Source organism: Acidithiobacillus ferrivorans (assembly GCF_016250455.1).
In the GTDB taxonomy this organism is placed as follows: Bacteria; Pseudomonadota; Gammaproteobacteria; order Acidithiobacillales; family Acidithiobacillaceae; genus Acidithiobacillus; species Acidithiobacillus ferrivorans.
The window spans coordinates 2,208,770-2,437,392 of record NZ_CP059488.1 but is presented as its reverse complement, the minus strand read 5'-3'; the positions used below and the strand labels follow the sequence as shown (position 1 = coordinate 2,437,392).

At 55.8% G+C, this 228,623-nt stretch carries 236 protein-coding genes, 1 tRNA gene, 3 pseudogenes and 1 riboswitch (1 of these 241 cut by a window edge); of the genes and pseudogenes, 126 read left to right on the top strand and 114 right to left on the bottom strand.

What is annotated here, in order from left to right:
• Positions 1-252 carry the end of an ABC transporter ATP-binding protein gene (locus tag H2515_RS12190; protein WP_198660252.1) on the top strand. 444 nt of this gene lie to the left of the window's left edge, so the window shows 252 of its 696 coding nt (coding positions 445-696); its start codon lies beyond the left edge, outside the window; its stop codon occupies positions 250-252.
• Here the strand turns inward: H2515_RS12190 and H2515_RS12185 are convergent.
• Entirely contained in the window at positions 249-809 is a 561-nt protein-coding gene (locus tag H2515_RS12185; protein ID WP_035191799.1) for a DUF2062 domain-containing protein, read from the bottom strand. The two genes, H2515_RS12190 and H2515_RS12185, sit on opposite strands and share 4 nt — an antisense overlap.
• On the opposite strand from H2515_RS12185, the gene H2515_RS12180 reads away from it, so the two are divergent.
• The 10 genes from H2515_RS12180 (at position 809) to H2515_RS12135 (ending at position 8,923) form a co-directional block, all read left to right on the top strand.
• The gene (locus H2515_RS12180; RefSeq protein WP_232821380.1) at positions 809-3,004 is read left to right on the top strand and encodes a ComEC/Rec2 family competence protein; all 2,196 of its coding nucleotides are present in this window, start codon (positions 809-811) and stop codon (positions 3,002-3,004) included. The genes H2515_RS12185 and H2515_RS12180 overlap by 1 nt on opposite strands.
• A 142-nt stretch (positions 3,005-3,146) precedes the next feature.
• Positions 3,147-3,767: a MotA/TolQ/ExbB proton channel family protein gene (locus H2515_RS12175; RefSeq protein WP_014028362.1), complete on the top strand. Its 621-nt coding sequence runs from the start codon at positions 3,147-3,149 to the stop codon at positions 3,765-3,767.
• Positions 3,764-4,168 (top strand): ExbD/TolR family protein, encoded by a 405-nt coding sequence (locus H2515_RS12170; RefSeq protein ID WP_198660251.1) that lies wholly within the window; start codon positions 3,764-3,766, stop codon positions 4,166-4,168. The genes H2515_RS12175 and H2515_RS12170 overlap by 4 nt, the downstream gene beginning before the upstream one ends.
• Positions 4,169-4,171: 3 nt before the next feature.
• Positions 4,172-4,858, top strand: a complete 687-nt coding sequence (locus H2515_RS12165) for a lysophospholipid acyltransferase family protein (RefSeq protein ID WP_198660250.1) — start codon at positions 4,172-4,174, stop codon at positions 4,856-4,858.
• Positions 4,855-6,000, top strand: coding sequence for a glycosyltransferase N-terminal domain-containing protein (locus tag H2515_RS12160; RefSeq protein WP_198660249.1), 1,146 nt, complete (start codon positions 4,855-4,857; stop codon positions 5,998-6,000). The genes H2515_RS12165 and H2515_RS12160 overlap by 4 nt, the downstream gene beginning before the upstream one ends.
• Positions 5,997-6,995 carry a tetraacyldisaccharide 4'-kinase gene (gene lpxK / locus H2515_RS12155; RefSeq protein ID WP_198660248.1) on the top strand — a complete coding sequence of 333 codons (999 nt, stop codon included), beginning with the start codon at positions 5,997-5,999 and terminating at the stop codon, positions 6,993-6,995. Before H2515_RS12160 ends, lpxK begins: the two co-directional genes overlap by 4 nt.
• Positions 6,995-7,177 (top strand): Trm112 family protein, encoded by a 183-nt coding sequence (locus H2515_RS12150; RefSeq protein ID WP_035191793.1) that lies wholly within the window; start codon positions 6,995-6,997, stop codon positions 7,175-7,177. Before lpxK ends, H2515_RS12150 begins: the two co-directional genes overlap by 1 nt.
• Positions 7,174-7,935: a 3-deoxy-manno-octulosonate cytidylyltransferase gene (gene kdsB / locus H2515_RS12145; protein WP_198660247.1), complete on the top strand. Its 762-nt coding sequence runs from the start codon at positions 7,174-7,176 to the stop codon at positions 7,933-7,935. Before H2515_RS12150 ends, kdsB begins: the two co-directional genes overlap by 4 nt.
• 21 nt (positions 7,936-7,956) lie before the next feature.
• On the top strand, positions 7,957-8,478 hold the full coding sequence (ppa, locus tag H2515_RS12140; RefSeq protein WP_065412484.1) for an inorganic diphosphatase: 522 nt from the start codon (positions 7,957-7,959) through the stop codon (positions 8,476-8,478).
• Between the two features lie 64 nt (positions 8,479-8,542).
• Entirely contained in the window at positions 8,543-8,923 is a 381-nt protein-coding gene (locus tag H2515_RS12135; protein WP_065412485.1) for a hypothetical protein, read from the top strand.
• A 100-nt stretch (positions 8,924-9,023) separates the two neighbouring features.
• On the opposite strand, the gene H2515_RS12130 is transcribed toward H2515_RS12135, so the two are convergent.
• Positions 9,024-9,584 (bottom strand): phage integrase N-terminal SAM-like domain-containing protein, encoded by a 561-nt coding sequence (locus tag H2515_RS12130; protein ID WP_456298303.1) that lies wholly within the window; start codon positions 9,582-9,584, stop codon positions 9,024-9,026.
• Between the two features lie 325 nt (positions 9,585-9,909).
• On the opposite strand from H2515_RS12130, the gene H2515_RS12125 reads away from it, so the two are divergent.
• The 8 genes from H2515_RS12125 (at position 9,910) to H2515_RS12090 (ending at position 15,384) form a co-directional block, all read left to right on the top strand.
• Positions 9,910-10,350: a hypothetical protein gene (locus tag H2515_RS12125; protein WP_198660246.1), complete on the top strand. Its 441-nt coding sequence runs from the start codon at positions 9,910-9,912 to the stop codon at positions 10,348-10,350.
• Positions 10,347-10,700, top strand: coding sequence for a hypothetical protein (locus H2515_RS12120; protein ID WP_198660245.1), 354 nt, complete (start codon positions 10,347-10,349; stop codon positions 10,698-10,700). Before H2515_RS12125 ends, H2515_RS12120 begins: the two co-directional genes overlap by 4 nt.
• A 487-nt stretch (positions 10,701-11,187) precedes the next feature.
• Positions 11,188-12,531, top strand: coding sequence for a group II intron reverse transcriptase/maturase (gene ltrA / locus H2515_RS12115; protein WP_232821379.1), 1,344 nt, complete (start codon positions 11,188-11,190; stop codon positions 12,529-12,531).
• Between the two features lie 160 nt (positions 12,532-12,691).
• Positions 12,692-12,901 (top strand): type II toxin-antitoxin system HicB family antitoxin, encoded by a 210-nt coding sequence (locus tag H2515_RS12110; RefSeq protein WP_014028381.1) that lies wholly within the window; start codon positions 12,692-12,694, stop codon positions 12,899-12,901.
• Between the two features lie 3 nt (positions 12,902-12,904).
• Positions 12,905-13,129 carry a type II toxin-antitoxin system HicA family toxin gene (locus H2515_RS12105; RefSeq protein ID WP_198660244.1) on the top strand — a complete coding sequence of 75 codons (225 nt, stop codon included), beginning with the start codon at positions 12,905-12,907 and terminating at the stop codon, positions 13,127-13,129.
• 409 nt (positions 13,130-13,538) lie between these two features.
• Positions 13,539-13,865, top strand: coding sequence for a type II toxin-antitoxin system TacA family antitoxin (locus H2515_RS12100; protein ID WP_232821378.1), 327 nt, complete (start codon positions 13,539-13,541; stop codon positions 13,863-13,865).
• Entirely contained in the window at positions 13,862-14,392 is a 531-nt protein-coding gene (locus H2515_RS12095) for a GNAT family N-acetyltransferase (protein ID WP_035193711.1), read from the top strand. The genes H2515_RS12100 and H2515_RS12095 overlap by 4 nt, the downstream gene beginning before the upstream one ends.
• A 383-nt stretch (positions 14,393-14,775) precedes the next feature.
• A complete protein-coding gene (locus H2515_RS12090; protein WP_198660243.1) occupies positions 14,776-15,384 on the top strand; it encodes a uracil-DNA glycosylase family protein in 609 nt (202 codons plus the stop codon).
• Positions 15,385-15,452: 68 nt separating this feature from the next.
• Here H2515_RS12090 and H2515_RS12085 read toward each other — a convergent pair whose 3' ends face one another.
• The 9 genes from H2515_RS12085 to H2515_RS12045 form a co-directional block, all read right to left on the bottom strand.
• On the bottom strand, positions 15,453-16,928 hold the full coding sequence (locus H2515_RS12085) for a protein adenylyltransferase SelO (RefSeq protein WP_198660242.1): 1,476 nt from the start codon (positions 16,926-16,928) through the stop codon (positions 15,453-15,455).
• A 3-nt stretch (positions 16,929-16,931) separates the two neighbouring features.
• On the bottom strand, positions 16,932-19,190 hold the full coding sequence (clpA, locus tag H2515_RS12080; RefSeq protein ID WP_065413338.1) for an ATP-dependent Clp protease ATP-binding subunit ClpA: 2,259 nt from the start codon (positions 19,188-19,190) through the stop codon (positions 16,932-16,934).
• Between the two features lie 3 nt (positions 19,191-19,193).
• Positions 19,194-19,502: an ATP-dependent Clp protease adapter ClpS gene (gene clpS / locus H2515_RS12075; protein ID WP_014028388.1), complete on the bottom strand. Its 309-nt coding sequence runs from the start codon at positions 19,500-19,502 to the stop codon at positions 19,194-19,196.
• A gap of 177 nt (positions 19,503-19,679) precedes the next feature.
• The gene (locus H2515_RS12070) at positions 19,680-20,456 is read right to left on the bottom strand and encodes a peptidylprolyl isomerase (protein WP_014028389.1); all 777 of its coding nucleotides are present in this window, start codon (positions 20,454-20,456) and stop codon (positions 19,680-19,682) included.
• Positions 20,457-20,520: 64 nt separating this feature from the next.
• On the bottom strand, positions 20,521-21,087 hold the full coding sequence (locus tag H2515_RS12065; RefSeq protein WP_035193730.1) for a DJ-1 family glyoxalase III: 567 nt from the start codon (positions 21,085-21,087) through the stop codon (positions 20,521-20,523).
• Positions 21,088-21,224: 137 nt separating this feature from the next.
• Positions 21,225-22,661, bottom strand: a complete 1,437-nt coding sequence (locus H2515_RS12060; protein WP_198660241.1) for a S41 family peptidase — start codon at positions 22,659-22,661, stop codon at positions 21,225-21,227.
• A 99-nt stretch (positions 22,662-22,760) separates the two neighbouring features.
• Positions 22,761-24,143, bottom strand: coding sequence for a murein hydrolase activator EnvC family protein (locus H2515_RS12055; protein ID WP_198660240.1), 1,383 nt, complete (start codon positions 24,141-24,143; stop codon positions 22,761-22,763).
• Positions 24,144-24,146: 3 nt separating this feature from the next.
• Positions 24,147-25,676, bottom strand: coding sequence for a 2,3-bisphosphoglycerate-independent phosphoglycerate mutase (gene gpmI / locus H2515_RS12050; RefSeq protein ID WP_198660239.1), 1,530 nt, complete (start codon positions 25,674-25,676; stop codon positions 24,147-24,149).
• A 67-nt stretch (positions 25,677-25,743) separates the two neighbouring features.
• Positions 25,744-28,230, bottom strand: coding sequence for a glycogen/starch/alpha-glucan phosphorylase (locus tag H2515_RS12045; protein ID WP_198660238.1), 2,487 nt, complete (start codon positions 28,228-28,230; stop codon positions 25,744-25,746).
• Positions 28,231-28,372: 142 nt separating this feature from the next.
• Between H2515_RS12045 and H2515_RS12040 the strand changes: the two genes are divergently transcribed.
• Together H2515_RS12040 and H2515_RS12035 are read left to right on the top strand one after the other, a co-directional pair.
• Positions 28,373-28,825 carry a host attachment protein gene (locus H2515_RS12040; protein WP_232821377.1) on the top strand — a complete coding sequence of 151 codons (453 nt, stop codon included), beginning with the start codon at positions 28,373-28,375 and terminating at the stop codon, positions 28,823-28,825.
• A complete protein-coding gene (locus tag H2515_RS12035) occupies positions 28,825-29,211 on the top strand; it encodes a rhodanese-like domain-containing protein (protein ID WP_035193739.1) in 387 nt (128 codons plus the stop codon). The genes H2515_RS12040 and H2515_RS12035 overlap by 1 nt, the downstream gene beginning before the upstream one ends.
• A 12-nt stretch (positions 29,212-29,223) precedes the next feature.
• On the opposite strand, the gene H2515_RS12030 is transcribed toward H2515_RS12035, so the two are convergent.
• On the bottom strand, positions 29,224-30,165 hold the full coding sequence (locus tag H2515_RS12030) for a carbohydrate kinase family protein (protein ID WP_014028397.1): 942 nt from the start codon (positions 30,163-30,165) through the stop codon (positions 29,224-29,226).
• Between the two features lie 122 nt (positions 30,166-30,287).
• Here H2515_RS12030 and H2515_RS12025 point away from each other — a divergent pair, with 122 nt between their 5' ends.
• The 5 genes from H2515_RS12025 to H2515_RS12005 all read left to right on the top strand — a co-directional run bounded on the left by H2515_RS12025 (position 30,288) and on the right by H2515_RS12005 (position 35,644).
• Positions 30,288-30,893, top strand: a complete 606-nt coding sequence (locus tag H2515_RS12025) for an outer membrane beta-barrel protein (RefSeq protein WP_065413344.1) — start codon at positions 30,288-30,290, stop codon at positions 30,891-30,893.
• Between the two features lie 141 nt (positions 30,894-31,034).
• Positions 31,035-32,204 (top strand): methionine adenosyltransferase, encoded by a 1,170-nt coding sequence (metK, locus tag H2515_RS12020; protein WP_065413345.1) that lies wholly within the window; start codon positions 31,035-31,037, stop codon positions 32,202-32,204.
• Positions 32,205-32,239: 35 nt separating this feature from the next.
• A riboswitch (S-adenosyl-L-homocysteine riboswitch) is annotated at positions 32,240-32,372 on the top strand.
• Positions 32,373-32,391: 19 nt separating this feature from the next.
• Positions 32,392-33,798, top strand: coding sequence for an adenosylhomocysteinase (ahcY, locus tag H2515_RS12015; RefSeq protein WP_014028400.1), 1,407 nt, complete (start codon positions 32,392-32,394; stop codon positions 33,796-33,798).
• On the top strand, positions 33,798-34,616 hold the full coding sequence (gene metF / locus H2515_RS12010) for a methylenetetrahydrofolate reductase [NAD(P)H] (protein WP_035193748.1): 819 nt from the start codon (positions 33,798-33,800) through the stop codon (positions 34,614-34,616). The genes ahcY and metF overlap by 1 nt, the downstream gene beginning before the upstream one ends.
• A 155-nt stretch (positions 34,617-34,771) precedes the next feature.
• Complete coding sequence (locus H2515_RS12005; protein ID WP_065413346.1) at positions 34,772-35,644, top strand: phosphoribulokinase; 873 nt, start codon at positions 34,772-34,774, stop codon at positions 35,642-35,644.
• 78 nt (positions 35,645-35,722) lie between these two features.
• On the opposite strand, the gene H2515_RS12000 is transcribed toward H2515_RS12005, so the two are convergent.
• Positions 35,723-35,798: transfer RNA gene (locus H2515_RS12000), tRNA-Arg, on the bottom strand.
• 55 nt (positions 35,799-35,853) lie between these two features.
• Complete coding sequence (locus tag H2515_RS11995) at positions 35,854-36,861, bottom strand: sodium:calcium antiporter (protein ID WP_198660237.1); 1,008 nt, start codon at positions 36,859-36,861, stop codon at positions 35,854-35,856.
• 298 nt (positions 36,862-37,159) lie between these two features.
• Between H2515_RS11995 and H2515_RS11990 the strand changes: the two genes are divergently transcribed.
• A complete protein-coding gene (locus H2515_RS11990; RefSeq protein ID WP_035193753.1) occupies positions 37,160-38,998 on the top strand; it encodes a DEAD/DEAH box helicase in 1,839 nt (612 codons plus the stop codon).
• A 94-nt stretch (positions 38,999-39,092) separates the two neighbouring features.
• Here the strand turns inward: H2515_RS11990 and H2515_RS11985 are convergent, their stop codons facing one another.
• The 5 genes from H2515_RS11985 to H2515_RS11965 form a co-directional block, all read right to left on the bottom strand.
• Positions 39,093-39,296, bottom strand: coding sequence for a cold-shock protein (locus tag H2515_RS11985; protein WP_009564993.1), 204 nt, complete (start codon positions 39,294-39,296; stop codon positions 39,093-39,095).
• Positions 39,297-39,398: 102 nt separating this feature from the next.
• The gene (locus H2515_RS11980) at positions 39,399-41,561 is read right to left on the bottom strand and encodes a primosomal protein N' (RefSeq protein ID WP_198660236.1); all 2,163 of its coding nucleotides are present in this window, start codon (positions 41,559-41,561) and stop codon (positions 39,399-39,401) included.
• Positions 41,562-41,828: 267 nt separating this feature from the next.
• Entirely contained in the window at positions 41,829-42,731 is a 903-nt protein-coding gene (gene ubiA, locus H2515_RS11975) for a 4-hydroxybenzoate octaprenyltransferase (RefSeq protein ID WP_035193758.1), read from the bottom strand.
• Positions 42,731-43,312 (bottom strand): chorismate--pyruvate lyase family protein, encoded by a 582-nt coding sequence (locus tag H2515_RS11970; RefSeq protein ID WP_231551187.1) that lies wholly within the window; start codon positions 43,310-43,312, stop codon positions 42,731-42,733. The genes ubiA and H2515_RS11970 overlap by 1 nt, the downstream gene beginning before the upstream one ends.
• Before the next feature lie 31 nt (positions 43,313-43,343).
• Positions 43,344-43,928: a class I SAM-dependent methyltransferase gene (locus tag H2515_RS11965; protein ID WP_065412603.1), complete on the bottom strand. Its 585-nt coding sequence runs from the start codon at positions 43,926-43,928 to the stop codon at positions 43,344-43,346.
• A gap of 161 nt (positions 43,929-44,089) precedes the next feature.
• On the opposite strand from H2515_RS11965, the gene H2515_RS11960 reads away from it, so the two are divergent.
• The 6 genes from H2515_RS11960 (at position 44,090) to lnt (ending at position 49,786) form a co-directional block, all read left to right on the top strand.
• Positions 44,090-44,470 (top strand): hypothetical protein, encoded by a 381-nt coding sequence (locus H2515_RS11960; RefSeq protein ID WP_035193778.1) that lies wholly within the window; start codon positions 44,090-44,092, stop codon positions 44,468-44,470.
• 84 nt (positions 44,471-44,554) lie between these two features.
• Positions 44,555-45,910: a tRNA (N6-isopentenyl adenosine(37)-C2)-methylthiotransferase MiaB gene (miaB, locus tag H2515_RS11955; RefSeq protein ID WP_083091369.1), complete on the top strand. Its 1,356-nt coding sequence runs from the start codon at positions 44,555-44,557 to the stop codon at positions 45,908-45,910.
• Between the two features lie 4 nt (positions 45,911-45,914).
• Positions 45,915-46,898 (top strand): PhoH family protein, encoded by a 984-nt coding sequence (locus H2515_RS11950; RefSeq protein ID WP_035193764.1) that lies wholly within the window; start codon positions 45,915-45,917, stop codon positions 46,896-46,898.
• The gene (ybeY, locus tag H2515_RS11945; protein ID WP_065412601.1) at positions 46,895-47,392 is read left to right on the top strand and encodes an rRNA maturation RNase YbeY; all 498 of its coding nucleotides are present in this window, start codon (positions 46,895-46,897) and stop codon (positions 47,390-47,392) included. Before H2515_RS11950 ends, ybeY begins: the two co-directional genes overlap by 4 nt.
• Positions 47,385-48,269, top strand: coding sequence for an HlyC/CorC family transporter (locus tag H2515_RS11940; protein ID WP_065412600.1), 885 nt, complete (start codon positions 47,385-47,387; stop codon positions 48,267-48,269). The genes ybeY and H2515_RS11940 overlap by 8 nt, the downstream gene beginning before the upstream one ends.
• The gene (gene lnt, locus H2515_RS11935; RefSeq protein WP_198660235.1) at positions 48,266-49,786 is read left to right on the top strand and encodes an apolipoprotein N-acyltransferase; all 1,521 of its coding nucleotides are present in this window, start codon (positions 48,266-48,268) and stop codon (positions 49,784-49,786) included. The genes H2515_RS11940 and lnt overlap by 4 nt, the downstream gene beginning before the upstream one ends.
• On the opposite strand, the gene pmbA is transcribed toward lnt, so the two are convergent.
• Complete coding sequence (gene pmbA, locus H2515_RS11930; protein WP_035193770.1) at positions 49,755-51,101, bottom strand: metalloprotease PmbA; 1,347 nt, start codon at positions 51,099-51,101, stop codon at positions 49,755-49,757. The genes lnt and pmbA overlap by 32 nt on opposite strands.
• Positions 51,102-51,430: 329 nt before the next feature.
• Here pmbA and H2515_RS11925 point away from each other — a divergent pair, with 329 nt between their 5' ends.
• The 4 genes from H2515_RS11925 to H2515_RS11910 are packed head-to-tail and all read left to right on the top strand — an operon-like array spanning position 51,431 to position 54,885.
• A complete protein-coding gene (locus H2515_RS11925) occupies positions 51,431-52,324 on the top strand; it encodes a metal ABC transporter solute-binding protein, Zn/Mn family (protein ID WP_231951158.1) in 894 nt (297 codons plus the stop codon).
• Positions 52,325-52,337: 13 nt separating this feature from the next.
• Entirely contained in the window at positions 52,338-53,162 is an 825-nt protein-coding gene (locus H2515_RS11920) for a metal ABC transporter ATP-binding protein (RefSeq protein ID WP_035191733.1), read from the top strand.
• Positions 53,163-53,166: 4 nt separating this feature from the next.
• Positions 53,167-54,072, top strand: coding sequence for a metal ABC transporter permease (locus tag H2515_RS11915; RefSeq protein ID WP_198660234.1), 906 nt, complete (start codon positions 53,167-53,169; stop codon positions 54,070-54,072).
• A gap of 3 nt (positions 54,073-54,075) precedes the next feature.
• Positions 54,076-54,885: a metal ABC transporter permease gene (locus H2515_RS11910; protein ID WP_085537900.1), complete on the top strand. Its 810-nt coding sequence runs from the start codon at positions 54,076-54,078 to the stop codon at positions 54,883-54,885.
• Positions 54,886-54,920: 35 nt separating this feature from the next.
• Here H2515_RS11910 and H2515_RS11905 read toward each other — a convergent pair whose 3' ends face one another.
• The 7 genes and pseudogenes from H2515_RS11905 to H2515_RS11880 all read right to left on the bottom strand — a co-directional run bounded on the left by H2515_RS11905 (position 54,921) and on the right by H2515_RS11880 (position 60,542).
• Positions 54,921-56,099 (bottom strand): DUF5666 domain-containing protein, encoded by a 1,179-nt coding sequence (locus tag H2515_RS11905; protein ID WP_198660233.1) that lies wholly within the window; start codon positions 56,097-56,099, stop codon positions 54,921-54,923.
• The gene (locus H2515_RS11900) at positions 56,092-56,922 is read right to left on the bottom strand and encodes a DUF6502 family protein (RefSeq protein ID WP_198660232.1); all 831 of its coding nucleotides are present in this window, start codon (positions 56,920-56,922) and stop codon (positions 56,092-56,094) included. The genes H2515_RS11905 and H2515_RS11900 overlap by 8 nt, the downstream gene beginning before the upstream one ends.
• Before the next feature lie 256 nt (positions 56,923-57,178).
• On the bottom strand, positions 57,179-58,192 hold the full coding sequence (locus H2515_RS11895; protein ID WP_198661467.1) for an NAD-dependent epimerase: 1,014 nt from the start codon (positions 58,190-58,192) through the stop codon (positions 57,179-57,181).
• Positions 58,189-58,434 carry a hypothetical protein gene (locus H2515_RS11890; protein WP_198660231.1) on the bottom strand — a complete coding sequence of 82 codons (246 nt, stop codon included), beginning with the start codon at positions 58,432-58,434 and terminating at the stop codon, positions 58,189-58,191. Before H2515_RS11890 ends, H2515_RS11895 begins: the two co-directional genes overlap by 4 nt.
• 70 nt (positions 58,435-58,504) lie before the next feature.
• Entirely contained in the window at positions 58,505-59,344 is an 840-nt protein-coding gene (locus H2515_RS11885; RefSeq protein WP_232821376.1) for a DUF5666 domain-containing protein, read from the bottom strand.
• A 63-nt stretch (positions 59,345-59,407) separates the two neighbouring features.
• Positions 59,408-59,467, bottom strand: a pseudogene (locus tag H2515_RS16135) (hypothetical protein); the annotation flags it as partial.
• A gap of 289 nt (positions 59,468-59,756) precedes the next feature.
• Positions 59,757-60,542 carry a DUF6502 family protein gene (locus H2515_RS11880; RefSeq protein WP_232821375.1) on the bottom strand — a complete coding sequence of 262 codons (786 nt, stop codon included), beginning with the start codon at positions 60,540-60,542 and terminating at the stop codon, positions 59,757-59,759.
• A gap of 331 nt (positions 60,543-60,873) precedes the next feature.
• On the opposite strand from H2515_RS11880, the gene H2515_RS11875 reads away from it, so the two are divergent.
• From H2515_RS11875 to cobC, 8 genes are read left to right on the top strand one after another with little or no spacing between them, the layout of a single operon-like run.
• The gene (locus tag H2515_RS11875) at positions 60,874-61,212 is read left to right on the top strand and encodes a hypothetical protein (RefSeq protein WP_065412593.1); all 339 of its coding nucleotides are present in this window, start codon (positions 60,874-60,876) and stop codon (positions 61,210-61,212) included.
• Entirely contained in the window at positions 61,212-62,630 is a 1,419-nt protein-coding gene (locus tag H2515_RS11870; protein WP_198660230.1) for a glycosyltransferase family protein, read from the top strand. The genes H2515_RS11875 and H2515_RS11870 overlap by 1 nt, the downstream gene beginning before the upstream one ends.
• The gene (locus H2515_RS11865; protein WP_065412591.1) at positions 62,627-63,889 is read left to right on the top strand and encodes a glycosyltransferase; all 1,263 of its coding nucleotides are present in this window, start codon (positions 62,627-62,629) and stop codon (positions 63,887-63,889) included. Before H2515_RS11870 ends, H2515_RS11865 begins: the two co-directional genes overlap by 4 nt.
• Positions 63,886-65,130 (top strand): glycosyltransferase family 4 protein, encoded by a 1,245-nt coding sequence (locus tag H2515_RS11860; protein WP_014028428.1) that lies wholly within the window; start codon positions 63,886-63,888, stop codon positions 65,128-65,130. Before H2515_RS11865 ends, H2515_RS11860 begins: the two co-directional genes overlap by 4 nt.
• Positions 65,067-66,959: an ABC transporter ATP-binding protein gene (locus tag H2515_RS11855; RefSeq protein WP_223306920.1), complete on the top strand. Its 1,893-nt coding sequence runs from the start codon at positions 65,067-65,069 to the stop codon at positions 66,957-66,959. The genes H2515_RS11860 and H2515_RS11855 overlap by 64 nt, the downstream gene beginning before the upstream one ends.
• Complete coding sequence (locus H2515_RS11850) at positions 66,956-68,260, top strand: UDP-glucose dehydrogenase family protein (RefSeq protein ID WP_014028430.1); 1,305 nt, start codon at positions 66,956-66,958, stop codon at positions 68,258-68,260. Before H2515_RS11855 ends, H2515_RS11850 begins: the two co-directional genes overlap by 4 nt.
• 39 nt (positions 68,261-68,299) lie before the next feature.
• The gene (locus H2515_RS11845; protein ID WP_198660229.1) at positions 68,300-69,142 is read left to right on the top strand and encodes a hypothetical protein; all 843 of its coding nucleotides are present in this window, start codon (positions 68,300-68,302) and stop codon (positions 69,140-69,142) included.
• A gap of 11 nt (positions 69,143-69,153) precedes the next feature.
• Entirely contained in the window at positions 69,154-69,792 is a 639-nt protein-coding gene (gene cobC / locus H2515_RS11840; protein WP_198660228.1) for an alpha-ribazole phosphatase, read from the top strand.
• Here the strand turns inward: cobC and H2515_RS11835 are convergent.
• Together H2515_RS11835 and H2515_RS11830 are read right to left on the bottom strand one after the other, a co-directional pair.
• Positions 69,789-70,574: a hypothetical protein gene (locus tag H2515_RS11835; RefSeq protein ID WP_198660227.1), complete on the bottom strand. Its 786-nt coding sequence runs from the start codon at positions 70,572-70,574 to the stop codon at positions 69,789-69,791. The genes cobC and H2515_RS11835 overlap by 4 nt on opposite strands.
• A 165-nt stretch (positions 70,575-70,739) precedes the next feature.
• Entirely contained in the window at positions 70,740-71,525 is a 786-nt protein-coding gene (locus H2515_RS11830; RefSeq protein WP_014028434.1) for a helix-turn-helix domain-containing protein, read from the bottom strand.
• A gap of 131 nt (positions 71,526-71,656) precedes the next feature.
• Here H2515_RS11830 and H2515_RS11825 point away from each other — a divergent pair, with 131 nt between their 5' ends.
• The 4 genes from H2515_RS11825 (at position 71,657) to H2515_RS11810 (ending at position 74,984) form a co-directional block, all read left to right on the top strand.
• Positions 71,657-72,457 carry a class I SAM-dependent methyltransferase gene (locus H2515_RS11825; RefSeq protein WP_198660226.1) on the top strand — a complete coding sequence of 267 codons (801 nt, stop codon included), beginning with the start codon at positions 71,657-71,659 and terminating at the stop codon, positions 72,455-72,457.
• Positions 72,458-72,468: 11 nt separating this feature from the next.
• On the top strand, positions 72,469-73,881 hold the full coding sequence (leuC, locus tag H2515_RS11820) for a 3-isopropylmalate dehydratase large subunit (RefSeq protein WP_198660225.1): 1,413 nt from the start codon (positions 72,469-72,471) through the stop codon (positions 73,879-73,881).
• A 147-nt stretch (positions 73,882-74,028) separates the two neighbouring features.
• On the top strand, positions 74,029-74,676 hold the full coding sequence (gene leuD / locus H2515_RS11815) for a 3-isopropylmalate dehydratase small subunit (RefSeq protein ID WP_198660224.1): 648 nt from the start codon (positions 74,029-74,031) through the stop codon (positions 74,674-74,676).
• Complete coding sequence (locus H2515_RS11810; RefSeq protein ID WP_065412632.1) at positions 74,673-74,984, top strand: hypothetical protein; 312 nt, start codon at positions 74,673-74,675, stop codon at positions 74,982-74,984. The genes leuD and H2515_RS11810 overlap by 4 nt, the downstream gene beginning before the upstream one ends.
• A gap of 9 nt (positions 74,985-74,993) precedes the next feature.
• Here the strand turns inward: H2515_RS11810 and pdxH are convergent, their stop codons facing one another.
• From pdxH to H2515_RS11795, 3 genes are read right to left on the bottom strand one after another with little or no spacing between them, the layout of a single operon-like run.
• On the bottom strand, positions 74,994-75,650 hold the full coding sequence (pdxH, locus tag H2515_RS11805) for a pyridoxamine 5'-phosphate oxidase (protein WP_035191567.1): 657 nt from the start codon (positions 75,648-75,650) through the stop codon (positions 74,994-74,996).
• Positions 75,651-75,678: 28 nt separating this feature from the next.
• Entirely contained in the window at positions 75,679-76,338 is a 660-nt protein-coding gene (gene rpiA / locus H2515_RS11800) for a ribose-5-phosphate isomerase RpiA (protein WP_035191584.1), read from the bottom strand.
• Complete coding sequence (locus tag H2515_RS11795; protein WP_198660223.1) at positions 76,328-77,080, bottom strand: type 1 glutamine amidotransferase domain-containing protein; 753 nt, start codon at positions 77,078-77,080, stop codon at positions 76,328-76,330. Before H2515_RS11795 ends, rpiA begins: the two co-directional genes overlap by 11 nt.
• 544 nt (positions 77,081-77,624) lie before the next feature.
• On the opposite strand from H2515_RS11795, the gene H2515_RS11790 reads away from it, so the two are divergent.
• From H2515_RS11790 to H2515_RS11760, 7 genes and pseudogenes are all read left to right on the top strand, one after another.
• Positions 77,625-77,948: a hypothetical protein gene (locus H2515_RS11790; protein ID WP_198660222.1), complete on the top strand. Its 324-nt coding sequence runs from the start codon at positions 77,625-77,627 to the stop codon at positions 77,946-77,948.
• On the top strand, positions 77,949-78,914 hold the full coding sequence (locus H2515_RS11785; RefSeq protein WP_065412629.1) for a COX aromatic rich motif-containing protein: 966 nt from the start codon (positions 77,949-77,951) through the stop codon (positions 78,912-78,914). It begins immediately after the preceding gene.
• Positions 78,915-78,932: 18 nt separating this feature from the next.
• Positions 78,933-80,966 carry a cbb3-type cytochrome c oxidase subunit I gene (locus H2515_RS11780; protein ID WP_035191563.1) on the top strand — a complete coding sequence of 678 codons (2,034 nt, stop codon included), beginning with the start codon at positions 78,933-78,935 and terminating at the stop codon, positions 80,964-80,966.
• A gap of 187 nt (positions 80,967-81,153) precedes the next feature.
• Positions 81,154-81,789 (top strand): cytochrome c oxidase subunit 3, encoded by a 636-nt coding sequence (locus H2515_RS11775; protein WP_198660221.1) that lies wholly within the window; start codon positions 81,154-81,156, stop codon positions 81,787-81,789.
• Positions 81,786-82,151, top strand: a complete 366-nt coding sequence (locus tag H2515_RS11770) for a cytochrome o ubiquinol oxidase subunit IV (protein WP_014028445.1) — start codon at positions 81,786-81,788, stop codon at positions 82,149-82,151. Before H2515_RS11775 ends, H2515_RS11770 begins: the two co-directional genes overlap by 4 nt.
• A gap of 75 nt (positions 82,152-82,226) precedes the next feature.
• Positions 82,227-82,400: pseudogene (locus H2515_RS11765) on the top strand (cytochrome C oxidase assembly protein); the annotation flags it as partial.
• Positions 82,401-82,417: 17 nt separating this feature from the next.
• A complete protein-coding gene (locus H2515_RS11760) occupies positions 82,418-83,362 on the top strand; it encodes a heme o synthase (RefSeq protein WP_035190483.1) in 945 nt (314 codons plus the stop codon).
• A gap of 193 nt (positions 83,363-83,555) precedes the next feature.
• On the opposite strand, the gene H2515_RS11755 is transcribed toward H2515_RS11760, so the two are convergent.
• The 4 genes from H2515_RS11755 to carA are packed head-to-tail and all read right to left on the bottom strand — an operon-like array spanning position 83,556 to position 89,245.
• Complete coding sequence (locus tag H2515_RS11755; RefSeq protein ID WP_198660220.1) at positions 83,556-84,386, bottom strand: undecaprenyl-diphosphate phosphatase; 831 nt, start codon at positions 84,384-84,386, stop codon at positions 83,556-83,558.
• Between the two features lie 11 nt (positions 84,387-84,397).
• Positions 84,398-84,874 (bottom strand): transcription elongation factor GreA, encoded by a 477-nt coding sequence (gene greA, locus H2515_RS11750; protein WP_035191281.1) that lies wholly within the window; start codon positions 84,872-84,874, stop codon positions 84,398-84,400.
• Between the two features lie 2 nt (positions 84,875-84,876).
• On the bottom strand, positions 84,877-88,110 hold the full coding sequence (carB, locus tag H2515_RS11745) for a carbamoyl-phosphate synthase large subunit (RefSeq protein WP_198660219.1): 3,234 nt from the start codon (positions 88,108-88,110) through the stop codon (positions 84,877-84,879).
• Positions 88,103-89,245 carry a glutamine-hydrolyzing carbamoyl-phosphate synthase small subunit gene (gene carA / locus H2515_RS11740; protein WP_198660218.1) on the bottom strand — a complete coding sequence of 381 codons (1,143 nt, stop codon included), beginning with the start codon at positions 89,243-89,245 and terminating at the stop codon, positions 88,103-88,105. The genes carB and carA overlap by 8 nt, the downstream gene beginning before the upstream one ends.
• A gap of 237 nt (positions 89,246-89,482) precedes the next feature.
• Here carA and H2515_RS11735 point away from each other — a divergent pair, with 237 nt between their 5' ends.
• The 8 genes from H2515_RS11735 to H2515_RS11700 all read left to right on the top strand — a co-directional run bounded on the left by H2515_RS11735 (position 89,483) and on the right by H2515_RS11700 (position 96,648).
• Complete coding sequence (locus tag H2515_RS11735; RefSeq protein WP_198660217.1) at positions 89,483-90,169, top strand: hypothetical protein; 687 nt, start codon at positions 89,483-89,485, stop codon at positions 90,167-90,169.
• 310 nt (positions 90,170-90,479) lie between these two features.
• Complete coding sequence (locus H2515_RS11730; protein ID WP_232821374.1) at positions 90,480-91,127, top strand: MBL fold metallo-hydrolase; 648 nt, start codon at positions 90,480-90,482, stop codon at positions 91,125-91,127.
• A 54-nt stretch (positions 91,128-91,181) separates the two neighbouring features.
• On the top strand, positions 91,182-92,153 hold the full coding sequence (locus tag H2515_RS11725; RefSeq protein ID WP_198660215.1) for a ubiquinol oxidase subunit II: 972 nt from the start codon (positions 91,182-91,184) through the stop codon (positions 92,151-92,153).
• 1 nt (position 92,154) lies between these two features.
• Positions 92,155-94,302, top strand: coding sequence for a cbb3-type cytochrome c oxidase subunit I (locus tag H2515_RS11720; RefSeq protein ID WP_198661466.1), 2,148 nt, complete (start codon positions 92,155-92,157; stop codon positions 94,300-94,302).
• Between the two features lie 71 nt (positions 94,303-94,373).
• Complete coding sequence (locus tag H2515_RS11715) at positions 94,374-95,012, top strand: cytochrome c oxidase subunit 3 (protein WP_065413839.1); 639 nt, start codon at positions 94,374-94,376, stop codon at positions 95,010-95,012.
• Positions 95,009-95,395, top strand: coding sequence for a cytochrome o ubiquinol oxidase (locus H2515_RS16130; protein WP_014028457.1), 387 nt, complete (start codon positions 95,009-95,011; stop codon positions 95,393-95,395). Before H2515_RS11715 ends, H2515_RS16130 begins: the two co-directional genes overlap by 4 nt.
• 168 nt (positions 95,396-95,563) lie before the next feature.
• Positions 95,564-95,749 (top strand): hypothetical protein, encoded by a 186-nt coding sequence (locus H2515_RS11705; RefSeq protein ID WP_232821373.1) that lies wholly within the window; start codon positions 95,564-95,566, stop codon positions 95,747-95,749.
• 314 nt (positions 95,750-96,063) lie between these two features.
• On the top strand, positions 96,064-96,648 hold the full coding sequence (locus tag H2515_RS11700; protein ID WP_014028459.1) for a thioredoxin fold domain-containing protein: 585 nt from the start codon (positions 96,064-96,066) through the stop codon (positions 96,646-96,648).
• Between the two features lie 17 nt (positions 96,649-96,665).
• Here H2515_RS11700 and H2515_RS11695 read toward each other — a convergent pair whose 3' ends face one another.
• From H2515_RS11695 to H2515_RS11605, 20 genes and pseudogenes are all read right to left on the bottom strand, one after another.
• Entirely contained in the window at positions 96,666-98,018 is a 1,353-nt protein-coding gene (locus H2515_RS11695) for a hypothetical protein (RefSeq protein WP_198660214.1), read from the bottom strand.
• A gap of 483 nt (positions 98,019-98,501) precedes the next feature.
• Positions 98,502-100,118 (bottom strand): methyl-accepting chemotaxis protein, encoded by a 1,617-nt coding sequence (locus tag H2515_RS11690; RefSeq protein WP_083091576.1) that lies wholly within the window; start codon positions 100,116-100,118, stop codon positions 98,502-98,504.
• A gap of 54 nt (positions 100,119-100,172) precedes the next feature.
• On the bottom strand, positions 100,173-101,129 hold the full coding sequence (locus H2515_RS11685; protein ID WP_065413835.1) for a chemotaxis protein: 957 nt from the start codon (positions 101,127-101,129) through the stop codon (positions 100,173-100,175).
• A gap of 10 nt (positions 101,130-101,139) precedes the next feature.
• The gene (locus H2515_RS16560; RefSeq protein ID WP_231551232.1) at positions 101,140-101,496 is read right to left on the bottom strand and encodes a CZB domain-containing protein; all 357 of its coding nucleotides are present in this window, start codon (positions 101,494-101,496) and stop codon (positions 101,140-101,142) included.
• Between the two features lie 42 nt (positions 101,497-101,538).
• Positions 101,539-101,904 (bottom strand): annotated as a pseudogene (locus H2515_RS16555) (methyl-accepting chemotaxis protein); the annotation flags it as partial.
• A 598-nt stretch (positions 101,905-102,502) separates the two neighbouring features.
• Positions 102,503-103,258 (bottom strand): oxygen-binding di-iron domain-containing protein, encoded by a 756-nt coding sequence (locus H2515_RS11675; RefSeq protein ID WP_065413833.1) that lies wholly within the window; start codon positions 103,256-103,258, stop codon positions 102,503-102,505.
• The gene (locus H2515_RS11670) at positions 103,236-103,856 is read right to left on the bottom strand and encodes a hypothetical protein (RefSeq protein WP_198660212.1); all 621 of its coding nucleotides are present in this window, start codon (positions 103,854-103,856) and stop codon (positions 103,236-103,238) included. The genes H2515_RS11675 and H2515_RS11670 overlap by 23 nt, the downstream gene beginning before the upstream one ends.
• Positions 103,853-105,799, bottom strand: coding sequence for a chemotaxis protein CheA (locus H2515_RS11665; RefSeq protein ID WP_198660211.1), 1,947 nt, complete (start codon positions 105,797-105,799; stop codon positions 103,853-103,855). The genes H2515_RS11670 and H2515_RS11665 overlap by 4 nt, the downstream gene beginning before the upstream one ends.
• A 2-nt stretch (positions 105,800-105,801) precedes the next feature.
• The gene (locus H2515_RS11660; protein WP_231551204.1) at positions 105,802-106,374 is read right to left on the bottom strand and encodes a protein phosphatase CheZ; all 573 of its coding nucleotides are present in this window, start codon (positions 106,372-106,374) and stop codon (positions 105,802-105,804) included.
• Between the two features lie 56 nt (positions 106,375-106,430).
• The gene (gene cheY / locus H2515_RS11655; protein WP_255305443.1) at positions 106,431-106,829 is read right to left on the bottom strand and encodes a chemotaxis response regulator CheY; all 399 of its coding nucleotides are present in this window, start codon (positions 106,827-106,829) and stop codon (positions 106,431-106,433) included.
• Positions 106,830-106,847: 18 nt separating this feature from the next.
• On the bottom strand, positions 106,848-107,708 hold the full coding sequence (locus H2515_RS11650; RefSeq protein ID WP_065413830.1) for a flagellar motor protein MotB: 861 nt from the start codon (positions 107,706-107,708) through the stop codon (positions 106,848-106,850).
• Positions 107,705-108,586 (bottom strand): flagellar motor protein, encoded by an 882-nt coding sequence (locus tag H2515_RS11645; protein ID WP_051984864.1) that lies wholly within the window; start codon positions 108,584-108,586, stop codon positions 107,705-107,707. The genes H2515_RS11650 and H2515_RS11645 overlap by 4 nt, the downstream gene beginning before the upstream one ends.
• Before the next feature lie 12 nt (positions 108,587-108,598).
• Positions 108,599-109,039 carry a flagellar basal body-associated FliL family protein gene (locus tag H2515_RS11640; RefSeq protein WP_198660210.1) on the bottom strand — a complete coding sequence of 147 codons (441 nt, stop codon included), beginning with the start codon at positions 109,037-109,039 and terminating at the stop codon, positions 108,599-108,601.
• A complete protein-coding gene (gene flhA, locus H2515_RS11635) occupies positions 109,039-111,141 on the bottom strand; it encodes a flagellar biosynthesis protein FlhA (protein WP_083091574.1) in 2,103 nt (700 codons plus the stop codon). The genes H2515_RS11640 and flhA overlap by 1 nt, the downstream gene beginning before the upstream one ends.
• Positions 111,134-112,282, bottom strand: a complete 1,149-nt coding sequence (locus H2515_RS11630; protein ID WP_051984866.1) for an EscU/YscU/HrcU family type III secretion system export apparatus switch protein — start codon at positions 112,280-112,282, stop codon at positions 111,134-111,136. The genes flhA and H2515_RS11630 overlap by 8 nt, the downstream gene beginning before the upstream one ends.
• A 3-nt stretch (positions 112,283-112,285) precedes the next feature.
• A complete protein-coding gene (locus H2515_RS11625) occupies positions 112,286-113,050 on the bottom strand; it encodes a flagellar biosynthetic protein FliR (protein WP_035194022.1) in 765 nt (254 codons plus the stop codon).
• Positions 113,035-113,295, bottom strand: coding sequence for a flagellar biosynthetic protein FliQ (locus H2515_RS11620; RefSeq protein ID WP_198660209.1), 261 nt, complete (start codon positions 113,293-113,295; stop codon positions 113,035-113,037). The genes H2515_RS11625 and H2515_RS11620 overlap by 16 nt, the downstream gene beginning before the upstream one ends.
• A gap of 8 nt (positions 113,296-113,303) precedes the next feature.
• Positions 113,304-113,747, bottom strand: coding sequence for a hypothetical protein (locus tag H2515_RS11615; RefSeq protein WP_035194025.1), 444 nt, complete (start codon positions 113,745-113,747; stop codon positions 113,304-113,306).
• A complete protein-coding gene (locus H2515_RS11610) occupies positions 113,747-115,072 on the bottom strand; it encodes a FliI/YscN family ATPase (protein ID WP_141672387.1) in 1,326 nt (441 codons plus the stop codon). The genes H2515_RS11615 and H2515_RS11610 overlap by 1 nt, the downstream gene beginning before the upstream one ends.
• Positions 115,072-115,767, bottom strand: a complete 696-nt coding sequence (locus H2515_RS11605) for a FliH/SctL family protein (protein ID WP_198660208.1) — start codon at positions 115,765-115,767, stop codon at positions 115,072-115,074. Before H2515_RS11605 ends, H2515_RS11610 begins: the two co-directional genes overlap by 1 nt.
• A gap of 48 nt (positions 115,768-115,815) precedes the next feature.
• Here H2515_RS11605 and flgA point away from each other — a divergent pair, with 48 nt between their 5' ends.
• The 3 genes from flgA to H2515_RS11590 are packed head-to-tail and all read left to right on the top strand — an operon-like array spanning position 115,816 to position 117,131.
• Complete coding sequence (gene flgA / locus H2515_RS11600; RefSeq protein WP_198660207.1) at positions 115,816-116,478, top strand: flagellar basal body P-ring formation chaperone FlgA; 663 nt, start codon at positions 115,816-115,818, stop codon at positions 116,476-116,478.
• 12 nt (positions 116,479-116,490) lie between these two features.
• Entirely contained in the window at positions 116,491-116,829 is a 339-nt protein-coding gene (locus tag H2515_RS11595) for a hypothetical protein (protein ID WP_065413826.1), read from the top strand.
• 2 nt (positions 116,830-116,831) lie between these two features.
• Positions 116,832-117,131, top strand: coding sequence for a hypothetical protein (locus H2515_RS11590; protein ID WP_141672386.1), 300 nt, complete (start codon positions 116,832-116,834; stop codon positions 117,129-117,131).
• Between the two features lie 15 nt (positions 117,132-117,146).
• Here H2515_RS11590 and H2515_RS11585 read toward each other — a convergent pair whose 3' ends face one another.
• The 27 genes from H2515_RS11585 to H2515_RS11455 all read right to left on the bottom strand — a co-directional run bounded on the left by H2515_RS11585 (position 117,147) and on the right by H2515_RS11455 (position 145,669).
• A complete protein-coding gene (locus H2515_RS11585; protein ID WP_065413825.1) occupies positions 117,147-117,875 on the bottom strand; it encodes a sigma-70 family RNA polymerase sigma factor in 729 nt (242 codons plus the stop codon).
• Entirely contained in the window at positions 117,857-118,117 is a 261-nt protein-coding gene (locus tag H2515_RS11580; protein ID WP_065413849.1) for a flagellar biosynthetic protein FliQ, read from the bottom strand. The genes H2515_RS11585 and H2515_RS11580 overlap by 19 nt, the downstream gene beginning before the upstream one ends.
• Positions 118,118-118,164: 47 nt before the next feature.
• Positions 118,165-118,851 (bottom strand): flagellar type III secretion system pore protein FliP, encoded by a 687-nt coding sequence (fliP, locus tag H2515_RS11575; RefSeq protein WP_035194036.1) that lies wholly within the window; start codon positions 118,849-118,851, stop codon positions 118,165-118,167.
• 3 nt (positions 118,852-118,854) lie between these two features.
• Entirely contained in the window at positions 118,855-119,220 is a 366-nt protein-coding gene (fliN, locus tag H2515_RS11570) for a flagellar motor switch protein FliN (protein ID WP_035194038.1), read from the bottom strand.
• Between the two features lie 4 nt (positions 119,221-119,224).
• On the bottom strand, positions 119,225-120,388 hold the full coding sequence (gene fliM, locus H2515_RS11565) for a flagellar motor switch protein FliM (protein ID WP_198660206.1): 1,164 nt from the start codon (positions 120,386-120,388) through the stop codon (positions 119,225-119,227).
• A gap of 4 nt (positions 120,389-120,392) precedes the next feature.
• Entirely contained in the window at positions 120,393-121,832 is a 1,440-nt protein-coding gene (locus H2515_RS11560; protein WP_198660205.1) for a flagellar hook-length control protein FliK, read from the bottom strand.
• Positions 121,832-122,863 carry a flagellar motor switch protein FliG gene (fliG, locus tag H2515_RS11555; protein WP_051984869.1) on the bottom strand — a complete coding sequence of 344 codons (1,032 nt, stop codon included), beginning with the start codon at positions 122,861-122,863 and terminating at the stop codon, positions 121,832-121,834. The genes H2515_RS11560 and fliG overlap by 1 nt, the downstream gene beginning before the upstream one ends.
• Positions 122,863-124,629, bottom strand: coding sequence for a flagellar basal-body MS-ring/collar protein FliF (fliF, locus tag H2515_RS11550; RefSeq protein ID WP_198660204.1), 1,767 nt, complete (start codon positions 124,627-124,629; stop codon positions 122,863-122,865). The genes fliG and fliF overlap by 1 nt, the downstream gene beginning before the upstream one ends.
• A gap of 5 nt (positions 124,630-124,634) precedes the next feature.
• Positions 124,635-124,982, bottom strand: a complete 348-nt coding sequence (locus tag H2515_RS11545) for a flagellar hook-basal body complex protein FliE (RefSeq protein ID WP_035194043.1) — start codon at positions 124,980-124,982, stop codon at positions 124,635-124,637.
• Between the two features lie 132 nt (positions 124,983-125,114).
• Entirely contained in the window at positions 125,115-125,519 is a 405-nt protein-coding gene (locus H2515_RS11540; protein ID WP_172804455.1) for a flagellar protein FliS, read from the bottom strand.
• Positions 125,476-127,080 (bottom strand): flagellar filament capping protein FliD, encoded by a 1,605-nt coding sequence (fliD, locus tag H2515_RS11535; RefSeq protein ID WP_198660202.1) that lies wholly within the window; start codon positions 127,078-127,080, stop codon positions 125,476-125,478. The genes H2515_RS11540 and fliD overlap by 44 nt, the downstream gene beginning before the upstream one ends.
• 105 nt (positions 127,081-127,185) lie before the next feature.
• The gene (locus H2515_RS11530; RefSeq protein ID WP_065413820.1) at positions 127,186-128,652 is read right to left on the bottom strand and encodes a flagellin N-terminal helical domain-containing protein; all 1,467 of its coding nucleotides are present in this window, start codon (positions 128,650-128,652) and stop codon (positions 127,186-127,188) included.
• Between the two features lie 67 nt (positions 128,653-128,719).
• Positions 128,720-132,247: a glycosyltransferase gene (locus H2515_RS11525; RefSeq protein ID WP_269802044.1), complete on the bottom strand. Its 3,528-nt coding sequence runs from the start codon at positions 132,245-132,247 to the stop codon at positions 128,720-128,722.
• 98 nt (positions 132,248-132,345) lie between these two features.
• The gene (locus H2515_RS11520; protein WP_198660200.1) at positions 132,346-133,287 is read right to left on the bottom strand and encodes a DUF4915 domain-containing protein; all 942 of its coding nucleotides are present in this window, start codon (positions 133,285-133,287) and stop codon (positions 132,346-132,348) included.
• Positions 133,288-133,303: 16 nt separating this feature from the next.
• On the bottom strand, positions 133,304-134,041 hold the full coding sequence (locus H2515_RS11515; RefSeq protein ID WP_198660199.1) for a flagellar brake protein: 738 nt from the start codon (positions 134,039-134,041) through the stop codon (positions 133,304-133,306).
• 15 nt (positions 134,042-134,056) lie between these two features.
• Positions 134,057-135,289, bottom strand: a complete 1,233-nt coding sequence (gene flgL / locus H2515_RS11510) for a flagellar hook-associated protein FlgL (RefSeq protein WP_051984871.1) — start codon at positions 135,287-135,289, stop codon at positions 134,057-134,059.
• Between the two features lie 11 nt (positions 135,290-135,300).
• Positions 135,301-137,280 (bottom strand): flagellar hook-associated protein FlgK, encoded by a 1,980-nt coding sequence (flgK, locus tag H2515_RS11505; protein ID WP_065413817.1) that lies wholly within the window; start codon positions 137,278-137,280, stop codon positions 135,301-135,303.
• Between the two features lie 149 nt (positions 137,281-137,429).
• On the bottom strand, positions 137,430-138,347 hold the full coding sequence (locus H2515_RS11500; RefSeq protein ID WP_198660198.1) for a glycoside hydrolase family 73 protein: 918 nt from the start codon (positions 138,345-138,347) through the stop codon (positions 137,430-137,432).
• Complete coding sequence (locus tag H2515_RS11495) at positions 138,348-139,472, bottom strand: flagellar basal body P-ring protein FlgI (RefSeq protein ID WP_176712615.1); 1,125 nt, start codon at positions 139,470-139,472, stop codon at positions 138,348-138,350. It lies immediately after the preceding gene.
• On the bottom strand, positions 139,472-140,212 hold the full coding sequence (locus H2515_RS11490) for a flagellar basal body L-ring protein FlgH (RefSeq protein WP_065413814.1): 741 nt from the start codon (positions 140,210-140,212) through the stop codon (positions 139,472-139,474). The genes H2515_RS11495 and H2515_RS11490 overlap by 1 nt, the downstream gene beginning before the upstream one ends.
• Positions 140,212-140,994: a flagellar basal-body rod protein FlgG gene (flgG, locus tag H2515_RS11485; protein ID WP_035194058.1), complete on the bottom strand. Its 783-nt coding sequence runs from the start codon at positions 140,992-140,994 to the stop codon at positions 140,212-140,214. Before flgG ends, H2515_RS11490 begins: the two co-directional genes overlap by 1 nt.
• A 17-nt stretch (positions 140,995-141,011) precedes the next feature.
• Complete coding sequence (flgF, locus tag H2515_RS11480; RefSeq protein ID WP_065413813.1) at positions 141,012-141,755, bottom strand: flagellar basal-body rod protein FlgF; 744 nt, start codon at positions 141,753-141,755, stop codon at positions 141,012-141,014.
• Positions 141,756-141,767: 12 nt separating this feature from the next.
• Entirely contained in the window at positions 141,768-143,024 is a 1,257-nt protein-coding gene (gene flgE / locus H2515_RS11475) for a flagellar hook protein FlgE (RefSeq protein ID WP_198660196.1), read from the bottom strand.
• Positions 143,025-143,051: 27 nt separating this feature from the next.
• Positions 143,052-143,420 (bottom strand): flagellar hook capping FlgD N-terminal domain-containing protein, encoded by a 369-nt coding sequence (locus H2515_RS11470; protein WP_051984873.1) that lies wholly within the window; start codon positions 143,418-143,420, stop codon positions 143,052-143,054.
• Between the two features lie 16 nt (positions 143,421-143,436).
• Positions 143,437-143,847 (bottom strand): flagellar basal body rod protein FlgC, encoded by a 411-nt coding sequence (gene flgC, locus H2515_RS11465; protein WP_035194065.1) that lies wholly within the window; start codon positions 143,845-143,847, stop codon positions 143,437-143,439.
• A 9-nt stretch (positions 143,848-143,856) separates the two neighbouring features.
• Positions 143,857-144,213, bottom strand: a complete 357-nt coding sequence (locus tag H2515_RS11460) for a flagellar basal body rod protein FlgB (protein WP_065413809.1) — start codon at positions 144,211-144,213, stop codon at positions 143,857-143,859.
• 280 nt (positions 144,214-144,493) lie between these two features.
• On the bottom strand, positions 144,494-145,669 hold the full coding sequence (locus H2515_RS11455) for a sigma-54 interaction domain-containing protein (RefSeq protein WP_051984874.1): 1,176 nt from the start codon (positions 145,667-145,669) through the stop codon (positions 144,494-144,496).
• A 731-nt stretch (positions 145,670-146,400) separates the two neighbouring features.
• Between H2515_RS11455 and H2515_RS11450 the strand changes: the two genes are divergently transcribed.
• Both H2515_RS11450 and H2515_RS11445 read left to right on the top strand, forming a co-directional pair.
• The gene (locus H2515_RS11450; RefSeq protein WP_232821372.1) at positions 146,401-147,207 is read left to right on the top strand and encodes an EAL domain-containing protein; all 807 of its coding nucleotides are present in this window, start codon (positions 146,401-146,403) and stop codon (positions 147,205-147,207) included.
• A 229-nt stretch (positions 147,208-147,436) separates the two neighbouring features.
• Positions 147,437-148,561, top strand: a complete 1,125-nt coding sequence (locus tag H2515_RS11445; protein ID WP_232821370.1) for an EAL and HDOD domain-containing protein — start codon at positions 147,437-147,439, stop codon at positions 148,559-148,561.
• 58 nt (positions 148,562-148,619) lie between these two features.
• Here the strand turns inward: H2515_RS11445 and H2515_RS11440 are convergent, their stop codons facing one another.
• The gene (locus H2515_RS11440) at positions 148,620-149,549 is read right to left on the bottom strand and encodes a class I SAM-dependent methyltransferase (protein ID WP_198660194.1); all 930 of its coding nucleotides are present in this window, start codon (positions 149,547-149,549) and stop codon (positions 148,620-148,622) included.
• A gap of 2,169 nt (positions 149,550-151,718) precedes the next feature.
• On the opposite strand from H2515_RS11440, the gene H2515_RS11435 reads away from it, so the two are divergent.
• The 18 genes from H2515_RS11435 to H2515_RS11350 all read left to right on the top strand — a co-directional run bounded on the left by H2515_RS11435 (position 151,719) and on the right by H2515_RS11350 (position 168,656).
• Positions 151,719-154,532, top strand: a complete 2,814-nt coding sequence (locus H2515_RS11435) for a putative bifunctional diguanylate cyclase/phosphodiesterase (protein WP_232821629.1) — start codon at positions 151,719-151,721, stop codon at positions 154,530-154,532.
• A 67-nt stretch (positions 154,533-154,599) separates the two neighbouring features.
• Positions 154,600-154,851: a hypothetical protein gene (locus H2515_RS11430; RefSeq protein ID WP_198660193.1), complete on the top strand. Its 252-nt coding sequence runs from the start codon at positions 154,600-154,602 to the stop codon at positions 154,849-154,851.
• A gap of 125 nt (positions 154,852-154,976) precedes the next feature.
• Positions 154,977-155,252 carry an HU family DNA-binding protein gene (locus H2515_RS11425; RefSeq protein WP_198660192.1) on the top strand — a complete coding sequence of 92 codons (276 nt, stop codon included), beginning with the start codon at positions 154,977-154,979 and terminating at the stop codon, positions 155,250-155,252.
• A complete protein-coding gene (locus H2515_RS11420; protein WP_408626787.1) occupies positions 155,249-155,680 on the top strand; it encodes an integration host factor subunit alpha in 432 nt (143 codons plus the stop codon). The genes H2515_RS11425 and H2515_RS11420 overlap by 4 nt, the downstream gene beginning before the upstream one ends.
• A gap of 73 nt (positions 155,681-155,753) precedes the next feature.
• Positions 155,754-156,335 (top strand): DedA family protein, encoded by a 582-nt coding sequence (locus tag H2515_RS11415; protein WP_198660191.1) that lies wholly within the window; start codon positions 155,754-155,756, stop codon positions 156,333-156,335.
• Between the two features lie 30 nt (positions 156,336-156,365).
• Complete coding sequence (locus H2515_RS11410) at positions 156,366-157,502, top strand: GGDEF domain-containing protein (RefSeq protein WP_232821368.1); 1,137 nt, start codon at positions 156,366-156,368, stop codon at positions 157,500-157,502.
• 453 nt (positions 157,503-157,955) lie between these two features.
• Positions 157,956-160,724: a response regulator gene (locus tag H2515_RS11405; protein ID WP_198660189.1), complete on the top strand. Its 2,769-nt coding sequence runs from the start codon at positions 157,956-157,958 to the stop codon at positions 160,722-160,724.
• Positions 160,717-161,079, top strand: coding sequence for a response regulator (locus tag H2515_RS11400; RefSeq protein ID WP_035193798.1), 363 nt, complete (start codon positions 160,717-160,719; stop codon positions 161,077-161,079). The genes H2515_RS11405 and H2515_RS11400 overlap by 8 nt, the downstream gene beginning before the upstream one ends.
• Before the next feature lie 15 nt (positions 161,080-161,094).
• Positions 161,095-162,171 carry an HD-GYP domain-containing protein gene (locus H2515_RS11395; protein ID WP_035193796.1) on the top strand — a complete coding sequence of 359 codons (1,077 nt, stop codon included), beginning with the start codon at positions 161,095-161,097 and terminating at the stop codon, positions 162,169-162,171.
• Positions 162,172-162,174: 3 nt separating this feature from the next.
• A complete protein-coding gene (locus H2515_RS11390; RefSeq protein WP_156103915.1) occupies positions 162,175-162,333 on the top strand; it encodes a nucleotidyl cyclase domain-containing protein in 159 nt (52 codons plus the stop codon).
• Positions 162,334-162,458: 125 nt separating this feature from the next.
• Positions 162,459-162,662, top strand: coding sequence for an IS1096 element passenger TnpR family protein (locus tag H2515_RS11385; protein ID WP_269319622.1), 204 nt, complete (start codon positions 162,459-162,461; stop codon positions 162,660-162,662).
• Between the two features lie 33 nt (positions 162,663-162,695).
• Positions 162,696-163,523: a hypothetical protein gene (locus H2515_RS11380; protein WP_156103913.1), complete on the top strand. Its 828-nt coding sequence runs from the start codon at positions 162,696-162,698 to the stop codon at positions 163,521-163,523.
• 376 nt (positions 163,524-163,899) lie between these two features.
• Positions 163,900-164,256 (top strand): hypothetical protein, encoded by a 357-nt coding sequence (locus tag H2515_RS11375; protein WP_198660188.1) that lies wholly within the window; start codon positions 163,900-163,902, stop codon positions 164,254-164,256.
• A 235-nt stretch (positions 164,257-164,491) separates the two neighbouring features.
• Positions 164,492-164,632: a hypothetical protein gene (locus H2515_RS11370; protein ID WP_198660187.1), complete on the top strand. Its 141-nt coding sequence runs from the start codon at positions 164,492-164,494 to the stop codon at positions 164,630-164,632.
• A 41-nt stretch (positions 164,633-164,673) separates the two neighbouring features.
• The gene (gene tnpA, locus H2515_RS11365; RefSeq protein WP_198660186.1) at positions 164,674-165,003 is read left to right on the top strand and encodes an IS66 family insertion sequence element accessory protein TnpA; all 330 of its coding nucleotides are present in this window, start codon (positions 164,674-164,676) and stop codon (positions 165,001-165,003) included.
• Entirely contained in the window at positions 164,994-165,341 is a 348-nt protein-coding gene (gene tnpB, locus H2515_RS11360) for an IS66 family insertion sequence element accessory protein TnpB (RefSeq protein WP_198660185.1), read from the top strand. Before tnpA ends, tnpB begins: the two co-directional genes overlap by 10 nt.
• A 49-nt stretch (positions 165,342-165,390) precedes the next feature.
• Positions 165,391-167,022 (top strand): IS66 family transposase, encoded by a 1,632-nt coding sequence (gene tnpC / locus H2515_RS11355; RefSeq protein WP_198660184.1) that lies wholly within the window; start codon positions 165,391-165,393, stop codon positions 167,020-167,022.
• A gap of 50 nt (positions 167,023-167,072) precedes the next feature.
• Entirely contained in the window at positions 167,073-168,656 is a 1,584-nt protein-coding gene (locus H2515_RS11350) for a hypothetical protein (protein ID WP_198660183.1), read from the top strand.
• On the opposite strand, the gene pilV is transcribed toward H2515_RS11350, so the two are convergent.
• The 18 genes from pilV to H2515_RS11260 all read right to left on the bottom strand — a co-directional run bounded on the left by pilV (position 168,657) and on the right by H2515_RS11260 (position 183,987).
• Complete coding sequence (gene pilV, locus H2515_RS11345; protein WP_198660182.1) at positions 168,657-170,099, bottom strand: shufflon system plasmid conjugative transfer pilus tip adhesin PilV; 1,443 nt, start codon at positions 170,097-170,099, stop codon at positions 168,657-168,659. It lies immediately after the preceding gene.
• Positions 170,100-170,109: 10 nt separating this feature from the next.
• Complete coding sequence (gene pilM, locus H2515_RS11340; protein ID WP_085537836.1) at positions 170,110-170,589, bottom strand: type IV pilus biogenesis protein PilM; 480 nt, start codon at positions 170,587-170,589, stop codon at positions 170,110-170,112.
• Complete coding sequence (locus H2515_RS11335) at positions 170,586-171,611, bottom strand: ATPase, T2SS/T4P/T4SS family (protein ID WP_198660181.1); 1,026 nt, start codon at positions 171,609-171,611, stop codon at positions 170,586-170,588. The genes pilM and H2515_RS11335 overlap by 4 nt, the downstream gene beginning before the upstream one ends.
• 7 nt (positions 171,612-171,618) lie before the next feature.
• Positions 171,619-172,113, bottom strand: coding sequence for a type 4 pilus major pilin (locus tag H2515_RS11330; protein WP_198660180.1), 495 nt, complete (start codon positions 172,111-172,113; stop codon positions 171,619-171,621).
• 69 nt (positions 172,114-172,182) lie between these two features.
• Positions 172,183-173,427 carry a type II secretion system F family protein gene (locus tag H2515_RS11325; RefSeq protein ID WP_198660179.1) on the bottom strand — a complete coding sequence of 415 codons (1,245 nt, stop codon included), beginning with the start codon at positions 173,425-173,427 and terminating at the stop codon, positions 172,183-172,185.
• Positions 173,427-175,013 carry a GspE/PulE family protein gene (locus tag H2515_RS11320; RefSeq protein ID WP_198660178.1) on the bottom strand — a complete coding sequence of 529 codons (1,587 nt, stop codon included), beginning with the start codon at positions 175,011-175,013 and terminating at the stop codon, positions 173,427-173,429. Before H2515_RS11320 ends, H2515_RS11325 begins: the two co-directional genes overlap by 1 nt.
• Complete coding sequence (gene pilO2, locus H2515_RS11315; RefSeq protein WP_198660177.1) at positions 175,003-176,247, bottom strand: type 4b pilus protein PilO2; 1,245 nt, start codon at positions 176,245-176,247, stop codon at positions 175,003-175,005. The genes H2515_RS11320 and pilO2 overlap by 11 nt, the downstream gene beginning before the upstream one ends.
• The gene (pilP, locus tag H2515_RS11310) at positions 176,247-177,068 is read right to left on the bottom strand and encodes a type IV pilus biogenesis protein PilP (RefSeq protein WP_198660176.1); all 822 of its coding nucleotides are present in this window, start codon (positions 177,066-177,068) and stop codon (positions 176,247-176,249) included. Before pilP ends, pilO2 begins: the two co-directional genes overlap by 1 nt.
• A complete protein-coding gene (locus H2515_RS11305) occupies positions 177,068-178,744 on the bottom strand; it encodes a secretin N-terminal domain-containing protein (RefSeq protein WP_198660175.1) in 1,677 nt (558 codons plus the stop codon). The genes pilP and H2515_RS11305 overlap by 1 nt, the downstream gene beginning before the upstream one ends.
• The gene (locus H2515_RS11300) at positions 178,734-178,967 is read right to left on the bottom strand and encodes a hypothetical protein (RefSeq protein ID WP_035195462.1); all 234 of its coding nucleotides are present in this window, start codon (positions 178,965-178,967) and stop codon (positions 178,734-178,736) included. The genes H2515_RS11305 and H2515_RS11300 overlap by 11 nt, the downstream gene beginning before the upstream one ends.
• A complete protein-coding gene (locus H2515_RS11295; protein ID WP_198660174.1) occupies positions 178,967-179,644 on the bottom strand; it encodes an EAL domain-containing protein in 678 nt (225 codons plus the stop codon). Before H2515_RS11295 ends, H2515_RS11300 begins: the two co-directional genes overlap by 1 nt.
• A gap of 125 nt (positions 179,645-179,769) precedes the next feature.
• Positions 179,770-180,471 (bottom strand): lytic transglycosylase domain-containing protein, encoded by a 702-nt coding sequence (locus tag H2515_RS11290; RefSeq protein WP_198660173.1) that lies wholly within the window; start codon positions 180,469-180,471, stop codon positions 179,770-179,772.
• Positions 180,472-180,586: 115 nt separating this feature from the next.
• A complete protein-coding gene (locus tag H2515_RS11285; protein ID WP_198660172.1) occupies positions 180,587-180,970 on the bottom strand; it encodes a hypothetical protein in 384 nt (127 codons plus the stop codon).
• Positions 180,963-181,397 (bottom strand): hypothetical protein, encoded by a 435-nt coding sequence (locus tag H2515_RS11280; protein WP_198660171.1) that lies wholly within the window; start codon positions 181,395-181,397, stop codon positions 180,963-180,965. Before H2515_RS11280 ends, H2515_RS11285 begins: the two co-directional genes overlap by 8 nt.
• A 23-nt stretch (positions 181,398-181,420) precedes the next feature.
• On the bottom strand, positions 181,421-182,311 hold the full coding sequence (locus H2515_RS11275; RefSeq protein WP_198660170.1) for a toxin co-regulated pilus biosynthesis Q family protein: 891 nt from the start codon (positions 182,309-182,311) through the stop codon (positions 181,421-181,423).
• Positions 182,312-182,320: 9 nt separating this feature from the next.
• Positions 182,321-183,073, bottom strand: a complete 753-nt coding sequence (locus H2515_RS11270; protein WP_198660169.1) for a hypothetical protein — start codon at positions 183,071-183,073, stop codon at positions 182,321-182,323.
• A 100-nt stretch (positions 183,074-183,173) separates the two neighbouring features.
• Complete coding sequence (locus H2515_RS11265; RefSeq protein ID WP_198660168.1) at positions 183,174-183,809, bottom strand: hypothetical protein; 636 nt, start codon at positions 183,807-183,809, stop codon at positions 183,174-183,176.
• Positions 183,810-183,816: 7 nt separating this feature from the next.
• Positions 183,817-183,987 carry a hypothetical protein gene (locus tag H2515_RS11260; protein ID WP_198660167.1) on the bottom strand — a complete coding sequence of 57 codons (171 nt, stop codon included), beginning with the start codon at positions 183,985-183,987 and terminating at the stop codon, positions 183,817-183,819.
• A gap of 757 nt (positions 183,988-184,744) precedes the next feature.
• Here H2515_RS11260 and H2515_RS11255 point away from each other — a divergent pair.
• The 4 genes from H2515_RS11255 to H2515_RS11240 all read left to right on the top strand — a co-directional run bounded on the left by H2515_RS11255 (position 184,745) and on the right by H2515_RS11240 (position 186,337).
• The gene (locus H2515_RS11255; RefSeq protein WP_198660166.1) at positions 184,745-185,197 is read left to right on the top strand and encodes a hypothetical protein; all 453 of its coding nucleotides are present in this window, start codon (positions 184,745-184,747) and stop codon (positions 185,195-185,197) included.
• 78 nt (positions 185,198-185,275) lie between these two features.
• Entirely contained in the window at positions 185,276-185,866 is a 591-nt protein-coding gene (locus H2515_RS11250; RefSeq protein WP_198660165.1) for a hypothetical protein, read from the top strand.
• Between the two features lie 55 nt (positions 185,867-185,921).
• Entirely contained in the window at positions 185,922-186,077 is a 156-nt protein-coding gene (locus H2515_RS11245; RefSeq protein WP_198660164.1) for a hypothetical protein, read from the top strand.
• Between the two features lie 110 nt (positions 186,078-186,187).
• On the top strand, positions 186,188-186,337 hold the full coding sequence (locus H2515_RS11240) for a hypothetical protein (RefSeq protein WP_198660163.1): 150 nt from the start codon (positions 186,188-186,190) through the stop codon (positions 186,335-186,337).
• Positions 186,338-186,397: 60 nt separating this feature from the next.
• Here H2515_RS11240 and H2515_RS11235 read toward each other — a convergent pair whose 3' ends face one another.
• Both H2515_RS11235 and H2515_RS11230 read right to left on the bottom strand, forming a co-directional pair.
• Complete coding sequence (locus tag H2515_RS11235; RefSeq protein ID WP_198660162.1) at positions 186,398-186,826, bottom strand: type II toxin-antitoxin system VapC family toxin; 429 nt, start codon at positions 186,824-186,826, stop codon at positions 186,398-186,400.
• On the bottom strand, positions 186,823-187,050 hold the full coding sequence (locus H2515_RS11230; RefSeq protein WP_198660161.1) for a type II toxin-antitoxin system Phd/YefM family antitoxin: 228 nt from the start codon (positions 187,048-187,050) through the stop codon (positions 186,823-186,825). Before H2515_RS11230 ends, H2515_RS11235 begins: the two co-directional genes overlap by 4 nt.
• Before the next feature lie 418 nt (positions 187,051-187,468).
• Between H2515_RS11230 and H2515_RS11225 the strand changes: the two genes are divergently transcribed.
• The 31 genes from H2515_RS11225 (at position 187,469) to H2515_RS11075 (ending at position 214,843) form a co-directional block, all read left to right on the top strand.
• The gene (locus H2515_RS11225) at positions 187,469-188,668 is read left to right on the top strand and encodes a carbon-nitrogen hydrolase family protein (protein WP_198660160.1); all 1,200 of its coding nucleotides are present in this window, start codon (positions 187,469-187,471) and stop codon (positions 188,666-188,668) included.
• Between the two features lie 31 nt (positions 188,669-188,699).
• Entirely contained in the window at positions 188,700-190,346 is a 1,647-nt protein-coding gene (locus H2515_RS11220; RefSeq protein WP_198660159.1) for an LPD7 domain-containing protein, read from the top strand.
• 19 nt (positions 190,347-190,365) lie between these two features.
• Positions 190,366-190,854, top strand: a complete 489-nt coding sequence (locus H2515_RS11215) for a hypothetical protein (RefSeq protein ID WP_232821367.1) — start codon at positions 190,366-190,368, stop codon at positions 190,852-190,854.
• Between the two features lie 347 nt (positions 190,855-191,201).
• On the top strand, positions 191,202-191,660 hold the full coding sequence (locus H2515_RS11210) for a 1-acyl-sn-glycerol-3-phosphate acyltransferase (protein ID WP_198660157.1): 459 nt from the start codon (positions 191,202-191,204) through the stop codon (positions 191,658-191,660).
• Between the two features lie 185 nt (positions 191,661-191,845).
• The gene (locus H2515_RS11205; RefSeq protein WP_198660156.1) at positions 191,846-192,619 is read left to right on the top strand and encodes a hypothetical protein; all 774 of its coding nucleotides are present in this window, start codon (positions 191,846-191,848) and stop codon (positions 192,617-192,619) included.
• A gap of 3 nt (positions 192,620-192,622) precedes the next feature.
• Positions 192,623-194,215, top strand: coding sequence for a DUF3363 domain-containing protein (locus H2515_RS11200; protein WP_198660155.1), 1,593 nt, complete (start codon positions 192,623-192,625; stop codon positions 194,213-194,215).
• Positions 194,216-194,273: 58 nt separating this feature from the next.
• On the top strand, positions 194,274-194,741 hold the full coding sequence (locus tag H2515_RS11195) for a hypothetical protein (protein ID WP_198660154.1): 468 nt from the start codon (positions 194,274-194,276) through the stop codon (positions 194,739-194,741).
• Entirely contained in the window at positions 194,734-195,771 is a 1,038-nt protein-coding gene (trbB, locus tag H2515_RS11190; protein WP_232821366.1) for a P-type conjugative transfer ATPase TrbB, read from the top strand. The genes H2515_RS11195 and trbB overlap by 8 nt, the downstream gene beginning before the upstream one ends.
• 62 nt (positions 195,772-195,833) lie before the next feature.
• Complete coding sequence (locus H2515_RS11185) at positions 195,834-196,208, top strand: TrbC/VirB2 family protein (RefSeq protein ID WP_198660153.1); 375 nt, start codon at positions 195,834-195,836, stop codon at positions 196,206-196,208.
• A 9-nt stretch (positions 196,209-196,217) separates the two neighbouring features.
• Positions 196,218-196,601 carry a VirB3 family type IV secretion system protein gene (locus tag H2515_RS11180; RefSeq protein WP_198660152.1) on the top strand — a complete coding sequence of 128 codons (384 nt, stop codon included), beginning with the start codon at positions 196,218-196,220 and terminating at the stop codon, positions 196,599-196,601.
• Positions 196,602-196,603: 2 nt separating this feature from the next.
• Positions 196,604-196,975 carry a hypothetical protein gene (locus tag H2515_RS11175; RefSeq protein WP_198660151.1) on the top strand — a complete coding sequence of 124 codons (372 nt, stop codon included), beginning with the start codon at positions 196,604-196,606 and terminating at the stop codon, positions 196,973-196,975.
• A gap of 24 nt (positions 196,976-196,999) precedes the next feature.
• A complete protein-coding gene (locus tag H2515_RS11170) occupies positions 197,000-199,504 on the top strand; it encodes a VirB4 family type IV secretion/conjugal transfer ATPase (RefSeq protein WP_198660150.1) in 2,505 nt (834 codons plus the stop codon).
• Between the two features lie 164 nt (positions 199,505-199,668).
• Entirely contained in the window at positions 199,669-199,920 is a 252-nt protein-coding gene (locus H2515_RS11165) for a hypothetical protein (RefSeq protein ID WP_198660149.1), read from the top strand.
• Positions 199,921-199,986: 66 nt separating this feature from the next.
• Positions 199,987-200,271, top strand: a complete 285-nt coding sequence (locus H2515_RS11160; protein WP_198660148.1) for a hypothetical protein — start codon at positions 199,987-199,989, stop codon at positions 200,269-200,271.
• Positions 200,272-200,284: 13 nt separating this feature from the next.
• Entirely contained in the window at positions 200,285-201,289 is a 1,005-nt protein-coding gene (locus H2515_RS11155) for a hypothetical protein (protein WP_198660147.1), read from the top strand.
• Positions 201,290-201,383: 94 nt separating this feature from the next.
• Entirely contained in the window at positions 201,384-202,040 is a 657-nt protein-coding gene (locus H2515_RS11150) for a conjugal transfer protein TrbJ (protein ID WP_198660146.1), read from the top strand.
• A gap of 23 nt (positions 202,041-202,063) precedes the next feature.
• Positions 202,064-202,405, top strand: a complete 342-nt coding sequence (locus H2515_RS11145) for a hypothetical protein (protein WP_198660145.1) — start codon at positions 202,064-202,066, stop codon at positions 202,403-202,405.
• Positions 202,406-202,414: 9 nt separating this feature from the next.
• Positions 202,415-204,085, top strand: a complete 1,671-nt coding sequence (gene trbL / locus H2515_RS11140) for a P-type conjugative transfer protein TrbL (protein WP_198660144.1) — start codon at positions 202,415-202,417, stop codon at positions 204,083-204,085.
• Between the two features lie 95 nt (positions 204,086-204,180).
• On the top strand, positions 204,181-204,864 hold the full coding sequence (locus H2515_RS11135) for a type IV secretion system protein (RefSeq protein WP_198660143.1): 684 nt from the start codon (positions 204,181-204,183) through the stop codon (positions 204,862-204,864).
• Positions 204,861-205,883 (top strand): TrbG/VirB9 family P-type conjugative transfer protein, encoded by a 1,023-nt coding sequence (locus H2515_RS11130; RefSeq protein ID WP_232821365.1) that lies wholly within the window; start codon positions 204,861-204,863, stop codon positions 205,881-205,883. The genes H2515_RS11135 and H2515_RS11130 overlap by 4 nt, the downstream gene beginning before the upstream one ends.
• 11 nt (positions 205,884-205,894) lie before the next feature.
• Positions 205,895-207,187 (top strand): TrbI/VirB10 family protein, encoded by a 1,293-nt coding sequence (locus H2515_RS11125; protein WP_198660142.1) that lies wholly within the window; start codon positions 205,895-205,897, stop codon positions 207,185-207,187.
• Between the two features lie 12 nt (positions 207,188-207,199).
• Entirely contained in the window at positions 207,200-207,496 is a 297-nt protein-coding gene (locus H2515_RS11120; protein ID WP_198660141.1) for a hypothetical protein, read from the top strand.
• Positions 207,496-209,424 (top strand): DNA topoisomerase 3, encoded by a 1,929-nt coding sequence (locus H2515_RS11115; RefSeq protein ID WP_198660140.1) that lies wholly within the window; start codon positions 207,496-207,498, stop codon positions 209,422-209,424. Before H2515_RS11120 ends, H2515_RS11115 begins: the two co-directional genes overlap by 1 nt.
• Positions 209,417-209,695 (top strand): hypothetical protein, encoded by a 279-nt coding sequence (locus H2515_RS11110; protein WP_198660139.1) that lies wholly within the window; start codon positions 209,417-209,419, stop codon positions 209,693-209,695. The genes H2515_RS11115 and H2515_RS11110 overlap by 8 nt, the downstream gene beginning before the upstream one ends.
• Before the next feature lie 59 nt (positions 209,696-209,754).
• Entirely contained in the window at positions 209,755-210,645 is an 891-nt protein-coding gene (locus H2515_RS11105; protein WP_198660138.1) for a phospholipase D-like domain-containing protein, read from the top strand.
• Positions 210,646-210,713: 68 nt separating this feature from the next.
• Positions 210,714-211,007, top strand: a complete 294-nt coding sequence (locus H2515_RS11100) for a hypothetical protein (RefSeq protein WP_198660137.1) — start codon at positions 210,714-210,716, stop codon at positions 211,005-211,007.
• Positions 211,004-211,693: a nucleotidyl transferase AbiEii/AbiGii toxin family protein gene (locus H2515_RS11095; protein WP_198660136.1), complete on the top strand. Its 690-nt coding sequence runs from the start codon at positions 211,004-211,006 to the stop codon at positions 211,691-211,693. The genes H2515_RS11100 and H2515_RS11095 overlap by 4 nt, the downstream gene beginning before the upstream one ends.
• A gap of 176 nt (positions 211,694-211,869) precedes the next feature.
• On the top strand, positions 211,870-212,313 hold the full coding sequence (locus H2515_RS11090) for a hypothetical protein (RefSeq protein WP_198660135.1): 444 nt from the start codon (positions 211,870-211,872) through the stop codon (positions 212,311-212,313).
• Positions 212,310-213,083, top strand: a complete 774-nt coding sequence (locus tag H2515_RS11085) for a ParA family protein (protein ID WP_198660134.1) — start codon at positions 212,310-212,312, stop codon at positions 213,081-213,083. Before H2515_RS11090 ends, H2515_RS11085 begins: the two co-directional genes overlap by 4 nt.
• Entirely contained in the window at positions 213,080-214,468 is a 1,389-nt protein-coding gene (locus tag H2515_RS11080) for a ParB/RepB/Spo0J family partition protein (protein ID WP_198660133.1), read from the top strand. Before H2515_RS11085 ends, H2515_RS11080 begins: the two co-directional genes overlap by 4 nt.
• Positions 214,469-214,549: 81 nt before the next feature.
• Entirely contained in the window at positions 214,550-214,843 is a 294-nt protein-coding gene (locus H2515_RS11075; protein ID WP_232821364.1) for a hypothetical protein, read from the top strand.
• A gap of 142 nt (positions 214,844-214,985) precedes the next feature.
• Here the strand turns inward: H2515_RS11075 and H2515_RS11070 are convergent, their stop codons facing one another.
• Positions 214,986-215,828: a hypothetical protein gene (locus tag H2515_RS11070; protein WP_198660131.1), complete on the bottom strand. Its 843-nt coding sequence runs from the start codon at positions 215,826-215,828 to the stop codon at positions 214,986-214,988.
• A gap of 101 nt (positions 215,829-215,929) precedes the next feature.
• Here H2515_RS11070 and H2515_RS11065 point away from each other — a divergent pair, with 101 nt between their 5' ends.
• Both H2515_RS11065 and H2515_RS11060 read left to right on the top strand, forming a co-directional pair.
• On the top strand, positions 215,930-218,125 hold the full coding sequence (locus H2515_RS11065) for a type IV secretory system conjugative DNA transfer family protein (RefSeq protein ID WP_198660130.1): 2,196 nt from the start codon (positions 215,930-215,932) through the stop codon (positions 218,123-218,125).
• A gap of 260 nt (positions 218,126-218,385) precedes the next feature.
• Positions 218,386-220,089, top strand: coding sequence for an IS1634 family transposase (locus H2515_RS11060; protein ID WP_198660129.1), 1,704 nt, complete (start codon positions 218,386-218,388; stop codon positions 220,087-220,089).
• Between the two features lie 30 nt (positions 220,090-220,119).
• On the opposite strand, the gene H2515_RS11055 is transcribed toward H2515_RS11060, so the two are convergent.
• The 9 genes from H2515_RS11055 to H2515_RS16115 form a co-directional block, all read right to left on the bottom strand.
• Positions 220,120-220,737, bottom strand: coding sequence for a lytic transglycosylase domain-containing protein (locus tag H2515_RS11055; protein ID WP_232821363.1), 618 nt, complete (start codon positions 220,735-220,737; stop codon positions 220,120-220,122).
• Complete coding sequence (locus H2515_RS11050) at positions 220,737-221,282, bottom strand: M48 family metalloprotease (RefSeq protein WP_198660127.1); 546 nt, start codon at positions 221,280-221,282, stop codon at positions 220,737-220,739. The genes H2515_RS11055 and H2515_RS11050 overlap by 1 nt, the downstream gene beginning before the upstream one ends.
• Positions 221,279-221,902, bottom strand: a complete 624-nt coding sequence (locus H2515_RS11045) for a S26 family signal peptidase (protein WP_198660126.1) — start codon at positions 221,900-221,902, stop codon at positions 221,279-221,281. The genes H2515_RS11050 and H2515_RS11045 overlap by 4 nt, the downstream gene beginning before the upstream one ends.
• Positions 221,903-222,288: 386 nt before the next feature.
• The gene (locus H2515_RS11040; protein WP_198660125.1) at positions 222,289-223,200 is read right to left on the bottom strand and encodes a DMT family transporter; all 912 of its coding nucleotides are present in this window, start codon (positions 223,198-223,200) and stop codon (positions 222,289-222,291) included.
• A gap of 98 nt (positions 223,201-223,298) precedes the next feature.
• Complete coding sequence (locus H2515_RS11035) at positions 223,299-223,454, bottom strand: hypothetical protein (protein ID WP_198660124.1); 156 nt, start codon at positions 223,452-223,454, stop codon at positions 223,299-223,301.
• A 284-nt stretch (positions 223,455-223,738) separates the two neighbouring features.
• Positions 223,739-223,993, bottom strand: a complete 255-nt coding sequence (locus H2515_RS11030) for a hypothetical protein (RefSeq protein WP_198660123.1) — start codon at positions 223,991-223,993, stop codon at positions 223,739-223,741.
• 147 nt (positions 223,994-224,140) lie between these two features.
• Positions 224,141-224,716, bottom strand: coding sequence for a hypothetical protein (locus H2515_RS11025; RefSeq protein WP_232821362.1), 576 nt, complete (start codon positions 224,714-224,716; stop codon positions 224,141-224,143).
• A complete protein-coding gene (locus H2515_RS11020; RefSeq protein ID WP_232821361.1) occupies positions 224,713-225,528 on the bottom strand; it encodes a carbohydrate porin in 816 nt (271 codons plus the stop codon). Before H2515_RS11020 ends, H2515_RS11025 begins: the two co-directional genes overlap by 4 nt.
• A 16-nt stretch (positions 225,529-225,544) precedes the next feature.
• Positions 225,545-225,838: a hypothetical protein gene (locus H2515_RS16115; RefSeq protein ID WP_232821360.1), complete on the bottom strand. Its 294-nt coding sequence runs from the start codon at positions 225,836-225,838 to the stop codon at positions 225,545-225,547.
• Between the two features lie 265 nt (positions 225,839-226,103).
• Here H2515_RS16115 and H2515_RS11015 point away from each other — a divergent pair, with 265 nt between their 5' ends.
• The gene (locus H2515_RS11015) at positions 226,104-226,820 is read left to right on the top strand and encodes a cytochrome b/b6 domain-containing protein (RefSeq protein ID WP_198660122.1); all 717 of its coding nucleotides are present in this window, start codon (positions 226,104-226,106) and stop codon (positions 226,818-226,820) included.
• An 8-nt stretch (positions 226,821-226,828) separates the two neighbouring features.
• On the top strand, positions 226,829-227,560 hold the full coding sequence (locus H2515_RS11010) for a hypothetical protein (protein WP_198660121.1): 732 nt from the start codon (positions 226,829-226,831) through the stop codon (positions 227,558-227,560).
• Positions 227,561-228,623: the final 1,063 nt, after the last annotated feature.

Here is a 228,623-nt window from a genome sequence, read left to right as displayed (position 1 = left end):
GGTGGCGAACGGCAACGGGTCGCCCTGGCGCGTGCCCTGGTTACCCGTCCGGCGCTGCTCCTCGCCGATGAACCCACCGGCAATCTCGACAGTGAGTCGGCGGAGAGCGTCCACCAGCTGATGCTCGACCTTAATCAGGAACTGGGCACCGCACTGGTTATCGTCACCCATGAGCCAGCGCTGGCGGCACACATGGGGCGCGTGCTCCGGCTGCAAGATGGCGTCTTAGAGCCCCTGGAAGCCGTGCTCTAAAACCGGCTGCGGTGCAGACGACGACGGCGCAGTCGCCACAGTATCCAGAGCCGCCAGCCACCGAGCACGCCAAAATACAGTATCAGGGCGAGTCCTCCGCCGAGGATGATGCTGCCCAGCCAGGTGAGCAGATAGGCGTGCCAGAGGCGGTCCCCCATGATCATCATGCTGATCTGACCATGGAACATCGCGTGGATATCCGCATAATGGATGGTGATGGCCGGGGCCAGCCCCAGCTGGTTGAGCAGCCAGAACCCCAGCTCATAGGATGCGAAGAAAAAGGGCACAATGGTGAAGGGACCGGTCACTACAAAGGGCATAACGACGCCGACGGGAATATAGGCGCGACGCCAGAGACTGATGAGTAAGATGCTCAGAACATGGCCAAAAAAAGGCAGACTGCCAATAAATGCGCCGATGGCTACGGCGCGCGCGACGTTGTGACGATGGGGATGCCACAGTATCGGGCGGGCCAGATAATGGGTAAAACGTCCCAGTGGACGTTTGCTGAGGACGTCCTCGCGGGTGGGAAGGCGGCAGAATGCAGGTAGGCGCAATGCGATATTTCCTAAGTCGTAAGGGGGCTAGTGTAGCCAAGCTGCTGCCCTGGGCCAAATCTTGGCCGTCACTGCCGTTTTTGGTCATCGCCGCGGGGCTGGGGCTGGGGTTTTTGCACAGCTTCCGGCAGTTGCCTGCTTTGTGGATTCCGCTTTCCGTGGCGCTTTCCGGACTGCTCCTGGTTTGGAAATGGCGGCCTGCGCTGCTGCTGACGGTCATGGCGGGGGCCTTCGCCTGGGGCATCTGGCAGGCCGATCTGCGTCTCGCTGTACACTGGCCGGTGGGTCAGGACTTCAGTGTCCGGGGCCGCATTGTCTCCATACCCCAATTGGGAGGCCGGGAATATCGCTTTCTTTTAACGCCGGAGCACTGGTCGGCGGATGCCCCGGCGGCCGGTCGGCCAGCCAAGCTGCTCATTCACGGCAATCTCCCGGAGGTTCCGGTAGTGGGGCAGCGCTGGCAGTTGCGCTTGCACAGCGAATCCCTGGCGAGTCTGCCCGGCAGCCCCTTTGCCGACCTCGCCCGCCAGCGTTTCTGGGCTGGGGAAGGTGGGGTGGCGCGGCTACAGGATGGTCGGTTGTTACCGGTTTCCCGCTGGAATCTGCAAGACCATATCGCGGCGGCCCGTGCGGTGGTGCTCCATGCCAGCAATATGGCCCTGGACCGCGAGGCGGCGGGCTTCGTGCAGGCGCTGAGTATCGGTGTCGGTAACCAGCTCCCGCCAGAGATCTGGCAAGTGTACCGGGATACGGGCACTGCCCACTTACTGGTGATCTCCGGCTCCCACGTGGCCGTGGTTGCCGGACTGGCCTTGTGGCTCAGTCAGTGCTTGTGGCGGCGTATCCCCTGGCTGGTCGCCCGCTGGCCGGCGCAGACGGTGGGTATCCTCTGCAGTATCCCGGCGGCCTGGGCCTATGCCAGTTTTGCTGGCATGCAGATTCCCGGCGAACGCGCCGCCTGGATGATCACCGCAGCGGCTCTCGGCCATCTGCTGGGACGCCCCAACAATGCCTGGCAGGGACTGTCCCTGGCCGCCTTGCTGATTGCGCTGAACAATCCCGGCGCGTTGGTGGAAGTGGGTTTTTGGTTGTCTCTGGGCGCGGTAGCGGCGCTGGTGGCTATTGGCTACGGCGAAGTCGGCTGGCGCGCGTTGTTGCGCAGTCAATGGGCAGTCTCTATCGCCTTGATGCCCCTGCTGGCGGGACTCTTCGGACAGGTATCCCTGATCTCCCCGGCGGCGAACGTGTTGGTGATCCCACTGGTGGAATTGCTGGCAGTGCCGCTGGCCTTGCTGGGCGCCCTGTTCGCGCTGCTGGATCTGGAACTCCTCAGTCGCCTGTTTTTTCATCTGGTGGCGCTGGAAATGGACGCCGTGACGGCGCTCCTCCGTGTTTTGCTGCACATTCCTTTTGCCCGGATCAGCACGGGTACTGGTCGCACCTGGGCCTTGCTGGCGGCAGTGCTGGGACTCAGCATCTTTTTCCTGCCAGCGAGCTGGCCAGGGCGCTGGCTGGCTTTGCTGGGCATGGTGCCGCTCCTTATCCCCGCCAGCGGCAGCACGGATCTGGAATTGCGTGCTCTGGATGCGGGATCGGGCATGCTGCTGTTCTGGCAGAAAGGGGCACAGAGCGGTATTTTCTCGGCGAATCTCTGGAAGGCGGCCAGTCGCCGCAGCGGCGGCCTCGCGCTTACGGCGGCGCTGCGCCAGCAGGGCGTGACGCGGGTGGATGCGTGGTTGCGCAGCGACATTTCCGCGCCCCAGCCGCAGCCTACTGCGGCTCGTCAGTGGTGGCCTGCCGGAGCCCGCGACTATCCCGGAGGACCGCCGGCAGTGGCCTTCTGTCGGGCCGACGGCGTGGCACCGCCAGGGATGCATTTTCTGACCCTGCGTGCACCTGTCCAGCCCTGCATAGTGACCTGGGGCGCCGGACCCGATGTGCTTATTCTGGGTGACGCCGATGCGGCAACGGTCCATCGGCTTGCGGCGGAGCATGGCGCCACGCTGCATCGGGTGCAGGCCATCTTTGCCCCTGCCAGTCTGGGCAATGCGGAAAGAGCGGCATTAGCGGCTGCGGCAGCACAGGCGCAGGTCTTTTATCTGGGCGAGGGCAAGTCGGGCACCTGGACCTGGCAGGCCGGGCACTTATATCACGCCCTGCCGCCAGCGCCTGCCTACTGGCAACCCCGTGCCTGAACACCGCTGCCTGCACGGGGGGTGCCGTCTAAGCGAATGCAGCGGCAGTTATGATTTTGCGGATGCGGCGCATCCACTGCCGTTTCCTGAGTGGTATGCTATATTCCGGCTTCGTCACAATCGAACGGATTCTGGAGGCGATGTGCAAGAGTTGCTGGGGTTATTTAAAATGGGCGGGTTTGTTCTGCCGATTCTCATATTGGCGGCAATTGTAGCCTTGGCCATTGCGGGTAATCGTCTCTGGGTCTTGCGGCGGGGACGCGTTGCGCCGCGTGACCTCGCGGCCCGGATAGCTGAGCTGGTAGAGATGGGTAAGGTGCAGCAGGCGGTCAAAGTGCTGTATGAAAACGACACGCCCTTAGCCAGGATGATGTTGGTGGCTCTGCAGGATGCGGGACAGCCGCGGGACGTGATCAAAGAGTCAGTGGAAGAGAGCGGCCGTCACGAGGTGGCGCATCTCGACCGCTACCTCAACTTTCTCGGCAGTATCGCTGGTGTGGCGCCCTTATTGGGTCTACTCGGAACCGTGTTCGGTATCATGCACGCTTTTGCGGCTATCGGCATGGTGGGCGCGGGTGATCCCAAGGCGCTGGCAGGTGGCATTGCCGAAGCGCTTATCACCACCGCCAGCGGCCTCATCGTTGCCATTCCCAGCCTGATGTTCTATCGCTACTTCAAAGGGCAGGTCGATACACTGGTGTTGTCCCTCGAAAAAGAGGCCCTGAAACTGGTGAATCTCATAGCCAGCGGGACTGAAAAATGAATTTGCGCCCGCGGGTGAGTGAAGAGCCGGAGATCAATGTGATCTCGATGGTCGATATCGTGCTGGTGCTGCTGTTATTCTTCATGGTCACCAGCAGCTTTGTGCACCAATCCCATCTCTCCATGCAATTGCCCAAAGCCCAGCAGGCCGCCGCTGGTGAGCCAAAATCACCCATCACCATCGATCTTAGCGCGAGCGGTCAGGTGCGTATGAATAAGCAGGCTTTGTCTATGGCCGACCTGGCCGGACAACTCAAAGCGCTGGCGGCCAAAGATCCCGAAAGGGTGATTGTCCTGCGCGCAGACAAGAATACGACGCAGCAGTATGTCATCGATGTATTAGACGCGGCGCAGGAAGCCGGACTGACCCGGATCAGTTTCGCAACCCTGAGCAATCACTGACCCGTGCGGCTGGAAGGGCGTTCCTTACGTGTGGTGGCCGCACTGGCGGCTTATATCATCAAAGCTATGGCCCTCAGTGTGCGCTGGCACGAGGAGGGGGATGCCAGCGTACGCGCCCTGATCGAGGCCGGACAGCCTTTCCTGCTGGCCTTCTGGCATGGGCGGGGTGTTATGGTCGCCCAAGCCTACTGGCGGGTGGGCGGACGTAAGATAAAAATTCTCGTTAGCGAACACCGGGATGGCGAATTGATTGCCGCCACCATGGCACACTGGGGCTACGGTGCGGTGCGCGGTTCGACCCGGAGTGGGGCGGTCAAGGGCGCCCGGGGGATGCTGCGAGCCGCCCATGCGGGGTACGACCTGGCCATCTCCCCCGATGGTCCGCGCGGTCCCCGCGAAGTGCTGCAAGAGGGCGTTATCGAATTGGCGCGCATTTCTGGGCTGCCCATCGTGCCGGTAACCTATTCGGCACGCTGGGCAAAACGCTTCGCCAGTTGGGATGGCTTTCTGTTGCCCCTGCCGGGCGCGCGCGGGGTGATCCTCTGGGGCGAACCGCTGCGGATTCCGCGCGACGCCAATAAGGATACGCTGATCGCTTTGCAGCAGGCGCTTGAGGCGACCATGATTGATCTGCGGCAACGCGCCGATGCACGCGTCGGGCGGGTTGAAATGCAAGACAGGATGTCATGATGTATTACGAAAATGGCCTGCTGCGCGCACGCTGGGCCAGTTGGCGCGATGCCCGTGCCGGGCGGACGGCGCAGGCCAATGCCCGCTGGGGCTGGATCAAAGCCCCGGGTGAGCGCGGTCCCATCCTGTGGATGCAGAGCTTCAGCGATGCTGACCAACAAAGACTTGGTATTGAGTTGGCGAAAGCTATCGCCGAAAAGCGCCGCGACCTGCGCATGGTGATGACTTTTGAGACGGAGTATCCGGCTCTCCTGAAACAGCACACCGAGGGTGCCGAGCGGCTCGGCTATGGTTTCGGGCCTTGCGACCATCCCCAGGCGGTGGGGCGCATGCTGGAGCGCTTGTCGCCCCTGCGTTATCTGGCACTGGGCCGGACGCCCAGACCACGGCTTGCCGCCGCCCTGGGCCGGGGCAAGATACCTGCCGTGTTGATGGCGGCTAATCCCGGCCCGCGGATTCCGGCGCCGCTGGAGGCCGTCTACCCGCGGGATGCGCGCCAGGCCGGGGCCTGGGCCGAGCGCGGTGTCAGCGAAGCCGTTCAGGAGCCCGTGGACTTTGCCACCTTGTTCACCATCGCCCAGGTAGACCCCAATTTCCGGGCGATGGTCAGCGGTACCGACGAGGGCCTGCTGTGGTGGGTGCAAGGGCTGAATGCCGCGCAATGGGCCGGATGGCGGCAGGCCTGGGCCGCCTCGCCCCTGTTCCGGCAGGGGCTGCTGTTTCTGGAGGGCACGGATGCGCCAGCGGATTTGCCCAGGCTTTCCCAGTGGCAGCGCGCGCCATTACCTGCCGGAATGGTGGTCGTCGTCGACAATGATCGCTGGTATCCGGCCCTGTCGGCGGCGGCGCAGGCGGTGCATCTGCAGACGGCCTCGCCGATGTTGCAGTGGCAGGTTTATGCCGGTTCCCGACCCATCAGCATCAGCCCTGGCGTGACTTTGAACGCCGCCGGACAATTGGACGCCGACACCATCCTCACCCTGGAGGACCCCGCGCAAATTCTCGGTCATTGGCAAGTCCTGCGCGGGGATGTGATGGCCGCCCGCCAGCGTGGCGACGCCACCCGGCGCATTTTCTGGCAGGAACGCCGCCATGCGGGCGAACGCCTGCCAGAATTTTTGCAACGGGTTTTTGACTGGTGACCCTGCGTCAGACCCTGGAGCGGCAATGGCAGGAGGGTGGGGCGCTGGCCACCGCCTTGCGGCCTCTGGGGGCGCTGACCGGCAAAGTGGCGCAGTGGCGGCGACGGCACCTACAGGGCAGGGCGGCGAGCATCCCCACCGTTGTCGTCGGCAATCTGGGCGTAGGGGGCAGCGGCAAAACGCCGCTGGTGGCGGTACTGGCGCGGCAACTCAGCGCAGCAGGTTGGCGGGTGGCCATCATCAGCCGGGGCTACGGCGCCCGGCCACCGCACTGGCCCTATCGGGTGCCTCACGACGACAGCCCCCGGCAGGCCGGAGATGAACCTTTGCTGCTGGCGCAGGAACAGGGGCAGACCCAAGCGGTTTATCTTTGCCCCGACCGCCATCGTGCCATCGCTGCGGCCGCTGTGGATGGTTACAATCTGGCTTTGCTGGATGACGGCTTCCAGCACCTCGCCCTGCAGCCCAGCCTGCGTCTGTTGGTGCTCTCCGGCCCCCATCCCCTGGGCAATGGCCACTGCCTCCCTGCTGGTCCTCTGCGCGAGTGCCCGGACGCCATGCTCCATGCCGACGCCTTGCTCATGGATGCCGCCGCCGCCGCCGCCATCCCGGAGCGCAACGGACTACCCCGTTTTCTTTTCCGCATCCAGCCCAAAGACCTTGTCGCCGTCAACGATCCAAGCCGCTCCCGCAGTCTCGACAGTCTGCAGGGGCAGCGCGTAACGGCAGTCACCGGCATCGCCCGCCCGCAGCGTTTCGTGGCGAGCCTGGAGGGCCTGGGTGCCCTCCCTGACCCCCGATTTTTCCCCGATCACCACCCTTTTTGCGCCGCCGACCTCGCCCATTTGCCCCGCCCCCTCGTCATGACCGCCAAGGATGCCGTAAAATGCCGGGAATTCGCGCAGTCCGACGACTGGGCCCTGCGCATCGAAGCGGAGCTGGAGCCATCCTTTCAGCCCTGGCTGGAGCGATCATTGCTGCCCTGGAGAAGCTGATGAGTATTGACCACCGCCTGCTCGACCTGCTCGCCTGCCCGCAGTGCAAGGGCAGCCTGCAACCCTGCGCCCAGCGTCAAGCCCTCTGCTGCCCGCGTTGCCAGCTGCAATATCCCATCCGTGACGACATCCCGGTGCTGCTTGTCGACGAGGCCAAGCCCTACGAGGATAAGTCGGCGTGAGCTTTTGTGTCCTGATTCCCGCCCGGCTGGCATCTACCCGCCTGCCGCGCAAGGTGCTGCTGGATGTGGGTGGCGTCCCGATGATCGAACAGGTGCGGCGGCGCGCGCTGGAAAGCGGCGCGACGCAGGTGGTAGTAGCCGCCGACCACCCCGAAGTGGTGGACTGTATCCGCAGCTATGGCGGTGAAGCGCTGTTGACCGCCGCGGAGCATGTCTGTGGTACTGAGCGCCTGGCGGAAGCCGCGCGTCTGCTGGGACTGGCCGACGACGCCATCATCGTCAATCTGCAGGGCGACGAGCCGGGCATGACGCCCGCCCTGCTGCACGCCACCGCCCAACTGCTGCTGGACCATCCGCAGCGGCAGATGGCCACCGCTGCCGTCCCCATCACGCACTGGGATGATCTGGCCGACCCCCACGCGGTCAAACTGGTGCTCAATGCCGAAGGCTGCGCCCAGTATTTTTCCCGCGCCCCTATTCCCTGGGATCGTAGCCATTTCCCGCTCAGCAGCGGACAGACTTTGCCGCAAACCCCCGGCATCTGGTGGCGGCATCTCGGTCTCTACGCCTACCGCAATGCTTTTTTGCAGGACTACGCCGCGTGGCCTGCCAGTCCGCTGGAAAATATCGAGTCGCTGGAGCAAATGCGGGCGTTGGAGCGCGGCGTACAGATTGCGGTATATTGCGCAGCAGAAGCGCCCGCAGCGGGGGTGGACACCGCCGCCGACCTTGACCGCGTGCGCGCCCTTTTTCCCTGATCCTCTACAAGGAGTTTTTGCATGGACCTGAAAAAAATCCCGGCCGGCCAGTCACTGCCGGATGACATCAATGTCGTGATCGAGGTCCCCCAGGGTTCCTCCGTCAAATATGAACTGGATAAAGAATCCGGCGCCATCGTGGTCGATCGTTTCCTCTTCACCGCCATGCACTACCCACTCAATTACGGCTTCATCCCCAACACCCTATCCGACGATGGTGACCCCACCGATTGCCTGGTTCTGGCACCTCAGCCTGTCGCGCCCGGCGCCGTTATCCGCGCTCGGCCGGTCGGTGTACTGATGATGGAAGACGAGAAAGGCATCGATGCCAAGATCGTCGCCGTTCCGCACGACAAGGTCGCCGCCGGTTACTCCGCTATCCGGGATGTCAGCGATCTGCCCGAGCCCCTGCGCAACCAGATCCGCCATTTCTTCGAGCACTATAAGGATTTAGAGCCCGGCAAGTGGGTCAAACTCAAGGACTGGGCCAATGTGGCCGAAGCTCGCAAGATCATCGAAGCGGACGCCGCGCGCTACGCCTGAAGGCCTTGCCGCCTCGCGGCGAAGCAGGCAGACTGAGGGCGACTCGCTTATGCAGGAGAGCCCCATGTCTGCAACACCGCTGACGCCAAAGTCCCCCGAATCGACGGCCCTCAAGCCGTCTGCCTTTGCCGGTCTACAACCCGACGAGCCCCTCTGGAAAAGGGTTCCCAGTCGTGACGATGCCGGTCATCTCCTCTCTGATTTCCGGATGATCTTCCCCGGACTCCGCCAGAAAAGTGGCATTCGCCAGCAACATACCCTGCGTATCATCAACGCCGTATTGCAGCATTACGGCTCTTGGGTGGTATTTGCCGATCTCAATATGCGTATTAATTTATTGTGGGTCAGTATCCGTCCGCGTCCTGGTTTAACGCTGGAGATCCCCGCAGCGATTAAAACGTTGGTGCCGGAGGCGTTGTTATTGGCACCTTATTGGCGGCGGTAATGGGCGGCAGTTATGGATGATTTACATATCCAGCGGACTGATAATACCGCGACCGCCTTTGTTCATGACGTGGGTATAAATCATGGTGGTATTTACGTCTTTATGCCCTAATAATTCCCGTTCTGTGCGAATATATTAGCCAGCCTTCAGCTCCTTTGCCATCCCGGCTGATAATTTCGCGGCGCTCGAACTCCATGTCTTTTACGCGCAGGCGTAATCCTTCCAGTAAACGCATGCCGGTGCCATACAACAAGCTGGCGACAAGCCACATCGTAGCCGAGAGTTCATGCAGTAAGGCGCGGGTTTCCGTTGGTGTCAGCACCACTGGCAGGTGCTGCGAAGGTTTCGCGCTAGTGATGTTATCCAGCCAGGGCAGATCGATGCCGAGAACCTGCTTGTATAGAAAGAGCAGCGCCGCCTTGGCCTGATTTTGGGTAGACGATGAGACGCTGCGTTCAGTGGCGAGATGGCTCAGGAAGGCCTCCACCTCGGCGGCACCCATGTTTTTGGGGTGCCGTTTCTGGTGAAAAAGAATAAAGCGCCGCGCCCATTCCGTATAGGCTTCTTCAGTACGAATACTGTAATGCATCACCCTGATCCGGGCGCGCACTTGATCCAAGAGTCTGGGCGGGGTGCTGGGAGTTGCTTGGCTATTTTCCATCTGGAAAATTTTAGGCTGTCCTAAATTTTTAGGCAAGGATCAGTGTTGTGTAGATACAGTATGTTGATTGTTACCCCTGTTGCGTTAGACGATATGTGTGTGGTAGTGTTGTGCAATCTAAATTATGTTAGCAGGCTGTTGAAATACATCGAATCTCGGCGTGGCGTCATTGAAAAAATCTCGCGGCATCGGACAAAGGCCACTTTCCCCGCCTCTGCAAGGGGTTCCGGGTGCCCCGGAATGCGGTGGCGATAGATCCAATCAATGACCAGAAGGCCAGAAAAAGGTATTTCAACAGCCTGTTAGAACTTTCACGGAATCCCCTATGGCCGAGACGCCAATTGATCAGATGGACGTTGAGCCTGAGGAACCCTCAGGTGTTAAACCATCAGAGTCCGTAAAACCAAAATCCGGTCGGCGCTCATTTTCGAAGTTACCGCGCGAACTAAGCGAAAAGGAACTCGCATCACCTGCTGTTCAGAAAATGCTCGTGGACGAGATCGAACGCCTAGAGGCTGAGTGCGATGACTTCTCGTCCTACCGCCCAAAATTTCATGAGGCGGACAAGCGTGCGGCAGTATTGGAAGAAAAGTTTAAGGGGAAGATTTCCGCCGATATTCTTCAGACTGGTTGCCTCACGGTCGGTGCCGCAGCTTTGGGCTACGCCCCATCAATCACAACGGGACAGCCCTCTGCTTGGATGGTCGCAACTTTTGGCGTTGTACTGGTTATTGCAGGCCTTGCAGCTAAGGCGGTTAAACCATGAAACTCAAAATTACGGCCATTCGAGAAGCTGGCGACCTCAACAAAGAGCGCGTTGTGATGAAGGCAGAAGCATCAACCGACATCGGCCAGTATGTATTCTTCCGGGTTGATACCGTTGATGGGCAGCCGACAACCTCAGTACGTAATACGTATTGGTTTCCTAATAAAAGCATCAACCCAGGAGACTACGTAATCGTGTATTCCAAGGAAGGAAAGAACAGCGAGAAGGACTTTAAGAACGTCACCTCGCATTTTTTCTACTTGGGCAGCAAAACGGCAATCTGGGATGAAAAGGATGTGGGAGCTACCGTCTTATATGCGCCCGATTGGGAAAGTTTTGTACCCGAGTAGTTCTAACATGGCGCTCAACCTCGCTCCCTTCGGTCGCTGGACGCTGCGCGATAAAGCCGCGCAGCGCCGGTTAGCTTTACGTGTGCGCCGGGCATGGCGTGTTACTTCGCAGGTGAGAGTCCTGTGGCCAGGTATACGCAGAGCCGAAGGCAAGGAGAAGGGCAAGGGCGTCGTCGCGAGGCGGGGTCTGGAGGAAGCCCAATCCGAAGCTGCGGGGCGATGAACAAAAACCGGATATGAGGCGTGATGCATCCGGGGCGAGCGGGCACGTGACCGCGAAGCCCTCCATCTGCGAATGGGGTGCATTTTGTAAATCCGGCGTCTATGCAGTGAAGGTAACGTGTCTTACCCCGGGAGATCTCCCCAGTGCTTCGGAAGCTCGAAGCTGGGCGTTTGGAAACGAACGCTGAATACTGTGGAGAAGTCAGCAGAGGGCATAGTAAGCGGCGCCCCCGCCGAAGGCCCGAACGATGAAAGACGAAGGACCATGATGGAGAGAGACGGGAACGCATCTGACCACCTGCCAAGGCAGGCTGCGGGCATACCGCAGGATGAACTCGTCGCTGGACCGTCAGGACAACCGGAGTCGATTCACCCCCAAGCGTTGCTGGCCCAGGTGTTGGAACGGGCCAATCTGCAACGCGCATTGAAGCAAGTGCGCCAGAACAAAGGCGCGCCCGGCATTGACGGCATGAGCGTCGATGAATTGCCGGACTACCTCCGCCACCACTGGCCGGGAATTCGCGCGCAATTGGAGGCGGGCCGTTATCGCCCGCAGCCGGTCAGGCGTGTGGAAATCCCCAAGCCAGATGGGAAAAGCCGACTGCTCGGTATTCCCACGGTGTTGGACCGCTTCATCCAGCAAGCCATTGCGCAAGTTATATCGGTCCAATGGGAACCGCATTTTCATTGCCACAGCTACGGATTTCGCCCTGAACGTTCGGCCCATCAGGCCGTGCGCGAAGTACAGGGGACAATCCGCGCAGGTTACGGCTGGGTGGTGGACATGGACTTGCAAGCCTTCTTTGACCGGGTCAACCATGACCGGCTGATGGCGCGACTGAAGAGCCGTTGCCTTGATACCGGCCTGCTGCGCCTGGTCAATCGCTTCCTGAAGGCGGGTGTGAGCGTCGGTGGACACATCGAGCCGACGACGATGGGCGTGCCGCAAGGCGGCCCACTCTCGCCAGTGCTGGCCAATGTGGTGTTGGATGAGCTGGATTGGGAACTGGACCGGCGTGGCCACCGCTTCGCCCGTTATGCCGACGACTGCAATATTCTGGTCCGAAGCAAACGTGCGGGAGAGCGGGTGATGGGCAGCGTGACACGCTACGTCAGCGACACACTGAGGCTCACAGTGAATCCGCTGAAAAGCGCGGTGGACAGGCCCAAGAACCGCAAGTTTTTGGGCTTCACGGTCAGCCGCAACGGAGCTAGGCTGAAGGTGGCCGACAAGGCCATCGCAAAGCTGAAGGACCGGGTGCGGGAACTGACCCGTCGTACGCGAGGCAACAACATTGGCGTTATCGTGGCAGAGCTGAGGAAAGCCCTGCTTGGTTGGAAAGCGTACTTCGGCATCGCCGAGGTGCTGAGCCCTCTGCGCGATATCGACAAGTGGGTACGACGCAAGTTACGTTGCTATCTCTGGAAACAATGGGGATCGGCCGGTTACCGGCAACTGCGCAAGCGTGGCGTATCTGTGCGCGAAGCGTGGAATACCAGTAAGTCGGCTCACGGTCCATGGCGGCTGTCGAAGGCACCGGCATTGACTATTGCGTTACCATTGCGCTACTTCAATGACTTGGGACTACCCAGCCTTGCGCCGCGGTAGGAATTTACTTCATCGAACCGCCGGATACGTGACCCGTATGTCCGGTGGTGTGGGAGGGGGGAGCCGTGAGGCTTCTCCCTATCCCGATTGGGCGTCAGCGGTTGCTTATCGCGGAGCATAGAATGATAATTACATTTTCCGTGCAATTTTGGAGCCCGCCATGAAAGTCTATTCAGCGGTAATTGAGCGGTGCCCACAAACTGGCCTGTTCGTTGGTTTTGTTCCTGGTTTTCCCGGCGCTCATTCCCAGGGGGAAACGCTGGATGAAGTCAACCACAACCTGCACGATGTTATTGCAATGCTTCTGGAAGATGGCGAACCCATGCTGGAGTCCGAGTTTGTCGGGGTTCAAAACGTCGCCATCGCTTGAGTCATGGGCAATATTCCCGTTCTCAAGCCCAATGAAGTAATCGCTATTCTCATTAAACTCGGCTTCATGGAAGTCCGCCAACGCGGATCACACAAACAATTCCGCGATACCGCAGGCCGCTGCACAACGGTTCCGTTTCATCAAGGTCGAGACATCTCCCCAATCTTGCTCCGTCAAATCGCCAAAGACATCGGCCTCGCGCTTGATGAGTTGCTCAAGCACAGATAGCCCAACCCGGCGGTCAACGCGGACGCTGCGCGATAAAGCCGCGCAGCGCCGGTGATTTCAAACGTGTGTGCCGGGCATGGCACGTCACTATGTCGGTGGAAGTCCTGGGGCCAGGTTTTCGCAGAGCCGGCTGCTAGGAGAACGTCAAGGGCGTTGTTGTCGCGAGGCGGGGTCTGAAGGAAGCTGAATCCAAAGCTGCGGGGCGATGAACAAAACCCGGATATGAGGCGTGGTGCATCTGGGACGACGCGGTAGATCGCCCAGCCAAAACAAGTTTCTGGGATTTACGGCCAGCCGGAACGGCGTCAGGCTGTGAAGGTGGCGGATAAAGCCATCGACAAACTCAAAGACCGCATCCGGGAACTGAGGTCGCCTCAGAACGAAAAATCGGACGCTAAGGAAAGTTGTGATGTACGGCAATTTGCCGCATAATTGTGGTCAGGAGGGTAAGCCCATGCCACAACCGTTTTCCACCGCTCGCCTCGAAGCCCGGATCAGCACCGATCTGCATTCGATGCTCAAGCGCGCCGCCGAGCTTCAGGGGCGCACCATGACCGATTTCGTGGTGACCGCCGTTCAAGACGCCGCGCAACGCGCTATCGAACAAGCCGAAATCATTCGTCTGACGTTGGTCGATCAGGAGTGCTTTGCGCAGGCTTTGCTGTCGCCGCCGCAACAGACACCGGCCTTGAAACGCGCTTTCGCTCGTCGCAGCAAGCTGCTGCGCGCTGAATGAGCAGTGCACCGTTTCTTGTTGCACCGCTCGATGCCGCGCATGACCGCACCGTATTCAACAGCGGTTCGGAGCCGCTTGACCGCTACTTGCGAGAGGTGGTCACTCAAGACATTCGCCGGCGCGTGACAGCCTGTTTCATAGCGCTGGCTGACGGGCAGCGCATTGCAGGCTACTACACCTTAGCGTCGGCAAGCCTATTCTTGGCCGACCTGCCAGCCACGACGGCCAAAAAGTTGCCGCGATATCCGACCGTGCCGGTAGTACGAATGGGCCGCTTGGCTGTCGATCAGGCATTCAAGGGACAGGGGCTCGGCGGAGCGCTGCTGGCCGATGCTCTTGATCGAGCCACCCATTCCGAGATTGCCGCCTACGCTTTAATGGTCGATGCCAAGGATGAAGCGGCGGCAGCCTTCTATCGGCATCATGGGTTCATTGCGCTACCTGGCTTGTCGCTGACGCTGTTCCTTCCGCTGGCAACGGCGATCGCGTCCCGGAAAACGGACAACAAGCGTTTTAGCCCGATTTAGGAGTTTTTTGTACATGAATGGATGGAACCCACAGTGGCGCCTGTCGAAAACCCCGGCGCTGTCGCTGGCACTGCCTGCGAGGGTCTTTATCGAAGTCCGCCAACGCGGATCACATAAACCGTTCGTGTCCTGCGTATGTGGACGCACTATGAATGAGCGGGTTAACCCATCCATCAAGACGGGCGCAAGTGATAAAACCGCTTGCGCCCGTTAGTTATGTCAGACATTGGGCGTCAGCGGTTGCTTATCGCGGAGTTTGGGCCTGCTATCCCTCGCGGGATGGCAGGAATGTGTTCATTGAACCGCCGTATGCGGTCCCGTATGCGCAGTGGTGTGGGAGGGGTAAGATTGTGAGAACTTCCCCTATCTCGATTAAAGCTTAGATGCCCGATCCCACAACGTATGGTGATCCTCTCACCGCACTGCTCACCCGTGTTCGCCATTGCGAACTTTGCGCCGGGCACCTGCCGCTTGGCGTGCGTCCGGTGCTGCAGATGGATTCGCGCGCCCGCATTCTGATCGCTGCGCAAGCACCGGGCAGAAAGGTGCATGAAACCGGCATTCCCTTCAACGATGCCAGCGGCGATAGGCTTCGTGCGTGGCTGGGTATCTCCCGAGAGGTATTCTACGACGCCCGACAAGTGGCGATCGTGCCCATGGGATTCTGCTACCCAGGCACCGGAACATCCGGAGACTTGCCGCCGCGGCCAGAGTGCGCGCGTGCCTGGCATGGGGAATTACTGCCGCATTTGCAGCATCTGCAACTCACCCTGGTCATCGGCCAGTATGCCCGGGCTTATCACCTTCCCGCCGAGGCCGGGACTCTGACGGAGGTAGTCCATGCGTGGCGTAAAAACTGGCCCAACCGGATACCGCTGCCGCATCCTAGTCCGCGTAATAATCTGTGGCTGAAGCGCAATCCATGGTTCGAGGAAGAGCTCATTCCGGTGCTTCAGGCGCGCGTGGCCGAGGTGCTTGCGCATGGCCGTTAACATGGCATTTAGGAGCACGTTGTCCTTGAATGTGCATGGGGTAACCTGCGGCCGCGCCCCAGTGAGCGCTACGTTCCGCAAAATGTTTTGAATGGCCCGAAATCCTCGGGGGCGGGCTGGGTATAGCTCTCCAGTCCCGGACGCTCCGCGAAGGGCTGTTCCAGCACGGCGAGTAGCGCTTTAAACAGGGTGAGGTCCTGGTCCTGCGTAGCGGCGGCCAGTGCTTCCTCGACTTTGTGGTTGCGTGGAATATAAAGCGGATTGACCTGATCCATAGCCTCCGCGCGCGCCTCCGCTGTGGTGCTTTCGTGCGCCAGTCGGGCCTGCCATTGTGCCAACCAAAGATCAAACGGCGCCGGGTTGGCAAAGTGGGCGCGGACCTGCGCCGGATCGCCGCGCACTGCCGCTGATAAACCGCGGAAGACCTGTGTATAGTCGGCATCCTGGCCTTCCATCGCGGACAGGAGGCCCTGCGCCAGCGCAAGATCGTCATCCTCTGCGGTAGTCAGGCCCATCTTGGCGCGCATGCCATCGAGCCAGTGGCGGGTGTAGAGCGTAGGAAAATCGTTGATCTGCTCGGTCAGCAGGCGCACGGCCTCATCGGCGTCGGGGTGAACCAGATCAATCAGGGTTTCGGCGAAGCGGGTGATATTCCATTGTGCAATCAACGGTTGGTGGGCGTAGGCATAGCGACCTTGTGCATCGATAGAGCTGAAAACGGTCTCTGGGTCATAGCTGTCCATGAAGGCGCAGGGGCCGTAATCGATGGTCTCGCCGGCGATGCTTATGTTGTCCGTGTTCATCACACCGTGAATGAAACCGACCAGCATCCAGCGTGCGATGAGCGCAGCCTGTGCGGCGGACACCGCGGCAAAGAGGCCAAGATAGGGATTACTGGTCCCTTTCAGGGCGGGGTAGTGGCGGGCAATGGTGTAGTCGGCCAACTGTTTAACTCGGTTGCTTTCGTTGCGTGCGGCAAAAAATTGAAAGGTGCCGACGCGAATATGGCTGGCGGCGATGCGGGTGAGAATGGCGCCGGGGAGCCCCATTCCCCGATGGACGGTTTCCCCTGTCGTGACGGCGGCCAGCGCGCGAGTTGTGGGTATGCCCAGTGCATGCATGGCCTCGCCGATGACATATTCGCGCAGCACTGGCCCGAGTGCCGCCTTGCCATCGCCGCCCCGCGAAAAAGGCGTGCGACCGGAGCCTTTCAGTTGCATATCCCGGCGCCGACCATGGCGATCGATCAACTCGCCGAGCAAGAGGGCGCGGCCATCGCCCAATTGCGGGGAGAAATGACCAAATTGATGCCCCGCATAAGCCTGGGCGAGCGGATGCGACCCTTCTGGCACTTGATTTCCCGAAAAAATGGCGGCACCGAGATCGCTATCCAGTGCCGCGCTATCGAGCCCCAGTTCTTCGGCCAGCGCGTAGTTCAGTAGCAGCAATCGGGGCGCTGGAGCAGTGGCGGCCTGCCAGGGGGCGAAAAAACCCTCCAGCTCGCGCGCATAGGTATTGTCAAAATGTAATAGCGCCCTACCCATCCGTCACTCCTGATGCACCGGCTCCGGTATTTCCAGCTTCACCGCACCATCCTCCAGGCGCGCAGTGATGCGCGTGCCCTTGGGCAGGTCGCCAAAGAGGATATGCTCCGCCAGTGGTTTCTTCAGATGTTCCTGAATAATCCGCGTCATCGGCCGTGCGCCCATCTGCGGGTCATAGCCTTTGTCTGCCAGCCACTGCCGCAGCTCGGCGCTGATCTCCAGGCTGTAGCCCTTTTGCAGTAACTGCTCGTCCAGTTCCATGACGAACTTGTCTACCACATGCAGCACCGTCTCCTTAGAGAGTGGCGTGAAGGGTACGACGGCATCCAGACGGTTACGGAACTCTGGTGCGAAGACCCGGCGGATGGTTTCCATCTCCTGTCCACCGTCGCCCTGGGGCGTAGTCATGAAACCGATGGTGGCCTTGCCGCGTGTCTCGGCCCCTGCATTGGTGGTCATGATCAGCACTACATTGCGGAAGTCCACTGCGCGGCCGCCAGCATCGGTCAGCTTGCCGTGATCCATTACTTGCAAAAGCACATTGAAGATATCCGGGTGCGCCTTCTCAATTTCATCCAACAATAGCACCGCATGTGGATTACGGCTCACTGCCTCCGTCAGTTGCCCAGCCTGATCATGCCCGACATATCCCGGTGGTGCACCGATAAGCCGCGACACCGTATGCCGCTCCATGTATTCGCTCATGTCGAAGCGCAGTAGCGGAATGCCGAGCAGGCTGGCCAACTGCCGGCTGAGTTCGGTCTTGCCTACCCCGGTCGGGCCGGAGAAGAGGAAACTTCCCACCGGCTTTTCATGGTGGCGCAGGCCTGCCCGTGCCATTTTGATAGCTGCGGAGAGTTCGTGGATGGCCTTTTCCTGACCGTAGATGACGAATCCCAGATCCCGCTCCAGATTCTTCAGCGCCTGACGATCGTCAATAGAGACATTCTTACCCGGAATACGGGCCACCCGGGCGACCATCTCTTCAATATCGTGAACGCCGATGCTCTTCTTCCGCCGAGACGCAGGCAAAAGCGCTTGTGCCGCGCCCACCTCGTCGATGAGATCAATGGCCTTGTCGGGCAGATGACGATCATGGATATGCTTGACAGATAGTTCTACCGCCGCGCGCAGGGCTGTGTCGGTATAACGCAGGCCATGATGCTGCTCGAATTGCCCCTTCAGTCCGCGCAAAATCTGCACGGACTCTTCCTGAGAGGGCTCCGGCACGTCAATTTTCTGGAAGCGGCGGGTGAGCGCTCTGTCTTTCTCAAAATACTGGCGGAACTCCTGATAGGTGGTCGCCCCGATACACTTCAGTTCACCAGAGGCGAGGGCGGGCTTCAGCAAATTGGAGGCGTCCATGGCGCCGCCTGAAGCGGCCCCGGCACCGATCAGGGTATGGATCTCGTCAATGAAGAGGATGCTGTTGGGTTTCTTGCGTAGTGCCTTCAGTACCCCTTTCAGGCGTTCTTCAAAGTCACCCCGATAGCGGGATCCGGCGATCAATGCCCCCAAATCCAAGGCATAAATGGTCGCATCTTCCAGCATCTCCGGCACCTTGCCAGCGACGATGGCGCGCGCCAGGCCTTCGACGATGGCAGTTTTTCCGACCCCCGGTTCACCAACGAAGAGAGGATTGTTTTTTCGGCGCCGCGCCAGCACCTGCAGGGCTCGGATCAATTCTTCCTGGCGTCCGATCAGCGGATCCAGTCGTCCGGCTCGCGCCATGGCGTTGAGGTTGCGCGCATAGACGGTAAGCGGGTCCTTACTATTTCCCTTCTTTTCCGTGGTGCCTTCGACTTCCTCTTCTTCCTCATCCATGACTTCATCCTTGCGCATGCCGTGCGCTAGAAAATTGACCACATCAAGTCGTGTAACATGCTCTTTCTGCAGGAAATAAACGGCATGTGACTCTCTTTCGGCGAAGATGGCGACAATGACATTCGCCCCCGAAACCGCTTCCTTACCTGCCGACTGCACATGGTAGAGGGCGCGCTGAATGACCCGCTGAAAACCTATGGATGGTTGGGTATTGACCGTTCCTGCCGGACCCATGGCGGGTACTTTGCGTTCCAGAAACTGCTGTAATTCCGCCGACAGATGCACGCGATCGGCACCGCAAGCGCTGAGCACATCCATGCCGTCAGGATTGTCCAGAAGGGCAAGCAGGAGATGTTCCACGGATGCATATTCATGTCCGTACTGACGGGCAATCTGGAAGGCCTGATTGATGGACTGTTCTAGGGATTTATCGATCATGGCTCACTCCTTTTCCATGATACAGCGCAGTGGATGCTGGCGTTGCCGGGCATCAGCGGTGACCAAGGCAACCTTGGTTTCCGCCAGATCATAGGGAAAAATCCCGCAGAGCCCCTTGCCCTGCTGATGTACTGCCATCATCACCGCAACTGCCTCGTCATGGGGCTTGTGAAAATATGTCTTAAGAATATGAACCACATAGTCCATGGGGGTAAAGTCATCATTAACCAGCAGCACCCGGTACATTCGGGGCTCCTGTACCTGTGGCTCGCGCTCCAGGATGGTGCTGCGACGATGCTGCGTTTTACCCATGACCTACACCCCATAGTATTTAACATCTGCTGTCATTGTGGCGCGTGCCCTCCACTCTGGCAAGATAGTCCATCAGCAAGATCGGCATACCCTATACCCCTTGAAGATGGGGTCGCCGACGGCCAAAAAAAAGCGCCGGGGGAAAGCCCCGGCGCTTCTGCTCAAGCGATAGCGAAATTACTTGGTGATATTGATTTTCGCCTGGCTGCGCAAATCGGAGACAAACTTGGCGGCCTCCTGCTGTTGCAGCTGCGCTTTGATACGGGCCTTCATGGTACTCAGTGGCGGAGGGGTCAGGGCACGAGTCGCCTGGACCTCAATCACGTGATAGCCGAACTGGGTCTGCACCGGACCAACGGGCTTGTCGATGGGGGCTGTCTCGATGGCCTGAGCGAAGGGCGGAACGACCATGCCGGGAACAATCCAGCCGAGTTCGCCACCGTGGGCGGCGCTGGCCTTGTCAATGGAGTCTTTCTCCGCTAGGGCAGAGAACTTTTGGCCAGCCTTGAGTGCAGCCATAATATTGTCGGCTTCGACCTTGGTCTTCACCAGAATGTGACGTACTTCAAATTCTTTCTTGCCCATGGCCTGGACGAACTTGTTGTAGGCATTCTGAATGTCGGCCTCAGGAACCGGATGATCTTTCACATACTGGTCCACCGCCGCATCGGCCAGGATCTGGCGCTTGGCTATGGACAGACGTTGCTTGACATCAGAGGACTGGTTTAGCTTGTGATGGATGGCGTACTGCGAAAGCACTTCCATGTTTACCAGATTTTGCACCACTTGCTCGCGGGCATTGGGCTCTTTGGCAAGCGCCGGGCTCATGGACATGATGGCCTGCACCTGGCTGTTGTCGATGGCGGTACCATTGACGGTGGCGACAGGGGCAGCAAAAGCAGGTACTGCAAAAGCGCTGACTGTGGCAGCAAGAATGACCGCGCGAAGTTTCATAAATTTTCCTTCAGGTTAAGTGACGCTGGCCCTATTATCCATAGTGGCGGACAAAGGGGAAGTCTCAGGAGGTACTACGTTGCAGTGGCGCCTCTGTTTCCCGACGTTTTTCAGGACCGAGGAGGAGCTCCACCAAGGTAAGAGCAAAATCCATAGCTGTACCAGGTCCCCGTGAAGTAATCAGGGGACCGTCAATCACTACAGCACTTTCTTGATAGGTATAGTCCGCGCTTTGCGGGTCGAGGATGCCTGGATAGGCAGTGACTTGGCGCCCGTCGAGTAGATGGTGGGTAGCCAGCATGCCAGGCGCTGCACAAATGGCGGCAATAATCTGCCCCCGCCGATGCCTTTCCTGCAGGAGCTGAATAAGCGGTTGATACTTTGCCAGTTGCTGTACACCCCTATTGCCCCCAGGGAGCAGGATTATATCAATATCAACATTGACCACGTCGGCTAACAGCGCGTCGGGTTGCAGACGCAATCCGCACCCACCAGTGACCAATCCTGCGTCGAGTCCAGCGAGGACAACTTTTAAGCCCGCCCGTCGTAGGATATCGCAGGAGATCACCACCTCCATATCCTCGAAGCCATCCGCTACAGGGATAAGCACCTGTATTGCCGAGGTCACCATAGCCCTGTTCCTCTATTTAAGAATAAACGCACAATCTCTAGCATTGGGCAGCCCGAACAACCTTCCTTGCTTCGACCGTGCGTGTGCGAAATTTATCCATGATCAGCACATAACAAAGCAAAGTATTTGTATCTGGATTATTGTCCCACTACCTTTGGAAGGGGGATCACGGTATCGACAGTCTGCCCTTTCGCTTCCTGTACCGGGACGGCCTTGCCTTCCAGGATGGCGAGCGCTTCGTGCAGGGGGTAATCCTTGGCCAGATCTGGTTTCAGGACAGCGCTGGCGGCCATGGCCTCATCTTCCTGAGTGGACTGGGTGGTGGCAGTGGCGGAGACCGGTAGGGCGATGGTGTACTGGGGGGTGGCCTTGCTGCACTCGTCCGGCGCTTTCAGCACACCGTGCAGTTCCGATTCATTCAGGAGGTCGGCATTCAGGGCGCGCTGCCGTGCATTGGCTGGCTGCACCGCAATGTTGGGAACGATACCTTGGCTCTGGATGGAACAGCCCGCCGGGGTGTAATAGAGTGCCGTCGTCAGCTTGAGGGCTCCGCCATTGCTCAATGGCATCACCGTCTGCACCGACCCCTTGCCAAAGCTGCGTTGGCCCATGACCAGAGCACGGTGGTCATCCTTGAGGGCGCCGGTGACAATTTCGGCTGCCGAGGCCGAGCCGCCATTGATGAGCACAATCATGGGCGCGCCGTGGAGATAATCTGGTCCATGGGCGGAGAAGCGCATGTCGCTGTCGGGGGTACGGCCTTTGGTATAGACGATCAGTCCTTTGTTCAGGAAGGTGTCCGCCGTTTCGACCCCGGCCCCGAGCACTCCACCCGGATTGTTGCGCAGGTCGAGGATCAAACCGTTGAGATGTCCGTTGGCCTCCTGCTCCAGATGCTCTACGGCCTTGCGGGTCGCACTGCCGGTGTTTTCCTGAAACTGACTGATACGGATATAGCCATAACCGGGTGCAAGCATGGTCGCGCGCACACTTTGTACCTTGATGATGGCGCGGGTCAGGGTGAAGTGTAGGGGCAGGGGCTGAGGGGGCCGCAAAATGGTCAGGGTTACCTGCGTACCGGGTTTGCCGCGCATCATATCCACGGTTTTTTGCAGACCAATGCCCTGCAGGGCATTGCCGTCAATTTTGACGATGAGGTCGCCTGATTTGATGCCCACCTTCGCCGCCGGGGTACCATCGATGGGGGCAACGACTTTAAGTACCCCATGATCCCCCGTTACCTCGATACCCAGCCCACCAAATTTGCCATTGGTGAGCACTTGCATCTCTTTGAATTCTTTTGGCGACAGATAGGCTGAATGGGGATCCAGGGCGCTGACCATGCCATTGATGGCACCATCCATCAGTTTTTTATCGGAAGCGGGATCGACGTAATTGGATTTGACAACCGCGAAAACCTGACTGAAGGTCTGGATTTGTTCCAGCGGAATTTTATCCTGATCCTTGGCCGCATAAACAGTGACCGCAAAACTGATGCTGACGCCCAGAACGAGCCCAACACTGATGCCCAGGACAGTACCGCGGAGCGGTTTAGGGAAGCGGGGAGTGGACATGGATGAAGTCTCCGAGGGTATAGCTGCAACCTGTGGCTATTTGCGGCAAAAGGAAGGCGAGCGGCAACATGGTGCATCTCATAAGAGCTAGGTTATTCCTCAATTGTGAATGTAGTACAAGGGATTAACAGGGTGTCCTGCGTTACGCATCTCAAAATAGAGGCCATCGTTCCCCAATTCCCCACCACTGCCAACACTGCCTACCTGACGACCTGTAGAGACTTGTTCTCCGACGTGGACATCGGTAGCACCCAAGTGCCCGTATATGGCCAATAAGCTATGTGCAATTTGCACGATGACAATCTGTCCATAGCCCCGTAAAGGTCCCGCATAAAGTACCATGCCGGGCGCAATGGCGCGAACTGGTGTCCCCACCGCAGCCTGGAAGATAATACCCTGCCACTTGAGTCCGCCAGTCACCCGAGGTGCACCAAAACGGGCGCTGATAGGCCCGTTTACCGGCGCCGGGTAGTGGCCGTGGCCAACGATGGGCGTTGCCGGCAATGCAGGCGCAGCCGCTATCGTTGGCGGGCGAACTACAGTGGTCGGTGCTTGCTTTTGTGCGTTTGCCGCACGTTGAACCTGCCGTGCCCGCTGTTCTGCTTGGGCTCCCTGGGCTAGACGACGTTGCTCAATGGCTTGCCGTCGTGCGGCTATCGCCGCTGCACGACGGGCCGCTGCTGCGGCCTTGCGTTGTGCCTCGGCGGCAGCCGCTTTCGCGCGGGCGACTGCTTCCTGATGGCGGAACTGTACGACCAGACGACTCACCAATCCATCGAGAATATGGGCGTTCGCCTGTAGTTCGGAAATCTTCGCCTTGTCGGCGGCAATGCGGTCTGCCAACTGACTTTCCAGTGCGGCGTGATGCTGACGCTGTTGCTGGAGGGTGTGCTCCTGAGCACCGACTTGCCGTGCCAACTGGGCGAGACGGATTTCGTGGGTTTGCACCTCGTGCTTGGTCTTCAGTATTTGCTGCGCCGTGTCTTGAGTCTTGGTAATAAGTGTACTGCGCGCCCTAGCCAAAGACTCATAAAAGACGCTCATACGCCCCAGTTCCCCCGGACGTTCCGTTTGTAGCCAGACGGCCAGTGGCGTGACACCACCCAGTGTGTAGGCAGCACGCAACTGTTGGGCGAGAATGCTTTTCTGCTGCGCCAGCGCGGCTCGGAGTGCGCTGATTTTTGCCCGCAGGTCAGCAATCTGCGATTTTGCCAGTTGCTGCTGCTGCTGAATACCGACCAGCTTTTTCTGTACCGCAACAACCTGTTGATTGATGGTGCTGATTTCTCCGCGCAGTTGCGCTTGGGTTTTCTGCCCCGCCGCGAGGTGCGCCTGCATTTGCCCCAGATTTTCGTGGATATGCTCCAGCTTTTGCCGGCTATTTTGTATTTTCTCTTGCAATGTTGCCGCCCCGGCTCCCACTGGGAGGAGAATGGTCAAAGCAAGCAGTGCGCTGACGCGGGGATGGGACAGAAGCAACATGGATTAGAGGGTCTGCACCAGGTTTTTCCCGCCCATTTCAGGAGGCACCGGCAAGCCCATGAGCTGGAGCAGGGTGGGGGCGAGATCTTCCAGAGCACCCCCGGCCAGAATCTCAGCGGAACGCCCAATATAGAGCAGAGGCACTGGGTTGCAGGTATGGGAGGTGTGCGCCTGGCCGCTCTCTACATCCAGCATTTGTTCAACATTGCCATGATCGGCGGTAATCAGCACTTCGCCACCTACGGCGCGCGCAGCACTGACAATGCGACCCAGACTACGGTCTACCGCCTCGACCGCAGCAATGGCGGCGGCCAGTTTGCCACTGTGGCCGACCATATCGGGATTGGCAATATTACAGATGATGGCATCGTACTGGCGGCTTTCGATACGGGTGACCAGTGTATCGGTCAACTCATCCACGCTCATTTCCGGCTGCAGATCGTAGGTGCTGACCTTGGGGGACGGAATCAATACGCGATCCTCGCCCGGGAACACCTTTTCGTCACCGCCGTTTAAAAAGAAGGTGACATGGGCGTATTTTTCGGTTTCGGCGATGCGCAGCTGATGCAAGCCGAATTGAGACACCCATTCGCCAAAGGTGTTTTTCAGGCGGGTAGGGGGGTAAGCCACATGCACGTCAAAGCGCTCACTGTATTCTGTGAGGGTAACGAAGTCGGCGAGATGGGGTGTTACCTGCCGGGTGAAACCATCGAAATCTGCTTCGACAAAAGGGCGGGTGATCTGTCGGGCGCGATCGGAGCGAAAGTTCATGAATAACACCGCATCATGATCGCCGATACACGCCGGGCTGGCACCAATCTGGGAGGCGGCAACAAATTCATCACTTTCGCCACGCGCATAGGCGGCAGCGAGCGCTTCTACACCCGTGGCATAGTGTTCACCTTTGCCGAGGGTAAGTAGATCATAGGCCTGCTGTACCCGATCCCAGCGGTGGTCACGATCCATGGCATAGAAACGGCCAATCACTGAAGCCAGAGCGCCACCGTGGGTGCTGATCTCGGCATCCAGCTTTGCCAGGGATAGCGCCGCGCAGCGTGGCAGGGTGTCACGACCATCCAGAAAGGCATGCACATAGACCCGCTCAGCCCCCCGGCCTCGTGCCAGGCGCAACGCGGCGAGAATGTGTTCTTCGTGGGAGTGCACCCCGCCTGCCGAAAGCAGGCCAAGAATATGTACAGCACCGCCCTGTGCCTTGGCGGCATCCACCGCCGCACAGAGGGTGCTGTTGGTATAAAAGCTGCTATCGGCGATGGTACGATTAATACGTTCGTACTCCTGATATACCACGCGACCGGCACCGATATTGATGTGTCCGACCTCGCTGTTGCCCATCTGCCCGCTTGGAAGCCCTACCGAGGCGCCGGACGCATGGATGAGGCCATGGGGATGACTCTGCCACCAGCCATCCCAGTTCGGCGTACGTGCCTGAGCAATGGCGTTATCCTCGGGATCCTCGCGATATCCCCAGCCATCGAGGATCAGGAGTAACACCGGACGTGGTTTATAGGTCATCAGTTTCCTCTGCATGGCGAACATACCCCGTTAGTGGAAAGCATTAGAACAGATCAGGAGAATCCTGTCATGGGGTCATGACCAGAGGTTTAAGATGCCAGATATCCGCATTATACTGGGCGATAGTCCGGTCACTGGAAAAAACGCCGCTGGCCGCTGTATTGAGGATGCTGAGACGTTGCCATTCGGTCTGATCATGCCAGAGTTCCGCTGCTTCCCGTTGCTTCAGCTTGTAGCTGGTAAAGTCGGCGAGCACCATCCACGGATCGTGGGGATGGGTGACAGCGTGGACGATGGGGTCGAAAATGCCCGGTTCGAAGGCGTTGAAATAGCCGCTCTGTATGAGATCCATGACCCGTTGCAGGTCACGGTCCGCCTGTAGGTAAATTTGCGGGTTATAGTGCCCGCGCAGTTGGCTGACCTCCTGGGCATTCAATCCGAAGAGGAAAAAATGTTCGGGACCTACCGCGTCGCGGATTTCAATATTGGCGCCATCCAGAGTGCCAATGGTTAGTGCCCCGTTCATCATGAACTTCATGTTGCCGGTACCGGAAGCCTCCTTGCCGGCTGTGGAGATTTGCTCGGAGAGATCCGTCGCCGCGCAAATTTGTTCCATGAGAGAGACCCGGTAATCGGGTAGAAAGCTCACGCGCAACAAACCCTCGGTATCGGGATCGTGATTGATGACATGGGCAATGTTGTTGATGAACTTGATGGTGCGCTTAGCCATAAAATAGCCGGGTGCGGCCTTGCCCGCGAAAAGGACATTGCGGGGGGTCACCCCGGCCGCTTCGCCGCGCTTGATGCGATCATACAAGTGGATGACATGCAGAGCGTTGAGCAGTTGCCGTTTGTATTCGTGGATGCGCTTCACCTGCACGTCCACCAAGGCATCGGAGATGAAGGTGACGCCGGTATGCCGGTGCACGAGTGCCGCCAGCCGTTCCTTGTTAACGCGACGTACCTCTGCCCAGCGCTTACGGAACTCCGCATCATCCGCTGCCGCTGCCAGGTCTCGTAAGCGCTCCAGGTCGTACTTCCAGTCGGGGCCGATGCGCTCGGTGATGAGGTCACGCAGCCCTGGGTTGGCCCATTGCAGCCAGCGTCTCGGTGTCACCCCGTTGGTTTTGTTGTTAAACTTTTTTGGCCAGAGATGGTGAAAATCGGCGAAAAGCTCCTCGCAGAGGAGTTTGGTGTGCAGTGCCGCGACCCCATTGACCGAAAAGCTGCCCACCACGGCGAGGTGCGCCATCCGCACCATCTGCTCGCCGCCTTCTTCGATAATGGATAGTCGCCGCAGCAAGCCGGTGTCACCCGGTGCGCGCCGCGCCACCTCTTGCAGAAAACGTCCATTGATTTCCAGGATGATTTCCAGAAGGCGTGGCAGGAGCTGGCGGAATAAACGCACCGACCACCGCTCTAGTGCTTCGGGCAATAACGTGTGGTTGGTATAGGCCATAGTGTGGCTGGTAATGTTCCATGCGTCTTGCCAATTCAGGTCATGCTCATCCATCAGCAGGCGCATCAGTTCCGGCACGGCGCAACTGGGATGGGTATCATTGAGCTGGAAGCAGTGATGTTTGGCAAAATCGCGGAAATTTTCGCCATGCACAGCAACCCAGTCGGCAACCACATCCTGAAGACTGGCGGAGGCCAGAAAATACTGCTGGCGTAAGCGCAATTCTTTGCCGTTTTCGCTGCTATCGTTGGGATAGAGCACCATGCTGATGTGTTCTGCGCTATTTTTTGCCGCAACCGCCTCCGGGTAGGCGCCAGCGTTGAATTCGCCGAGATCAAAAATATCGGTGGCTGCTGCACGCCACAGGCGCAGGGTGTTGACCACGTCGTTACGATAGCCGGGGATGGGGATATCGTAAGGCACGGCGAGGACATCGTGGGTGTCGACCCAGCGCTGACGCATTTTCCCATGGGCATCGTAATAGGTATCGCTACGCCCAAAAAAATGGACCCGGCGCACGCGCTCTGGCCGTTTCAGTTCCCAGGGATAACCGTTCTTCAACCAGTGATCGGGTTCCTCTAGCTGCTCGCCACCACGAATCTCCTGACGGAACATGCCGTAATCGTAGCGAATGCCATAACCCGTGACCGGCAAGCCCAGAGAGGCGCAGCTGTCGAGAAAGCAAGCGGCGAGACGGCCCAGGCCACCGTTACCCAAACCAGCGTCAGGCTCGACCTCAAGGAGATCCGCCAGCTTACGGTGCTCCTGAGTAAGCATGTCGTGCGCAGCGTCTTCCAGACCCAGGTTGAGCAGGGTATTACCCATAGCCCGTCCCAGCAGGAACTCCAGAGACAGATAAAAGGTGCGTTTGCCATTTTCGGCCGCTACCTTTTTCTGGGTATTCTTCCAGCGTTCGATGAGCCGGTCACGCAGACTCATCGCCAGCGCGGTGTAAACACTATTCCCCGAGCTGACGGACTCTTCGGCACCCAGGGTGCGCAGCAGATAATGACGCGTGTCCATACACAGGCTGGAGGCATCCATACCCAAAGGGGGTAGCGAGCACGCGGTTTTGCTGGGGCGTTGGGAGGGCATAGGGGGGACTCCTCAAAAGGCGGATGGCAGTCAGTCTCATCATAGAATGATGTTATGGCTCAGGGAAAGAGGAGTTTGTTGCTTGTTTTTTGTTGTTGCCACATCTATCTATGTAAGGTAACAATTGATAAAAGGAGAACACATGATGGCTATCGTAACCTGGGTGTTGGTAAGTAATGCCGCGGAAGCGCGCCTCTTTAAAAATGAAGGTTGCGATACAGGGCTGCATCTCTTGCGGGATTGGAGCCATCCCGACAGCCGCAAACATCAGGACGATCTGGTGACGGATGCAGGAGGGCGGGTTCAGCAGAGCTTCGCCGCCGGGGCACGACCTGGCATCGAATGGCAAACCAGTCCTAAAGAGACGGAAATGCTGCACTTCGCCAGCGAACTGGCAACTTATTTAGGTGAAGCGCGAAAGCAGAATGCTTTCCAACGCTTGGTGCTTGTTGCTTCTCCACATATTCTGGGTTTGTTGCGTGAAAAACTGGATGCACCTACTACCGCAATGGTTTCGGGCACTTTAAACAAGGATTATACCAGTGCTGGGGTTGACGAACTCACTAAGCATCTCGCTCAAGTGATGTGTCCCTGATGGCCAAATCTCTGGCGGATTTTATACAGAATGCGCGCAGTCAAATTCGCGAGATAGACGGCGACACGCTGGAGGGCTGGCTGCGCAGCCGCGATGATGTACTGGTGGTGGATGTCCGGGAGTCCTGTGCCTTCGTGGAGGGGCATCTGCCCGATGCTATCCATGTGCCGCGCGGTTATCTGGAGGCTTTAGCCGATCCTGATTATGGCCATTGTCATCCGGATTTGGCCGCTGCACGTGATCGGGTCGTTGTCCTTTACTGTGACAGCGGAACGCGCTCCGCACTGGCAGCGGTGACCTTGCAGGAGATGGGCTTCACCGAAGTTTACAACCTTGGTGGTGGCATCAATGTCTGGGATGCCGAAGATAAGCCCATCGTTTCCTAAGTGGCTCGAAATCTAGCTGATATTCTCGCCAAAGTTTTCATAATAGCGCGCCTGGAATTCCGGCCAGGTAAAACGGTGATTCTGGGTGCCTGCACTTTCAATCTTATAGGCGCCCATCAACGAGGCGACCTTGCCGATCGTTTCCCAGCCGAGGTCATGTTCCAGACCATGTAGCAGTCCGGCGCGATAGGCGTCACCGCAGCCGGTGGGATCCAAAACGGCTTTGGGCTTGGCGGCCGGAATGATCGTTTCCTCGCCATCATGATAAATCACCGAGCCATGCTCGCCGCGAGTGACAATCAGGGCTTTCAGGCGCTGGCAGAGTTCACCGACGCTGAGACCGGTGCGGGCCTGCACCATCTGGCATTCATAATCATTGACGGTGAGGTAATCGGCTCGATCAATCAGGCGTGTCAGGGTTTCGGTATCAAAAAGGGGCAAACCCTGGCCAGGATCGAACAGGGTGGGGATCCCCGCATTGGTGAGGTCTTCCAAATGCTGCACCATGGCGCTGAGGCCGTCCGGGGAAACAATAGCCCAACGCACACCCTCTGGAATGCGGTCAGTCAGATGGTTTTCCTGAGCCTGAAACATGGCACCGGGATGAAAAGCGGTGATCTGATTATCGTCCAGGTCGGTAGTGATAAAGGCCTGCGCGGTGTAATGATCTGGGAGGATGCGCAGCAGGCTGGTGTCTAATTCCAGTGCTTTCAGGTGATCGAGGTAGGGCGTGAAATCCTGGCCCGCCGTGCCGACAATCAGTGGATTGCCACCTAACAATTTTAGGTTGTACGCGATGTTGCCAGCACATCCGCCAAAGTCGCGCCGCATTTCCGGGACGGTAAAGGACACGTTCAGCATGTGTACCTGATCGGGCAGAATGTGCGCCTTGAAGCGATCCTGAAAAACCATGATCGTATCAAAGGCCAGAGAACCGCAGACGAGAGTGGGCATGGAAACTCCTTGTTGGTTTTTTGTCAAAATGAGCTAAAGGGTGTGGTATATTCATCTAAATCAGGTTAGAATTGTAACAGGTTTCAGCTCACAATACTGCTATATACGAGGTGCATGCGGTCATGAAGTGGGGGTTGCGCGCTTTACTGGTGTTCTCCGGGCTTGTCCTCGCCATTCCGGTTTGGGCGGCGGATCAGTCTGCGCGTGATGAGACCTACATCAACCTCTTTGGCGGAAGCACCTTTTTTGATACGTCCAGCGGACGGGGTGGTGGAGCTGATGCCGGCGTAGTTGGTCTGCGCCTGGGGCAACGTGTAGATGCCCATGTGGGGGTTGAAGCGCAGGTGGCAGCAGCCTTTGCTCAGTTACAGAGCCCCGCGCATACTGGCGCCGCCAATCAATACAGCGCGGCGGTCCTGGGTAATCTGTACGCTTTTGACAGTCCTAATACGCCTTACCTCTCTCTGGGTTTGGGGGCATCCAGCAACCTGTTTAATAAGCAGGTTGGGCGGGGTAGCTCGTTGATGGGTGTCTTCGGGGTGGGATATCAGTATCTGTTGAATGATCAGATTGGTTTGCGTCTGGGTGTGCAGGATCAGTTGCTCTTTAATGCCCCTACGCCCAGCAGTGCGAACTTCAATGATGTACAGGTGACAGGTGGTATTTCCTATTTTTGGGGCGGTGGCAATAAATCTTCTTTTCCGGTAGTCAGTCCGGCGCATCCTTAAAGCCGCATACCCGTCACGCTTGAGCAATTTTTGCCTTTGCGGTGAGTGTGTTTCACTTCGCTTGTGCTGCTTTCCTTTGATATAGTGCGCTCTGTCCCTGTCGACAGAGATAGTCGGCCTAGCCAGCGAGGAACTTAGCGCATGTCCAAAAGTCATCTTTTCACTTCTGAATCCGTTTCCGAAGGTCACCCCGATAAAGTCGCAGATCAGATTTCCGATGCCATTCTTGATGCGATACTGGCCCAGGACCCCCGTGGTCGGGTGGCGGCCGAGACACTGATCACTACGGGTCTGATTGTGCTGGCGGGTGAAATCACCAGCACGGCGACGGTGGATTATGCGGATGTGGCTCGCCAGACGGTGCGCCGCATCGGCTATGATTCTTCGGATATGGGTTTTGACTGGGCTTCCTGCGCGGTGATACAGACTTTGGACAAACAGTCTCCTGATATCGCGCAGGGTGTGGACGAAGGGGCTGGTCTTGATCTCGATCAGGGCGCTGGCGATCAGGGCCTGATGTTCGGTTTTGCCTGTGACGAGACGGATGTGCTGATGCCGATGCCTATCTATTTTGCCCATCGCCTGACTGAGCGGCAGGCGATGGTGCGCAAAGATGGCCGTCTGCCCTGGCTGCGTCCCGATGCCAAGAGCCAGGTGACCGTGCGCTACGTGGACGGCCGCCCGGTGGCTATTGATGCAGTGGTGCTCTCCACCCAGCACCACCCGGATATCAGTCATGCGGATCTGGTCGAAGCCGTGCGCGAAGAAATCATCAAACCTGTCCTGCCCCCTGCGATGCTGCACAAAGACACCAAGTATCTCATCAATCCTACCGGCCGTTTTGTGATCGGCGGCCCGGTGGGCGATTGTGGTCTGACCGGTCGCAAAATTATCGTGGACACCTACGGCGGTCAGGGCAGCCATGGTGGCGGCGCCTTCTCCGGTAAAGATCCTTCCAAGGTCGACCGTTCCTCCTCCTATGCTGGACGCTACGTGGCCAAGAACATCGTGGCTGCCGGCTTGGCCAGTCGTTGTGAAGTGCAAGTAGCCTATGCTATCGGCGTCTCGCAACCCGTGAGTCTAATGGTGGATACTTTTGGCACCGGCGTGATTGACGATGACCGGATTGCTGCCATGGTGCAGGAGTATTTTGATCTGCGCCCAAAGGGCATTATTCAGATGCTTGACCTGTTACGTCCGATCTATGGTAAAACCGCATCTTATGGTCATTTCGGCCGCGAAGAACCCGAGTTTACCTGGGAGCGCACGGACAAGGCGGCGATCTTGCGTGACGCTGCCGGACTGCGGTAAAAATGTTTTGGCGGGGGTTCTCCCCGCTGGAAGATTGGGTCGAGGGGCGCTGCAGTCGTTATGTTCCGTTTCACTGGTCCGGCTGGATGTTATTCCCGCTGGAATGGTGGCGGGGTTACGATCAGGCTCGATCCGTACTTCCCATAGGTAAAACCGCGCTCGCTTTCATGCTCAAGGAATCGCTTACATGAATGCTGTGCTCAAAAGTTCCGCTGATTACAAAGTCGCTGATATCTCCCTTGCTGACTGGGGACGCAAAGAAACCCGCATTGCCGAGACCGAAATGCCGGCACTTATGACCATTCGCCGCAAATATCAGGCGCAGCAGCCCCTCAAAGGTGCGCGTATTGCGGGCTGTATCCACATGACCATCCAGACTGCTGTTCTGATCGAGACCTTGGTGGCCCTCGGTGCGGAAGTGCGTTGGTCCTCTTGCAATATCTTCTCCACCCAGGATCAGGCCGCGGCGGCTATCGCGGCAGCCGGTATCCCCGTTTTTGCCTGGAAAGGTGAGACGGAAGCAGAATACTGGTGGTGTGTCGAGCAGACTATCCAGGGTCCTGACGGCTGGCGCCCAAACATGGTACTGGACGATGGTGGCGATCTTACCGGTCTGCTGCATGAAAAGTATCCGGAACTGTTGGCTGGCATTCATGGTGTCTCCGAAGAAACTACTACTGGCGTGCATCGCCTCATGGAAATGGCCCGCGACGGCAGCCTGAAAATCCCTGCCATTAACGTCAACGACTCCGTCACCAAGAGCAAGAACGACAACAAGTATGGTTGCCGCCATTCGCTCAGTGATGCGCTCAAGCGGGCTACCGACCATCTGCTCTCCGGCAAGAGGGCTTTGGTGCTGGGCTATGGCGATGTGGGTAAAGGTTCGGCGGCTTCCCTGCGCCAGGAAGGGATGATTGTACGGGTCACCGAAGTGGATCCCATCTGCGCCATGCAGGCCTGTATGGACGGCTACGAAGTGGTGTCAGCCTATAAGAAGGGCATTAACGACGGCACGGATGCTTGTGTCGACCGTGATCTTCTCGGACAGATCGATTTGCTGGTTACCGCGACCGGTAATTTCAATGTCTGCGATGCCGGAATGTTGAAGGCCCTCAAAAAGGGTGCAGTGGTCTGCAATATTGGACACTTCGATAACGAGATTGATACCGCCTTTATGCGCAAAGCCTGGGCTTGGGACGAAGTGAAGGCACAGGTGCATAAGATCTATCGCGATGCGACTCCGGACAAGGCCTTTAATCCCGACAGCAACGATTATCTGATTCTTCTGTCGGAGGGGCGTCTGGTCAATCTGGGTAACGCTACAGGGCACCCCAGCCGTATTATGGACGGTTCCTTCGCCGATCAGGTGCTGGCCCAGCTGCATCTCTACGCGGAACGTTTTGCTGATTTGCCTGCCGCGGAGAAGGCCCGTCATGTCACGGTTACTGTCCTGCCCAAGACTTTGGATGAAGAAGTGGCGCGCTATATGGTGGAAGGCTTCGCGGGGGTGTTGACCCGTCTGACTGACGCGCAGTCCAAGTACCTTGGCGTGTCCGTTGATGGCCCCTTCAAAGCGGATGCGTATCGCTACTGATGGCACACTCCGTCGAGTTCTTCCCGCCTAAAAATGCGGCGGGTGAGGAACGTCTGCGGGAGGCGATAAGCGCGCTTCTCCCCCTGGGTCCCGAGTATGCTTCGGTGACCTTCGGGGCGGGCGGGTCCACCCGCGAGCGTACTTTTGTCACTGTGGCCATGATTCGTCAGGATTATGATCTGGAGGCCGTGCCGCATTTGTCGTGCATCGGGTCCACGGAAGCCGGGATTCGGGAAATTCTCAGGGATTACCAGAAGCAGGGCATACGGCGTATCGTTGCCCTGCGCGGTGATTTACCGGAAGGTATGGAAAATCCCGGCCACTTTCAGCACGCTGCAGATCTGGTTGCATTTATCCGCCATTTTGGTGGTTTTGACGTGTATGTGGCGGGCTATCCGGAAATTCATCCCCGGGCGACTTCGGCTCGTGATGATGTGGCACATCTGGTGACCAAGGTGCAGGCCGGGGCAGATGCGATTATCACCCAGTATTTTTTCAATACCGATGCCTATCTGCAGTTGCGCGATGATTTGCAACGGCAAGGGGTTGACGTGCCGGTGGTTGTTGGCGTCATGCCTATCACTAATTTTGAGCAGATATCCCGTTTTTCTGCCATGTGTGGAGCGGACATTCCGCAGTATGTGCGACGCCGAATGGAAGCCTACGCCGATGATCCGCAATCCCAGTATCAGCTCGGAATTGAGTTGTTGAGCCGGCAGTGCCAGTTACTGCTGCGGGAAGGTGCACCGAGCCTGCATTTTTATACCCTGAATCAGGCTGAAGCGACGACAGCGATCTGGCGTAACCTCAGTCTCTAGTCATCATTGATGCCATCGCCGGGCCACTGTGTAGGCCCTCTGTGGTAGCGCTTTATGTTGACCAGCGAGCGTCCTTTGCTAAACTGGCCGAAAAGGGTGCTTTGTCCGTAGAGCGGGCTGTTGCAGATTTTATTCACTAAAGAGGTTACATTCTCATGTCTAAGAAACATCCCGTCGTTGCCGTGACTGGTTCATCAGGGGCGGGTACCACCACCGTCAAGCATGCCTTCCATGACATTTTCAGGCGCTTGAAAATTGACCCGGTCATTATCGAAGGTGATAGCTTCCATCGTTACAACCGTACCGAGATGCGTGAAGCCATCGCCAGGGCGGCGGCTGGTGGTAAAACCATTAGCCATTTTGGCCCGGAAGGCAATGATTTTGAAGCGCTGGAGCGGCTGTTCCGTGAGTATGGTGAGACCGGTCATGGGCAGATGCGTTACTACGTTCACGACGAGCCTGAGGCTGAACTGCGCGGTAGCGCGCCGGGTACGTTCACCCCTTGGCAGGATATGCCATCTGGTACGGACTTGCTGTTTTATGAAGGACTGCATGGTGGTGTGAAGACCGATGATGTTAACGTGGCTAATTATGTCGACCTGTTAGTTGGGGTGGTGCCGGTGGTCAATCTGGAGTGGATTCAGAAGATTCACCGTGACAATGCCCAGCGCGGCTATTCCGCTGAGGCGATTGTGGACACCATTCTGCGTCGTATGCCGGACTACATTCACCACATTACCCCGCAATTCTCACGCGCCCACATTAATTTTCAGCGTGTACCGCTGGTGGATACGTCCAATCCCTTCATTGCCCGCGATATTCCGACACCGGACGAGAGCATGGTGGTCATCCGCTTTCGTGACCATAAGGAAGCGAACTTTCCCGCTCTATTACAAATGTTGCCGGGTAGTTTTATGTCTCGTTCTAATACCTTGGTAATCCCGGGAACCAAGATGGGCTTCGCGATGGAAATCATCCTTGGGCCGCGGATTGAGCAGATGCTGGAAGACATGCACGACTCTATCTGAGGCGATGCAGGCTTAGCCTCTGAATTAATCCCGTGGTGGCGATGCTACTGCGGGATTTGTGTTTCTGGCAGGGGTTATTGGTGCCCCGAGCGCGAATCGAACGCGCGACCTACCGCTTAGGAGGCGGTTGCTCTATCCACTGAGCTACCGGGGCTATGGCTCACATTCTAGCAAAAGGCACCACCGTGCGGCGAGCACCTTTCGGGCGGTCAGGTAAGGGCGAAGAAGTAAGCCCCGTAACACGCGCCATTGAAAAGAAAATGATAGGGCCGCAAGGTCACGCCGCGGCGCACCAGAAGGTAAGTGTATCCCCCGGCCAGCAGCGTGAGTCCTGCGCCCAGCAGAACGGGGGGGGAGGGCGACCAGGGGGTTAACAGTACCCCAATAGCGGGCAGCAGACTTCCTTGAAAGACCAGCGCTCCGGTGATATTGGCAAAAGCCAGGGTATCCTTGCGTCGACGAATCCAGAGGATGCTGTTAATTTTTTCGGGTAGCTCCGTGGCCACCGGGACGAGCAGCAGAGACAGAATCAGTGCGGAGATGCCGAGCCAGTGTGACAGCCCCTCGATGCCATCGACGAAGATGCTGGCACCAAAAACAATCATGCCGAGCCCTATGGCAAGTTGAATCAGGATCGCCGGCATCTGCGTGGGTAGTCCGATCCTACCCAGGTACAAGGCATGCCCTGCCTCTGTGCCATGTCCATCGGCAACCAGCGCCGCAGAAGCACGCAACGTCACCATCACATACAGAAAGTACAAGGTGACCAGTACCAGACCGATACCAATACGCACCAAAGTAATATGATGGGGTACAAACAGTGCGATAGCGGACAGGCCAAAGGCAACCAGAAACCAGCCGAGATCACGGCGCAGGCCCGTGGGTTCTGGGTTTAAGGCCCCACGCCAGCCCCGTTGCGGCGACACGAATAATGCCATTACAAAGAGCGTCAGCGTAGACAGCATCATGGGTGCACCAAGAATGGCCCCCACCCCCACCTCTTCTCCCAGGTGGGCTGGCTGCCCACTGGTAACGGCGAAAACCGCCACAATAGGGACCATGGCTTCGGGCAGTGCGGTACCTACCGCCGCAAAAATAGAACCAGTCACCCCTTCGGAAATACCCAGGCGGTCTCCCAAGTGCTCCAGCGCGTTAGTAAATGCCTCGGCCCCGGCGAGGATGATGATGAGGGCGGCGACCAGCGAGAGAATATTCATGGGCGTATTATGTCATAGACTCTGCACCTCACAAGGTGTCGCAGGATGCGTTCAGTGGCCGAAGACCGAACTGCGCGCCATCGCACCTTTGCCGATACTTTTGTCAGGACACACGGTCAGGAGCCACGTTATGTGCTTGCGTAACAAGCCGGGCGCTATCTTTTTTGGGCCGGTCCTGGTGCCGCTTGCTGACTGAGGTTGTGGCGTCTTTTATGATAGTGCGAAGAAAACACTGCAAGTTGCGCACAACTAGCGTATAGTGTGGACGCTGAATTCTCTTCGTTGTCCAGGTGTGCTCATGTCTCAAGAATCCGATCTTCGCTTTATTGATTTCGCCCTCGCTGAACCGATCCAGAAAGCGGTGACCGAGATCGGCTACGAACAACCGTCGCCCATTCAGGCGCAGAGCATCCCGCCGCTGCTGGAGGGGCGCGACGTTATCGGGCTGGCGCAGACCGGTACCGGCAAAACAGCTGCATTTGCGCTGCCGTTGTTAAGCCGCGTTGATCTCAGCTTGCGCGTGCCGCAGTTGCTGGTGCTGGCGCCCACCCGTGAGCTCGCTATTCAAGTGGCTGAGGCGATGCAGAGCTACGCTAAGTTTCTCCCTGGATTCCATGTGCTGCCCATCTATGGCGGACAGTCCATGAGCCTGCAGCTCAAGCAACTGCAGCGTGGCGTGCAGGTGGTAGTGGGTACACCCGGACGCATTCAGGATCACCTGCGCCGCAAAACCCTGCGTCTGGATCAGTTGCAGGCCGTGGTGCTGGATGAGGCCGACGAAATGTTGCGCATGGGCTTCATTGACGCGGTGGAGGATATCCTCAAACACACGCCCGATGGCCGACAGGTGGCACTCTTCTCTGCGACGATGCCAGATGCCATTCGCCGCATCGCCAAAACCTATTTGCGCGACCCCCTGGAAATTCGTATTAAATCAGCGACGACTACAGTGGCCGCTATTCGCCAGCGCTATTGGCAGGTCAGCGGTACCCACAAGTTGGATGCTCTTACCCGTATTTTAGAGGTAGAGGAGAGTAATGCCTGGCTGGTTTTTGTGCGTACAAAAACAGCGACGGTAGAGCTGGCGGAGCGCCTGGAAGCGCGCGGCTATGCCTGTGGCGCCCTCAATGGCGATCTTAGTCAGGCGCTGCGCGAACAGACCATTGAGCGCCTGAAGGCGGGGACGCTGGATATTGTTATTGCGACTGATGTGGCGGCCCGCGGTTTGGATGTCGAACGGATCACCCACGTGATCAATTATGACATTCCGAATGACACCGAGGCCTATGTTCACCGTATTGGCCGCACTGGGCGTGCCGGACGTACCGGAGACGCGATTCTCTTTGTCGCGCCGCGCGAACGCCATTTGCTGCACGCCATCGAGCGGGCGACGGGGCAGACAATTACAGCCATGCATCTGCCCAGCATAGAAGATGTTGCGGATCGGCGGATGAGCCAGTTCAAGGATCAGTTGTCAGAAGTGCTGAATAGTCAGGATCTTGCGGTTTTTGAATCCCTCATTGCGGATTATCAGCAGGAAAAGGACGTAGGTTTGGGAGAAATCGCTGCGGCGCTGGCTTACATGGTGCAGAAAGAGCGCCCCCTGGTTCCTGTCGAGGCCCCGGTATCAAAGCCGATGCGCAGCGACTCTGGAGGTGCCGGTCGACCGCCATCATCACGTCGCCGCTCTGAAGATGAACGGGGTGGGGGCAGCAGTGCACGACGGCCACCGCGCGGTGGTGGTGCCACCTCGGGAGGGGAGGATGTGCCTATGCGCCGCTTCCGCTTGGATGTGGGTGAAAGCCACGGTGCGCAAGTCAAAAATATTGTCGGTGCGATCGCCAATGAGACTGGGATACCCAGCCGCAATATTCGCAAGGTACAGATTGGCGCCGAGCATACCACTGTCGAGCTTCCTGCGGATATACAAGCGTCAGTTTTGCAGCATCTGCAAAAGGTCTGGGTCTCGGGGCGGCCTTTGCAGATCGCCCCGACCGATGCGGGCGCGCCGGTGGGACGTGCTGCCCCTGCGAAGCCGCGCAAGATACTCTCCGCCAAACCGGCAAAAAGTGAGTACAAATCCAAGGAGCGTGGCGCTGGGCCAGTAAAGCGGAAGAAGCCTGCGCGCGATAGCTGAACAAAAAAGAAACCGGAATTGCGAAAGCCAGACCGGTAAATTACTTTTCCCCGCAGGGGGGACGGATGGCTGAGAGAGCCACCCGTTGGGCTTATTAAGCCCGGCGGACCTTCTCAGCCTGCAAACCCTTCGGACCACGAGTCACTTCAAAATTGACGCGCTCGCCTTCGGCCAGGGTCTTGAACCCCGTACCTTCAATAGCGGAGTGATGTACGAATACATCTTCCTTGCCATCTTCCGGCGTAATGAACCCAAACCCCTTGCTGTCATTGAACCACTTCACTGTGCCGACCGCCATTTTACACCCCAAATTAATCAAAGCTGGCCCAACTGGCCGTCGCCGAGGATAGCATATCTACAGGCCAATGCAAGTTGAGTGTCTGACTATATCGTTAAGCATTCAGGTGATCAGTAAGGGATCGACATCAAGCATCCAGCGAACATTTCTGGCGGAGTGAAGCTCGGCAAACTGTGGTAGCCAGAGTTTAAGCGCTTTCTGCATTTGGGCCCGGCCTGGTGCTTGTATCCAAAGCTCTGCACGCTCGAAACCGGCACGTCGCTCCATGAGCGACGGCGTCGGACCACTGATCTCCACCAGGGCAAGCGGTGCACATTGGCAGGCGGCCTTCAGGAATTCGTCTACCCGGCAGCGTTGGTGCGCCTCGGCACGCAGCAGGGTGAGGGCGCCAAATGGCGGTAGCCTCGCAGCCCGGCGCTCATCCAGGAGCGCCTGCGCCGGAGGACGGTAGTCGCCCTGAGCGAGGCTTTGCAGTAAAGGATGTTCAGGCAGATGGGTCTGTAGTAGTACTCGGCCAGGCCGTTCTTCACGGCCGGCGCGGCCGGCGACTTGCAGAACGGTCTGCAACAATCGTTCTGGAGCGCGAAAATCAGCGCTGAATAAACCCTGATCCGTATTGATAATGCCGACCAGAGTGACGGCCGGGAAGTGATGTCCCTTAGCCAGCATTTGGGTACCCACAAGGATGGCAGCACGATTCCGGTGAATGTCGGAGACCGCTGTAGCGAGGGCATCACGACCATGCAATGCGTCGCGGTCGATGCGCCAAATGGGGGTCTGAGGGAAGCGCTGGCGAAGTATCTCCTCCAGTTGCTCAGTGCCTTGGCCGACGGTGACCAGCACCGCACTGCGGCAGGCGGGGCAGACCGGTGGCCAGTGCGATTCGTGACTACAATGATGACAGCGGAGGCGTTTCTGTTGGCGATGCCAGGTCATGGGAGCGCTGCAACGAGGGCACTGCAGCACATGGCCACAATCGTGACAGAGTACTGCTGGAGCGTAGCCCCGACGATTCAGGAACAGTAATACCTGATTGCCTGCCTCCAAGGTTTCCTTACACGCCGTTAACAGGGTAGAGGAAATGCCACCTTGCAGATTTTCGCGGCGCAGCGGTACGATCGTCATCTTCGGTAAATCGGCTGAAGTGGCGCGCTGGCGTAGTTCTAGGTGCTGATAACGGCCCTTTTGCGCGTTGTAGAGGCTTTCCAGAGAGGGCGTGGCAGAGCCGAGGACAATGGGAATATTTTCCAGGCGCGCGCGCTGAATCGCCAGATCCCGTGCCGAATAATGCCAGCCATTCTGCTGCTTAAAAGAGGGGTCATGCTCTTCATCGACAATAATCATGGCAAGACGGGGCAGAGGCACGAAAAGTGCCGAGCGGGTGCCAATGATGACTTGAATCTGCCCAGCCGCTGCCGCTGCCCAGATGCGCAAACGCTCGCCGTCGCCTTGTGCAGAGTGCAGGGCGGCTACGCGATGCTCGCCAAAACGCGTTTGGCAACGTTCTACGAGTTGGGGGGTGAGACCGATCTCTGGGGCCAGAATGAGGGCTTGTGCTCCGGATTCCAGATGCGGCCGGATTGCTTCCAGATACACTTCTGTTTTACCGCTGCCAGTCACTCCCTCCAGTAACCACGCCTTAAAGCCTTTGGCCATGCGTAATTGCGTCACGGCGCTTTCTTGTTCCGCATTCAGGCGGTGTGGAGAGGGTACCGCTTGTTTAGGTGAGATGACTTCCGCCTCCGTTTCTATCCAGCCCTTTCGGATGGCCTGCCGTAAAATGGGGCGTAATTCTTTGGGAATTTCTGCTTCAGGCACCACACCTGTGGTGATGAGCAATTCCCGGAGCGCTTGCTGCAATTTTCCAGGCTGGCGTGGTGCCGTCTGTGCTTCGGTAGCACTGAGGCGGTAACCCCATGGAGTGGGTTTTGGCAGCGGTCGACCTTGGCGCAGCAGGGTCGGCAGGGCGGTAGCCCAGGCATCACCGAGCGGGTGATGGTAGTATGTCGCTCCGAAGTGAATCAATTGCTGTAAGGCAATGGGTAAAATGGGATGCGCGTCCAGGACCTGTTCAATAGTCTTGAGCATGACGTCGGGCGGGCAACTGGCATAGCCGAGAACAATACCTACGCGCTTGCCTTTGCCGAAAGGTACCCGCACTCGCATACCCGGCTGTAGATGGCCCTCTGGCGGCAGGGCGTAAGAAAAGATGCGGCGGAGCGGTACCATGACGGCTACTTGAATACAGTTTGCTTCATCGCTCATGAAGTTGCCCACAACTTCTGTGGATAAGTCTGTGTATGAACATCTTGAAAAGTCTCAGACTCCCTGTTCTTCAACGCGTTAGAGTGGGTGCCTAAAAAGGGTGCAAAATAAAAGTTAATAAAAAACAGTGTGTTAATAATTGACATCAATGACGTGCTGGAATCGCCCAGACTTGTCTCTGTATATGAGTGGATTGTGTATAAGTTTGTCAATGGTTGTCTTCAAAGTGCTCTGGGCGGGCATGGATGGCCCAAAAATGGCCAATTTTCATAGGGCTCCCGGTATTACAGATGTGCCGCTCGGGGCTAGGCCCGCGACAATCCCCCAGAAGAGCAACAGACCAATCCAGTTATTGTGCAGAAAAGCGCGGAACGCTTGATCCCTGTCGCCGCCAAGCAGCGACTGCTCGTAGACCGCGAGAACGGTGGCACCCGCCAAGGCGATCCAATAAGGCCAATGCATGCCCCGCGTGACGCCGATCCCGAAAAAAATGATGAGCATGATGGCTTGCAGGCCGGCAATGGCGTGACGGTCAAAACGTCCAAAAAGAATGGCTGTCGACTTGATTCCGGCCTTGAGGTCGTCTGGACGGTCGGCCATGGCGTAGGCCGTGTCATAAGCGACGACCCAGCAGGCATTGGCCAGCATCAGCCACCAGGCGAGTGTCGGAACTCGCCCGAGGGTCGCGGCAAAAGCCATCGGTATACCAAAGGAAAAAGCGATGCCCAGATAGGCTTGCGGGAGATGGGTGAAGCGTTTGAATAACGGGTATGTAACAGTGATGAACGCTGCGCCACCTGCTAACCCTATGGTCAGCCAGTTGAGCAGAGGCAGGAGGGTTGCGGCCAGCAGGCACAGGATGACGAACAGGCGCAGTGCTGCCCGCGAGCTAATCAGACCTGTCGCCAGAGGGCGCTGGCAGGTGCGGGTGACCTGCCGGTCGAAATCGCGGTCAAAGTAATCATTGATCACACAACCCGCCGAGCGCATCAGCCAGGTGCCGGCGGTGAAAATCAGGAAAAGACCAAGTGACGGAGTCCCCTTTGCGGCTAGCCAGAGTCCCCAGTAGGTGGGCCAGAGCAGGAGCAGAGTGCCAATGGGACGATCCATGCGCATCAGGGTCGCATAGGCACGTACGCGTTGGCGGCGCGGCGCGGGAATCGTTTGCATCAGCGTCGTCCTCGACCCGCCCAGCGTGGCAGGTCCGGCAGGAAATGCTCTTCGACCAGGACACTTGCACCACCGCGACGTAATACCGACCGCCGCTGCCAGCGGTGTTGGCCGAATCGGGGCTGGCCCTCGGCTTGAATCGGGGAGCGCCACAAGCGGCGGTGACGGAATAGGGTATTGCCGATGGGGCGCGTGCCATGCCTGGTCAGCGGTAAGAGGCCGCGACGTAGCCCGCGCAACGGAATGGTCGTGCGCGCCCAGAGTGCCGGACGCATCACGTCGCCACCGTGCAAGAGGACCTCGCGCCAAAAAATCTGCTCTCCGCGATGTAGGCGTAATAGGTAGCGCTCAGTCGGCGTTGGATTCGCACGTCCACTACCCAGCAGCAGCGCCTGCACCATATGCGGCTTTTCGTAGGCTCGTTGCAGCGCTGCAGTGAGAGAGGCAGGTAAGGTCAGCCAAGGCCATAGCAGACGAGGGGCATGGCGCAAGGGAGGTGGGTTTTTGGTGATCATTTTGGAAAAAGGCAGTGGTCCGTTGTTTGGCGCAGGACTCTGCGTCTTCTGGTCATGCCGCATCATTTTCGCCTCTTCTTATGTCAATGCGACTCAATCAGCGCTGCTGGGGTGCGTGGTAAATAAAGGCATCCACCCGCGCTGGCGGCACGTTGCGCCAGACCACAGCCATCCTTCCCCGACGAAAGTCCGCTGGCAAGCCCGCGCAGGAACAGCGGAAGTGATAGGTAAACTGGATGAATACTGTACCGTGGCGACTGATCCCTGGCAGTTGCTGAAAGATGCGTTCAACGACCGTTTTGGGAATGCTGCGCAGCGGCAGACTGGACACCACGGCGCGGACCGGGCCGCGATGCGCCACCAGGTGTTGAATGTGTGCTGCGTCCCCTTCAATGACCTCCACCTCGGGATAATGCCGACGCAGGTGGTGGACCATGGCCGGTGCCTGCTCGACAAGAACCAGATCCTGCGGTGGGATGCCGCTTTCCAGTAAGGCCTTGGTTACTGGCCCCATACCCGGCCCCAATTCGACCACCAGGCCGGGGCCGTGGGGCACCATAGCGGCCATTCGGCGGGCGAGGAAGGGTGAACTGGGTAGCACAGCCCCAATAGCATGAGGATCGCGTAAAAACTCGCGGGTAAAGTGCCAAGCCTGGGACATCGGCCCGGGAGATCGGGACATGGGCTTTCTCCACCGGTGGAGGCAAAACGCTGGTCATCGCGTCGCCGAAGGAACGGCGCGTATTGTAGCACGGTGCCGCGGATGGCGTCATGCCGGACTCCATTTGGGTTATACTGGCGTTGTGGAAAACTGGTTTTCTGGATTTTATAATGAGGATGGAGATGAATAAGCGTTTGCTTCTGATTATGATGTTGTTGTCCCCGATCCTGCTTGCCGCCTGTAGCACGGAGGGTGGACCGCTGGCGGCGATCTATACGGGCCAGAGAACACATTACTACCCGACGGCATTTCAGCCCACCCTTGCGGCAGCTACGCAGGTGCTGGGGCGGATGCATTGTGTCATTCTCAATACCGAAACTGCGGGCACTTCCCCTCAAGGCAGCATTATTCATGCGCGTAACGGACACATGCTGGTGGATGTGACGGTTACGCCGAAGGGCCCCCAGGTTACTGCGGTGGCTACTCGTTTTGGTCTGCTGGGCAGTGTTCAGGATGATCAGCGCTTTCACTTCTTGCTAAAATCAGCGCTTGGCCTGGGATGATTCCGTAATCTGCGGCCACCCCTTGTCAATCCTTCGGGGTGGCCCTATCATCGTTCATAGGTCCTCACTTCTTCTGGGAATGCATTGCAGAACCTGTATATCAAGACTTACGGCTGTCAGATGAATGAATACGACTCCGAGCGCATGGCTGATGTGCTTGCGGTCAGCCATGGGTTGCATCTGGTGGATGATCCGTTGCTCGCCGATGTACTCTTGCTCAATACCTGCTCCATCCGTGAAAAAGCCGAAGATAAAGTGTTTACCCAACTGGGTTTTTGGCGCCCTTTAAAGGAGCGGCGTCCGGAGTTGGTGATCGGGGTTGGGGGTTGTGTGGCCAGTCAGGAGGGTGAGCGACTGCGGCGGCGGGCGCCTTATGTAGATCTGGTGTTCGGGCCACAAACGCTGCATCGCTTGCCGGACTTGCTAGACGCCTGTCTGGCCGAGCGCCGTCCCCAGGTGGATGTGGCATTCCCGATGCTGGAGAAGTTTGATCACCTGCCGCAACGGCCCGGTCGTGACGGCGCTACCGCTTTCGTCACTATTCAGGAAGGTTGCGATAAATTCTGTACCTTCTGTGTGGTGCCTCATACCCGGGGGCGAGAATATAGCCGCCCCATGCCCGACATCCTGCGGGAGACGCGTACGCTGGTAGATCAGGGGGTGCGCGAGATCACTCTGCTGGGCCAAAACGTTAATGCCTACCGGGGTGCGACGGGATTGGTAGGTGAGGGTGGCCTGGCCGATCTGCTGGCACGCCTGGCGCGAATTCCCAATTTACTGCGCTTGCGTTATACCACCTCCCATCCCAGTAACCTGGATGACGAATTGATTGCTGCGCATGCCAATATTGAGATACTGGCACCGCACCTGCACCTGCCGGTACAAAGTGGTTCTGACCGTATTTTGCGGCGTATGCATCGCAAGCATACGGTTGAGCAGTATTTAGATAAAATTGAACGTCTGCGTGTCGCGCGTCCCGGTATTCAGATTTCCTCGGATTTTATCGTGGGTTTTCCGGGCGAAACCGATGCAGACTTTGCCGCGACTATGGAGTTGATCGATGCGGTGCGTTTTGATCAATCGTTCTCCTTCAAATACAGCCAGCGTCCCAATACACCGGCACTGAAGCTGAAAGACAGCGTGCCCGAGGCCGTCAAGGATGCGCGTCTGGCGGTATTACAGGGGCGTATCAACGGGCTGGCGCAGGGTTACGCGCAAGCATTGGTGGGTACGCGGCAGGCAGTATTGATGACAGGACCATCGCGCCGCGATCCGCAGCAACTGACGGGCAAGACCGCCTGCAATCGCTCAGTCAATATGGCGGGTTCCATGGATTGGGTCGGACAGATGCTGGATGTCGAAATTACGGCAGCGCTGCCCAATAGTCTGCGCGGGCGTGTGGTGCAGGTGGCACCGGCGAGCCAGCGCCTTGCCGTATAACCCCATGGAGCCTCCTGGTAAGACGCTGAGTGTAAGTCACGGCGATTTCATCGCTGAGCAGGCGAGCGCGGCGATGCTCTCCGAACTGTCCGGCGAACTGGACAGCCATATCAAACAGATCGAGTCACGCTTAGGGGTGGTGATCCTGCCCCGCGGCACGCGCTTTCATATCACCGGACCAGCCGCTTCTGTGCAGGTCGCGCAGGATGTACTCTCCCATCTTTATACTCAGGTACGCCAAGGGCGCTCGCTGTCCAGTCATTGGGTGCACCATAGCATCCAGAATGTGCAACTGGAGGCGGAGGCGGGCGTTACGGCGGTGGAGTCTTCCGGCGTACAGACCCTCAAAGGGATGATTCGTGGTCGCGGGCAACGGCAGCGCCGTTATCTGGAGTCTATCCGCCACAATGATCTCACTTTCGGCATTGGCCCAGCCGGTACGGGCAAGACCTATCTCGCCGTCGCCGCAGCGGTGGAGCAGATGGACAGCAATCAGGTGCGGCGTCTGGTGCTGGTCCGCCCAGCCGTAGAAGCGGGCGAACGTCTGGGTTTTCTGCCCGGATCCCTGAGCGAAAAAGTCGATCCCTATCTCCGTCCGCTTTACGATGCTCTCCATGAAATGTTGGGTTATGAGAAGGTCGCCAAACTGATGGAACGGCAGGTGATTGAAGTGGCACCACTGGCCTATATGCGCGGGCGTACCCTGAATGATGCCTTTATCATTCTCGACGAGGCGCAAAATACCACTCCGGAACAGATGAAAATGTTCCTGACCCGCATGGGTTTTGGCGCCAAGGTCGTGGTAACCGGCGATGTGACGCAGGTGGATTTGCCGCGTGGGCAGCTTTCCGGGCTGGTGCAGGTCATGGATGTGCTCGACGATATGCCGGGTGTGGAGATGGTGTTTTTTGAAAGTGCCGATGTAGTCCGTCATCCGCTGGTAGCCCGGATTGTGGAGGCTTATGACCGCTTCGGAGCGAAAATATGAGCCGTCTTTATTTGCGCATGGCTGTGGATGATACTGTTGCGGCCTTGCCCCTACCATCCCGCGCTGAGGCGCGTCGCTCGATATTGCAGGCGCTGTCCGCTCCTTCGGCGCGGGCATCTGCGGATGACCGGATCTGCGATCTATCCCTGACTTTTGTGGATGATACCGAAATTGCCGCCCTGAACGAGGGATATCGGGGCAAGGCAAGGCCGACCAATTGTTTGTCCTTCCCGCAGGATGTGCAACTGCCCATGTTCCGCCGCGATTTGCTGGGCGATATTGTTATCGCGCCGACGGTGGTGATGCGTGAGGCCGTCGAGCAGGGCAAGCACCTGCGCGATCACTATCGTCATCTGCTCATTCACAGCACCCTCCACCTCCTTGGCTATGATCATGAAGTAGCTGCCGAGGCGCAGGAGATGGAGGCGCTGGAAACCCGATTGCTGGCTGCAATGGGTGTGGCCGACCCTTACCTGAACCAAATGCATGAGTGATGATCGCAGTAACCAGGAACGACCACGGGGCTGGTGGGAGCGTTTTACCCAGTCCTTGCGTGGCAATGTGGAAGATCAGGATACCCTGCTGGAATTGGTCCGTGAGGCGGGCGAGCGACAGATTATCGATGCCGAAGCGGCGCGGATGGTGGATGGAATTTTCCGTATGGGCGAGCTCACGGTGCGGGATGTGATGATTCCTCGGCCACAGATGGAAGTGATTGAACTGGATATGCCTTTAGCAGAGATTGTCGCCCGGGTGTCCGAGGTGGGGCACTCGCGTTTTCCCGTGGTGGGGGATGATCGCGATGATGTGCGCGGCATTCTCCTGGCCAAAGATCTGTTGCGGGGTTGTCGGGGTGACATGCCAACGCCGCGGCTGACGGAATTGCTCCGTCCGGCGACTTTTATCCCGGAAAGCAAGCATCTGGATCATTTGCTTTACGAGTTCCGCACGGGTCGGCATCACATGGCCGTGGTGGTAGATGAGTACGGTGGGGTCGCCGGGCTGATCACCATTGAGGATGTGCTGGAAATCATCGTCGGTGAAATTGAGGATGAATATGATATTGATGAGGATGTGATGATCGCTCCGCGGGAGGATGGAGATTTCCTGGTAAATGCTTTGATTCCTCTGGAAGAATTTAACGCACATTTTGTGGCACACCTGGCGGATGGGCATGCCGACACCCTGGGTGGCTGGGTGGCTACGCGCTTAGGGCATGTGCCGCGTATGGGTGAAGTGATTGAAGAGGGGAATTTGCGGCTGGAGGTATTGCGAGCGGATCGTAAGCGGGTGCAGATTTTGCGTGTGACGCCGCCGCCACCACCGCGCAGTGCATCTCAGCCGGAAACGGCACCTCAAGAGAGCGCGTGAAGGGTGGTGCACTGAAAAAGCCGCACTTTCTTGTGCGGCTTTTAGCCGCGTTGATTTTGGGTGCGGCCTGGCCCTTGGCCTTCGCGCCCTTGGCCTTGTGGCCGCTGGCCATCGCCCTGCTTTTTGGTCTGTTTTGGCTGGCGAGTACAGCGGAACATCCGCGCCGTGCGGCCGCTCTCGGGGCCATTTTCGGTTTTGCGGCCTTTGCGGCGGGAACCAACTGGATCGCCATCACCCTGCATAATTTTGCCAACATGGATTGGGCATTAGCTGAAGGGGCCGTAGCTTTGCTAGCGGCTTGTTGTGCCGTCTATCCGGCGCTGGCCTTATGGCTGGCCACCCGCTTTTTTGTCGGCAATGCCCGGTTACTGGCCCTGCCGGTTCTGTGGATTTTGGGGGAGTGGGCGCGGGCACGTCTTTTTACAGGCTTCCCCATGTTGGCGACGGGGTACACCCAGACCCATGCCTTTCTTGGCGGCTTTGCATCCTGGCTTGGCCAGTACGGGGTGGGGCTGGCAACCGCCGGGGCGGCGGCTATTCTGGTTTATATGCTGCAACGGCGGCAGTCCCGCCAAGTGTTGATGGGAGGCGTCGCGGCGCTCCTCGTGATTTCCGGCGTAGCCATGGCGGCGGCATCCGTGTCGTTTACCCATCCCGCAGGCAAACTGCTGCGGGTGAGTCTGCTGCAGGGGAATGTTGCCATCACCGAAAAGTGGAATGCGGGTAAAATCAGCGACATTTTGCATCACTACGTTGATCTGATCTTGCAGACACCGCCGAACACCCAATTGATCGTTTTGCCGGAAACAGCCTTTCCTGTTTTCCAGACGGAAATTCCGGGCCTGATCGCGCAATTGCAGCAGTGGTCAGCGATGCACCATAAAATTCTGCTCATCGGTGTCCCCGAAGATGCGGGCCACAAATATTACAATGCGGCCATGGAAATTGCTGGTAAGGCACCTTTGCGCTGGTATCGGAAAGAGCATCTGGTGCCTTTCGGGGAATACATCCCGATGCCGAGCCTGCTCACGTCGCTGGTGCGTCATTTTTTACCGGGACTGGGGAGCTTTTCTTCCGGGCATGGGCCTTATGTTTTGCCCGTGGACGGACAGAAAGCCGGTATAACCATCTGTTATGAAGAGTCTTTCTCCCGGGATGTGCGCAAGGGTGTGGAAGAAGGTGCCACTTTTCTTCTGAATATCAGTGATTATGCCTGGTACGGCCATAGCATCGCCGCAGCGCAGAGTCTGCAAATGGCGGCGATGCAGTCCTTGCAGGAGCAGAAACCCGATATTCGGGCGACCAACACCGGAATCACGGCTCTGATTTCGCCACGCGGGCAGGTGCGTGCGCAATTGCCGCAGTTTGTGCTGGGCACCCTGAATGAGGCCATACAGCCGATGGCGGGGGAAACGCCTTACGGGCGCTGGGGCAGTCTCCCTTATCTGTTGTTGAGCTTGATTCTGCTGCTGATGGCTGTCGTCCTCAGTCGCCAGCAATCATCATTTCGTCAATAAGAATGGAAGGGCAGCCGGTATTGCCGTGGATGAGCATATCGCTGCCCACCACGCTCATGCCCTGGAACATGGCCTGCAAGGTGCTGGCGATGGTGATCTCTTCAACAGGATATTGAATTTCCCCGTGCTCGACCCAGAAGCCTGCTGCGCCCCGTGAGTAGTCGCCGGTAACCATGTTGATACCGAAGCCGATGAGTTCGGTAACCAGCAGGCCATGTCCCATCTGGCGGAGCAGGTCTTCCAGAGAGGCATCGCCAGGTTGTAGAGTGAGATTGTGGGCGCCGCCGGCATTACCCGTGGTCTTCATGTTTAATTTACGGGCGCTGTAGCTGTCGAGAATGTAACCTTCCAATACACCGTCAGCGATAATATCGCGGTTTCGGGTGGCGACGCCTTCGCCATCGAAACTGCTGCTACCCAGTCCGCGCCGCCGTAACGGTTCTTCATAAATGCGGATGTGTTTCGGGAAGAGTTGCTTGCCGAGACTGTCGACCAGGAAGGAACTTTTGCGATACAGGCTGCCGCCGCTGATGGCGCTGGCGAGGTGGCCGATGACACTGGAGGCGACCTGATTTTCGAAAAGCACTGGGGCCTTGGTAGTGGCTACCTTGCGGGCATCGAGTCGGCGCAGAGCCCGTTGTGCTGCTGTTTTGCCGATCGCTTCCGGGGTTGCCAAAGCATCCGCTGCGCGCGCCACATCATACCAGTAATCCCGCTGCATACCACCTTTGGTATCTTCGGCAATCACCGAACAAGACAGACTGTGCCGCGAGGAACGGCTGCTGCCTATGAATCCCAGCGTGTTGCCGTAGACCGAGACGCCCTCGCCGGTGCCGAGACTGCCGCCCTCGGAGTTGTGAACACGCGAATCGCTGTCGCGGGCGGCGACCTCGCAGCGGCGTGCCAGATCAGCGGCGGTGTCGGCATCTATGGACCAAGGATGATAGAGGTCCAGCTCTGGGAAGTTTGTGGCAAATAGTGCGGGGTCGGCAAGCCCGGCAAAGGGGTCTGCTGCCGTATGCCGGGCAATGGTGAGTGCCGCAGAAACCGTCTCTGACAGCGCCTTGCGGGAGAAGTCGGAGGTAGAGGCACTGCCTTTCGACTGGCCCAGATAGACGGTCACTCCCAGCCCTTTGTCCTGATGATATTCAATAGACTCGACTTCCCCCAGTCGCACCGTTACCGATAAGCCTTTGCTGGTGCTGGCGGAAGCTTCTGCCGCACTGGCCCCCTGCTCGCGGGCAAGGTCCAGCATGTCATCAACAATCTGGGTCAGTATGCCGGTATCGAGGGTGGGGTGGGGGGCTTGGCTCATGAGGTATTTTCCCGCAGGTAATGGAGTAATCGCCTTATCTTACCCCCAAGCTTCACGGCAGGGGAAGTTTGGGACCAGTTCGAATATTCCAGCACTCTGAGTGCTGGGCGTGAAAGTCTTCAGTGTTGCGTGGGCGCGCGTCACTTTCCCGTGTGTTTTCACGCTTGACAATGATGTGTTGTTTCACTAAATTGCAACAATGTTGCATTACAAAGATTTGGTGTCTGTCTGCTGGTCATACGTCGGCCTCCGAGGATTTGCCCGTGATTCCGTTTAACCATCAGAAGGCATTGGTCCATTCAATGCCTAAGCATTGCTTACGAAGCCGGATGCCTGCTCTGTTGCCACTGATCGCTTTATTTGCTGGGCTGGGCATGGCACAGATGGCTACTGCAGCGACGATTTATGCGGTGGGTGTAGAAAATGAGTATGCCGATGTGATCGGCCAGATCGGCGGGGGGTATGTCACCGTCAGCGCCATTGAAAGCAATCCTAATACCGACCCCCATACTTTTGAAGCCAGCCCTGCTGTGGCCCGTGAAATCGCCGGGGCGCAGATTGTGGTTCGTAATGGCGTGGGCTACGATGGTTGGGTCAAAAAGATTCTAGCGTCCGACCCTAATCCCAAGCGCAAAGTGATTGTGGTTCAGGATTTACTTCACCTGCCGGAAAGTACCAAAAACCCCCACCTCTGGTATAAACCGGAGACTATGCCTGCAGTTGCCCAGGCGGTTGCCCGAAGCTTGGCGGAACTGGATCCGGCCCATGCTGCTTATTTTGCCGCCAATGTGCGCAAGTTTGATGTCTCTCTGCAGCCCTGGCATCTGGCTATCGCCAGCTTCAAGGCCCAGTTCGGTGGCACGCCGGTAGCTGTGACCGAGCCTGTTGCAGACTACCTGTTGCAGGCTGCCGGTTGCGATGTCAAAACACCTTGGAATTTGCAGGCCGCCATCATGAATGGTACCGACCCGGCGCCGCAGGATGTGAGCATCCAGAATCAGCTCATCAAGCACCATAAAATAAAAGCATTTGTTTATAATAAGCAAGTTACTAATTCGTTGACGGCTTCTTTTCTGAGTAAGGCGAAAGCAGAGAATATCCCCGTGGTCGGAGTCTATGAAACCATGCCGACGGGTGATAGTTATCAGTCCTGGATGCTGACGGAAACCAATGCCCTGCGTAATGCCGTGGAGCGCGGTATGTCGACGACCGTGCTGAAGTAGTCCGGCATTGGCAATGTCTGATCCGGTACTTTCGGTTGCTCGTCTCTCGGTAGATTTGGGCGGCCGCAGCATTTTACGGAATGTCAGTTTTGATCTTTACCCCGGTCAGCTCTGCGCTCTGATCGGTGAGAATGGGGCGGGCAAAACAACCCTGTTGCGTAGCCTACTGGGCCTGACGGCGCAGCGCTCTGGGCAGGTTCTGATTGATGGCGCACCGGCGGATCAGCGCCGTGCTCTGGTGGGCTATGTGCCACAGAAAATTGCCCTTGATCCGGACATCCCCCTGCGGACCCGTGATTTGGTGCAGTTGGGGCTGGATGGGCATCACCTTGGTCTGCCGTTGTTTTCCGGCCGTAAAAAAACCTTGGTAGATCAGGCGTTGCACGCGGTCGGGGCCGGAGCCTTTGCCGATCAGCGGGTAGGAGAACTCTCTGGCGGTCAGCAACAGCGGGCGGTGATTGCCCATGCTTTGGTGCGTCAGCCGCGCCTGCTGATTCTCGACGAGCCCCTGGCCAATCTGGATTTTGGCAGTGCCAACGCACTGGTGGCACTGCTCGGTACGTTGACCCACACCCAGCACATTGCCGTGCTGGTGACGGCCCACGATATGAATCCTCTGCTGCCGGTGATGGATCGTTTGGTCTATCTGGTGGGTGGACAGGCCGCTGCGGGGAGCGTGGAAGAGGTAGTGCAGCCTGAGGTGTTGGGTAAGCTCTATGGTTATTCGGTTACGGTGTTGCGTCACGGCAAGCGGATACTGGTGTTACCCGATCTCGCCGCTGAAGAGGTTGAGACGGGCACGACATCGCATGAGCCGCATCCGGTAGCGGGGGTTTAGTATCATGGAGAATCTGTGGGCGTTTTTAGCGCATTCCAGTTTTTTGAGTAGTGAGCCGGTGCAAACCGCCTTGCTTGTCGGTGCCTGCGCAGCGCTGGTCAGCGCAGTGATCGGGGTGTTTACCGTATTACGCGGTAATGCCTTTGCTGGGCATGCCCTGGCCGATGTGAGCAGTGCCGGGGGGGCGGCTTCCTTCCTGCTGGGCATCAGTCCCTTGCTGGGTTTTCTGGGCATGGCCTGGATTGCGGCTTTCGGGATGGAATTTCTGGGGGTACGCAAGGTACGGGAGCGTGATCTTGCCACGGGTATTGTTCTGGGGGCAGGGTTGGGTCTGTCGGCGCTCTTTCTCTATCTGGATGTGACCACTACCAGCACTACGGGTGCAGCGGTATCGGTAATGTTTGGCTCCATGTTTGCGATTCCCCAGAGTCTTATCGGTCCTGCGTTGATGGCCTCCGCCGCAGTGTTTTTACTCGTGGGTCTGCTCTACCGGCCGATGCTGTTGACGGCGGTGGACCCTGATCTGGCAGCAGCACGGGGTATTTCCCTGCGTTGGATCGGTTTGCTGCAACTGCTGGCTCTGGGGTTGGCGGTAGCGGTCTGTGCCCTGGCCATCGGCGCGGTGCTGGCGACGGCTTTGCTCATCGGCCCGGCGGGTGCGGCGATTCGCCTGAGCAGGCGTCCGGCGCAGGCGATATTCTGGGCCAATGCTATCGCTTTGACGGCAGTCTGGGGTGGTATCTGGATGGCCTATGAAAGTTACTACTGGTTTTCCGGTAATGCCTGGCCAGTGAGTTTTTTTGTAGTGACGCTGGTGTTTCTGTTTTATTTGGCGGCGGTGCTGGTAGCTAAGGTGATGGGCTTGTCGGTGCGTCCGCAACCGGTCATCTGGCCGCACTGCGAAGCATAAAACATGTTTTCCAGTTTTATGATTAATACTTGGATAGCTGGCACTGCCATCGCTTTCGTCGCGGCTTTCGTCGGATTTTTTGTGGTGGCCCGGCGCTCGGCTTTTGCCGCCCATGCCCTACCGCTGGGAGCCTTTCCGGGGGCGGCGGCAGCCAACCTGCTGGGGATCAATCCGCTGATCGGACTGCTGATTTTTGTCGGAATGGGGGTTTTGCTCTTGCGCCAGTTGGTGCGCATGGGGCGCCGCGATGTGGGCACGGGGCTGGTGCTGGTGCTGTTTTTGGGGGTGGGTGCGTTGTTACTCAGTATGACCAGCGAGTATGCGCCGGCGGTATTTTCTTTGCTTTTTGGCGAGGTGCTGGGGGTCAGCGACGCAGATCTGCTGCCCATACTGGGTATTTGTGCGCTAGTGGTTGTGGGGATTGCTCTGTATTTTCGGCCGCTCTTGTTGGATTCGACTTTTCCCGATCTGGCGGCCTTGCAGGGGATCCGCGCCGCACGGATGGATCTGGTGTTTCTGACCCTGCTGGCCCTGGTGACTGCCACGGCCTTGCCGGTGGTGGGAGCCTTTCTGGTGTTCACCCTGCTGGTTGGCCCGCCGGCTGCCGCCCAGGCGTTGAGCGGCAATCCCATGCGCGTGCTGGTGCTGTCCGTGATGTTTGCAGAGGGCTGCATCTGGAGTGCCATTGCGCTCTCTTACTGGACCAACTGGCCTATCGGGTTTTTTGTCGGGACCCTTGGTGCGGGCTTGTTTACGGTGGCGCGTTCTTACCGGCACTGGAATCAGCAGCAACGCAATTTCGTGGCGCCATAAATACTGATCAGCCTCTTCAGTTGCCGGGTTTTGGATTAATCGTTATCAGGGAGTTCCGGCCTTTCCACCAAGGGTTCCATCTCCGGGGGGCCAAACTCCGGACGCTCAATTTCGGGACGATGTAATGCGGGAGGGAGCACCGGCATCCGCGGTATGATGGGCAAATCGAAGTCCATAGGGTTGATGCTGAAGGTGACGCTTTCCACCGCGACGACGCCTGGGGCTTTGACCTCTCCGTTGATGGCGACCATGCTGCCGGCTCGCATGTCTGCGGCATCCCCGTTTGCATAGAGGGTATGGGGGCTCTCCACTAGGGATACCCCGTCGCTGGTCCATCCGCTACCCCCGCGATCCAGATAGCCCACCAGGGACACCCGATTGCCGACGTCCTGCACCGCCAGCGCGGTGGGGCTCACGCTTTCCACGCGGGTCTCTCCATCGGTGTATTCGCCCCTGACCACCACGGATTGCCCCACCTGGATGGCACGGAGCAGGGCCCCATTGACCTTGAGTTTTGTTGCCCCGACTTCCAGGGTGTTCTGATCCGGATAAAGGGCGTCCACCTGGCCCCGCAGCAGCAACGGGACCCGAGCGGGCGCGGCATCCGCCGGATAGAGACGGGTGATCGCCGTCGCCAACCAGTACCCGCCTCCCCTATTGAGACCGCTGACCGAGACCACGTCACCGACTTGCAGGATCTTGAACGGCAGGGATTGGCCAGAGTTGCGCACGGCAATCGAGATTTTTTCGTCCGCCTGGAAGGTCTCGCCGAGAATGGTGAATTGCCGCTTGGCCGCATTGACTTCCGTCACCCTGCCGATAACGGCATGGTCCACTCGTACCTCCTGGGCGATCGTCCGCCCGTCGGCGGCGGCCTGGACGGTGACGCGGTCCCCGAGATGCAGGTCTTTTGCCGTACCTGCGGCGCCGTCGACGCTGTAGCGGGTCTGGGGGCTCAGGGCATATTCCCGACCGTTGACATAGATGCTGCCGAAGCGTTGGATTACCCCCAGTGCCGTGATTCCCGTGCCGCCGATGCCCCCTGGCTGGATGCCCGTGCCGCCGATGCCGCCGGAATGTATGCCCGTGCCGCCGATGCCGCCGGGGTGGATGCCTGAGCCTCCGATGCCGCCCGCCGGATCGGAAAAGGCCTGCGTCCCGGGCAGTACCGCCAGGGTCAGGACCAAGCCCCACCAGCGCAGGGTTTTAGGCATGCGGCTCGTCCACCGCTGCCGGTTCCTCAGTTGGTTTCACCGCAGCGTCTTCTTCGTAGTAATAGACCCCCAGGCGGAGTCGCCGCTGGGGTCCTTCGGGTGACTCGGCGGCGTTCAGCCGCTGATGGGCTTCCCGCAGTAGCCGTTCGCTCATCCGATAGATCTCCGGTCGCGCCTCCTCCAGCACGGCTGCGGGCAGCGCATCGAAATACAGCGCTCGCTCCAGAAAGGGCTCTCCCCCTTCCAGATTGTGTACGGCGCTGCGCAGGTGATCGCCGACGTTCTCCCCCAAAAAAGCGACCTGGTCTTCGGGCAGATCGGAAATATACGCAACGCGCAGCAGGTGCACCACGCCTTCCTGCTCCTGGGTCACCCCCACCCGGCCCAACTCGTCCAAAATGGCGCGCGGGCGCATGTCAGCCTTGACCCTGCGCGCCAGTCCCTCAAAGCTCGGGGACGCCTCGCTGCGCAGGGGCAGCGGCCGGGGCTGCCCGGCAGGGTCCGTATATTCCGCCATCGACACCCAGGCGGCCACCATCTGTGCCGCGATATTGGCCCCGTGCCGCAACATCGGCCGCTCGCCGTGCTCCTCCAGGAGCAGCCGCAGCCGTTTGACCTCTTTGCGGTGGATCCCGGTCAGCAGGCTGATCCGGCTGTCCGTCAGCGGCCGCCCGGCGGCCTCTCCATAGTGCTGGCCCGCCTCTGCTACGTATACCATTTTGAGGGCGTCCGCCAACGCCCCATAGGTCCACCCCTGTCCGATCAGATACCGGATCAAAGGGCGCAGGATCGCCAACACTGCCGTTTTCAATACTCCATTCATGGCCTGCCTAGGGTTCGCCTCCATCAGTTTCCGCGTCAAGTGTAGCAGGTAGTGAAATATGGACGCACCATTTACCCTCACCACTCACCACTCACCACTCCAGATACACGCGCAACGCCCCTCCGTTAGTCAAGATTGCCCGCGCACAGAACACGGAGGCAAGATTTCACCAGTCTCATCCGGTGATTTGTGCATGCGGTCAGCAGGAACGCCGTTATGTCCAACCCACTGTGTTGTGGTCTGGTGTCACCGGTTTTCAAGAGGCGTCGTAATAATTCCGATACCAGTCGACGAAACGGGCAAGGCCATCGCGCAAGGGGGTGGCGGGGGAAAAACCCACTGCCTCCTGCAATTCACGCACATCGGCATAGGTGGCAATAACGTCCCCGGCCTGCATGGGCAGCCATTCGATGTTGGCCTTGCGCGCCAGCAGATCCTCCAAGATCGCGATGAAATCGAGCAGGGCTACCGGGGTATGGTTGCCAATATTGTAAATACGGAAGGGGGCGTTGCTGGTGCTCGGATCCTGCTGCTCCGCTGCGGCCGGAGCAGGACGCGGTGCGCAGTCCAGGAGCCGCACCACGCCTTCGATGATGTCGTCGATATAGGTGAAATCCCGGCGCATCTGGCCATGATTGAAGACGGGGATGGGCTCTCCGGCAAGGATCTGGCGCGTGAAACGAAAATAGGCCATGTCCGGTCGGCCCCATGGTCCGTAGACCGTGAAAAAACGCAGGCCGGTGCAGGGAATGCCGAAAAGATGTGCATAGCTATGGGCCATGAGTTCACCAGCCCGCTTACTGGCGGCGTAGAGACTGAGCGGATGATCGACCCCGTCATGGACGCTGTAGGGCAGGCGGGCGTTGGCACCATAGACCGAACTGGAGGAGGCGAAAAGCAGATGGTCCACGGCCTGGGCGCGACAGCCCTCCAGAACATTGGCGAAACCGACCAGATTGCTGTCGACATAAGCGGCGGGATCCTGGAGGGAATGGCGGACGCCCGCCTGGGCCGCAAGGTTCACCACCACATCAAAATGTGGCCCGGCGAAGAGGCTTGTCATGGCCGCCCGATCGGCAAGATCCACGGTGTGGAATTGAAAGTCCGAATGGTTTTCCAGATGCGCCAGGCGATCCCGCTTGAGGGCGGGGTCATAATAGGCGTTGAGGTTATCAAGACCATGCACGATCCACCCTTCGGTCAATAGACGGCGGCACAGGTGGTAGCCGATGAAGCCCCCGGCGCCGGTGACGAGAATCCGCCGGCTCATGAGAAAGCCTGCGCCAGGAGCGTGTGCAGACAATGGCTGCTCCTCCCCTGTACCGCACCAGTATCAGCCCCCGCACCGCTCTGGTAATGGCCTTGCAGGACCTCGGGCATAGAAGTATGGCGGATCACGTCATCCCTCCTGCAACTTCGCCGAACTGTGTCCGGCGTTGCCTCGTTCCGTCGCCAGGTTGTTGATGAATAGGTCAGGAGTTGCATCCCCTGCAGGTTGCTTTCCAAGTTCATCCGCATCCTCCATCTGTATGATTAAATTTAACATATGTGGTACAACGCGGCGATGTAATATAGCTTTTTCTTAATCGCCATCAAGGATTTCCGGCCTTTCCACCTGTGGTCTCACCTCCGGCCGCTCGACGTCGGGCCGCTCGATTTCTGGGCTATTGATCTCTGGGCGCTCACCCTCATTTTCAGATCGCTCCCAATTCCCCCCCACGCCCCGCGCCACCGGTGGCAAGGGGGGCAAATCGAAGTCCATAGGGTTGATGCTGAAGGTGACGCTTTCCACCGCGACGACGCCTGGGGCTTTGACCTCTCCGTTGATGGCGACCATGCTGCCGGCTCGCATGTCTGCGGCATCCCCGTTTGCATAGAGGGTATGGGGGCTCTCCACTAGGGACACCCCGTCGCTGGTCCATCCGCTACCCCCGCGATCCAGATAGCCCACCAGGGACACCCGATTGCCGACGTCCTGCACCGCCAGCGCGGTGGGGCTCACGCTTTCCACGCGGGTCTCTCCATCGGTGTATTCGCCCCTGACCACCACGGATTGCCCCACCTGGATGGCACGGAGCAGGGCCCCATTGACCTTGAGTTTTGTTGCCCCGACTTCCAGGGTGTTCTGATCCGGATAAAGGGCGTCCACCTGGCCCCGCAGCAGCAACGGGACCCGAGCGGGCGCGGCATCCGCCGGATAGAGACGGGTGATCGCCGTCGCCAACCAGTACCCGCCTCCCCTATTGAGACCGCTGACCGAGACCACGTCACCGACTTGCAGGATCTTGAACGGCAGGGATTGGCCAGAGTTGCGCACGGCAATCGAGATTTTTTCGTCCGCCTGGAAGGTCTCGCCGAGAATGGTGAATTGCCGCTTGGCCGCATTGACTTCCGTCACCCTGCCGATAACGGCATGGTCCACTCGTACCTCCTGGGCGATCGTCCGCCCGTCGGCGGCGGCCTGGACGGTGACGCGGTCCCCGAGATGCAGGTCTTTTGCCGTACCTGCGGCGCCGTCGACGCTGTAGCGGGTCTGGGGGCTCAGGGCATATTCCCGACCGTTGACATAGATGCTGCCGAAGCGTTGGATTACCCCAGTGCCGTGATTCCCGTGCCGCCGATGCCCCTGGCTGGATGCCCGTGCCGCCGATGCCGCCGGAATGTATGCCCGTGCCGCCGATGCCGCCGGGGTGGATGCCTGAGCCTCCGATGCCGCCCGCCGGATCGGAAAAGGCCTGCGTCCCGGGCAGTACCGCCAGGGTCAGGACCAAGCCCCACCAGCGCAGGGTTTTAGGCATGCGGCTCGTCCACCGCTGCCGGTTCCTCAGTTGGTTTCACCGCAGCGTCTTCTTCGTAGTAATAGACCCCAGGCGGAGTCGCCGCTGGGGTCCTTCGGGTGACTCGGCGGCGTTCAGCCGCTGATGGGCTTCCCGCAGTAGCCGTTCGCTCATCCGATAGATCTCCGGTCGCGCCTCCTCCAGCACGGCTGCGGGCAGCGCATCGAAATACAGCGCTCGCTCCAGAAAGGGCTCTCCCCCTTCCAGATTGTGTACGGCGCTGCGCAGGTGATCGCCGACGTTCTCCCCCAAAAAAGCGACCTGGTCTTCGGGCAGATCGGAAATATACGCAACGCGCAGCAGGTGCACCACGCCTTCCTGCTCCTGGGTCACCCCCACCCGGCCCAACTCGTCCAAAATGGCGCGCGGGCGCATGTCAGCCTTGACCCTGCGCGCCAGTCCCTCAAAGCTCGGGGACGCCTCGCTGCGCAGGGGCAGCGGCCGGGGCTGCCCGGCAGGGTCCGTATATTCCGCCATCGACACCCAGGCGGCCACCATCTGTGCCGCGATATTGGCCCCGTGCCGCAACATCGGCCGCTCGCCGTGCTCCTCCAGGAGCAGCCGCAGCCGTTTGACCTCTTTGCGGTGGATCCCGGTCAGCAGGCTGATCCGGCTGTCCGTCAGCGGCCGCCCGGCGGCCTCTCCATAGTGCTGGCCCGCCTCTGCTACGTATACCATTTTGAGGGCGTCCGCCAACGCCCCATAGGTCCACCCCTGTCCGATCAGATACCGGATCAAAGGGCGCAGGATCGCCAACACTGCCGTTTTCAATACTCCATTCATGGCCTGCCTAGGGTTCGCCTCCATCAGTTTCCGCGTCAAGTGTAGCAGGTAGTGGTATATATTCCCACAATTCTTATTGTGCGGTAGCGGAGCACCAATGTCTACCAGTCACCGGACAGGAAGAGGCCATGTGGCAGACAAGCTGTATGCACCAACACAATGATTGGACAGTGCTTTGCCGGTGCTGGGCGTAGCTAGGACCGGAGAACGGCACGCATGTCCGGAGTGAGTCTGGGTGGTCATTGACAGTGGGAAAATTTACCACTACGCTTGTTTAAAGTGCCGCGATCGGCGTCACTTCCCAACATTGGAGAGAGTCAAGGAGAGTGTTATGGCAACCACTTACGAGCAGAAAAGCGTTCCACACGACGAAGCTCCCCTGATGCTGGGGGCCTGTCAGTTTATAACTGAGTTGAAGCAGGTGAGTGATGCCGACACTACCGTCGGCACGATTTGCGGCCATCTCAGCCCGCACGCGGTGCGCATCTTTCACGATGGCGCCTGGGCGACGTTCTGTATGGATTGCTGGCGCAGGAATCGCCGTTCCTATCGCCGTCCGGACGGCCTATTGCCGCAGACCGAATCCCCCGCTGAACAAGTCTCACCAGCGACGATTCAGAAACCCTTCGGCAAGCCCTTTCTCAAATTTCTCCGCTCAGGAGGACGGTGATGAAACCCCTCATGCAGCGGGGAACAGGGCGATATCGGCGCCTGCCCGGTGCGCACACGGCGGGTTCGATGCCCGCCGGTCAGTGCTACGCGGACCGGGAAATCCGGCAGAACCTGTCGTTTGCTGGCGATTCCTCGTCCTCCTCCGGGACTTTCGTAGCAACGGGGCAGTCGATACCCACAGTTGCCTTGCACCAGTGGCCTGCCGCAAAGCATGGGCGAGCGGCGCGACGAGTGCTCCTTTATTCTCATGATACCTTCGGCCTTGGCCATTTACGGCGGAATCTGGCCATCGTCGAGCACCTTATGCAGCGTAAACCGCCTTTTTCAGGGATGCTGCTGACCGGTTCCCCCATGGCCGGTTCCTGGCCAATGCCGACTGGCCTGGAAGTACGGGCTCTCCCTCCCGTCATCAAGGTCGGTGCCGAGGAATATGCAGCCAGGGACCTTTCCTCCAGCTTCGAGGCGGTCAAGGCGCAGCGCGAGGCGGCGATCCTGGACGCCATTGCCTCCTACCGGCCGGATTTCTTCCTGATCGATCATGCCCCGGCGGGAATGAAAGGGGAGCTGTTGCCGGCGCTGCGGTTCATCCGGAAGGAGATGCCAGCGACCCGCACCGTATTGGGGTTGCGGGACGTCATCGACAGTCCCGAGACGGTGCGCCAGATTTGGCAGACACAGGGCATCTACGAGTTGCTGGAAACGGAGTATGACCAGATCCTGGTTTACGGCAGTCGCCACCTGTTCGACGTGGTGAGTGCCTACAAGCTTTCACCGAGGGTGGCGGCCAAGGTGCGCTACTGCGGTTATGTCGCCCGCACGGGCCTGCACGGCGTTGCGGACGTGCCAGTGGCGCCGTCGGGTTTGCCGGTGGTTCTCGTTACTGTCGGCGGCGGCGGCGATGGATATGCTCTGATTGATGCTTATCTTGAGGCCTTGCGCCGGATTCCGCAGAACACGGTGCACAGCATTGTCGTCCCCGGCCCGCTCATGCCGCCGGACCAGTATCAGTCGCTGGCCGGGATTGCCGCTCAGCGTCCGGACATCCGGATTATCCCCTATACCACCGAATTCGTGGGCTTGCTGCACATGGCTGATCTCGTGGTGGCCATGGGGGGGTATAACACCACGGCAGAGATTCTCGCCGCCAGGAAGCCGGCCATTCTGGTTCCGCGCTCGACACCGCGCATGGAACAGTGGCTGCGCGCAACGATGTTGAGCCAACTTGGACTCGTGTGGGTGATCCAGCCCGAGGAAGACCTCGTCGGTCGGCTGGTGGAGCTGGTGCCGACCGCTGTTGCCGGTGACCGTCCGTCGGGAAAGCAATGGGATACCATAGACTTGGGAGGCGTTCATCGTGTTGGTGAGGTGCTGGAAGAGATGCTCCATTCTGGAACAAGCACGGGGATATCCATATGACGGCGACAACCCCGACGGTAGGTTATGTACTGAAGCGCTATCCACGCCTTTCAGAGACGTTCATCCTCAACGAAATGCGCGCATTGGAGCGTTTGGATACTCCCCTGCATATTTTCTCGCTCCTGCGGCCCGAGGACGCCCCCCGGCATTCCACGGTTTCGGAGGTCCGGGCGACCGTGACTTATCTTCCCCTCACCTGGCCCCGGATCATTCTTGCCGTAGCCAAGGGGCATGCTGCTGTGGCGGTCCGGGCGCCGCTGCGCTATTTGCACGCCACCGGGCTCGCATTGTGGTGGTCCATCCGCACCCGCCGGCCACTGAGCGTCGGCAAACAGTTCCTGCGTTCCGGCTATGTGGCGCATGGTTGTCTGCAGAACAACATCCAACATCTCCACGCCCACTTCGCCAATGCGCCCGCGACCGTCGCCCGCCTGGCCGGGGTCATGTGCAATATTCCCTACAGCTTCACGACACACGCCAAGGATCTCTACCTGACTCCCAAGGAGGCCATGCGCCGACGGATCGAGTCGGCGCATTTCGTCCTCACCTGCACCCGCTACAATGTCGAATACCTGCGCGGTTTTCTGCCACGCCAGGACTGGGATAAAATCCATCTCGTCTACCACGGTATCGATCTCGCGGCCTTTCCTCAGGGCGATTCTTTTGCGGATGTTCCGCCGGGGGAAAATGCCGATCTGCCCCTGCTCCTTTCGGTAGGCCGCCTCGTCCCCAAAAAAGGGATGCGAGACCTGGTTACCGCCTGCCACCTGCTGCACAGCCGGGGGATCGCCTTTCGTTGCGTCATCATCGGTGAAGGCCCATTGCGCCAGGAACTGGAGACCCACATCGCCGAGCTGGGCCTGACGGCTATGGTAACCCTGCCGGGCGCCATGGCTCACGACCGCCTCTTGGCATTTTACGGACAGGCAACCGTCTTCGCTCTCGCCCCCCACGTAACGGAGGACGGGGACCGGGACGGCATCCCCAACGTCCTGGCGGAAGCCATGGCGGCCGGCACGCCCGTGGTCTCCACCGCGGTTTCGGGTATCCCCGAATTGATCGAGGACGGCCGTACCGGGCTGCTGGTACCGCCGCGGGACCCGGTAGTGTTGGCCGACACCCTGGAACGGGTGCTTGCCGACGCGCCGCTGCGGCGCCGCCTCGCAGCGGCGAGCCGGGGCAAGATAGAGGAGCGCTTCGAATGCTGGGAGACCGCCAAGGCCCTGCGCACCCTTTTCGTGCAGAGTGTGCAGCAATGAATATCGTATACCTGTGCGCGGATCGTGGTATCCCCGTCCTCGGAGACAAAGGGGCGTCGGTGCATGTGCGGGAATTTACCACTGCACTCGCCCGCGCCGGGCACGCGGTCACGCTACTCTGCGCCAGGCAGGGGAAGGGGAATCCTCACCCACCGGCGCGGCTGATCGAATTGCCACCCGACGCTGATCCCACAGAGATCCGCAGCGAGGGGGAACGGCTGGGAATCGGGCAGGAGGAATATGATCAGACTGTGCGCCGGGAGATCGACAAGCTGATCTGCGACCGCCGGCTCGCGGCGCGCGCCCTGGACGCCCTGAACACAGCAGGTGTGCGGCCGGACGCGCTCTATGAGCGTTATGCGCTTTTTCATCGCTCCGGGGGTGATCTCGCCAGCGCTTTGGGGGTGCCTTACGTGCTGGAAGTGAATGCGCCTCTGGTTTACGAACAGGAGCGTTTCCGTGGGTTACGGCTGAAGGCCATGGCGGAGGAGGCGGAAGTCGCGGTCTTCCAGCGGGCCGACCATATCGTGGCCGTGTCAGAGGCCGTACGTGAGCATGTACTCTCCCGGCAGGTGCCGGCGAAGCGCGTGACCGTGCTACCCAACGGGGTGGATATCAGCCGTTTCCACCCGCAAGTGGATGGACAGGGGATTCGCACCCGCCATGGGCTCGATGGACGCCCGGTCATCGGCTTTGTTGGCAGCTTGAAGCCTTGGCATGGCCTGGATTTTCTGCTCGACGCTTTTGTGCTGGTCAGCCGGCAGTTGCCGGAGGCAGTGCTGTTGGTGGTGGGCGAAGGTCCCGGCAGTGCCGCCCTCCAGTCCCGTGCGACGGAAAATGGTCTCGCTGGCAAGGTCATCATGACCGGGCGCGTAGCCCACGAAGATATCCCCGGCTACCTCGCCGCCATGGACCTTACGGTAGCGCCCTACCTCCCCCAGGACGGGTTCTATTTCTCGCCCCTCAAAGTGGTGGAATCGCTGGCGGTCGGACGGCCCGTGGTGGCGCCCCGAATAGGCCAGCTACCCAGCCTGATTGACGATGGCGTTACCGGTCTGCTCTTCCCGCCGGGGGACCTTGTGGCCTGTGTCGGCTGTATCCTTACCATGCTGAACGGGCCGTCGCAGCGGCAAGCCATGGGGCAGCGCGCCGGCGCGGCGGCGGGAGGGATCTTCGGTTGGGACAGAACCGCCCGGCAGGTGACGGATATCATCGCCGCCCTGCGCTCCGGGCCGATGTGATGGCTGCGGCGATGGACCAGCGGCAACGCCCCTTCTCCCTTTGGGAACTGCGCCGGTTTCTGCGCCCGCACCGGGCGGCGCTGTCCGGCGCTGCTCTGGCGATGACGGCGCGGGCCATGGTGTTGCTGGTTATTCCCTGGCCCTTGAAGTTCGTCATCGACAGTGTGATTTCCCAGAAACCTCTGCCTGTCTGGCTTGCCGGGTTCCTGCCGGATCCCCTCGGCCATCGCGTGGCGCTGCTGGATGTCCTGGGGATTGTCATGCTCCTGTTCGCCGTGGCCGACTCTGCGCTGGCCTACGCCGGGGGCCGCCTGTTGTTGCGGGTGGGGCAACGCGCCGTGTTCGACATCCGGCGCACCCTCTTCGCCCATCTGCAACGGCTTTCGCTGGCTTTTCACCGCCGTCAGAAGAGCGGGGATCTTATGGCCCGGCTCGGTGGCGATATTCAGACCCTGCAGGATTTCGTCGTGTCGGTGGGAACGGGGCTTTTTGCCCACCTGCTCACCATCGTCGGCATGGCCGGAATCATGCTCGTCATTGACTGGCGCTACGCCCTGGTGGTGATAGCATCCGTCCCCTTACTGCTGGTGATCACCCAGCGTCACACCCGGCGCCTCAAGCAGGCGTTCCGTCTGGCGCGGCGGAAAGAAGGCGAATTGTGGAGCATGGCACAGGAAAGCATCGCCGGCATCCCCGTCGTCCAGGCGTATGGCCGGGAATCCTTTGAGGAAAATCGCTTTCGCGAACGCGCCGAACAGAGTCTGGATGCGGCACTGGAAGCCAACGAACTGCAAATGCGTTTTACCCCCCTGGTGGGCGGGCTGGTGGCCGTAGCCGTGGGGGTAGCGGTCTGGTACGGCGCCTCCCAGGTGCTGGCCGGACGCATCACGACGGGCGAATTGCTGGTTTTTCTCGCCTACCTGCGCGGCATGGCAGCGCCCCTGCGCCAGTTCGCCAAGATGGCCGGGACCGTCAGCAAGGCGACAGTGGCGGCCGAACGCCTCGGGGATGTATTTGCCGAAGAACCCGATATCCGGGACGCCGCAAATGCCATCCGCCTCCCATCTTGCACCGGTGCGCTGGAGTTTCGCTCCGTTTCCTTTGCTTACCATCCCGACGAAATGGTGCTGAAGGATATTTCCTTTCGCGTGGATTCCGGCCGGACAGTTGCTCTGGTAGGTACTACGGGCGCTGGCAAAAGCACGCTGGTGAGCCTCATTCCCCGCTTTCACGATCCCATAGAGGGGCGGATCCTGCTGGACGGACACGATCTGCGCGATCTGCAACTCGCCTCTGTCCGCGATCAGATAGCCCTGGTCCTGCAGGAACCGCTCCTCTTCCACGGCAGCATCTGGGAGAACATTGCCTACGGTCGCGCCGGTGCGGGGCGCGAAGAGGCTATTGACGCAGCGCAGGCGGTTGGTCTCCATGACCTCATCGGAGGCTTGCGCGATGGTTACGACACTCTGGTCGGAGAGCGGGGGGCGTCGCTGTCCGGCGGGCAGCGGCAATGTGTCTCCATTGCCCGGGCCATGCTCCGGGATGCACCTATCGTCATCCTCGACGAGCCCACCAGCGGGCTGGATACCTTCTCTGAGCGTCGTGTGCTGGAGGCCTTGCATCGCCTCACCACCGGCCGCACCACCCTGGTCATCGCCCACCGTTTGGCGACGATCGCCGCGGCCGACCGGATACTGGTTCTCGAGCACGGCTGCATCATTCAGGACGGCACCCATGAGCAGCTTCTCGCGCAAGGGGGCCAATATGCCCGACTCTGGCAGCAGGGCTACTACAAATCATCCATGAACCTCACGCAGGAGGCAGTATGAAGCACATCGCAGTCATCGGAGTCGGTTATGTAGGGTTGACGACCGCGGCCTGCCTGGCCGAGTTAGGACACCACGTCACAGGAGTGGACATGGACGAAGGGAAGATCGTCCTGCTGCGTCGGGGTGATATCCCCTTCAGTGAACCAGAGCTTCCCGAACTGGTGGAACAGAACGTCCGGGCCGGTCGCCTGAACTTCACCACCTCTTATCAGGAAGCCATGCAGCGTGCAGATATGGCCTTCATCTGCGTCGGCACGCCGCCGACTCCCAGCGGACATGCCGATATGAGCCAGGTTGAAGAGGCCGCCCGGCAGGTCGCCCTGTCGGCGACGCGCTCCCTCATCGTCGTCCTCAAGAGCACCACCCCTCCTGGCGGGAATGCGGAACGCGTGGCCGACATCCTGGCCCGCCACCTGTCACCGGGCATCAATGCCCCGCTGGTCGTCAACCCCGAATTCCTCCGGGAAGGGTCGGCAGTGTATGACACCTTCCACCCGGATCGCGCCGTGATCGGTGCCTGGGACAGCGCCGCTGCGGAAGCAGTGGCGGCGTTATATGCCCCCTTGCGCTGTCCGGTCCTGTTGACGGACCCGGCCAGCGCCCAGCTCACCAAATATGCCTCCAACGCCTTTCTGGCCACCAAGATCTCTTTCATCAACGAGATATCCCGTATTGCCGAGCGGGTAGGGGCCAATATTCATGCCATTGCCCAGGGCATGGGCTTCGACGAGCGCATTGGCGCTGAATTCCTGGAGTCCGGCCTTGGCTACGGAGGCTCCTGTTTCCCCAAGGATGTCCTGGCCCTTTCCGCCATTGCGGAACAGCAGGGATACTATTCGCAATTCCTGCATGCGGTCACGGACATCAACGCCGGACAGCGCGGCCTTGCTGTCGCGAAGCTCGGCGAGGTCCTGGGCGACCTCCATGGCAAGGCGATAGGTGTTCTCGGTCTGGCCTTCAAGTCTCATACCGACGATGTGCGCGAATCACCTGCCTTGTCCGTGATTTCCATGCTCTGCCAGCAGGGTGCTGTTGTTCGGGCCTATGACCCGGTCGCCACCTCTACCGCGCAAAAAGTGCTGCCGCCCCATGCTGCGCTGGAATATTGCGCTGATGCCTATGCGGCGGTCCGGGGTTGCCATGCCGTTCTGATCGCCACCAACTGGCCGGAATTTCGCAGCCTCGACTGGTCGCGCGTCCACTCTTCGATGGCGGGTAATGCCGTCATGGACGGTCGTGGGCTGCTTTCACCGGACGCGATGCGCGGCATGGGGTTCGAATATCTGGCCTTCGCTAACTAAGCACATACCAATGTTATCACTCATAGGAGAGAGCTAGCCATGCATATCCGCCGCAGGAAGCTCCCGGCCCTGGTCATGTTGGTCGTCTGTTACGCGGGATGGGGCCAGTACGCGTATGCCCAGCCGTGGATTCCCCCCGTGGGGTCCGGGAAAATCAAGGCCACGGTGCGGTTTTATCACTCCGACCGCCTCTTCCCGCAGACTTCATTCAGCACCACCACCACCCCGACCCATTCAAAGCTTTCCGAGACGCAATTCCGGATTGATGGCGAGCAAGGGATCGGGCAGGGCTGGGCGCTGGTTTACCAACTGCGCGCCGCCATGCTCACCAAATCCAAACCGAAGGCGTCCTATTCCGCAAGTGGGTTGCAGGATCAACAGATCGGCCTCTCCTACGGATTGCGACAGCGTGCGCACTTCGCCGACGCCATTACCGTCAACGCGATCATTCCCACCGGGCGGACATCGACCACCCCTCAACTCGGGACCGGCGCCCTGGCCGTCGAACCGGATTACGAAGTGGGGGTAGAGCATAATTTCGGGTCCCGGCTGGCGTACGCCGGCCTTTCCGTCGGCCCGCGCATCTATGTCAGGGATGGTGTGACGCAGGTGCGGGCCTCGGCGGTGGCGGGCGTCGGTCTCATCCGCCGCCTTACCCTTACCGGCACCCTGTTTTTTTCCAAAACGCTGGCCAGTAACGCGCTCGCCGTCAGTACAACCCCCAACGCCTCAGAATTCTACAATATATTGCGCGGCGGTATCGGACTCGAATACGCCGTTACCAAAAACGTGCGGCCGGTCATCGCCTACCAGATGGATCTGGCGGGTCAGAGCATCCATGCCGGCAGCAGGCTGGTGGCCGGTGTTTCCTGGCGTTATTAAAAGCCCAGGCCATGGAAAACACCCTGTTTTTGCTGCGGCACGGTGAGACCGAATGGAATCGCAGCGGACGTTATCAGGGCCGCTGCGACCCGGAAGTCACGCCCAACGGCGAGGCGCAGGCGCGAAGGGTTGCGGAACACCTCGCGCGCCTGAACCTCGCCGCCATTGTGGCTAGCCCGCTGCGGCGGGCCTATGCCACCGCCGGTATCGTCGCAGAACGCCTGGGCCTGCCCATTACCACGGATGAGCGGCTGGTGGAGATGAGTTACGGCGATTGGGAAGGCTTGCAGCAAGCGGAGATCAAGACGCGGTGGCCCGAATTATTGCGGCGCTGGAAAAGGGCCCCCGACGAGGTAACGCCTCCGGGTGGGGAGTCCCTTTCCGATCTTCAGCGCCGCGTACGCTCTTTCCTCCAGGACACCGCTGCAGGACCTGGAGCGATCCTGGCCGTTACCCATGCAGGGGTGATCAGGACCGCCGTCCTTGAAATCCGGGGCGAGCCGCTTGCCAGATTCCGCCAAGTGCAAATCGCGAACGGCTCCCTCACGACTATCCATTGGCAGGACGGCCGCCTCAGCCTCGCCGACGCTCCGTGGAACGGCGAAGATGTTCTTTATTCAGGGAGTTGTATAGATCCAGGAAGCAGTTAAAAGACGACCTGAGCGCCTAGGCCAACACCGTAATTCGCGCTGCCATTGGACAATCCTTTGTCTGCATAGAGCTGAATACCGCTGCCAGCACGCGTGACATTGTAGTTCCAGGCAAAAATGATGTCTGCCGGACCCGCATAACCCGGCTGCTCGGATTCGGAACCAGAAAACATCGCTGTAAGGATGTTGTGTGGCGTGGCAACAAAGCTGGTACCCATGTCATAGGTCCAGATATTGTGCAGATAGCCGCCAGCGGGATTGCCCACGAAACGGTAGCCTAGATGGGCGAATGGAAAGATGCGGGTGCCAATGGTCTCGTCCAGACCCACGCCGATCTCGTAATCGTTGCGCCCGGTGCCCAGTCCATTGGCGACAGAAGCCGTACCGAACTTGATCTTGGCATAGGGCACCACGGCGGGCAAAAGGCCGGTTCCCTGGTAAACCGTGTAGTGTGCGGATAGCCAAATGTCACCCAGGCCGCTCGCGTTATTCCGGCTTTGTGTTGTGCCGGAGCGGTGGACAATACCCCCGCCCGTCAGCCGCGCCCCCTGGGGCAATCCGGAAACGGAGATGTAGGGAACCATCAATTTGAGACGCAGGTCCCTATTTCTAAACTGTAAATAAGTAGCGTCGTAAAAAATGTTGACATGGCTGCCCGTTCCGAAATTCCCCTGGTAGTACGATGGCACATTGCCTACAGTGAAACGGGGAGCCGCATGCGCAACTGCCGCTGCTGCCCACAAGGACAGAATGCCCACTCCTACCAATGATCGAAACCGCATGCAATCCTCCTATTCCTCTGTAATCGGGTGCGGGTAAATCATTTGGAAATCATTTTTGAATATGCGGGAATTATGCCCACAAGTTTGGCAAGGAACAAGATATTGACATTGTGGGGCGCTGCGGGCGCGTCGCGACAAAACCAGCGCGCCAGAAATTGTTGGTTCCTATTCAGGCAGCAGGATTACCAGTTTGAGATCGGTGCTGGTCGCTGGCAACAACGTGCTCTGCTCATAGACCACCTGCCCGTGCTGTGGATGCTGAAAAACCCGCCTGCCACCCTCCCGTTCGACGACATCCTGTGCGGCCCAGAGCTGAGCAAAAATCGGGCTTTTTTGCTGAAGATGCTCGATTTGGCGGGCCATTTGCGGATCGTCCAGGTGCTTGCCCACATCCGCACGAAATTCCGCAATGATTCGCCGGGTGCGGCCTTCCCAGTCGGCGACAAAAGCGCGCGCTGTGGGATTTAGCAGGAGGAATTCCAGCAGATTAGGGGGAGGGTTGCCCGGTGTCGGAGGCTGGTCCATCCAGCCGACAAAATGTGCCGCCGCCGCCGTGTTCCAGGCGATCGCATTCCAATAGCGATCCAGCACATAGGCGGGTGTGTCCAGGGCTTGCACAATGCGCAGTACGGCACGCGGCGGCTGAGCATGGGTTTTGTCGGCAACAGGATCAGCACGGCCGGCCAGATCGAATAGGTAGGCGCGTTCAGCTACGGAGAGCTGCAGAGTTTGGCTCAGGCGGTCCAGTACGGCAGTGGAGGGTTGTACGGGGCGACCTTGCTCTATCCAGGTAACCCAAGTGTTGCTGATTCCACAGAGGAGGGCCAGTTCCTCACGGCGCAGACCCTGGGTGCGCCGTCGTCCCTGTATGCTGAGGCCCGCTTGCTGCGGGGTGACTTTTTCGCGGTGACGGCGGATGAAGTCGCCGAGGAGAGGCACTCTGGTTTCCATACGTTTCTCCTGGATGCAATACCAGTTCTTATGGTAGAAAATATACCAGTATAAATTGTCATATTGTACCAGTTTAACAAGAATCGTAGGATGCGTTCACGCCGTTAAAAACGACAGCGTAAGGATGGATCATGGACCAGCAAAAATTGGTGGATGCACAGTTTGGTGTTGCCGCAATGGATTACCTGCAGAGCCCTACCCATGCGCAGGGGGCTGATCTGCAGCGGTTACGTGCGTTGGCTGATGGTCAGCGCGATTGGCGGGTACTGGACCTCGGCTGCGGTGCGGGACACGCGGGTTTTGCACTGGCGGATGAGGTTAGGGAGGTAACGGCATATGATCTTTCGGCAGAGATGCTGGTGGTGGTGGCGGCCGAGGTGCAGCGGCGCCAGCTGGCGAATCTGCGGACCCAGCAAGGCGTGGCAGAAACTTTGCCTTTCGCTGATGCAAGCTTCGATCTGGTGGTGACCCGCTTCTCGGCGCACCACTGGGCGGATGTGCCGCGTGCCCTGAGGGAAGTGCGGCGGATACTCCAACCGGAGGGCAGGCTGGTGGTGATTGATGTTATCGCACCGGAAACACCACTGCTGGATACCCTGCTGCAAAGCATCGAAGTCTTGCGGGATGCCTCCCATGTGCGCGATTATCGGTACTCGGAGTGGGAAGCCATGCTGATCCTGGCGGGTTTCATTATCAGCGACCAGCAGGCCTGGAAATTGCCTTTGTGCTTTGAGAGCTGGATAGGGCGTATGCGGACTCCGGAGTTGCGGGTTGCCGCGATCCGCAGTCTTTGCGCGGCTGCCGCCACCGAGGTGCGGGACTATTTTGCCATTCAGCCGAACAACGATTGTGCCATAGATGCGGCCTGGATAGAGGCCGTACCCGCCTGCCTGACGCGCTCCGTCGGCGGACCGGAAACGACAATTTTCTGAGGAGATAAGAGGTGTCTGCAAAAACACTCTACGATAAATTATGGGAAAGCCACGTGGTTCATACGGAGCAGGACGGCGGGGTATTGCTCTATATCGACCGTCAGTTATTGCACGAAGTGACCAGCCCGCAGGCCTTTTCCGGGCTGCGGGCTGCGGGGCGCAAGGCGTGGCGCATGGATGCCAATATCGCGACGGTCGATCATAACGTGCCGACCACTGATCGCGCCGCAGGGATTGCCGATGCCACCTCGCGCTTGCAGGTGGACACCCTCGACCAAAACTGTGCGGAGTTTGGCATCCAAGAATTTGGTATGCACGATAAGCGTCAGGGCATTGTGCACGTCATTGCACCGGAACAGGGTCTGACCCTGCCGGGCATGACGGTGGTCTGTGGGGACTCCCATACGGCGACTCATGGGGCGTTGGGAACGCTGGCCTTCGGGATCGGCACCACCGAAGTGGAGCATGTGCTGGCGACCCAGTGCCTGTGGGCGCGCAAAGCCAAATCCATGCGCATCTGGGTGGAGGGTGAGCTGGGCAATGGGGTGACCGCGAAAGATCTGGTGTTGGCCATTATCGGACGAATCGGTACGGCGGGTGGCACCGGCTACGCCATCGAGTTTGCCGGACCTGCGGTGCAGGCACTGTCGGTTGAAGGCCGCATGACCCTGTGCAATATGGCCATTGAGGCGGGTGCGCGCTCGGGCATGGTAGGCGTAGATGCCGTCACCATCGATTATCTGCGCGGCCGCCCCTATGCCCCGGTCGGCAAGGTCTGGGATCAGGCGGTTGCGGTCTGGGGCGAGCTCCGCAGCGACCCTGATGCGCAGTTCGACGCGGAGATTCGTCTGGAGGCAACGGATGTGGCACCCCAGGTCACCTGGGGCACCAGCCCGGAGATGGTGGTGGATATTTCCGCGCAGGTCCCCGACCCGGCACTGGAACAAGACCCGGTGCGGCGCAAGGGCTGGAGTGATGCGCTGGTTTACATGGACCTGAATGCCGCCACGCCCATCTCTTCCATACCCCTGGATAAGGTATTTATCGGCTCCTGCACCAATGCCCGCATTGAAGACTTGCGTGCGGCGGCGGCGGTTGCTAAGGGACACCACAAGGCCGATTCGGTGAAGGCGGTGCTGGTGGTGCCAGGCTCTGGTCTGGTGAAAGCACAGGCAGAAGCCGAGGGTCTGGACCGCATCTTTAAGGCGGCGGGTTTTGAATGGCGGGAGCCAGGCTGTTCCATGTGTCTGGCTATGAATGCCGACCGCTTGGAGCCGGGGGAGCGTTGCGCGAGCACCAGTAATCGCAATTTTGAAGGGCGTCAGGGTGCCGGAGGACGGACCCATCTGGTGAGTCCTGCCATGGCCGCAGCGGCTGCCATTGCCGGTCATTTTGTGGATGTGCGTGACTGGGCCGTGCACTAAAAAGCGCGCGCGGTCCTGGTTGCTGCGCCTCGCCTTGGGCCTGTGCAGCCTGGGCATGGTGGAAATCGGTATTTTTGTGGCACTCCGCGGCTGGTCAGCAGAATGCGCAGCCATGGAGTATGTCGTACAGCGTCGGATGGAGAAATAATGGAAGCCTTTACCGTAGTAGAAGCGGTGGTTGCGCCGCTGGATCGTCCCAACGTGGACACCGATGCAATTATCCCCAAGCAATTCCTCAAGACCATTGAGCGCAAGGGGCTGGGTAAGCACCTCTTTGACGCCTGGCGTTATCTGGAGCGGGATGGAAAGCAGGTAAATAACCCGGATTTCGTGCTCAATCAATCCGCCTATGCGGGTGCACAGATCCTGTTGGCGCGGGAAAACTTCGGCTGTGGTTCCAGCCGTGAACATGCACCCTGGGCCTTGGCGGATTATGGCTTTCGGGCAGTGATTGCCCCGAGTTTCGCCGATATTTTCGCCAATAATTGTGTGCAGAATGGCATTCTGCTGGTACGCCTGCCCATGGATGTGGTGGATCATCTCTTCCATGAAGTGGCGGCGAACCCCGGCTACCGTCTGCGCATCGACCTGCCCGCGCAGGAGGTACAGACCATGGGCGATAGCCGCTATGCCTTTCCCATGGATACGGGTCACAAGCATAAACTGATGCATGGTCTGGATGACATCCAACTGACCTTGCAGCAGGAGGGTGCCATCCGTGCTTACGAAACACAGCGGCGGCAAAATGCCCCGTGGCTGTTTCGCGATGAAATTTCCAGGAGTGGGCAGATATGATTCAGGAACAGCAGGAAGAGGAGAGCGGACTGCCGCCCCTGCGTTCAGATGCGGTCATCCTTGAGGGCAAAACTAAACGCGGCAAACCCTGCAGGGTGATCGACAACACTGTCTCGATACCCCGCGAGGATTTGGCGGACCTGCTCAACGATCTTATTGAGCAGGAGCATTTTGGACCTTCGGGATTGAGTATGGCGGGGAGTAACACGATCAGTATCGGGGCCCCGCAGTCTGCCCATGTGCAACTGGGGGAAAATATCTACCGGATGATCGTGGTGGCTTACGAGGCGCGACTAGAGGAGTTTTAGCGCGGCCTCTCAGGGCATCAGCCGCTGAATCACCCAGTCTTCACCGGTATCTTCCGAGCGGCGGTAAAGAAAGCGATCATGCAGCCGGCTGCGTCGACCCTGCCAGAACTCAAAGCGTTCTGGTAACAGGCGATAGCCGCCCCAGGCGGGATTGCGAGGGACATCGCCAGTCGGGTGACGGGCCTGTAAATCGGTTACCCGCTGTTCCAGTGCTGCGCGATTGGCGATGGGTTGACTCTGCTCGGAGGCGGCAGCGGCAAAACGGCTGCCGCTGGGACGTTGCTGAAAATAGGCGTCTGCCTCGGTAGCGCTGAGGCTCTCGACCGGCCCGTTTACGCGTACCTGTCGATCGTTCTCCGGCCAGTAAAATACTGCGGCTGCCTGCGGGTTCACCGCCAGTTGCTGCCCCTTCTGACTGCGCTGATCGGTGTACCAGCACAGACCATGCTCGTCAAAATGCTTGAGTAGGACGATGCGTACGTCAGGGTGCCCCTCGGCGTCCGCTGTCGCTAGCGCCATCGCCGTTGCATCAAAACTGCCCGCGGCTGCCGCCGCCGCCAGCCAGTCAGCGAACTGGCGGAAGGGATCGGGATTCAGATCCCGGCGGTGCAACGCGCTGTGAATGAAGTCACGGCGGGTACTGCGGTGATCTATTTCGCCTTCCATATTGACCCCCCTGGTCTCTGCTTACCACTTACGCCTTGCGTTCGATGACTCCGTCTGCACTGCCAAACAGCATCACATCCGCCCGCCGATGGGCAAATATGCCGTTGTCCAGCACGCCCGGAATCGCATTGATGCTTTCTTCCATCCGCAACGGATCAGAGAGATCGAGTCCGGTGACGTCGAGGATGACATTACCATTATCCGTCGTGACGCCATTGCGCAGGGTGGGGCTGCCACCGAGCTTCACCAGTTGCCGGGCGACAAAGCTGCGGGCAAACGGAATTACTTCTACGGGCAGGGGAAATTTGCCGAGCATGGGCTTGTCCTTGCTGACGTCTGCGATGCAGATGAAGAGGCGGGCAGCACTGGCGACAATCTTTTCACGGGTAAGGGCACCGCCACCGCCCTTGATGAGGCGAAAGTGCGGGTCGGCCTCATCAGCGCCATCGACGTAGACCGGGATATCGCCAGTAGCATTGAGATCGAGCACGTTGAGGCCTTGCGCCTTAAGGCGATTTTCGGTGGCGATGCTGGAAGCCACATAGCCGTCCACATGGATCTTGGCAGCGCCCAGCGCCGCGATGAAGAAGTTGGTGGTGGAGCCGGTACCTACCCCAACGACCATGCCGGGCTGGATGTAGCGCAGGGCCGCCTCGGCAGCCATTTTTTTGAGTGCATCAGCATTCATATTGTTCCCCTTTATATGTTGGTGTGGAGGTAAGGCGTTCTATAAAAACGTGGGTGAGTGTCGCCGCAGAGGCCGGGTTCTGACCGCTAAGGATAAAGTTGTCAGTGGCGATATGACTCTGCCAAGGAGCGCCGGTGCCCACCCGAAAGCCCTCCTGCCGCAGGCGGTTTTCGAGCGTATAAGGCCAGCGCCCGGCCAGCGGTGTTGCCGATTCCTCCGCTGCACTGAAGCAGGTCACCCGTTGCCCGCAGAACGGCGAACGGTCTGCTCCGCCACAGGTGGCCAGGAGTGCCGCCGTGCCGTGGCAGAGGGTGGCGATGGGCTTTGCTGCCGCCACGCAATGGCGCAGTAATCGGTCCACGCCGGGTGCCTGACAGAGATCCATGAGTGGCCCGTTGCCGCCGGGAATGAAAACACCGATTAAGGTGTCCAGATCTTTGCCCGTCAGCGCATCTAAATCAAGGGGTGTGCGTAAGCCCGTTATTTGCCTGACGGCATCGCATAAGTAGGCGGCTCTGCTGTGGTCTCCACCGAGTGTGGACGGGTCAAGACTCTCGGGATCGATCAGCGGCGGTACACCGCCGGGTGTGACTACCTGGAGTCGCCATCCTGCTTTGCGCAGTATCTGCCAGGGTACTACCAACTCTTCCGCCCAGAAGCCGGTAGTTACTTCTGTGCCATCGTTGAGGCGAAGACGCTGCGCTGCGCTGAGCAGAATCAGGACGAAAGGCTGAGTATTCATGCTGCAAGTCTAGCATGGCCAGCAGGCAAGGAAAGGGCGGTTTCGGTATGGGCAGTTTCATCTATGCGCTACTCCGTAATGACTTTGCGCGGCGGAATTGGGTGACAGACCAGTAGTGGATCGGTGCTTGTGTGTCTGTGTATTGTGATCCCTTCGGTGGAGTGTATTACCGGCTTTTGACAAAAAAATATTAAAAGGTATTTTTATAAATATTATAATCAGCCGTAAATAATATCTTTATATTCGATAATATTATGTATAGTGCTTGCGTTATGTTAATCATAGTTTTATATGCAACTGTTTTTATTGGTATTTAGTTTAATTAGTTAATTATAATATAATAATATTAACATAAATAATATTTCCTGTGTGCATTGATAATTAGCACTTGCTTAACCCCAAAAATATTTGTGGCAAATTTCTATTGCTTTGCGCTTCCTGCTGGAATAGCTTTACAACCAAGCAGTCAATAATAATAACAAAGTATAAGTTTATATTATTTAAACTGGTGTAGTACTTTGTGCGCAACGCAAGGAATGTGATTATGAAACAGCAAGCATCAGTGTCAGTATCTGCTGATAATCCGTTATTCTGGTTATTTTGGCCGCAGCTTACTGTGCGGGGCATCGCGACTCTGCCGTTTCTTCTCGCTGCGCTGATCGCCTTTGCCAAGGTAATGATTTTTCTTGTCTGGTTTTTCACCATCTATGTGTTCTTCGACGGCGCCTGTTCGTTTAGTGGATTGGTTTCTACGCATGTCGGTAACTCGTTGAATCATCTGCTGATCGGTATCGGGAAAAGTAATCGGATAGTGACCGCTATCCTGTCATATCGCGGATGGTCTGGAGTCCGCCAGGGAGAAATGTAAATGCAAGTGAAGTGGAGGAATAGCCTGAAAAACGGGTGGCGCTATGCTGCCCTCGCGCCGATTCTGCTGCTCGACGGCTGCGCTGGTAACCCCTATTGGATATTCGATCCAAAAGGGGTGATGGCCGATACTAATCTGTTTTATCTGCTGGTGGATGTCGGGATCATGGGCACTATCGTTGGGCTGACTGCCCTGTTGGTGGTCTGGTTCATGTGGCGCTATCAGAAGGGTAAAAACCGGGGAAAATATGATCCTGCCTGGTCCCATTCCAATACTATTGAAGTGGTTGTCTGGGGTATTCCCATCATTGCCGTCGGCGTTTTGTCATATTTTGCCGTAGTCGGTACGTTCGAAATAAACCCGTATAATCCGACGGTTATTACCAATCATCTGAAGCCCACAAGCGATCCGGTCGAGGTGGATGTCATCGCTACCGACTGGCAGTGGCTCTTTGTCTATCCGCAGTATCATATGGCCGTAGCCAATGAACTGGTGCTGCCTGCGCATACCCCGGTATTTTTCCGTTTGACTTCGACCGCCGTGACCACAACGTTCTTTATCCCGCAACTGGTGGGCATGATTGACGTGATGCCCGGCATGCGTACGAAAAATGCCATGGAAAGCAACCATATCGGGGAATATCAGGGGATCGCTTCGGATTATGCCGGTGCGGGTACCTCGTGGATGACTTTCAAAACCAAAATGTTGAGTTCAGCCGACTTTGGTCAATGGGTGCAAAGGGTGCAGCAGTCCCCGACATCCATGACCTACACCAGCTTCAATAATTACGCTGGCCCATATATCAATGTGCATCACAAGGTGGCGTATTTTTCGTCGGTGCAGGGTGGTTTATTTGACCATGTCATCGACGAGGTCATGAATGGAAAAACCTGGCCTATCCCGCCGATGATGACGGAAAACATGGTGGCGTATATGCAGAAGCAAAACGCCCAACATCGCGACTAGCAACAGGAGGATTGAGTGATGCTCGTAGATTTAGCCGGAGGCTGGAACCCCATGCTGGGGCGCCTTGCCTGGTCTCAGATTCCTTATGACAACCCCATCCTGGCACCACTGTTTGTCGCGGTGGTCATCGGGACCATTCTGGTGCTGGGCCTGATCACTTACTACGGGAAATGGACTTACCTGTGGAAGGAATGGCTGACCACTGTGGACCATAAAAAGCTGGGTGTGATGTACATCCTCATCGGTTTAGTGATGCTGTTCCGTGGTTTCATCGATGGCCTGATGATCCGGACGCAGCAGGCCTGGGCCGTAGGCGCGCATTCCTCGGGAGTGTTCGGCGCAACGCACGGTTACCTGACCCCGTTCCATTTCGGTCAGGTCTACAGTGCCCATGGGGTGATCATGATCCTGCTGGCGGCCACACCGTTGCTGGTCGGCTTCATGAACATCATTGTGCCGATTCAAATCGGTGCCCGCGATATGGCCTATCCCTACCTGAATGCATTGGGGCTGTGGCTTACTGCCGCGGCAGGCGCCCTGATTATGATTTCTCTGTTCGTGGGCGATTTCGCACACAACGGTTGGTTTGGATATGCACCGATTTTTGAATTGCAATATAGTCCGGGCGTGGGTGTAGATTATTGGATATGGACCATGGAGTTGGTGGCATTGGGTACCACGCTCGGCGGCATCAATATTCTGGCGACCATCATCAAGATGCGTGCACCGGGTATGACTTGGGGCCGGTTGCCAATCTTTGTCTGGGCCACACTCTCTGCGAACGTGATTGCGCTGACTTCTTTCCCAGCATTGCAGGTGGCACTTGCATTGGTTGCTGCAGATCGGTATTTGGGTGCCCATTTTTTCACTGCAGGTCTGGGCGGTAATCTGATGCTCTACACCAACCTGTTCTGGATCTGGGGCCATCCGGAAGTCTATTTCGTGATTCTTCCGGCTTTTGGCATGATGTCGGAAATCTTCCCGACCTTCTCGGAGAAGCCACTGTTTGGTTACATCACCATGGTGCTGGCCAGTATGGCTATTGCCGGCGTTTCCTGGCTGGTCTGGTTGCACCACTTCTTTACCATGGGCGCGGGTCCTTACGTCAACAGCGCTTTCAGTGTGGCCACCATGCTGGTCGGCATCCCTACCGGTGTGAAGGTGTTTAACTGGGCATTTACCATGTATCGCGGTCGCCTGACCTTTAACGCCGCCATGCTGTGGGCTATCGGCGCACTATTCCTGCTGTTGATAGGCGGGCTGACCGGCATGATGCTGGCTATTCCGGCCATCAATTACATGGTCCACAACAGCGTTTTCGTGGTCGCGCACTTCCACACCATGCTGCTGGTGATTGTGTATGCCATTTTTGCTTCGGTGATCTACTGGTTTCCGAAGGTCTTCGGCTTCAAGCTGGATGAATTCTGGGCAAAGACTATGTTCTGGCTCTTCGCCGCTGGTACGGCACTGGTGTTCGTGCCTATGTACATGCTCGGCTTTATGGGCATGACCCGGCGTTTGGATTACGTGTTCAACACCGTCTGGCACCCTTATCTTCTGGTGATGGAATTCGGTATTGCGGTTTATATGCTGTCCGTCCTCGCATTTGTTGCGCTGCTTTATGTCAGCATCCGCGATCACGCAAAAAACCAGGTTGGTGCTGATGCCTGGGGTACCTCCCGCTCGCTGGAATGGCTTGCCCATTCTCCTGTGCCATTTTATAACTTTGCCGTATTGCCGCATATCAGTGCGCGTGATGAAGTGGCTTGGCGTCGTGATAATGGCATCGATCATGTCCAGCCTGATCACTATGAGGATATCCATATGCCGAATAATACCGGTGTGGCCATTATCCTCGGTGGCCTGACTTTTGTACTGGGCTTCGCTCTGGTATGGCGTATCTGGTGGCTTTGTGCCCTCTCTTTGCTGGCAATTGTGGCGCTCGTGATCTATCGCTCCTTCAAGGGCGATCCGGGGTACATCATTACGGCGGCGGAACTGGAAAAGATGGAAAAAGAAGCCCTGCGCCGTGCAGCACAGATCAGCAAATAGCGTCATCAGGCAGAGTGCCGCGTATTGTGGGTAAGGCACTAGCCCAGAGCGTTCTGATGGCCGCCGCTACTGGCTTCGCAGCCTGGCTCATCAGTGGGGCCGGATTATCGCGGTGGATGCTTCTTCTGACAGGTGGTAGCCGAGGCATTGGCTACCGGTTAAAGAACAACAGATTGAGGAGGTTTTTATGAGTTCTCATGTCAGTAATGTGGATCCAAAAACGGCAGAGTTATGGGATAAAAGTCACTATCAGCATGACGTGATCTCCACCCGCACCTTTGGCTATTTCATGTATCTGCTGAGCGACGGCATGCTGTTTGCGACCCTTTTTGCCGCTTACGGCGTACTGAGTTACCAGCACAGTTATTTTGGTGGCCCCACCCCGGCCGACTTTGTAAAGCCATGGTATACCTTTGCCCAGACTATGGCGTTGTTTCTCAGTGTGTTGGCTTATGGCCTGGGCATGAATGCACTCAAGCACAAAAACAAAAGCGGGGTAATTAACGGGTTGCTCGCGGCTTTTGTGTTGGGTGTATTGTTTCTGGCACTGGATATCCATGACATGACGCATTTGGCATCATTGGGCATCACCGTAGCGACCAGTGGCGGGGTGTCTGCGTTTATTGTCCTGACCCAGGTGCATGCCACCCATATTTTCTTCGGGTTGATCTGGATTTTGGTCATGATGGCTCAGGTGTTGACCAAGGGCTTTACTACCGAGGTGGTGGGCCGGTTGTTGACACTGCGTATGTTTTGGCATTTGCAGGCTATTATTTGGGTATTTGTGTATGTATTCGTTTATTTGTGGGGGTATATGTCATGAGTCACGATCAGGATGATCCGACGCTGCATCCAGAAGTGCAGATGTCCACGTCCCAGGGATATTTCTCAGGATTTGCGATTTCCAGCATTCTGATGCTTGTCGCTACTTTTTTGGTGACATCGCATGCCGTGCCGCCATTTGGGTTGTTGATGGTCATCTCGGCCTGCGCGGGTATAGCGATTATCGCGCAGATTTACTTTCTGCTGCATATCGATGTTTCCGAACATAATATCTGGAATACTGTAGCTTTGGTGCTGTTCATACCGCTCTTTTTAATTACCATTGGTCTGACCTGGTGGATGTTCTCGCAACTATATCTGCACACGATGATCATGCCGGGCATGCCCAGCATGATGCATTGAGGGGTAGATAGCATGCCTACGGCTAGGGGACGGAAGACGTCAGAGGATTGCGGCAACTGAACTCCCCTACGCGATAGTGCCGCCCTGTTGCTGGTTGCCACTCTCGGCTGGATGGTGGTCCAGGTTGCAGTCGGGTTTTTGCTCTTCCATGCCGTCAATCTCAAGCCCAAGGACCCTGGCGTCATGGTGGCCTTTCACCAGTCCATGGTCCTGCTCATGTGTCTCGCCATTGTCCTGCAATGGCGCTAAATGAGGTCGTTAGCATCATGTTAAAAGAAGGATTAAACACCAACAGCCTCGACGATCTTTCCGGGCAGCGGTTGCGGCCGTCTCTCCTCAGCGATCTCTGGGTCCTGGCCAAAGCCCGGGTGGTTTCTCTCCTGGTCTTCACCGCCGCAGTGGGCGAGATTCTCGCCCCCAACGCCCTTATCCACTGGGAATCAGCGGTCGCTGGTCTGGTCGGCATCGCGCTGGCCGGCGGGGCAGGAGGCGTCCTCAACCAGATAGTCGAACCCGCCCTCGACCAGCACATGCGCCGCACCCTGCACCGGCCGCTGGCCGAAGGGCGCATCAGCCGCCCTGGCGCCATCCTGTATGCCGCCATCCTGATGGGTGCCGCCATCGCCATCCTCGCCTGGGGCACCAACCCGCTGACCCTGGTGCTGACGCTGGTGGGTACCGTCGGCTACGGCGTCGTCTATACCCTCTACCTCAAGCCCAGCACCCCCTGGAACATCGTCTGGGGCGGTCTCGCCGGTGCCTTGCCGCCGCTGATCGGCTGGAGCGCCATCACCGGCAGTCTCGCCGCACTGCCCCTGGTCCTCGTCCTGCTGGTCTTCGTCTGGACCCCCGCGCACTTCTGGCCACTGGCCATTTGCTGTCGGCAAGACTACGCCAAAGCCTGCATCCCCATGCTCCCGGTGACCCACGGCGTGGATCGCACCCGCAAGGAAATTCTGAACTACGCCATCCTCACCTGGATCGTCAGTCTGGTTCCCGCCTTTCTGACCGGTGACTGGGTGTATGGCGCTATCGCCGCGCTCTCCGGAGCCTGGTTTGTGTGGATGGCCCTGCACCTCAAAGCCCTGCCGGAAGGCCAAGAGATGGACCGCTACGCCCGGCGGATGTTCGCCTACTCCATCTCCTACCTCTTCCTGCTCTTTACGGCCCTGATTTTGGGTAAACTGGTGATGGGTTATGGCTTCTTCTGAGACCCCCCATCGCGGCAAATCCCGCGCCCCAAAAGGCCCGCCCATGAGCCCGCTCGAGAAGCGGGCCGTAAGCGGTCTGAGTTTCATCTATGTGGCGCGCATGCTCGGTCTTTACAGAGACTACCTACGCAGAGAACGCATAGGGGCGGGACAGCCAATAGAGCCATGCCGCCTATTTTTGGTCTAATATTTTTTAGCCGCCGACAATGAGTGCTAGCGCGCCAAAGGCGATGCAATAGATACCAAAGGGCCGCAGCGCTTTGACTTCATGCCGGTGGAAATAGTGCATCAGGAACCAGACTGAAGCCCAGGCGCAGATTCCTGACAACAGACCGGCAAGGAATATGGTGCCCATCAGTCCGGAAGGTAGCTGGGCGTGGAAGAGTTTGGGTACCTCCAGCAGTCCTGCTGCCGCAATAATGGGTGTGGCGAGCAGGAAGGAAAATTTTGCGGAATTTTCATAGTCCAACCCTACACCAATACCAGCCACCAGCGTCGCACCCGAACGCGAAAATCCGGGAATCAATGCGAGGGATTGGGCGAATCCTATGCCAATAGCGCGTATCCAACTCAAATTGTCCAGTGAATGGCTGGGTTGCCGCGCCCGCAAGCGATCTCCCCAGATGAGCATGATGCCGTTAATCATCAGTGCAACCGCAGCAAAGGTGAAGCCACCGAACAGATCTTTGATTTTATGGGCGAGGGCAAGGCCCAGTAAACCGGCAGGTATGGAGGCGATGAAGAGGACCCATAACAGCCGTGACTGGGGATTGCTGGGATGTCCCCGCGCGCGAATGAAACCACCCAACAGCGCCACCCAGTCGCGCCAGAAGAACAAGAGCAATGCCGCAGCTGTGGCGAGGTGGAGCACGACCACAAAGGGCAAAAACCACTCAGCATCCCGATTGATGGGCCAATGGAGAAGCGCCGGTACCAGGATGATGTGACCTAGGCTGGAGATGGGAAATAGTTCCGTAACGCCTTGCAGCATGGCCAGAAAAAGTAAGTAGATATGTTGTGTCAATCTTTTTCCTTCTATACGTAGCGTACGGCGAGAATGGTGTACTCCCGTGTTCCACCGGGAGCGCGCACTTCAACCGGGTCGCCTTGGTGCTTGCCGATAAGCGCACGCGCGATGGGGGAGCTAATGGATATCTTACTTTCCTTGAGGTCGGCTTCGGCATCACCCACGATCTGGTAGGTCACTTCGTTGCCTTCTGCATCCTCCAGCTCCACGGTGGCCGCAAAAACAATTTTTCCGCCGGTATTCAATGTCTTGGGATCAATGACCTGGGCGCGGGCCAGATGATCTTCCACCTCACGAATACGTCCCTCGATAAATGCTTGCTGTTCTTTGGCAGCGTCATATTCGGCATTTTCCGAGAGATCACCCTTGGCGCGCGCCTCGGCGATTGCTTCAATAACGGTGGGCCGCTCCACGGATTTGAGGCGATGTAACTCATCGCGCAGACGCTGGGCACCAATAACGGTCATAGGGATTTTGTCGCTCATATCTACCTCGTGCTGGTGTTTGTCTGGTTCAGATCCTGCAACCGGAGGACACTGCGTTCCTCCGTCATCAGAGCGTGAATGGCAGCAGCGCCGGCGATGGCGCCCGCCAGGGTGGTATAGTAGGTCAATCCCATTTGCAGCGCTGCACGACGGATACTAAAAGAGTCGCGCACCGATTGCCGTTCATCTACGGTGTTGATGATGATCTGCACCTTACCGTTTTTGATCGCATCGACGATGTGGGGACGGCCTTCAGTCACCTTGTTGACTGCGGCGACTTCCAAATCTTCCCCATGCAGAAAAGCGGCAGTGCCCTTGGTGGCGATCAGCTTAAAGCCGAGTTCGGACAATGTCCGTGCCGCTGGGATAAGGCCCTTCTTATCTGCATCGCGGACGCTGAGAAAAACGGTGCCGGAGCGCGGGAAGTGTTCACCGGCGCCGATCTGTGCCTTGAGGAAAGCCTCGCCAAAACTAGCACCGATGCCCATCACCTCGCCAGTAGACTTCATTTCCGGCCCCAGCAGGACATCCACACCGGGGAATTTGATGAAGGGGAAGACGGCTTCCTTAACGCTGAAATGGGGCGGATTGGGAATCTGCGGAATGCCCTGTGCGGCCAGTGATTTCCCGGTCATACAGCGGGAGGCAATCTTGGCCAGAGGCCAGCCGGTGGCCTTGGAGACGAAAGGCACCGTCCGTGAGGCGCGCGGGTTCACCTCCAGCACATAGATGCGCTCTTCCTGGACGGCAAACTGACAGTTCATCAGGCCCACCACACCGAGCGCCAGGGCCAGTTCCACGGTCTGCCGCCGGATTTCGTCCTGAATGGCTGGGGACAGGGAGTAGGGCGGCAGGCAACAGGCGGAGTCGCCGCTGTGCACACCTGCCTGCTCAATGTGCTCCATAATCCCTGCCACAATCACCTGTTGCTCGCTATCGGCGACGGCATCAACGTCTACTTCCAGGGCGTTATTCAGGAAACGATCCAGGAGAATAGGTTGGTCATTGGAGATGCGCACTGCCTCTACCATATAACGTTCGAGGTCATCTTCGCCGTAGACAATACGCATTGCGCGACCACCCAGTACATAAGAAGGGCGCACTACCAACGGATAGCCCAGTGCGCGCGCCTTGCTCAGGGCTTCCGGGGCACTCCGCGCAATGGCGTTTTCCGGCTGCCGCAAGTTGAGGCGCTGCAAAAGTTGCTGAAAGCGCTCGCGGTCTTCCGCCAGATCAATGGAATCCGGAGTGGTGCCGACGATGGGTACACCGGCGGCTTCCAGATCGTTGGCGAGCTTCAGCGGCGTTTGACCACCGAACTGGACGATCACGCCCTGGGGTTTTTCGACAGCGACGATTTCGAGGACATCTTCCAGAGTGAGCGGCTCGAAATACAGACGGTCGGAGGTGTCGTAGTCGGTGGACACAGTCTCCGGATTACAGTTGACCATGATGGTCTCAAAGCCGTCTTCATGCAGGGCCATGGCCGCATGCACGCAACAATAGTCAAACTCGATACCCTGCCCGATCCGGTTGGGGCCACCTCCCAGGATCATGATCTTGGGCTTGTCACTGGGCTCTGCCTCACATTCCACCTCATAGGTGGAATAGAGATAGGGGGTGGGTGAACGGAATTCGGCGGCGCAGGTGTCCACCCGCTTGTAGACGGGGCGGATACCCAGCTTCTGGCGATGCTCCCGCAGGAGCTGCTCGCGGCAGCCCAGCAGACGGGCGAGGCGCCGGTCCGAAAAGCCCATGCCTTTGAGTGTGCGAAGCCGGGTGTTATCGAGACTCGCCAGAGGGAGACCGCGCAAATTCTCCTCCGTTTGGACGATCTCGAAAATCTGTTCCAGGAACCAGGGGTCAATGTGGGTGATACGCTGTAGGCTTTCCTGATCCCACCCACGCCGTATGGCATCCGCCAGATACCAGAGGCGATCGGCACCGGGGACCCTTAACTCTTGCTCCAGCTTTTGCAGGGTGTCTGGATCATTCCCGACGAGTTTCTCATCAAGACCATCCACGCCTGTCTCCAGACCGCGCAGCGCCTTTTGCAGCGATTCCTGGAAGCTGCGGCCAATGGCCATCACCTCACCTACCGACTTCATCTGAGTGGTCAGATGGGCATCGGCCTCCGGAAATTTCTCGAAGGCGAAGCGGGGGATTTTAGTGACCACATAATCGATGGTTGGCTCGAAGCTCGCCGGCGTCGCCTGGGTGATGTCATTGCGCAACTCGTCCAGGGTATAACCCAGCGCGAGCTTGGCGGCAATTTTGGCAATAGGAAACCCGGTGGCCTTGGAGGCCAGCGCCGATGACCGCGACACCCGCGGATTCATCTCGATGACGATCAGTCGCCCGTCTTCGGGGTTGACAGCAAACTGTACATTAGAGCCACCGGTATCTACGCCGATACGGCGCAGGACAGCGATAGAGGCGTCGCGCATGCGTTGATATTCACGATCAGTGAGGGTCTGGGCGGGGGCTACGGTGATGGAGTCCCCGGTATGAATACCCATGGGATCGAGATTCTCGATAGAGCAGACAATGATGCAGTTATCCGCCCGGTCGCGCACCACTTCCATCTCAAATTCTTTCCAGCCGATAATGGATTCTTCGATGAGGATTTCGTGGGTAGGGCTGGTCTCCAGGCCACGTGCAGCGATTTCCTCAAACTCCTCGCGGTTATAGGCTATGCCGCCGCCGGTGCCACCCAAGGTGAAGGAGGGCCGGATGATGACCGGGAAACCGATATCTTCGGCGATCTGCCGTGCGCCTTCCATGTCATGGCCAAAAGCCGAACAGGCTACTTCCAGGCCGATTTCTTCCATGGCTTTTTTGAACAGGCCACGATCTTCTGCTGCCCGGATGGCCTCGACCGAGGCGCCGATGAGGCGGACGCCATACTGCTCCAGTATCCCCTCCCGGTGCAGGTCCAGGGCACAGTTGAGTGCCGTTTGACCGCCCATGGTGGGGAGGATGGCGTCGGGGCGTTCCATGGCGATGATGCGCGCCACGGTTTGCCACTCGACGGGTTCGATGTAGGTGGCGTCCGCCGTCTGTGCATCGGTCATGATGGTGGCGGGATTGGAGTTGACCAGAATGACGCGGCAACCCTCTTCCCGCAGCGCCTTGCAGGCCTGGACACCGGAATAATCGAATTCGCAGGCCTGGCCGATGATGATGGGGCCAGCGCCAATGAGGAGGACGCTTTTGATATCCTGATACTTAGGCATGCCGACGGTCTCCGTGCTGGTTCATGGCGTGAACGAAGTCGTCAAAAATCACACTGGCGTCATGGGGGCCGGGCCCGGCCTCTGGATGTCCCTGAAAAGAAAAGACGGGTAGGTCCCGATGTGCCATACCCTGCAAACTACCGTCAAACAGAGAGGTGTGTGTCGCAATCAGACAATCAGGCAGGGTATCCGCGTCTACCGCAAAACCATGATTCTGGCTGGTGATCAGTACCAGGCCGCTGCGCAGATCTTTGACTGGATGGTTAGCCCCGTGGTGTCCAAATTTCATCTTGATGGTCCTGGCACCCAGGGCCAGTCCCAGTAACTGATGCCCCAGGCAGAGCCCGAAGGTGGGAATGCCTGCGGCGATGATCTGACGCATGGCCTCTTTGGCATAGTCGAGGGCCGCAGGATCGCCGGGACCGTTGGAGAAGAGCACACCATTCGGGAGCAGGTCAATCACCTCAGCAGCCGCAGTGCGGGCTGGCACGACGGTCACTCGGCAGGCACGATCGGCCAGCAGGCGCAGGATATGCCGTTTAGTGCCAAAGTCGTAAACCACCACATGGCGTTGTGACCGGGTGACGGGCTGTGCGTGATAGCCCTGATCGGGAGCGCCGCTGGCGAGATTCCAGGCGTATGTCTCCCGGCAGCTCACATCCTGTACCAGATCACGACCGAGGAGGCCGGGGAAGGCACGCGCCGCAGCAAGGGCGTCGGCATCGTTGACCGCTTCTCCGACGAGGACGGCAGCATTCTGAGCGCCGCCATCCCGCAGCCTGCGGGTCAGGGCGCGGGTGTCGATCTCGGCAATGCCGGGAGTCTGATGTGTCTGCAAGAAAGCATGCAGAGTTTGAGTGCTGCGCCAACTGCTGGGTGTGCGCGGCAGGTTGCGTACGACCAGAGCAGAGCAATGTATCCGGGCGCCTTCCATGTCCTCCGGATTGACGCCCGTATTGCCAATATGCGGATAAGTGAGCGTAACGATCTGCCCCCGATATGAGGGATCAGAAAGGATCTCCTGGTAACCACTCATGGCGGTATTAAAGCAAAGTTCGCCCACTGCCAGGCCAATGGCACCAAAGCCTTTACCGCGATAGATGCTGCCGTCTGCCAATGCCAGGACCGCCTGCACGCCCCACCTCGCCAACTTAAAGAGGATGCAAAAAAAGGGAGGGGGTCCCCTCCCACGTAGATATCGTCTATTCTAAGGACCCGGAGGGAAGTGGTCAACGCACTATTGCTAGGCTGCACGGTGTAACCGCATCATCATGCGGGTGTTTTAAGGACGTTGGTAGAGATAAGCTCTTGAGTGGTCATGTTCTAATGATAAGTTTGAATGTTGTTTTATGATTTGAGGAAGGAGTGTTTTATGGGTTGGATGCAATGGTCTGTGCTTGCTGTGGGTGGCGTGTTGGTGTTGACCGCGTGTGCAACAACTACGACTAACGGCATGGCACCACAGCCGCAAGGAGTCGCGAGTAGCCACCCGGCACTTGCCGCTGCCCCGCTGCCTTCTGCTCCTGCCGCCCGATCGCCGTTGGAGCACAGAGCGCCCGTTGTCCTGCCGCAGGTGGCGCCTGCAGTGGTCTCACCGTCGGTTACGTACTCGTCCACGGTCGTACCATTGACGCCTCTCGCCCCTATGCCGTCCATTCCCTCCACGACGACTATTCCAGCCGTGCCCTCTGTGGCGCAGACGCTGAGCGGTGCCAAGATCTCCTTTTCTGGTGAATGGCAGGCAGATATGACCAAAGCGCGCCAGGATAGTGCCCGCTGTGCGGCGATGTCGTCTGCGCCACAGACGGCATGCTGGCAAGGCGTCTCCCACTGGGCGCAGAAGCGAGCGGCGCGCTATCAATCTCTGAGCACTCAGGCAACGGGTGCGCAGGCTCAGCAGATGCAATCTGCCGCGAAATTTTTTGGAGTGACCAGCGAATGGGCCAGCGCTTGTGGCGCCCTGACCTCACAGCAATGTGCAGAATCGCCGCTGATCGGCAAGATGCAGCAATGGAAGGCATCTGTCGGGATTTCCGGAACAACGACACCTATGCCCTAGAGCAGGGCTGTTATGTCCGCGGCAAATGAGTTTTCATTAAATAATATTTGTGTGCCTGCCATAAATGGCGGGCGCTTATTCGAGGCTGTGCCAAAAACGGCAGCATTCGAGTTTTGAGAACAAAATCTACAGGCTGACCAGAATTATAAATAGCTGCAATTAATCAGAACAGTACGGCAACAACACCAACATATCGTATAGTTAAAATATAATAAATTAATTATGGACTGCTAATTGCAATATTGTCCAATAACAACATAAGCAGGTGTGATTATCTATGTTATTTAGGCAGTGCGCCGCCAGGAAGAAATTGCTTTCGTATGTTCTGGGGGATCCCATCACCAGGCAGGGAGTGATTATTGACCCCACGGTAGATCTTGTCGCCCAGGCACTGTCATTTTTGGCAGAGCGAAAAATAGCGTTGCAATATGTTCTGCTAACGCACTTTCCCGACCCCACGCTCGAGGATACGTTGAACCAACTTAGGTCCTTCGGTCCGCGAGTGGCGGCGCACGAATCGACGGAATACCAAGGTGTCGACGTGCGTTTGCGGGATAACGACATTGTACATTTCGGTGAGGAGACAATCCGGGTGATTCACACTCCTGGGCAAATGCCCTGTGCGGTTACCTATTGGTGGGCCGATCGCTTGTTTACCGGTGAAACACTCCTCGCGACAGGGCCTGGCACCTGTGGGCAAGGAGGCAATATTGCCCAGCAATGGCGCAGCATCCGTGACAAGTTGCTCAGATTTCCTGATGAGTACCTGATTTTTCCCGGTCGTGAATCCCGCAAGCGCCGCGTAGCTTGTGTTGCGGAGTTCCGTTTGGCTTTTGGTAACCAATCTGGTGTCACTGCTCCGGCAGTCCACGAGTACAGTGCCCAGACTCAATCTGATCATGCAGCCCAGTCAGATAAAACAACTAACAGTAGTAGCAGCGAGATGGTGGGAGCGTAGGGAGGCCCGTGATGAAGGCCCGGACATTTTACACAGTATGTATTGGAGGTTCAGGTGTTTACAAAGAATAAACGCTACAAAATGTGGGCACAGATGGTGTTACTACCAGCATTGCTCACGTTGGGGGGCTGTTCGAATGACGGCCTATATCTGTTGAAGCCGGAAGGTTTAATATCGCATACGTTTTATCACTACTTCATTCTCGATGTCGTGATTATGTTATTGATTATTGTCCCGACAACGGTACTAACCATATGGGCTATGTGGAGATATAGAAAAGGTGGTAAAGGACGTTATGATCCAGCGTGGAGCCACTCGAATGCCATAGAAGCCATTGTCTGGGGGATTCCCCTGGTGACAGTCGGCATCTTGTCTTACCTGTCAGTAAAGGCTATCTATGATGTCAACCCTTACAACCCGGGCGTAATCGCCAAAGCTCAAAAGGCTGATGGCAGAGATCCCGTGGAGGTCGACGTGATCGCGACAGATTGGCGCTGGCTGTTTATTTATCCGCAACAACATATTGCCTCGGTAAATGAATTGGTGGTTCCGGTAGGAACTCCTGTCAAGTTCCGTCTAACGTCCACTTCCGTTGTGAATGATTTCATTATTCCCCAGTTGGTTGGGATGATTGATGTTATGCCAGGCATGCGCACAAAACAGGCATTGATGGCCGACAAGGCCGGTACCTACATAGGTTATTCTGCCGATTACAGCGGCGCAGGGCTTTCATGGATGCATTTTCAGACGAAGGCCGTAAGCGCGGCCCAATTTGCGAAATGGGTGAAAAGTGCTCAGCAATCTCCCCAGCATCTCAGCTATGTTGGTTTTGATCGCTTTGCAAGACCTTACATAGCCGTTGGTGGTGACCAGCAAATCTTCGGTAACGTGCAATCCGGTTTGTTTGATTATGTGATTGGCGAAGTCATGCACGGCAAAGTGTGGCCGACACCCATGGCGATGACTGAAAATATGGTCAACTACATGCAAAAACAACGTGCCAAACAGAAAGCGGGAGACTATTGATATGCTAGTACATTTACAAGGGCCGTGGACTCCTCTGCTGGGTCGTCTCACGCTTCAGCAAATACCGTATCATGTCCCGATTCTCGTGGTGACTTTTATAGTTGTGGCCATCTTGGCTGCTGTGGTACTGGCGGCAACGACGTATTTTGGTAAATGGGGATATCTCTGGCGAGAATGGTTGACAACGGTTGATCATAAAAAAATCGGGGTTATGTATATTTTACTGGGGCTGGTCATGTTGTTGCGAGGATTCGCTGATGCCTTGATGATTCGCACGCAACAGGCAATGGCCGTGGGTCCTAGTTCGCCGGGGTATATGGGGGCGGTGCATGGATATCTTACGCCGTTCCATCTGGGGCAGATTTTCACAGCCCATGGATTGATCATGATAGTGTTCGCAGCGACCCCGTTGTTGGTAGGGCTGATGAACATCATCGTGCCCTTGCAGATTGGCGCCCGAGATATGGCTTACCCATACCTGAATGCCTTGGGATTGTGGCTCACTACAGCCGGTGCGGCATTGGTGATGGTGTCGCTGTTTGTCGGCAATTTTGCCCACGGTGGATGGTATGGATTCGTGCCCTATTTTGAATTGCCATATAGTCCAGGTGTTGGCGTCGATTACTGGATGTGGACTTTCCAGTTAGCCGCGATTGGTACCTCGTTGGGCAGCATAAATCTGATTGCTACTATCGTCAAAATGCGTGCTCCGGGTATGACATGGATGCGTATGCCCATGTTCACATGGGCGTCCATCAGCACCAACCTTATTGCGCTCACCTCCTTTCCGGTGTTGATGGTCGCGTTGGCTTTGCTCGGCCTGGATCGCTATGTTGGCACCCATTTCTACACTTCTGGTATGGGTGGTAACCTGATGCTTTATAATGATTTATTTTGGGTTTGGGGGCACCCGGAGGTGTATTTCCTGATTCTTCCAGCTTTTGGCATAATGTCAGAAATAATTCCCACATTCTCTGAAAAGACCTTGTTTGGGTATGTGACTATGGTGATTGCATCATTCGCCATCGGCGGCGTGTCCTGGGGTGTTTGGTTGCATCACTTCTTCACTATGGCTGCGGCACCTAGTGTCAACAGTTTTTATAGTGTAACGACCATGTTGGTAGGTATCCCTACCGGTGTCAAAGTGTTCAACTGGATTTTCACCATGTATCGTGGGCGCGTGCGTTACGAGCTACCCATGTTGTGGGCATTGCTTGCGCTTTTCCTCCTGCTGGTTGGCGGCATGACAGGTATGATGAACGCGTTTGCCAGCAACGATTATATGTGGCACAACGGTTTATTTGTGGTTGCGCACTTTCATATGATGGTTTTGGTGATTGCGGCGAGCATTTTTGGTGCTGTTGAGTATTGGTTCCCCAAGGTGTTTGGTTTCAAACTCGAACAGAAATGGGGTAAATGGTTCTTCTGGTTTATGATCCTTGGAACCGGTTGGACCTTTGTTCCCATGTTCCTCTTGGGTTTTGGCGGTATGACCCGTCGTCTGGACTATATCCATTATACGCAATGGTCACCCTACCTTCATATAATGCTGATCGGTATGGTGTTCTACGTGATTGCCGTACTGTTCTTTGTGGCCCATCTGTATGTCAGTCTGCGGGACCGTGCCGAAAATCGTTCGGGTGCAGATGCCTGGGGTACCGGGCGGAGTCTGGAATGGGCGACACACTCTCCTGTTCCGGCATATAACTTTGCTATTACCCCACATATAAATGCACTGGATGAGTGGGCATGGCGCAAGGAAAATGGGCTGACGGAACTGCATCCAGGTAATTATGAGGGTATTCACATGCCAAAGAGTACAGGTGTTCCGTTCTTCCTCGGCATTCTCTTCATGGGCTTGAGTTTTGCCCTCATCTGGCGGATCTGGTGGCTGGCGTTGGTGTGTGTCGCACTTATTGTAGCGCTCATTATCATTCGGTCCTTTGACCGTGATACCGACATGACGATCCCTGCACACGAGGTGGAGCAGGTAGAAAGTGGTGCCCGCGATGGCACATCTGAAAACCTGCCGACGGCCGGCGTACTGGGCGGCACGGTGATTGCTCACTCCGTTCCTCAGTCTGGTACGGGTGGCATCAACGGTAGTACAACCTCCACAAGTCCTGCGTGGGCCCCAATGGATCGCTAACGGACTTATCCCGATCCTTAATTGGGTCGGGAAGCCCGTTTTCGAGCATATCTGAAAAAAGGAGTTATTCAATGAGTGCATCTGCAGCACAAAAAGTCGATCCGGCCCACGCCACACTCTGGGCGCGACACTATCCTGGTCATGACATGATCGGTACCCGGACCTTTGGATTCTGGCTCTATATGTTGACTGACGCCATGGTCTATGCGGCATTATTCGCAACACTGGGTGTGTTGAGTCATGTGGTTAATCTGGCGGGGGGTCCATCGCCCTCTGCGTTTATTAACCCGGTTTATGCGTATGGTGAAACCATTACCTTATTTCTTAGTGTGTTGATTTATGGCTATTCGATGGTTGCGCTAAAAAATGGAAATCGCGGTGGGGTGATTGGCAGTATGTTTGTCGCCATGCTGCTTGGCGTGATTTATTTGGTAATCGCAGGCATAGATATTGGCAATATGTTTGCGCATGGCGTCACTCCACAAGTCAGTGGATTTTTGTCTATATTTTTCACAGTTATAATCTATCACGCGCTGCATATTCTCGTTGGTGTGGTATGGATGTTGGTCATGATGGTCCAGATCGCACGGGAGGGTTTTAGTGCCAACGTAGTTTATCGTCTGATTAATCTTCGACTGTTCTGGCATTTTCAGGCAGTCATTTGGGTGTTTGTATTTACCTTTGTTTATTTGCAGGGGATGGTGGCATGACAGAACATATGCAAAATCCGTTAAATCATCCGGAGGTGCAACTGGCTAATGGTCGCGCATATCTGGCGAGTTTTATTATTTCCATGCTGCTGATGACAGTAGGTCTTTGGTTGGCTGTGGCGCACATCACGACACCTTTCGGGACGGTCCTGATGACCTCTTTCCTTGCTGGCGTGGTGGTAATTATTCAGGGCTACTTTATTTTGCATATGGATATATCCCATGCGCAGATGTGGCATACCGTGGCCATGGTGCTTTTTCTACCGTTATTTGTTGTTACCATCGGATTGACCGCGTGGATGTTCCATGGGTTGTACCAGCGTACCATGATTATGCCTCCAGCAGCGTCCAGTATGGCCCATGTGCCTTCCATGCCTCATTAGTGGAAGGGCGGAGTATGCGGAGTATGTGGCTATGACCGAAAAAGAGACGTTTTAGCAGAGGTCAGTTAATCCCCCACGCAATAGAAGGGGAGATGAGGCCGGTAGTACAGGTGATTGGCTACTTGCTCACCGGCCTCCTTCATCAATCAAATCGCAGAAGGTTGTGCAATGGACTATCGCTGCCCACGTCAGCACTGCCCTGTTTCTGGTCGCCACTTTCGGCTGGATGATGCCAGCCTATCCCTCATCGCCTTCTATCCCGCAGTAACCCATGTCGCCGTCGGGTTTCTGCTCTTCGCACATTCCCATAGAGTTCCTGATTGGCAGGTGGGGGTCTGTACGACCGCAGACTGAAGGCCCACAATGGCAAGGAGCGGGTCATGTGGTTCTTTCCGCAATCCCATAAAGCGACTACAATCGGGACAGTAGTAACCTTAACGGGGTACATCGTAAACGTACGGCATAAGGCGAGATTTATACTACCTATGTGGAATACGAACAGGAAGATGCTGCTGCTGGATAGCAGCGATGCCGGAAATGCCCGACGTTGTGTGTTATGTAATGTCCCAAATTGGCGGACTCAGCGAAGACCACATGAAACACAATGATGCATAAGGTCTGGCGGCGCCCAACCTAACTATGGCTCAATATAACGATGGATAGATAAAATGAAGAACTTAATCTCCCCGAGGAATATGAAAAGAATAATTCAATATGCTTTTCTGATGAGTTATTTTATTGTCTGCTCGTCATCGGCCCTGGCTTCTGATAAATGGCAAAAACTTTGGAGCCGGCTGGAACATGCAACTTATATTCAAACAGGTTCAGGGAAAACGGTAATTTATGACTTTTTCGATCCTAACTGCATATATTGCGCAAAAGCATTCCAATTGGAACGTCCGTTCGCCGATAAAGGCCAGCTCACCGTTCGCTACGTACCGGTAGGTTTCCTCACCGACTCCAGCTTCGGTAAGGCCGCCGCCATTCTTCAGGCACAAAATCCACAAGAAGCCATGAAAAATAACTACATGGAGTTACTCAGAACCGGGCATGCGGCGATCTCATCTGCCACCGCCACGGAAGCCACTCATTCCGCGTTACGGCAGAATGAGCGGATTTTCATAAGTACGGGTGCCACCACCTTGCCAGAGTTGGTTTATAGACTTCCTGATGGACAGGTGGAGGCCTTTCGTGGCGAACTGTCGAAGACGCAACTCGATCTTCTAAGCTCTGGACACAGACTAGACAATTAGAGGCCAGCCAATCATCTTCAGAACTGGTATGTCACACCCGCATTCGCCATGAAATGCGCGACCTGCTGATAGCCATTGGCGTAACGATAAATCGGCAAATAAACCGAAGTATTCAATAACCATTTACTGCTCAAGTTGATCTGCACACCCGGGGTGATATATAGGTTGGAGTAACCACTGTTCATATTACCATATGCAGCATCACCACCGCCTTGGTCATGGCCGCGCCACTGGTAGTTCAACTGCAGGGTAGGGATCAAATGGGTGCCGCTCTCTATCCCGTCATAATGCGCCCCCACGGCGAGATTCACGCTGTCTCCCGGACGATAACCCTGGTAACTATCGAGTGCGTGACGCCATAAGATTTGCGTGAACCATCCCCAGTCGGACTCATTCCCCACCTTATATCCACCAAGAAGCAAGTCGTTCGTACCTGTTCCTGGCTGGGTGTCCCGATCCATGATCGGACCCCCTTGATAATAATTGCCGGCATTGGTCGGCCCTGTAGGCAGTTTTAAACCAAAGGTTATACCGCTGGACATGTCGCTTGAAAAACCAGTGTACATGCCCATTATGCGGATATCCGAAAGAACCGTGGCGTTAGAGGTAAGTATTTGTGGAGAAATGCCCTGGCTCGCATCGGTAAGCCCGACGGCTCCATTACTGTCGGTGACGAAGTGCCTATTCCAGTATGGGATCATCGCCATGATTCCCCACTGATGATTGAACATGTGCTGAATGTTCAAATTAAAGAAATTTGTCTCTATTTGCTTGTCCGGATTTAAATTTCCCGACACGATACTACTACCATGCTGGGTTTCATTCTGGTTCATATAGTCGTACTGAAGGGATAGCTTGGTTTTGTAGAAGGTGCTGGGAAGACCAGGCAAACCCAGATTGAAAACACCACAACCGCAAGCGCAAGCTGACGCCATGTTTGGAATCATGGCGATGGTGATCGCGGTCACCGTAGTCGACAAAAAACGTAACGTTGCAATCTTATGTAGATTAAATAGATTGGCCATACTTGTTTCCTCCTGTTTTGATACCATGTAAGCCATATGCATATTACACGCTGCGCAGCTCGTGTTAACTGTGGCAAATTGTCGCACCGTTACACCTACCTCGGTGGGTATAGTTTTGAGGGGGTTGCCGGTTTTATCCCGGCGGGAGCCGGGTGCGGTGAATCCGCCGCAGCCTCCGCAGCAGAGGACTCCTTTGACAGGATTGAACTTTCCATTGAGCAAAAGACTCACCTGATGGGTGATGACAAGATTCGGATGCGGAAGGCCATTCCTGCGGCCATAAAAGACCACCTGAGGACGGTGGCTTGCTGGAATGGTGACTGTCTTTGGTTTGGCGGACTTCAAGTGCAGTGATCCGTGATTTCAATTCCTCATTCTCCCCGAAAAGAAATCGGATCAGATCATCCTCGGCGGCGTGATCTTCCGCACTCAGGTCAGGCTGTTTCACATCAGAGCAAGGCGTGAAGCACGGGGTTGTGAACAGTTACACATGATCTTCGTTCCGTACATAATCCGGCGCCGTGTATTTTTCATACAGATTCGGAAATAGGCGCAAGAAGTACTCTTTTGTTACGCAAAAATTTAGAACAACAATGGCCACAAATAATGTAAAAAAAATTGCAGCCACACCAATAACTATTATACTAGTTCGCCTAAGCTTCCCCATAAAGAATCGTCCTTATTGAAATAACTAGAATCGCACCAATGTTGTCCACAGAGATTCCCATGTGCCCCCCCCCCAGGCATCATTCCCCGCACCTTGATTGCTCCCGTCTATGTGCGCTGCCCACCTGTCATGGCATATTATCAGTGTTTGTAACAATGGAATTAAGTAATCCGAAATCGTCCAGTGAGTCCAGTCAATCGCTGTGATTCATCCCGTAGCGCAACAATCTGAATTTGCGTGGTTTCAATCTCCTTGTTTATGCCAATGGTTTTCCGAGAAATCATCATGATATTGTCATTAATGGCGCTTGCAGTATTTCTCAAGTCTTCTGCGGAGGTCGCCACATCGGCGACTCGTTCCGAAATGTTGGCAATAGATTCGTTTATAGACCCAAGACGATGCAGAGACTCTCCAGCCATTTCCGTTCCATGCGACACCTGCCCATTGGTTTGAACCATTTGTCTTGCAAAGGACTGCATTTGGGATTGAATATGTGTTATCTTTGCAGAAATATCCTCTGCCGCAACAGCGGTTCCTTTGGCCAAATTGCGGACTTCGTCTGCCACGACTGCAAAACCTCTTCCATATTCGCCAGCACGTGCCGACTCTATAGCCGCATTGAGAGCAAGTAGATTGGTCTTGGCCGTGATCTCTTTTATGGTGCTGACAACACTTCCAATCTGGTGAGAAGATTCTTCCAATCTCTGGACTTGTTGCGCCATGCTAATAATAGCAGTTCCTGCTGAGCTTAATTCTTCTAATGACAGACCAATGGCTGTATTTCCTTGTTGGGTTGAATCGGCGGTAGCGCTGGCAATTTTAGATATATCTTCTGCATCCTGTGCTACACGAACGCTCGTTGTTGTCATATTGGTCATTGCGTCACTCGCCTTCTCAGTTTGAGTGCTGGTGTCACCGACCTCTTCAGTCAGCGTGTTTGTCACGCTGGAGAGTTGCACGCAGGTATCCGAGATCTGTTGGGCGCTGACACTAATGCCTTTGATAAGCGTAGACAAATCAGAAGCCATCTGGTTGGTTGCGATAGCAATTTCGCCCAACGGGCCGCCGGCATCCACTGGGACCTTCACATTTAAATCTCCTGAGGCAATTTTTTGGATTGCTTTACTAATACGTTGAAGCTGCTGGACAACACTGCGGACAATAATCGAACCAAATACAAAAATCAGAAATATGGCGGTCAGTCCAATGATGATTAGCAATATAATAGCCCGCTTGTCTGCAGCTGTTTTCTCTTTGATGGCGGCGTGTGAAACCTTGTTTTGATTGGCCACGATAGCGTCTACATTTTCATTGAACCTTCTCACATCGGGTAAAAATTCATTTTGATAGGCCGTCAACGCCCCTGCCTGATTCATTGTTGTTGATAACAGCAAGACCTTATTGCTCGCATGCTGCAAAATTTTTTCCGGCCCAGTAAAACTGTTTGCTATTTCTGGAGACACACGCTGTAATCTGGCAAAGGATTTGGAAACCTTTGCCTCTCCCTGCTTGAGGGCTATGTAAACCACCGGTTCATATTGTTGCTCTGTCGCTAGAATACCTGTCAGCACAATGTTGGCATCTACGCTTTGACGAAAATCAATTAAGGCGGCGGTACGCTCGGCATCGCGTAGTGTGTCTGTTCCTGATTGTTCTGCCATAAAAAGCGTCCATGTAGCTGTTGCAGCTATGATAATTAATGATATTATGGCACTCCACATCAATGCATGGACTAGTTTTGTGAATGAAATAGCAGATATATTGAATGATGCTTTCATGTTTTCCTCTCTTTAACAGTGTCTCTTTTATCGCGACAATTTGATCATCCTAGCTTACAGCGCTCCTACTGCCTTAGTCACCGCCCGGGCTAGTTCATCGGGCACAAATTTGGCGACATAGCCATCGGCACCGACGCTGTTCGCGTGGGATTCATTCGCGGATCCCGATAGGGAGGAGTGGATAACTACAGGAATAGCCTTTAGCGACTCATTTTCCTTAATTTTTCGGGTCAAGGTAAACCCATCCATTTCCGGCATTTCCAGATCGGTCAGGACTAGAGCCACCTTTTGGCGGATAGGTATATTTGCAGCCTTGGCTTCCTGCGCTAAGATTTGTAACCGCTCCCATGCCTCTTTGCCTGTCTTGGTACCGATGAAGGGTAATCCAAGGGCACTCAAAGCTTTTTCAATCTGGCTACGGGCAACACCTGAGTCATCGGCATAGAGCACTACAGATCCCTGGGGAATGCCCACCGTGTGGGTTTGCACCATTTCATCGCCGATCATGAAACGCGAAGGAAGCACCTTTCGCAAAATTGCCTCCACATCCAAAACCAAAGCGACTCGCCCTTCCTCCGCCTCTTCATCTAGTCGAGCAAAGCTTGTTACCATGCCTCCTACGGCTGCGCCTTCAGCGGACATCACTCGGCTCCATTCCAGTCGCAGGATCTCTTCCACTTCTTCCACGGCAAAACCTTGGATAGAGCGCTCATATTCGGTAACCAAAAGTATGCTGCGGCTCGCGGGTACGCAGCCCACCACGGCAGGCAGATCGAGTACTGGAATAATTTGGCCGCGGATATTCGCCACCCCCAGCACATGCTCAGGCGCTCCGGGCATGGGCGTGATAGGCGGCATGACCAGTGCTTCGCGAACCTTAAAGACATTGATCCCGAAAATTTCTCTGGTACGGGTGTTTTGATCTTCTCCGAGGCGGAAGATCAAGAGCTCAAATTTGTTGGTACCGGCGAGTTTTGAACGCTCGTCGACTTCCTGCAAGACATCACTCATGGGGGCTCCTTTACACGTTCTGGTGACAGATGGCGGTACTCAAGGTGTTTAACTTGTCCAGAATCTCCTGCTCCAGGCGAGAGATTTCCGTACTCTGCCGGATGGCTTCCTCCCGATTTCCCGATTGCAGGGCAGCGCAGATGGCTCGAGCCATTTGATGAACATGGATATGCACATTTTCCAGCTCGCGAAAGGCGGATATCTGACCGAAGAGATCACGGCCGATACCGTCATACCAAAGCCCGAATTTGCATTGATGATGATCAGGTATATTTTCAGCGGCTGGTGCTACATTTCGCTCGGCCACCGCAGCCAGAATATTCCGTACAAACAGTTTATGGTCATTTTTAGCCGCATCAATAGTCATGCGAGCCGCCAGGGTGTTGAGGGAATTGATCCTGTTTCCAAGGGCAACGGTAACTGACTCGGCGCCACGGACCATGTGCCCGGCGGACTGACTGGCTCCTTCAATGGCCTTGGCCGAATCCTCAATGGCGGTGATATTGCGCCGCACCTCATCAGTGGCTTCCTGGACGCGTTTGGAGAGATTGCGCACTTCGTCGGCCACTACGGCAAAGCCGCGGCCATGCTCGCCGGCCCGCGCGGCTTCGATAGCCGCGTTGAGGGCGAGAAGGTTGGTCTGGTAGGCGATCTCACGGATGGTCTGGGCAAGGCGACCAATAGCACCCACCTCAGTGATGAGCCCTTGAGACGCTTTGCTGTTCTCCGCGACGGAAAGACCCAGCTTATTGATCGTGCCTCCCACCTCCTTCATAGCGCTCATGATTTCTTTTGCAGTGCCGGTCAGGGAAGCGGCATGCTCATTGGCGCTCTTGTCCATACTGATGATGACTTGCTCCACCTGCTTTGCGTCACTGATATCCCGCCAGGAGGCATGGAAGGCCAGTACCTTTTTTCCCTTGTCCCATATTGGCGTAAAGTTCAGGTCAAAAGTTATGCCGCTGATGGTTAATTCGCTCCGATGTTCCTGTTTGGAGCCCCCTGCGAGACCCCGGAATATCCCACGAATCCGCTCGGGGTCCTTGTGAAACTGGTGAATGGAATGGCCTAGAGCCGTCCGCACATCAGCTCCACGTAGCCTGGGGTTGAGGTGCCCATGGTGGAAATTCATGGTCTCCAAGGCCGCGCGATTCATATAAAAGATGACGTTGTCCATTTTTTCGTCGGCTTCACACAACATTTCCAAACTGGAAAGAGGTTCAAGCAAAGCCTGCGCATAATCCAGCAATTGTTCGCGATCCATGTTTCTGCTCACTTTTTAGATAAGGCCAAGCGTTCAATGAGGTTCCCAACCCCCCACCGATCTGACGGCGGCTTCCTGTTTTTGCGTGTTCATCATCGTCCAGCCTCTTTCAGCGGGATATGGCGGTGCCAACAGCGAGCGCGTCAAACCAGCTCAAAAAACGTTGTACGTTTTCTCCGGCATAGATAGCGCCGTGTTGAGGGCAGAGAAAGTCTATATCCAGCTGGCTAACACGACTGATCCAATCGTTCTTGGCCTCTTTGGAAGGCATCCAACGTTGATGGAAGAATTTGGCGTGCTGGATATGATCATCGAAGGCCTTACTGGAATCTGGATCACGCCGTTCTACCCAAGCACTGTGCCTCGACGGCAGCAACGCCGCCCCCACATCGCCGGAGAAGAAAACCTTGGCTTCAGGGTCATAGACATGGAAGTTGGCCGAGGAGTGCAGGTAGTGAGCGGGGATGAATTCCAACTTTCGCCCGCCGATGACGAGTTCCCCTCCCTCATCGGGAATACCCACAAAATTCGCGTCCAGGGCTCCATAGTGACGGATGAAACCCTCCCAGAGCTTTGGCATGTGCCACTGGATATTGCTGTTACAGGCATTCCATAGGGGTAGACTGGAGGCAATATCCGGATCTTGATGGGAAACGAAGGCAGACTGGAGAGTGGAAGGCTGCACTACCTCGACCATGGCGGCGAAGACCTGGGGAAAAATTTCGAAGCCGCCGGGATCCAGCAGAATGCTCTGTTCGTTGGATTCCATGACATAGACATTAGAGTCGATAACCCGATTTTCATCCTGGTCGTAAATGATCCACCAGCGGTGGTTGCCCGCTTCAAATACCGATGTTGCTTTCATGCAGAATTTCCTCCAGTTGGTTATGATATTTCCAGATGGCATCCCGCACCGTGGCGACCGCCATTCCCATGTCTCGGGATACCCGCATCAATGGTGCGCCGGTGCCTTCGGAGAGCGCGGCTTCGATGCGGCCAATAATGACCACATATTCTTGCTCAGCAATGCCTTCCTGCAGCTTCTCCACACTTCTAATCAGTTGACGTAGAATGGTAAGCGCCACGGCCTCTTCCGCGATGATGGCTTGCTCCCAGGCTTTTTCGGTGCGGACGAATGTGGGGCAGGTTATGTCGTAGTGATACATTTCCTGCACTTTCCGATGGAAAATATCGGCATAACTACGGTGCTGCAGAATACGCATGTGGGCCTGGATGAGAGGAGCGATGGATTCCTGCAGGTGGGACGCTGCTTCCTTGAGGTTGGCCGCACGCTCGCGAAATGCCTGGGCCACCACGCCATAACCCGCCAGCGCTTTGCCATGACGTTTGACTAGCACCATGGCATTCAAAGCACGTCGGTCGATCTCGCGTAGTGAACGTTCGATGGTGTGGCGGGTATGGTAGGAAGCGTCCACGATCATCATGATGCGTTGAATATTCATTCGACAGTTCCTTCAGCGGCGAGCGATGCGGCTGCGCCCAGCGCCCCGGCATCGAGAATGAGGACGACTCCGCCCTTGCCGGAGATGGTGGCACCCTGGTACCAGTTCTGGTCGGCAAGGAAGTCGATGGGCTTGACCACGGAATCTTCGTTGCCGAGCACCTCGGAGACAATAAAAAGACCGCGCTCGGTCAGTACCCCCTCAACGCTCTCGGAATCCATGCGCATGGGTTTATCCTGTAGAATGGCGCCCAGATCTACCAGCGGTACGATCTGGGTGTCATCGACTCGGTAAGTAACCCGACCAGCCAGCCGATGGATGCGATGCGCCTCCATGTCGGTCAAGCTGTCGATGGCTGATACCGGCAGGGCGTAGATATCCCGCCGCAAACGCAGGTAGAGGACCGGCAACACGGCCAAGGTAAGGGGAAATTCCATGGCGATGCTGGTACCCTGGCCGAGGCGGGTCTGGAGATCCAGGCGACCGCGCAGCTTACGGGCCGTCTCCTTGACCACGTCCATACCGACGCCGCGGCCCGATAGATCCGTAGCCTGGTCCTTGGTGGAAAAACCAGGCCTGAAGATGAGTTCCAAAGCCTCCTGTTCCGAGAGGCGGACGGCCTGCTCGGCGGTGATGACTCCCTTGTCGATGGCCTTTTGGGTGACGAACTGGCGATCAATTCCTTTGCCGTCGTCGGAGACCTCGATGCGCACCTTGTCGCCCAGATGGATGGCGGCGACACGCAAATTGGCGGTGCGCGCCTTGCCTGCGGCGGCGCGTTCCTCAGGACTTTCGACACCGTGGTCCAAGCTGTTGCGCACTAGATGCGTCATGGGGCCAGCGAGGGCATCAACGACGGCCTTGTCGATCTCCACATCTTCACCCACGATCTCCAGCTTGACTTCCTTGCCCAGTTGTCGCGAGACATCGCGCACTACCCGGGGCAACTGTTGGAAAAGGCGCTTGCACGGCTGCATGCGCAAGCGCATGACGGTGTTCTGGATATCGTTGACGGTGAGGTCCATCTCTCGGGCAATACGGGCCATGTCCTCATTCTCTTCGCTGAGGCCACCCACAGCTGAGGCGAGGCGATTGCGCAGAAGTACGAGTTCTCCCACTTGGTTCATGACTGCATCCAGGCGCAAGGCATCAACGCGCAGAGTGGTTTCAGCCACTTCAGGTGGACTGTCCTGCTGGGCTGCTGCTTTGCTCATTGTAGGCACTGGCTTTATCTGGTCTTGGACTGTCAGGGGAGCAACCGTGTTTTCTTCAGTAATGGGAGGCTTTGGCGAGGTTGCTGGCCAATCTCCAGGTTTCTGGCCGGGACCGTATAGCTGGTCGAGATACTGCTCGAACTCATCCTCCGTAATGATATCTTCTCCATTACCAACAGGGCACGCGGAATCCACGCCCTGCTGTTGGAGATAAATCCCGTCCGAACCGTCCTCACGGGAGCGATGTTCTATGTATAGGGCATCGGATACGTTGAGCGAAGGATGTCTCACTGGTGCAGATGTTACCGCCACATCTGGAGTTTCCGACGGCGCGGATGCTCCCACTAAGGGCTGTCCACTGGCCATTTCCTGAATCATCTTTCCCAAACTCTCCGGACCGATGGTTGGATAATCGCCGGCTTGCAACGCACCTAACATGCCTTGTATTACATCGATCCCCTTTAGGATGATATCCACCATCTCTGGCGTAATGCGCAGGCTTTTGTTGCGCACTTTGTCGAGTAAATCTTCCAGATGATGGCACCAATCAACCATCGCTGTAGCTTCCAGGAAACCCGCCCCGCCCTTCAGGGTATGAAAGGCGCGGAACAAGGATGCGATGGCATTGGCGTCATCGGGGTTGTTCTCCAACGTCAGCGCTTCGCCCTGTGCTTTCTGAAGCAACTCCGTCGCTTCAGGTAGAAAGTCCTGTAGAATCTCCATGTCCATGGTCATATTCCCAGCTCGGCCAAAAGAGCATCTACATCATCCTGTTCAACACGCTTCCCATGAATCGCCGCATCCAGGGCTGGCGCGTCAGTGTGCGCAAATGGTGCTTCTTCCGGCGTGGAAGCAATATCAACGGTCTCCATGCGGGGCACTCCCATAGCGTCTTGCAAGCTTGTCAACGCCTGGCTGATACGATCATCCACCGCATGCAAAAGACGCAGTGCCTTTTTGAGGCGCTGTCCAGCCAAATCCTGTCCTTGCTGAGAGTTTAGAATGGTGGCCATGGCCGCCTTGATCTCCAGGATATCCTTGTCGATAAAGCCTTGCCGGACGCTCTCAATCCGTCGAATAGCGGCTTGGGCCGATTCAAGTGCCTCTAACGTATTCATTGTCTGGGTTTCGGACAACGCCAAGGCTTCTTCAATCGGGTTGCAGGCATCTGGCAGATCATCACCTGCACCAGCGATACGTCTCAGTCCCTCATTCAGGAGTAGGTCGGCCTCTGCCAGCAGGCGTAATCCATTTGACTGCGTCGGCATGCCTACGGATGAGTCAGCCGTTAACAGCGGTTGCATCCTATCAGTATCCGACTTGCAATCGGTGGTGATAGCTGGTCTTGCTTTGCGTCGTGTCATCGCACGGCCTCCAGACGTTTGAAAATGGCTTCAAGTTTTTCCTTGAGCACATCGGCGGTGAAAGGTTTGACAATGTATCCGTTGACCCCCGCCTGGGCAGCTTCAATGATGTTTTCCTTCTTGTTCTCTGCCGTTACCATCAACACCGGCAGGTGGTGCAAGAGGGGGTCGGAACGAATGGCGCGTAACAGATCGATACCCTGCATGTTGGGCATATTCCAGTCGGTGACGACAAAGCCGAATCCACCTTTGCGTAACGCGACCAACGCGTCTAGCCCATCCTCCGCTTCGTCCATGTTTTCAATGCCCAGTTCTCGAAGCTGTCCTTTCACAACGCGGCGCATGGTCGCAAAGTCATCGACAACTAAGTATTTGAGGGTGGTGTTGATGCTCACTGGTTTCCTCCGATAGCATTAATTTATTGTGGCGTTTGCTATACCTGTCGGCATCTGTTCCGTCAGGCGCGTCATTTCTCTCATGATAATGCGCGTATTCCCCTGCACGACGATGGTAACTCGTCGGTTGCCTGCAAGCGCTTGTTGCATGGTTTTCTGGGTATAGGGAACGGCAGGATGATATCTGCCGCGACCTACAGCGCTCAGGACAGACGGATTCACACCATCATGCAGAAACCTGTTCAACACCGAGAGCGCCCGGCCTGATGAGAGGTACCAGTTCGACGGATACTTTGCGGAACGTATCGGTTCTTTATTCGTATAACCTTCCACAAAAATACGATAGTTGAGAGGCTTTAGTACCAACCCCACGGCATCGACGATTTGGAGCGCCTTGGGCTGAAGTTGGGCGCTGCCGTTAGCGAAGAGGACGCTGGCATTGATCCTTATTCTGGTCCCCATTGGGGTGTGAGCAATGCTGACCTCATGGGTATTGATCAATGGTTGTAGCACTTTTTCCAGCTCATCTCGCATCCGCCTCATGGCAAGCTCCTGTTCACGAATGGCCTGGGCGACTGCGGGCGGCACAGCAATCAGCGGCACTGGAGAGGGTAGATGATGGAAAGGCGCGTTGGCTTTGGGTGGGACCGTTTCCGTCACGGGTCGTTTCCCGCCAAAAGCAACCTGCATGGATTGCTCGAAACCTTCAACTTTGGCCTTGTTTACTTGAGAGATGGCAAACATCACGATGAAGAAAGCCAGCAACAAGGTCATGAAGTCGGCATAAGAGATCAACCATCGATCCGCTCCAGCCGCATTCTCGGATCGCTTATGCCGCTGTTCATCCAAAGCTTCCAGATCGTCTGCTTTGGTGCTCATGCCGCATTGCTCATGTCGGCGGGAGAGGCGAGCTTCTCTGCATCGTGGAGTGGTGGAGTACGGGTTTTGGGCAAGTAGTAGCTTTCCAACACCTCCCGTAACTCCATGGTATTAGTACCACGCAGAATGCCTGCGAGTCCGTCTAAAAAGACATTGCGGGCCACCAGTTGTTCCGCGATCACTCCGCGCAGACGGTTGGCTGTTGGAATGCAAATTACGTTGGCCAGGACCAGTCCGTAAATGGTGGACACAAAAGCGGCGGCAATCCCAGTGCCCAGCGTAGATGGATCATTGAGGTGGTGCATCACTTCGATGAGCCCCGTTACCGCACCCATGATGCCAAAAGTAGGCGCATATCCCCCAGCCGCTTCATAAAGGCTAGCTGCCATCATATCTACCTCGGTTTGCGTATGTAGGCGCAGACGCAGGGTTTTGAGAATAACAACAGATTCGATACCATCCACGGCCATCTGCAGGCCTTTTCGCATGAAAGGATCCTCAACCCCCTCGATCAACGCATCCATAGAGAGCAGGCCACCGGTCTTCGCCTTTTTGGCCCAATCAATGATCTCATCAATAAACTCAGCAGGATCATAATGAGGAGGATAAAATCCCCATTTGATTATCAGTAGCGCCCGTTTCGCGATGGGCCATGGATGCTGCACCATGGATGCGCTGACAGCTCCGCCTACGACAATGATAAGCGCGGCCAGATTGAGAAAGGCAATCGGACTGGTGCCATCCACCATGGCGGCACCTAGCAGTGCAGCGAAGCCGCCGGCGAGTCCAAACGGGAACAGTAAATCCAGGCGATTTTTCGCCGTGGGTTTTTTGTAGCCCCGCCCATCTAGTGTGCTTTTTATTTCTTCATTGGCCATGGAGGCGGTTCCCTATTGCATAAGCAGCTTGGTGATATAAAGATCGGTCACAGTAGCCTGGGAATCTGTCTGCCGTAGTACTTGGAGCACGGCCTGGCGCACAGATTTTTTTAGTGCAGCGCGGACCGGTGGCTTGGTAATTGTTTCATTTATATCGGGAAGCCGCAGCAAGGCGGATAGCACGCTGGCACGTAACATCGCCTTGTGCGTAACCGCCCAAGTAGCGGGGAGCGCCTTAGGAGAGGAGATCACTGCGGACATGTTGATTACCAGATAATGCGGTGTGCCATGCGGACCCTGCACCGATAGCACAAAGGATTTGAAATTTAGTTGCCGCATATATGGTTTTGGTGTGGCGGTAACCGTTGGCCGATGCAATATCCACCATGCTCCGCCACCTCCGAGTGCCAACAACAAGAGGATAGAGCCACCGATCAAGATTTTTTTATTCATTAAGAGATCTCCAAGACACTTTTCAACGGCCTTGCACCGGGCACTTCGGAAAAAGCGACCACAGCCATCGTTAATCCCGCCGAATGTAGCCAAGTGGACAGTGCCTGGCGCAATGGGTCTCGCACCACGAGCAGCGGTTTTAACGATTGTGCCTGCATCGTCTCGATGCCTTGCCGTAGTGCTTGCATGAGGTGCATCAGGATAGAAGGTTCCAGAGCAGGCATTCCATTTGGACCGGCTGATTCCACTGCATTCAGTAAAAGTTGTTCCATGGACTGCCCAAGTATGGCGGTCTGAATGGGGTCGTCGGGCGCCAGTACGCTCAGTATCTGGCGACCGAGGCGTGAGCGAATAATCTCCACGGTTTGCACCATGCTAGCGCCTTCCTGTCCGTTTTCTGCCAGGGTTTCAAGGATGGTCGGCATATCACGGATAGAAACTCCCTCAACGACCAGTTCCCGTAAGACCTTGCTCAAGGCTGGTATGGAGATGACGCGCGGGACAACCGACTCCAGCAGCTTTCCATTGCGTGCCGCGGCGATGTCAAGCAGTTCCTGGGTTTGTCGCAAACCAAAAAGTTCGCCGATATAACGGGTTAGGCATTCATTGGTATGCGTGGTGATTACCGTGGCCGGATCAATGACCGTGTAGCCGAGCAGTTCTGCATCATCACTGCGCTCCGTAGCAATCCAATATGCGGAAGCTCCAAATACCGGATCGGTCGTATGAATACCTTCCAAGGGGGGCAGTGGAGCTTTCCCGGATATGGCGAGCAGAGAGCCTACGCGCACATCGCCGGTGGCGACCCGAACGCCATGCACCTGAATGCGATAGCCGCCGGGACGCAAGGTCAGATCGTCATGAACATGAATACTGGGAAGTAAAAAGCCTAGATTTTCGCTGGTCCGCCGCCGCAGTAGGTTAAGTCGTTTCTGCAGGTCTCCACCCTCGGCAATGAGCGGGATGATCTGATAACCAATGGCTATGGAGAGCGGTTCCACCGGGCGCAAAATATTGGAATCCACAACGTCTGCCGGAGGCTCTTGGAACGGAGCGGTAATCGCTTGTGCCGCCGCTGTGGCTGTAACTGTGGCTCGACGCTGCAGCACCTGCCACAAAATGCCCGTCAATATGGCGTAAAACAAAAAAGCAACGTGGGGCATGCCGGGAATAATGCCTGTTACACCCAAAGTAATAGCGGTGATAAGCAGCCCCTTGCGGTTGCCTCCGAATACCTGCCCACTAACCAAGTGACTCACCTCGCCCTCAGTGCCGCTACGACTGACGAGAATGCCAGCCGCCATGGAAATGACCAGCGAAGGGATTTGTGCGACCAATCCATCTCCAATCGAAAGCAGGGTGTATGTTTTCGCAGCGGCAGCGAGTGATAAATTGTGCTGGAACACGCCAATAATCAGGCCACCAACAAGATTGATGATGATGATGAGTATGGCGGCGATGGCATCGCCGCGCACGAACTTGGAAGCGCCGTCCATAGAACCGTAAAAATCTGATTCGGCGCTGACTTCATCACGACGGCGGCGTGCTTCGATCTGCGTGATCATGCCAGCGTTTAGGTCTGCATCTATAGCCATTTGCTTGCCAGGCATGGCATCTAGGGAGAACCGGGCGCCGACTTCAGCGATGCGGGAGGATCCCTTGGTGACGACGACAAAGTTGATAATGATCAGGATGGCGAATACGACAATGCCCACGACATAATCGCCACCTACGACGAAGCGACCAAAGCTTTCAATCACGATCCCTGCGGACTGATTACCGTGAAATCCATGCAGCAAAATAACCCGTGCCGCAGCGACGTTAAGCGCCAAACGAAGGAGTGTGGCAAGCAGCAACACGGTCGGAAACGCTGAAAAATCGAGTGGTTTTTTGACGTGCAACGCAGCAAACAGGATGAGCAGAGCAAAAGTGATATTAAAGGTGAACAACACGTCTAGCAGAATGGGTGGCAGCGGAACCACGATCATTGTGAGGATCATGATAAGCACCAGTGGCCCGAGCAGCGACTGATAATTCGCCCATAGCTCAACAGGAGCCGGGATGGCGCCGGACGAGGCTTTGATAGTTTGTGGATCAGCCATGTTGGGTTGCCTCCTCAAATTCTCTGCCGATCTCGGCGGAAAGTTCAAGTGATCCCCAGTCGCGCGGTGCTGCTCCACAACCTGCTTTAGCGCGATTCAATTGTTCCACATAGGCGAGGACAATGGCCACGGCTTCATACAGGCCTTCTGGTATGGACGCACCAATCTCACCGAATCGATACAGGCCACGGGCCAGCGGTGGGGCGGTAAGGATGGGGACTTGATGAGCGCGTGCCCGTTCCTTGATGTGTTCGGCTATCAGATCCGCACCTTTAGCCACCACCTGAGGCACAGCCATGGATTCTTGAAATTGCAGCGCAACGGCATAATGGTCGGGATTTGCGATCACCACCGTAGCCGTTTCGACGGCCTTCATCATACGCATTTTTGCCATTTTGCGGCGCAGTGCCCGTATACGCGATTTAACAATGGGGTTGCCTTCGGATTCCTTATACTCGTCCTTGACTTCTTCCTTGGACATTTTCATCTTGGTGGCAAACATCCGACGCTGAAGGATGCCGTCCACCCCTCCTGGGATGAGCAGCAGCAAGGCAAAAATCATAAAATCTCCCCCCAGTGCCTGCAAACCATGGGGGATTGCGGCATGGGGTGACTCTGTCAGCAGAGCGAACCATTCTTCCCTCTGACCCCAGATCATCAGACCCATGGCCGTACCTAACACCATGGTTTTCATGATATCGCCCAGCAGGAGCGTGGCGCCCTGTTTAGAGAAGGGTTTCATGATCCCCTGCAGCCAGGACAATCGACCAATGTCGAAGAATTTTTGCGGAGAAAAGGTCCATCCGCCGATGACAATTGTTCCGCCGGTAGCCATCAGCAAGGCTACCGTGCCAGTGATCAGAAAAACGCCGATGGCTGTTCGCAAGTCGTTCAAGACATTGCGAAAGAGGTCCTGAGGGTTCAGCAGTGCGTGTGTCCCGACTGGTGGTGACAGGGAGATCACCAGATTATTGTAGAGATCAGTACCAATCACCGGGGCAATCTTCAATAAAAGCCCGGCAACTCCGATCACTACGGTGGCTGAAGTAAAATCCTGGGAACGGGCAACATCCCCTTTTTCGCGGGCATCATCCAATCGCTTTTGCGACGCCTGCTCAGTGCGATCTTCTTTTTCTGCCATCGTTCAGACCATCCGCACAGTAAGAGAGAAGAGGTGTTCTACGAGTCGTGGTAGCCAAGGAATGAGTGCATAAAGTCCAGCCATACCCACAAGAATCAAGATCGGGAAACCGATGGCGAAAAGATTGATCTGTGGCGCGACGCGGGCAATCACCGCCATCCCAAGATTGGCGACAAGCACCATCATGATGACCGGCAGGGCGATGAGAATGCCGTCGGTAAATATCACCTGCCCATAGTTGGCCAAATGCAGCCAGTTCCAGTTCGGCCAAAAAAATCCTATTGGAAACACCTGAAAACTCATGGCCACGACATGAAGCATTCCGAGGACGGCGCCATCAGCAATAAGAAGGAGCAAGACACCAAAAGAGAATAGCTCGCTAAGGGTGTTGCTTTGTTCTCCATATTGCTGGGATACCGTGGTAGCAAACCCAAGCCCCATGCTCAAAGCGATCCATCCAGCGGCTAGCTCGATGACTCCCAGCATGGCTCGGAAAAGGAGACCAAGGCTAACGCCAATCACCATTTGCACCGTCAGGATGATCATGGCAACAGCCATGCCCGGCCATGTAATGGCGGTTGGCAGTGTGGGGATAATGGCCCAGGTGACTGCAACGCCAAAACCAAGTCTCCAGAAGGTCGGCAACCAACTAGAAGAAAAGAACGGCGCCACCGATATAAAAGCCAAAATACGGGTGAGCGGCCATACGGCGGTTTCCACCCATCCGTTGACTTGTGCCTGTGTAAACGTAATCAGTGTTGCAGCCATAACGGCACCGCTTGAGCAAGTTGTTCAAACCATTGTGTAAATGTGGACACAAAGATCCACCAGCCAAAAATAAAAATAATCCCCACAACGATTATTTTTGGAACAAAAGAGAGCGACACATCATTCCAATGCAACCAGGCTTGTAGAATGGTAACCAACAACCCGACAATGACCGTGGCTAAGCCAATCGGGAGAAAGGCGATCATCGCGTACCAGAGATCCTGGCGGAGCAGTTTGGTGATCATGTCAGTGGTCACTGTTGGGTAACTCTCGGTCGCGTACAGAGATTGTCGTTGAGACGCTGTTCCTGCTGCCGTTGAGTGCTTGCTTCCCCTTGCTGCTGTTGTGTGAAGAGATGCATGATCTGTCGCTGCAAGCGTTGAGCAGCACCAGCCGTAGCAGCGGCGATCGCCTGCGTTTCCTGAAGGTGCAGGATGGTGGAATGCTGAAGATCCAGCGCCGTGTGCATGGCCTTATGGAAGTGCTGGGCACCGAGGAGCAGATGAGTTGGACATCCTGAGTCCTGATCAAGCCATTGTCGGGTGCGCACTTCCAGTTTGGCTGCATGTTGTAAGAACAGGACTTCATGTGCCGTGGCCTGTTGCAGTCGGCGCTGTTGCTCAGCGGCCTGCTGTGCCGTAATTTGCACTTTTCGCGTGGCCACGGCCTGCAAGAGTTTTAGTGTTTCCGGTCGCATCAGTTCACGCTTCCGATAGCCATTTGCAGGTCGCGGAGGCTGTCTGTGAACCCGCTGGATTCCGTCGGCGATTGCTGCAAGAACTGACGCAATGCTGGAAATTGCAGTACAGCTTGGTCTAACAATGGGTCGGATCCTGCGGCGTAGGCGCCGATGGCAATCAGATCTGAGCGCTCTCTATAACGGCCCCACAAATCTAAAAATTGCTGAGCTGCTTGTCGGTGTTCCGGCGTCGTTACCAGCGCCATTACTCGACTCGCGGACAACGCCGGTTCAATGGCCGGGAAAACCCCGTTGGCAGCGAGATCCCGAGTGAGAACGATATGTCCATCAAGGATGGCTCGAGCGGTATCCGCTACCGGGTCCTGCAGGTCATCTCCTTCCACCAGCACCGAATAGAAAGCAGTGATCGCCCCGATTTCTCCCGTTCCGGCACGTTCGGTCAATAAAGATAAGGAAGAGAATGCCGAAGGCGGGTAGCCTTTGGTGGCGGGTAATTCCCCCGCCGCCAACCCTACTTCGCGGGCGGCCATGGCATAGCGTGTGAGGGAATCCATGATCAGCACGACCTTTTGGCCCTGATCGCGAAAATGTTCGGCAATGGCGGTGGCATACTCGGCACCACGCATGCGCAGCACCGGTGGCGCATCTGCTGTAGCCACGACCACCACCGCATGCCGCAGACCATCCCCGAGAATGTCTTCCACAAATTCCCGGACCTCGCGGCCGCGTTCACCGATCAGCGCGATGACAGCGACATCGGCTGCGGCATGTCGTGCCATCATCCCGAGGAGGACGCTTTTACCCACACCACTGCCGGCGAACAGGCCGACTCGCTGCCCTTCTCCTATCGTTAGCAGGCCATTGATAGCACGAACTCCGACATCTAGAGGCTCCCGGATGCGTTGGCGACGCATGGGGTGCGGCGCCGGGCTTTTCAGCGGACGACGTTCTGGGGCAAGTAGGGGGCGTCCGTCCAGCGGGCGACCCATGGCGTCGACGACACGCCCAAGCAGTGCCGAGCCGACCGGTACGGAAGTGTTCTGGTCCATCAGGGTAACCAGCGCACCGGGGAAAATGCCGCGTAGGCCACCAAAGGGCATGATGGTGGCGCGGTCTCCAGAAAATCCGATGACCTCACCCAAACGCCCCCCCTCCGGCGTTTCCAGCCGGGTATATTGACCAATCATGGCGGATACGCCTACGGCTTCGAGCACCGTGCCATTGACACGCAGTACATGACCAGAAATGGGCGGTGGCCCCCAGTCGCCAAGGGTGGAGGTGAGCTCTCGCAGGTGCATTTCGGCCTGGGCTAGCATCCGCATCAATCGGCTCCCGTGAGTTTGGAAAGGGCTTCCCCCCAACGCGTTTCGATCCGGGCATCCCATTCCGGCATGGTGAATCTTTCGGCGCCAGTAGTCTGTCCAGATGTTTCCGGCGGTCGGGCCTGCACGCGCACCCCACCCCTTTCCATGAGAGGATCAGGAGTAATTGTCCAAGCCCCCGGGGCTGAGTCTCGCAGGCTTTCAATATCGTCTGGATGCAAGACCAAGTGGGGCGTCAGAGTGGGCAATGGCAGTGTCTTGAGCAAATTCTGCAATTGTTGCTGGAGCGCGTCCGCTGTGGTTTCTCGTGCTTCCTTGCGAATTACAAAGCGAGCCACATCCAATGCGATAGAAAGCGTCATCCTCTCCACGAATTCTCTCGTCTCTTCTTCCCAGTTGGCCAACTCTGCGGCGAGGGTTCGGAGAAAGACCACCTCCGTCGCCGCCGCAGCTAAACCTTCAGTATTTCCGGCGATCCGGCCTTCCAGCTTTCCAGCGATCCAGCCTTCGTCTTTCCCAGCGGTGAAGCCTTCGTCATGCCCTACTGTCCAGCCATCCATTTGTGCGGCAGCGAACACCTGTGCTTGAAGTTCCTCTGCCGTTGGCACAGATAATGCAGTCTCCTCTAGCTGGGGCTCCTGACCGGAAGCGTCCAGACTGGAAAAAAGAAAGGGGGTAATGTGTGTTGCATTCATAAATGGCATATATGCAATAAATATACCGCCATGCTTGTTATGTTTAATATGTATATTATTCAAGCGCATGCCGGGAATCTGACCGAATGGGAACGCGCGACTTCAGTAGTGCAGGCGGCGCGCTTGGTCTTGGTCCGGGAAAATCCTACGCCCGATGCTCAGGTAACTGCGCTGGCACCAACGACGCATGGTTGGCTGACTGCCTGCCAAAGTCCGCTGCAGGCACGAATGACGGACCGTAGCGCCTGGGCGGCAACTGTGGCAGTGTCTTGTGCTACGCCGCGTTGGACCATTTATGTGCCATTCACTTTCACATTGTGGCGACCTGTTGTCCTGGCTGCGGACTTTTTGCGCGCAGGTGCCGTAATAAAACATCAGGACTTGACCGTTCGACGCGAGCTGATCTCGGCGGAGACAGGTCCGGTCTGTTTTTCTGAGGGGTCCGTGGTGGGGAAAGTTTTAAATGCCAATGTAAATACTGGAGCGAAGATCGACCCACAAAACTTGGTGGCACCAGAAATCATTCATCAGGGGCAGCAGGTAACTTTGGAAGCCCGCTTTGGGAATGTGCGCATACGCGCCGAGGGAATAGCCCTGAATGATGGGCGTCTCGGTTCCGCGCTTTTGGTACGTAACACCGAAAGTGGCAAAGTGGTAACTGGAATAGTTCAACTGGATGGAAAGGTATTGCTTACGCCCGGTAAATCATAAGGGGATGGCTTGATGAAGAAAAAAAATGTTGCCCACCTGGCTGGGGTAATGGAAAATCTGAGAGCCATGAACGTGTTACTTGATGCCGAGAGGGTGGCCGTCTCCAGTGGAGATTATGACCTGCTGGTGCAGGTTGCGGATGAAAAAACGCGACTTATGGAGTCTTTTCAGATCGATGGCGCAATAGTGTCGGAGGTTAGAGAGTTGTTGCAGGAAATCTTACAGAAATCGACAGACAATGGTATGATGGTCGAAAGTGCATTGCGTTTTTGGCGAAAGGCACATCAACAGTTGATGCATCAGTACATGGACGGTACTGATGCTTCTTCGCCGTTCGCGGCGGGAGGCTAGCAATGAACAATCCATTGGGTGGTGTAAGCAGTGCCAGCGGTGCTTCCTTCGGTTCTCTAGAGACACAAAACGCGGTATCACATACATCAGCATCGTCGCTGGCAACATCAAAAAAAGCCGCCCAACCAGCGATGGGTGAGGCTGTTCCACCGCAGCCAGTTTCTTCTGATCTTGCGCATCTTGCGCGTCTTGAAGGGCTGCGTGGACAGGTGCAATCTGGAAACTACGTGGCAGATGCAAAAGCCACTGCCACGCGTTGGCTGGCAACCTCAGCGGGAATGGTAGCTCATAAAGTGAAGTGATGTCCGGGGCGGCCGCTAGATGGATTCGGCATCAAGACCTCGCGCCAACAAAAAAGCGCGGCATTTGATGATCCCTTGAGTAACCCATTTTAGAGCAGTATTCTTGCTTTTGAATCCCATCACATGGGCAACATCTTCCAAGGTGAGTTCTTCCAAAATATATAGGGAAAGAGCTGTACGCTCTTCCTCCGATAAGGCAGCGATAGCCTCCGTTAAAAGTGTTCTAGCCTCATCGCGCTCTGCGCGGTGATGGGGCTGCGCAGTGTCGTCCATGAGTTCCGCATGCGCAGGAAGCACATCTTCCAAATATAGGGGGGCGGCACGTCCGATTTCACTCCAATGTTGATGGAGTTCATGGACTGACCATCCCATCGCTTCGGCTAACTCCTGGTCATTAGGGTAGCGCTGCAGGCGTTGAATACAGCGGGCCGCTCCGACCTCCAGCGTTTTATTTTTTTTTCGCAGTCGGCGTGGTGCCCAATCTTCCTCCCGCAGCAGGTCTAACATGGCGCCGCGAATGCGCACAGCCAGCAGTTTGACAAATTCTTGCGGCGCAGCGAATCGTTGATGGTGACCTGCACATGCCCATGCGGCCAGCATACCTGCCTGTACGAGGTCATCGTATGCGTTACGCGAGGGCAGGCCGTCCTGAATCCGTTGAGCCAGACGTAGGATCAGCGGATAATATTCACGCAGGTAGGCATTGGTGTCCTGCTCGCAGAGCGTTATCGGTGCTGAACCCAATGTGGGATCTCCATATAGAGCTGCGCCATGTAATGGATATAGAGGGATACGAGCCAAGGACCGCCTATGAACAGGACCAGCACAATAAGGAATGCCTTGGGCACAAATCCGACACTCATATCCGATAGTTGCGTGGCCACCTGAACAAAGCCAATGACTATTCCTGCTATCAGTGCGGCACCCAGCAGTGGTAACGCCATCAAGGCTCCAGTGCGGGCTGCTTGCGTAACTGCGCTCAACATCCATCCATCATGGACCATTTTGAATCGCCTTTATGGAGACTCGAACGTCATGAAAAACTCCTGACGAGGGTGCCCGTTACTAGTAGCCAGCCACCGGACAATACAAAAAGCATCAATTTTAAGGGGATGGAAATGGTCTGCGGAGAGACCATCATCATACCCATGGCCATGAGCACTGCCGCGACCAGCAAATCAATAACCAGGAACGGCAGATATACCAAAAAACCGATCTCGAACCCGGACTCCAATTGCGAAACGGCAAATGCGGGTATCAATACGCGCATGGGAATGGCTGCCGCTGTAGGCAATGCCTTTTTGATGCCATCCATGCGCAGGAACTCTGCCGTGGCATCCTTGGTGGTGTTTTTCAGCATAAACGTACGCAATGGTGTAGCACCTATACCTATCGCCTGAGTAACGGTAACGGTTCCTGCTTCTAGAGGTTCCAATGCGTGCCGGTTGATTTGTGACCAAGTGGGTTGCATGACGAAGAATGTCAGGAAAAGCGCCAGACCAATCAATACAATATTGGGCGGCATCGTGGACAATCCCAAAGCCTGCCGAAGCAGGGAGAGGACAATGATAATACGGGTAAACCCGGTCATCATTAGTACGATGGCTGGCACAAACATCAGCATCGTCATCAGAATAACAGTCTGCACTGGCAACGAGTACGTTACCAAACCACTCGCCTTGCTAGCGGCTGCGGCAAGCAGTGGAACTCCTCCAGCCATGGTTTATGGCTCCCTGGGATTTTTGATTTGCTCGCTTCGGTTGACGATCGATGTCAGGCGTACTCCAAACCGTTCCTGATTGACCAATACCGCTTCGCCATAAGCAAAAAGTTCGCCATTAATATAGATGGTCAATGGCTCTCCAGATGCACGATCAAGCTCCACTACAGACCCTTGAGACAGTTGCAAAATGCTTTTCACCGGGATCCGCGCACGACCCAGTTCCACGGAAATGCGCATAGGAACATTGAGAAGCATGTCTAAGGAGGGCTTGCCACCAGGAAGAGCTGGTATTTCCCCATTCTCGACCCCATCGATGGTTGCAGAAAAATCTTCCATGGGGAGTGCATTCACAGAGTTTTCAGCCATGTTGTTATTCCTTCTTTATCTGAACAGCTTTCAAAATGTCTTCCTCATCAGGAGACCGATATTGGGTGATGCACAAAGCGTATTTTCTATTAGATACTCCATAGCGCCCATCCCCAATGGGAATGTCTTCAACAAAAAGCGTCGCGATATCAGGTTTGTCAAAAGGGATAATATCTCCCGCCTGAAGCTTGGAGGCTTCACCAAAAGTAATATTTCTTGCAGCGAGCAGAACGGTGGCCTCAACGCAGGCATCCTGAATATCTTTGTGCAAAGCGGTTTTCCAGGTAGCATCCATTTCCGTCTGATCTGCGGCAACGCCCGAGATTAATTGTTCACGAAAGGGCTCGACGGAATGGTATGGAAAACACACAAAGAACTTGCCGCGCCAGCGTTCCATCTCGATTTCAAAGCTACTGGCTACCACGATTTCTGGGCTTGCGGCGATGCCCACAAACTGCGCCTTGACATCGGATCGCGTGACTTTCATCTGCAGCTTGACGATCGGATCCCAGGCGGAGGTGAAATCGGCAATGGCATGATCTATGATCTGGTTGAAAACGCGCTGTTCAATAACGCTGAAATCACGCCCTTCCAATTTGGGCTCAAGTTTGCCATTGCCGCCAAAGAACGCCTCGATGACGGCATAGCATAGGTAGGGATCCAGGATAAACAGCATCGAACCACGTAGTGGGGTCATGCTGACCATTACAAAGTAGGAGGGCAACGCAATTTTCCCGATGAAATCTCCGTATTTGGTCATCTGCGCTGAAGTGGGTATGATGTCGGCGTTGACGCGCAGATAATTAAATAGACTACCGCGAAAGGCGCGCGCGAAGCGATCATTCAGCACCTCCATGGTCGGCATGCGACTACGCGCAACACGATCCTGGTTGAGAAGGTCGACAGATACCGCATCGCTCCTACCTACTTTCTGATCTCCCCGCTTAGGTTCGGAACTGGGGACGGAGAGGGTATTGGATGGCGTTCCTACCAGATCCATCAAGGCATCAATATCATCCTGAGAAACCGCCGTATCACCGACTGTTTCCGTAGCATCCACACTTGCCGCCATCAAGGCATCAATATCATCTTGGTTGACGGTGGCAGATATCGTTTCAGGTGGCGAAGGGTTGGCGCCCTGCAAGGGGTTCTTTTCATCTGTAGACATGTCGTTATATCCAGGACTCAAAGCCCGAAACTGTGGATGTTACGGAATCAATGGCCAATGATTCCGGGTTTTTTGGCACCGTTGGTGATGGGCGAGAAGATGATTCTCCAGTGCGCCCATGATTCGGAGTGTGACCCTGTGCGCCAGACCCGAAAGCTCCAAAAGCGTTAGTGCTCACCTCCACGGACGCATTGGACCCAAGACTAGACAGACTCTGGCTGATATGCGGTAAGGCTTGCTGGAGCAGTGCTTGCGTTTGGGGGTTGGACGCCTGTAGCCACACAGAGATCACGCCATTCGCACCATTCGATGTTTGCATGGAAATGGGGCCGAGGTGATGTGGATGCACCTGTATTTGTAGCATGCTGCCCTGTTGTGTTTGCCGAATACGCCCGGCGATGACGTGCTGCCAGCCCGGCTGAGTCAGGTCGATGGGCGCTAACTGGTTCCATGATTCCTGTGTGGCAGATGAGTTGGTGGTGGCTACTGACGGGTTAGCAACCCATAGGAGAGGGGTGCTTCCGGTAAGCAGTAGGTTCACCTCACTTGCTGTCAAGGTTGCCGGGCTGTTGAGCCCGTTTGCCGCCGTGCTTTGCGAGACTTGAATAGCAGCATTAGGTACTACCACCTGTGGCATAAGTGCGGCAACCTTGTTCGTGATTCCGACAGGTGTTTTGTTCTTGTTTTCGACATCAAGTCGCATATGCATGTTTATTTGGTGATTATTCTTCCCAGTATATGATGATATTACGACACCCCTGGGTGCGTGCCGTGCCTTCTGGTGCAATAGAACGCTTTCTCCCGGGCTCGTATCCGCGATTTGGATTGCTGCTTGATGCGGATTGATAGCGTGGCCATGCCGGATACCCTGCGGAAGCAATGGCCCCATGGATTGCGCCACCGGTGTGGCCATCAACGACTGCTGCACCGATTGTTGAAGCGACGTCCTATACCCCCCTTGTGGGTGTAGTGTGGTTACGGTTCCATGGATCGTGGCAGAATGTGGGCCTGATTCTGAAAGGGCAGTAATGTTGGTTGAAAGTTTGGTTCCTGATCTTGTTTTTGCTATATCATTTTGTGCTTGCGAAAATGTTTGCAATCGTCCCTGAGTGAACCTCACTGATGCCATACCCCCAGGGTCTACCATCTGGTTATTCACCGGTATGATGCTTGGTGCCGGTGTCGGAGCGAGCAGTGCATTTGTATTGGATGGCGGTACTGGTTGTGCTCCAGTCCCGCTAGTAGTTGTACCCGCGGTGCTTCCTGGGTCTTTACGGGATGCTGCTGGATGTTGCTGCAAGGCTTTGTGAGCCTGCGTTTTCTTTGCTATTTGCAATTGTGCTGAGAAACTGGTGGGAGTGGCTTGATTTAACACTTTAGTGTTGGCCAAGCGCGACCCTTCTGGCGACGACGTTGGTAAGTTTGTATGAATGATATTACGCATCAGCCGATCACCGCATCTTCACCGCCACGATTGAGGACGATCTGGCCGGATTGATCGAGCTTTTGCGCAACCGACAGTACGGTGCGTTGTGCGCTTTCCACCTCGGATAGGCGAATAGGGCCCTGCGCAGTCATCTCTTCACGAAGCATCTCGACGGCACGCTCAGACATGTTGGCAAAAATTTGAGTTTTAAGGATATCCGAAGCGTTTTTCATTGCTGTGACCAGTACATTTCGATCAATGTCGCGAAGAATCAACTGTAGTGAGCGGGCATCCAGTTCCTTCAAGTCCTCGAAGGTAAACATGTTGTCTTCGATTTTCTGAGCAAGTACGGCATCCAGTCCACGCACATAGTCCAGAGAGGACTTCATGCGACTGGGCTCAAGGCGATTCAGCACCTCCGCCGCCGCCTTCGGACCACCACTATCTCCCTGAACAATGGTATTGGTAATTTGTCCAGACAACTGCTGATCCAGAACTTCATTGAGTTCTCGAATCGCGTTGGGAGCCACCGGGGCCATTGTCGCGAGCCGAAAAACGATATCCGGGATAATGCGGTCGGGTAGGTTGTGCAGAACGTCACCCGCCTTATCCGCTTCCAGATGGGCCAAAATCGAGGCCACAATCTGAGGGTGTTCAAAGCGAATCATTTCAGCTATCGTCTTGGCGTCAGCCCACTTAATGATTTCCAGGCCAGCATACTCACCACCCGTAACAATTCGATCCAAAACTTCTGTGGCCTTGTCTTTTCCGAGGGCCTTGGCCAGCACCTCGCGGAGATAGGAATCACCTTGACCGCCAACGGAGGTTTGGTGCCGCAACCGATCCACAAAATCCTGCATGACGGTTTCCAGCACTTCCCGGCTAATTTTGCGGGGTCTGGACATGGCTGCGGCAAGCCGTTGTACCTCTCGTGGCGCAAGTTTTTGCATGAGCACCGCAGCCTCATCCGGACCAATGCTCAGCAAAAATGTCGCCGCATAGTCGATCCCTTTGCTTAAATGACCACGTCCTGACGATATCTCGGCCATCAACTTTCTCCTTCGCCCAAGTCACCAATCCACTCGCGCACCACTTGCAGCGCCCTGGTACTATCATTGCGGATTAAGGTTTTTATGGTCTCCATGTTTTCTGCCAGTCGTCCTTCTCCAACGCCCGAAATGTCCAGTACCGCGCCATCATCATTCAGCACCCGTGGTGCAGTGCCTGCCCCATGCCGCTGGTCCTCAGATACAGGGCCTTGCGCTACTACGGCATGGGATGCGGCTTCCGGCCCCCGGCGTTTGGATAGCCCTTGCATCATTTCCCGGATGGGTTTTCTCAGCAGGAGAAGGACCACCAACGCAAAGAGGAACCATTCAATAGCATGCCAGATTCTCCATGGAGAGAGCTGTTGCCACCAAGCACGGTGGACTGTCGGCGTCGCACGGAACGGCATGGCCTCCACATCGACCGTGCCATTTTGCGCCGATGCATGGATGGAGTTGTCCACCATTTTCTGCATGGATTGCAGCTCCTGGGCAGTGAATGTCTGCATGCTGGAGAGGATTGATACCGTTTTTTGCGCAGCGGTCGCCGCGCCTTTTGTAGAGATCGTGGATGCCGTTGGTGCAGCTACCAACGTGGTCGTCGCGGTGGACGGTAGAACGGTTCCGTTGACCAGTACGGAGACCGACAGGTCTCGTAATCGCCATGGCGCATCCTTCTGGAAAGCAACCGTTTTATCAAGGACATAACGAAAATGTTGGTCGCTTTTTTGCGAGGCGGGGATCATCGCCTTGATTTCGCTCAAGGTTAGCGCTGTAGGAGCGCTGCTGATCGGGGCAGTCAGCGGTGCCAGCGGTGCCCCTGGTGGTTGATTGGACAGGGCGCCGGGAATACCAAACGAACCGCCATCCAGATTTCCTTTCCTGTGTGCCGACAACAGAGCCGCCGTCACCACATGGCCCACTCCATAAGTCACCGAGCTGCGCTGTCCCTTGGCAAGATCCAGTCGGGCATCGACGACGACTCGGACATTCTGTGCACCGCCAACGAGGGGGGCCAGAAGGGCCAATATCTGCTTCCGGTAGTGCGCCTCGACGCTGTTCTGCAAATGCAGTATCCGGGAAGCGTTGGCTCCATGCGTCTTCGCAGTCAGCGCGTGACCATTCTGATCAACCACAGTTACATCCGCGCTGGATAGGCCGGGGATGCTGGACGCTACCAGATGCGTAATACCAAAGACTTGTTGGCTGCTCAGCGTTACGCCTGGCATCAACTGTAGCGTGACACCGGCCTTAGCCTTCGGCATCGTCTCAAGGAATGGCGTGTGCTCGGGAAGGGCAAGGTTTACCGACGCCTTTTCAACGCCGTGGATGGACTCGATATCGCGCCCCAAACTGGCTTCGAGGGCGCGCAGATAGGTCGTGTGTTCTACAAAGCTGGACGTGCCCAGTTTCTCATTTTGCAGGTGTTTCCATAAGGCGCTGGATGCCTGTGTCGGCAGCCCTTGTTCAGCCAGAGTCAGGCGTACCTGGGCAGCATCCGCAGCGGGCACTTCAACGGTGGAGCCGCCCTGCTCCAGCCTGAACGGAGTACCTTCTTTTTGGAGAAGCGCAATCACGGCGCCGCCTGTTTGCGGGCTGAGACCAGAATACACCACGGCATAATCGGTATGATTGACCCAAGCCCAGATGCCAAAAAGGACGGCAAGACCCATGGCTCCGGTACCAGCTATCGCCAGGCGTTTTGATTGGCTGGCTTCTACCCAGGTGCGCTGTAGGCGATCACCGATCTCTTGTAGTCTGGATGCCATACGACTTATACCGGCATACTGATCAGGGTTGTGTATCCGCGCGTCAATTCATTTCGGATACCAATAAGCTCCTGAAAAGCAATGCCACTCTTTTGCATGGAGAGCATGGTTTGTGACAGGGACGGGGCCCCGGGAACCTGGGCCGCAAATGCCTTTTCGTTGGCGCCGGCAGTGGCTTGTGCCTGCGCGACAATGGACAGCCCATGCGTAATCAATGCGGCGAACCCGCTGTGATCCGAGGTGACGCCGCCACCAGCCGCTGAGATGGTGGGCAAAGACGGAAGCGTCTCCGTTTTGAGTTGGAGCAGGCTCTGTGCCAAGGAGGCGCCAACCGCCTGGATGGATGGGGTCACGTATATATTCTCCAAAGGATACAAACCGTCCCCCGGAGCAATGCAATAATTGTTCCAAATATAATTTGTTACTTTACAGTTTGTTATGTGCCGCTATTAAGCGCGCAGCCCGTCGATCTGCCCGCCTTCTCGCTAAGGTTTCGCATGGAAAATGCTGTGCAGGTGCGCGAGCATGTGGATCGCCTCATCCAGGTCTTCCGTTTTTCCAAAGGCGTTACCATGCGCAATTTTGTTGAGAATGAATTCATACGCAATGCGAAGGCGCGGCGCCAAACCTGGAGTTGACGCATCATGAGCCCCTTCCTGAATCGGCAAGGCAGCCGTCCAGAATTCAACGATGGCGAATGCATCAAAAAGCATCTGCCCCTGCTGCGCAGGTTCGCGCTGCTCAATGGCACGTTTCGCGCCGGATAGCAAGGCAACACAGCGTTTGTAACCACGGTCCCACAGATCAATCGGGGTAGCGGTTTCATTGCGCACCGCCTGATAAGGATTAGCCGCCACTGCTGCCCCCGAATAGATTGCTGAAGATTGCATTGAGCTCATTGCTGGTTTGGCCGGCAGAAGATGACGCATTTTCATAAGCCGAGAACTGTGCGATCATGGCTTGAATCTGTGCCTGAGTTGTTTTCTCATAGCTGGTGATTTGCTTATTCATCGCTGTAATCTGGCTTTGGTTGCTGTTTTCGGCTTGCTGTAGTGTGCCATTGGTGCCCAACGCAGAACTCAGAAGACTCCCAAGACTTTGCGCGACTCCCTGGTTGAAGAAAAGTGTCGCAGTTGGGGTTACACCGGGCGCAATATTCAGGGACAATCCTTGCGCCGGGCCGTTCTCCACGGTCATGCTACCGTTGCTTCCGGAAGCGCTATATCCATTCACCGTGCCTGAGGTGAGTGCACTGCTGTTGGTGGTGACGTTTACCGTGTAAACGCCAGCGACGGTACCGGCAGCAGAGCCTGCATATTGCACATTGGGGTTGCTGGACCCCCCCATGGCACCAAAAAGACCCAGCACTTGATTGTAATTGGTGCTTAAAGCTGATGTCAGTGCACCACTGTTAATGGTGATGGTGCCGCTGGAAGTCAGAGTGATTCCGGCATTCCCAAAGCCGATGGCATCGGCACCCCCCGAGACACCACCTGCCGTGGTAGTGGAAATTAAGGATAACATCTGATTTTCGATGCTGCTGATGATTGGATTCCCCATCAATGGCCCACCGCTGCCGGATTGTCCGCTGGCGGCGCCCGGAGTATAAGCAGTGGCTTTTTGGATGGCTGTGGATGCCGCGTTAAAGGCATTAACGAAGTTGGCAATGGCGGTCTTTGCCGCCGTACTGGATGGAGACACGTCTATTGTCGTGCTGCCGGTAGCGCTCACCGCAAAGGAAACCCCTGGGATCGTCCCCGAAAAGCTGTTTGTGGCCGAGGTGACAGCAATCCCATTGACCGTAGCAGACGCATTTTGCGCTGACTGGCTCTCCGTCATCGTTGTGGTTCCGGAGCTGTAGGTAAACCCGGACAGTGCCGAGCCGGTCGTGCTGATGGTAAAGCTATTCGCGGCTCCCGTCTGATTGCCAGCCACTACCAGCCGATAACCCGTTCCGTCATACACGAGACTCGCAGATACGCCAGCGCCAGCGCCGTTGATCGCATTCTCAATACCGGCCAATGTGTTATTGGTGCTGGAGATCTGCACATTAACCGTAGTCCCACTTCCGACCGTTATGCCAATGGTACCTGTGCCCACCGTGGTGTTTTGACTGGAAAAATCCTGACTATAGAGCGATTGGGCCGCCGCAAGACCGGAGACCGTCACCTGATAAGTTCCGGATTGCGCGGTGTTATTTGCAGCGGCCGAAAGAATGCCGCTGTTTCCAACGGTGGCCTGCGTCTGCGCTAAGGCAGAGAGATGATCCAATCCCTGCGTTGCACTCTGCAGTGAAGACAGGATCGAGGAAATATTGCCCAGTGCGCTGATCTGTGTTTGCAGGGGAATTTCCTGGCCCTGTAAAATCTTCACGGGGGCGTTATATTGGTTTTCTGCCGCAGTGATCAGAGAAGTGACCTGACTGGAACTGAGTATACCGGATAGGGACATGCGAGCACCTGTTGAGCATCGGTGGTTTACCCACTACCAAGCAGGCCCTCATTCAGGCGCGCTTGGTGGTGGGCACGGGAAGCGCCGAAGCGCTCCCCGTGGTGTTTACGGAATCAACTTCAGATACGCCTGTTGCGTCTGACTGGAGGCCGACAGTGCTCCGATACCTGCCTGCTGGAGGATCTGTGCCTGCGTCAGGTTTGTACTGACCTGCGGAATGTTGGCATCCTGGATGACCGACTGTGCTGCCTGATCATTGGTAGCCGTGGTCTGCAGATTGCTCAACGCGCTCTGTACCCGCTGCTGCACCGCACCCAGCTGCGTTCCCTGCTGATTCAACTGCTGCAGGGCGTAGCTGATAATGGTGATGGCATTGCTGGCACCCTGCTGGGTTCCCACGTTCACCTGGGTCAGATTGGTCAGCGTGCTGCCGCTGGTGACGCCGACATTAGACCCACCGGAAACCGTGAAGGCATTGGCGGACTGGAAGGACACCAACCCCTGAACCGTGGCGCCAGTGCTGCCACCCGACGCAAGAGTGGTGGCGCCCGCACCGAGCGAGACTGTGCCACTGAAATTGGCGATGCTCACGTTGTTGCCGTTCACATCGGTTAAGACCAGTTGGTTGCTGGTGTTCACGGAAGCAGCGATGCCCGTGGTGGAAGTATTGTTATTCACCGATTGCACCAGGCTGGATAGTCCTGCTGCCGTATCGCCGGTCACGCTCGCCGAGATGTTCACCGCGTTAGTCTGGCCGCTGTTGGTGCCATTGCCGAGAGAAAAACTGATGTCGCCGGTAGACGTAACGTTGAACGCAACACTGGTATAGGCCTGCGCGTTGACCCCGGTCAGGTTGGAGACATTATTAACGCTGGCCGCAACAGAAGCTGCCGATTCGCCAGAAGAACTGACGGTCACCGATCCGCTACCGACACTGCCCAGGATGCTCATGCTGCCAGACGTGAAAGCGCCAGACGAGGAAATCACGTAAGAATTTCCGCCGGTAGTACTACCCCCGCTATAAGTACCGGAAGCCGCCGCCGTCTGATACACACCCAGGTTGGTCGCCGCAGTGCTGCCGACGCTGGCATCAATCACCTGACCCTGATTGGCACCAACCTGAAACTGGACGCCGGCAAAACTGCCATTCAGGAGACTGATGCCGTTGAATTGCGTCTGCTGCGCGATGGTGGACACCTGTGCCACCAACTGACCGACGGTGGATTGCAGGGATGCCAAATCCGCGCTGGTGTTGGAACCGTTGGCAGCCTGGACCGCGATAGTACGGACGTTCTGCAGGATATTCGTCTGTTGGCCAAGGGCTCCGGTGGCGGTCTGCAGCAGCGAGACGGCCTGGTTGGCATTGGAAATGCCTTGGTTGGAGCCATTAATCTGGGTGGTAAAGCCCTGGGCAATGGTGTAACCCGCAGGGTTATTGGCGGGGCTGTTGATGGAAAGCCCGGTAGACAACTGATTTTCCAGGCCGGTGATGGTCTGATTGGTGCTGCCCAACGAATTCAGCGCGGACAGTGCGGAAACGTTGGTATTGATAGAACCGAAAGCGGTAGACATGGTTTTTCCCTCATTGTGGTGAAAGGATCTCGGCGCACCCCGTGGTGCTGCCTTATCTCCTTTTACGTCACGCTGGTGGAATTTGTCCTGGCCGCGAGACGGTCCACGCCTTGACCCATACATCCAGATGGTCTTCCAGCATCCAGTGTGCCTCCACATGTGCCTTAAGCACCTGTCCCGACTGGGCGAGTGCGGGACGGTCCGCCACCGCGTCCTGGATAGCACTGAGCCAGTTCTGGTAACGGTTTTTTACCCGCAGCACAGGGAATCCACCTTGATACGGGAAAATATCGGTGCAGACCACTGGAATACCCAATATCCCCATCTCCAGCAAGCGCAAATGACTTTTGCCTTCATTGAAAGGATGCATTTCGAGTGGCGCCACCGCCAGATCCAACCCCAGAGAGGCAATCTTTTGCGGATATTGATCCAGTGGGACAGGTGGCACAAAAGTCACATAAGGACGCATTGCATCAGGGCACATGCCCATAAACACCCAGTCAATGGATTGGTGCGTAGCCTTCACTACATCGGCAATCAATTCCAGATCACCCTGATGACTGACGCCACCGACCCATCCGACACGTGGCTTGCATCCTGCCAAGGGCTTTTCGCCGCCACCAGCAGGGCTGCTGACCAGGTTACCCCATCGCGCACGCTCCAGGTAATTCGGTACCACATGGATATCATCGATCCAGCCGCGATAGGCTTGCGCCAAAGGCTCGGTCGTTACCACCAATCTATCCATGGTCTTGAGCGCCGCGCGAAGCCGTGTGGAGAGATCCTTGTGCATTTGAGGGCGATGCGCATTCTTCATGGGCAAATGAATGACCAAGTCATCCACTTCGAAGACCCGGAGCGTGTCCGGACTGTAACGTCGCCAGTTTTCAATGGTCGCCGACTGATGATCTTCCATTTGCAACTGGAAGATAACACTATCCGGCGCCAGTTGTGCCATCTCCGGTGGGGTCAGCAACTGCATGGATTCAATGGACTGGAGATGGCCAGAGCGTGCCAGGGCCCGAGCCGGGGCAATAATCCGATACTCTCCGGTGCCTTCCCTGTTGACCGGGTGAGCCAATACCCGCGGACGCGGGCGCCAATCGTCCTGCCAGGACAAGGCCGGTACCGTCTCATGTTGGAACCCGCGACCATGCCGGGTGAAGTTAGCATTGTAGGCGGTATCCCGCCGCATTTTATTCCACCACTTGCGGAACATGCGATCATTGCCTTCGGACAGGACAGTCTGGGCCTTCTTCACGGCTTCCGGGCTACCTTCGGTCTCAGCGCGCTGGCTAGCAGAGCCATGGTGCATCAGGATGGCATCTGAGGTCCAGACCGTACGATAACCATTGGCACCCAACTTGAGACAAAGATCCACGTCATTAAACTGAATAGGAAACTGCGAATCGAACCCGCCCACCTCCAAAAAGAGCGATTTGCGTACTGCCATGCAGGCAGCCGTAACGGCTTCATAATTCTGGGTGAGAATCAGGCGACCATAATAGCCACGCTCTGTGGCGTCAGCCCCTAAAAAAGGGTGGTCGGCAGCCCCGCCAGACAAGCCAATTATAACGCCTGCATGTTGTATTTTTTCATTGGGAAAGAGCAGCTTCGCGCCAACCGCGCCGATGGGCGGACGCAGAGCGTGCCGCATCATATTGCGCAGCCATTCCGGGTGTAGGCAGGCAGTATCGTTGTTCAAAAAAAGGAGGACTTCACCGCGTGCCATTTTTTCTACAGCAGCATTGTGCATGGCGGTATAGTCAAAAGGGCCGGGGTACCGGAACACACGCAGGCGGCCCTCCATTTGCTCTTCGTTGGCTTCCAGGGCGTCCAGATAGTTACAGGCATCCGGTGCGGTAGACCCGTTATCGATGATAACAATCTCGTAATTCGGCCATTCCGTTTGTGCGAGGACAGACTCCACGCATTGACTCAGGTAACCAAATTGATCCTTGGTGGGAATCAGTATCGTGACCAATGGCTCGCGTTCTAGTTCGTACACCACCCGATAAGTAGCTGGCGCAGGACCATATTCCACCGTGGCCCGCTCGCCGGTACGCTGTAAATGGGCAAGGAGAGCCGCACGCCCGGAATCCACGATGGTATTTACGGAAAACTCCCCGCTCCCGGAGCGATGACCACGATGATAGAGTATCCGCGCCACATGGCCGATCAGCAGTTCAGCGTGTTCAGGCAAAACCTCCGCGGCCCGCAGTATGGCGTCATACTCCTCGGCACCGGGGAAAGACGACGTCAACCCGCCGATGGATTTGAGAAAATCCTTGCGAATGGCGAACAGTCCACCGATATAAGGGAGACTACGCAGCGTGTCGAGATGAAAATCCGGCTTGCAATGCGGATGACTATGCCGACCATGGTCGTCTACCAGATCTTCATCACTATATACTGCACGCCATTGCGGATGCGTGGCTATGGATATCCCCAGGCGGGCCAAAGCATCTTCTGCCAGAAAATCACCAGAGTCTACAAAAACCACCCACGCATCTTCTGGATTGGGAAGCGCAACAATGGCATCGTTTATGGTGAAGTCCTGAACTACCGACCAAGCCGCCGGCAGTTCGGGCCAAAGAATGGGAATTTCCGTGGGTGCTTGCAGGACGATCACCGCGTTCGGAGCGACAATTTGTTTGACCAGGCTTTGCACCGCGCGCTCGGCAGACTGCACATTACGTACCGCCTGACGGAGGACGACCTGAAAAATTGGCGCGGTTGGAGATTGCCGAGCTTCTAGCAGCCATTCCCGCTCCTGTGCTTGTAATGCTTGGTTTTGTCGCCAGATTTCCTCTGGCGTCGGGGTGGATTGCAACTGCATTTGAACGCAGTTGCGGTCCTCGTCAGCGGACGGCAGCGTATCCGACTCCATTTCGTCTGCCGTGGCGCTTAAACGAGCTGTGAAGAGATGTTGCAAGGCAGTCCATTCATCAAAGGCTTGCGGAGTGACGCCATGCAAGGCGCCGCCCTGAATGTTGATCAGTACGGTATGATCTGGACGACCTTGATGACTGAGTCGCACATCGGGCACCAGCCCCGTATAAAGCACCTCGTAGCCGCAAGACTGGAGCATATCTACTGCGGTCTTCTTGGTGAAGAACCGCAGGTGGGTTATGTCGAGCAAACCACTATCGGCATACGGCCAGTCGCCCGCGCACACCTGCCGCATCACGCCCAGGTTGCGTACGTTGGGCAGGGAAACGATGATCTGAGCATCCTGGGTCAACATGGGGCGAATCCAGCGCAAAAATTTCCAAGGATTCTCCAGGTGCTCCAGTACGTCAGCAAGTATAAGCGTGTCTACCGAAGCAGCTTTGATGCCAGCCGAAGACAAGTCACTAAGGGTGGGGTCTTTGGCGCTGGTTACCACCGCATCCAGTAGCTGTCGGGCTCTATTGAGGGAATCTGGATCAATATCCATCCCGATTACTCGCGCATCCGGCCACCTTTCCTTGATAAGCTTGCCCGTAGCACCGCCTCCGCAGCCGACATCCAAGACGAGTCCTGGGCTACGAAAAAATGCATGAACTAGTTCAGGGCGTGGATGGTTATGATATTCCTCGAAATGATCGGACATGTGTAAAAAATTCCCAGAGCAATAAATCCATTAACTATCATTATGCATAACTTATGCCAATATCTGCCAAGCGTGCTTCCCGCTCCCGGGTTGGCTCCCTAATATCCTAGAAAAACACGCAGTTTCGCGCATTCATTGGTTTTACTGGCCAGCTTCTCTTCCAATGGTCGGATCCTATCTAATGCACGGGTACGCTCATCTATCAGGATACGTTCCACCCAAAACAGGAAGTTTTCACGGTCATCAAATGCCAGCAGATCATAGATCTCTTGGCAGGGAACGGCGATTCTGTCAATCTCCGCCCATGTTTTGGTATCAAAAGCGACGATTTTTGCCTGCTGGTGCTCACCCTCTACCGTGTTACGCGAAGCACTTAATCCAACAAAGAGTATCCCATCCCGCCAGGCAAGCCCACGTGAATAGCCGCCAATGTTCAAGGTGCGCTGTAGAGTGAATTCCATTGTGTACTGCCTGACATTTCCAGTCTCGGAGTCGCAAAGATACAGATAGCCGTCCCGTGCCGTGAGGATAGAATGCGGTTGGCTCAGACCTTCAAGCCAAGGATTTTTGGTGCCATGAATGGACCGAAGAAAACCACGGGTAGCGGAATGGTTTTTGTAGCCACGCGTCCCTGCAAAATCCCCGAAAGCTGTGAAACACAGTTCTTCGTGGATGATTCCCAAACAATTGACATGCCACGAATCGCGTTGCTCAGAGAGCTGCCATCGTTCCACAACAGTTTTTTTTGCAATGTCCCATTGTAGGATCTCCGAAGTTTCGGTGGAGACGAGATAAAATCCTTGTTCAGTGAGCAGAACGTCATGAATATCTGCCCACGGCCCACGATATTCTTGTCCACCTTCAGCGGTTGCGAGTACTACCGCACCCTCAGCCTGAACAGCACGAGCCAATTTTCCATGCGCCAGCGATAGTCCGCATGTGGGCCGATCATCCAAACAAATAATGGCATCGTTGCGGCATGAAAAAACGCCCCCTCCTTGATTGGGAGCGCTAAAAATAATGCCGTCGAACACATGCATGACACCCTTACCAGGGCTAGCGCCGTAACAGTAATTGCTGCTGGAGAGAGACATAGGTTTCCAGCGCATTTTGAAACGGCAGTGATGGATCAATAAACTGAACACCCAACAGCACACGCTCGTGCCCGACTGAATGGTCATCGGGCGTGCCTACCTTTTCCATGCGCACAACCTGGGCGGTACTTCCATAATGCTCGCCCTGCAAGTTCACGGTGATTTCCAGTCGCTGCCCAATTTCTATCGCAACTGGACATTCGAGATAGGTCGAGAAAGACAGTTGCGCACCGGTAATACTGAGGTCATGGGCAAAGGCCGCTGTTGACTTGTAATCGACATGAACACCCCATTGAATCGTCAGGCTTTGTGCGGTATCCAAGTCTACGGGTACCCGGTAGGCACTACGACGCTGAGTACGCAGCAAGACCTTTGGAAATACCAATGCCACCGCATCATGACCATCACTGTGCCGGATAACCCCATCCGACATGGTCTGAAATCCATAATGATAGCCATCCTCGGCGCGACGCCAGCGCACAGTCACTATCGTACCCTTTTGCGGGATTCTGGAATGCCCTGCGCCAATATCCAGCAATATTTTGGGTGCGGCGTCTTTCAGAAAATACATATTGGACGATGCATCTTCAAAGAACAGTTCCACCAATGCTTGCTGTGCCCGCGCAGAAGCAATAATGCGAGCTATCGCTCCGTGAGGAATTGCTTCCCAACCGACAAAGTTTTCGTGGTGCGGATGCACAGGCTATTGCTCCTCTTATAGTTTGAGAGTCGTAAAGAGGTTCATTCCTTGAATGGCGGAAAAAGCACCAAGCGCCGCTTGCAGCGCAGTGCTGCCCTGCTCGAAGGCCGTTGCCACTGCCGGGAGGTTGGCGGAGATAAGGCCGCTTTGGGTGATGGCATCATTGGTCTGCTGGGTGGAATTCGTCTGACTGACCGCGTTGATTTGGGCCAGTGAACTGCCGACGGCAGCTTGTCCGGTCAGCAGTCGGGTGAGGCCTTGGTTGAAATTAGCCAAGATGTTATTCATCCCCTGATCAAATTGCGCGCCCGGCGCACCGCCGGATCCCCCCTGGGAGAGCAGAGTGGACATCTGCTGCACAGTTTGAAAAAGGCTCTGGTTTTTGGCGGGGGCAATGGTAAAAATATCGCCGGCCGCAGGTGTGCCTTGTAAGGTGAACTGACTGCCCGCCACATCAATGACCGTACCTGGGGTATAGGAGCCACTGGCGACCGTGGTTCCCGATGCGTTAACGACCGCATACCCGGAAGACCCTGCGGACCCTGTACTGAATTGCAGCGAGTAGGACTGATTCTGCACGTCCATGGCGGTGGCTGCGGCCAAGTTTGTAACACCACCCACGGCCACTGTTGCTGCACCAACGTTACCGCTTGCCGCGTTCACTGCGGCGTACCCATTACCCGTAGGAATATCCATCAATAAAAATTGCCCGGAAAGTGAAGTCGGGATCGTCAAGCCTGGCGCGATTTGCAGACGATTCGTGCCGGCATTTCCTTCATAGGAGACGGTACCGCCATTGAGCGCGAAGGGACTGGTACTGCTCTGGCTTCCAGACAAGAGATAATTGCCATCCGGGGTTTGCGAGTTGCCTAGCTGTAGTAGCTGTTGCAATCCTTCGTTCACAGAGGTGGCCAGCGCCTGTCGGTCTTGTGCGTTCACGGTTCCATTGGCGGCAGTGAGCGCCGTTTGCCGCAAAGACTGCACCAGGCTGCTGATGCTGCCCATGGTGGAAGACAGGGTCTGCAGGCTGGATTGCGCCAACCCAGAGGTTTCTCCGTCAAGCGTGAGTGCGGCAATTTGTTGCGTGATTTGCACATTCTGGGATGCGGCCGTCGGATTGCCTCCTGGATTGCTGATCGCCAGACCAGTGGCGAGTTCCTGGTTCAGCGTCGTGAGTTGCGACTGATCCGCCAGAATGGCATTGGTAGGCAAGGCATAGCTATTGGGGGTGCTGATGGCCGAAATCACGATTTCGCTCCTTATATCGATTGCAGCAAATTCTGGAAAAGGGTGTTGGATGTCTGAATCACCGCAGATGCTGCCTGATAGGCTTGCGTGTAGCTCACCACCAGAGCAGCTTCGGCATTCAGGTTGACGCCCGAGATATTGGAAAGCGCGGTTTTTGCTTGGGTCAACGTAGTCTGTGCCACAGCACCGCCCTGGTTGACACCCTGCAGCAGGTTACCATAGGAGTTCGACATGTTCGCGGTGAACTGATTGAGTGAGCCTGCAGAAAGTGCCGGCAGGCTGGCCGCTTGTGACATGGATACGGCGTTAGCATTGCTCCCTGGAGCGCCGCTGCTCAAGGTAAAAGCATCTCCAGAAGCTGGTGTACCACCAGCCCAGGAAAAAACAAAAGCTGATCCGGACGCCAGGGAATTGGAAGGATACCGCACCTCTAGGGCGGTAGTGCCACTCGCGGACCACATACCAGACGCAACAAAGGCCCCGCCACTAGTCGTAACGTTGAATTGCGTGCCTCCCGAAAAGGTGACGGTCAAGGGCTGTCCGAAGAAGCCAGAAGCAATCACTGCCGCGCCCGATACAGCCGAACCTGATGGCGCCAGTACCATTCCTGATGACAGAGTTTCTGCGCCTGCATTGGTATTGACCAATCCACCATTTTGCAGGGATCCAGCGCTCGCCACATAAGGGGCCGCAGCTGCCACCTGATTGGGATTGGTCATGACCACTCGAAACGAGCCAGCGGTACTGCCTACCGGGTTCACCAAATAACTATCCCCTGTCGCAGGGGTGCCACTGATACCCACGGTCATGCCGCCAAAAGCCAACTGACCTCCAGAAGCGGTCATCGCTGTGCTGCTCCCGGTGCTGTTATTCGTAACGTTCCACTGAGACCCGTTGTATTCCAGCGTGAAGGTGGTGGGGGGGGTAGTGGAAAGATCGGTAATCGTCGCCGAAACAATGGCACTACCCAGATTGCTCCCGGCGGGAAAAACCTGCGGGCCATTGACGGCAAACATCGGCTGACCGATGTTACCATGAAGATCCACGCCCTGGGCCTGCTGCGTATTGGTAACCGCGGCTATGCCTTGTGCCAGTAATCCGAATTGCATTTGAATAGTGCTGACCTGCTGTTGCGCGGTAATGGCCCCGCCGAGCTGGCCACCCGTGATCTTACTGGTAAGCACCTGCCCGGTGGGCTGGTAAACAATGCCCGCCTGACCAGCTTGCTGATAGGTGCCGCCCGTTTGTACTTGAAGTTGCAGGCTTTGGCTGCCATCCACCAGCGTCGCACCGCTTTTCGTGGCCACGATCAAGGTCCCGTTGGGCTGCTGGATGGTGCTGATGCCCACTTGGCCAGCCAGAGAAGTCAGAGCGGCGCTTTGCTGGTCCAGCAGACTATTGGAAACTTGGGTCCCCTTTGGGGTTTTCAGGATTTCTTGGTTGATCGACGCCAGTTGAGTGCTCAATCCGTTAATCGTCGACACCGATTGCTGCATCTGCTGCACCAATGAGGTTTGGGTGTTGCTGATGTTTGTGGTCGCGTTCTGGTATTGCGCGGACAAGCTCCCCGCTTGCGAGAGCACGCTTTGCCGGTTGGGAATACTGGAAGGATTTGTCGATAGAGTCTGCACGGATGCAAAAAACGCTTGGATGGCTGCCGGAAGCCCAGATTGAGTGAACCCCACGGGGAACAGGCTGGAAAGGGTACTCAGTGTGTTGGCCTGTCCGCTGAAGGCCGTTGCCAAGGAGGTTGCATTGAGCACCTGGTTCTCGGCATAACTGCTGAAGTTGCGCTGAATCGACTGCGTGCCAACACCCGCACCCAGAGAACCATAGGCCTTGGGCTGGCTAGCATTCTGGGAGAGGATGGCGGTCTCGCTGACATAACTCGGTGTATTCTCATTAGCGATATTGTTGGATACCGTCTGCAGGGCGTTTTCGCTCGCTAGTACGCCGGACAAGCCCACCTGGAGAATACTGGTTAATGACATCGTTGGTGCTCCTTCTATAAATCACGCCACGCAATTTTCTTTCGCATCCTACCCACGTTTTACGGCACAAATGCCGTTCCTGTGCAGATGCTAACTTGCATTATCAGGCAGCCGCCAATCCCCAGAAATGAAGAACCACCGGTGTTGTTTCATGGCGCACCCAAAATATGGGACCAGACCGGCAATTCTGCCACTTGCATGATTTTCGCAGCATATGCCGGGTCGGTAGCGTAACCTCCGCGGACAAGGCCTTGAACGAATGCTTGCGCATTGCCTCCAGTACCCATCGCTTGTGGGTAATGTTCTTTGATGAGCCGCGCGTAGTGCTCCATACAGCCCCCGACACTGGAAAAGGCGCGGAAAGCCGCAATGGTCGGTGTCAGGACACCATCGACTACTTCGTTTGTTGGTGCCAGCACACTGGGTTCACCAGGAAGAGCCTTGATACCGAACAGGTTATTCCCAACCATATGCGCCCCCCAACCTGTTTCCAACGCCGCCTGGGCCAGAAGCAATTTCGGAGCAACCCCCAGAAGCTTGCCAACGCGCCTGGCGAGCGGGGTCAACTGTGCGATAAATGCCTGTGCCGATGCGGAAAGCGTAGCTGAAGAACTAACACCCCCTGCCCATCCTGCGTTCGACAGCGATGGCTCAAGAATGACTGGTGGTGTCTCCCCGATAGCGGTCGCTGCCGCTGCGGGAACACCCAATGCTTTATCCAGTATCGGAACGAGGCCCATCCCATTGCCGGTCTGCGACAATTGCGTAGATAGCGACTGCAAAAGCATCGCTTGATAAGTGCCAGCGCCGGCAGCAGAACCAAAGAGCTTGGGCATCATGCGCTCGAGCAATTGGTCAATAAATACCCCAGCAAATTGTTCAGCTGTTCGTGCAGCCTGAGCATAGCTGGCGGCGGAGTTTTCTCTCTGTGCGCTGGTTGCACCCTTTCCATTCAGTACAGGTCTTCCGACCAAGGATGCCTGTGTCGCGTCCGTAGCGGGGGGCTGTGCCACGTCCGGCAGGGGCTGCATCGGTCGGTATAGAGAGGAGAAGACAGGGTGCGGCATTTAAATAACCTTGATTCGCGCATGTAGAGCGCCAGCGGATTTCATGGCTTGCAGGATCGATGCAAGTTCTGCCGGCGTGGCTCCCACGGTATTCAAGGCACGCACGACATCTTCCAGGCTAGCGCTTTTCCTGAGCAGAAAAAGGTGTGCCTTATGCGTTTTAATGCCGACTTTAGTATTGCTGGTGGCGACTGTGACCCCCCGACCAAACATATTCGGCTGACTCACCATTGGTGTGGTCTGGATGCTTACCGACAATGATCCAGTAGCCACTGCACAGGACGTAATGCGGATATTCGACCCCATGACCACGGTGCCATCCTGGGCATTGATGACAATAGTCGGCCGAGGTGCTGGGGCGCTGACCGGGATTTGTTGCAGGGCGGAAATAAACCCGACCCGTGCGTTCATACCAATAGGTGCGCGGACTTCCACTACCCCTGGTCCCTGTGCCTGTGCGGAACCTGGGAAGATCTGATTCACCGCTTCTACCATCCGCGCCGCCGTGACATAACCCGGCTTGCGTAACAGTAGGGTAATGCCTGCCTGCGGCGCGGATGGTGGCAAGGGTACTTCCACGATTCCCCCGTTTACAATCCGTCCCACGTCCGGATTATTGACAACCAAGGATGTGCCCCCTCCCAAAGCGGATGCGCCTGTTACCAGCACTGGCCCTTGTCCCTGGGCATAGACTTGGCCATTGGCACCATGCAGTTGTGTCATCAAGAGAATACCCCCACGCAGACTGCTCGCATTTCCCACAGCGGAAACTGTGAGCGTGAATTTTTGTCCTGGCCGTGCATCGGCTGGAATGGTTCCCGTGATCATTACCGCCGAATCGTTGTTCGGTTGCATAAACGTGTTGACTGGAAGATTGATGCCCATGTGTCTTAACATATTGGTAATGGTTTGGGTGGTGTACGGCACCTCGGTCGCTTGATCGCCGGTCCCCGGCAAACCCACAACCAATCCATATCCGATGACTCGGTTCGTGCGGTCTCCCCCAATGCGGGAGAGTTGACCTACTGTGCTAGCCATGGCAGCCGATATGCCAGATAACCAGCCACCGGCACCCAGGCAGAAGATCAGACACAGTAGTACCGTGCGCTTAGTGGTCGCACGCATCAGAATGGCCACCATGTCAAAAAGAAACGCGCCAGCCAGGGCATTTTAGCTGCCTGATACCCTTGGCCGGTTCCACTGTATTCCACTCGCGCGTTGGCCACGTCCGTGGAAGGGATGGTGTTATTGTTGCCAATATCGGCCTCACGGATGATTCCCGATATACGGATCCACTCTGCGCCGGTGCCTGCGCCGGAGTTCAGTTGGGTTTGTCCAAGAATTGCCAGATCTCCGCCGGGGAGTATCTGCGTAACGGTGGCGGAGATGGTGCTGATCAGCGTGTTGCTCTGGGTCGATGCGCCAGCGCCGCTACTACTGACGCTAGAGCCGGCAGTAACATTCGGGGAAATTTTGTTGCCGCCGATATTGCCCAAAGAGAGCGGCAGACCAAAAAAACTACTGATGGCATTGCCAATGGAGCTTTTGCGACTGGTCGCGTTCTGAATGGCATTGCTGGCCGTGGCATTCTCCAGAATGTCTACCGTGATCAGGTCGCCGACTCGCCACGGCTGATGGTCTGAATACCAGTTCTCCGCCGTGGTTGGCTGATAAACCTGACCATTCGCCAATGATGCTTGTGGTGCCGTCATCGGGGGTAATGGCAGAGGTGCAAATGGTTTGCTGTGATGAAACGGCATGCCGGCGGCACATCCAGAGAGTAATCCAACGGACCCAGCCAATATGACTGCCGCCTGAATGGCAATAAGCAGCTTTTGTGTAAAGGTCGTCAATGTTGCTGGCATCAGATATTCGCCAGGTAGCCCAGCATCTGATTGGCCGTGTTGGCCATATCTGTTCCCAATTGATATGCCCGTTGAGCGGTAATCATGCCCACCATGGCATTCACTACGTTGACATTGGAGGATTCGAGGTAGCCCTGCATAACTGCGCCTGTACCGTTGATGGTCGGCTGCTGAATATTGGGTGCACCCGATGCGCCGGTCTGTAGCATGAGATTGTCGCCGATCCGTTGGAGCCCCGCCGGATTCTGGAAAGTGGCCAACTGTATTTGGCCAATTTGCGTGGGTGCGGCCTGCCCCGGCAGTTGCGCGGTGACGGTGCCGTCTTGAGCGACTGTAATGGAGGTGGCGTTGGCCGGGACCGTAATAGGTGGCTGCGTTAGATATCCATTGGCGGTAACCATCTGCCCATTCTGGTTGAGCTGAAAAGAACCGTCGCGGGTATAAGCCAGGGTGCCGTTGGGCATGAGCACTTGAAAGTAGCCGTTTCCATTGACGGCGAGGTCAAGGCTATCGCTGGTCTGCGTGAGGTTACCTTGGGTTTCGATGGGCTGCGTTCCCACAACACGCACGCCCGTACCCAATTGCAGACCAATGGGGAGGTTCGTCTGCGTGGAAGATAGTGCGCCAGGCTGACGTACGTTCTGATAGAGTAAATCCTGAAACAAAGCTCGCTGGCGTTTAAATCCCGTCGTGCCCACATTCGCCAGGTTGTTGGCGATGACGTCGATTTGCGTTTGCGAGGCCTCCAGGCCAGTACGAATGGTTGATAGTGCGCGAAGCATAAATCGTTCTCCTTTCCTTACAGATTGCTAGGGATGGAATTGGCATCTTTTTGGTCGGTGGAAATGGTCTGCACGGCTTGGGTTTCCCACTGAAATAGACGTGAGGCGCTGATCATGTGGATCATGCTGTTGACCGGATTCACATTGCTGCCTTCCAGCGCACCGGGGACAATTTGTGCCGCAATCCCTTTTATGCCGACTTTCTGCCCAGGGTTGGGCGCAAACAAACCGTTGCCTTGTGGTTGAATGGATGCGGACGGTGGGTTCACGACTAGGATTTGCCCTACGCTCGAGGCTCGCGCGTTAGGGGTGTTCGGAGTTGCGGATACTGTTCCATCCGGAGTGACACGCACACTGGCCCCTGACGGCACATAGATGGGCGATCCACCAACTCCCAGTACAGCTTGACCGCTCGCGTTAATGAGCATTCCCTGCGCCGACAGGTTGAAGTTGCCTGCACGCGTATAGGACTTCTCGCCACCCTGCGATTGCACCACGAAAAACCCTGGGCCATTCAAGGCGATATCCAGTGAGCGCCCCGTTTGCTGTATGGCTCCCTGCTGGAGGTCCATACCATTCTTTTGCGCAACCACGTCGACCCGATTCGGTTGTCCTTGGTAAAAGAATGGAACGGCGCGAAAAGCCGCGCGTTCGGCCTTATAACCCGTGGTACTGGCATTGGCGAGATTGTTAGCCGTCACGTCTAGCCGCTTGGATGCGGCCAGTAACCCGGTCATGGCGATATACGCGGATCCCTCCATAATGTGTCGTCCTTACAGTTGCAGCAGCACAGCAGTATCCTGCTGTTGCATTTTGATGGTCTGTGTATTGGCTTGATATGCCTGCTGTGCGACGAGCATTGCCACTAACTGTGAAGAAAGCCCGACGTTGGAGGACTCCACCGCACCAGACTGAATGGCACCGAGACCTGCCGTACCTGGAGCATTGACCAATGGGTTCCCCGCAGCGGCTGTGGCTTGCCACAGGTTGCCACTCGTCGGAGACAATCCTTGCAAGTTCGCAAAATTTGCCAGAGCCACTTGCCCTACCGCACGGCTTTGCCCATTGGTGAAATTCGCATCCACTGCGCCGCTTTTCTGAATGGAGATGGAAGAGTAGGTGCCGGGCGCATAGCCATTGATCGTCTCCGAAGTCACGGCGAAAGGGGAGTTCGTGAGCGTGGAACCAGAGAGACTGACATTGATGCTGCTGCCTGACGAGCCATTGCCCCACGAGGCCACGTTGATGGTGCCGGAAGCCCCGGAAACCAGCGTTCCACTGTTGTTGAAGCTTAGCGTTGTCAACGATCCTGAGGAAACTGGATTGCCATTGCTATTGTTGGCGGCGTAATAAACATCCCAGTTGTTCGGCTGGTTCGCTCCACCCGTACCGCTGGCATTAACGAAGTATAGGGTGACATTCTGTGCCGTTCCTAGGCTGTCATATACCTGCGTGGTGGTAGAGCTATTGTAACTGTTTGGATTTGACATGCTAAAGGGGGTCGTCGCCGTATTGATAGCGGGATCGGTGGCGTTGAGGTTGGCTATCAACCCCGCTTGCGTGGTCGCTTGGGGGAGCATCGCGGAATTGTTGATCTTGAGATTGCCTAACACTGTGGCGAATTTGCCAGGAGCTCCCGATACCGGCTGATATCCCTGTAAAAGCAGTCCGGCATTATTCGTTAAATAACCACCGGAGCTGATCTGAAACTGCCCATTGCGGCTGTAATCATTGGTACCATTGTTGTTCAAAATGAAAAAACCACCGCCGTTGATGGCCATATCCAACGGATTGCCGGTAGTGGTCACATTGCCCTGGGTAAAACTTTGGGAAAGCGTGACCGTTGAAACCCCGATACCCGGGGTCGTATTATTACCGGCCGCGCCGGCAATAGATGCGGCATATAGGTCGCCAAATTGGGCGTTGGAGCTTTTGAAGCCCACGGTATTCACGTTCGCAATGTTGTTGCCAATGGTGTTGAGATCGGTTTGTGCGGCATTTAGGCCGCTAACTGCCGTGTTGTAACCCATGTCTTGTGCTCCTTAGCAATAGGCTGATCAGGCGACAGTCGTTGCAGCCTGACCGGAAGTGGATGAACCAGAAGTGCTTGTTGCTGCTGCAGTGCCAAGTTGCGAAATTTGGTTGCTGATCTGTTGCAGAATGCCATCGGCCTGTGTCATACCGTTAGCCGTCGTGAACCCAGCGATCTCCTGCGCCAACTGGTTATTGCTGACTGGCTGCGAAGGGTTCTGGTTCTGCAATTGGGTCACCAATAATGTGAGGAAGTCCGATTCAGTCATGGTTTGTCCAGAAATATTGCCAGAGGCCGTCCCGCTACTGGATGCCGTTGTACTACCGGCTACCAGGCTGGAGGCTACGGATTGAGAAACTGGTTGTGAGGAAGCAAGAACGGAACTGATGGACATAATTTTCTCCTGATACTTAGAGCGAAAGGGTTTTAATGGCGACGGTTTTCAGGACATTGGCGGCCGTGACGTTGTCTTGATAGGCACGCGAGGCGGAGAGCATGTTCACCATGCTTTCGATGGGATTGACATTCGATGACTGGACATATCCCTCTGGGTTGGCGAGTGGATTTCCGGGTTCATAGAGTAAGCGAAGGGGCGCATTGCTCTGCACAACACCTGCGGTGCGCACCGTATCGAGTTGCATACCATTGGAGGACGTCCTCAGCGGCTGTGCTGCAAAGACGACTTCGCGGGCACGGTAGGGAGTTCCTGTGCTAGATGTCACACTGTTTGCATTAGCGAGGTTGCTGACTGTCGTGGCCAACCGCATGGATTGGGCAGACATGCCATCGCCGGCGATAGTGAGGGCGCTGATTAAAGACATGTGAGCTCCTTAATAAACAGAAGAGGTATTGATAGCGTTGGTCATCGATTGGATGGCTCCCGATGCAAACTGTTCGTCGGCCTCACTTGCCAAAGCTGTCTGTGTGATCTGCATCATTACTTGCTGTGCTGAGACGGAGTTGCCATTCAAGCCGACCGGCGAGCCCCGTTCATACTGCGTATAACGTAGAGTGTTGCCAACACCGTTTCCGGGCTTCTGAAGAGCGGCCGCGAAGGCAGCACGAAAGTTCAGATTCTTCGCCTTGTAATCTGGTGTTGATGCATTAGCAAGATTACTGGTCAGCACTTCCAGTTGTGCATTGCGCAAGGACATGGCCTTACCAAAAAACGTGATATTTGCAAGCATGGCGCCTCCTGAGAGCTCGCCAAATCATGCAATAGCTATGCCATGTAATAACTTATTGATCGCAATTAAATTTATAGATATTTAGATGCTTGTTGCGAGTCTGGATAACACCTCGGTGCCCCAAGTTTGACGGCTCTGTTTTTCGTGCGGCAGTATGTCACCCATCTCCAGGCATGGCATGCTGTGGTGCCGGTCGGAAAATACGCACAGACTCATTTCGTGGTATCCAGCATCATCGCTACAGTCGCCCTCTGAGAAATCTCAGAGGGCGACGCAGAACTTATTCGACGACCACCGTATTGACAGCATCGTGCAGGTTAGAGATATTTTTATCGATCAAGCCGCAAGCGTTCTTCAGGGACCTAACTGATCGCCGACGCTCTGTATATGGAATATTCAGCGACTGCACGCGAGTGAACAGAGTGGTTCGCGGAACTCCCAGCAGCCTGGCGGCTTCCGACATATTCCCATTAGCGCGTTGCATAGCCTGCGCTATATATGTGCGCTCAATCTGGCGCAATATGTCCGGCAAACTGAAATTGTCATCTGAAATTTTTGGTTGAGGTACTGAGAATCCCAATTTTTCTGCGGGTGTTGATTTGTCAGAGTACTGATTGTCGGCATAATCAGTGCGTAACGAATCCACCAAAGGATGACATAAATAGCTAGGAAGGTCTTCTGGTACAATCTGTCCGGAGTACCCGTTTAACCGCTGCACGGCTAAGCGCTCCACCAGATTTTGCAATTCCCGTACATTCCCCGGCCAAAAATAGCGCATCAGAATATCGAGTGCAGCGTCAGCAATTGTTAATGATGGATACCCCTTGGTGCGCAATCGATCGGCAAAATAATTAACGAATAAGGGAATATCTGAAGCCCTTTCGCGTAATGGCGGAAGTTCTATTGGGTAGATATTCAAGCGATAATACAAATCTTCGCGGAAGCGCCGAGTGATTACTTCCTGCCGCAGATTCCGATGCGTGGCAGTAAGAATGCGAACATCGATATCTACTGGATCTCTCCCGCCGACTCGATCAATTTGTTTTTCCTGTAGAACTCTCAAGAGTTTGGCCTGTAATGGTAATGGCATATCTCCTATTTCATCTAGAAGAATTGTACCCCCATCGGCCTGTTCAAATTTTCCCGTTGTTCTCGACAATGCCCCAGTGAAAGCGCCTTTTTCATAGCCAAAAAGCACTGACTCAAGCAGGTCAGATGGTATTGCAGCACAGTTGATTGCGATAAAAGGCTTCCCAGCCCGATCAGATTGCTCATGAAGCGCACGCGCCACCACTTCCTTCCCGGTGCCAGTTTCGCCGGTTAGCAAGACCGATATAGAAGAGGGTGCCCTCGAAAGAGCGTTCAACGCATTGAGTATAACTTTCCAGGCTGACGATTCACCGATGACGGACGCTAGACGATTTTTTTCGGAGCGTAATGGACGAGCACTGACCATAAAAATTTTTTCCTGGATATGATAGAGTTAGGTTATGTTACAAGCTTTTCTCAGTCGTCAAACGGACGAGTTTTATAATCTACGCACGCATTGAGCAAATGCATAGGCAACTTGGGTTCCCAGAAACAGCGATTTAAGGAGGCGGATAATTTCGTGAGGGTTCTTGTAGGCATTTCGTCGATGACTCCGTGGAATAAGATAGATGGGACAGAAAGCACGAACTGTCAAGGTGTGGTAACACGAATCCCGTGGCTGAGTTTGGCAGACAATCGAAGACTGTCCGTTATTTTTCTCCTGCGGGACGATGGATTTCTGATAAGTCGTTGTTCGTATTTCACCCTATCCATCATGCGCGCCATCTTATGGATCACCCAGATTTTCGGTCAAGGGTGTTTGCCGGCATGGGCACGGTAACGGACGAATGGCGCCTGTGTGCCGTAGTACTAGACAGTAGGGTACTTCGCGTCGTGGCGGAGGTGGCCGCGCTCCGTTTTGCAGGTGGTATGGTGCGTAACCCAGCAGGTTGGCCACCCCCGAGCGCCCCCTGGATTACCACAACGCGGGTGTGGACAGCGTTTGCGTCCATCTGCTGGATGATGCGCCCCCGAGGATTAGCTGCGGGGCATGCGGACTTAGCCATTTATGCGGCCAAAGCAGCGAGGATGGACCAGTTTCAATGGGTTGAATAGCCTATGGATCAACCTCAAAAAGACCAAATTGGGAGTATCAGGATGACGGGAGATGCACTGAATCAGGAGCGATTGCTGCTTCACTACCAGCCCGTGGTGGATATTGCCAAAGGGCCCGTGGCGGTGGAGGCATTGCTCCGTCTAAACCACTCGGAGCGCGGACTATTGCCTCCTGCGGCCTTTGCCAGCGCCCTAGATGCGCCGCGCCTAGCGCGACGCATCGGTTGTTTCGTGCTGGAGTCGGCACTAACGCAAGCAGAAACCTGGCATCGGCAGGGCCTGCCTCTGCGCGTTTCGGTGAATGTGAGCACTTACCATTTATTGGATCAGGAGTTTCTATCCGATCTGCAGATGGCTTTGGATGCGCATACCGACCTGCCCGCATCCGCGGTTGAAATTGAGATCACCGAAACCGCACCGTTACTCGATTTTGCCAAGGCACAAAAAACTCTGTTGGCCTGCAACCGATTGGGAGTGCGGATCGCGCTGGACGATTTTGGCACGGGGAATGCTTCCTTGACCTATTTGCAGAAGTTGCCTGCGCAAACCATCAAAATCGATCAGAGTTTTGTCCGAAACATCCTTCACGATCCCAAAGATCATGCGATCGTGGCCGGAGTAGTAACTAGTGCGAACTTGCTGGGACTGCTGGTGGTGGCAGAAGGGGTGGAAACAACTGAGCATGCCGCTCTGCTTACCCAGCTGCAATGCCACTGTTTGCAGGGCTACGCCATAGCGAGACCCATGGCGCCGAAGTTGATTCCAGGCTGGGTGACGCAGTATAACGTCCAGTCGTACCATGGTAGGCGTAGCCTACCCCCTCTCCGTTTGTGCGATTTGCATTTGTAAAGTGAAGATATTTTCCTCCTGGAGACCACAATACGTCGAATCCCGCCACCAATTCCGCAAGCTGTTACTCTCATAAATCGCCTCATGACGGTGTATTATGCCCATTGAATTTCCCAAAATATCCGCTTCCAAAGGCACACAGGAACTCATTGTCCGGCAGGCTATTCTCGGCCGCCAGGGTGAAGTTGTTGGCTATGAACTTTTTGTCAGAGACGAAGACGATGGACCATTGACCGACCCCTTCCTCTCCTCGGCCAGAGTAATGTTCAAAACCTTTAGTGTATTTAATGTAGAACAATTATTGGGCGGGAAGCCGGCCTTCATAAATTTCAATAATAGTTATTTTGATGAAGAAAGTCTGGCGCTATTTCCACCAAAACAGATCATTCCTGCGTTTACTATTACCGAAGCGCCCAGCCATGATTTCATTGAGAAGTTGATGAATTTGCAGAAGCGCGGCTTTCGCTTGGCTTTGGATCGTTTTGAGGGTGTGGCGTGGCAAATGGCACTACTGAAACTCATGGATTTCGTCAAGGTCGACACTAACACTAATGAGCCTGCGGCATGGGAGGCGTGGATAAACATGGTCCGCAAGGCCAACCTGGCCAGCACGCCGGCACTCATTGCTACGCGCGTAGAAACCCAAGCCATAGCGCGGCGCTGTTTTGAAATAGGCGTTGATTATAGCCAGGGTTATTATTTTATGCGCCCCGAGATTGTCGCGGGGAGAACACTTACCGAAAATCAGCGCACAATTTTTAACTTGTTGAATCTTCTTGCAGAAGAAAATCCGTTAAGTGATATCGAAGAAACCTTTCGTAAGGACCCAAGTTTATCTTATCAGCTCCTCCGCTACCTGAATTCAGCAGGTTTGACCCGCGGCCAGGAAATCGATAGCATCCGCCGCGCACTTATTCTGCTCGGTCGTCAACCTTTACAGCGTTGGCTGACCCTCTTGCTCTTTGCCAGCCAGGGTGGGCACAAAAGCCCGTTGCTGGTGATTGCGGCGACCCGCGCCCGCCTCGCTGAAATGTTACGCGAACGTTCAACGCTACTGGAATCCCATCCCCTCGCGCTGCACCGGTCTTTCCTGGTTGGTATGCTGTCGTTGCTGAATGCTTGTCTGGAACAACCGATGGCTGGGCTATTGGATGAGTTGCGGCTGTGCCCAGAAATGCGTGCGGCCATAATGGAGCATCAAGGCGAAGACGGCATCCTGCTCCAAGTCATTGAGGCTGCAGAGCGCGGTGATATTGATGTGGTGCGCGACCGCGCTGCATCCCTGGGCTTCACCATCGCCGACATCACTCGTATGTCTCTGGAATCTATGGCTTGGGCCACCAGCCTGGAATAACTGCTTTAGGAATGATTCTGTCCAACTATCTACCTGTTTAGGTGCTATATTGAATTCATCAAGCATGCTTTGTCGCCGTTAAATAAACGATTCGCTCGTTGTCGAGGATCGTCTTGGATTCTACTGCTGGGCGTATCACAGACTCAAACAAATTCTGTTCGTCCACGCTGAATGATTGTTCCATGACCTGTTGCGGTGACGGAGCAAGTGGGTGCGGTGAACGGCCAATGAACTCATCCCAAGAGTTTATTAACGATCTATACACATCGATGTGCAATTCTAGGTGGGCCTCATGAAATCCAGCTTCTTGTACCATGCGCAGCAGGTCGCGCTCGGAAAAGTTGCAGAATGACGCATGTTCCATCTGATCTTTGTCGCTGGGAAATTGCGCTGATTTCAATCGGTAAATCAGATTAATAAGGTTGTTATGTGCTGTTTTAGGATTGGATTCAATGACTGCACGCAGAGCGCCAACAGCGAGAGCCTCATCCTGAAATACTGGCTCTGCAAAAGATATTTTTGCACCCGGTTTGAGTACCCGCCAAAACTCGCTCAGTGCAGCTGGTTTGTTGTGAACATATGCGAGCGCTGAGCGGGTGGCAACAACATCAACACTTTGGTCTGCGATAGCTGAAAGATTTTCAGCAGAAGCAATAAAAAATGTACACTGTTCACGTACATTTTCGCGGATACATTTTTCCTCCGCAGTCTTTAGCAGGCGTGCAGAAATGTCCGTGAAGATGACGCGCAGTGTGGGGCCTGCGCGTTTTATTCCACGCAAGCCCAGAAATCCGTCTCCGCAACCGACATCCACAAGTGTCATCCCCGGCTGCAACTGTGCAGCATCGAGCACGCGGTCCGCATAACGCTCAACTTCAGCCATGATGCGCTGCTTGAATTCAAGGCTGCCAGCATTGCGCCGATGCAGAATCCAGTCAGCCCAAAGATCATATTCCTCATTGTCGGCACTTATTTCAGATATATACATGATCCTCGCCAGTTGGCCAGTCTAAATATGATTGATGCTGGTGCCAAGGTGCCCCTGCAGCAGGCTGATCTCGCTGCATCAAGATATGGTTTGTAGTTTCTTTGTCCAGTATGATGTGAATTATCTTTCCGTGCAACGTTTCATGGTGAAATCGTTATTCATGATAGATGCTTTTGAATGGAAAATAATTCAGGTGCTAAGGTAAAGGCTTTACTTGATTGGCACGATGATTCCACTGCGCGAAGCAAGCTCATGGGTAACGTGGCCAAGTTGAAACGGCGGTTGAAGCGATAGGTCATGGTGGAGAGATATCATTGCGTATATTTCCGAAACTTTAAGGCATGATAAGCACCGGAAAGACCTATTTTTAGGTGTGTCACGAACGCAGGCGTAAGCCTGTGATGCTGTATCGAAGATGGGAGTAGGCCCCCCGAAATCTGCCTGCAGGGGCTGGCTTCAAACCGCCCGGTGCCGCTGCGTTCAAAAGGCGTGGTGGTGAGCGACCGTGGAAAAGGCGCCGATAACGGCGTCAGGTAGGTATTGAGAAGATGAGCGAAAGCAAACCGTTCGAAGACGCATCGTTAAGCAGTCAAATGCTGTCAAAACCGAGATCGCCCAGTAGTCTCGGGACCAATCTGGAGGGCACCTGTTTACTGTCCAGATGGCAGCCGGTGTATAGGCGGCATGATCTCAATACAGGTTTTGATATGGAACGTGAGAACCTCGCCTCTGATGCCAAGGGAAATGACAAGCGGTTACCACCGCGAGGAAGAATACCGATGCAGAGGCCGAGGGGCGGAGTCATTCGTAGTAGTGATGAAATTCTTGTAATGAGAATGGAGCGAAGGGATGGCGTTGTCCAGCTGGCGACGGTCACCAACTTGGTTAGACAAGGATGCGTGGCATGAGCACAGCAAAGTCGTACAACATTTCCAAACAGGCAGTTTGTGACCGTCGAGGGTATCCAAGTGTCGCGTGAAAGTGGTTCACTGCCGCACGGAGAGGCAGGCACATGAGGTCATGACAGCAATCGAGACACGCTTGGCAGCATGCTTGTTGAGCATGCACCCGGATAAGTCGAAGATTGTTTATTGCAAGGACAGTAACCGTAAAGCGGCGTACCCTACGACGCAGTTTACGTTTCTGGGATTCACCTTCCGACCACGGGAGGCATAACGCCATCCTACATGGGTGGTGGAACTACTACGGGGCTTTCTACAAAACGGTTATGCGTAAGGTCTCAATCATTTTGATCAGAAGCTCCAGCGCTGGGCTCGTCGGAAATACAAAGCATTGGCGGGGCATAAGCGCCGCAGTGCTGACTGGCTCAACCGGATGAGGAAAGCATGCCCATCGTTGTTTGTGCACTGGCACGTTTATGGAAATGATAGCCGACTGGACAACGGGAGCCGTATGAGTTGAGAGACTCACGTACGGTTCTGCGAGAGGCTGAGGGTGAAACTCCTACGGCCTACTTACCATTGCCCAGTATGGTGTTGACTCACCCGAACTGGGGCAAATCCCGGGGTTTGTGGCCACCGGTGATAATCATTGACTTGATGTTTCACGGCTCAGTGCCCCAAAACCGATAGTTGTAGAAAAGGCCACCTCAAAGAAATGGCCTAACTTGTTGATTTATTGATTGGTCGGGGCGATAGGATTCGAACCTACGACATCCTGCTCCCAAAGCACCAAGCCAAAATCTCCTAACCACCTATTTAGTATAAATAAATAAGATATTATTTGTTTCTACAAATCGGCAAGAGATTGAGCGTAACTCATTGTATGGTAAGCCTGACATAAAGACGTTGTAGAATGCCAAAACGCCCATCTACTTTCTCCTATCCTCGTCACAGACTGCCTTCGGTCCCATCCAAGATAGGCGATGTTCTGACCGTGACCGATGATGATATGGGGCCACGGATTGCGTTGCGCTATGGTGAACCCATGGGTCCACCATAGCGTATGATGCCGGGTCTGATGCGCTGTTCCGCCTTTCCGTACTCGGGCCACTGATCAGCAGACCCTGCGGAAGTATTCCATTCCCTTTCAGGTGAACCAAACGTGGCAGACTTTGCGTTTCTGTACTAGCTAACAGGTACAATGCTCTGCCCCAGAAATGGAATCGAGTCGCATATCCCTTATGCAAGAGTGTCGCCATTTTTGCCCATGCTAACTTGGCTCAACCGCGTCTGGCTGCTGTTTTTGGTTGTCGTGTTGGCGGTCGGAGGATGGTTGGGGTATGCGGATTGGCAGCAAATCCACCACCAGTATGGCACCAATCTATTGGCGATGGCCGCCGCTGTTGCCGATGGCACTCACCTTTTTCTAAATGATGCACACAACTCCATGCTGATGCTGGGAAACGAGGTCGATCGAGAAGGGGTAAACCATCCCATCACCACCCGTGAAGCCCTCGAAAAGTATCTGGTATTAGAACATAATTTTGCTGCCATCGGTGTTCGGTCATGGCAAGGGTCCCCGGTCGCCGCCGGCGCCGATAAGGGCTTGCTGGATGCGCTACTTTCTCCATCTGGAAGGGGCGTGCAACCTCTTCTCAAAATCAATACGGAACAACACCGCATCCTCGATCGTTGTTGGCATTCTCCTGGATTTTGTATGGGGCCACCGATACAAACCACGTCCATGCACACACGAGAAGGCGCAGCGTGGATGGTGCCTCTGTTTCTGCAGACGCAGATACTTGATCATGGCGTGTCCAAGCCTCTACGGATGGTAGTGCTATTGCCTTTGCAGAATGGGCAGTTGCCTTTTTGGGCGGCTCTACCGTTGCCGCAACATGGTTCTATATTTCTCTTGCGCAACGGGGGCGTTCTGGAAAGCCGTTATCCACCGCCGACCAAGACCTCTTTTGGCATTCGGCAAAATGGTATCGCCGCACAATCCATATTTGCGCATCAAGGTGCACAATCTGATGTGTACTACGGTTTGGCCACGGTCGTTAACCAGTGGCGATTGGGCGCATGGTACCGCGTGGCCGGTTACCCGCTTGTGGCCGGAGCGGGCTTGCCGCGTTCTGTCCTGGTGGCTGACTGGTGGAACCGTATGACCGGGCCACTGGCAGCCATACTCACTCTTCTGCTGCTTTCGGCCGTGGGTTACCTGACAGTCCGGCGTATGGCTCGGGAAAGAATACAGGAAAAAGCCGCTGCGGAGTCATTACTCTGGGAAGCCAAGGAACGGGCGGAAGTTACCCTGCACTCCATCGGTGATGCGGTGGTCACCACAGATGTCTCCGGACGGGTGACAAGCATTAATCCCGTTGCCGAGTCCCTGATGGGTTATTCGCGTACTGAAATGTTGGGGAAACCACTGGATACGGTTTTTAAGATTGTCCGGGAAGGAGACCATGCCCCGGCGGTGAATCCCGTTCAACGGGTATTGCAGGAAGGCAAAATTATCGGACTGGCCAATCACACCATACTTATTACCGCACAGGGAGAAGAGCGCGCCATAGAAGATTCAGCCGCCCCTATCCGTGCACGAGATGGCACCCTTCTGGGTGTCGTGCTGGTTTTTCATGATGTGACGGAGAAACGTCAACTCACGGCAGATCTCGCCTATCAGGCCACCCATGACCTGCTCACCGGTTTACCGAATCGTGCCTTGTTTTTGGATCGCCTGCAACAGGCGGTTCGCGCGGTTACTCGACAGGAAACCCTTCTGCTAGTGGGCATCCTGGACCTGGACGGGTTCAAGCAGGTGAATGACCGCCTGGGTCACGATATGGGGGATATTCTTCTGCGAGAAGTGGCGCGCCGAACGCGGGAGGCATTACGGACGGTGGATACGATAGCCCGACTTGGTGGCGACGAATTTGGTCTGGTGCTTCCCGAAATCCATCATATGGAAGGGGCGCAACACCTGGCGAATTGTCTGCTCCAGGCGATTGCCGAACCGATGCTTTTGGATGGAAACAGCGTAACCATTTCGGGCAGCTTAGGATTCACCGTCATCCCTTGGGATGACGGTGATCAACGGAGTGTGTTGCGACATGCCGATATGGCACTTTATGCCGCCAAGAATGGCGGGCGTAACCAGTACCAATTCTATGAAAAAACCATGGATACCCAACAGGAACAACTCATGGAGGAGATTACGATGACCCAGGAGGCACTCGAAGAGCAGCGGCTGATAATGTACTACCAGCCGGTGGTGTCGACCAACGACGGGCCGACACCCGGCCAAGGGGTTGCGCCCTGCCAGGGAGTGATCGGCTTTGAAGCCTTGATCCGTATGGTGCACCCGCAGCGCGGGATTCTCGCCCCTGCTGCATTTGCGAATGCCCTGGATCATCCGCGTCTGGCACGGCGCATTGGCTGTTTTGTACTTGATGCCGTGCTCACTCAGGGAGAACAGTGGCATCGCGATGGGCTTCCTTTACGGATGTCTATGAACATCAGTGCCCGCCATCTACTGGATCCCGAGTTTCTAAATGATATGCGTGCTGCCCTGGCAGCGCATCCTGACCTCGCACCTGAGATGTGCGAGATCGAAGTCACAGAAACTGCCCCCATGCTGGATTTCCCCACGGCGCAGGAGACCCTGCGAGCCTGCAATAACTTGGGTCTGCGCATTGCTTTGGATGACTTTGGCACCGGTAGTGCCTCCCTGAGCTACCTGCAGAAACTGCCAGCCCAAACGATCAAGGTGGATCAGAGCTTCGTGCGGGATATCCTCAATGATCCGCGGGACTTCGCTATTGTTGCCGGTGTTACAACGACGGCCAATATGCTGGGTCTCGAAGTGGTCGCGGAGGGAGTGGAAACCATCGGCCATTTACAGCTGCTGAAGACACTGGATTGTCATGCCATGCAGGGCTATCTCTTCTCTAAACCCATGCCTGCTGGTGAGGTGCCAGGCTGGGTTAAGTCATTCAATATACTTAATTATGACAATGAGTTACCAGCACCACCACCCCCTACCACAAATGCATGGGGTTCTGACGGATATAACAACTGATGGTTTCCTCGTCGCTCATCGGCTACGCGTCTTCCAGTGTGTCGGAGCTCTGCAGGGAAAGGGGCCCATGCCTGACCGTATCCTGGGCCCTAACGATGAATGCCACTGTCATTTAGGCCTTTGGCTGGAACGGCAAAAGACCAAGTATTCCATTCCGTCAAAAATTGATTGCTTACATCACGAGCTCCATCAGATGCTTCGTGACGCGCATTCACTATCACTGAACAGCGAAGATGCGGATTCCATTGGGCGGCGGCTAATGGCCCTTAATGAACAGTTGATGGCGCAGTTGTATCAGTGGATCCGCGATAGGGGATAATGCATTTCCGGAATTCCAGTTGCTCCGTGCCTCAAAAAGCCAATAAGTAAATTGAAAACCTTGTGTTGCCTTCCATCTTCGACTAAAAGTCGCATTAATGTCGTTGGCCAAAGGAGGAACATCCCATGCACAAACAGGAATTGGTAGCCCAGGTCGCCAAGACAGCAGCGGTTTCACAGCAGAAAGCTGCTGTAGTCATCGATGCCGTTATTCACGCAGTAACGAACGCCATGGCCGCTGGCGAAAGCGTTAGCCTGGTTGGTTTTGGCACATTTTCCGTGTCGGAACGTCCTGCGCGTCTGGGGCTCAATCCGTCGACCGGCGCGACGATCAACATTTCTGCGCGGAAAAGTCCGTCGTTCAAGGCTGGGAAGGTTCTCAAGGACGCGGTTAAGGGATGAGTTCCCCGGTGACGACTGCGGCGTTGCAAAAGTCTGAGGGACTGCACCCCGGCATGGGGCTGCACCCCGCTAAAGGGTCCGCTTTCGTGTCGCTGGAAGATCCTGCGACACCTCGAACGGTGACCAAACAGGAGTTGACAGATCACCTGGTGGACACGATGGAATTGACCGGTAAAGAGAGTAAGAGGTTGGTGGAATCATTTTTCAACACCATTCGCGCCACGTTGGCCGCAGGAGAAGAGGTGAAGCTGCATGGCTTCGGCAATTTCACGCTCCACGATAAACGCGCTCGACCCGGACGCAATCCCCAGACTGGTGAGGTGGTTCCGATCGCTGCAAGGCGGGTAGTGACGTTCCGGGCGAGCCCATTGCTCAAGGAGGCGTGTCTTGCAGGCGGCAACCGCGCCGCTGTGGACGAACAGGGATAACATTCGGTCAGGAATAGTGGACGGAAACCAAGATCTGATCGTGATGATGGAATTCCATCAAGAGAGACATTCCGTGAATATTCCGCCGTTTCTGCTTTCAGCCACTCACACGGCATTGCCCATCATCCATCGGTATGGGTTGTGGGTCATATCCGGAGCGATCTTCCTCGACAGTTTCGGGGTAATATTCATGCTTGGGGAATCCATACTGGTGGCGGCGGGTTTTCTAGCCAGATATGGCGCACTCTCCATCTGGCTGCCGATTCCGATGACCGTTATCGCCGCTACTCTGGGCAATTATGGGGCTTATGGCCTTGGCAGCCGGTTCAGCCATCTTATCCCGCTGCGCTGGGGCCGATGGATTGGAATTACCGCGCCGCGCCTGGAGAAGACGGCTTGTTTTTTCAAGCGGCACAGTCCCGTGGCAGTCATGCTGGGGCGCTTCATTGTTCCCTTGCGCAATTGCAGGGTTATGTGGCAGACAGTGCCAAGATGGGTTTTTGGCGCTTCGCATGGCGGCGCTTACTGGGTGCCATGGCTTGGGTCCTTGTATGCGGCGCGGTGGCTGGTGGGTAGCGGGATATTTACTTCTGGAGTAAGGAAAAAGGGTCACCTGGATCCGATCGAATCCAATCTTCCGGAAAGTGCTGTATAATGAGATTCCTGCAACTCACCGGCCATGCGCATGCCCGATAACTCCATAGCGGTAGCCGTGCCCCGTTCCATACAATCGTTTCTCCTCCTGGCCCCTGGAGAATGGCGAGATCTCTTTTCCAGTCGTCACCATCCCCGCCTTTTCCAGCGCGAACGGGCACGTTTCATCCTCTCCCGTGTCCGTATCATTGCCGCCCTGCTGGCCATTCTCGCCCCATTCCGACTCGCTGTAGATGATTTTCTGCTCCCCCATCATCTGTTCATCCTCCTCGATAGCGGACGGATCATCGTGGCCGTGGCATTTGCCATATTGGCCTTTTTTTGCAGGTGCCGTCCGACACAGCGACACGCCCGGTTGGCTATGGTCATGCTCTTTCTGATTCCCGCACTCTTCTTTCTCTTCGCACATGTCTTACTTGCCCATACCCAGCTTAATGGCGCGGCAGAATATTTCGACGGGTATACGTACCTACTCTTTATACTCATGGCAAGTATAGGGGTATTTCCTATGGCCCTGCTGGAAACTTTGACCTTCACCCTTTCCCTGCTTACGGTTTTTGCACTTCCCTTATGGTTGCGGGAGAATTCTCGAATCCTACCGGAACTCATTGATCTGGCGCTGGTAGCCGGCGTTGCTGCCCTGGCCTCCATGAGCCAGCTTCAAAGCATGAAAAGACTCTTCGTGCAATCTTCTACGGACCCCCTGACCGGATTGTTTAACCGGCGCGCTGGCGAAGATCTGTTAGCCCTGCTGTTTGCTCAGGCCGAGCGCCATCCCCACTCACTCTCTATCGCCATGCTGGATGTGGATAACTTCAAGGGCGTCAATGACAACTGGGGACACGAGACGGGAGATCGGGTACTTCAGGAAATTGCACAACTGCTGCAATCCGGGGTACGGATGGGGGATGCCGTGATACGGTGGGGCGGTGAAGAGTTCGTGGTGGTGATGCCTTATGCGAATTCCGGGCAGGCCCAGGCGCGCCTGCAGGTCATTCTTGCCGGACACACCGTGCAGAAGCCGGACGGGCAACCCGTAGGGATGAGCGGGGGCATTGCCGAATTACAAGCCGAAAGTGGCAAAAACTGGAGCGATCTGGTCAAACTGGCCGACAACCATATGTACCAGGTTAAACTCAATGGAAAGGGCCGAATCGTCACGGAATAGTGATCTGTATGCGCCTTGATAAAGTATATATGCGAGTAGATGAGCAGGGATAACGTTCTATCATCTCTGATCATCGTGATCGGTACCGACTCATCATGGAGTAGAACGTATGGCCATGCCTTGCAGGCCGCAAGCCAAACAGGCGTACAGCCACCTGCTTCAGATGGAACTTGAAGATGTTACGCCCACGATTTGGCGTCAGGTGGCGATGTCCGTATATATGGCTGCCGCAGCCTCCTTACGCTATTATCGCTTGAATCGTTACCTGGCTGAAACGATCCTACGACTGCGGCGTGGCCCCCTGTTAGCAGTTGGTACATTAGCAGTGACAACTTCGGCAAAACCAATACAGCCAGGCCAGTGGTTACGTTATATACTGAAGCTCATGCATATCTAAACTAGAGTAATTCAGAAAAAACTTAACTTATTTGAAAAGGAGCTCTATCCTTCTGAATGAACTCCATATTCTCGACAGAAAATAAAATACTGGCAGGCTTTAGCCTGGCCGTTTTAGCGCTTGTCACGGTGGGGGCGCTGGCCTTTCGCACTGCGACTGGCTATGTCCGGGCCTCTTATGGGGTGGAGCATACCCAGACGGTACTACAGAGCCTTGACCGCTGTTGGTCGCTGATCAATGAGGCAGAAACTGCGCAGCGCGGCTATCTCCTTACCGGCAATTCTTACTATCTCCAGGAACGTCAGGCTGCAATCCAGCGCTTTCAGGCGACACTGGATGATTTGCCGAACAAAGTGACGGACAATCCACTCGAAGAGCATCGGGCGGTAGCGCTACGGCAGCAGTCACAAAGACGCTTGCAGATTCTTGATGATGTTCTTCACGCTTACGAAAAACAGGGTCTTCCTGCGGCCCGGGTGATGCTCCGTGCGGGCGAAGGGATCGCCGATATGGCAGCGGTGCATGATCTGGTCGAGAAGATGCATGCGACCGAAAGCGGTCTGCTCAGGAAACGCACCGAGGCGGCCCAAGAGGCGGGCGAGGCAACGTTATGGGCCATCGGAATTACGATTGTCTTGCTGATTGCACTGCTTACCGGGCTCTTTTGGCAAATTAGAAAAGAGGGGCGTGAGCGTCGCGAAGCGCAAAGAGGGCTGGAAGAATCTCTGTGCATTGAACGCAGTCAAGGACAAATTCTTGCCCTCTTTAGTGGTTCCAGTTTTGAGTTAACGGAGATCCTTCAACAAGTTCTGAGCATCCTGGCGGAGAACCATTCCTTCCCGGTCTCTGCATTTTATCGCTATGACGAGTGGCAAGGCCACTTTGTTCTGGCCGCACACCGGGGTACCGATAGACGACTGGCAAGCAGTTTTCAGCGCGGAGAGGGTGTTCTGGGCGAAGCGGCTGTGTCAGACCATCTGCACTGCTTGAGACAACCCGATGACAGCTCTGGGTTTCTGGTGGACACAGGGGTCTGTCAGATTCGACCTGCAGAAATCGCCATGGTGCCGATCCGTTATCAGGAGCAGCGATTTGGGGTGCTGGTGGTGGCCTCGCTACAAGCACTAAGCGAGAGGAAGACCGCCTTCCTGGAAAAGCTTTCCCTAGAGATGGGCGCTGCCCTCAACCACATCGCGCAGAAAGAAAACCAGCAAATCATGGCCGTTGAGTTGCGCAAACAAAGCGAAGCATTGCTGGAAAGGAATCAGTTGTTGCGCATGGCAGACCAAGCTAAGTCCGATTTTCTGGCCAACATGTCCCATGAGTTGCGTACCCCCCTCAATGCCATTATTGGTTTTTCCGAGTTGTTGAAGGATGGCGTCATGGGTGATCTTAGCCCTGAACAAAAAGATGCGACTAAGGATATTTTTGAAAGCGGCCGGCATCTCCTCTCTCTCATCAACGATATCCTAGACCTCTCTAAAGTGGAGGCGGGCATGATGAAGCTGGAGTTGGAAACGGCGAACCTCCACGATTTGCTCCAGGGTTCTTTGGGCATTGTCCGGGAAAAGGCAGCCGCCCACCAGATTCGGCTCAACCTCGAAGTGGAACCAGACTTTCCTCCCGTTTACCTGGATGCGCGCAAGGCCAAGCAGATTCTGTACAATCTACTGTCCAACGCCGTGAAATTTACTCCCGACGGAGGTCAGGTAACGCTCTGCGGGCATAGCAGAAACGATTTGTCCGACCCTGAATATGCCGCCTATCCCGACTGGTTGGAAATCAGTGTGGCCGATACGGGCATCGGTATCGCGAAAAAAGATCAGGAACGGCTTTTTAAGCCCTTTGTCCAGGCTGACAGTGGTTTGGATCGCCGCTATGAAGGTACTGGTCTCGGTCTTTCCCTCGTCAAACGTCTGGCAGAACTGCACGGTGGGCGAGTGACCATGGAAAGTACGCTTGGGGAGGGATCCACCTTTCATGTCTGGCTTCCCTGGCGAGAGGAGGTCGTTTTTGCAGAGGCGGATCCCGAGAAGGTGGTTTTTGCCTCCGAAACAAATCGCTCTGCTTTGGTGGTAGAGCATGACGACGCCACCGCGACCCTTCTGCAAGGTTACTTGAGGGACGACGGATTTCGCGTGCGCCTGGCTCGCGATCCTGTTAGCGCTTTAGATATGGCACGTGAAGAGCGCCCAGATCTCATTATTCTGGAGATGAATCCGCCAGGAAGGGACGGCTGGGATTTTTTAGCGGCCCAACACCGGGATGATCGGCTGGCTACCATCCCGGTGGTAATTACCAGTATGGATTCAGAGCAGGGTTCAGGCTTCTTCCTCGGGAGTGTTCAAATCCTGCAGAAACCCATTGAAATGGAACGTCTGGAAAAAATCCTACAAAAACTCGGTGTTGTGGTGACGAGACAGAATCGCCCCGTGATCCTGGTGGTTGATGACGATGCGCGGGCGGTGGCGATCATTAATCGCCAGTTGAGCAATGGCGGTTACGAGGTCGTCAGTGCCTATGGCGGGCGGGATGCCGTTACCATGGCAGAACATCTTCATCCCGATCTTATCCTGCTGGATTTGATGATGCCGGAATTCAACGGCTTCGACGTCGTGGACGCGCTGCAGAGAAACCCAAGCATGGCGGCCATCCCTGTTTTAGTTTTGACGGCTAAAATAATTACGCCAGAGGATCGCCGTCGCCTGAATGGGCATATCCTGAAAATCATGGAGAAGGCTGGTTTCAGGCGCGATCAATTCCTCGGAGAGGTGCGCCGCGCACTGAGCACTGCCCATTCTCGCCAAGGGGAAGGAATTGCCTAAGCGGATTTTGATCATTGAAGACAATATAACTAACTACAAGCTTGCAGGTATTGTCTTGCGCAAGGCCGGTTATGAGGTTCTGCATGCCGGCGATGCAGAGCAGGGTCTTGCCATCGCTCGTGCCGAGTACCCCGACCTCGTTCTCATGGACATTCATCTGCCGGGCATGGATGGACTTACAGCAATCCGCATCCTGAAGGAAGATCCCGCGACGCGGGGGATCCCTATCCTGGCCCTGACGGCCTTGGCTATGAAAGGGGATGAGGAAAGCATTTTTGCTGCTGGCTGTGATGCCTATCTGAGTAAGCCGATAGGTCATCAGACGCTTATAGAGGTTGTGGGCCGTTTTCTTTAGTGCAGGAGGAAGCCGATGCCTGAACAGCGTTCAACGATCTTGGTAGTGGATGATGAAGGGAGTAGCCGTCGTCTGCTCACGGCTTTATTGCAGAATGATGGTTATGAGACGCTGGCGGCATCCAGCGCTCAGGAGGCGTTAGAGCAGCTTCAGGATCGCCGACCGGATTTGATACTCACCGACGGTATGATGCCTCAGATCAGTGGGTTCGAACTGGCTGCGCGGCTCAAGGCGGACTCCCGCTATGCTAACTTACCCATCATCGTCGTCACGGCCCTCGATGACCGCGAAACGCGTTTGCGCGCCTTGGAGGCAGGCGTGGATGATTTCCTCGGTAAGCCGATAGATCGAGCGGAGTTACGCGTGCGGATACGCAATATTCTACGGCTCAAGGAATATAGCGATCGCATCCAGCGGAATAATGAAACTTTAGAAATCACCGTCCGGCAGCGCACGACCCAGCTGCACGATAGCTATTTGCAGACGATCCATGTTCTTCTTCGCGCTGCTGAGAAAAAGGACGAAGAAACCGGCGCCCATATTCAGCGCATCGCCTATTACTGTAAGGAATTGGCACAACAACTGGGCATGGGGAAAGATTTTGTGGACCTCATTTTTGTGGCGAGCCCTATGCACGATGTAGGAAAGATCGGGATTCCCGATCATATTCTGCTGAAACCCGGTCCTTTGGATGCTGCTGAATGGGTCATTATGCGTACGCACACCACACTCGGCGCCAATATTATTGGTCAACACAACGTCTCACCAGAATTACAGATGGGATGGGAAATCGCTCTGGGCCATCACGAGCGATGGGACGGAAGTGGCTATCCTTTCGGCAGAAAAGGCGACGAGATCCCGCTACCAGCGAGGATGATGGTATTGGCGGACATTTATGATGCCTTACGAAGTCGGCGTCCTTATAAGGAACCGCTGGATCATGAAAGAGCGGTGGACATTATCTTAAAAGGAGATGGACGAGTTAAGCCGGAGCATTTCGATCCTGATATTTTGGCGGTGTTTCCTCGCGCAGCCTCCATTTTTGCAGAGTGTTACGCCGCATTAACTGATTGTGACATTTCTAATGTGTAACCCGTGAGTGCGGTCAATGCATACCGCGTGAAAAACCGATGGTCACGTGCAGAAAAGCCGGACAGTCAACCCATAGGGATGCGCGCGGGCATTGCCGAACAAGCCGAAAGTGGCAAAAACTGGAGCGACTTGGTCAAACTGGCTGACAACCGTATGTACTAGGTCAAAATCAATGGAAAGGGCTGAATCGTCACGGAATAGCCGCTTGCTGCTGCCCTTTGGCTTGCAACGTATGAAGCGCGCAATCATTCGGTGGAGGAGTAAAGCTCGTCACTGAGCCTTACGGCATCGCCTTCGGCGTCTGCCCGCCGGAGGACAGTGGCGGAGCACCGGGTTATCGGGACTTTCTTGATTTATTGCGTGAAGACCCGAAAAGCGAAGATGTTCAATCCTTCCTGCAGTGGGCAGGAGAAGACTTCGACCCCGGCCCGTTCGACCGGCATGCAGCCAATGCCGCGCTGCTGAGGGTGGTATGGAATCGGTGGGGATAATGAAAGCAGTCACCTATTTAATAAGGAGTATTTATGTCATTCCGCAAAAGCCTCTGGCTTACCGTAACCGTATGCGCCGCGCTTTCTTCTACGTCAGCTTTAGCTACTAACTACCATGGCAACAACTCTATAGTTGTCGCCAATAACGAAGCTGGTGTTGCTGCTACTGGTACCCTAATGAATTACCTTGAAAACTTACCAACTTCTCCCTCTGACTCAGAAACAGGCTGGATGCCAGGGTTCTCCGCTAAATATAGCTTGATGGGAGACTACTTTCCGGCAGTAGAGAATTTGTATTTTTCTGTGAATTACCAATTTAGCTCAGGAAATATCGCCTACAAGGGTGGCTATATTGGAACACCAGGAGTTCTCGACAGTACTACGGGAGAAACCACAAATAGAGTTGTTGCCCGTATCGGAAAAGCTTTTTCGCTGTCCCGAAATATTATGTTGACTCCATACATCGCTGGTGGTTATCAAGGTTGGAATCGAAAGCTTAGTTCCAGCGAAGTAGAAGATTATAGCGCGGAGTTGGCCGGTATTGGCGCTAAATTACAGTATGCATTAAACAGACGAATGGTTTTTGGAGTCGGCGCTGAATGGTTGGCTATATTGGGAGGATCAATGACGCCTCATATAGCTCAATTTCGTGATCTTGGTGTGGCAGGTTTTGATGTCAGCGGGGAAGAAAAAGTCGGCTTCAATGCAGATTATCGCATAAGTGGACCCTTCCATATTTATGGCGGCGTAAACTATACGCACTTCAATTATACCGGCGGGTTACTGAATGGTGGATTTTTTGAACCATCTAGCGCCACCAACTTGCTTGGCATGAATCTTGGTTTGGCATACGCATTCTAAGGATTGACTCAACTCTTGCTGAACCATAAGTCGCCTCAAAACCCGCAGGGATAGTTGCCATGATCACCAGAAAATTGACTTGCAGTCAAAGCGCTTGCGCTAGCGTAGCGGGTAAGCATAACCAGCAAAGCCCAAACCACCATGGCGTGTCATTGATGCTGTCCCTTGCAGGCCCTACTGGCTGCCCTTGCCGGGAGCATTCCGACAGGTGCAACCCGTGACCGCCTCGCAATGGCGGGGATTGGTGCAGGTAGATCCCGTGCTAGCTGTGACTAAGAAGACTGCCGGGTTGATGATAACACTGACCAGGAGTCGTTTACCCCTTGTCGTTTTCTGTTGCTCCCTCCTTGGGGGCTGTGCTTCTTGGTTTAGCCCAATGCAGACTGCTGGCATTGGCAAACCACAAGACACTGCAAGCACAGACAACCGCGGAATCTACCACGACAAGGCTGGGGACTACTTTTCCGTATACCCCGTTCCGTTAGAAACGACCACCGCTGCCGCCAAGGTGGCTCTGCAGCGGATCGGGATGGACTACGATGCGGTGATTAGCCGCAGCTCAGGCCATGTGGTCATCCAGGGCATGACCGTGAACCAGGATATGGTGACAGTCACACTGGATGCCGTCGCCCCCACTGCCACACGGGTCTCCATCCACTTCGACTACTACGGGAGAATGAAACTCTCCTTACTTTTTCAGCACGCGCTGGCGAAAGAGGTGAAAAGTCGATGATCGCTGGAAGAAGTGTGTGATCTTCCATATGAGCCGCAGACGAGCATGGTGAGAGCGTCGGAACCTTGCACCTCTCCCATCTTCGACTAAAAACCCCTTGCAGGGCCAGGCTGGCTGCCCTTGCCGGGAGCATCCCGACAGGAGCAACCCCCACGGGCATATGGTTACGACAACCAAGATGATTAGTGTTCAGTCTGCCTGAAAACAAAAAATCTGGTCAAACTTAGAGGAAGGCATGGCTAAACGCTGGGCGTTGTGGGGATTGTTTGCGGTGCTTTCTGTTGCGGCACTCATCAGCAGCTTGGGAACGGCGTTTCAGACGCTTCCGTTGAATCCAGGTAAGCGTTTAGGCAACCCACCTTCCCAAACTTCCTGACCTGACCGATCCTGATCCGCGTTCAGCGAGGAGGGATGGCTATGACGAAGGATGAGAAGGCCGCTTATTGGCGGCGGCAGGTAGACGGGTTTCTGGCGAGCGGTCTTTCAGTTAAGAATTACTGTGCGCAGGAAGGGATCGCCGTAGCCACCCTGCATTACTGGCGCAAGCGATTTGCCGATGCTGTAGAACCGCGGCCAATAGTCCATGGGACCAAGGGGTTTTTGCCGGTCACTCTGGCGCCGGTCCGGCCGTCTGTTTCGCCGGTAGAGATTATGCTGTTGTCGGGCCGCAGTCTGAAACTGACGGGGCCGATGGATACCGGCTGGTTGCAAACCTTGGTGCGCGTCCTCGAAAGCCCATGTGGTTGAGTCCGGGCAGCCGCATCTGGCTGGCGGCAGCACCCGTGGATATGCGGCTGGGCTTTGATGGTCTGGCGGCCAAGGTTCAAGGGATGCTGGCTGCAGATCCTTTTTGCGGTCATGCTTTTGTTTTTCGCAACCGCCGCGGCGATCGACTGAAACTATTGCTCTGGGATGGTCTGGGCTTTTGGCTCTTGTACCGCCGCCTGGATCAGGGGCGACTGCATTGGCCCAAAGCCGATACGGGTGCCGTAGAGCTGTCGGCCGCGCAGTGGGCGATGCTGGTGGAGGGGCGGCCGTGGACCCCGTTGCCGACCCTTGAAAAATGCACGCCTACACTGCTGTAAGTGACTGGAATTGCTTGTATAAAGACCCCATTTCTGGTACTATTCTTCCATGAATCCAAGGACTTCCACCCCCATTCCTACAGAGCCAGAAGCGCTGCGCGCTCTGGTGCTGAGCCTGCTGCAGACGCAACAGGAAAAGGAAGCGGAATGGGCAGAACGCGCCCGGTATATCGCCCAACAGGAACTGGCTATCGCCCTGCGCGATGAAACCATCGCCCGCCTGGAAAGCACCATCGCCAAGCTGCAGCGCTGGCGATTCGGTCGCCGTTCGGAAAAACTCTCTCCTGACCAGATCAGTCTCTGGGAAGAAGCGTTGGATACCGAAATCGCTGCGATGGAAAGCATCCTCGAAAGCGTTCTGGAAGACAGTGCGGCGGTGACGGCTTCCCGTCCAGGAACCGAAGCACCAGTAGCACCTGCACGTCCTCCTCGCCGCCACCCTGGCCGCATGCAGCTGCCCGACACCTTGCCCCGAGTGGAAGTGCATCACGATCCTCTGACCTGCACCTGCGGGCAGTGCGGCGGCCTCTTGGAAACCGTCGGGGAAGAAATCAGCGAGAAACTCGATTACATCCCCGGTCATTTCCAGGTCATTCGGCATATCCGCCCCAAACTGGTCTGCCGCCCCTGCGGTACCATCGAAAGTCCGGCATTACCGGCACAGGTGATCGACAAGGGCTTACCCACGGCGCGCATGATCGCCCACGTGATGACGGCGAAACATGTGGATCATCTGCCTTTATATCGGCAGGAAACCCAGTACCTGCGGGCGGGCGTACCAATCTCCCGCGCCACCCTTTGCAGCTGGCTGGGCCAGGGAGAATACTGGATCAGCCTGCTCGCTGAGGCCTGCAAAATGGCTTTGCTGGAAGGGGCTATCTTGCACGCCGATGAAACCCCCTTACCGGTGCTCAACCCCGGCAGCGGCAAGACGGACAAGGCCTATCTCTGGGTGTATCGCAGTCAGGAGGATGCCCCGCATCCCATCGTGGTCTTTGATTATGCCCCGGACCGTAAGGGCATCCACGCGCAACACTTCCTGGGCGACTGGAAAGGCATTCTCCAGACCGATGACTATGGGGGCTATGATGCCCTCTACCGCAAAAAGCAGATCATCGAAGCCGGATGCTGGGCCCATGTGCGGCGACACTTCTATGACGTGGAGCAGCGTGGTCCGAGTCCGGTGGCGCAGAAGGCACTGGCCTGGATTGCCAAACTTTATGGCATCGAGGCGGACATCAAAGAATCCCCGCCGGATCAAAAAGCCGAAGCGCGCCAACAACGGGCAGGCCCGCTGCTGGAATCCTTCCGGGCCTGGCTCAGCGAAACCCAGATGCAGGTGGCCCCTAAAAGTGGTATCGCCAAAGCCATCGGCTACGCTCTGAAGCGTTGGAAGGCGCTCACCCTCTATCTCGAAGAAGGTCGGCTCAGCATCGACAATAATCCGGTTGAGCGGGCGCTGCGGGGCGTTGCGATTGGTCGCAAGAATTTTTTATTTGTTGGAAATGATGCCGGTGGGGAACGGGCGGCGTCCTTCTACAGCATCATCGAAACCTGCAAGCTTAACGGCGTCGAGCCCTTCGCGTACCTCTGCGACGTACTCGAAAAATTACCCACCTGGCCCAACAAACGGCTCCACGAACTTTTACCCTGGAACTGGAAAAAAACTGCATTAGCCTGATCGGCGCCAACCCGCAAGGGTGGGTTGCTTAGACGCTTACGAATCCAGACATGGCGGAGATGGCACAGATTTACAACGGCATCACCCAGTACGGATTGAGGTTCCCATTAACTTGGGGCTATACCCAGGACAATCAGGTGTTGAGCCTTCTGCCATTCGCGGAAATTTTTTATGCCATTACGGGCGTTTCCGGGGCGAGCGTCGTCATCCAAGGATGGCTCATATTTGTGGTAAACGCTGCTCTAACGGGCTTGTTAGTTAAAGTGGCCACCAAATCATGGGCGTGGGCATGGCTGGCATGGCTGTTCGCTTTATTAGCCAGCCCGATGGCCATCGGCCAGCCTGCCATCCTAGCCTATCCCGTCACCCATAACAGTGTGTGGGCATTTGGGTTACTCGGTGTCATTGGTCTGATTCGTTACTTTACCCACCGTCCAAGTTGGTCGATCCCGATCGTATCGTTCTGCATTATCGTTGGTACAGTCTCAGACCCATGGTTTGCGGCAGCATTCACTGTTCCAGCATTCATTCTGGCCTGGTTCTCCAGACGACTATTTGAAATAGATAAACCATCGCGAAAGCGAATGCTCAAAGGTATCGCCTACAGTTATATCATAGGCAAATTATTGTACTTTTTTGGTGAACTTGCTGGAATGTTACCGTCTGATGGTCTTTCCTTTGCAACTTTCCCACAAATGATAAACCATGTCGGACTACTAGCGGAAAGTATTGCATTATATTTCCAAGCTTATCCCGCCCCGAGTAACCATGTTTTGCAGGCCATTCTGGTTGTTTACGTGATATCAATGACTGTTGTTATAGCACTTGGGACCAGCACTGCCTATTTAAAAAATAAAGAAGCGAAAATCCTGCTAGTCTTTTCGGTGTTGTCATCCATAGTTATAGCATCCGCCTTCATTTTTACAGCCTACGCAGACGGGATTGGGTCAAGTCGTTTTATCGTTAATGTGTTCTATATTGGCATCTTATGGATCATGATAACTGCGGCGACATTGTGGAATTCACAAAAAATCATAGCACAAATATTTGTTGCGATGGCCATCGGCGGATATCTTTTTCTGGGTGCTGCCAATATAGCTGAAACAGGTTGGCGTTATTCAGCCAACTGGGGAAACACGAGAACAGTAGCGGTATTCCTTGCCGATCATCATTTACATAACGGTTATACCGAGTATTGGAATACGGAAAATGCCTGGTCTTTAGATATTTTCACGAGAAATACTGTTGTCCTTCATGCTTTGGGTCCTAACATGGGTGTCCTGTGGCCCCGTGACGCGGCACAGTCAACCATCTGGAACAAGCCGACCCACGAATTCAGGCCAACTTTTTTCATCTTTAACGCGTCCGAAGCTGGCTACAAAGAAGCTGCCATGAAAACCTTCGGACGCCCGAAACAAGTGCTACATTTCGAGAATGACACTGTTTATCTATATGATCACGATCTCAGTCAACAGCTTGCACTAACCATGAAAAATGGAATGATCCGATGGAATATAAAGAACAATAAAAACAACAGAAAATCCATTTCCAAGGTTGGCAGAACTCTTGATATCAGCTCAGGATGGGCACAAAATGCTTACTCATGGCTAATGATCCATGGGCTTGCAAAATAATTAGCCAATATCCCAGCATGACGCAGTAATCATATCAGCACCTTGCGCATATAAAACCCATGAATAAGTCCCATTAGCATAAGGGCCAGAAGAAGGATATACCCCTGAATTATCATTGCCTGAAGTGCCATACTGAGTCATGGCGCATATATCATAGTTTCCGATATTTTCAGATGTAGCCGTACCGTAAGGGATCTGCCATGATCCTTCATATGTATATCCACCCCCCATCGCCTGCCAAGACCCACCCTGGCAGGCCAGCACCTGCCCACTCCCATTGGCGTTCGCGGCAATCTCTCCGTTCGGCGAGCATCCCCAGCCGATATTGGCACTCCCGAAGGCCGTGCCCAGAATAACCCGACTGCCAACCGTGAGGGTATCCGAAGTGCCAGCGTAGCCGTTATTGTTCGCATAAAACCCGGGGGTGTTGATATTCCCCGACGCCCAAAGGTTTCCGGATTGCGAACTGTCACCGGCATTGTTGGCCCACCAAGAGCCGTTATCCATCGCAAACGCATTATTTGCCGTCGAATTATATTGCGCATTCACATCACCTGTACTATTGACGTAGCCACCTTGCAGTTCCCCGCTGCCCCAGACGTTGCTCACCTCTGCTATCTGTGCTGGCCCGCTACCATTCTGGTTCTGGATATAGAAGCTCCCAGGAGTGCGCACAGCGGCATTACTCGAATCCCCATAGTAGTAATTGCTGCCTATTTGCAACGCGCCCGGCTGGCCATTGGGCTGCCCTCCGGCCAGAGTTTCGGACTGAGCATTGACTTCGTTCGCATTGTTGACGCTGTTCGCCCCCATATTCAGATTGGTCTGCATGGTGTTCAACTGCGGCTGGCCGGGGACTGCGACGCGGTAGAGGTAGTTGTTTTCCAAATTGCCGTTATTGAATGCCAGTAGTGCCGCCAAATGCCCAGGCCCGGGGTTGGTGTATCCCGACATGGAAACCTGCCAGCCGGAATAGGCACCGTGGGCCACCATATCATTCAGGGTACCGTATTGGCCGTTGTAGGGGACAAACCCGCCCTGGGCCCCCGCCTGTGCGGCGATCATCGGAGCTTGCACCTGTCCGATTTGCGTCCCGCCCTGGGTGAGCACCAACGCCTGCAACTGGCCTGGCGTGGGTTGAAGCACTTGCACTTGCCACATCTGACCAAAGGGATTCGCGGCGCTGAAAGCGTTCGGCAAATAGCCGGTATTCTGCAGCATCGATACCGTGATCGTGGCCGGACTACTGGCTGTGCTGTTCGCCTCAACTGCCGAATAATTGGCCTGGATGTATGCCTGCGCCGCCCGCGATACCTGCTGCATCTGCTGCGCCGTGGTGGCCGCCTTGGCGTTATCGATGGCCATGGTTTCAAAACGCATATAGGTCGGGATCATCAACAGCCCGACCAGTGATGCAAACAACACCCCCAAAATTGCGCTCATGATCCGCTCCTCAATTCCCTATCTGCACAATCGAAACCGCATCCCCGTTGGGCACCTGGACACCTGATGGCAGGTTTCCCATAGGGCCATACACCGGAGAACTCCATTGCGTTCCGCTCACCAAACCCATGGAGGCGTCTCCATTCATATTCTTGATCGTCTGAAACACGGCGGAAGCTGGTAGCGTCGCCCAGCATGTGATGATTCGCCCCTGTCCCGAGGCCGTAGCCGTTATCTGATTGTCGGCTCCTTGCAGCAACGGCATTCCGCCCGGCAGCGCGAGGCTGCTGGCGGGCACGCTGCCGGTAAAGGCCGGATTGGCGCTCGCATAGACGCCCACGGCGTTGCGGTAGGCCACAAAATCCTGCCCCACGGCGGCGGCGGAAACCTGTGCCACCGGTGGTAAAACCGCATCCGCCTGGTTGCGGGCCAGTCCCTGCGCGCTCACCATAAAAACGGCCAGCAACATCGGCAATATCCAGAAGATCATGGCAATCCACCCCCCATAAACAGTCGCCGCTGACGATCCACTTCACTTTTGAGCAAGTGGAACTCCCCACCTCGCAATGTGGATCGCAACCCGTCCACGTTCTCCCCGGTAATCAGCAAGGGCTCCACCGTCAGTACCCGCTGGGGAGGGGCATTTCTGCCGGGAATCCCTTGCAGGGTGTTAACCCCATGCCGGGTGTCAATCTGGCCCGGCAAACCATTTCCGTTGATGTTGTTGCTCAATCGCAAGTGCATGGCGGCACGCAACGCATCCGCCAGTAAAACGGAATCCCCGGCGAGCCGCGCCAATCGCGCCAGACCCGTAAGCAGATCATTGGCATGCAAGGTCGTCACCACCAGGTGCCCGGTCAGGGCGGCATGAATCGCCTCTTGCGCCGCCGTCTTGTCACGGATTTCCCCGATCAGTATCAGATTGGGAGACGCCCGCAGTATGTGCCGGATCGCTTCGCCAAAGCCGTAATCGTCCGCGACTTCCAACTGGTAGCAGACCCCCTTGCCATGGCGCCCCTGCAAGGCCAGCTCGATAGGATTCTCCGCCGTCCAGCACACCCCGCCAGACTGCTCCAGGCGCTCGATGATATAGGCGGCGGCCGCCGTGCTCTTGCCGCTGCCCGTCCGACCTAAAAAGGCCACCAGCCCTTCCCTGAATCCCGTCTTGTCATCGGTGGCCAAAAGACGCTGCGCGATCATCGGCGGGAAACCGAGATCCGCCAGGTGCCTGGGCGTAACGCCGTAACGCCGGCACACATAGATGGCCCCTTCCGAGGTGTCCATGCGCTCCACACGTAAGCGCGTTTCTTGCCAGTCCACCTTGAAATCAGGTGAACCTCCTTTATCCCGGTCAGAGCGACCTATCAGCAGCGCCCGCAGGCGCGCCAATTCCTCATGGCACGACTGTGGCAAGCCATGCGCCTCCAGAGAATCCGGCGTCACCTTGTACCAGCACGACGCCGGATCGTCGGTTACGAAGAGATCCGAGAAAACCACCTCTACCAGAGACACGATTCAACTAGAACGCAAAGGTCAGGGTGTTGCTGCTCGATGCCGCACAGGCATTGTCTATGGCCGCAGGCGTCGCCGGAGCGATGGACGTGCCAACCTGTGATCCGTTGATGGACAACGTCTCATAGCTGGTCACGGCCTTCGCCACACCCGAGCAGCCACCGGAGGAAAGACCGGTCTGCGAGATATCGAACCACGCCGGATTGCTGTCTGCGGTAACGGACACGCTGCCGCCCCAGGGATTGACCAGGCTGCTCCCGTTCCACATGGAAGAAGGCACCAGTTTATCGGTTACCAGCGTTTGCGGCGTTATGGAACCCAGCGAGGAATAGTCGCTTGTGCCGGAATAGTCGCCTGTGATCTGAGAAGCGATCGTGGTGACGTCGCTGACGTCATTGGAGGTTTTGTTGTCGGCGAACGTTTCATAGAGGATGTACACCACGGCGGCAACGCCCAGTGCCATCATCAGATATTTAAACAGGGTACCCAGTATTTCACTCATCGCACTTCTCCTCTCGCCCTTTCGGGAATCTATTGAAAATCACATCACTTTTGTAAAACGCAGCCCCGCTCAACCAGCGAGGCCCGGAACGGAACCCATCTGTGTCGAAAGACTGTTGATAGCCACCATCAGAAAACCCATTGCCCCATACATGGCCATTTCCACCAGAAACCCGAAGGTTTTTGCTTTCACCGTGGTCTGCCACTCCAATTCGTCGGCCCACTGCACCGCCACCCTGGAAATACGCACAGCGAAATCCTTGAATCCCGACATGGAGGCAATGTCGTCTATCATGTCGGGGTTGGGGAAACCCGCCGGTTGCCCGCCGAACTTCACGCCGTACAGGGCTTCCGGCAGGCTTGCACCGTTCTCCATCTGCCGCCGTACCGATACCAGTCGCTCCTTGAGCCATGGACTGGCCTGCTTCGCCTGACGTTTCAGTATCTCGACATCGCCCATGCCCGCCTGCAATAACGCGGAGAAGCCCAGCAGCCAGGTATAGCCCTGAATGTCTCGATAAAAGGACCATGGGAAATAATGCTCTGCGCGCACGCGCCAACCGCCCGTCCAGCGGGGTAATGACCAGATCACCAGAACGACCAGAATCAGTACCGCTACCACGGGAAGAATGGCCCACCAGTTCGTGGCGAAACTGCTGGCAACGTACAACGCTCCGATAAGCCCATGCGCATGGCTCGCGGGAAGCGCCTGCTGCAAACCGGGAATCACGAATGCGCCAAGCCCCCATAACATGCCGATCAGGGCAACCAGATAAATAGCTGGCCTGACCAGGTTCGAAGTCAGCGCCCGCTTGACCTTGGCCACGCGCTCCTTGGCTTCCAGAATGAGATCGAAGGACTGCGCGGGTGCGCCGGACAACTCACCGCTGGTGATGATCATGGTCTCGTCCTGCGGGATCCAGGCACCCATCGCCTCAGACAGGGTCTTGCCGTTTTTCATACGGCGCACCATATCGCCGATGACCTTGGCGGAATCCTTTTTACGCCGGCGCTGCAATCGTGCCTGGAACATTTCCAGCGCCGGGATGGCGGCAATATCATTGGCAAACTGTGTGGACAGGTGCCGGTACAGGGCGGAGCGGATCTTCCAGCCGAAGGCCAGACGATCCATGAAGGCGCGAAAACCTTTCGCTTTGGGGTTACCAACGGCTTTTTTCGTACCCCTTGCAGGGTGCAACCCCCTTGCAGGGTGCAAGCCCGTTGGACCACCCGGTTTCCACGGCAGCCAAGCCACGAATGTCTCCAAATCTTTGGTGGAGGGGATAAGGTCCAAAACCGCATCCAGAATACGCATCAGCGATCCTCCTCGCCCTTGGGAACCACCACGTCCACATACTGTCCGACATGGCGGGGATCTACCGACCCCTCCAGCACCCGCATGACCGCGTTCTCCATGAGGGATAAATCCGTATCCTCCCGTTGGCGGTGATTACGGCGCGCGACGTCCGTGCCGTGCTCAATGAAATCCCGCATCAGCCGGGCATCCGTGACCACGACCTCGGCCACGGCCATGCGACCGGCGATTCCATCGCCGCCGCAGCGCGCGCATCCCGGCCCCTTCAACCGAACAGCGCTGATATCGCCGTAGGTTTTTAAGGCGGACAACAAACGATCCGGGATCTCTTCGAGATGTTCTGACAAGGGAACAGAACAATGCGGACAGAGTTGAGGCACGATCCGTTGCGCGATCAGCCCGCGCACGATCTTGTGATCACAGAACACGCGCCGATGAAGGCGTTGCGGATCCATCATCTCCAGGCGCTCCACAGACAGAAACGGGTCGGTGACATGCAGGGTGGTCCACACCTGGTGCCCGGTCAGGGCGGCATTGAGGGCGGCCACCGCCGAATCAGGTCCGCGCAACTCGCCCATCAGAATGATGTCCGGATCCATGCGCAGCGCGGTACGCAGTTTTTCGGCAAAGGCGTCTCCGGTTTCCTCTTCGGTTCCGGCATTGTTGATCACCATCTGCACCGCCCAGGGCAACGGATATTCCACCGGGTCCTCGATGGTGACCTGCCGCTTCTCCGCCCACTGCCTGGCCACGTGGGCCAACATTTGCGCCAGACTCGTGGTCTTGCCCGATCCGGTCGGTCCTGTAAAAGCGATTACGCCATTGGGGGTTTCCGCCAGGAACATCAGCAACGCCACCTGCAAAGGGGTGTATCCCATAGCGGATAGCCGTAACTCGCCTTCAGGACGCCGCGGCGATTCCAGTGTGGGCAGGTCCGTCCGCCCCTCGTGCGCATCCGTGTACTGCAGACGCATCACGACAAAGCCACCACCAGCTTCCACGGGAAAGGCCGGGCCACGTACCAGACGCACGGACGTCAATCCCATATCCGCAATGGCTTCTCCGGAGATCTGCGCATTCTGGAATTCCAGGGGATTAAAGGACGAATCCTTGACCGTTGCCACGCCTTGATAGAGTGCCCGCGCCATTTCTTCGGCTTCCCGCTGGCTGACCCGTGCCAGTACTTTGAGATCGCCCTTGCGGCGCACCTGGATCTCCGCATGAGTGCCGCGCATCAGCATATGAATATCCGATGCCTTGTAGCGGGCGGCATTGGCCAGTAGCGACAGAGCCATGGCACGCACCTGAAGGTCGTTGTCCTGACCGCCCCCGCTCATACGAAGTCCCCGTGCCCGTAGTGCTGCCACTTCATCCAGATCTGTCACCACCATCTGCAGACGTACCCCGGCGGCGCGGCAGCGATCCATCCAGGTCAGCAGAAGGGGGTCGCCGGAACGACGGCGATCCACGTGCACCTTGCCAGAAACCATGTCCAGCGCCACCGCGTCCAGCAAACGATCCGGTAGCGGCGGCAAAATCGCGGTGGCTGGCGGCAACTCAATCGCGGCGTGCATTTCAGCGGCCATACAACACCCCCTCGACATTCCACCCATCGGCACGCATGGCAACGCGCGCAATCCGGAAGCCGGGAATGGCATTCCAGTTCACGGAGAATGGCGCGACCGGCAAAGTGAAATGTACCTGGGCCTGAGGGGCAGGCAGCGCTGTTTTCCCAGCTAACTTTCCACCCGGCAGCGTGCTGACTGGTGGCTGCGATAACACTGACTGTATGGTGGCTTTCACGCCCATGCCTTGCAGAAGGGCGAAAAGAGCGCTTTCTTCCGCAGGCAACGGCTGGCCGTTGTTCCATCCGGCGGCACGCTTCAAAGCCAGCGGGATACTCTGAAAAACCTTATTCCCGCCGGCATCCAGTACTCCCTGCGGCCGCACCGCAGTCGTTGCCCCTGGCATCCGCCGCCAAACAATGGATGCCGCATTGCCGACGCAGGAGACTCCGTTTGCCGTCCATCCATCCCGGGATACCGGTACGTTCTCGATGGCGCCGTCACAGGAGGCCAGCCAGGCATTCGGCAAGGGCGTGGTCAGCAGGGGCGAAGGCAGGGCTTTTTTGACCTGTTGCTGTTCCAGCAGGGCATGTATTCGCGCCATGGCCAATTCGCGAGCCCGTTGCGCCGCCAATTGATGTGCATGCCACCAAAGACCACCAGCTCCGGCCACTACGACGATAGCTGCCAAAGTTGCCGCCGCCCGCAGCCAGTCTGGCGCACCATGCAGGGCGAAAACAGGGGACGGCTTAATGCCTTCAACCAATGCCGACAGATCGTCCAGGTTGCCTTCCACATAGGTCCAGTCCCCAAAACCGGAATGCCGTTCGCGGGCGGCGTAGATTTCCGCTTCTCCACCAATGACATCGCCGTCCGGGAGGATGGCCTGACCATCGCGAACAGCGATGTACCACCACAAACCGTCTGCGATTTTGTAGATACCCAACCAAGGTTGCCGCTGGGAATCGGCCACAGCCGCCGCCAGAGAAAATAGTCGCTTCGGTCGCTTTGATTCATCAACAGCGGCACAGAATCCTGCCTGAATGGCGTCCTCTCCAACGCGCAGGGCAGCCCAGTCCGTTTGTAGATCCGCACCCTCTTGCCGCAACTCGGTGCGCAAAGGTTTCTCTTCAAAGCTGCGCCAGAGCATCCCCGCCACCCATCCGCGCTTGCCGACCGTGATGACGCGGGCGGCGGGGGTTGCACCCTGCAAGGGGATCGAACTCTCGTCTAACGAAGAATTGCGCGCTGGCATTATTCGCCAACTCCAATAGATGAAACACCCGATTGCGGCGATTCCCTACCCATGCTGGGAGCACCGCTTCCGGGCATCCCTCCCATGGGTGGGTTTGCACCCGGCACGGGCAAGGAAACCGGTGGGGCAAATGAGGGCGGAGTGAAAGACGGGGGTGTGCCGTCTCCCGACCCTTGAGACTCCGGGAAGCCATTTCTGCTGGGTGCGAAGGGTAAACTCTCCAGGCCATGCTTCCCGGACACGTTTACCCCGTGGGCCGTGATGCTGCGGACCGTGAAACCCCCCGCGACCTTCGCGCCAGTCTGGACCAGTGTTTCACCCCCGCTGGGCATGGCGATTTGAGCGGTAAGATCGCTACCGGAACCGGAGATGGAAAGCACCTGCGGGAGACTTTCGGACTCCGCCGCCGGCAAGGAATTTGCGCCTCTCAAGGGGGACGCACCCTGCAAGGGAGACGCCTCCATCGGGAACGTCGAAGGAATGCCTCCGTAGAGTGATTGGTTTGCGCTCTGGAAAGGGGTGCCCCCGTCTCCAGAAGGTTTGCCAGCCTCCGTAATCCCATGCTTGAGCTTGGCGACCGCCAGTTGTCCCTTGAGCAGGGCGATCTGGGAGTACAGCGCGTCAAGTTCGCCGACGGTGGCGACTGAAGAATGGCCGGAGCCTTGTGAAGGACTTACGACCTGTAAACGCGTTGGACCAGCCGAAGGCGCTGCTTTCGGCAAAGGACTCGCTATGGCTGATGCGGATACAGTAATCAAAGCGCATCCCAGCCCCAATGCAAACGTGCAATCCCGGATGGAAGTGGTAAGGAGTGGACGCATCAGAGAATCCTCGCGGTAATGACGATGGCGATCATTTGCTTGCTGGTGTTGGCGTCCGCGCCGCCGCCCAGCAGCGGCAGATAGGGGCTGCCTACGCCGTTGTGTGTCGTGGACCCGCCTTTCTGGCTGTACCCCGTCAGCAAGAGCGTTTGCCCGGGCTTCAGCTTCACGGATTGCTGGAATGTGCTGCTGTCCACCGTTGGCACCTGTATGCTGTTACCACCGCTGCTGATGGTCTGGATGCCCACCAGGTTGCTGATCGTCATGTTCATGCCGAGCAGAATTTTCCCGTTGGTGATCCGAGGCAGGAACATTGCCGTGAAGCCAGTGGTGACCGTACCCGGGATCAGCCCGGAGGTCGCGCCCACATTGGCTGTCTGGGTCGTACTGCTCTCCGCCAGATATCCGGTCTGCTGGGCCACCTGAATAGGCGCCGGCTGGCCGTTGAGCGAGATCGTCGACTTGCTGAACACCTGGCTCACACGCCCCAGAGTGGCCAGAGCCTGCACGGCGACGCTGCTGCCCTGCCACTGGCCCGCGGCACCGGTGGCGGAGTTCAGGATATTGGCCCCAATGGACATGGGTTGCGTGCCGCCCGTAGCGGTCGGCGGGGCCACCCCCTGCAGGCTGACGCCGTACTGCTTGCCCAGACTCTGAAACGCGCCAGCGAGGTTTATCCCGTAGTTCTGCTCGTTGTTTACTGTCACGTTGTAGACATGCACGGTGATGGCCACCTGCCGTTCCAGTTGTCGGGAGAGCCCATGCACCCATTCCCGAACGTGCCGGATCTGCGGCGGGGTGCCGGTTACCGTGACGGTTCCCGTGGACCCATCCGCTTCCACCTGGGCGCCGAGGCCGGCCACGGTCTGGGCGATCTTCTGTAGTCCCGCCCAGACATCGATCTTCGAAGTGTTGATGATGCTGGTGGTGCCGGTGGACTCATTTCCCTGGCCACCGGCACCACCAGCACCCATGGACCCGCCCGTGGGCATGGACCCGGCTCCGCCGCTACCGGAACTCATGCCGCCGCCCATGGCGTTGGCTCCGGCGCTCGCCACGATGGACCCGCTGGATCCCGTGGACCATGCCAGGGCGGGGATGGAGAAAGTTTTTGTCTCGGTCCGAAAGATGCGCACCGCGCCATCCCGGTAGCGCCACCACACGCCGTTCCTGGCGGTGATCATGTCCAGCAGTCCGGCAACGGATCCGTGCCAGTCGAGCGGAATGCCGCGGGAGGCGTGCCCTGATTGGCCTCCAGTACCCTGCAGGGGGTTTGGAAATCCGCCGGTCTGGCTGGGTAGTGGCGGCAGCATGCCGCCGCCGGGCGCAGCGGATGTGGAAGACTCCTGAGAGTCCTCAATATGCACCGGAATACCCTTCTTTTGGGTGATCTTCCCGGCAATCTGCCGTAGGGTCATGGGGTAGGTATAAATCAGCGTGATGGATTGTTTCAGGATCGCCGGCATCGCATGGCGCACGTCAACCACGGTGCCCAGCAGGAACGGCGTATCCACTGTGCTCACCACTGGCGGGGCCTTGGGCGGCTGATAACGCGTAATGGCCCGCTCCGTCTGTACCTGCTTTTCGTGCGCCTGATGAAAAGTGGCGCAGCCCGCCAGGGTAAAAGGCAAGATGGCTGTGGCGATGGCGATTTTTAAGAGGTACTTATTGCGCATGTTCGTTTTCTCCAATGCTTTTGGTGCTGTTGATGCTTTCAGGCTTTAATGCGCCATGCTCTTCGTAATCATCCAAAATCTCGCCGAGTAGCCGGATGCTGTCCGGGTGCCCGGCGACCAGCATGAATCCCTGACTCTTCTGGTCGTGATAGGCCAACGTATCGAGGCCGCGCGCCTTGGCGTCGTCGATGAACCCCTGGTTTTCCTGCAGGTTGTCGTACATTAAATTTCTCCTTGTTCAACTGCCGCCGATGCGGAATGGTTCTTCTTCGCATGGGGTTCGCACCCGGCACGCGTCCAGAAATACCCCTGCCCCAGATGCGCGCCAGCGGCCAATGCCAGCCGGTAGTCCGCGTCTGTTTCAACCCACTCAACGATCACCTGGGCACCGCCGTGGGAGAGGTGCTGGCACAGTCCACGCAGATAGTCCGGCCCCTTGTCACGGATCGCCTGGAAGTAGGGTCCGTCGATCTTGCAGAAATTGGCTTTCACGGCTCCCGCCCGGCCCAGTCCATCCACGCCGGTTCCAGCCCCTATGTCGTCTATAGCAAGGCGAAACCCCAGTCCTTTCAGGAAATTGAGTTTTGCCAGGACGTCCACCAGTTGCTCGTCACGAAAACGCTGTTCCGTCCACTCAATGACGATACGGCTGGCATGATCGCGCAAGGAACGGACGGACCCGGAAATGTGCCAGTCCAACAATTGGTGCCCGTGCAGATTGAGAAACAGCAGTCCGTGCATATCCGGTAACAGCAGAGGGATTTTCTGCGCCAGGAAGGCATACCAGTCCTGCCACTCCGATTCGCTCCAGGACGGGCAACACGTTTCGCCAGCGAGCAATTCCTGACCGATAACGTCGCCCGTAAGCAGATCCACGATGGGTTCCAGGCGATATTTCATAAATTCGTCCTTGTAGGGTCCGTGAATGGAATCTGTACGGGGTTCATCGGTTCCCTTGCAGTGTGCTAACCCTCAAAACGTGATGATGAGCAGAGCCAGCAGAAGCACCCGGTCGATCAAGTGGCTCATGGCTGCCCGCCAATAATTTGCCGGTAATGCGCCAGTACCGCAGGTACATAATTCTGAGTCTCCTGAAAAGGCGGAATCCGGTATCCCGCGTTGATCACCGCTTGGCCTCCCGCGTTGTAACCTGCGATCGCTAATGGCCAGCTTCCGAGTTTCAGCGCCAGGTGCCGCAGGTATGCGGCACCTGCGAAGAGTGCTTCTTTCGGATTGAAAGGGCTGCCTAATCTGCCGTCCGCCAGGACTCCATATCTGGCCCACGTTCCTGGCATAAACTGCATCAATCCTTGCGCTCCCTTGGGGCTGACAGCATCCGCGTTGAACCCGGATTCCTGGGCGGCCACGGCTAACAGTAATGGTGCCGGAATGTGATTTTCCGCCGCCGCCGCATTTGCCCACCGCACATCCTGTTGTGGTATAGCGCCGATGTGCGTGGGATAGGCGGTACTGTCGGTGATCTGTTTGTTGGGGTGCGCATACATCGTCTCCACCGCCAGAATCCAGGCACCGGCGGCAACGCCCCAGCAAGGGGACTTGCGCAGGGTGGCTACAGAGAATCCGTAAACGCCCAGGACGGGTAGCCATTGCTTAGGGATACCCATAGGTCCTATTCCGCCTTGCCCTTTTGCGGCGGTTACGACGCGCTCAATGGCCGTTACTGGCACATGGTAAGCAGTCGAGGCTTCCGTCATGCAGGCGAGCATGTCACTGTCTCCCGCATGGAATTGGTGGGAGACACCCAGCTCAGGTATATTGATATTCCCTTATTTCTACACATGAACAAGGAGTTGCTCCCATGAAAAAGTTTTCCATTTGTCATCATTTTGCACACCCATACCATTCCGTTTTCCGTGTTGCATTGCCATTTATATTCATAAGTCTGGCCGGGTGTGCCTCCCATAATGACAACCCATTAAATCTCAATAATAATTGCGCAAACAGCACTTCATGTACTGTCCGTGCAATAGCAAAAACCGGATTTCTGTTTACTTTTAACACCGGTTTCCCACCACGAAGCACTGAACTTGCAAGTGCAAAAGCATTTTGGAGAAAGCAGAACGCACACAAAACTCCACTCTGGAATCGCTCCGCAACCATTTGCTCTGATATCGTAAACTCCAGGCCGATAAAAGGAGTAACCACACGACAAGGTGGCATGGCGCTAATTGGCTGCCAGATTATAAACCTCATATAGTTATTCATTTGTTATGAGCCGTGCGGTTAATTGTGTATGCGCTGGCGCCCCATTTAGCGACAAATTAACGGCATGCTTTGTCAAAGTGGACAATACAGCCAGTCCCTTTATCTCTAACCCACTATCGTTAACAAAATTAAAACGTGCTTTTACTTTCCGGTGCCCTTCTGGAATAAGATAGATACTTATGGTATATGGTTTATAATGAAGCATTACAGCACTGGTAAAATTGTTTTGAAGTCTCGTGGCTGAAAACAGTTCAAACAGTTGTCCGTCGATCTTTCCGTTTATCACGATATTCGCACGATGAAAATCATGATCGCTGGTGGGCCGGGCTAAAATAGTCACGCCCGTGCCAAAAACCAAGACGAGCAGCAAAAGAGCCGCGATAATTTGGAATGCCCGATTGCGTATCAAAACATGCATGTTAGCCACACAATCCCGTTGACTTTGTAGCTTCACTCCCCACCCCCAGCGCCGCTGATCACCACGGTATTGTTCGCCGTATGAAAGACCGCATGGACGTTCGCGCCATTCGCGGAAAGCGCCTGAATCACCTGGCTGACCGACTTCTGAAAATCACCTCTGAACGTCGTGGTGTTCGGCACTTGCCAGTCTTCAGGAACCTGCCAGACTACCGTCCAGCCGGATTGCTTGGCCCATTTCTGGAGATCGGTGAGGATGAGGTCGCCCTGGTTGAGGAGGAAGACGGGGGTCAACCCCAACAATACGGGTTGTACTCGGTCACCGGGTTGTGTTCTGGTGGGCAGTGACGCCTTGGCGGAAGACGGGACCAAAGGGGTTGCACCCAGCGAATGAGCTGTATCCTGCCAAATAGTCGATGTGCCTGGATGGTCAACCGTCACTCGCAGATGGGTTTGTTTGTACCCCAGCAAATGAGGCGTTGGTTGATAAGTGGGCAACACGGGGGCAGGCCACAGGGTCAGAATCCGCGGTCCCCACCAGATGGCGCCATGCAATCCGGATTGCTCCATCACGGATTTTAATGCGACGATCCAAGACTTACCGTGCCCGTTGTATAAGATGGGAGAGCCCAGAAATACATTTGTTTCCGGCTTCGTATATACGCGCCAACCGTAGGGCAGGATTTTCTGAATGGCCTGCGCAGCGGTGCCCTCGCCGTGGGTAGAGGTGGGAGCGGCAGTCCCCGTGCCATGTTCTGCCAGAATCGGCTGGATGGTGAATGCCGACTTGAATCCTTGCAGGGCGGGTATTTGCCCCGCTGATGATGAAATAGGCAGGAACTGCACCCGGTCACGGGGTTGCGCCGAAGCTGACGCCACCATGGCGGGCGGGTTGATAGAATCGTGCGTTATGATCTGCAACATGGTGGTTTCCTATAGTTTTACAGTGACAATGATGTGACGGGCTTGCGTTAAAACTTGCACGTCAAGATAAGGTTGCTTCCCTAGCTTGTGCAGGATTACGGCGACCGCGACGGACTTCCCCCAAGGCAATCCATCGCCGATGACGCCCATGGGTGCAGAAGGGTGAATGCTGACCTGATAACCGGTACTCGCTGCGACCTGGCGCAGCACGGATTGCAAATCGCCGCGCTGGAGCGTCAATTTCCGCTTTAGCGTGGCAGGTAATCTGCCGATTGCAGGCTCATGAGGTTGCAACCCAGCAGTGGGGTTGGTTTCTGCGGTCGCAGAGGAGAGAATCCGCACCTGCAACAGCCGCAGTGGCTCGTTGACGGTAATGTCCACGGTGGACAGGGATCCGATGGCGAATAGGGCCTTTTTTGCCGTCGTAATTCCCGGTAACAAAATACTCGACAACGAAACGGTCGATGGATTTCCCTGCACTTGCAGGCGGTAACCCAGTGCGCGCGCGATTTCTCTGATCGTAGATTCAGTGGCTTGAGACTGGATGACTACTTGTCGCCCCAGTACCGAGGGCTGTTGCATCACGTGTATGTCAGGGTAGGCGTGCGCCGCCATGTTGGTCATCTTGGCCACTTTCCGTGCGGGCTGCCATGTTCCCCATCTGCTGCCGTCTTCAGAAGACGAGTCGGCACCCGTGCTGACTGGTGCCAGTTGGTAACTAACGGGTGCCGCCGGAGGTTGGACGGCCTGGTATATGAACATGGTTCGGATGTGGTCCTGTCGGCTCTTTCTCATTGGTGGTATAGCTGTCTTGCTAATGGTATAGCGCGGGCACTGCGGCGATGATTGTTTTCGCTGTTGATCAATGGTCTTCGGGAATGCTTGGCTGTAGCGCATGGATCAGTGGGTGCTCCTTCGGTAGCCCAGTGTTAAAGAAGCTATCAGACACCCAATTTTGCTTGTTCGCCTGTTCGATGGAGACGGATTGCATGACGTCCCAGATGCCTGCCGATGTGTGGATGCAAAGCAGCCGGCTATTCCCATCAAACGCAACGCAAACCACGCCTTCGCGCCATTTGTTTTTGTGGCGCCGCCGCGCTGTGCTGCCGTCGCCGAAAGCGTGCAGCAATGGCCAGAGCCATAGCGCGGCTTCAATATGGTGAGCCTGGTACACAACTTCCAGACCTGTCGGGATTGACCTATCGGCCGGCGTGCCTTGAAAGACATTGAGCCCGCTGCCGCCCAGTATGGTAAGCCGGGCGCGATATTGTAGATCTACGCTCGTCCATCCCAGCGTTTCATCGAACAAATGCTTCATGAATGTCATGGTCATGAGCACGTCACTCCGTGAAGCGGGATGGTTGTATTTGCCATCGCGCATATCCTGCAGCAGGTGGCTGTAGTGGGGATCGCCCGCCAGCGCCCTTTGCGCGATGGCGGGAAAGTCCGCATTGACCAAAGGGTCTTGCTCTTGCGCAATCAAGTCGTCACGCATCATCAATTCCCTAATCTCCACACCAATAGTCATCTGCGGCGTCATCCAGCTTCTGAATAGCTGTCACACCGCTTACAGATGAGGCCGCGTTCACTGCATACGCGGCTTCTACCAGCAAATCATCTGAGATGTTGCACCACTGTTTGAAGGCTCGATGCTCTTCTTCGGTGTTCACTGCCATAATCGTGTTTTGCTCTGCGAGGTCTTGTCCTGTGGTATAGCGCCTCAATTGCGCCATTGGTTCTGGAAGCCTGCGGAGTGGATGGTTGTTGTTGTCCGGTGGCTTGTGGAAGAACCGTTAAAGCTATACCCCGTCTTCCGAAGACGGCACGAACATGCTACCAACTTCCGAAGACGGAGCAGGGTGTACAACCCTTTATCTTGCGTTCCTTTTCGCAGGGCAATATGTCGAAACATCTGCCTTTCGTCTTCCGAAACTGGCGATTTTGACCCACGAGGCGGCCAGGCAGGGCTCGGCATGTTACGGCCAGCCCGCGTCTCCACCATGGAAAGACGCCCAGGAATGGCCGTCAGGCGTGAGGAGGGCATGGCTGCAATCGGCAAAGCGAGGCCACCAAGCTAAATCGGCTTCAGAAGCCTGCCCTATAAGAATGCATCTTTGTGAAACCATACCCACGGAGTGGGTCCATTAACAGCCGCAGGAGTATCGTAAATCAACTTCAGAAGCCTGTGCCTTGCAGATACAGGCCAGAGGCAGCGCCATGCTCTGCCCAAATGAGAACGTCCACCCAAGCCTTTGGAATCAGCTTCAGAAGCTTGATCTGTGGAAGTACACCTATCTGAAACGATGTCGATGTGTGGATCTGTTGTCCACTGCAGGGGTATCGTAATCAACTTCAGAAGCCTGTATCATAACGTTACATATTTAATCGAGATAATACTGCCACACAGTGGAAACGTTGCTTAGGAGATATCATATGAACGTAGATTTGGGATTGCCAGTGTCTCGGATGCAGCGAGAGAGACGTCCGGATGTGGAGCGTCATACACGCAGAGTTAAACGGCAAGCGATGCTTGAGAAAACTATTCGTCTTCCTCGCCACATGTGGGAAGGCGTTTTTGTGGATGCATGTATTGATGGGCGAGTGCATGGCGTGGCCGCTCAGATGTTGTGCCAAATTTATCAGGAAGCATATCAGCATGTTCGCATTCTCAAGGGTGAAAGCCTGGTTGGATGGGTATTTGATCATCCCATTAAGGATCTGGCTTTTCCGGATATGCTGCCTGATAGGCGTCAACACGGGCGGACCCATCTCATAAAATGTCTGCTGCATTTGGAGTCGCTGAGTCTGATTCGTCGCCTTGAATCCCGCCCTGGACGCCCTGTGCCCTACGAGGTTCTTTTGCCGTCCTCGGAAGACGTCTCGTGAAAACAAAATGCTCCCCAGTGATAATTTCCATGAGGAGTGCTACCGATAAGTTGTGCGACTGAACGTAAGGAGAAGCCGATGAGTGAAGTGAAGCGGAAGATGTATACATCAATATATAAGGCTATGGTAGGTTTGGAAGCCATCACTGGGGCAAAGACCATCGAAGATCTCGCTCATGAGCATGGTGTGAATCCAACGCAGGTGAGGCGGTGGAAGATGGCTATTGAGAATCGCGCCAGCATGTTATTTAACAGCAAGCGAGAGCGGCAGCCGGATGTGGAGCGCACATCGAAAAGGATGGCGAGGCAATCAAGGCTTGCCAAAGGGGTACACCTACAACGTCATCAGTGGGAATCGCTATTCATAGCAGCTGTGGTGCAGCATCAATTGCCAGGCCAGGTATCCGGGTTGTTGTATGTCATTTACCAGGAATGCGTACAGTCAGTACAGATTATCGAAGGCGCGCCAAAGCTGCTTTGGGTGTTCGATAGGCCTATCCGCGATCTTGCTGCGGATGGAATGCCAGACGGTAAGCAGCGCGCGGCGAAGCATTTGTCCGCGTGTCTGGGCCGGTTGGAAAGTTATGAACTGATACGACGCCTAGAATCTAGAAAAGGGCGGCCGGTTGTTTTCGAAGTGCTTATATCGCCATCGGAAGCCGACCTATGAAAGTAGTAGAATGCAAGGAGAAGGCTGTGAGCATTGAAAAGCAAGGGGGGGTGAGATGAATCCAGGCACGATTAAGCAGCGAAAAACACCGTTATTTATTGGCAAACGACGGGAAAAACAGCCGGATGTGGAGCGCACATCGAAAAGAAAAGCACGACAAGCACCCGTGATCTACGAAGTGCTCTTGCCGTCTTCCGAAGACTGCACATGAAAAACGAAAGGAGCGGCGAGTCAGCGGAGGCCTCTGAGTTGCTGATTCGTCGTTTCTAAGCGCAGGGAAGAGATGTCTGCACATCTTCACCACGCGAAAAGGAACGCAAGATGAATCTCGTGTTTTGGCAGTCCATGTCGATTGTCCTGGTTCTGGCCGTGGGATTGCCTTTGGCGATCATCTCGGCGAGATCATCCATTCACGAAAAGAAAGAGGCCCAACGGAAGCATCACAAGGCCAAAGAGCATACAGCGCACTGATCCACCCAACCCCATGCTTTGGCCTGGGGTTTTTCTATGTGTCACGCCCAAGGAGCAGGGTCATTCTGGCGAAAGCGCAAATATGGCAAAGCCTAAGCTGCTTGCCGCTGTATGGAGCCCATTATCCAGAGTGGCGAGTCTGGCACCTAAGCGGCGAGCAACCGCCAAGTGCAGCGCGTCCCCTGAACGCAAGGCGGCGGGCGATTCGATAAGCACTGCAGCGGTACGAAAATCCGCAGGTTCGATTTCCACCGTTTCAAGTTTCATGGACGCAAAACGCTGGAAATTGGCGAGCGCCTGCTGACGAGTTAGGCTGTCGATGGCACCTGTCCGCTCTTTAATGCCACCAACACTGGCCATTTCGGTCAACGTCCAGGCGGAGATCGTCAGTCGCTCCTTGCGCTGGCTTTCGAGCCGACGCGCCAGATCGGCGGCACCAGGCTCCCTAAAAAAGAGCGCACCCAATACCGAAGTGTCGAGATAGATCACAGCATATCCTGTTTACGCATCTCCGCAACGGTCAAACCGGGCCTTGGCGGTGCCGACACCCAATGCTGTAAATCAGACCAGTCGAAGCCCTTTGATCGCGGTTCGGGAATAAGGCGTGCCACTGGCTTGCCCCTGCGCGTAATAACCACCCCGTCCCCCGCCTCAACCTCGGCGAGTAGGGCAGACAGGTGCGCTTTTGCATCAGCTACCGTCATGGTTTTCATAAAAAAATCCTGTAAATGGTCATACCAATGGGTATATTCTTCTTTGTTGGTCATTCTGTAAAGTGTTGCCCGCCATGAATGGTCGTAAGGTCGCCTGATTCTCCCAAACCCCACATCTGGATTTCTTGGCAGTGCCCGTCCAGTACAGAGAAACGGTCCAGCATCTTCTTGCGGTATGAACCCGACAATATCGTCGGTCCCCAAGGAGATACACCATGAACAGCAGCGAAATGATCCTCACTACATCTATCCTCGCCATGTTGGATCCCCAGGAATCGGTTGCGCTGGCGATAAAGGGGTTGATACCCCGTTTCGGCTTCGGAAGACGGAGTATAGCTTTAACGAAACGATGCCCACAGCCATCTTTGCACAGGTCCAGCTATACCATTTTCAGGCGTATCCAAGAAAGGAAATGGTAATGGCACTGATGCGGTTTCGTAGTTTGCTGGCAGGAATCCTGATCGGTGCAGTGGCATGGCCCCATGCACCGGGGCTGGCTGTGTTGATGATTCTGCTGTTGCCCGTCGTCCGGCGACGGTACGCCCTGGCGCTAGGCTATTATGCCGGGGCCAGCTATGGGTTGATCCGGGGCACTGCGACATTTTTCCCGCACGCAGGCCTTGCCCTGGGCGGCACCTTCTGGCTGGCTTCCGCTGCCGTTCTGGCCCTGCCTTACCTCATCTATGACGCTCTCGTCCGTCGCTGGCCGGATAAATTGTCGCCACACATTTTTGGTTTGTGGGCCATAACACTGTTGAGTGTACTGCCGCCTCTGGGCATCATCGGCTGGACCAACCCCTGGGTCGGGTCTTTTGAAGCGGGTCCACCCGGACCTGCGATGGTAATCATAGCTTTTACAGTTATCACTGAACTCATCGGCGCCGAAGCGCCCACGGCAGGGAAAACGCTGGCGGGGCTGGTAGCCTTTGGACTCTTCCTGCCCCCCGCGCCACTTCCCTCTACCCCGAAGTCCTGGACTGTCATCAATACACAGCACGGGCTGCTCAAGGGGCCGATGTCTCCCATCATCATATCTTTCCATCTGCGGGCGGTGGTGCTTAAAAAACTGTCGGATCCACACACGCATGTCGTAGTCCTGCCTGAAAGCATCGTGGGCTACTGGCTCCCCGGAACAGCAGCCGTCTGGCAACCGGTAATTCAATGGACAGCAACACATTCTCGGCAAACCGTGCTGCTGGGTGCATTGGTGCCCGAAGGGCGCGGCTATGTCGATGCATTGGTCAAAATTCATGCAGGGCACATTCGTATCCTGCCTGACCGCATTCCAGTGCCGTTCTCCATGTGGCATCCGTGGAACCCCATTGAGTCTGCCCGCATGACCGTCTTCGGAAGACGGGAGGCTGCCCATGTCGATGGGCAGAAGGTGGGATATTTGATTTGCTATGAGCAGTTGTTGACCTTGCCCGAGTTATCGCTGACGTTTAGTCCGCCAGAGGTCCTTATTGGCGCCGCTAATGACTGGTGGGCAAAAGGAACCAACATTCCGGAAATCCAGAGAGCATCCTTGCGCGCCTGGGCACGGTTGTGGGATGTGCCGGTGATCGACGCCGTAAACTATGGATATACCACGACGGTGCCAGCTATACCTCATCAGTAGCAACATTCACTGGCAACGAAAGGAGTTCATCATGGGCATTGTCGATACGATCAAGGCGAATACTCCGGCAGCACGCGAAGCCCGCAAGCATGCGGAGATGGATGCTGAAAACCGAGGATTTATCCTGACCGCGGCTTCCGAAGACGGTGAAATCCGTGTGCCGATCTCCAGTAAGGGGGATCTGGTTTCCAAGCTGGATGAAGCGGCAACCAAGTGGCCGGGGCAGGTCATTGCCATTGATGCCTCCGAGACAGAGGTGTTGCGTGCCGCTGAATATGCGGCTAACCACGATATGCTCATCCAGCCAAAAGACGTTCAGAACAAAAAGCTGATTGAAGCTGTCGCCCAGCAATACGGGATGATCCCCGAAGTCTATCAGGAGCTGATCGCCGAGCCGGATCATGACATAGGTTCGATGGGGCCCGTCATCGATCTCAGCAATGAGAAGATTGTTTCGGGGCATTTGTTGGCCGTGGGGGAAACTCAGCGCAATGGTGATTTGGGTGTGGAGGTTTCCGTGGCTGATGCCGATGGAAAGGTGTCTCGTGCCTTTGTTGCCTATCGAAATATCGATGAAGCCAATTTGAATGCCGTCAAAAGGCTTCCTGAAGTCGGCGGTGAAATACTGGGTAGTGAAGTGCATTTTCATATGGGCGACGGGAATGCTTCTATTGAACCTATTGGCAGGCAACATTCTTTGAGTTCGGCAGTCGACACGTCCGCCAAACAGACTCAACAGGAACCCGTAATAGATTCCTCAACAAATCCGGCAGTACCTGTGGACAAATCAAAGATTGAGTTGCCCAAGGAAGGGGCTTTCTATCTTCTGGAGCACGGCACAAGCCCCTACCAGTTTGACGACAAACAATCTGATTCCTATTACGCACGGGTGATTGACCATGCGGGCAAAGAAAAAGTGATTTGGGGAGTGGATCTGGAGCGCGCACTTGAATCGGCACAGACCAATGCAGGGGAATACATCACGCTGGAAAACCAAGGGAAAAAGAGCGTTCGGGTTCAAACCAAGGACGATGATGGCAAGGAAGTATGGATAGATGCTGAGCGCAACAGTTATGAGGTCAGCGTCTTGCCCAAGGAACAGGCCATTCAGGAAAAAGCCCAGCCTCTACCCGCTCCTGATGTTCTGAAAGCCCCGGCAGAAGATATAGCTGCAGAAATCGGGGAAATTGCCAAGGCTTCAGAATCGTCGCCTATGGATCCGTTCGCGCAAAACACGGCACCTAACCGGTCTGCGCCAGAAGCCCCAAAGTATCCCCGCAAATCCCCTCCGGAAATTCTCATGACATCCCGTAGGGGCGCACCCTACGTGAAAGACCACGGCGACCAGATCACAGTCACCCGCAGAGCCACCTTGGCGATTACCCGGCGAGGTAAAGATGAGCGGGAGCAAGCTATCGCCATGGCACTGACGGCGGCACGGGAACGATTCGGGGAGCCGGTGCGGATCCACGGCACCCCGGCCTTCGTTAACGAGACGATCAAACAGGCAGTCCAGCAGGGCATCAAACTGGAACCGGTCGGTCATTATGCCGAGAAAGAGTATGCACGGGTTTTGGCCGGCGAGCAGAAGCTGAAGGATAAAGCGCTGCAAGCCGGCAGCATGGCTCCGTCGAAAAGTAAGGAAGTGCACAAAGGGCAAGGGCTGGGAATTGGCTAACTGGTTAAAGGGACGCCGCATGATCCGGCAGCTGGACGTGTTGGCTGTTCTGTACGCGGTCGAGCACAAGCCGATGGCGTTGCTCGGTGAAGACGACCTGTTATCTGCCCGTATTCAGTTGCTGACCGACCTGCAGGCCAGTATCGACTACGCTCGTGTGGCTGAGGTGGTGAAGGAATGCGGGATGGCAGTTGCTCCGCACGATCAGCCACTGGAAGCGGCATTGCGGATTCTGGTAACCGCAGTGGTCGGTGAAGCCATGAAAAATGCAATATCCGCCGCCGAGGATGGTGATGATGGGATTTTGGAAAGCATCAATGGGATGTTGCGAGAACTGTTGGCGGGGTGGGAAGGTGCTCTTGTTGGTGTCACCACCCATGCCGCTGAGCTCTGCCGCCGCCAACTGGGGCGGGATCTGGCCGCTGTTATGAAGATATTGGAAGCGTTCGGCATGATTCAGAAGACGGCAAAGATTTTGGCACTACCGGCGCCGACGGCAATGATGTAAATATTGAGCGGCATTTCAGCCAGCAGCTTATGGTAAAGCACGTTTGAACGTGCCCTCGCCTTAGGCGACATCTTCAAGTTCTGCAAACTGTTTGGCCATCGTTCAGCCCCTCTTTTCGTAAAGCAATCAAGTATTCCAGCGAGTGCATATAGCGTCAAGGGAATGATGCCAGTGGGCAAACCATGGGCAGGGATGATGTGACCATCTGGTCAAAGCCCCCGCTATACCCTCATATCAACCGCTTTCTTCAATGCGAAACAGACACGCCGGAGATGGGAAGCCCGGCGTCTTCCAAAGCAGCTTTTGGTCAAGGCCGCTTCGGAAGACGATCACAAGAGAAAATCATCATGCTCATTCTGGTTCGGCCACATGCCTCAATACTCGACGGACCTGCCGTGGCTCTTTGGCTCGCACGGGAAAGAAATATGCGCAATGCCCTGTTTGCGGTGGACCCGGGCTACGCGCGCCATATCGTCAAGGCGCCGCTGCTCAAAATGTACGGGTGGTTAGTCGGTCGCCATCGGATGGTGGCTATGGATGGGTGCAGGCCTTTTGCGCTACGCCGGGTCTTGGAGGACCTGGCTGCCGGACGAAATGTCGTGATCTTTCCCCAGGGCACGGGTTTATCGGACCCAGAACGGCCCGATCAGCCCGGTATGGGGTGGCTGTTGCGCAAAATCCCCAGCGTTCCTGTGGTGCAGCTATATCTGGATCATTCTTCCCTTTGGCCGTCCGTAACCGTGCAGGCGGACCACTGGTTCACCATTGGCAAAACTAGGGATGCCCATGTTTCCGCAGGATTATAGAGTTTCTGACTTCCGGCAGTGGGTCTGCGAACGCATACGCGGAGCCGTTAGGGAAGATGAGAAGGCGGGATGGGCGCATCTGGACGCATGGATCAACCGTCGCATCGCCACCTTAAGTCGGCGGCGCGGGCACGCTGTATGTCCAGATGATTATTCGGCCTATTACCTGATAGAGGGTCTTTCAGATGAGTGATAAAGAGACGCTGGCGGGTCTGAATGATCTGTTGAGCATGGCGGATAAACCGGCTGCGGCAAAAAAAACGAGGCCTCCCTCGGATAATGCCGGGCTGAAGGTGCGACCCGTCCGGGCCGGGGATGCGGAATCTGCCCAGGCGAAGGCCTCAGTACAAAAAGCCGCTTCGGAAGCCGGTGGTACGCAGTCCCCGCCGGATCTCGCAACCATCATGGATAGGCTCAACGGCATTGATGCCAGAGTGGAGGATATCTATCGGGAAGTGCAACTATTGCAGGGTGGCGATGTTGAAGAAGATCCGGATGAGTCGCCACCTTCCCCAGTCGTGGCTCCTGAACTTGCAACAGAACCGACACTACAACAACCCCTGATCCAGTTACCCAAGATCAATGAGGAGGTTCTGCTGGAAGCTGCCGTAGGCAAATTGTTTCAGGCATCCATGCAACTGCGTCTGTCATTCGCGATGCTGGTGGGCGCTTTTCTGGCGGTCATCGCTTTCTCTCTTGGTATGGGGTACGGGGTCATCATCGAGAGTGGCAAGTATCCATTCTGGTATGCGCAGGGTGCGGAAAAAGGCTTTGCCGCGGCGCTGATCACCACGATCGCCGCACCCGCCGGTGTCCTGCTCTTGCCGGTGATCGCCGGGGCTCTCTGGCTGGCCGCCAGAGAATTCCGGGCGGAAGGGCACAGGCAATATGGCAATTATTGTCGCTGGACATCTCTCGCTGTTTTATTGCTGGCCGTGGCGGCCCCGTTTCTGGTGTAGTAGATGGCCAAGAGCACAAAAACACCCACGACTTACATAGGATCAAAGCTCCAAAGAGAGTTGGATCGCAATAACGACCGCCACGGGCACGAGGAAGATTATCCCCTGGGCCGTGGGCGGCCGGTGGCCTCCCGAATCCACAATCAGGTGCATCGGTCACGCGGATCCATGCCGAAGATTCGGTTTCGTCTTCCAAGGATCGGTAATCATTATCCCGTAAAACCCATGTCCAAAGGACCGGCACACCAGGGCGCGAAGCGGCGGGCGATGGTTAAGGTGGCTTATGTCACGAACAAAAAGCCCGGTCAGTGGCAGGCCCACGGAAAATATGCGGAACGTGAAGGTGCTCAGAAGGAAGGCGAAAAGGGCAAAGGGTTTGATGTGCGAGAGGATGAGGTTTCTTTGCACACCAGTTTAAATCAATGGCAGGAGGAGGGTGACCCGCACCTATTCAAGGTAATCCTGTCGCCGGAAGACGGGAGCGATCTGGATCTCAAGGCGTTTACCCGAGTTTTCATGCACCGGGTAGAAACTCAACTCGGCAAATCGGTGGAGTGGGCGGCTATCGACCACTACAACACCTCCCACCCGCATGTGCATCTGCTGATCCGGGGGAAGGACGGTCTCCAGTTATCACCGGATCTGATCCGGCGTGGGATGCGGAGCATGGCGGAAGATATTGCCACAGAAAGATTGGGTTACAAGTCTGAACTGGAGGTCCTCAAAGCGCGTGAGCATGAGGTGGGCATGCGCAGGCTCACCAGCATCGACCGGGACATCGCAAAACGGCAGAGAGCGGATATTGGACAAGAGCCTCGCACGGTCATCACCGAACCTGTACCGATCCGCCATAAGGAGCAAGTCGCCCGCCGTTTGCGTATCGCGCGGTTGGAAAAGTTGGAAGAGTTTGGCGTCGCTGAGAAAGTGGGATCCATGTCCTGGGCACTCGAAGCGGGTTGGGAAAAAGCGCTCAAGGAAATGGAGAACCTGCAGACACGCACGAAACTGGTGGCGCAAGCGCGGGCGTTGATGACCGATCCACGCTGTACGCCCGTGGTAACCCGTGTGAAGCCTGGTGAACGGTTGGTCGGTCGCATATTGGGGACGGGCCTCGACGAACAATATGACCGATCCTACATTTTGGTGGAAGGGGTGGATAACAAGGCGCACCTCATTTATCAGACGGCGGGCATCGAAAAAGAACGGGTGCAACAGCATCTGCAACCCAGGGCCTTGGTGGCTATTGAGGGGCGGTCTTTCGAGAAAGAAGGTAAGACCATCGCTTATGCCAAGATCACGGATTATGGGCTGTCTATCCCGGATCAGAAATGGCGTGAAACGAAGCTCCCGGATCAATCGCTCGACGATGACCTGGACTGGCGTGAAAAAGCGGGGAAGCCACTCGCAGAGCCGGGGCCTTCCACAGGATTTGCCGCGTATTGGCATGCCCGATTACTGGAACGAAGCAAAGCGCGGCATTTGCGGAAAGCAAAAACGACGGAACTTCCGATGGAAGAACAGAAGGCAAGACTCGATGTGAACATCCAAAGTAGTCAGAAGCCCGGCAAAGCCCGCGGTTCTGGTGAGATCAATTGAGCCATCTCAGCATGGTGGCCGCTATACCATCAGGGTGGACATGGAAGGATATTGAAAAATGGCATTACCTGTCTTTGCGCGAATCAAGATAGTCGGTGCTTATGGCGAGAAACTTCGGGTGGAAGCCGCTGACCGCCGTTTGTCCCACGCAGCGCTTGCGACGGAATACGTCATGCGCGGCATGGATGCGGCGTCTTCAGAAGATGATACCAGCCTGGTCGCTTTCGAGCGGCGTATCGCGGCGACTGTTCTGGCCGGTCGGGCGGATATCGAGGCATTGCAAGCCGAATTGGATACGGTGGCCGCCATGCTGGACCTGTTCGTCAAGGTGATGCTGGTCCATCTGCCAGAGCCCTCCGGGGATGAAAAAGAAGCTATTGGTGCATCGGCTCTGCAGCGCTATGACCGATTCATCAAGCAGGTGGCGGAAACTGGATTTGATCGGGATAGACCTCGTGCGATCCGGAAGATCGCGATCCTGTTGGGTCAGAAGATTGCCGTGGGTGAGGAGAGCGGCGATGAGTGAGGCCGTTGGTTCTGGTTCTGGCATCGACAAGGCCAAGGTCGAGGCACACAAGCGACTGGTTGAGCAGATGCAACGTATTCTGGGGTCTGATATCTGTGCCGCTTTCAAAGATGAAAAGGTCGTCGAGATCATGGTCAATGATGACGGTAAGGTGCTCGTGGAGCGGTACGGATCCGGCATCACGGAGTTGGGGCGGATGGCCCCTGGGAAAGTGCTGAATTTTATTGGACTGATGGCCGACTTTCGGGAAACGACTGTGTGCCGGGATAGGCTGATTGTCGAGGGCGCGATGCCTGATGAGTTTCTCCGTGCGCGATTCGCCGGGGCCATCCCTCCCATCATGCCGAATCCCACCTTCTGCATCCGGCTTCCGGCTCGGATCGTCTTTACGCTGGATGATTATGTCACCAAAGGCATCATCACATGCGGGCAGCAAGAGCACATTATTCGTGCGGTCGAGGACAGAAAGAACATCCTGGTGAGCGGTTCTACCTCTTCCGGCAAAACCACCTTGCTGAATGCCATCCTTGATGCGATTTCGGAACGGTCGGGGTTGGACCAGCGGATTGTCCTGATTCAGGACACCTCCGAGCTGCAGTGTGCGGCACCAAATACGGTGTCCATGCTGACGTATGAGGACTCCGGCGTGGACTTCACCAAGCTCCTGAAGCTCACGCTGCGTTACCGGCCAGACCGGATCATCGTCGGCGAGGTGCGCGATGGTGCGGCACTGGCGTTGCTCAAGGCATGGAACACGGGTCATCCGGGGGGGCTGGCGACTTTGCATGCCAATAACCCGCAGGCGGCGCTTTTGCGACTGGATCAGCTTTGCCAGGAGGCCGGTGTGCCACCGCAAAAGGAACTGATTAACGAGGCCGTGGATTTGGTCATCCAGATTCAGCGCGACCCGGGTCATCCTGCGGGACGGCGGATCACCGCGATGGAAGCGGTGCGATCGGGCGACCAGATTTCCGTGTGGAAACGCCCCCCCAGCAGACTGGCCAGAAAACGCGAGCTATACCAAAAATGAGGATGCTATACCACAGCAGCGCATCCTATTTACCTGTTCTGTGCAACGAGAGGAATCAAGCCATGAAGAAATATATCCAGCGGTTTGCAGGAAAAGTCGCCAAGATCGCCGCCGTCACCGCTGCTGGGATTGGCAGCGCTTTCGCCAGCACGGCGGGCGGTGGAAGCATGCCTTGGGACGGGCCTCTGAACAAGATTTATGCGGATACCCACGGGCCGCTTGCCAGTACATTGATTGGTCTGTCGACTGTGGTTGCGGGTGGCATCTGGATCAAGGGTGAGCACGGCAAGGCCATGCACACCATCCTGGGCGTGGTAGCGGGTGCAGGCGTTATGGTCATGGGTAATAACTTTGTCAGCGACTTGGGCATTTCCGGTGCCACCATCGGCGGGCACTTTTCGCTATTCACCGTAGCCTTGCACGCAGTAGGCCTGTAGGGCGCCCGCATGGAAGCGCAGGGCACCCGACGTCTGCCGATTCATGTCTCTCTGACCCGTCCGCAACTTGTGGCGGGCGGGGAAAAAGAGTGGACGCAATATAACTGGCTTGCCTGTATCGGCGCCGGCGTCATGCTCGGCCAACCCTGGGCGTTGGGCGTTATGCTGGTCGTCGCATCCGTCGTTCAGTATTTCCTGCGAATCTCCGCCAAAAACGATCCTCAAGGCCTCGGGATTCTGGAGCGGCATTGGAAGTATCAGCCGTTTTATCCGGATGCGGCGGTAGATGGAGCCAAGGGTTACAAGTCACACGAAAAGCAGGGCTTGGGCGCGGGCATTGTGGCGCTGGCGTTCAAGCCATTTACTCAAGGTAAGAAAAGAGGGGGCAAGTAATCATGTGGTATGCACTTGGACAACTCCCTGAAACCGCTATAGCGCAACACCCGGTGCCCATCGTTCGCCCCGTTCGTTCCTTTGGGATACCGCGCGGGCTGCCGGCGGCGCTGAAGAAGGTCATTGTGGTGCCCCGGCGGTATGACCTGAGTGTGGATGCGGCGGTGCGGTACGTCGCACAACACATCGGTTTCCAGATTTCCACCGTGGGACCCGACCAGGCTCTGCTGGGTGATCATGTGCCGTTTGGTCAGCCAGTTTCCGCATATGCTTTTTTATGGGCGGCGGGAACAGCATTGCCCGGAAACATGGCTATACAGGTTAATGGTTCTGGGTCCGTGCGGGTAGATACCGAGATCGGCGATAACGCATAAGCAAGACGAAGGAAAACCCATCAGATGCTGAACATTCAGGAATTTCGCAAAAAAGTCAGAGCACTTCCAGATTTGCTGAACATCGCTTTTATGGTGGGACAGTACGATTTCGTTAAGGGGCCGTATGCCATTGCCTTGCAGAAGGATGGATCCCTTTTGTCCGGTTTTCGCTTTTCCGGCCCGGATCTGGAGTCCATGTCGGTCAACAACATCAATGCCCTGTCGGGCACCCTCAATGCCGCCCTGGCGCGCCTCGGTAGCGGCTGGTCGGTGCATATTACGTCGATCCGGTACCCGGCCAATGGCTACATTCCAGTCGAAGACTGCCATTTCCCCGATCCTGTGTCGCAACTCATCGACGACGAGCGTCGCGGGCAATATGAGCGGGAATCCGCGCACTATCTCAGCGAATACTATTGCACCATAGCCTGGCAGACGCCGCCGGATGCCGAGACGGGCATGTCCAGCGCCATCGTGACCCGTCCCCACAGGAAGAAAGGGCAGTCGAAGGGCATGGGGTTTGAGTCGATTATCGGCAAATATCGTCAGACTTTTGAAAATATCCTCTCCATGTTCAGTTCGCGCTGCAAAGTGGTGCCGCTGGATGAACGGAATTTATTGACGCACCTTCATGAGTGTCTGACGGGCGATCGTCATCCGGTCAATCCGCCGCATGTCCCTGCCTATCTGGATATGCTCATCGGACATCATGACTTCGTGGCCGGGCTGGAACCTCAGCTGGATGGCCGCCACATTCGGGTTGTGACATTTATCGGCTACCCGCAAGACGGTTTCCCTGAGATTCTGGAAGGCCTGAGCAGTCTGCCGTTCCCGCTGCGCTATACCACCCGGTTCATCTTGCTTGATCCAGCAGACGCTTTGCCGCTCATCGACAAGTATCGCAAGGCATGGTTTGGTGCGCGGCACACCCTCGGAAGTCAGATCGGCGCTCAATTCACTGGTGAGGCCAGCACATCGACTTCCGAAGATACAGAGGCCGTTCGCTTGGCGTTCGATGCTCAGCAAGCCAAAGCGGATGCCTCCAGCGGTATGGTGCGCTTCGGGTATTTTACGGCGACAGTCGTACTGCGGGATGCGGATGAAAAGGTTCTGCTAGATCGGGTGAAAAGTGTTGAAAGCTATTTGAATAATCTGGGGTTCGTCGCCAAGGTGGAGACCACGAACGCGGTGGAAGCCTTTTTGGGCAGCATTCCAGGTCATACCTGGGAGAACGTCCGGCGTCCGCTGATGCATTCGGCAAACTTCGTGGATCTGTCACCGAAGACTTCCGTTTGGGCGGGTAGCGAGCGGTGTCCATCGCCACTGATGAAGCAGAGCGAAAATCTGGCTCCGGCGCTGTTCTACGCTGCCACATCGGGCTCCACGCCGTATCGTTTCAATCTGCACGTCGGGGATGTGGGCCATGCGCTCATTGTCGGGCCGACAGGCGCCGGCAAGAGTACCCTCCTGGCGCTCATGGCCGCTCAGTGGCGGCGTTACAAGGGTGCACGCGTGATCGGTTTCGACAAGGGCCGCAGCATGTATGCGCTCTGCGAAGCCGTGGGCGGCGCCCATTACGACATTGCGGGCGAGCTCAGCGACCTCACGTTTGCTCCCCTGGCCGGTATCAACAAGAGCCAGGCGGAACGGGTATTCGCGGAAGAATGGCTGGAAGCCGCTTGCGAATTGCAGGGCATGACCATTCGCCCCAGAGAGCGGGACGTGATCCATACCGCCATCGAAGGCCTATCACAGGAAGAGGGCCGATCCCTGACGGACGTGCGCTCTTTGCTACAGGATGAGCAGATCAAGGCGGCCATCGGCTTTTATACCGGGATGGGTCGCACGGGAACGTTGCTGGATGCCCGCACGGATACCTTGAGCATGGACAACCGATTTACCATCTTCGAGATGGAGCACCTGTTGACGGGCACGGATCAGGCAAAACTCACTACGGGGCCGGTATTGCTGTACATCTTCCATCGCATCGAGCAAATGCTGGACGGCAGCCCTACGCTGATCCCCCTCGATGAGGGATGGCTTATGCTGGACAACCCGCAGTTTCTGGCAAAACTGGCGGAATGGCTGGTGACGCTGCGCAAAAAAAACGCGGCGGTCGTGTTTGCCACGACATCTCTGTCCCACCTGGCGAAAAGCCCGCTGCTACCCATTTTGAAAGAATCCTGTCCCACAAAGATTTTCCTGCCTAACGCCGAGGCTACCAGTCAGGATCTGTTGCCCATGTACCGCGACATGGGACTCAATGACCGGCAGGTTGAACTGCTGCAGACCGCCACGCCAAAAAGTGATTATTACGTCTTTACCCCGGACGGACATCGGCGGATAAACCTGGCCATGGGGCCGATCGCATTGGCGTTCTGCGGCGTGAGCGATCCCCGCGATGTGAAACGGATTGCGGAGCTCAAAGAAAGCTATGGTCAGCAATGGCCGGTGGCGTGGTTGCGGGAGAGGCTGCCCGCGAATCGGCAGGACTGGGTGGAATACGCCAAGCGAATGTTTGAGATGTAAGGAAAGTTTGATCGTGCCGCCTTGATCGGTTTCCGTCGCTTGACAATGGTTAATGGTATAGCTATAAACACTATATGTAGTTATATTTATAACTTATATCACATTATGTTGTTCTTGTCTGGCGATTTATCCCTGTTACGGGATAAATATTAGAGGTGGCAATCATGTACAAGCTATTTGAACAATTGATGGTTGTTGTGATTGGGCTTGCTGTGGTGTTCATCGGCCTGCCGATCTATTTTGCCGAAACCGGCGAGTGGCACAATCTGTGGCTCTGGGCGTATGACATGGGCTATCTCGTGTTGCTGTTTGTGATTCTACCTTATGCCGTATTCGTGCTGCTGCCCATGGTCGCATTGAAAGGTCTGGACTTGCTGGCGGTGGCTTACGACGCAACGGTCGGCAGAATTCTGTGATGATTATCTCTGAAAGCCGGCAGCTATACCGGACTGGGGCGTGTGTTTCCCGGGGAGATAATTGAAATGAAAAAGGCATTGCTGATGTTACTGTGCGTGGTTCCTGCGGTTTCTTTCGCAGGGGGGCCGGGTTTTGGTGTGCCAAGTGTTCCCTTGAAGACGCAGGTGAAGCATTTGCAGGCAGATATCGCCAAGCTGAAGCTGGGACAGACGCATAAAGCGTTTGCTTATGCCGATGTAGGCCGCAATCTGGCGGTACAGATGCACAACGTGGTGGCTGAAAAGGCTTTTAAGGCGTTTAAGCCAGGTGATAGCCTTGCGGTTTTGAAGGCGGACGCTGGAATGCTGTAACTGAGGAAAATAAATGAAAAAGATGTTACTCATTTCCGCCGCATTGTTTGCGATGAGTATTGGTACCGCTGATGCGTCCATCCAGACAGACATGGCCGCCATGCGGACAGACGCACAAGCGATCCAACAAATGACGACCACATGGCCTGAAGTCCAAGCTGCAGCACAAAGTTATGGCGCCCTGGCTCCCTATGCCGCAAAACAGTGGGCGGGTCAGGGACCTATCATCGACACGCCGCTTGGCGGTCAGGAACTCTGCCATAATACGCACTGGGACCAACTGACCAGCGAGCTGGTCACGGGTGGTCTGAATATCACCGGTGACGCCGCAGTGGAAGCTTACGCATTGCAAACCATAGCGATCGATTTTCAGCAACAATATGCGAATCTGATGATCGCCGAGGTCCAGGCGCATGCGTCGAATGTACAGCAATTGTCGCAGACGGAAGCGCAGACCAAGGCGACACTGAATAACTTGATGAATCTGCTCACCGTTACTGGTCAGCAGTTGCAAACGGCCATGGGGCCAGGTACCACGCTCCGTCAAATGCCGTTCACCAACTGGCAAGCCGGTATAGGGGATGTGCCGAATCTGGCCCAAGCGCAGTACACGGCAGGCCCCCATGATGGCGCTCCTATTGGCTGGTATGCGCAGCCGACAGATAACGCACTCGCCAGGCTAATTGATCGGTGTCCAACCGGAAGTGGGTCGCTACCCATGATTCCTTTAGCAGCTCGCGTTCAAAGCGCGGCGAACGTATCCGTACAGGACGAACTCGATGTGCAGCAGGCCATAGCCCCGTTCGAGCACGGCAGTAGCTACGTGCTCCCCAGCGGTGGCTTCGCATCAGGTTTGCTCCGGCTTCCAAATTACCCGGTACGTATGCAGATCGTGGGTATCTTGGCTGCCGACATGCCCGCTATCGCCGGGTATATGCAGCCAGTCACACCCGCATTGCAAGCATTCAACACCACAGTGCAATCGACTATGAGCGAAGTGAGTCAAAATGTGCAATAGAAGAGTGTTTTTTGCAGTAGCCTTGCAGGCAGCAATAATTCTGGCATGGTTTCCCGCGGAAGCATTCGCAGGCACGTTGACCGGTGGCGCTACGATGCCGGAACAGCTAGTGCAGGAAATCACGGCCATCCAGTCACAAATGACCCAGGCCCAGCAGTTGGTGAGTGGTATTCAGCGGTACGAGAACATGGTCCAGAACATGGTGACCCTGCCGCAGACGATGTATGACCAGGTCACGGCGCCGGTTGCCCAACTCTACGGTCTGGTTCAGCAGTCGGAACAGCTTGGATATGCCGGGCAAAATATCGCTAGTCAGTTCCAGAACATCAATGCCAACTTTAGCCCGCAGATCACGTCGCAATACACGCAGCAGTACGGCACCATCACCAGCGGCTTGCAGACGGCCATCAACAGTGCACTGCAAACAGCCAACCTGAATCCGTCAAACTTTGTGACTCAGCAGCAGGCCATGCAGCAGGTGCAGCAGGCGATGGGTAATCCCAATAGCCGGAATGGGTTGCTTCAGGCCGCCGTCAGCGTAGGCCAAGCCACGGTCGCAGACGATACCCAGCTTCTGCAGACGGCCAATTCCGAGGCAAGCATGAATGCTGCGTGGGATAAAGCGCAACTGGAAAAGCAAGATGCGACAACAGCAGCTGCAGCGCAGTGGTTATATGGTGGAATGGGCGGGATCACTACCGGCAACACACAAACACATATGCATGTGCCTACATTGACACCCGGCGGTTAAAACTCGGGTTAAGGGAGAATGTTATGAAAAGTTGGAAAATGCCGCTCATGGCTGTGGCTGTATTGGGTTTGACCGGCTGTGCTGTCGATCACGGACCTTATGCGGGGCATGACGTGAAGTGGTTTGAAGCACATCAGAAATCGATGTCCACGCAAATTGACTGGTGCCGTGCGTATTACTTGAAAAATGGCAAAGCGGCTACCAAGAGGATACACGCCTGTAAAGAGGCAGCGACCGCTTATCACGATTTACAGGTCAAAGCCAACCGCCGTTTTCTATTTGGCTCCAGTAAAGACAAGGGTACGGTGATATCGTCCGGTAATGTGCCTCTTCCCCCCATGCAGTTACCCACAATGAAACCGTAAGAAGGGCCCATGAGTTTCCGGAACCGATGTAAGTGGTTTGTGGGGCTGGCATTGCTGCTGGTCCCGGCATTGGCGTTTGCGGTTCCTGCGACGTCGTCGCCAGTAGGCAACCCTTTTGCCAACCTGCAAATGTCCAACACCAGCACAGGGATTTTCGATAACATCCTGGCTGACTTTGGCTCTGCTATATCCGGTTGGTACAACCCCATCTATCATGTGGCGGTGAATACGTTCACAGTCCTTGCGCTCATTGAAATCACCTGGTTGGGGGCCACCTGGCTGTTGTCCAGAAAAACGTTCGAGGACGCAATTCCCTCTCTGGTCAAGAAGATAATCACACTGGGATTTTTTCTGGCCCTGTTGCTTAACTCTGGGGTTTGGATACCGGATATTATCAATACCTTTGTGGATCTCGGGCAGAATGCCGGTGGGGTAGCTCATATTTCACCATCACAAATCGTGGCGGATGGCGGTGCCGGATTTGTGAACATAGTGTCTGGGGGTGCGACGGGCATTGAACAAAACGCACCCGGTGTCTGGTCAATCCTTTTCCATCCGGGAAAAGCCGCTGTGACGGGCGTGAACGATATGGCGACACTGATCATCATGTTCGCTGTAGGCATTATGTTTTTTTTCGCAATGCTTTTTGTCGCCATAGAATACTTGGTAGTTCAAATCGAGGCATTCATTGTGATTTCTGGCGGCGTCATCATGCTCGCTGGCGGCGGCTCACGGTGGACCGCAAAATATGTGCAGCCTTATCTGGATTACGCCATCAGTGTGGGAATGAGGCTTATGATTATCACGTTATTTGTTGGCGTGGTGGTAACAAAGGTTGAGGGGCAAATTGTGCAGATGCTTTCTCAAGGAAGCAGCAACTTGTTCAATGCGGTGGCGGCCATGGGCGCGGCCATAGTCCTGGCTATGCTCGCAAAGAAACTGCCCAATATCGCCAGCAGTATATTGTCCGGCTCAAGCAGCATGACCGGTCAGGAGATGAACAGCGCTATTATGAAAACAGCAGCTGTTGCGGGTGCCGGAGTGGTCGCTGCGTCGGTTGTCGGTGCGGCGGGAGTCACGGCTGGATCGGCTGGTGGTATGGGAGCGGGCGGCGCGGCAGGTGGTGGTGCTGCGGCGGGCGGTATGGCTCCGTCCGCATCTACGGCCAGCGCCGCCCAGGGCGTGGCGGCACCGTCCACGCCACCGGCCAGCGGGTCAGCCGCAGCGGGGGTGCCGTCTGCCGCCGGTGTCCAGGCCCCGAAAGTGTCCGGCGGTGGTACCGGTGGTTCTTCTGGTCCGTCGGCTTCGGAAACGAGGAGCACAGCAACCGCACCATCCACCAGTTCCGGTCCTGTACCGGCAGGTGGCGCATCGGCGCCGACAGAACGGACTTCTTCTTCCTCCAGAGGGTCTGGGGGAGATGGCTCTGGCACCGCCGCACCCACAGGCGCAACACCCCCAAAGAGCGGGAACCCTGGCGTTCAGGCAGGCGGGAGTCCGAAGGATCCCAGTGCCATCGACAGCGGCACACCGCCTCCAAGTACATTCCAACGTGCACAGGATGCTGCAAAAAACGTATACGACGGAATGAACAAGGCTCATGAACACTTCTCCCCCGGTGGAGGCAGCGCGGTCGGCGTATCCGCCCCCGGTGGTGGTACCAAGCACCTGGATGATTGAGCCAACAGCGCGTCGAGTATGGGTCATGGAAACATGCCCCTATCTCTCCGGTCATGCCGCTATACCCATAATAACGAGAGGCGGTCGAGGCGGAAATGAACGACGAAAATCAGCAACAGGACAAACGCTATCTTGTGGCCAGGCGGGATTGGCTGGAACGCGATGGAGACAACATTGCACGGGCCAAGAACTGGCGAATGATGGCTTTCGCGGCCATCGGCATCGCGGCATGCTTCGGAGTGGGTATGATCTACGAAGCGGATCGGGTGCATGTGGTGCCCTACGTGGTCGAGGTCAACAAACTCGGCGCGTCCGTTCATCTGGCGCAGGCCGTGGACGCCGGCACATATCAGCAGCCCATCGTGGCCCATGTTCTTACACACTGGATTTGGCTGGTCCGGTCAAGGACGCCGTCTGTGCCTACAGAAAAGACCCTGATCAACCACAGTTATCATTATGTGGACAAGCAGAGTGAAGACCTGATCAACGCGTATTTTAAGCGGCATTCACCTTACATCGATTACACCAAGCGGCTGGGCGGACGTACCGTGAAAATCACTTCCGCCCTGCCAATCGGTAAACTCAAGGCCACTGGTGGTGCTTTTCAAATCGACTGGACCGAGACTCAGTATGACGGGAACGGTGGTATCGCCAACAAGCAACATTATCAGGGCATTATTAATTACGCGGTCATAAAACCCGGCAACAATCCGCATGTTCTTGCCGGCAATCCGTTTGGTGTTTATGTGACCACCTTCAACTGGAATCAGACCCTATGAACGCCGAAAAAGGACTGTATAACCTGGTTACGATGGCCGTACTGGCGATTCTGCCCGGATTGGCTATGGCCGGTGTCATTGTGCCGAAAACGGGAAGCGACCATCAGGTGCCAGCCATTCAGGGCGGCGCCGCCACTTCCGGCCCAGGTGTGAACGATGCCCAAACGTGGCAGAAGATCGTCGCTGCCCCGCCGTCCGCGAAGATGAGTTTCCGTACCAGGGCGGATGCTGAGAAATCGCTCACGCAAGCATATGCATCCGGAAAACTGAACAACCTGCCGCCCATCGCGGGGTCCGATGGAACCATTCTGTACCCCTATGGCGGTTCATGGCCTACCGTCGTAGCGTCACCATTGCACATCAGCATTGTCGAGTTGCAGGCGGGGTGTCACCCGGAGCAACTGGATATCGGCGCACCCACTGAGTGGATCCTGCATCAAGCCATGGCCGGGAATACGCCCATCGTCACCGTATCTCCCCGTTTTGCAGGGCTCCATACCAACCTGATGATCACGGCGACCAGCCAATCTGGGAAACCGCTGATCTATTACGTGAATCTGGTGTCAGACCACTCGAAGTACACGCCGAAAGTGGGTTTTTACTATCCGCAGGATATTCAATCCACCTGGCATTTGCAGACCGCAAATGCGCAGGCGTTCAAGGCCAAAGCGGATGCCGAGACGATTGCCACACTACCCAACATCAATGCGGCCGACCTCGATTTTCGCTGGAAGACGCATTGCGCGGGCGGGGGATGGTTCAGCGATAGCGCCTGCGGGAACATCCGGCCGGTGCGGGTCTTCGACGATGGCACGCACACCTACATCCAGATGCCCTCCGGACAAGCCAGTCGTGGCGGCATGCCGACCATCCTGGCGGAAAACAGCGCCGGGCAACCCGCGATCATCAACTGGCAGTATCGGGATCACTATTTCATCGTTGATTCCGTCCCGCATCAGATCTTGCTGCTGGCCGGGAAGGGCAGCGCCGGCAAGGTTGTGAAGATTACGCACCAATAAGGGGCTTGCGGATGAACTGGAAATTCTGGGAAAGAAACCCCTACAACGGCACGAATTCTCATGTCGATGAGGATCAGCAGACGCCGGGTTTTATGAAGGGCGACATCAAACCAGATGGCGGGATGATGGCGGCCTTCATCAATAAAAAGCCACTCTGGATAGCTTTGGTTGCAGCCGGTGCGTTGTATTTCGCATTCAACGAATATCGATCTTACGAAGCATCGCACAAGACTACAGAGCGTGTGGTCAAGAAAATTGGCCCGGTGTCTTCGCATCCTGAATACGCCGCCGCCCCGCCTCCTGTGGCTCCGACATCCAGCGCCGTTTCGGCGGCAATGGCGCATTCCAAAAGTGGATCTTCATCGCCGTCCGCGCCGGGTCCTGGACAAGGGGCGCCGGGAGGGCATGCGCCACCTCCGCAGCCACAGTCTGTTAGCCCGCAAGTACAGGCATTACAGGCGTCATTGGCGGGAGGACAGTCATCGGGCATGGTGCCCTGGCCCACTACAAGGGGTTCCGCGAAGGCGGGAATTCCGCCAGCGACCGGGGAGCCATTCCCGGTCAAGCTGGCGGTTCCCGCCCCGAAGAGCCATGCGGAATCAGGCGTGGGCGTTTATGACCAGCACCTGGTGCGTAAGGAAGCCTCACCGTATGAACTGCTGCAAGGCAGTGTGATCCCGGCGATTCTCAGCACCGGTATCGATTCGGATATCCCGGGCGAGGTCACCGCGGTGGTCGCGCATCCAGTCTACGACAGTAATAGCGGCGCCTATCTGCTGATCCCGGCGGGCAGCAAGCTTGTGGGCATCTATGCCAGCAAGGTTATCGCCGGACAAACCAGAGTAGCCATGGGATGGGAACGGGTCATCTTTCCGAACGGTACGTATGTCAATTTAGGCGCCATGCCGGGCGCGGGCCCGCATGGCTTCTCGGGGTTCCATGACGAGGTGGATGATCACACATGGGCCATCTTCAAAAACGCCTTGCTGATGTCGCTGATCAACGTCGGCATGGCCATGGCTTCGCCGACGAGCACGGCAACAAACACGACAGGCGTCACGGGCAATCAGGCGCTGTCTGATAGCCAGCAGGCCTTATCGCAGACCTTCGGACAGGCGGAAGCGGGAATACTGCAGAAGGGCATGAACGTCTCGCCGACCCTGAAAATCCGTCTGGGGTATGCGTTCGAGGTCGTGGTGACCAAGGACCTGGTATTCCCGGGAACGTACAACCCGGCGCCGCAGGAAGCTTCCGCGACCCCATCCGCCCCGGCGTTGGCGGCGATGATCAATCCGTACCGGTAAAGGAATAAGTTCATGCAAAGTTACGTTGTTGTACGACTGGATATCGATGCGATCCCGGATGGGCTCCCGCCCATGCCGGAGCGGAGCAGGCGGGTATCAAGATCCATGCAGGAACTGGGCGATAAGGAATTGTTGGAACGCGCAAAGCGGCGCAGCCGCAGTAATCCGCCCCTGGATTTGCACCCCGTGAATATCGCCATGGATGAAGCCACCATGCGCAGGCTACAGACGTTGCCGCACGGTTCCAGTATTTCAGCTTTGGTGCAATACCTGCTCAGTACGGCAATAAACAAAGGGAGTGATCTTTGATGCAACTCTATATCGCTGAAAAGCCGTCGCTTGGCAAAGGCATTGCGCAGTACCTGCCGGGGCCACATAAATCTGGTAACGGACATATTGTGTGTGGCGGTGGGAATATCGTCACCTGGGCTCGCGGCCATATTTTTGAGCAAGCAGATCCAGAATTGTACACACCTGATGACGTGCCATTGAACAGCAAAGGAACAAAGCGATGGCGTTTGCAGGATCTGCCCATCTTTCCCGAGCAGTGGATCAAGTTACCCAAGGCGGACGCCCGGGCGCAGATCAAAATCATCCGGGACTTGCTCAAGCAGGCGGATACCGTGGTCAATGCCGGCGACCCGGACCGCGAAGGCCAGTTGCTGGTGGATGAGATACTGGAAGAAATGGGCTGGAAAGGTCCCACGAAACGGATATGGCTGGCGGCGCTGGACGAACAATCGGTGCGCAAGGCGTTGGCGTCCCTCAAGGATAACGCGGAGTACCGAAACCTGTCCGCCTCAGCGGAAGCGCGCAGTAGGGCGGACTGGCTGGTCGGCATGAATCTGACCCGCGCATTTACCCTGGTCAATACGGGTTCTGGCGTGCTGTCCATCGGTCGGGTGCAGACGCCAACTCTGGCGCTGATCGTGCGCCGGGATGAGGCCATCGAGCAGTTCAAGGCCAAGGACTTTTTTGTGCCCCGCATCCAGACGGCCAAAGGCCCGACATCGTTCTGGTCGGCCTGGGTGCCCGTCGAGGGCGCACCAGGTTTGGATGAAGAGAACCGGTTGACCAACAAATCGGTTGCCGACACCCTCGCGGCAGCCGCGAAAGGGGTTGGAAAAGCGATCGTGGAGGATTTCCAAAGCAAGGAGCAGAAGCAGTCGGCCCCGCTGGGCTTTTCTCTGTCTGAGCTGCAAAAAGCCTGTTCCGCAAAGTTCGGGATGAGCGCGCAACAGGTGCTGGACTGCGCCCAGGCGCTCTATGAAGAACACAAGGCTGCCACTTATCCCAGGACGGATTGCCGGTATCTGCCGGAAGAGCAGTTCGCCGAATCGGGGCGGGTGCTATCGGCGCTGGCGAAACATCCGACGTATGGCCCATTGGTGGCCAAGGCAGATCCAAAGCTGAAAAGTGGTATCTGGGATACCGGCAAGGTGACGGCGCACCATGCCATCATCCCCACGGGCGAGGTGGAGGGGACGCTCGGCGAGGCCCGGCAAAAAGTCTATGACCTGATTGTTCGGTCTTATCTCGCGCAGTTCTACCCACCTTATGTATACCGGGCCACGAAGATTGTCCTCGTTTGCGCCACGCAAAAATGGCAAGCCAACGGCAAGGTGCCGGTATCGGCGGGCTGGAAGGCCATATACGCGTTATCAGCTTCCGAAGACGGTGATGAGGACGATCAGCAGGGATTGCCCGTGGTCCTGAAAGGGGATGCGTTGCCGGTAGTGACCAGCGATGTGCAGGCCAAGCAGACGAAGCCGCCGAAACGGTTTACCGATGGCACGCTTATCGAGGCCATGTCCAGCATTCACAAATATGTCGAGGATCCTGAAGCCAAAAAGAAGCTCAAGGAAACGTCCGGTCTCGGGACCGAGGCCACTCGCGCGTCAATGATCGAGAAGTTGCTTGAGCGCGGATTTATCGAGCGCAAGAGCAAGGCGCTCCAGAGCACCAGTATCGGTAGAGCTCTGGTCAATGTGCTACCCAAGGTGCTGACCGACCCGGTCACAACGGCGCAGTGGGAAGACGTGTTGAGCGCCATTGCCGATGGTCGCGTGCGGGCAGACCTCTTTGAACAGAAACAACAGAGTTTTGTTGAGGTGCTGATACAGGTTGCCCAGAAAACCCGGATCAAAGTAGGCGAGGCTCGTCCGGCGTCCGGAGCAGGCGGTGGCGGAAAAACACCAACACGGTCGAAAAAGGGGAAAGGAAAAGGCAATGGCTAATCTGCAGCACATCGCTGATCGCATTTTCCGGCTCGTCGATGCCGGGCACCTGGTGGCGGGATATTCCGCCTCCATGGGGGCACTGATTGACGCCTACGGGGTGCCCCCTGCAAAGGACGAAGATCCTGATTTCCACGCATGGGTGGATGCCGTGCCCGGTAGTGCAGTGGAAAAACTCTTGGTCTGCATGGTGCGTGCAGGCACATGGGAAGACCCTAAATGGCTCGCAGCGTGGATCAAGCGGGACCAGGCGGTAGCGTGTGACGGGTGACTTCTCGATTTGTGGAAACAGAGCCTAAACCCAAGTCTATTTGCCAGGAAACCATAAGAATGCCCCTTTACATCGAACCAAACGCAGGCCCTGCCCCCATCATCCAGGTCATCCAGTCAGCCCGACGCGAGATCAGCGCTGGCATATATTACCTTTCTGACCGCCCCATTCTGAAAGCCCTGAAAGCCGCCCATGCCAGAGGCGTCGACGTGCGCGTCATCATTGAGGGCAAGCCCTACGGCATAAAGCCAAGGCAGGTACGCAAAGAGGAAAAAGCCATAGAGGCTACGGGTGCGACACTGCATCTGGCGCCTTATCGTTTCACCAGCCATGGGAATCACTACGCTTTCCAGCACTCGAAATATCTCTGCAGTGGCCACGAATGCGAGATCGGTACCGCCAATTTCGATTGGTCCGCGCTGGGGCACAAGAACTGCGAATACCTCTACGTGACCCGCAATGCCCAGGTGGTGAACGCGGCCAACGCGGTATTCAATGCGGACTGGCATAACCGACATGCACCCGCATACGTCCATCAAGTGCTGGTTCTGTCTCCTGGCACATCCGCAGCGCAAATCATTGGGATCATTGACCAGCCGGGACCGGTGGACATTGAGAGTGAGGAGTTAGGCCCGTATGCGCCCACTCTGGACGCCATCTCCGCCAAAGGCGCACTTGCCCGGGTCATCCTACCCGCCAGCATCAATACAACGGGCAAACGGGATGTGGCATTTCTGCGGGCGCACGGTGTACAGGTTCGGTTGATGCCCCGGTCTTCGGTCTACATGCACGCCAAGATGATCGTTGGTGGATCTGAGGCCTTCGTCGGCTCAGAGAATTTTAGTCGGACCAGCCTGATGGCCAATCGCGAAATGGGGCTGCTGCTGGGTGGCCGTGACATTGGGGAATTGCAGGCCCAATTCGACAGAGATTGGAATCGGGCCAATTGACACTCCGATGCGCAAAAGGAAGGTGGTATAATGTCCGTTAGGTTGTCGACTGCTGGTGGGAGGTTGGGGTGGATGCACAACAACAGGCATTACGCGACTTCACCAAGTATATCTGGTGGAAGACGCCTGACGATGCACTCCAGTATGAACGTCGCCTGATCGCTCAGGTTATGAATTTAGGCGACTGGGAAGATACCCGCCGACTGGAAACCACCTTTGGGCCAGAAAAGCTTGTCGATGCCCTGAAGAATGCCGAAGCGGGGTGGTTCACGCCGCGCATGTGGAATTTCTGGCATTACCGGCTGGGTCTGGCGCAGAGCGAAGGCGATATACCCACGCTGCCGGTCAGGAGGTTTCAGTGAGCACATTCAAAAAGTTTCAGCCACGAACAGAAATACTTCCGGACAGCCAGAAAGAGGTGTGGTCATTGCTGAAGCCAGCAGCAAAAATGGGCTTCACGCTATATGGCGGAACCGCCATTGCGTTACAACTCGGACACAGGCAATCCGTCGATTTTGACCTATTTACTGACAGTAAGCTCAATGAAAGCGCGATTCTTAGGAAGATGCCTTTCCTCAAGCGGGCTCAGGTTATCCAGGCGTCCGAGAATACCCTCACCATGGCCTACCCGGTCGACAAAGAGCAGGTCAAAATATCCATGTTTGGAGGCATAGCCTTCGGACGGGTAGGCGCCCCTCTGATAGCCAATGGCAATGAGCTTCCCGTGGCATCCCTGGACGACCTGATGGCCACCAAACTCAAGGTCATTCTGCAGCGCGCCGAAAAGAAAGACTATATGGATATTGCCGAGATGATCAGAAGCGGCGTGTCTCTGGAAAAAGGGGTAGGCTCGGCCTCTTCAATGTTCGGGAAAACATTTCCGCCCATGGATTGCCTCGCCGCCCTCACTTACTTCAAGGATGGTGATCTGGAAACACTTTCGAAGAAGGACATGGAAACACTGATCAGACAATCTTCTAAAGTCACAGAAATTCGCCCACAAAGGATCATTTCAAAAGCACTGGGGGTCGGTGGGTTGGAAATTTGATGCCCGCCCGAGAGGCGCTTCCAACAAGATGGATGTGGCGTTCCCCGGCCCTTGCGTGCTGTCTGGCCGGACGTAGAAACAACTTCGGAAGTCGATAGCACCCCTAACACCATTGTGCCATTGACATCAGGTGTGTCAGTGACTAAGTTATTGCTATAGCAATAATGGAGCAAGGGATGAGAATCTTCACAGACAAGCGTAGCAAGCGGCAGTATGCGGAGATACCGACGCGCGCACCGGTCAAAATGCATCTGTACAGCAAGGCGCTGGGTTTTGCCTTGGGCATTTCCCTCAAGCAGATGTACAAGGACATGGCCACGCAGTTTCTGCAGGAAAGACCGTGGGAGTATGGTCTTTCGTGGCGGCCTACCAAAGGCCTTACGCAAACATTATCGGAAGCCATTGGCGATAAGCAGGCGACCGGATGGATGCAAGTGAATATCCGCATTCCCGCAGAGTTGGCGACCGAATTAGAACGCTTGGCGATCAAGGAAAACGTATCCCTTTCATCCTTGAGCTATACCCTTTTGTACTGGTGGACGTGGTACAAGTATCCACCCGTCCAGGAGCGCCGTCGCAGGGAAGAGATTTTGCGCAAGCAGGGAGAGCATTCAACATGAAAACGATTACGGTAGCCAATCAGAAGGGCGGTGTGGGGAAGACCACTATTGCTCTGCACATCGCGGCGGCGGCGCATGCCGCAGGTCTCAAAACCTTGCTGGTGGATCTGGACCAACAAGGATCTGCATCATTTTTGGCGACGGGGGACCAGAATGCCCATCGCACCAAAGAGAACACGGCGCTGGATTTGTGGTACGAAGATCGGGAGCCGGTTTTTACGGAGAGTCTATTTGGCTTTCAGCTACTAAAATCATCTGACGAAATTGACGCGGTGGATGATGATGTGCAGGAGGGCATCATAGCGCTAAAACGTCTGGGAAATTATCGTTTCGACTGTGTTATTTTGGATGCGCCGCCGGCACCCGGAGTGCGTCAGGTGGTTCCATTGATGATGTCGGACCTGCAGGTGGCGCCGTTCACTGCGGATGCGTTGGGCACGCAAGGGCTGGTCAGCATGATTATGGGCTGGCATGACCTCAAAAAAAGACGCCCCTCTATGAAATTGCGCGCTCTGGTTAATCTGCACAAAGTTGTGTCTGGTACACAAAAGGCCATCATCGATGGACTACGGCCCAAGTTGGGCGAATTGCTGCTCCCGGAAGTACTGACGGACCGGGAAGTCGTGAAGCACGCATTACGCAATGGTAAGTCGATCTGGGAATATGCGCCTAAAGACCCGGCGGCAAACGTGTGGCGGGCTGCCTGCGAACGTCTGATACAGGAAGCTTCGGAAGCTGATAGTGACTATGCCGGGGAGGAAGTGGCGTGAAAAAATCGATTATGGCCAGTTTGGAAGATGCCTTGGGAGCTGCCGTCCAGGGCGTCGGCGAAACGTCAAAAAAGCAGCGGAAGGAAAATCAGGCCGCACCGGCGGTGACCGCACTCTTTGTGCCGCTGGATGACATTCAGCCCGATCCAGACCAGCCGCGCAAATTCACCGAAGGAGGTGGTGCGATCGATGAGAACTTGGCATTGATGGCGGAGAGCATCCTGCAGCACGGCGTATTGCAACCGATATCGGTCAGGCCGTTGGGCGAAGGGAAGTATCAGATAGTCACTGGTGAGCGCCGGTGGCGGGCCTCGAAACTGGCCATGAAACGAGGTGAACCTTGCAAGCGCAGGGGATATGACCTGGAGCGTATCCCGGTTCACATCCTGGAGCCAGCGAGCGACTCGGATAAGCTTGAGATGCAGCTCGTGGAAAATCTGGCACGCTCTGACATGAGCCCGGAAGATATTGGTAATGCGCTGCAACGGTTGCTGGATGACACCAAGCTGAGCAAGGAGGCGCTCGCGAGGCGTCTTGGCCGGTCTGCGACCTGGGTCAAGAACCTGCTGGCCCGGGCGAATCCGGAAGCGCAGGCCATGGCCGAACGGCTGGGCGTGCCCATGGATGAGATCGGCAGCAATGAAATGGCTCGTATGCTCGCATGGTCTCGTGATGCCAATAAATGCGTGGTCATCGACTGGGTGTCCGCACGTCTTCAGGCGGGTGAAACGCTGACGCGCAATCTGCTGGTGGAAGAAGAGGATCGTTACGAGATAGAGGTCAAGCTGGAGTTGCAGGATCGCGGACTATCCCTGGAGGATTTGCGCAAGGTCAGAGATTTCATGCAAAGCGAGAAACCGGAGGAGCGGGGCATTGCGACGCGGGTTCGTGCGGGGGTGAGTCTCGCGGAGGCTTATGCCATGCCTTCGGTGACCCATTCAGAGAAATCTGTTGAGGAAGGTCCTCGCCAAGATCCCGCGCAGGAGGATTATGGTAAGGCCGCCACAGGACGCGCCCTGTTCTTTCCTGATTCTGGTGACGCCGAGGGCACTTTTGAAAGCATGGGCGATGCCCATGAACTGCAGGAGGCTGCGTTCGCGGCGCGCCGAGCGGGGGAGATGACCCAACAAGTCACCAGGCCAGCGATCAATGCGGGGACAGAAACCAGAGGGACAGTGACCTTTGAGCGGACAAGTGCCCAAGAAAGTATGCCCATTCGCGATGCAGCTACGGCATCCAGCGCCGCCAACGGCTACGCACCGCTGATTGTCGTTCGTGTGCCACAGGAGATCGCAGCAGGCTTGCTGGAAAAGGCCGGTAGGGCCGATATGGAACTATCCGGTGATACTGTGCTGGAAGCTTTGCGTGTAATTTTGGCGCAATAGGCCATCCCCCTTGGACTATTAAACATTCGCCCGCTTGCCCCTTCCTGGGCCGTAGGCCAGGAGGGAGTATAGTAATGATAGTTGTATTTAGATAAAATCATGCGCACGGATCGCTGGTCACTTATCGGCAACCACAAACAACGGGAGATGGTGCAGGAAACTGTCGCTCTGTACCGGGCATTCGCCTGCGCGCTGATCGGCGTGCTCTGGGTACATTACCGGGAAGTTGCTACAACATCGCCGCGCGGTTTTCGCCAAGATGTTGGGGCTAATGGGTCGAAAGGCCCAGGCGTGTGTTCGCGGCAAAAGTTCCGCGACGAAACCGAGAATCCCGGTTCACACTATCTCTCACTGCGCAGGGCTATACCCTCATGACATCTGACATCGAAGGTTGCCCACCATGATTTCACAATATTTTTTTCTTAAGTTGGTGTTGTTTGTATTTTTGTTGGCGTTAATCTACTTTATGGCGAGAAAGGGGAAATGATCCGATTGTTTTTATGTGTGAATGATGCACTTACTGAAATAACGCAAGCACATTATTAGAAGCATAGAATCTACCATTGCATTTCAAGCCTGATGTTGTCGTACCGTCATAGGATAGGAGTGACTGTTTTGTTCCCTTGAATAGAATATTCGTGTGGAACACCATATAATGGTGTGATAACGTCTTGTATTTCGGTACGCATGGTACAAGTTCTCTGTTGTGCATGATCTCCTTGGTAAAGGCGTTCTTTTTTATGATTAGGGTTCCCGTGGTGGATGCCCACCCGAAGTCTCTCAAACCGGCCTGTTCCAGATTTGTCCATATGATTAGTATGGTCAAAAGGATTTGCGCCGATAGGAGTAAATAGAAATAATGGGTGGAGCGAAATCTGGCAATTGCGATAGCTCCGATAAATATGGCTGATAGCATCACGATTAATGCAAAAAATAATATATATATAGTAAATTTATTGATAAACACTATCGCTGCAAGAAGACTTCCAGCGTAGGAAAATATTAGAGAGAAAATTAAGTCTGATTTTGCTATTTTTAGCCTTTGCCGTTTGTTCCTTGTAAATCCGTATACCGCTATTGACAATTCTTTTGGATACAATAACAGAGGAAGCAACATCATAAACAAAAGTATGGTTAATACTGTTCCAAGAGCCAGAAATGATTCCGCCCCGATAAACACTATGTCTTCAAGGTGGGCTGGCGTATAGTGGATATGGAAAAAATAAACAAGAACTATGAGCTGACTAAGAAAAGCTGCAGAAACAAATAAATGCCGTGCATTTTTCCAGAAACAATCAATATCACGTTCTTTGTATTCTTTTCTTTTTTCTATTGCCGAATATAGGTCGTTATCTTCCACTAAATCTTCCCCAGATTATGACATATCTCCTCCCGTCCCTCCCGTATCTCACAAGTAGAGCCGCTATACCACCATGATACATTCCACCAAGAAGGATTCCTATGCTCAAGAAACCAGGTGGTCACCGGCCAGACCAGAATCTGTTTGACTACCAGACCCAGCGCAAAGCCCGCTTTGCGACCCATGACGCCATCACCGGGGCCATCTTCGGTGGTATTATTGGTAACTTGGTCGGCGGTACGGTCGGGGCGCACATCCTGGGGCCAACAGTCCACGATTTTATGCCACTGTACAAACCCATGGTTTTCATCGGAGGTGTCCAGGCCTACAGCCTGATCCCCTTCTTCAAGCCGTTCCTCGAATATTACACGAAATACCCGCTGATCTCCGATGCCTTCTGGGCGGCCGCTGGCATTACGGCGGCCTTCGTCGGCGCCGGCTACTGGATCGGTAGCAAGAAGGCGGGAAAAGCGCAGGATCAGATCCTTGAAAATGACATCCACGGCAGCGCACATTGGGCGACTAGGGAAGAAGTCGAGCGGATGAGCCTCCTTCCGGATACCAAAAAGAAGAGTGATCGAATTTGCTATGTGGGAGGTTATAAAGAAGGGAAGGCGCTGATGTACCTGCGCCATGACGGCACGGAGCACATTATCGCCTTCGCGCCCACCAGATCCGGAAAGGGAGTTGGCCTTGTGCTGCCTACCCTGCTGGGTGGCTGGAAGGAAAGTGTCGTCGTACATGACATTAAAGGTGAAAATTATGCGCTGACCGCAGGATATCGGCGCAAAATGGGCAGCAAGGTCCTGAAGTTCAATCCCGGGTTCGCGACGGAAAACGATGACGACGTTAACCACGAGGAGGCGCAAAACTGTCATTTCAACCCGCTGGAAGAAATCCGGGTGGGCACCAAGTTTGAAGTCAAGGATGTGATGAACATCGCCACCATGATCGTCGACCCGGACGGTAAGGGCCTGAATGACCACTGGCAGAAGACTGGGTTTGCGCTGCTGGTTTCCGTGATTCTGCATGTGTTGTACACCCAGCCGGATAAAACCATGCGCGGTGTGTCCGCTTACCTGAATGACCCGGAATTGAGTAATGTAGACGTTGCTTTTGAGCGGATGATGCGGATCGAGCATGATCCTGCGGGCAAGTTTCACTGGAAAGACCAGCGTGGCAATAGCACCAGGGTGCATCCCGTTATTGCGCAGTCGGCCAGAGAGATGCTCAATAAGGCGGACAATGAAAAATCCGGCGTGATCAGTACGATGAATAGTTTCTTGAGTCTTTATCGTGATCCTATTGTCGCCGGGTGGACCGAGTTCAGTGATTTCCGGATCATCGATCTTCAGGATCACGAAGATCCGGTGTCTTTATACCTAGTTACCTCGCCCGAAGACAAAAACCGGTTAAAGCCGCTGATTCGGTTGATTCTGAATCAAATTGCCAGTCGTTTCACAGCGGCCAATCGTCTGGTGCAGGAGGATGGCCGGATCGTGTGTGTGGGAAAACATCGGTTGCTGCTCCTGCTCGATGAATTCCCATCGCTCGGGAAAATGGATATTTTTCAGGATGCGATTGCCTTCCTGGCGGGTTACAACGTCAAACTGATGTTGATCACCCAGGACGCCGCTCAGTTGGAAGATGAGGCGCATGGTTACGGGAAGTCCGGATCCAAGGCCATTATCGGTAACTGCCACATCCGCATCATCTATGCGCCTAATCAAATAGAAACGGCCAAGTGGGTGTCTGACATGTTAGGCACCAGAACCATTACCATGGAAAACACGAACCAGACTTATCAAGGCTCCGTCTTGCCGCAAGCGCAAGGAATGAGCACCTCGCTGACCTATCAAAGCCGGGCACTGCTCACGCCGGATGAGGTCATGCGTCTGCGCGGCCCTAAAAAAGACGGGGATCATATTGTGGAGGCTGGTGACATGCTGGTTCTGGCGGCTGGTTTCGCGCCCGTCTATGGACAGCAAATCCTCTATTTCAAGGACCCCGTTTTTCTGAAAAGAGCGCGGGTGCCAGTGCCGATGGAATCGGATGTGCTCTGCCACGGCAAAGATTATGTGAAAATCTTCGGGCCGCATGGCGGGGTTGTGGAGGCACCCAGTGACGAGTTCCCGCAGGCAGCGATGCCGGATGATCTGATCGAGGAGATAGACGCCAGCCGTAAGTCTGCCGCTGGTCTTGGTGGCGGCGACGAAGAGGTTTCCGATGAAGCGGTAGCCGATGCACTGGCTGCCGTTAGTGCCTTACCGGAGGAATTTCTGAACCTGATCCGATGACTGCTATGGGTTGATATGGAGGCGCACGGGGCTGCTGGTAGTCATGGCGGCCATTTTCGTGGCCGGTTCCATCCGCTGCGGGTGATAGGCCATCTGTGCTCCCGAGTTCGACAGTTCATCGGCAAAAATCGTCAATTTCGTAACGTCGCCCCAGCATTCATAGGGGTTTCAGCGCGTATTTTCTAAAACTTCTGTGGTGGCACGTTTTATCACTTAGGCTCTTTTATTGACATGCCTATGAACGCTGATAAAGTGGCGGCATGCATGTGAAGATAACCACCTCCGGCAGCCGCCGCTATGTCCAGCTTGTCGAGTCCTACCGGGATGATGCCGGAAAGGTCAAAAAGCGTACCGTCGCCACACTTGGGCGGCTGGATCAGGTCGACAGTCAGTTGAATGCCGTGATTCAGGGCCTGATAAAGGTCAGCGGCCAGGTACCCACCCCGACGCCAATGATTTCTTCACCATCCATCGCTTTTGAAGCAGCGCGTGCTTTTGGCGATGTCTGGGCCTTGACCGAAATCTGGAAGGAGCTGGGGTTCAGCGCCCTACGTCAGGTGTTCCGCAAGACCCGCCATACGACCGATGTGGAAGCGCTGATCCGGGTGATGGTCCTCAACCGGCTCTGCGATCCCGAATCGAAACTGGGCGTACTGCGCTGGTTGGAAACCGTCGCCTTGCCGGATGTCACCGTGACAGCGATTACCCACCAGCAACTCCTGCGCAGCATGGACGCCCTGATGGAGCAACAGAGTGCCGTAGATGCTGTGGTAGCCGGACTGTTGCGCCCCCTGATCGATCAGGACCTGTCCGTGGTCTTCTATGACCTCACCACGATCCGCAGTGAAGGCCTGGTCACGGTTCCCCAGGACGTCCGTCAATTCGGGATGGACAAGGAAGGTCTGATCGCTCGCCAGTTCATGCTGGGGGTCGTTCAGACTGCAGAGGGTTTGCCGATCTACCATGAGGTCTTCGATGGCAACACCGCTGAGACCAAAACGCTGCTGCCGACCCTGGGCAAAGTGCTGGAGCGCTTTCCGACAGTGCGGCGCCTGGTGCTCATCGCGGATCGCGGGTTGTTGAGTCTGGACAATCTGGAGGCGTTGCAGGCGATCCGGCTGGCCAACGGGCAGTCTCTGGAGTTTATCCTGGCCGTACCGGGGCGGCGGTACCATGAATTTACCGATCTGCTGGATAGTTTCCAGCGGGAGTCGTGCAACACTGCCACTGAAGAAGTCATCGGTGAGCGCACCTGGAACGACCTGCGGCTGGTTATCGCCCATGATCCCATGACGGCGGCGGACCAGACCGCCAAGCGGAATGCGCGGATCGAAGCGCTGATTACTCAGGGCGACCAGTGGGCCGGCAAACTGGATGATCAGGACGACGGCAAAAAGCATCGGGGACGCAAACTCTCCGACAGCGGTGCCAAGGCACGCTTCTACCATGCCGTCTGCGAGGCGCATTTATCGCGCATCATCCAAGTCGATATGGCCGCACAGCAGTTTAGCTACGACATCGACAAAAGCGCACGCACCCTGGCGGAAAAGATGGACGGCAAGCTCCTGCTCGTGAGCAATGTGCAGGACCTGTCACCGGCGGAGGTTGTGGCCCGCTATAAGTCTCTCGCCGATATCGAGCGGGGCTTCAAAGTGCTCAAATCCGAGCTGGAAATCGGCCCGGTCTACCACCGCCTGCCCGACAGGATACGGGCGCACGCAGCGATCTGCTTCATGGCGCTGATTCTGCATCGGGTCATGCGCAGTCGTTTACGTGTGAGTCACACCGGGCTGACGCCGGAACGAGCCTTGGAGCAACTCCACCGCATTCAGCATCACCGAGTTCGTCTCAATGGCGCCCCACCCGTATCCGGGGTGTCTTCCATCCACGAGTGTCAAAGCGAGGTTCTGCATGCCCTCCGGGTAAAAAAACCAGCTGCGTCTCAGCAATTGACGCTGTTGTAGTGGAGCGTTTTGAAATAACTATTAGCAATATCAAGGAGTTGCGAGATTAACTGTCGAACTCGGGTGTGCTACTGTCCACTGCATGAAACCGTCGCCCGGCTTCTGTGCCGCAGGATCCCAGATCGTTTGAACGGGCAGGGCAAATGCGGCGGCCGACACGGCGTGATAGCGCATGGCGCCATCGCCCTGGATATAAACGGGTATGACCGCTGCAGCCAGGATGTGATTCGCATAGCCGCGGTCGCCGATGGGCGCACCCGAGTTGTAGATCTCGAACGCATGGAAGAGTGCGCGTTGCGGATTGCCGGGATATTCACGCCGCGCAGTGTTCCATGCGGCCTGCAGAATTTCAGCGCCGGCGTGCAGATTGGCGCAGGCATTCAGCGCCGTAGTAGGGGTGAGCCCATATTCCCGGAAGTTTTCGGTGTCCACCTGGGCGATGCCCACGTCCACCTGGTGACCGGCCGCCATCAATCGCCGCAGAATAGCCAGGGCTTGGCGCAAGGCATGCGGGTGATAGCCTCTGCGAGCGGTATTGTCCCACATTGCCAGCGGATCTCCGCCGGATTCCACCCGGACGATCGCCGCCATGGTGATTGGCGCAATTTTCGCTGCGCATTGTTGAATGGCCGGCTGAATGGGCAGCATCAGAACCGGTTCCGAAGGTTCTGCAGCCGATCCTGCATGATGGAATCATTGGGCTTGCCGCAGGCGACCATGGCGATTTGCATGCCGCGAATCATGGCGTATGCGCCGGTCTTGGGATCACCGAGATGATATCCTCCCAGGGCCTGAGCGCCCCATAGATCCGCAGCGCGCTCGGCCTGGGGTAGGGCATAGAGACCCACGATGCTGCCCCCCAGCGCCGCCAACCAGAAGGCCTGACACAGTCCGATCATGACCGACATGGAAAGCAGGAGGATGGCCAGAAACCAAACGATGGCGTCTTTTTTGGTCGGATGGTGCCGGGCTACATGCCCCATCTCGTGCGCCAGGACATAGCAGCGCAGCTCCGGGTCGGTCAGGGTTTTGGTATGCAGGAAGACCCTATGTTGGGACGATGTATAGCCGAAGCCCGTGAGCTGGCGTTTCCAATCCGATGTGAACAATCCAACGGTGGGGCAGGGCCACTCCCCCTGGCCATCCCGCCAGAGCACTTCGGCTTCCTGTTGGATGTCGTCAAGCGTTGTCATTCTTGATTCCCTTTCTGCAGCCAGTACTGTGATCCGGGTATCACCAGCCAAGGCTTGGCCGACCCGATGATGTTACCGATGGGTACTGGCCCGTAATACCGGCTGTCGTAGGCGTAATTGCCCGGTGCATAGTCCCAGAAGGTGCCCGACTTGATGTGATAGCTGCCATACGGCATGTGGATCACTTGTCGGCCGCCGGGGCTGGTGATCATCATCTGACTATTGGGTAATTTCTCGCCATCGGCCCATTCGCCGTCGCTCTTCACGAGAACGGTTTGGCCGGGTAGGGCGACTACCTTCTTGAGGAAGGGGGTGAGGTGTCCAGGGCAGGCCCAGGGTCCGCCTGAGGTGTGAGAAATCCAACGCCGTCGGATAGCCTGGCCCATCGATGCGTTATGTATGGGCGGGCAAAGATACACCATGTCGCCGTCTTTCAGGGAGACGGGGGTGTTGCCGCGTTGATAGAAGCCCACGGGGAAACAGGTCGTGGTGTTCAGGGACAGACGGTCAGCGGCGCTCAGGGACGCCACAGCCATAGTCAGGACGCCGACGGTGATCACGGTCCACATGGCGACCGTGGCTACCGCGCCGATGATGTGCTTCCATTTTCTTGCCGCCATGAAAAACTCCTGCAAGCGGATTGCTTACAAGGGTATAGCGGGGGATGTCTGTAGATGGGTGCTACAAGCCTAGCTGCTGGCCGCGGACTATTCGCTTATCCACTTCATTCATCAAGAACCGCGCCTACCTCAAACGCTGGATCAAGACAGTACGACGCGAATTGGCCTCGGAAGATTATATCGACGATGATTTTTTCTGATGCGAGGGCCAAAGCCACTAAAAATAGCGACCGTATAGTTGGGTGAATGGGCGGCATGCAGCTGCCGACCAACAGACTTCAACGGCGGCAGGGCAGCGTTTACCGTCATTCGAATTGTGAATGAGCCTTCTGGTTGCCGCACAAAAAGTCCTCACATAGGCGCGTTCTCGTGACAAATGACATAACCTATTCCTGAGGGGTAGGTGTAGGTTCGCGAGCATCTGACCGTAAATGTTGCCAACTTACCAATGCCAGGGCCATAAAAATGACGACCATACCCGCACTTTCCCATATTCCAGGACGTTCCCCCAATTGTAACCATGCTGCTGCCACGCCGATGAGAGGTACTAGGAGAGTGCCCATACCAGCGATTCCCGAAGGTAAGTTCTGCAGGGCGTAGGCCCAGAGAAAATAGGCCAGTGCGGTTCCGGGAAGGGCGTTGTAAAGGAGCGCGCCGATAAAAGCCGGTGTCCAATGGATGGTGAGGGGGTCCACGATCCCGGCCATGAGGGCAAGCCCCAATCCGCCAATGGCCGTTTGCCAGAGAGTCACAGTAAAAAGATCTTGCCCCGGCGGAGCATGACGCTTCTGCCAGATGGCTGATGCGGCCCAGAAGATCCCGGCGAGTAAGGCCAATAGGGTGCCGCGCCAATTCCCAGAAAAATCCCACGGTTTAAGTATGGCCAGCAGGCCCAGGAGTGCGAGCGCTAGTGCGAGCCACGCAATCCCGCTGAGCCGTTCGCCAAGCGCTTGCCATGCCATGAGCATGAACCAAATGGGCATCATGTATACGAGTACAGCGGTTCGGCCAGCCCCACCATACTCCAGCGCCCAAAGGGCAAAGCCGACAAAGCCCGTTGTTTGGAGCAGACCGAAGGGAATCACATAGCGTGCTGGCGGCATAGCCATGGGACGTTTCATGACAAGTAACAGGGGGATCAATACCAGCACGCTCAGCCATACCCGCAATGCCGCGAAGAGTAGAGGTCCGCAGTCTGAAATCGCCACCTTCATCACGACCCAGTTATAACCCCATATGAGCGACAGCAACACAACGGCGGCCAACGGCAGCAGAGTGCCATGACGGGATGCTTTCATGGAAGATCCTTTTTAATACATGATTGATCGTAGGGCTGATTGGCCCTACGGCATAACCATTCCTGTTGGCAGCGTGAAACCAAACTATTGTAGCGCGGCTATGGCTTTAAACCCAGCCCAGTGGCGGGCAAACTGCCGCGCCACCCGGCGCCTTTCCCCGTGGGGGTAATGGCTACCCGGCGCAGATCCAACCTCTGCAACGGGGTCATATCGGGAGAGATAGCGCGAATCTGCGCCTCGTCGCGAAAAAGCATGGCATAGTCGTCGCCTTATTTCATTGTTCTACAAGCAAAAGTAACAACTATAATTTCCAAAAAAAAGCCCACATGCGTGGGCTAAATAAGGAGAGGTGGTGATTTTAAGCGGTGTTTAAAATGCAAATAGACTGCCACCGTTTAACATGAAAACGAACCATTTAAATGCGCTCAATGTTATCATTAGCAGCATAATATGTTGCAATCGACAAATATATGGAAGCACCTATATCCCATGTTTTTCTTCGCAGAAAATCTACGTTGAAATGCTGCCGCACAAAGCTTTAGGAAACATGCTTTTTCAACCCGGAATTAGCCGGATTTTTATTGACCCAAAAACAACGCCCTTCTCTTGCTTCAAACCTGCGTAAAACAATATAAAATTCGCTCTTTGCAGCGGTACCAAGGGCTATCGGTTGCACAGTCATCATGGCTTGGATCGCCGCTTCGACTGACACGGCGGTCAATGGCAAATCGTCCAGGGCTACGGCAAAAGTGGAGCCTGGCGTAATAGACCAAGCAAGTTTTTTATGTTTCATGACGCACTCTTTAATAGCATTTATTGGTTGATGGGTTGATTTATCAGTTGGCCGTGGAAAAGAGGATGAATTACACGTTCCCTTTGCCGCGGTATATAATGCTACAACAGACCTGTTTATCTGGCCATTATGCACGCCAGTAATAACCTAGTTTTTTCTCATCATCATTTGCATATGGATCATCGCCTCATACTTTCCATCTGTTTTTATAACGCCTTTTGGCACAGTTAAGCTCTGAAAATACCCTCCTGTTAATATTCTTATATTGTCATAGTCAGACTGTATTTCTGGCCACTGTTTGGCTAGATTTAAACGCGTTGGTGACCATGTGAATGATATATATCTATCTAGTATATCTTTTGCGCTACTAACCATGCGCAAGGATTTTCTCGATCCCTCTAAACCGAGTGGTATTGTACATTTTGACAATGCTTTTATGGCATATAAGGCATAAAGCCAACTTTCCTCGTTAAACGAGGAACCGGGGTGTTTGTTTTTGAAAAAATCAGGATGGCTTGCCAGATCTCTTGATGCGACAATAGCGTCGTGGTAAACCGCCAACGTAGGTGGTAATGCACAGCTATAAAAGCCTCGTATTTGCGATATATTTGCACCTAGCGCAGAGCCTGGAATGGTTACAGCCAGTGCAAATATAAATGGCATCCATCGTGACTTTATTGTCATAGTAGGTCCTATATTGTAGAGACAAGCTGCTAATTTCATGAGAATCGCATGTGAAGTCTGAGCAGTCCCACCAAGGCGTTGGGATAGCTTCCGCTTGGATGGATGACATATTGCACGTCAGGCTGGAGATAGAGATGGGATATGATTTTGGCGGAGTAGTAGCATTCAACGTCGGTTTCCGCCCTGTGCGGCGTACCCCGCAACCATGCCCGCGCCATGCCGATTCCCAGGCTGTCGCCAGGACGGGCCAACCAGAAATGACGAAGCCGTAATCCGGCACCCAGATACCATGGCAGGGTATTGACCGGATTGGGCGCGGCGCCTAACTCCAGGAATCCCCCCCAAGCCATCCCATCCTGTTTCCACCGATATTCTTCTATGGAATACAGACCACTGGTATCGTTACCCAAGGCAGATTGGTATTGAGGGATTTGACTGTTTTGCCAGGCGCCGACCTTCACCGTATAGTGGCCGCCGTCCACAGACCCACTCCGATCGGCCTCCAGCAAAATCATGTCGCCGCGATGATAGGGGTTCCGTAAAGGGTGGATGGCATCGCCTTCAAATACGCCACTCATGGCGGTCCAACCGTGTGCGCTGTAACTTCCCATCACGCCCAGACTGGAGAACGGATAGGAAGACGCGGCAGGCACATTGACACCAATAGTCGGTGTGAATCCAAAGGAAACATTCAAGAACCGGCTCGCCACCCCGCTCGCATCGAAATAATCATTGGCACTGATGAGTCCTGCCCGCAACGTGGCATTGCCCATATTTTGGCGGTAATACAGTTTATAGAGTGCGCCCCTGTTGAGGCCGGTCAGGTTGTTGACGCCTTGAATATCGCCCACATATTTCTCCGGGCTGCTATTTTGATCGCCAAAACTCGGTGACCAACCGGCCGGACCACCATCCGGCGCGCGCGGTATTAAATGCAAAACCCGCTTTGCCGGTAGCGTTGCCCACCGCTCCCGGTGCCGCGCCCCCAGAGAAGTTGTCCGCGCCATCCACGCTGAGGTGCAGATTCCAGGAAAACGCATTGCTGAGACTGGCGGCATCCGCTGTGGATACGGTCTGACAGGTTAAGGCGCATATCCCCAGGCAAAGCAACCAGACGGGACGATGCGTACGACACATTGTAATATGTCGATCTGTGTACATATTTTTACCTTAGGTCAACGGCCAAAAGGCCATGGCATAGTGAAAAGATGATAAACAAACTCATAAGACAGGCGATTATGCTGAGGACCTGTAGAATTGTGAATGCGGCAAATTGTCGCACCCGGTGCGGTGCGACAATTTGCCGCAGTGTCTGTTTAAGTAGCTTTTGGTATGGTGGAGCCTTGATGAATGCTATCGATTGCATGGTCCTGTGCTGGCAATGGACACTGGTTGGGCGTGGGCGTGGGTATGGGAGGTAAGCTGAATGGCAAATGTAACATGCAATAAAGAGGTTGTATCAGTAAAAACATGGGGCTTGTTTTCGCGTATCCTACATTGGTGGCTGGTCATTACCCTGATGGCTCAATTCGCCACCGGGGCAATTTTTTTTATTTGGGGTGACGAATTATCCACGGCCATGATGTTTGGTGTAAATGTACCTCATTTTTATATAGGATACGCGTTTGCCACTGGTCTGGCGCTGCGAATCGCCCTGCTTTTTGTGGGGCCACAGACGTTACGCTGGCGAGATATGCTGCCGCTTACCCCAAATCAACGGCGCGACTGGCAGGAAACCTTCCTCTACTATATAACCCTGTTTCGCCGTCCATGCCCGCCAAGCCTTGGGCACAACGCTTTTGCTGGACCCGTCTATATTGTTTTCTTTATCATTGCGCTAGCACAGGTCGCCATAGGTATTTTTTTATCGTTTATGCCCGGCGGCACAACGCAGATGAACTCTCCATGGATGACGGTTCATGAATATTTATTCTTTGCATTGATAGCTTTTGTTGTGGCTCACCTGGCAGCCGTTGTTGCGCGCGAAATAAATGGCAAGCATAACATAACGTCAGCCATGATTCATGGATACAAGGAGTTTACAGAAGCGGAATATAAAGCGCTTATATTTAATCCGGATGAAAATAACAATCCGACATTTACGGCAGGCGACATATCTCATGCACACGCTGATAACGGTTGAAATATAAAATGTTTATCACTTATTCACATATACCAGACAATGTATATCATTTTATTAAACGCCAGCTCCAGATGTTGGCTCCTATCCTGATAATATCCCTATTTTCAGGAGTTGCTCTTGCGACCACGGTACAGGTGGGCGGATGGTCAATCACCGGATTGACGCCAGGGGTGGCACAGATAATTGGCAACACGAAAGTTTCAAGTGATGCAAGTGCGGTCACTATAGAAAAATCTGTAAATGCCGCTGCCGCTCTCGATGGGTACTCAGATGCCCACCTGGGCGCGTGGGAAGGGAAAACGATTCACTCTAGCCTGCAAACCATTTCCGAGTACAATAAAGCTGGATATCGATTGTTAGAATATAATGGGCTGATTCTATTGTGCTTCGTCGTTTTTTTTGCAGCCACCGGTGCGCTGCTGACGATGTCACGCAAACGTCACACAAAAAACCGAAGCATGATTTTTATTCTGCACAGCGCAAGAATTCTAGCGGTGGCAGTTTCATGCGCGCTCATTGTGCTAGGGTATTTTTATGTTATAGGCTCGATAAACTATTCACATTGTTCAGCGGAAGTGAGTCACCGGATACCTCTTCTTTTGTGGTCGCCCATGCTTGGAATAGTGTTGATATCATTAATCGCTTTTTATACGTCAGAGACGTACCGCAAAAAGCATGACGGCGGCAGCAATAGCGGCCCGGACAATGTGCGCATCAATCACTCGTGTTTATCCAGATAAATTGATACCTGCCATCTATGCGTAGTCCCTCCTCGTCTTGCCCCGCTATATGGGGCTTTTTTTCATGTTTAATCAGGCCAGACCTTATGTATCATTGTGTCTGGAGAGTTTCCGCGCTAAGGTATCGATTACAGATGCTCGGCGAAAAGCCTGTCGTGCCATCGCCATGGTGACCTCTCCTGCAAGGCAGGCTGTGCTGGGAAAAGCATAGTGCAATTCAGCGGGCCAGGCTATTTATTTCATTACGCGATTAGGTAACCCAATGTCCGCAATCAGTCTTTATGTATATATATACATAAAGACTGTTATGTATACCTCGTGATTATGTATAGCGTGCATGTCGAGCTGGCTGTAAGCCCTGTCAATGCTGGCCATTTGGTACGAACGGTGTCGCTATGCTATACATAAAACTGGGCGGCCCGGAGCAGTTCACCACGACAGCGCTCTGCATGCGCTGCAGATCAACACCCCAACTACCGGTCTGATTCATGGCCACAATGCGGACCTGAGATCTTTGGATTACCATTGATTTACTGCTCGGAGAGGTGGTCGTCTGTGAATCATACCACTGTTTCCGAGCGAAAAGCCTGATACCAATATTTGGCACCGCCGGTGGTCAGTCATCTTACTGGCATTTCCAAAACAGCGTTTATTATGTAGAGTCCGCGAGTAGGTTTCGGACGTGCGACCCAGTTGTAGCAAGGCTCGCAACTTTACTGCTATACATAATCGCGAGGTATACATAACAGTCTATTCCGGCCCTTCAGCACAAAATCTCTACAGGAGGCATCTGACCGGATTGGGGGGAGTAGAGATCATCGCTCCGCAAACTGGACACAATCTCATTCCTACCAGAAGCCTTCTGCACGCGCTCCTCACCAATTTTCACCTTCCAACCCATGGCAAGTAAATATCATCAAGGTTTTTGGCCTCTGAGGCCATAGGTTTCCAACCAGATTTTGCATATAGCCAAAGAAAATAACCCACCCCGCAGCAAGCTGCGGAGAATCAGACTACGATTGTCCGCTTAGGCCGATGACCCGGCATTCACCTCGAATAATTG

Coding starts and splice junctions, on each gene's coding strand:
- H2515_RS12030 (WP_014028397.1), bottom strand. CDS start 30,165: ATGCCCACTCTCGTCTGCGGTTCTCTGGCCTTTGATACGATCATGGTT.
- H2515_RS11950 (WP_035193764.1), top strand. CDS start 45,915: ATGGAGCCTCCTGGTAAGACGCTGAGTGTAAGTCACGGCGATTTCATC.
- H2515_RS11845 (WP_198660229.1), top strand. CDS start 68,300: ATGCATATCCGCCGCAGGAAGCTCCCGGCCCTGGTCATGTTGGTCGTC.
- H2515_RS11150 (WP_198660146.1), top strand. CDS start 201,384: ATGCCGGAACAGCTAGTGCAGGAAATCACGGCCATCCAGTCACAAATG.
- tnpB (WP_198660185.1), top strand. CDS start 164,994: ATGTGGTTGAGTCCGGGCAGCCGCATCTGGCTGGCGGCAGCACCCGTG.
- H2515_RS11215 (WP_232821367.1), top strand. CDS start 190,366: ATGATCCGGCAGCTGGACGTGTTGGCTGTTCTGTACGCGGTCGAGCAC.
- pmbA (WP_035193770.1), bottom strand. CDS start 51,101: ATGAGCCAAGCCCCCCACCCCACCCTCGATACCGGCATACTGACCCAG.
- H2515_RS11240 (WP_198660163.1), top strand. CDS start 186,188: ATGAATCTCGTGTTTTGGCAGTCCATGTCGATTGTCCTGGTTCTGGCC.
- H2515_RS11185 (WP_198660153.1), top strand. CDS start 195,834: ATGAAGAAATATATCCAGCGGTTTGCAGGAAAAGTCGCCAAGATCGCC.
- H2515_RS11690 (WP_083091576.1), bottom strand. CDS start 100,118: ATGAAAGCATCATTCAATATATCTGCTATTTCATTCACAAAACTAGTC.
- H2515_RS11435 (WP_232821629.1), top strand. CDS start 151,719: ATGCTAACTTGGCTCAACCGCGTCTGGCTGCTGTTTTTGGTTGTCGTG.
- H2515_RS11615 (WP_035194025.1), bottom strand. CDS start 113,747: ATGCGACCGGAAACACTAAAACTCTTGCAGGCCGTGGCCACGCGAAAA.
- H2515_RS11865 (WP_065412591.1), top strand. CDS start 62,627: ATGACGGCGACAACCCCGACGGTAGGTTATGTACTGAAGCGCTATCCA.
- H2515_RS11165 (WP_198660149.1), top strand. CDS start 199,669: ATGTACAAGCTATTTGAACAATTGATGGTTGTTGTGATTGGGCTTGCT.
- H2515_RS12025 (WP_065413344.1), top strand. CDS start 30,288: ATGAAGTGGGGGTTGCGCGCTTTACTGGTGTTCTCCGGGCTTGTCCTC.
- H2515_RS11270 (WP_198660169.1), bottom strand. CDS start 183,073: ATGTTCATATACCAGGCCGTCCAACCTCCGGCGGCACCCGTTAGTTAC.
- fliN (WP_035194038.1), bottom strand. CDS start 119,220: ATGGCTGAAAACTCTGTGAATGCACTCCCCATGGAAGATTTTTCTGCA.
- H2515_RS11985 (WP_009564993.1), bottom strand. CDS start 39,296: ATGGCGGTCGGCACAGTGAAGTGGTTCAATGACAGCAAGGGGTTTGGG.
- H2515_RS11910 (WP_085537900.1), top strand. CDS start 54,076: ATGTTTTCCAGTTTTATGATTAATACTTGGATAGCTGGCACTGCCATC.
- trbL (WP_198660144.1), top strand. CDS start 202,415: ATGAGTTTCCGGAACCGATGTAAGTGGTTTGTGGGGCTGGCATTGCTG.
- H2515_RS12055 (WP_198660240.1), bottom strand. CDS start 24,143: ATGTTGCTTCTGTCCCATCCCCGCGTCAGCGCACTGCTTGCTTTGACC.
- H2515_RS11225 (WP_198660160.1), top strand. CDS start 187,469: ATGGCACTGATGCGGTTTCGTAGTTTGCTGGCAGGAATCCTGATCGGT.
- H2515_RS12045 (WP_198660238.1), bottom strand. CDS start 28,230: ATGCCCTCCCAACGCCCCAGCAAAACCGCGTGCTCGCTACCCCCTTTG.
- H2515_RS11825 (WP_198660226.1), top strand. CDS start 71,657: ATGGACCAGCAAAAATTGGTGGATGCACAGTTTGGTGTTGCCGCAATG.
- H2515_RS11770 (WP_014028445.1), top strand. CDS start 81,786: ATGAGTCACGATCAGGATGATCCGACGCTGCATCCAGAAGTGCAGATG.
- H2515_RS11250 (WP_198660165.1), top strand. CDS start 185,276: ATGAGTGAAGTGAAGCGGAAGATGTATACATCAATATATAAGGCTATG.
- H2515_RS11590 (WP_141672386.1), top strand. CDS start 116,832: ATGAACAATCCATTGGGTGGTGTAAGCAGTGCCAGCGGTGCTTCCTTC.
- H2515_RS11970 (WP_231551187.1), bottom strand. CDS start 43,312: ATGATGCGGCATGACCAGAAGACGCAGAGTCCTGCGCCAAACAACGGA.
- H2515_RS11560 (WP_198660205.1), bottom strand. CDS start 121,832: ATGCGTAATATCATTCATACAAACTTACCAACGTCGTCGCCAGAAGGG.
- H2515_RS11785 (WP_065412629.1), top strand. CDS start 77,949: ATGCAAGTGAAGTGGAGGAATAGCCTGAAAAACGGGTGGCGCTATGCT.
- H2515_RS11460 (WP_065413809.1), bottom strand. CDS start 144,213: ATGCTTGCAAATATCACGTTTTTTGGTAAGGCCATGTCCTTGCGCAAT.
- H2515_RS11705 (WP_232821373.1), top strand. CDS start 95,564: ATGGACTATCGCTGCCCACGTCAGCACTGCCCTGTTTCTGGTCGCCAC.
- pilM (WP_085537836.1), bottom strand. CDS start 170,589: ATGATCTTCTGGATATTGCCGATGTTGCTGGCCGTTTTTATGGTGAGC.
- trbB (WP_232821366.1), top strand. CDS start 194,734: ATGAGTGAGGCCGTTGGTTCTGGTTCTGGCATCGACAAGGCCAAGGTC.
- H2515_RS11490 (WP_065413814.1), bottom strand. CDS start 140,212: ATGCCAGCAACATTGACGACCTTTACACAAAAGCTGCTTATTGCCATT.
- H2515_RS11850 (WP_014028430.1), top strand. CDS start 66,956: ATGAAGCACATCGCAGTCATCGGAGTCGGTTATGTAGGGTTGACGACC.
- H2515_RS11905 (WP_198660233.1), bottom strand. CDS start 56,099: ATGCCTAAAACCCTGCGCTGGTGGGGCTTGGTCCTGACCCTGGCGGTA.
- H2515_RS11960 (WP_035193778.1), top strand. CDS start 44,090: ATGAATAAGCGTTTGCTTCTGATTATGATGTTGTTGTCCCCGATCCTG.
- H2515_RS11050 (WP_198660127.1), bottom strand. CDS start 221,282: ATGACAACGCTTGACGACATCCAACAGGAAGCCGAAGTGCTCTGGCGG.
- H2515_RS11605 (WP_198660208.1), bottom strand. CDS start 115,767: ATGAATGCAACACACATTACCCCCTTTCTTTTTTCCAGTCTGGACGCT.
- H2515_RS12130 (WP_456298303.1), bottom strand. CDS start 9,584: ATGGAAAATAGCCAAGCAACTCCCAGCACCCCGCCCAGACTCTTGGAT.
- H2515_RS11580 (WP_065413849.1), bottom strand. CDS start 118,117: ATGTTGAGCGCAGTTACGCAAGCAGCCCGCACTGGAGCCTTGATGGCG.
- H2515_RS11875 (WP_065412593.1), top strand. CDS start 60,874: ATGGCAACCACTTACGAGCAGAAAAGCGTTCCACACGACGAAGCTCCC.
- H2515_RS11890 (WP_198660231.1), bottom strand. CDS start 58,434: ATGAACTTGGAAAGCAACCTGCAGGGGATGCAACTCCTGACCTATTCA.
- leuD (WP_198660224.1), top strand. CDS start 74,029: ATGGAAGCCTTTACCGTAGTAGAAGCGGTGGTTGCGCCGCTGGATCGT.
- ubiA (WP_035193758.1), bottom strand. CDS start 42,731: ATGCAAACGATTCCCGCGCCGCGCCGCCAACGCGTACGTGCCTATGCG.
- H2515_RS11330 (WP_198660180.1), bottom strand. CDS start 172,113: ATGAGTGAAATACTGGGTACCCTGTTTAAATATCTGATGATGGCACTG.
- H2515_RS11300 (WP_035195462.1), bottom strand. CDS start 178,967: ATGTACGACAACCTGCAGGAAAACCAGGGGTTCATCGACGACGCCAAG.
- H2515_RS11540 (WP_172804455.1), bottom strand. CDS start 125,519: ATGCAATCTTCAGCAATCTATTCGGGGGCAGCAGTGGCGGCTAATCCT.
- H2515_RS11015 (WP_198660122.1), top strand. CDS start 226,104: ATGGCAAATGTAACATGCAATAAAGAGGTTGTATCAGTAAAAACATGG.
- H2515_RS11530 (WP_065413820.1), bottom strand. CDS start 128,652: ATGTCTACCGCTTTCGGTTCTATCAATACCAACGTTTCCGCACTGTCC.
- H2515_RS12160 (WP_198660249.1), top strand. CDS start 4,855: ATGATGTATTACGAAAATGGCCTGCTGCGCGCACGCTGGGCCAGTTGG.
- H2515_RS11520 (WP_198660200.1), bottom strand. CDS start 133,287: ATGCATGTGTTCGACGGCATTATTTTTAGCGCTCCCAATCAAGGAGGG.
- H2515_RS11195 (WP_198660154.1), top strand. CDS start 194,274: ATGGCATTACCTGTCTTTGCGCGAATCAAGATAGTCGGTGCTTATGGC.
- H2515_RS11915 (WP_198660234.1), top strand. CDS start 53,167: ATGGAGAATCTGTGGGCGTTTTTAGCGCATTCCAGTTTTTTGAGTAGT.
- H2515_RS11285 (WP_198660172.1), bottom strand. CDS start 180,970: ATGAATAACTATATGAGGTTTATAATCTGGCAGCCAATTAGCGCCATG.
- flgK (WP_065413817.1), bottom strand. CDS start 137,280: ATGTCATTAACCAGTATTCTCCAGGTGGGCTTGTCCGGCGTACTAGCG.
- H2515_RS11790 (WP_198660222.1), top strand. CDS start 77,625: ATGAAACAGCAAGCATCAGTGTCAGTATCTGCTGATAATCCGTTATTC.
- H2515_RS11665 (WP_198660211.1), bottom strand. CDS start 105,799: ATGGACATGGAGATTCTACAGGACTTTCTACCTGAAGCGACGGAGTTG.
- H2515_RS12085 (WP_198660242.1), bottom strand. CDS start 16,928: ATGGGTAGGGCGCTATTACATTTTGACAATACCTATGCGCGCGAGCTG.
- H2515_RS12170 (WP_198660251.1), top strand. CDS start 3,764: ATGAATTTGCGCCCGCGGGTGAGTGAAGAGCCGGAGATCAATGTGATC.
- H2515_RS11040 (WP_198660125.1), bottom strand. CDS start 223,200: ATGAAAGCATCCCGTCATGGCACTCTGCTGCCGTTGGCCGCCGTTGTG.
- H2515_RS11260 (WP_198660167.1), bottom strand. CDS start 183,987: ATGGCAGTGAACACCGAAGAAGAGCATCGAGCCTTCAAACAGTGGTGC.
- H2515_RS11860 (WP_014028428.1), top strand. CDS start 63,886: ATGAATATCGTATACCTGTGCGCGGATCGTGGTATCCCCGTCCTCGGA.
- H2515_RS11455 (WP_051984874.1), bottom strand. CDS start 145,669: ATGGTCAGTGCTCGTCCATTACGCTCCGAAAAAAATCGTCTAGCGTCC.
- H2515_RS11810 (WP_065412632.1), top strand. CDS start 74,673: ATGATTCAGGAACAGCAGGAAGAGGAGAGCGGACTGCCGCCCCTGCGT.
- ahcY (WP_014028400.1), top strand. CDS start 32,392: ATGAATGCTGTGCTCAAAAGTTCCGCTGATTACAAAGTCGCTGATATC.
- H2515_RS12100 (WP_232821378.1), top strand. CDS start 13,539: ATGTACGGCAATTTGCCGCATAATTGTGGTCAGGAGGGTAAGCCCATG.
- H2515_RS11650 (WP_065413830.1), bottom strand. CDS start 107,708: ATGAGCACCAAAGCAGACGATCTGGAAGCTTTGGATGAACAGCGGCAT.
- H2515_RS11155 (WP_198660147.1), top strand. CDS start 200,285: ATGAAAAAGATGTTACTCATTTCCGCCGCATTGTTTGCGATGAGTATT.
- H2515_RS11060 (WP_198660129.1), top strand. CDS start 218,386: ATGCATGTGAAGATAACCACCTCCGGCAGCCGCCGCTATGTCCAGCTT.
- H2515_RS11775 (WP_198660221.1), top strand. CDS start 81,154: ATGAGTTCTCATGTCAGTAATGTGGATCCAAAAACGGCAGAGTTATGG.
- fliG (WP_051984869.1), bottom strand. CDS start 122,863: ATGGCCGAGATATCGTCAGGACGTGGTCATTTAAGCAAAGGGATCGAC.
- carB (WP_198660219.1), bottom strand. CDS start 88,110: ATGCCTAAGTATCAGGATATCAAAAGCGTCCTCCTCATTGGCGCTGGC.
- H2515_RS11610 (WP_141672387.1), bottom strand. CDS start 115,072: ATGCGGATGCTAGCCCAGGCCGAAATGCACCTGCGAGAGCTCACCTCC.
- H2515_RS11245 (WP_198660164.1), top strand. CDS start 185,922: ATGAATCCAGGCACGATTAAGCAGCGAAAAACACCGTTATTTATTGGC.
- H2515_RS11200 (WP_198660155.1), top strand. CDS start 192,623: ATGGCCAAGAGCACAAAAACACCCACGACTTACATAGGATCAAAGCTC.
- H2515_RS11895 (WP_198661467.1), bottom strand. CDS start 58,192: ATGAGCCGGCGGATTCTCGTCACCGGCGCCGGGGGCTTCATCGGCTAC.
- clpA (WP_065413338.1), bottom strand. CDS start 19,190: ATGATCGATAAATCCCTAGAACAGTCCATCAATCAGGCCTTCCAGATT.
- H2515_RS11760 (WP_035190483.1), top strand. CDS start 82,418: ATGTTAAAAGAAGGATTAAACACCAACAGCCTCGACGATCTTTCCGGG.
- H2515_RS11210 (WP_198660157.1), top strand. CDS start 191,202: ATGCTCATTCTGGTTCGGCCACATGCCTCAATACTCGACGGACCTGCC.
- H2515_RS11425 (WP_198660192.1), top strand. CDS start 154,977: ATGCACAAACAGGAATTGGTAGCCCAGGTCGCCAAGACAGCAGCGGTT.
- tnpC (WP_198660184.1), top strand. CDS start 165,391: ATGAATCCAAGGACTTCCACCCCCATTCCTACAGAGCCAGAAGCGCTG.
- H2515_RS11105 (WP_198660138.1), top strand. CDS start 209,755: ATGCCCCTTTACATCGAACCAAACGCAGGCCCTGCCCCCATCATCCAG.
- H2515_RS11265 (WP_198660168.1), bottom strand. CDS start 183,809: ATGATGCGTGACGACTTGATTGCGCAAGAGCAAGACCCTTTGGTCAAT.
- H2515_RS11115 (WP_198660140.1), top strand. CDS start 207,496: ATGCAACTCTATATCGCTGAAAAGCCGTCGCTTGGCAAAGGCATTGCG.
- H2515_RS11870 (WP_198660230.1), top strand. CDS start 61,212: ATGAAACCCCTCATGCAGCGGGGAACAGGGCGATATCGGCGCCTGCCC.
- H2515_RS11025 (WP_232821362.1), bottom strand. CDS start 224,716: ATGAAATTAGCAGCTTGTCTCTACAATATAGGACCTACTATGACAATA.
- H2515_RS11880 (WP_232821375.1), bottom strand. CDS start 60,542: ATGAATGGAGTATTGAAAACGGCAGTGTTGGCGATCCTGCGCCCTTTG.
- H2515_RS11290 (WP_198660173.1), bottom strand. CDS start 180,471: ATGCTCGCCTGCATGACGGAAGCCTCGACTGCTTACCATGTGCCAGTA.
- H2515_RS12005 (WP_065413346.1), top strand. CDS start 34,772: ATGTCTAAGAAACATCCCGTCGTTGCCGTGACTGGTTCATCAGGGGCG.
- H2515_RS12110 (WP_014028381.1), top strand. CDS start 12,692: ATGAAAGTCTATTCAGCGGTAATTGAGCGGTGCCCACAAACTGGCCTG.
- H2515_RS11925 (WP_231951158.1), top strand. CDS start 51,431: ATGCCTGCTCTGTTGCCACTGATCGCTTTATTTGCTGGGCTGGGCATG.
- H2515_RS11780 (WP_035191563.1), top strand. CDS start 78,933: ATGCTCGTAGATTTAGCCGGAGGCTGGAACCCCATGCTGGGGCGCCTT.
- H2515_RS11295 (WP_198660174.1), bottom strand. CDS start 179,644: ATGAAATATCGCCTGGAACCCATCGTGGATCTGCTTACGGGCGACGTT.
- H2515_RS11065 (WP_198660130.1), top strand. CDS start 215,930: ATGCTCAAGAAACCAGGTGGTCACCGGCCAGACCAGAATCTGTTTGAC.
- H2515_RS11715 (WP_065413839.1), top strand. CDS start 94,374: ATGAGTGCATCTGCAGCACAAAAAGTCGATCCGGCCCACGCCACACTC.
- H2515_RS11735 (WP_198660217.1), top strand. CDS start 89,483: ATGGGTTGGATGCAATGGTCTGTGCTTGCTGTGGGTGGCGTGTTGGTG.
- H2515_RS11835 (WP_198660227.1), bottom strand. CDS start 70,574: ATGCGGTTTCGATCATTGGTAGGAGTGGGCATTCTGTCCTTGTGGGCA.
- ppa (WP_065412484.1), top strand. CDS start 7,957: ATGGACCTGAAAAAAATCCCGGCCGGCCAGTCACTGCCGGATGACATC.
- H2515_RS12180 (WP_232821380.1), top strand. CDS start 809: ATGCGATATTTCCTAAGTCGTAAGGGGGCTAGTGTAGCCAAGCTGCTG.
- H2515_RS11900 (WP_198660232.1), bottom strand. CDS start 56,922: ATGAATGGAGTATTGAAAACGGCAGTGTTGGCGATCCTGCGCCCTTTG.
- H2515_RS11085 (WP_198660134.1), top strand. CDS start 212,310: ATGAAAACGATTACGGTAGCCAATCAGAAGGGCGGTGTGGGGAAGACC.
- H2515_RS11110 (WP_198660139.1), top strand. CDS start 209,417: ATGGCTAATCTGCAGCACATCGCTGATCGCATTTTCCGGCTCGTCGAT.
- H2515_RS11720 (WP_198661466.1), top strand. CDS start 92,155: ATGCTAGTACATTTACAAGGGCCGTGGACTCCTCTGCTGGGTCGTCTC.
- H2515_RS11675 (WP_065413833.1), bottom strand. CDS start 103,258: ATGAAAGCAACATCGGTATTTGAAGCGGGCAACCACCGCTGGTGGATC.
- H2515_RS11175 (WP_198660151.1), top strand. CDS start 196,604: ATGTGGTATGCACTTGGACAACTCCCTGAAACCGCTATAGCGCAACAC.
- H2515_RS11440 (WP_198660194.1), bottom strand. CDS start 149,549: ATGTATATATCTGAAATAAGTGCCGACAATGAGGAATATGATCTTTGG.
- H2515_RS16560 (WP_231551232.1), bottom strand. CDS start 101,496: ATGACTATTGATGCGGCTAAAAATGACCATAAACTGTTTGTACGGAAT.
- H2515_RS11230 (WP_198660161.1), bottom strand. CDS start 187,050: ATGAAAACCATGACGGTAGCTGATGCAAAAGCGCACCTGTCTGCCCTA.
- flgF (WP_065413813.1), bottom strand. CDS start 141,755: ATGGAGGGATCCGCGTATATCGCCATGACCGGGTTACTGGCCGCATCC.
- H2515_RS11685 (WP_065413835.1), bottom strand. CDS start 101,129: ATGAGTGATGTCTTGCAGGAAGTCGACGAGCGTTCAAAACTCGCCGGT.
- H2515_RS11995 (WP_198660237.1), bottom strand. CDS start 36,861: ATGAATATTCTCTCGCTGGTCGCCGCCCTCATCATCATCCTCGCCGGG.
- H2515_RS12060 (WP_198660241.1), bottom strand. CDS start 22,661: ATGTCCACTCCCCGCTTCCCTAAACCGCTCCGCGGTACTGTCCTGGGC.
- H2515_RS11145 (WP_198660145.1), top strand. CDS start 202,064: ATGAAAAGTTGGAAAATGCCGCTCATGGCTGTGGCTGTATTGGGTTTG.
- gpmI (WP_198660239.1), bottom strand. CDS start 25,676: ATGACCTATAAACCACGTCCGGTGTTACTCCTGATCCTCGATGGCTGG.
- H2515_RS11700 (WP_014028459.1), top strand. CDS start 96,064: ATGAAGAACTTAATCTCCCCGAGGAATATGAAAAGAATAATTCAATAT.
- H2515_RS11830 (WP_014028434.1), bottom strand. CDS start 71,525: ATGGAAACCAGAGTGCCTCTCCTCGGCGACTTCATCCGCCGTCACCGC.
- fliP (WP_035194036.1), bottom strand. CDS start 118,851: ATGGCTGGAGGAGTTCCACTGCTTGCCGCAGCCGCTAGCAAGGCGAGT.
- H2515_RS11430 (WP_198660193.1), top strand. CDS start 154,600: ATGCCTGACCGTATCCTGGGCCCTAACGATGAATGCCACTGTCATTTA.
- H2515_RS11010 (WP_198660121.1), top strand. CDS start 226,829: ATGTTTATCACTTATTCACATATACCAGACAATGTATATCATTTTATT.
- pdxH (WP_035191567.1), bottom strand. CDS start 75,650: ATGGAAGGCGAAATAGATCACCGCAGTACCCGCCGTGACTTCATTCAC.
- fliF (WP_198660204.1), bottom strand. CDS start 124,629: ATGGCATCCAGACTACAAGAGATCGGTGATCGCCTACAGCGCACCTGG.
- fliD (WP_198660202.1), bottom strand. CDS start 127,080: ATGTCCCTATCCGGTATACTCAGTTCCAGTCAGGTCACTTCTCTGATC.
- H2515_RS11410 (WP_232821368.1), top strand. CDS start 156,366: ATGCCCGATAACTCCATAGCGGTAGCCGTGCCCCGTTCCATACAATCG.
- H2515_RS11380 (WP_156103913.1), top strand. CDS start 162,696: ATGTCATTCCGCAAAAGCCTCTGGCTTACCGTAACCGTATGCGCCGCG.
- H2515_RS11135 (WP_198660143.1), top strand. CDS start 204,181: ATGAACGACGAAAATCAGCAACAGGACAAACGCTATCTTGTGGCCAGG.
- H2515_RS11130 (WP_232821365.1), top strand. CDS start 204,861: ATGAACGCCGAAAAAGGACTGTATAACCTGGTTACGATGGCCGTACTG.
- H2515_RS11645 (WP_051984864.1), bottom strand. CDS start 108,586: ATGGCCAATGAAGAAATAAAAAGCACACTAGATGGGCGGGGCTACAAA.
- H2515_RS11275 (WP_198660170.1), bottom strand. CDS start 182,311: ATGTTGCAGATCATAACGCACGATTCTATCAACCCGCCCGCCATGGTG.
- H2515_RS11640 (WP_198660210.1), bottom strand. CDS start 109,039: ATGAATAAAAAAATCTTGATCGGTGGCTCTATCCTCTTGTTGTTGGCA.
- H2515_RS12150 (WP_035191793.1), top strand. CDS start 6,995: ATGAGTATTGACCACCGCCTGCTCGACCTGCTCGCCTGCCCGCAGTGC.
- H2515_RS11470 (WP_051984873.1), bottom strand. CDS start 143,420: ATGTCCATCAGTTCCGTTCTTGCTTCCTCACAACCAGTTTCTCAATCC.
- H2515_RS11620 (WP_198660209.1), bottom strand. CDS start 113,295: ATGATCACCAAACTGCTCCGCCAGGATCTCTGGTACGCGATGATCGCC.
- H2515_RS12065 (WP_035193730.1), bottom strand. CDS start 21,087: ATGGTGACCTCGGCAATACAGGTGCTTATCCCTGTAGCGGATGGCTTC.
- fliM (WP_198660206.1), bottom strand. CDS start 120,388: ATGTCTACAGATGAAAAGAACCCCTTGCAGGGCGCCAACCCTTCGCCA.
- H2515_RS11120 (WP_198660141.1), top strand. CDS start 207,200: ATGCAAAGTTACGTTGTTGTACGACTGGATATCGATGCGATCCCGGAT.
- H2515_RS11030 (WP_198660123.1), bottom strand. CDS start 223,993: ATGAAACATAAAAAACTTGCTTGGTCTATTACGCCAGGCTCCACTTTT.
- H2515_RS11160 (WP_198660148.1), top strand. CDS start 199,987: ATGAAAAAGGCATTGCTGATGTTACTGTGCGTGGTTCCTGCGGTTTCT.
- H2515_RS11670 (WP_198660212.1), bottom strand. CDS start 103,856: ATGAATATTCAACGCATCATGATGATCGTGGACGCTTCCTACCATACC.
- H2515_RS11630 (WP_051984866.1), bottom strand. CDS start 112,282: ATGGCAGAAAAAGAAGATCGCACTGAGCAGGCGTCGCAAAAGCGATTG.
- H2515_RS12125 (WP_198660246.1), top strand. CDS start 9,910: ATGGCCGAGACGCCAATTGATCAGATGGACGTTGAGCCTGAGGAACCC.
- H2515_RS11940 (WP_065412600.1), top strand. CDS start 47,385: ATGAGTGATGATCGCAGTAACCAGGAACGACCACGGGGCTGGTGGGAG.
- H2515_RS11055 (WP_232821363.1), bottom strand. CDS start 220,737: ATGCTGCCCATTCAGCCGGCCATTCAACAATGCGCAGCGAAAATTGCG.
- H2515_RS12135 (WP_065412485.1), top strand. CDS start 8,543: ATGTCTGCAACACCGCTGACGCCAAAGTCCCCCGAATCGACGGCCCTC.
- H2515_RS11035 (WP_198660124.1), bottom strand. CDS start 223,454: ATGCTTTTTCGCGACGAGGCGCAGATTCGCGCTATCTCTCCCGATATG.
- flgC (WP_035194065.1), bottom strand. CDS start 143,847: ATGTCTTTAATCAGCGCCCTCACTATCGCCGGCGATGGCATGTCTGCC.
- H2515_RS11980 (WP_198660236.1), bottom strand. CDS start 41,561: ATGAGCGATGAAGCAAACTGTATTCAAGTAGCCGTCATGGTACCGCTC.
- H2515_RS11170 (WP_198660150.1), top strand. CDS start 197,000: ATGCTGAACATTCAGGAATTTCGCAAAAAAGTCAGAGCACTTCCAGAT.
- H2515_RS11525 (WP_269802044.1), bottom strand. CDS start 132,247: ATGTCCGATCATTTCGAGGAATATCATAACCATCCACGCCCTGAACTA.
- cobC (WP_198660228.1), top strand. CDS start 69,154: ATGGAAAACACCCTGTTTTTGCTGCGGCACGGTGAGACCGAATGGAAT.
- flgG (WP_035194058.1), bottom strand. CDS start 140,994: ATGCTTCGCGCACTATCAACCATTCGTACTGGCCTGGAGGCCTCGCAA.
- pilP (WP_198660176.1), bottom strand. CDS start 177,068: ATGCGTCCACTCCTTACCACTTCCATCCGGGATTGCACGTTTGCATTG.
- H2515_RS11405 (WP_198660189.1), top strand. CDS start 157,956: ATGAACTCCATATTCTCGACAGAAAATAAAATACTGGCAGGCTTTAGC.
- H2515_RS11990 (WP_035193753.1), top strand. CDS start 37,160: ATGTCTCAAGAATCCGATCTTCGCTTTATTGATTTCGCCCTCGCTGAA.
- H2515_RS12105 (WP_198660244.1), top strand. CDS start 12,905: ATGGGCAATATTCCCGTTCTCAAGCCCAATGAAGTAATCGCTATTCTC.
- H2515_RS11375 (WP_198660188.1), top strand. CDS start 163,900: ATGCAGACTGCTGGCATTGGCAAACCACAAGACACTGCAAGCACAGAC.
- H2515_RS11180 (WP_198660152.1), top strand. CDS start 196,218: ATGGAAGCGCAGGGCACCCGACGTCTGCCGATTCATGTCTCTCTGACC.
- H2515_RS11090 (WP_198660135.1), top strand. CDS start 211,870: ATGAGAATCTTCACAGACAAGCGTAGCAAGCGGCAGTATGCGGAGATA.
- H2515_RS12120 (WP_198660245.1), top strand. CDS start 10,347: ATGAAACTCAAAATTACGGCCATTCGAGAAGCTGGCGACCTCAACAAA.
- H2515_RS11420 (WP_408626787.1), top strand. CDS start 155,249: ATGAGTTCCCCGGTGACGACTGCGGCGTTGCAAAAGTCTGAGGGACTG.
- clpS (WP_014028388.1), bottom strand. CDS start 19,502: ATGGGTAAAACGCAGCATCGTCGCAGCACCATCCTGGAGCGCGAGCCA.
- H2515_RS12095 (WP_035193711.1), top strand. CDS start 13,862: ATGAGCAGTGCACCGTTTCTTGTTGCACCGCTCGATGCCGCGCATGAC.
- ybeY (WP_065412601.1), top strand. CDS start 46,895: ATGAGCCGTCTTTATTTGCGCATGGCTGTGGATGATACTGTTGCGGCC.
- H2515_RS11625 (WP_035194022.1), bottom strand. CDS start 113,050: ATGGCTGCAACACTGATTACGTTTACACAGGCACAAGTCAACGGATGG.
- flhA (WP_083091574.1), bottom strand. CDS start 111,141: ATGGCTGATCCACAAACTATCAAAGCCTCGTCCGGCGCCATCCCGGCT.
- H2515_RS11350 (WP_198660183.1), top strand. CDS start 167,073: ATGGCGGAGATGGCACAGATTTACAACGGCATCACCCAGTACGGATTG.
- H2515_RS16130 (WP_014028457.1), top strand. CDS start 95,009: ATGACAGAACATATGCAAAATCCGTTAAATCATCCGGAGGTGCAACTG.
- H2515_RS11395 (WP_035193796.1), top strand. CDS start 161,095: ATGCCTGAACAGCGTTCAACGATCTTGGTAGTGGATGATGAAGGGAGT.
- H2515_RS11660 (WP_231551204.1), bottom strand. CDS start 106,374: ATGCAACCGCTGTTAACGGCTGACTCATCCGTAGGCATGCCGACGCAG.
- H2515_RS11220 (WP_198660159.1), top strand. CDS start 188,700: ATGGGCATTGTCGATACGATCAAGGCGAATACTCCGGCAGCACGCGAA.
- H2515_RS11370 (WP_198660187.1), top strand. CDS start 164,492: ATGGCTAAACGCTGGGCGTTGTGGGGATTGTTTGCGGTGCTTTCTGTT.
- H2515_RS11595 (WP_065413826.1), top strand. CDS start 116,491: ATGAAGAAAAAAAATGTTGCCCACCTGGCTGGGGTAATGGAAAATCTG.
- H2515_RS12070 (WP_014028389.1), bottom strand. CDS start 20,456: ATGAAACTTCGCGCGGTCATTCTTGCTGCCACAGTCAGCGCTTTTGCA.
- ltrA (WP_232821379.1), top strand. CDS start 11,188: ATGATGGAGAGAGACGGGAACGCATCTGACCACCTGCCAAGGCAGGCT.
- H2515_RS11205 (WP_198660156.1), top strand. CDS start 191,846: ATGAGTGATAAAGAGACGCTGGCGGGTCTGAATGATCTGTTGAGCATG.
- H2515_RS11495 (WP_176712615.1), bottom strand. CDS start 139,472: ATGCGTGCGACCACTAAGCGCACGGTACTACTGTGTCTGATCTTCTGC.
- H2515_RS12090 (WP_198660243.1), top strand. CDS start 14,776: ATGCCCGATCCCACAACGTATGGTGATCCTCTCACCGCACTGCTCACC.
- H2515_RS11045 (WP_198660126.1), bottom strand. CDS start 221,902: ATGGCGGCAAGAAAATGGAAGCACATCATCGGCGCGGTAGCCACGGTC.
- H2515_RS11965 (WP_065412603.1), bottom strand. CDS start 43,928: ATGTCCCGATCTCCCGGGCCGATGTCCCAGGCTTGGCACTTTACCCGC.
- rpiA (WP_035191584.1), bottom strand. CDS start 76,338: ATGAATGCTGATGCACTCAAAAAAATGGCTGCCGAGGCGGCCCTGCGC.
- H2515_RS11255 (WP_198660166.1), top strand. CDS start 184,745: ATGAACGTAGATTTGGGATTGCCAGTGTCTCGGATGCAGCGAGAGAGA.
- H2515_RS12035 (WP_035193739.1), top strand. CDS start 28,825: ATGGCCAAATCTCTGGCGGATTTTATACAGAATGCGCGCAGTCAAATT.
- H2515_RS11920 (WP_035191733.1), top strand. CDS start 52,338: ATGTCTGATCCGGTACTTTCGGTTGCTCGTCTCTCGGTAGATTTGGGC.
- H2515_RS16115 (WP_232821360.1), bottom strand. CDS start 225,838: ATGTACACAGATCGACATATTACAATGTGTCGTACGCATCGTCCCGTC.
- metF (WP_035193748.1), top strand. CDS start 33,798: ATGGCACACTCCGTCGAGTTCTTCCCGCCTAAAAATGCGGCGGGTGAG.
- flgE (WP_198660196.1), bottom strand. CDS start 143,024: ATGGGTTACAACACGGCAGTTAGCGGCCTAAATGCCGCACAAACCGAT.
- pilV (WP_198660182.1), bottom strand. CDS start 170,099: ATGAGCGCAATTTTGGGGGTGTTGTTTGCATCACTGGTCGGGCTGTTG.
- H2515_RS11450 (WP_232821372.1), top strand. CDS start 146,401: ATGACGGGAGATGCACTGAATCAGGAGCGATTGCTGCTTCACTACCAG.
- flgA (WP_198660207.1), top strand. CDS start 115,816: ATGTATATTATTCAAGCGCATGCCGGGAATCTGACCGAATGGGAACGC.
- H2515_RS11305 (WP_198660175.1), bottom strand. CDS start 178,744: ATGCGCAATAAGTACCTCTTAAAAATCGCCATCGCCACAGCCATCTTG.
- pilO2 (WP_198660177.1), bottom strand. CDS start 176,247: ATGCCAGCGCGCAATTCTTCGTTAGACGAGAGTTCGATCCCCTTGCAG.
- H2515_RS11795 (WP_198660223.1), bottom strand. CDS start 77,080: ATGAATACTCAGCCTTTCGTCCTGATTCTGCTCAGCGCAGCGCAGCGT.
- metK (WP_065413345.1), top strand. CDS start 31,035: ATGTCCAAAAGTCATCTTTTCACTTCTGAATCCGTTTCCGAAGGTCAC.
- H2515_RS11500 (WP_198660198.1), bottom strand. CDS start 138,347: ATGCCGCACCCTGTCTTCTCCTCTCTATACCGACCGATGCAGCCCCTG.
- H2515_RS11320 (WP_198660178.1), bottom strand. CDS start 175,013: ATGGCCGCTGAAATGCACGCCGCGATTGAGTTGCCGCCAGCCACCGCG.
- tnpA (WP_198660186.1), top strand. CDS start 164,674: ATGACGAAGGATGAGAAGGCCGCTTATTGGCGGCGGCAGGTAGACGGG.
- H2515_RS12040 (WP_232821377.1), top strand. CDS start 28,373: ATGATGGCTATCGTAACCTGGGTGTTGGTAAGTAATGCCGCGGAAGCG.
- H2515_RS11325 (WP_198660179.1), bottom strand. CDS start 173,427: ATGCGTATTCTGGATGCGGTTTTGGACCTTATCCCCTCCACCAAAGAT.
- H2515_RS11125 (WP_198660142.1), top strand. CDS start 205,895: ATGAACTGGAAATTCTGGGAAAGAAACCCCTACAACGGCACGAATTCT.
- greA (WP_035191281.1), bottom strand. CDS start 84,874: ATGAGCGACAAAATCCCTATGACCGTTATTGGTGCCCAGCGTCTGCGC.